This is a genomic window from Pseudomonas silesiensis, assembly GCF_001661075.1.
In the GTDB taxonomy this organism is placed as follows: Bacteria; Pseudomonadota; Gammaproteobacteria; order Pseudomonadales; family Pseudomonadaceae; genus Aquipseudomonas; species Aquipseudomonas silesiensis.
Genome location: NZ_CP014870.1, coordinates 3,693,058 through 3,923,743 on the forward strand (window position 1 = coordinate 3,693,058; position 230,686 = coordinate 3,923,743).

At 60.8% G+C, this 230,686-nt stretch carries 199 protein-coding genes and 7 pseudogenes (2 of these 206 running past the window's edge); 107 read left to right on the forward strand and 99 right to left on the reverse strand.

Annotated features, from left to right (window positions below):
- The 10 genes from PMA3_RS16390 to PMA3_RS16435 all read right to left on the reverse strand — a co-directional run.
- Positions 1–604: the 5' end (the start) of a nitrous oxide reductase family maturation protein NosD gene (locus PMA3_RS16390; RefSeq protein WP_064678145.1), read on the reverse strand. The gene continues 689 nt to the left of window position 1, outside the view; 604 of the gene's 1,293 nt are visible here — the first part of the coding sequence; its start codon is at positions 602–604; its stop codon lies off the left edge, out of view.
- 27 nt (positions 605–631) lie between these two features.
- Positions 632–2,542 carry a TAT-dependent nitrous-oxide reductase gene (nosZ, locus tag PMA3_RS16395; protein WP_064678146.1) on the reverse strand — a complete coding sequence of 637 codons (1,911 nt, stop codon included), beginning with the start codon at positions 2,540–2,542 and terminating at the stop codon, positions 632–634.
- Complete coding sequence (gene nosR, locus PMA3_RS16400) at positions 2,539–4,809, reverse strand: transcriptional regulator NosR (protein ID WP_064678147.1); 2,271 nt, start codon at positions 4,807–4,809, stop codon at positions 2,539–2,541. The genes nosZ and nosR overlap by 4 nt, the downstream gene beginning before the upstream one ends.
- A gap of 78 nt (positions 4,810–4,887) precedes the next feature.
- Positions 4,888–6,276, reverse strand: a complete 1,389-nt coding sequence (gene hemN / locus PMA3_RS16405) for an oxygen-independent coproporphyrinogen III oxidase (protein ID WP_064678148.1) — start codon at positions 6,274–6,276, stop codon at positions 4,888–4,890.
- A 22-nt stretch (positions 6,277–6,298) separates the two neighbouring features.
- Positions 6,299–7,642: an oxygen-independent coproporphyrinogen III oxidase gene (locus tag PMA3_RS16410; protein WP_064678149.1), complete on the reverse strand. Its 1,344-nt coding sequence runs from the start codon at positions 7,640–7,642 to the stop codon at positions 6,299–6,301.
- 137 nt (positions 7,643–7,779) lie between these two features.
- Positions 7,780–8,223: a CopD family copper resistance protein gene (locus PMA3_RS16415; RefSeq protein ID WP_064678150.1), complete on the reverse strand. Its 444-nt coding sequence runs from the start codon at positions 8,221–8,223 to the stop codon at positions 7,780–7,782.
- A gap of 100 nt (positions 8,224–8,323) precedes the next feature.
- Positions 8,324–8,764 carry a CBS domain-containing protein gene (locus PMA3_RS16420; protein ID WP_064678151.1) on the reverse strand — a complete coding sequence of 147 codons (441 nt, stop codon included), beginning with the start codon at positions 8,762–8,764 and terminating at the stop codon, positions 8,324–8,326.
- Between the two features lie 45 nt (positions 8,765–8,809).
- Positions 8,810–9,187, reverse strand: coding sequence for a nitrite reductase small subunit NirD (gene nirD / locus PMA3_RS16425; protein WP_064678152.1), 378 nt, complete (start codon positions 9,185–9,187; stop codon positions 8,810–8,812).
- Complete coding sequence (gene nirB / locus PMA3_RS16430) at positions 9,187–11,748, reverse strand: nitrite reductase large subunit NirB (protein ID WP_064678153.1); 2,562 nt, start codon at positions 11,746–11,748, stop codon at positions 9,187–9,189. Before nirB ends, nirD begins: the two co-directional genes overlap by 1 nt.
- A 369-nt stretch (positions 11,749–12,117) precedes the next feature.
- A complete protein-coding gene (locus tag PMA3_RS16435) occupies positions 12,118–13,044 on the reverse strand; it encodes a LysR family transcriptional regulator (protein ID WP_064678154.1) in 927 nt (308 codons plus the stop codon).
- A gap of 176 nt (positions 13,045–13,220) precedes the next feature.
- On the opposite strand from PMA3_RS16435, the gene PMA3_RS16440 reads away from it, so the two are divergent.
- The 11 genes from PMA3_RS16440 (at position 13,221) to PMA3_RS16490 (ending at position 25,801) form a co-directional block, all read left to right on the forward strand.
- Positions 13,221–14,360, forward strand: coding sequence for an iron-containing alcohol dehydrogenase (locus PMA3_RS16440; protein WP_064678155.1), 1,140 nt, complete (start codon positions 13,221–13,223; stop codon positions 14,358–14,360).
- 76 nt (positions 14,361–14,436) lie between these two features.
- Positions 14,437–15,216 (forward strand): enoyl-CoA hydratase-related protein, encoded by a 780-nt coding sequence (locus PMA3_RS16445; protein WP_064678156.1) that lies wholly within the window; start codon positions 14,437–14,439, stop codon positions 15,214–15,216.
- A 1-nt stretch (position 15,217) separates the two neighbouring features.
- The gene (locus tag PMA3_RS16450) at positions 15,218–16,426 is read left to right on the forward strand and encodes a CaiB/BaiF CoA transferase family protein (protein WP_064678157.1); all 1,209 of its coding nucleotides are present in this window, start codon (positions 15,218–15,220) and stop codon (positions 16,424–16,426) included.
- A 173-nt stretch (positions 16,427–16,599) separates the two neighbouring features.
- On the forward strand, positions 16,600–17,643 hold the full coding sequence (locus tag PMA3_RS16455; RefSeq protein WP_064678158.1) for a TRAP transporter substrate-binding protein: 1,044 nt from the start codon (positions 16,600–16,602) through the stop codon (positions 17,641–17,643).
- A gap of 15 nt (positions 17,644–17,658) precedes the next feature.
- The gene (locus PMA3_RS16460; RefSeq protein ID WP_064678159.1) at positions 17,659–19,557 is read left to right on the forward strand and encodes a TRAP transporter large permease; all 1,899 of its coding nucleotides are present in this window, start codon (positions 17,659–17,661) and stop codon (positions 19,555–19,557) included.
- Positions 19,558–19,626: 69 nt separating this feature from the next.
- Entirely contained in the window at positions 19,627–20,088 is a 462-nt protein-coding gene (locus tag PMA3_RS16465; protein ID WP_064678160.1) for a thioesterase family protein, read from the forward strand.
- A gap of 15 nt (positions 20,089–20,103) precedes the next feature.
- Positions 20,104–21,063 carry an amidohydrolase family protein gene (locus PMA3_RS16470; RefSeq protein ID WP_064678161.1) on the forward strand — a complete coding sequence of 320 codons (960 nt, stop codon included), beginning with the start codon at positions 20,104–20,106 and terminating at the stop codon, positions 21,061–21,063.
- On the forward strand, positions 21,056–22,015 hold the full coding sequence (locus tag PMA3_RS16475) for an amidohydrolase family protein (RefSeq protein ID WP_064678162.1): 960 nt from the start codon (positions 21,056–21,058) through the stop codon (positions 22,013–22,015). The genes PMA3_RS16470 and PMA3_RS16475 overlap by 8 nt, the downstream gene beginning before the upstream one ends.
- Before the next feature lie 31 nt (positions 22,016–22,046).
- Positions 22,047–23,624 carry an aldehyde dehydrogenase (NADP(+)) gene (locus tag PMA3_RS16480; RefSeq protein WP_064678163.1) on the forward strand — a complete coding sequence of 526 codons (1,578 nt, stop codon included), beginning with the start codon at positions 22,047–22,049 and terminating at the stop codon, positions 23,622–23,624.
- A gap of 130 nt (positions 23,625–23,754) precedes the next feature.
- Positions 23,755–24,327, forward strand: coding sequence for a PPC domain-containing DNA-binding protein (locus PMA3_RS16485; RefSeq protein WP_064678164.1), 573 nt, complete (start codon positions 23,755–23,757; stop codon positions 24,325–24,327).
- A gap of 166 nt (positions 24,328–24,493) precedes the next feature.
- Complete coding sequence (locus PMA3_RS16490) at positions 24,494–25,801, forward strand: OprD family porin (protein ID WP_064678165.1); 1,308 nt, start codon at positions 24,494–24,496, stop codon at positions 25,799–25,801.
- Between the two features lie 212 nt (positions 25,802–26,013).
- Here PMA3_RS16490 and treS read toward each other — a convergent pair whose 3' ends face one another.
- The 5 genes from treS to PMA3_RS16515 form a co-directional block, all read right to left on the reverse strand.
- Positions 26,014–28,080 (reverse strand): maltose alpha-D-glucosyltransferase, encoded by a 2,067-nt coding sequence (gene treS, locus PMA3_RS16495; protein ID WP_064678166.1) that lies wholly within the window; start codon positions 28,078–28,080, stop codon positions 26,014–26,016.
- 169 nt (positions 28,081–28,249) lie between these two features.
- Complete coding sequence (gene mdeB / locus PMA3_RS16500; protein ID WP_064678167.1) at positions 28,250–30,949, reverse strand: alpha-ketoglutarate dehydrogenase; 2,700 nt, start codon at positions 30,947–30,949, stop codon at positions 28,250–28,252.
- Positions 30,950–31,369: 420 nt separating this feature from the next.
- Positions 31,370–32,656: an NAD(P)/FAD-dependent oxidoreductase gene (locus tag PMA3_RS16505; RefSeq protein WP_064678168.1), complete on the reverse strand. Its 1,287-nt coding sequence runs from the start codon at positions 32,654–32,656 to the stop codon at positions 31,370–31,372.
- Between the two features lie 50 nt (positions 32,657–32,706).
- Positions 32,707–34,197: an aldehyde dehydrogenase gene (locus tag PMA3_RS16510; protein WP_064678169.1), complete on the reverse strand. Its 1,491-nt coding sequence runs from the start codon at positions 34,195–34,197 to the stop codon at positions 32,707–32,709.
- 209 nt (positions 34,198–34,406) lie between these two features.
- On the reverse strand, positions 34,407–35,783 hold the full coding sequence (locus tag PMA3_RS16515; protein WP_064678170.1) for a glutamine synthetase family protein: 1,377 nt from the start codon (positions 35,781–35,783) through the stop codon (positions 34,407–34,409).
- A 280-nt stretch (positions 35,784–36,063) separates the two neighbouring features.
- On the opposite strand from PMA3_RS16515, the gene PMA3_RS16520 reads away from it, so the two are divergent.
- The 5 genes from PMA3_RS16520 to PMA3_RS16540 all read left to right on the forward strand — a co-directional run bounded on the left by PMA3_RS16520 (position 36,064) and on the right by PMA3_RS16540 (position 41,386).
- Positions 36,064–36,825 carry a gamma-glutamyl-gamma-aminobutyrate hydrolase family protein gene (locus PMA3_RS16520; RefSeq protein WP_064678171.1) on the forward strand — a complete coding sequence of 254 codons (762 nt, stop codon included), beginning with the start codon at positions 36,064–36,066 and terminating at the stop codon, positions 36,823–36,825.
- 350 nt (positions 36,826–37,175) lie between these two features.
- Positions 37,176–38,318 (forward strand): polyamine ABC transporter ATP-binding protein, encoded by a 1,143-nt coding sequence (potA, locus tag PMA3_RS16525; RefSeq protein ID WP_064678172.1) that lies wholly within the window; start codon positions 37,176–37,178, stop codon positions 38,316–38,318.
- Positions 38,319–38,347: 29 nt separating this feature from the next.
- Positions 38,348–39,229, forward strand: coding sequence for an ABC transporter permease subunit (locus PMA3_RS16530; RefSeq protein WP_162493654.1), 882 nt, complete (start codon positions 38,348–38,350; stop codon positions 39,227–39,229).
- Positions 39,226–40,110: an ABC transporter permease subunit gene (locus PMA3_RS16535; RefSeq protein ID WP_064678174.1), complete on the forward strand. Its 885-nt coding sequence runs from the start codon at positions 39,226–39,228 to the stop codon at positions 40,108–40,110. The genes PMA3_RS16530 and PMA3_RS16535 overlap by 4 nt, the downstream gene beginning before the upstream one ends.
- Positions 40,111–40,288: 178 nt before the next feature.
- The gene (locus tag PMA3_RS16540; protein ID WP_064678175.1) at positions 40,289–41,386 is read left to right on the forward strand and encodes a polyamine ABC transporter substrate-binding protein; all 1,098 of its coding nucleotides are present in this window, start codon (positions 40,289–40,291) and stop codon (positions 41,384–41,386) included.
- 227 nt (positions 41,387–41,613) lie between these two features.
- On the opposite strand, the gene thpR is transcribed toward PMA3_RS16540, so the two are convergent.
- On the reverse strand, positions 41,614–42,153 hold the full coding sequence (gene thpR / locus PMA3_RS16545) for an RNA 2',3'-cyclic phosphodiesterase (RefSeq protein ID WP_064678176.1): 540 nt from the start codon (positions 42,151–42,153) through the stop codon (positions 41,614–41,616).
- 60 nt (positions 42,154–42,213) lie between these two features.
- On the opposite strand from thpR, the gene PMA3_RS16550 reads away from it, so the two are divergent.
- Positions 42,214–42,408: a hypothetical protein gene (locus PMA3_RS16550; protein ID WP_064678177.1), complete on the forward strand. Its 195-nt coding sequence runs from the start codon at positions 42,214–42,216 to the stop codon at positions 42,406–42,408.
- A 13-nt stretch (positions 42,409–42,421) separates the two neighbouring features.
- Here the strand turns inward: PMA3_RS16550 and PMA3_RS16555 are convergent, their stop codons facing one another.
- On the reverse strand, positions 42,422–42,775 hold the full coding sequence (locus PMA3_RS16555; protein WP_064678178.1) for a DUF1428 domain-containing protein: 354 nt from the start codon (positions 42,773–42,775) through the stop codon (positions 42,422–42,424).
- 16 nt (positions 42,776–42,791) lie between these two features.
- The gene (locus tag PMA3_RS16560) at positions 42,792–43,859 is read right to left on the reverse strand and encodes a hypothetical protein (RefSeq protein ID WP_064678179.1); all 1,068 of its coding nucleotides are present in this window, start codon (positions 43,857–43,859) and stop codon (positions 42,792–42,794) included.
- A gap of 437 nt (positions 43,860–44,296) precedes the next feature.
- Between PMA3_RS16560 and PMA3_RS16570 the strand changes: the two genes are divergently transcribed.
- Positions 44,297–44,557 (forward strand): hypothetical protein, encoded by a 261-nt coding sequence (locus PMA3_RS16570; protein WP_064678181.1) that lies wholly within the window; start codon positions 44,297–44,299, stop codon positions 44,555–44,557.
- Here PMA3_RS16570 and PMA3_RS16575 read toward each other — a convergent pair.
- The 5 genes from PMA3_RS16575 to PMA3_RS16595 form a co-directional block, all read right to left on the reverse strand.
- On the reverse strand, positions 44,547–45,710 hold the full coding sequence (locus PMA3_RS16575; protein WP_064678182.1) for an HlyD family secretion protein: 1,164 nt from the start codon (positions 45,708–45,710) through the stop codon (positions 44,547–44,549). The genes PMA3_RS16570 and PMA3_RS16575 overlap by 11 nt on opposite strands.
- Positions 45,711–45,716: 6 nt before the next feature.
- On the reverse strand, positions 45,717–46,556 hold the full coding sequence (locus PMA3_RS16580) for a hypothetical protein (RefSeq protein ID WP_064678183.1): 840 nt from the start codon (positions 46,554–46,556) through the stop codon (positions 45,717–45,719).
- 1 nt (position 46,557) lies between these two features.
- Entirely contained in the window at positions 46,558–47,886 is a 1,329-nt protein-coding gene (locus tag PMA3_RS16585) for a glycosyltransferase family 2 protein (protein ID WP_064678184.1), read from the reverse strand.
- A 5-nt stretch (positions 47,887–47,891) separates the two neighbouring features.
- Positions 47,892–49,220 carry a TackOD1 domain-containing metal-binding protein gene (locus tag PMA3_RS16590; RefSeq protein ID WP_476748391.1) on the reverse strand — a complete coding sequence of 443 codons (1,329 nt, stop codon included), beginning with the start codon at positions 49,218–49,220 and terminating at the stop codon, positions 47,892–47,894.
- Positions 49,221–49,756: 536 nt separating this feature from the next.
- Positions 49,757–50,647: a LysR family transcriptional regulator gene (locus tag PMA3_RS16595; RefSeq protein ID WP_064678186.1), complete on the reverse strand. Its 891-nt coding sequence runs from the start codon at positions 50,645–50,647 to the stop codon at positions 49,757–49,759.
- A gap of 137 nt (positions 50,648–50,784) precedes the next feature.
- On the opposite strand from PMA3_RS16595, the gene PMA3_RS16600 reads away from it, so the two are divergent.
- The 3 genes and pseudogenes from PMA3_RS16600 to PMA3_RS16605 all read left to right on the forward strand — a co-directional run bounded on the left by PMA3_RS16600 (position 50,785) and on the right by PMA3_RS16605 (position 53,306).
- On the forward strand, positions 50,785–52,209 hold the full coding sequence (locus tag PMA3_RS16600) for an MFS transporter (RefSeq protein ID WP_064678187.1): 1,425 nt from the start codon (positions 50,785–50,787) through the stop codon (positions 52,207–52,209).
- 17 nt (positions 52,210–52,226) lie between these two features.
- A pseudogene (locus tag PMA3_RS30865) lies at positions 52,227–52,403 on the forward strand (glutathione binding-like protein); the annotation flags it as partial.
- Between the two features lie 570 nt (positions 52,404–52,973).
- Complete coding sequence (locus tag PMA3_RS16605) at positions 52,974–53,306, forward strand: DUF6124 family protein (RefSeq protein ID WP_064678188.1); 333 nt, start codon at positions 52,974–52,976, stop codon at positions 53,304–53,306.
- A 208-nt stretch (positions 53,307–53,514) separates the two neighbouring features.
- Here the strand turns inward: PMA3_RS16605 and PMA3_RS16610 are convergent, their stop codons facing one another.
- Both PMA3_RS16610 and PMA3_RS16615 read right to left on the reverse strand, forming a co-directional pair.
- Positions 53,515–53,778, reverse strand: a complete 264-nt coding sequence (locus PMA3_RS16610) for a hypothetical protein (RefSeq protein ID WP_064678189.1) — start codon at positions 53,776–53,778, stop codon at positions 53,515–53,517.
- Positions 53,779–54,051: 273 nt separating this feature from the next.
- Positions 54,052–54,369, reverse strand: coding sequence for a carboxymuconolactone decarboxylase family protein (locus PMA3_RS16615; RefSeq protein ID WP_064678190.1), 318 nt, complete (start codon positions 54,367–54,369; stop codon positions 54,052–54,054).
- A 195-nt stretch (positions 54,370–54,564) separates the two neighbouring features.
- Here PMA3_RS16615 and PMA3_RS16620 point away from each other — a divergent pair, with 195 nt between their 5' ends.
- The 4 genes from PMA3_RS16620 to PMA3_RS16635 are packed head-to-tail and all read left to right on the forward strand — an operon-like array spanning position 54,565 to position 60,120.
- Positions 54,565–55,938 carry a glutamine synthetase family protein gene (locus PMA3_RS16620; protein WP_064678191.1) on the forward strand — a complete coding sequence of 458 codons (1,374 nt, stop codon included), beginning with the start codon at positions 54,565–54,567 and terminating at the stop codon, positions 55,936–55,938.
- A gap of 21 nt (positions 55,939–55,959) precedes the next feature.
- Positions 55,960–57,351, forward strand: coding sequence for an aldehyde dehydrogenase family protein (locus tag PMA3_RS16625; protein ID WP_064678192.1), 1,392 nt, complete (start codon positions 55,960–55,962; stop codon positions 57,349–57,351).
- A gap of 31 nt (positions 57,352–57,382) precedes the next feature.
- Positions 57,383–58,543 carry an iron-containing alcohol dehydrogenase gene (locus PMA3_RS16630; RefSeq protein ID WP_064678193.1) on the forward strand — a complete coding sequence of 387 codons (1,161 nt, stop codon included), beginning with the start codon at positions 57,383–57,385 and terminating at the stop codon, positions 58,541–58,543.
- Positions 58,544–58,554: 11 nt separating this feature from the next.
- Complete coding sequence (locus PMA3_RS16635) at positions 58,555–60,120, forward strand: amino acid permease (protein WP_064678194.1); 1,566 nt, start codon at positions 58,555–58,557, stop codon at positions 60,118–60,120.
- Between the two features lie 162 nt (positions 60,121–60,282).
- Here PMA3_RS16635 and PMA3_RS16640 read toward each other — a convergent pair whose 3' ends face one another.
- Complete coding sequence (locus tag PMA3_RS16640) at positions 60,283–60,519, reverse strand: hypothetical protein (protein WP_064678195.1); 237 nt, start codon at positions 60,517–60,519, stop codon at positions 60,283–60,285.
- Positions 60,520–60,688: 169 nt separating this feature from the next.
- Between PMA3_RS16640 and PMA3_RS16645 the strand changes: the two genes are divergently transcribed.
- On the forward strand, positions 60,689–62,452 hold the full coding sequence (locus PMA3_RS16645) for an L-lactate permease (RefSeq protein WP_064678196.1): 1,764 nt from the start codon (positions 60,689–60,691) through the stop codon (positions 62,450–62,452).
- A gap of 283 nt (positions 62,453–62,735) precedes the next feature.
- Here the strand turns inward: PMA3_RS16645 and glcC are convergent, their stop codons facing one another.
- Entirely contained in the window at positions 62,736–63,503 is a 768-nt protein-coding gene (gene glcC / locus PMA3_RS16650; RefSeq protein WP_064678197.1) for a transcriptional regulator GlcC, read from the reverse strand.
- Between the two features lie 234 nt (positions 63,504–63,737).
- On the opposite strand from glcC, the gene glcD reads away from it, so the two are divergent.
- From glcD to PMA3_RS16675, 5 genes are read left to right on the forward strand one after another with little or no spacing between them, the layout of a single operon-like run.
- The gene (gene glcD, locus PMA3_RS16655) at positions 63,738–65,237 is read left to right on the forward strand and encodes a glycolate oxidase subunit GlcD (protein WP_064678198.1); all 1,500 of its coding nucleotides are present in this window, start codon (positions 63,738–63,740) and stop codon (positions 65,235–65,237) included.
- Positions 65,237–66,301 (forward strand): glycolate oxidase subunit GlcE, encoded by a 1,065-nt coding sequence (gene glcE, locus PMA3_RS16660; RefSeq protein ID WP_064678199.1) that lies wholly within the window; start codon positions 65,237–65,239, stop codon positions 66,299–66,301. The genes glcD and glcE overlap by 1 nt, the downstream gene beginning before the upstream one ends.
- A gap of 3 nt (positions 66,302–66,304) precedes the next feature.
- Positions 66,305–67,522 (forward strand): glycolate oxidase subunit GlcF, encoded by a 1,218-nt coding sequence (glcF, locus tag PMA3_RS16665; RefSeq protein ID WP_064678200.1) that lies wholly within the window; start codon positions 66,305–66,307, stop codon positions 67,520–67,522.
- A 19-nt stretch (positions 67,523–67,541) separates the two neighbouring features.
- On the forward strand, positions 67,542–67,943 hold the full coding sequence (locus tag PMA3_RS16670) for a heme-binding protein (RefSeq protein ID WP_064678201.1): 402 nt from the start codon (positions 67,542–67,544) through the stop codon (positions 67,941–67,943).
- Positions 67,944–67,993: 50 nt separating this feature from the next.
- Positions 67,994–70,177, forward strand: a complete 2,184-nt coding sequence (locus PMA3_RS16675; RefSeq protein ID WP_064678202.1) for a malate synthase G — start codon at positions 67,994–67,996, stop codon at positions 70,175–70,177.
- 110 nt (positions 70,178–70,287) lie between these two features.
- Here PMA3_RS16675 and PMA3_RS16680 read toward each other — a convergent pair whose 3' ends face one another.
- Complete coding sequence (locus PMA3_RS16680; protein WP_102136424.1) at positions 70,288–71,814, reverse strand: MFS transporter; 1,527 nt, start codon at positions 71,812–71,814, stop codon at positions 70,288–70,290.
- A 537-nt stretch (positions 71,815–72,351) separates the two neighbouring features.
- On the opposite strand from PMA3_RS16680, the gene yghX reads away from it, so the two are divergent.
- Positions 72,352–73,239 carry a YghX family hydrolase gene (yghX, locus tag PMA3_RS16685; RefSeq protein WP_064678204.1) on the forward strand — a complete coding sequence of 296 codons (888 nt, stop codon included), beginning with the start codon at positions 72,352–72,354 and terminating at the stop codon, positions 73,237–73,239.
- A gap of 13 nt (positions 73,240–73,252) precedes the next feature.
- Here the strand turns inward: yghX and PMA3_RS16690 are convergent, their stop codons facing one another.
- Entirely contained in the window at positions 73,253–74,419 is a 1,167-nt protein-coding gene (locus tag PMA3_RS16690) for a carboxylate-amine ligase (protein WP_064678205.1), read from the reverse strand.
- A gap of 11 nt (positions 74,420–74,430) precedes the next feature.
- Positions 74,431–74,679 (reverse strand): hypothetical protein, encoded by a 249-nt coding sequence (locus tag PMA3_RS16695; protein WP_064678206.1) that lies wholly within the window; start codon positions 74,677–74,679, stop codon positions 74,431–74,433.
- Between the two features lie 166 nt (positions 74,680–74,845).
- Between PMA3_RS16695 and PMA3_RS16700 the strand changes: the two genes are divergently transcribed.
- From PMA3_RS16700 to PMA3_RS16725, 6 genes and pseudogenes are all read left to right on the forward strand, one after another.
- Positions 74,846–75,085 (forward strand): hypothetical protein, encoded by a 240-nt coding sequence (locus tag PMA3_RS16700; protein ID WP_064678207.1) that lies wholly within the window; start codon positions 74,846–74,848, stop codon positions 75,083–75,085.
- A gap of 244 nt (positions 75,086–75,329) precedes the next feature.
- On the forward strand, positions 75,330–75,836 hold the full coding sequence (locus PMA3_RS16705; protein WP_064678208.1) for a sigma-70 family RNA polymerase sigma factor: 507 nt from the start codon (positions 75,330–75,332) through the stop codon (positions 75,834–75,836).
- Positions 75,833–76,801 (forward strand): FecR domain-containing protein, encoded by a 969-nt coding sequence (locus PMA3_RS16710; protein ID WP_064678209.1) that lies wholly within the window; start codon positions 75,833–75,835, stop codon positions 76,799–76,801. The genes PMA3_RS16705 and PMA3_RS16710 overlap by 4 nt, the downstream gene beginning before the upstream one ends.
- Positions 76,802–76,903: 102 nt before the next feature.
- A complete protein-coding gene (locus PMA3_RS16715; RefSeq protein WP_064678210.1) occupies positions 76,904–79,345 on the forward strand; it encodes a TonB-dependent siderophore receptor in 2,442 nt (813 codons plus the stop codon).
- Between the two features lie 262 nt (positions 79,346–79,607).
- Positions 79,608–79,832 (forward strand): annotated as a pseudogene (locus PMA3_RS16720) (alcohol dehydrogenase catalytic domain-containing protein); the annotation flags it as partial.
- 1 nt (position 79,833) lies between these two features.
- Positions 79,834–80,133 (forward strand): annotated as a pseudogene (locus PMA3_RS16725) (LysR substrate-binding domain-containing protein); the annotation flags it as partial.
- A gap of 48 nt (positions 80,134–80,181) precedes the next feature.
- On the opposite strand, the gene PMA3_RS16730 reads toward PMA3_RS16725, so the two are convergent.
- Positions 80,182–81,282: a polyamine ABC transporter substrate-binding protein gene (locus tag PMA3_RS16730; RefSeq protein ID WP_064678213.1), complete on the reverse strand. Its 1,101-nt coding sequence runs from the start codon at positions 81,280–81,282 to the stop codon at positions 80,182–80,184.
- Between the two features lie 414 nt (positions 81,283–81,696).
- Between PMA3_RS16730 and PMA3_RS16735 the strand changes: the two genes are divergently transcribed.
- The 7 genes from PMA3_RS16735 (at position 81,697) to PMA3_RS16765 (ending at position 91,091) form a co-directional block, all read left to right on the forward strand.
- Positions 81,697–83,073: a pyridoxal-phosphate dependent enzyme gene (locus PMA3_RS16735; RefSeq protein ID WP_064678214.1), complete on the forward strand. Its 1,377-nt coding sequence runs from the start codon at positions 81,697–81,699 to the stop codon at positions 83,071–83,073.
- The gene (locus PMA3_RS16740) at positions 83,070–84,248 is read left to right on the forward strand and encodes a cystathionine gamma-synthase (RefSeq protein ID WP_064678215.1); all 1,179 of its coding nucleotides are present in this window, start codon (positions 83,070–83,072) and stop codon (positions 84,246–84,248) included. Before PMA3_RS16735 ends, PMA3_RS16740 begins: the two co-directional genes overlap by 4 nt.
- Positions 84,249–84,427: 179 nt before the next feature.
- Positions 84,428–85,429, forward strand: coding sequence for a TerC family protein (locus tag PMA3_RS16745; protein ID WP_064680725.1), 1,002 nt, complete (start codon positions 84,428–84,430; stop codon positions 85,427–85,429).
- A gap of 253 nt (positions 85,430–85,682) precedes the next feature.
- The gene (locus tag PMA3_RS16750; protein WP_064678216.1) at positions 85,683–86,981 is read left to right on the forward strand and encodes a sialidase family protein; all 1,299 of its coding nucleotides are present in this window, start codon (positions 85,683–85,685) and stop codon (positions 86,979–86,981) included.
- On the forward strand, positions 86,978–87,577 hold the full coding sequence (locus tag PMA3_RS16755; protein ID WP_064678217.1) for a hypothetical protein: 600 nt from the start codon (positions 86,978–86,980) through the stop codon (positions 87,575–87,577). Before PMA3_RS16750 ends, PMA3_RS16755 begins: the two co-directional genes overlap by 4 nt.
- A 48-nt stretch (positions 87,578–87,625) precedes the next feature.
- Positions 87,626–89,662, forward strand: a complete 2,037-nt coding sequence (locus tag PMA3_RS16760; RefSeq protein WP_064678218.1) for an LTA synthase family protein — start codon at positions 87,626–87,628, stop codon at positions 89,660–89,662.
- Between the two features lie 157 nt (positions 89,663–89,819).
- Positions 89,820–91,091: an epoxide hydrolase family protein gene (locus PMA3_RS16765; RefSeq protein ID WP_064678219.1), complete on the forward strand. Its 1,272-nt coding sequence runs from the start codon at positions 89,820–89,822 to the stop codon at positions 91,089–91,091.
- Between the two features lie 38 nt (positions 91,092–91,129).
- On the opposite strand, the gene PMA3_RS16770 is transcribed toward PMA3_RS16765, so the two are convergent.
- The 3 genes from PMA3_RS16770 to PMA3_RS16780 form a co-directional block, all read right to left on the reverse strand.
- Positions 91,130–91,333, reverse strand: coding sequence for a hypothetical protein (locus tag PMA3_RS16770; RefSeq protein WP_064678220.1), 204 nt, complete (start codon positions 91,331–91,333; stop codon positions 91,130–91,132).
- Between the two features lie 65 nt (positions 91,334–91,398).
- Positions 91,399–91,602 carry a hypothetical protein gene (locus PMA3_RS16775; protein WP_064678221.1) on the reverse strand — a complete coding sequence of 68 codons (204 nt, stop codon included), beginning with the start codon at positions 91,600–91,602 and terminating at the stop codon, positions 91,399–91,401.
- A 137-nt stretch (positions 91,603–91,739) separates the two neighbouring features.
- On the reverse strand, positions 91,740–92,786 hold the full coding sequence (locus PMA3_RS16780) for an NAD(P)H-dependent flavin oxidoreductase (RefSeq protein ID WP_064678222.1): 1,047 nt from the start codon (positions 92,784–92,786) through the stop codon (positions 91,740–91,742).
- Between the two features lie 717 nt (positions 92,787–93,503).
- Here PMA3_RS16780 and PMA3_RS16785 point away from each other — a divergent pair.
- Genes PMA3_RS16785 through PMA3_RS16800 form a run of 4 tightly spaced genes read left to right on the forward strand, consistent with a single transcriptional unit; the run spans position 93,504 to position 96,497 of the window.
- Positions 93,504–94,526, forward strand: coding sequence for an alcohol dehydrogenase catalytic domain-containing protein (locus PMA3_RS16785; protein ID WP_064678223.1), 1,023 nt, complete (start codon positions 93,504–93,506; stop codon positions 94,524–94,526).
- A 35-nt stretch (positions 94,527–94,561) separates the two neighbouring features.
- Entirely contained in the window at positions 94,562–95,236 is a 675-nt protein-coding gene (locus tag PMA3_RS16790) for a dihydrofolate reductase family protein (RefSeq protein WP_064678224.1), read from the forward strand.
- Positions 95,236–95,898, forward strand: coding sequence for an HAD family hydrolase (locus PMA3_RS16795; protein ID WP_064678225.1), 663 nt, complete (start codon positions 95,236–95,238; stop codon positions 95,896–95,898). The genes PMA3_RS16790 and PMA3_RS16795 overlap by 1 nt, the downstream gene beginning before the upstream one ends.
- Complete coding sequence (locus PMA3_RS16800) at positions 95,895–96,497, forward strand: DUF1349 domain-containing protein (protein ID WP_064678226.1); 603 nt, start codon at positions 95,895–95,897, stop codon at positions 96,495–96,497. Before PMA3_RS16795 ends, PMA3_RS16800 begins: the two co-directional genes overlap by 4 nt.
- A 145-nt stretch (positions 96,498–96,642) precedes the next feature.
- Here PMA3_RS16800 and PMA3_RS16805 read toward each other — a convergent pair whose 3' ends face one another.
- The gene (locus PMA3_RS16805; protein WP_064678227.1) at positions 96,643–97,341 is read right to left on the reverse strand and encodes an MOSC domain-containing protein; all 699 of its coding nucleotides are present in this window, start codon (positions 97,339–97,341) and stop codon (positions 96,643–96,645) included.
- Between the two features lie 115 nt (positions 97,342–97,456).
- On the opposite strand from PMA3_RS16805, the gene PMA3_RS16810 reads away from it, so the two are divergent.
- Complete coding sequence (locus PMA3_RS16810; RefSeq protein WP_064680726.1) at positions 97,457–98,344, forward strand: LysR family transcriptional regulator; 888 nt, start codon at positions 97,457–97,459, stop codon at positions 98,342–98,344.
- Between the two features lie 148 nt (positions 98,345–98,492).
- Here the strand turns inward: PMA3_RS16810 and PMA3_RS16815 are convergent, their stop codons facing one another.
- The 4 genes from PMA3_RS16815 to PMA3_RS16830 are packed head-to-tail and all read right to left on the reverse strand — an operon-like array spanning position 98,493 to position 102,091.
- Positions 98,493–99,497, reverse strand: coding sequence for an NAD(P)H-dependent flavin oxidoreductase (locus PMA3_RS16815; RefSeq protein ID WP_064678228.1), 1,005 nt, complete (start codon positions 99,495–99,497; stop codon positions 98,493–98,495).
- A gap of 3 nt (positions 99,498–99,500) precedes the next feature.
- Positions 99,501–100,055: a cytochrome b gene (locus tag PMA3_RS16820; RefSeq protein WP_064678229.1), complete on the reverse strand. Its 555-nt coding sequence runs from the start codon at positions 100,053–100,055 to the stop codon at positions 99,501–99,503.
- Positions 100,056–100,106: 51 nt separating this feature from the next.
- A complete protein-coding gene (locus tag PMA3_RS16825; RefSeq protein ID WP_064678230.1) occupies positions 100,107–101,780 on the reverse strand; it encodes a cation acetate symporter in 1,674 nt (557 codons plus the stop codon).
- The gene (locus PMA3_RS16830; RefSeq protein WP_064678231.1) at positions 101,777–102,091 is read right to left on the reverse strand and encodes a DUF485 domain-containing protein; all 315 of its coding nucleotides are present in this window, start codon (positions 102,089–102,091) and stop codon (positions 101,777–101,779) included. Before PMA3_RS16830 ends, PMA3_RS16825 begins: the two co-directional genes overlap by 4 nt.
- 272 nt (positions 102,092–102,363) lie before the next feature.
- Between PMA3_RS16830 and PMA3_RS16835 the strand changes: the two genes are divergently transcribed.
- The gene (locus tag PMA3_RS16835; RefSeq protein WP_064678232.1) at positions 102,364–103,260 is read left to right on the forward strand and encodes a LysR substrate-binding domain-containing protein; all 897 of its coding nucleotides are present in this window, start codon (positions 102,364–102,366) and stop codon (positions 103,258–103,260) included.
- Between the two features lie 122 nt (positions 103,261–103,382).
- Here PMA3_RS16835 and PMA3_RS16840 read toward each other — a convergent pair whose 3' ends face one another.
- Both PMA3_RS16840 and PMA3_RS16845 read right to left on the reverse strand, forming a co-directional pair.
- Positions 103,383–104,591: a YbfB/YjiJ family MFS transporter gene (locus tag PMA3_RS16840; RefSeq protein WP_064678233.1), complete on the reverse strand. Its 1,209-nt coding sequence runs from the start codon at positions 104,589–104,591 to the stop codon at positions 103,383–103,385.
- Positions 104,592–104,723: 132 nt separating this feature from the next.
- A complete protein-coding gene (locus tag PMA3_RS16845) occupies positions 104,724–105,239 on the reverse strand; it encodes a winged helix-turn-helix transcriptional regulator (protein WP_064678234.1) in 516 nt (171 codons plus the stop codon).
- 100 nt (positions 105,240–105,339) lie between these two features.
- On the opposite strand from PMA3_RS16845, the gene PMA3_RS16850 reads away from it, so the two are divergent.
- The 6 genes from PMA3_RS16850 (at position 105,340) to PMA3_RS16875 (ending at position 111,082) form a co-directional block, all read left to right on the forward strand.
- Positions 105,340–105,969 (forward strand): cysteine hydrolase family protein, encoded by a 630-nt coding sequence (locus PMA3_RS16850; RefSeq protein ID WP_064678235.1) that lies wholly within the window; start codon positions 105,340–105,342, stop codon positions 105,967–105,969.
- A 4-nt stretch (positions 105,970–105,973) separates the two neighbouring features.
- Positions 105,974–107,542, forward strand: a complete 1,569-nt coding sequence (locus tag PMA3_RS16855) for an aldehyde dehydrogenase (NADP(+)) (RefSeq protein WP_064678236.1) — start codon at positions 105,974–105,976, stop codon at positions 107,540–107,542.
- 147 nt (positions 107,543–107,689) lie between these two features.
- A complete protein-coding gene (locus tag PMA3_RS16860) occupies positions 107,690–109,183 on the forward strand; it encodes a M15 family metallopeptidase (protein WP_082930350.1) in 1,494 nt (497 codons plus the stop codon).
- Between the two features lie 305 nt (positions 109,184–109,488).
- Entirely contained in the window at positions 109,489–109,941 is a 453-nt protein-coding gene (locus PMA3_RS16865; RefSeq protein WP_064678237.1) for an Ohr family peroxiredoxin, read from the forward strand.
- Between the two features lie 109 nt (positions 109,942–110,050).
- Complete coding sequence (locus tag PMA3_RS16870) at positions 110,051–110,491, forward strand: Ohr family peroxiredoxin (RefSeq protein ID WP_064678238.1); 441 nt, start codon at positions 110,051–110,053, stop codon at positions 110,489–110,491.
- A 132-nt stretch (positions 110,492–110,623) separates the two neighbouring features.
- Positions 110,624–111,082, forward strand: a complete 459-nt coding sequence (locus tag PMA3_RS16875) for a MarR family winged helix-turn-helix transcriptional regulator (RefSeq protein WP_064678239.1) — start codon at positions 110,624–110,626, stop codon at positions 111,080–111,082.
- Positions 111,083–111,090: 8 nt separating this feature from the next.
- On the opposite strand, the gene PMA3_RS16880 is transcribed toward PMA3_RS16875, so the two are convergent.
- Positions 111,091–112,035, reverse strand: a complete 945-nt coding sequence (locus PMA3_RS16880; RefSeq protein ID WP_064678240.1) for an aldo/keto reductase — start codon at positions 112,033–112,035, stop codon at positions 111,091–111,093.
- Positions 112,022–113,308 (reverse strand): NTP/NDP exchange transporter, encoded by a 1,287-nt coding sequence (locus tag PMA3_RS16885; protein WP_064678241.1) that lies wholly within the window; start codon positions 113,306–113,308, stop codon positions 112,022–112,024. The genes PMA3_RS16880 and PMA3_RS16885 overlap by 14 nt, the downstream gene beginning before the upstream one ends.
- An 84-nt stretch (positions 113,309–113,392) precedes the next feature.
- Between PMA3_RS16885 and PMA3_RS16890 the strand changes: the two genes are divergently transcribed.
- The 8 genes from PMA3_RS16890 to PMA3_RS16925 all read left to right on the forward strand — a co-directional run bounded on the left by PMA3_RS16890 (position 113,393) and on the right by PMA3_RS16925 (position 125,350).
- A complete protein-coding gene (locus tag PMA3_RS16890; protein WP_064678242.1) occupies positions 113,393–114,181 on the forward strand; it encodes an alpha/beta hydrolase in 789 nt (262 codons plus the stop codon).
- A 534-nt stretch (positions 114,182–114,715) separates the two neighbouring features.
- Positions 114,716–115,891 (forward strand): non-hydrolyzing UDP-N-acetylglucosamine 2-epimerase, encoded by a 1,176-nt coding sequence (wecB, locus tag PMA3_RS16895; RefSeq protein WP_082930351.1) that lies wholly within the window; start codon positions 114,716–114,718, stop codon positions 115,889–115,891.
- A 70-nt stretch (positions 115,892–115,961) separates the two neighbouring features.
- Positions 115,962–118,175, forward strand: a complete 2,214-nt coding sequence (locus tag PMA3_RS16900) for a hypothetical protein (RefSeq protein ID WP_064678244.1) — start codon at positions 115,962–115,964, stop codon at positions 118,173–118,175.
- Positions 118,176–118,187: 12 nt separating this feature from the next.
- Positions 118,188–120,302, forward strand: a complete 2,115-nt coding sequence (locus tag PMA3_RS16905; RefSeq protein WP_064678245.1) for a glycosyl transferase family protein — start codon at positions 118,188–118,190, stop codon at positions 120,300–120,302.
- Positions 120,299–122,842, forward strand: coding sequence for a bacteriophage N4 adsorption protein A (locus PMA3_RS16910; RefSeq protein ID WP_064678246.1), 2,544 nt, complete (start codon positions 120,299–120,301; stop codon positions 122,840–122,842). The genes PMA3_RS16905 and PMA3_RS16910 overlap by 4 nt, the downstream gene beginning before the upstream one ends.
- A gap of 8 nt (positions 122,843–122,850) precedes the next feature.
- Positions 122,851–123,504 (forward strand): alginate O-acetyltransferase AlgF, encoded by a 654-nt coding sequence (locus tag PMA3_RS16915; protein WP_064678247.1) that lies wholly within the window; start codon positions 122,851–122,853, stop codon positions 123,502–123,504.
- Positions 123,501–124,490 (forward strand): alginate O-acetyltransferase AlgX-related protein, encoded by a 990-nt coding sequence (locus PMA3_RS16920; protein WP_064678248.1) that lies wholly within the window; start codon positions 123,501–123,503, stop codon positions 124,488–124,490. The genes PMA3_RS16915 and PMA3_RS16920 overlap by 4 nt, the downstream gene beginning before the upstream one ends.
- Positions 124,457–125,350, forward strand: a complete 894-nt coding sequence (locus PMA3_RS16925) for an alpha-amylase family protein (protein ID WP_082930352.1) — start codon at positions 124,457–124,459, stop codon at positions 125,348–125,350. Before PMA3_RS16920 ends, PMA3_RS16925 begins: the two co-directional genes overlap by 34 nt.
- Positions 125,351–125,537: 187 nt before the next feature.
- Here PMA3_RS16925 and PMA3_RS16930 read toward each other — a convergent pair whose 3' ends face one another.
- The 6 genes from PMA3_RS16930 to PMA3_RS16955 all read right to left on the reverse strand — a co-directional run bounded on the left by PMA3_RS16930 (position 125,538) and on the right by PMA3_RS16955 (position 130,879).
- Positions 125,538–126,746: a patatin-like phospholipase family protein gene (locus PMA3_RS16930; RefSeq protein ID WP_064678250.1), complete on the reverse strand. Its 1,209-nt coding sequence runs from the start codon at positions 126,744–126,746 to the stop codon at positions 125,538–125,540.
- A gap of 493 nt (positions 126,747–127,239) precedes the next feature.
- Positions 127,240–127,710, reverse strand: a complete 471-nt coding sequence (locus tag PMA3_RS16935; protein ID WP_064678251.1) for a cupin domain-containing protein — start codon at positions 127,708–127,710, stop codon at positions 127,240–127,242.
- Positions 127,711–127,951: 241 nt separating this feature from the next.
- On the reverse strand, positions 127,952–128,368 hold the full coding sequence (locus PMA3_RS16940; RefSeq protein WP_064678252.1) for an organic hydroperoxide resistance protein: 417 nt from the start codon (positions 128,366–128,368) through the stop codon (positions 127,952–127,954).
- A 512-nt stretch (positions 128,369–128,880) separates the two neighbouring features.
- Complete coding sequence (locus PMA3_RS16945) at positions 128,881–129,252, reverse strand: hypothetical protein (protein ID WP_064678253.1); 372 nt, start codon at positions 129,250–129,252, stop codon at positions 128,881–128,883.
- Positions 129,243–129,749 carry a DUF2269 family protein gene (locus PMA3_RS16950; RefSeq protein ID WP_064678254.1) on the reverse strand — a complete coding sequence of 169 codons (507 nt, stop codon included), beginning with the start codon at positions 129,747–129,749 and terminating at the stop codon, positions 129,243–129,245. The genes PMA3_RS16945 and PMA3_RS16950 overlap by 10 nt, the downstream gene beginning before the upstream one ends.
- A gap of 2 nt (positions 129,750–129,751) precedes the next feature.
- Positions 129,752–130,879 carry a saccharopine dehydrogenase family protein gene (locus PMA3_RS16955; protein ID WP_064678255.1) on the reverse strand — a complete coding sequence of 376 codons (1,128 nt, stop codon included), beginning with the start codon at positions 130,877–130,879 and terminating at the stop codon, positions 129,752–129,754.
- Between the two features lie 224 nt (positions 130,880–131,103).
- On the opposite strand from PMA3_RS16955, the gene PMA3_RS16960 reads away from it, so the two are divergent.
- Together PMA3_RS16960 and PMA3_RS16965 are read left to right on the forward strand one after the other, a co-directional pair.
- Positions 131,104–131,622 carry a hypothetical protein gene (locus tag PMA3_RS16960; protein WP_064678256.1) on the forward strand — a complete coding sequence of 173 codons (519 nt, stop codon included), beginning with the start codon at positions 131,104–131,106 and terminating at the stop codon, positions 131,620–131,622.
- Positions 131,623–131,934: 312 nt separating this feature from the next.
- Positions 131,935–132,237: a DUF7693 family protein gene (locus PMA3_RS16965; protein WP_064680728.1), complete on the forward strand. Its 303-nt coding sequence runs from the start codon at positions 131,935–131,937 to the stop codon at positions 132,235–132,237.
- On the opposite strand, the gene PMA3_RS16970 is transcribed toward PMA3_RS16965, so the two are convergent.
- Together PMA3_RS16970 and PMA3_RS16975 are read right to left on the reverse strand one after the other, a co-directional pair.
- Positions 132,221–133,495, reverse strand: a complete 1,275-nt coding sequence (locus PMA3_RS16970) for a glucarate dehydratase family protein (protein WP_064678257.1) — start codon at positions 133,493–133,495, stop codon at positions 132,221–132,223. The genes PMA3_RS16965 and PMA3_RS16970 overlap by 17 nt on opposite strands.
- The gene (locus PMA3_RS16975; RefSeq protein WP_064678258.1) at positions 133,492–134,886 is read right to left on the reverse strand and encodes an MFS transporter; all 1,395 of its coding nucleotides are present in this window, start codon (positions 134,884–134,886) and stop codon (positions 133,492–133,494) included. The genes PMA3_RS16970 and PMA3_RS16975 overlap by 4 nt, the downstream gene beginning before the upstream one ends.
- Positions 134,887–134,992: 106 nt before the next feature.
- Between PMA3_RS16975 and PMA3_RS16980 the strand changes: the two genes are divergently transcribed.
- Positions 134,993–135,895, forward strand: a complete 903-nt coding sequence (locus PMA3_RS16980; protein WP_064678259.1) for a LysR family transcriptional regulator — start codon at positions 134,993–134,995, stop codon at positions 135,893–135,895.
- A gap of 112 nt (positions 135,896–136,007) precedes the next feature.
- On the opposite strand, the gene PMA3_RS16985 is transcribed toward PMA3_RS16980, so the two are convergent.
- A complete protein-coding gene (locus tag PMA3_RS16985; protein WP_064678260.1) occupies positions 136,008–136,901 on the reverse strand; it encodes a LysR family transcriptional regulator in 894 nt (297 codons plus the stop codon).
- Between the two features lie 92 nt (positions 136,902–136,993).
- Here PMA3_RS16985 and PMA3_RS16990 point away from each other — a divergent pair, with 92 nt between their 5' ends.
- From PMA3_RS16990 to PMA3_RS17015, 6 genes and pseudogenes are all read left to right on the forward strand, one after another.
- A complete protein-coding gene (locus PMA3_RS16990; RefSeq protein WP_064678261.1) occupies positions 136,994–138,436 on the forward strand; it encodes an aldehyde dehydrogenase family protein in 1,443 nt (480 codons plus the stop codon).
- A gap of 13 nt (positions 138,437–138,449) precedes the next feature.
- Entirely contained in the window at positions 138,450–139,436 is a 987-nt protein-coding gene (locus PMA3_RS16995) for a dipeptidase (RefSeq protein WP_064680729.1), read from the forward strand.
- A gap of 106 nt (positions 139,437–139,542) precedes the next feature.
- Positions 139,543–141,095: pseudogene (locus PMA3_RS17000) on the forward strand (BCCT family transporter).
- A gap of 26 nt (positions 141,096–141,121) precedes the next feature.
- Positions 141,122–142,840: a hypothetical protein gene (locus PMA3_RS17005; RefSeq protein ID WP_102136477.1), complete on the forward strand. Its 1,719-nt coding sequence runs from the start codon at positions 141,122–141,124 to the stop codon at positions 142,838–142,840.
- 1 nt (position 142,841) lies between these two features.
- Positions 142,842–143,567, forward strand: coding sequence for a DUF3726 domain-containing protein (locus tag PMA3_RS17010; protein ID WP_064678263.1), 726 nt, complete (start codon positions 142,842–142,844; stop codon positions 143,565–143,567).
- Positions 143,568–143,599: 32 nt separating this feature from the next.
- Positions 143,600–143,974, forward strand: a complete 375-nt coding sequence (locus tag PMA3_RS17015) for a RidA family protein (RefSeq protein WP_064678264.1) — start codon at positions 143,600–143,602, stop codon at positions 143,972–143,974.
- Positions 143,975–143,992: 18 nt separating this feature from the next.
- On the opposite strand, the gene PMA3_RS17020 is transcribed toward PMA3_RS17015, so the two are convergent.
- Both PMA3_RS17020 and PMA3_RS17025 read right to left on the reverse strand, forming a co-directional pair.
- Entirely contained in the window at positions 143,993–144,625 is a 633-nt protein-coding gene (locus tag PMA3_RS17020; protein ID WP_064678265.1) for a Vgb family protein, read from the reverse strand.
- Between the two features lie 36 nt (positions 144,626–144,661).
- Complete coding sequence (locus PMA3_RS17025) at positions 144,662–145,882, reverse strand: hypothetical protein (protein WP_064678266.1); 1,221 nt, start codon at positions 145,880–145,882, stop codon at positions 144,662–144,664.
- A gap of 678 nt (positions 145,883–146,560) precedes the next feature.
- Between PMA3_RS17025 and PMA3_RS17030 the strand changes: the two genes are divergently transcribed.
- Complete coding sequence (locus PMA3_RS17030) at positions 146,561–147,520, forward strand: EamA family transporter (protein WP_064678267.1); 960 nt, start codon at positions 146,561–146,563, stop codon at positions 147,518–147,520.
- Positions 147,521–147,524: 4 nt separating this feature from the next.
- Here the strand turns inward: PMA3_RS17030 and PMA3_RS30875 are convergent.
- From PMA3_RS30875 to PMA3_RS17060, 9 genes and pseudogenes are all read right to left on the reverse strand, one after another.
- Positions 147,525–147,903 (reverse strand): annotated as a pseudogene (locus PMA3_RS30875) (type VI secretion IcmF C-terminal domain-containing protein); the annotation flags it as partial.
- 12 nt (positions 147,904–147,915) lie between these two features.
- Positions 147,916–148,545: a hypothetical protein gene (locus PMA3_RS33170; protein ID WP_237140643.1), complete on the reverse strand. Its 630-nt coding sequence runs from the start codon at positions 148,543–148,545 to the stop codon at positions 147,916–147,918.
- 45 nt (positions 148,546–148,590) lie between these two features.
- Entirely contained in the window at positions 148,591–149,142 is a 552-nt protein-coding gene (locus tag PMA3_RS33175; protein WP_237140644.1) for a hypothetical protein, read from the reverse strand.
- Between the two features lie 213 nt (positions 149,143–149,355).
- Positions 149,356–150,072 carry a hypothetical protein gene (locus tag PMA3_RS17040; protein ID WP_152032266.1) on the reverse strand — a complete coding sequence of 239 codons (717 nt, stop codon included), beginning with the start codon at positions 150,070–150,072 and terminating at the stop codon, positions 149,356–149,358.
- Positions 150,073–150,186: 114 nt separating this feature from the next.
- Entirely contained in the window at positions 150,187–150,630 is a 444-nt protein-coding gene (locus PMA3_RS32525) for a hypothetical protein (protein WP_152032267.1), read from the reverse strand.
- Between the two features lie 340 nt (positions 150,631–150,970).
- Entirely contained in the window at positions 150,971–151,786 is an 816-nt protein-coding gene (locus PMA3_RS17045; protein WP_152032268.1) for an SH3 domain-containing protein, read from the reverse strand.
- Positions 151,767–154,070, reverse strand: a complete 2,304-nt coding sequence (locus PMA3_RS17050) for a hypothetical protein (protein ID WP_152032269.1) — start codon at positions 154,068–154,070, stop codon at positions 151,767–151,769. The genes PMA3_RS17045 and PMA3_RS17050 overlap by 20 nt, the downstream gene beginning before the upstream one ends.
- Before the next feature lie 23 nt (positions 154,071–154,093).
- Positions 154,094–154,375, reverse strand: coding sequence for a hypothetical protein (locus PMA3_RS17055; protein ID WP_064678271.1), 282 nt, complete (start codon positions 154,373–154,375; stop codon positions 154,094–154,096).
- A 178-nt stretch (positions 154,376–154,553) separates the two neighbouring features.
- On the reverse strand, positions 154,554–156,932 hold the full coding sequence (locus PMA3_RS17060; protein WP_064678272.1) for a type VI secretion system Vgr family protein: 2,379 nt from the start codon (positions 156,930–156,932) through the stop codon (positions 154,554–154,556).
- 590 nt (positions 156,933–157,522) lie between these two features.
- Between PMA3_RS17060 and katG the strand changes: the two genes are divergently transcribed.
- A complete protein-coding gene (gene katG, locus PMA3_RS17065) occupies positions 157,523–159,778 on the forward strand; it encodes a catalase/peroxidase HPI (protein WP_064678273.1) in 2,256 nt (751 codons plus the stop codon).
- A gap of 357 nt (positions 159,779–160,135) precedes the next feature.
- Positions 160,136–161,152: an AbrB family transcriptional regulator gene (locus PMA3_RS17070; protein ID WP_064678274.1), complete on the forward strand. Its 1,017-nt coding sequence runs from the start codon at positions 160,136–160,138 to the stop codon at positions 161,150–161,152.
- Positions 161,153–161,597: 445 nt separating this feature from the next.
- Here the strand turns inward: PMA3_RS17070 and PMA3_RS17075 are convergent, their stop codons facing one another.
- From PMA3_RS17075 to mqo, 5 genes are all read right to left on the reverse strand, one after another.
- Positions 161,598–161,909 carry a DUF6124 family protein gene (locus PMA3_RS17075; RefSeq protein WP_064678275.1) on the reverse strand — a complete coding sequence of 104 codons (312 nt, stop codon included), beginning with the start codon at positions 161,907–161,909 and terminating at the stop codon, positions 161,598–161,600.
- A 171-nt stretch (positions 161,910–162,080) separates the two neighbouring features.
- Positions 162,081–162,698 carry a GAD-like domain-containing protein gene (locus PMA3_RS17080; protein WP_064680730.1) on the reverse strand — a complete coding sequence of 206 codons (618 nt, stop codon included), beginning with the start codon at positions 162,696–162,698 and terminating at the stop codon, positions 162,081–162,083.
- Between the two features lie 237 nt (positions 162,699–162,935).
- Positions 162,936–163,553: a GAD-like domain-containing protein gene (locus PMA3_RS30880; RefSeq protein ID WP_082930480.1), complete on the reverse strand. Its 618-nt coding sequence runs from the start codon at positions 163,551–163,553 to the stop codon at positions 162,936–162,938.
- Positions 163,554–163,563: 10 nt separating this feature from the next.
- Complete coding sequence (locus tag PMA3_RS17090) at positions 163,564–164,919, reverse strand: DUF6861 domain-containing protein (RefSeq protein WP_064678277.1); 1,356 nt, start codon at positions 164,917–164,919, stop codon at positions 163,564–163,566.
- Between the two features lie 389 nt (positions 164,920–165,308).
- Positions 165,309–166,967 (reverse strand): malate dehydrogenase (quinone), encoded by a 1,659-nt coding sequence (mqo, locus tag PMA3_RS17095; protein WP_064678278.1) that lies wholly within the window; start codon positions 166,965–166,967, stop codon positions 165,309–165,311.
- A 384-nt stretch (positions 166,968–167,351) separates the two neighbouring features.
- Between mqo and ilvD the strand changes: the two genes are divergently transcribed.
- Positions 167,352–169,034 (forward strand): dihydroxy-acid dehydratase, encoded by a 1,683-nt coding sequence (ilvD, locus tag PMA3_RS17100; protein ID WP_064678279.1) that lies wholly within the window; start codon positions 167,352–167,354, stop codon positions 169,032–169,034.
- A gap of 382 nt (positions 169,035–169,416) precedes the next feature.
- The gene (gene sodC, locus PMA3_RS17105) at positions 169,417–169,938 is read left to right on the forward strand and encodes a superoxide dismutase family protein (RefSeq protein WP_064678280.1); all 522 of its coding nucleotides are present in this window, start codon (positions 169,417–169,419) and stop codon (positions 169,936–169,938) included.
- 47 nt (positions 169,939–169,985) lie between these two features.
- Here the strand turns inward: sodC and PMA3_RS33645 are convergent, their stop codons facing one another.
- From PMA3_RS33645 to PMA3_RS17120, 4 genes and pseudogenes are all read right to left on the reverse strand, one after another.
- On the reverse strand, positions 169,986–170,849 hold the full coding sequence (locus PMA3_RS33645) for a methyl-accepting chemotaxis protein (RefSeq protein WP_420848698.1): 864 nt from the start codon (positions 170,847–170,849) through the stop codon (positions 169,986–169,988).
- Positions 170,844–171,599 (reverse strand): annotated as a pseudogene (locus PMA3_RS33650) (MCP four helix bundle domain-containing protein); the annotation flags it as partial. The pseudogene PMA3_RS33650 and the gene PMA3_RS33645, both read right to left, overlap by 6 nt.
- A 228-nt stretch (positions 171,600–171,827) precedes the next feature.
- Positions 171,828–172,595, reverse strand: coding sequence for a DUF72 domain-containing protein (locus PMA3_RS17115; protein ID WP_420848513.1), 768 nt, complete (start codon positions 172,593–172,595; stop codon positions 171,828–171,830).
- A complete protein-coding gene (locus PMA3_RS17120; RefSeq protein ID WP_064678282.1) occupies positions 172,592–173,023 on the reverse strand; it encodes an HhH-GDP family DNA glycosylase in 432 nt (143 codons plus the stop codon). Before PMA3_RS17120 ends, PMA3_RS17115 begins: the two co-directional genes overlap by 4 nt.
- Positions 173,024–173,192: 169 nt before the next feature.
- On the opposite strand from PMA3_RS17120, the gene PMA3_RS17125 reads away from it, so the two are divergent.
- Positions 173,193–173,624 (forward strand): nuclear transport factor 2 family protein, encoded by a 432-nt coding sequence (locus PMA3_RS17125; RefSeq protein WP_064680732.1) that lies wholly within the window; start codon positions 173,193–173,195, stop codon positions 173,622–173,624.
- Between the two features lie 568 nt (positions 173,625–174,192).
- The gene (msrA, locus tag PMA3_RS17130) at positions 174,193–174,699 is read left to right on the forward strand and encodes a peptide-methionine (S)-S-oxide reductase MsrA (RefSeq protein ID WP_064680733.1); all 507 of its coding nucleotides are present in this window, start codon (positions 174,193–174,195) and stop codon (positions 174,697–174,699) included.
- Between the two features lie 27 nt (positions 174,700–174,726).
- Here the strand turns inward: msrA and PMA3_RS17135 are convergent, their stop codons facing one another.
- Positions 174,727–175,725 (reverse strand): bile acid:sodium symporter family protein, encoded by a 999-nt coding sequence (locus tag PMA3_RS17135; protein ID WP_064678283.1) that lies wholly within the window; start codon positions 175,723–175,725, stop codon positions 174,727–174,729.
- 356 nt (positions 175,726–176,081) lie between these two features.
- Between PMA3_RS17135 and PMA3_RS17140 the strand changes: the two genes are divergently transcribed.
- From PMA3_RS17140 to phnE, 5 genes are all read left to right on the forward strand, one after another.
- Positions 176,082–176,612 carry a glyoxalase superfamily protein gene (locus tag PMA3_RS17140; RefSeq protein ID WP_064678284.1) on the forward strand — a complete coding sequence of 177 codons (531 nt, stop codon included), beginning with the start codon at positions 176,082–176,084 and terminating at the stop codon, positions 176,610–176,612.
- Positions 176,613–176,796: 184 nt separating this feature from the next.
- Positions 176,797–177,648, forward strand: a complete 852-nt coding sequence (locus PMA3_RS17145) for a putative selenate ABC transporter substrate-binding protein (protein WP_064678285.1) — start codon at positions 176,797–176,799, stop codon at positions 177,646–177,648.
- Positions 177,645–178,442: a phosphonate ABC transporter ATP-binding protein gene (locus PMA3_RS17150; RefSeq protein WP_064678286.1), complete on the forward strand. Its 798-nt coding sequence runs from the start codon at positions 177,645–177,647 to the stop codon at positions 178,440–178,442. Before PMA3_RS17145 ends, PMA3_RS17150 begins: the two co-directional genes overlap by 4 nt.
- The gene (locus tag PMA3_RS17155; RefSeq protein WP_064678287.1) at positions 178,436–179,263 is read left to right on the forward strand and encodes a PhnE/PtxC family ABC transporter permease; all 828 of its coding nucleotides are present in this window, start codon (positions 178,436–178,438) and stop codon (positions 179,261–179,263) included. Before PMA3_RS17150 ends, PMA3_RS17155 begins: the two co-directional genes overlap by 7 nt.
- Complete coding sequence (phnE, locus tag PMA3_RS17160; protein WP_064678288.1) at positions 179,260–180,027, forward strand: phosphonate ABC transporter, permease protein PhnE; 768 nt, start codon at positions 179,260–179,262, stop codon at positions 180,025–180,027. The genes PMA3_RS17155 and phnE overlap by 4 nt, the downstream gene beginning before the upstream one ends.
- 21 nt (positions 180,028–180,048) lie before the next feature.
- Here phnE and PMA3_RS17165 read toward each other — a convergent pair whose 3' ends face one another.
- Genes PMA3_RS17165 through PMA3_RS17175 form a run of 3 tightly spaced genes read right to left on the reverse strand, consistent with a single transcriptional unit; the run spans position 180,049 to position 183,044 of the window.
- Positions 180,049–181,557, reverse strand: a complete 1,509-nt coding sequence (locus PMA3_RS17165) for a tripartite tricarboxylate transporter permease (protein WP_064678289.1) — start codon at positions 181,555–181,557, stop codon at positions 180,049–180,051.
- Positions 181,558–181,581: 24 nt separating this feature from the next.
- Positions 181,582–182,076: a tripartite tricarboxylate transporter TctB family protein gene (locus PMA3_RS17170; protein ID WP_064678290.1), complete on the reverse strand. Its 495-nt coding sequence runs from the start codon at positions 182,074–182,076 to the stop codon at positions 181,582–181,584.
- On the reverse strand, positions 182,073–183,044 hold the full coding sequence (locus tag PMA3_RS17175) for a tripartite tricarboxylate transporter substrate binding protein (protein ID WP_064678291.1): 972 nt from the start codon (positions 183,042–183,044) through the stop codon (positions 182,073–182,075). Before PMA3_RS17175 ends, PMA3_RS17170 begins: the two co-directional genes overlap by 4 nt.
- A gap of 223 nt (positions 183,045–183,267) precedes the next feature.
- Here PMA3_RS17175 and chrA point away from each other — a divergent pair, with 223 nt between their 5' ends.
- From chrA to PMA3_RS17190, 3 genes are all read left to right on the forward strand, one after another.
- On the forward strand, positions 183,268–184,464 hold the full coding sequence (gene chrA, locus PMA3_RS17180) for a chromate efflux transporter (protein ID WP_064678292.1): 1,197 nt from the start codon (positions 183,268–183,270) through the stop codon (positions 184,462–184,464).
- A 219-nt stretch (positions 184,465–184,683) separates the two neighbouring features.
- A complete protein-coding gene (locus PMA3_RS17185) occupies positions 184,684–185,034 on the forward strand; it encodes a DUF6152 family protein (RefSeq protein ID WP_064678293.1) in 351 nt (116 codons plus the stop codon).
- A complete protein-coding gene (locus PMA3_RS17190; protein WP_064678294.1) occupies positions 185,034–185,546 on the forward strand; it encodes a DUF6644 family protein in 513 nt (170 codons plus the stop codon). The genes PMA3_RS17185 and PMA3_RS17190 overlap by 1 nt, the downstream gene beginning before the upstream one ends.
- 74 nt (positions 185,547–185,620) lie before the next feature.
- On the opposite strand, the gene PMA3_RS17195 is transcribed toward PMA3_RS17190, so the two are convergent.
- Positions 185,621–186,709, reverse strand: coding sequence for a polyamine ABC transporter substrate-binding protein (locus PMA3_RS17195; RefSeq protein WP_064678295.1), 1,089 nt, complete (start codon positions 186,707–186,709; stop codon positions 185,621–185,623).
- A gap of 53 nt (positions 186,710–186,762) precedes the next feature.
- Positions 186,763–188,064, reverse strand: a complete 1,302-nt coding sequence (locus PMA3_RS17200) for an NAD(P)/FAD-dependent oxidoreductase (protein WP_064678296.1) — start codon at positions 188,062–188,064, stop codon at positions 186,763–186,765.
- A gap of 166 nt (positions 188,065–188,230) precedes the next feature.
- Between PMA3_RS17200 and PMA3_RS17205 the strand changes: the two genes are divergently transcribed.
- A complete protein-coding gene (locus PMA3_RS17205; protein ID WP_064678297.1) occupies positions 188,231–189,133 on the forward strand; it encodes a LysR substrate-binding domain-containing protein in 903 nt (300 codons plus the stop codon).
- A 141-nt stretch (positions 189,134–189,274) separates the two neighbouring features.
- Here PMA3_RS17205 and PMA3_RS17210 read toward each other — a convergent pair whose 3' ends face one another.
- A complete protein-coding gene (locus PMA3_RS17210; RefSeq protein WP_064678298.1) occupies positions 189,275–189,496 on the reverse strand; it encodes a hypothetical protein in 222 nt (73 codons plus the stop codon).
- A 230-nt stretch (positions 189,497–189,726) separates the two neighbouring features.
- Between PMA3_RS17210 and PMA3_RS17215 the strand changes: the two genes are divergently transcribed.
- From PMA3_RS17215 to PMA3_RS17225, 3 genes are all read left to right on the forward strand, one after another.
- A complete protein-coding gene (locus PMA3_RS17215; protein ID WP_064678299.1) occupies positions 189,727–189,984 on the forward strand; it encodes a DUF2790 domain-containing protein in 258 nt (85 codons plus the stop codon).
- 299 nt (positions 189,985–190,283) lie between these two features.
- The gene (locus tag PMA3_RS17220) at positions 190,284–191,468 is read left to right on the forward strand and encodes an acetyl-CoA C-acyltransferase family protein (RefSeq protein ID WP_064678300.1); all 1,185 of its coding nucleotides are present in this window, start codon (positions 190,284–190,286) and stop codon (positions 191,466–191,468) included.
- 137 nt (positions 191,469–191,605) lie between these two features.
- Complete coding sequence (locus tag PMA3_RS17225; protein ID WP_064678301.1) at positions 191,606–193,993, forward strand: DUF3772 domain-containing protein; 2,388 nt, start codon at positions 191,606–191,608, stop codon at positions 193,991–193,993.
- A gap of 24 nt (positions 193,994–194,017) precedes the next feature.
- Here the strand turns inward: PMA3_RS17225 and PMA3_RS17230 are convergent, their stop codons facing one another.
- The 6 genes from PMA3_RS17230 to speB form a co-directional block, all read right to left on the reverse strand.
- Entirely contained in the window at positions 194,018–194,671 is a 654-nt protein-coding gene (locus tag PMA3_RS17230) for a peroxiredoxin (protein ID WP_064678302.1), read from the reverse strand.
- Positions 194,672–194,823: 152 nt separating this feature from the next.
- Complete coding sequence (locus PMA3_RS17235; RefSeq protein ID WP_420848514.1) at positions 194,824–195,159, reverse strand: hypothetical protein; 336 nt, start codon at positions 195,157–195,159, stop codon at positions 194,824–194,826.
- Positions 195,160–195,528: 369 nt separating this feature from the next.
- Complete coding sequence (gene betA, locus PMA3_RS17240) at positions 195,529–197,217, reverse strand: choline dehydrogenase (RefSeq protein ID WP_064678304.1); 1,689 nt, start codon at positions 197,215–197,217, stop codon at positions 195,529–195,531.
- 2 nt (positions 197,218–197,219) lie between these two features.
- Entirely contained in the window at positions 197,220–198,788 is a 1,569-nt protein-coding gene (locus tag PMA3_RS17245; RefSeq protein ID WP_064678305.1) for a purine-cytosine permease family protein, read from the reverse strand.
- Between the two features lie 174 nt (positions 198,789–198,962).
- Positions 198,963–200,471 carry an aldehyde dehydrogenase family protein gene (locus tag PMA3_RS17250; protein ID WP_064678306.1) on the reverse strand — a complete coding sequence of 503 codons (1,509 nt, stop codon included), beginning with the start codon at positions 200,469–200,471 and terminating at the stop codon, positions 198,963–198,965.
- A 27-nt stretch (positions 200,472–200,498) separates the two neighbouring features.
- A complete protein-coding gene (speB, locus tag PMA3_RS17255) occupies positions 200,499–201,503 on the reverse strand; it encodes an agmatinase (RefSeq protein ID WP_064678307.1) in 1,005 nt (334 codons plus the stop codon).
- A gap of 151 nt (positions 201,504–201,654) precedes the next feature.
- Here speB and PMA3_RS17260 point away from each other — a divergent pair, with 151 nt between their 5' ends.
- The 7 genes from PMA3_RS17260 to PMA3_RS17290 all read left to right on the forward strand — a co-directional run bounded on the left by PMA3_RS17260 (position 201,655) and on the right by PMA3_RS17290 (position 210,416).
- Positions 201,655–202,569 (forward strand): LysR family transcriptional regulator, encoded by a 915-nt coding sequence (locus tag PMA3_RS17260; protein ID WP_064678308.1) that lies wholly within the window; start codon positions 201,655–201,657, stop codon positions 202,567–202,569.
- A gap of 81 nt (positions 202,570–202,650) precedes the next feature.
- A complete protein-coding gene (locus PMA3_RS17265; protein ID WP_064678309.1) occupies positions 202,651–204,159 on the forward strand; it encodes a sigma-54-dependent transcriptional regulator in 1,509 nt (502 codons plus the stop codon).
- A 588-nt stretch (positions 204,160–204,747) separates the two neighbouring features.
- Positions 204,748–205,953 (forward strand): YcaO-like family protein, encoded by a 1,206-nt coding sequence (locus PMA3_RS30885; RefSeq protein ID WP_082930353.1) that lies wholly within the window; start codon positions 204,748–204,750, stop codon positions 205,951–205,953.
- A gap of 25 nt (positions 205,954–205,978) precedes the next feature.
- Positions 205,979–207,685 (forward strand): ATP-binding cassette domain-containing protein, encoded by a 1,707-nt coding sequence (locus PMA3_RS17275; RefSeq protein ID WP_064678310.1) that lies wholly within the window; start codon positions 205,979–205,981, stop codon positions 207,683–207,685.
- A gap of 451 nt (positions 207,686–208,136) precedes the next feature.
- Entirely contained in the window at positions 208,137–209,393 is a 1,257-nt protein-coding gene (glyA, locus tag PMA3_RS17280; protein WP_064678311.1) for a serine hydroxymethyltransferase, read from the forward strand.
- Between the two features lie 127 nt (positions 209,394–209,520).
- Positions 209,521–209,922 (forward strand): hypothetical protein, encoded by a 402-nt coding sequence (locus tag PMA3_RS17285; RefSeq protein WP_064678312.1) that lies wholly within the window; start codon positions 209,521–209,523, stop codon positions 209,920–209,922.
- A gap of 212 nt (positions 209,923–210,134) precedes the next feature.
- The gene (locus tag PMA3_RS17290) at positions 210,135–210,416 is read left to right on the forward strand and encodes a DUF3303 domain-containing protein (protein WP_064678313.1); all 282 of its coding nucleotides are present in this window, start codon (positions 210,135–210,137) and stop codon (positions 210,414–210,416) included.
- A 227-nt stretch (positions 210,417–210,643) separates the two neighbouring features.
- Here the strand turns inward: PMA3_RS17290 and ligD are convergent, their stop codons facing one another.
- From ligD to PMA3_RS17305, 3 genes are read right to left on the reverse strand one after another with little or no spacing between them, the layout of a single operon-like run.
- Positions 210,644–213,379: a DNA ligase D gene (gene ligD, locus PMA3_RS17295; protein WP_064678314.1), complete on the reverse strand. Its 2,736-nt coding sequence runs from the start codon at positions 213,377–213,379 to the stop codon at positions 210,644–210,646.
- A complete protein-coding gene (locus PMA3_RS17300; RefSeq protein WP_064678315.1) occupies positions 213,376–214,371 on the reverse strand; it encodes a methyltransferase in 996 nt (331 codons plus the stop codon). The genes ligD and PMA3_RS17300 overlap by 4 nt, the downstream gene beginning before the upstream one ends.
- Before the next feature lie 10 nt (positions 214,372–214,381).
- The gene (locus tag PMA3_RS17305) at positions 214,382–215,767 is read right to left on the reverse strand and encodes an iron-containing redox enzyme family protein (protein ID WP_064678316.1); all 1,386 of its coding nucleotides are present in this window, start codon (positions 215,765–215,767) and stop codon (positions 214,382–214,384) included.
- A gap of 195 nt (positions 215,768–215,962) precedes the next feature.
- Here PMA3_RS17305 and PMA3_RS17310 point away from each other — a divergent pair, with 195 nt between their 5' ends.
- Positions 215,963–216,415: a cupin domain-containing protein gene (locus PMA3_RS17310; RefSeq protein ID WP_064678317.1), complete on the forward strand. Its 453-nt coding sequence runs from the start codon at positions 215,963–215,965 to the stop codon at positions 216,413–216,415.
- 143 nt (positions 216,416–216,558) lie between these two features.
- Here the strand turns inward: PMA3_RS17310 and PMA3_RS17315 are convergent, their stop codons facing one another.
- The gene (locus PMA3_RS17315) at positions 216,559–217,287 is read right to left on the reverse strand and encodes a tellurite resistance TerB family protein (protein ID WP_064678318.1); all 729 of its coding nucleotides are present in this window, start codon (positions 217,285–217,287) and stop codon (positions 216,559–216,561) included.
- Positions 217,288–217,597: 310 nt separating this feature from the next.
- Here PMA3_RS17315 and pcsA point away from each other — a divergent pair, with 310 nt between their 5' ends.
- Together pcsA and PMA3_RS17325 are read left to right on the forward strand one after the other, a co-directional pair.
- The gene (pcsA, locus tag PMA3_RS17320; RefSeq protein WP_064680735.1) at positions 217,598–218,320 is read left to right on the forward strand and encodes a phosphatidylcholine synthase; all 723 of its coding nucleotides are present in this window, start codon (positions 217,598–217,600) and stop codon (positions 218,318–218,320) included.
- 6 nt (positions 218,321–218,326) lie between these two features.
- Positions 218,327–218,713, forward strand: a complete 387-nt coding sequence (locus tag PMA3_RS17325; protein WP_064678319.1) for a DUF488 domain-containing protein — start codon at positions 218,327–218,329, stop codon at positions 218,711–218,713.
- Positions 218,714–218,892: 179 nt separating this feature from the next.
- Here PMA3_RS17325 and PMA3_RS17330 read toward each other — a convergent pair whose 3' ends face one another.
- The gene (locus PMA3_RS17330) at positions 218,893–219,966 is read right to left on the reverse strand and encodes an NAD(P)-dependent alcohol dehydrogenase (protein ID WP_064678320.1); all 1,074 of its coding nucleotides are present in this window, start codon (positions 219,964–219,966) and stop codon (positions 218,893–218,895) included.
- A 201-nt stretch (positions 219,967–220,167) separates the two neighbouring features.
- Here PMA3_RS17330 and PMA3_RS17335 point away from each other — a divergent pair, with 201 nt between their 5' ends.
- Complete coding sequence (locus PMA3_RS17335; RefSeq protein ID WP_064678321.1) at positions 220,168–221,094, forward strand: universal stress protein; 927 nt, start codon at positions 220,168–220,170, stop codon at positions 221,092–221,094.
- A gap of 135 nt (positions 221,095–221,229) precedes the next feature.
- On the opposite strand, the gene PMA3_RS17340 is transcribed toward PMA3_RS17335, so the two are convergent.
- A complete protein-coding gene (locus PMA3_RS17340) occupies positions 221,230–222,042 on the reverse strand; it encodes a class I SAM-dependent methyltransferase (protein ID WP_064678322.1) in 813 nt (270 codons plus the stop codon).
- A gap of 50 nt (positions 222,043–222,092) precedes the next feature.
- Complete coding sequence (locus PMA3_RS17345; protein WP_064678323.1) at positions 222,093–222,362, reverse strand: DUF4242 domain-containing protein; 270 nt, start codon at positions 222,360–222,362, stop codon at positions 222,093–222,095.
- Between the two features lie 198 nt (positions 222,363–222,560).
- Between PMA3_RS17345 and PMA3_RS17350 the strand changes: the two genes are divergently transcribed.
- Entirely contained in the window at positions 222,561–223,553 is a 993-nt protein-coding gene (locus PMA3_RS17350; RefSeq protein WP_064678324.1) for an AraC family transcriptional regulator, read from the forward strand.
- A gap of 8 nt (positions 223,554–223,561) precedes the next feature.
- Here PMA3_RS17350 and PMA3_RS17355 read toward each other — a convergent pair whose 3' ends face one another.
- The 4 genes and pseudogenes from PMA3_RS17355 to PMA3_RS17365 form a co-directional block, all read right to left on the reverse strand.
- Positions 223,562–224,791, reverse strand: coding sequence for a cytochrome c biogenesis protein DipZ (locus PMA3_RS17355; RefSeq protein WP_064678325.1), 1,230 nt, complete (start codon positions 224,789–224,791; stop codon positions 223,562–223,564).
- Positions 224,792–224,835: 44 nt separating this feature from the next.
- A pseudogene (locus PMA3_RS33655) lies at positions 224,836–224,913 on the reverse strand (outer membrane lipoprotein carrier protein LolA); the annotation flags it as partial.
- Positions 224,914–224,967: 54 nt separating this feature from the next.
- Positions 224,968–225,264 carry a hypothetical protein gene (locus PMA3_RS17360; RefSeq protein WP_064678326.1) on the reverse strand — a complete coding sequence of 99 codons (297 nt, stop codon included), beginning with the start codon at positions 225,262–225,264 and terminating at the stop codon, positions 224,968–224,970.
- A gap of 48 nt (positions 225,265–225,312) precedes the next feature.
- Positions 225,313–225,576, reverse strand: a complete 264-nt coding sequence (locus PMA3_RS17365) for a DUF2790 domain-containing protein (protein WP_064678327.1) — start codon at positions 225,574–225,576, stop codon at positions 225,313–225,315.
- Between the two features lie 305 nt (positions 225,577–225,881).
- Between PMA3_RS17365 and PMA3_RS17370 the strand changes: the two genes are divergently transcribed.
- Both PMA3_RS17370 and PMA3_RS17375 read left to right on the forward strand, forming a co-directional pair.
- On the forward strand, positions 225,882–226,622 hold the full coding sequence (locus PMA3_RS17370) for a response regulator (RefSeq protein WP_064678328.1): 741 nt from the start codon (positions 225,882–225,884) through the stop codon (positions 226,620–226,622).
- Positions 226,619–227,932, forward strand: a complete 1,314-nt coding sequence (locus tag PMA3_RS17375; protein ID WP_064678329.1) for an ATP-binding protein — start codon at positions 226,619–226,621, stop codon at positions 227,930–227,932. Before PMA3_RS17370 ends, PMA3_RS17375 begins: the two co-directional genes overlap by 4 nt.
- Positions 227,933–228,072: 140 nt before the next feature.
- On the opposite strand, the gene PMA3_RS17380 is transcribed toward PMA3_RS17375, so the two are convergent.
- The 3 genes from PMA3_RS17380 to PMA3_RS17390 all read right to left on the reverse strand — a co-directional run.
- A complete protein-coding gene (locus tag PMA3_RS17380) occupies positions 228,073–228,831 on the reverse strand; it encodes an HvfC family RiPP maturation protein (protein WP_064678330.1) in 759 nt (252 codons plus the stop codon).
- Positions 228,824–229,663 (reverse strand): HvfB family MNIO-type RiPP peptide maturase, encoded by an 840-nt coding sequence (locus tag PMA3_RS17385; RefSeq protein WP_064678331.1) that lies wholly within the window; start codon positions 229,661–229,663, stop codon positions 228,824–228,826. The genes PMA3_RS17380 and PMA3_RS17385 overlap by 8 nt, the downstream gene beginning before the upstream one ends.
- A gap of 144 nt (positions 229,664–229,807) precedes the next feature.
- Positions 229,808–230,686, reverse strand: partial view of an acetamidase/formamidase family protein gene (locus PMA3_RS17390; RefSeq protein WP_064678332.1) — the 3' portion only. The gene runs 456 nt beyond the window's last position; 879 of the gene's 1,335 nt are visible here — the last part of the coding sequence; the start codon falls outside the window, past its right edge; it ends in the stop codon at positions 229,808–229,810.

A 230,686-nucleotide genomic window follows, 5' to 3' on the forward strand; every position in this document is an offset into this window, starting at 1 on the left:
AGCGCAGGTCTTCCAAAGTGTTGCCCTGCAGCAGGTTGCCGTTGGAGGTATCGATGTAGATGCCGTCGCGGGTGTCGCGCACCTGGTTACCGATGACCCTGGCCCCGTGCACCGCATACAGATGGATACCGTTGCCGCGATCCTGGGAGCGCATCGTCGGATCACCCTGGATGCGGTTGTCGACCAGGCTCACATCCGCCGTGCCATCGACCCAGATCCCGAAACCACGGCCTTGCAGGCGATTGCCCTTGATCACGGCGCCACGGGCCTTGGGCTGGATGAACAGCCCGGCGTTCATGGCCGTGAGGTCGTGTCCCCAGTCGAGAAAGGTGCAGCCCTCGATCCCGACATCCGGGGCGTTGATGATCAAGCCGTTGCCCTGCCCCTCGCCCTGGAACACCGCGCCCGGCTCACAGACAATCTGCATCGATTGATCGACGCTGAACGAGCCGCGATACTCCCCCGCCGGCAGGTGCCAGCGTTGCCCGGCGTCCTGCGTCAACGGCAAGCGGGTGACGGGCTGCACCGCCGCCAGGGCGCTGGCGCCCAGCGACAGGAGCGCCAGCGCAATGACCTTCATCGAAGCTTGCTTGAAACCGGTCATTGGCCCGCTCCTGTCGATGGGCAACCCTCAGGCCTTTTCGACCAGCATGCGGCCGACCATTTCCATGTGCAGCGCATGGCAGAACCAGCTGCAGTAGTACCAGTGCAGGCCGGCCTTGTCGGCGGTGAAGGTGATGGACGACGTCTGCTGCGGGCTGATCTCCATGCTCACGCCGTGGTTGGTCATGACGAAACCGTGGGTCACGTCTTCGATCTGGTCGATGTTGGTGATGGTCACGGTGACCTCGTCACCCTGCTTGACGGTGAACTCCGGCAAACCGTAGGCCGGGGCCATGGAGGTCATGTAGACCCGGACTTTCTTGCCGTCGCGGATGACCTTGTTGTCGGTCTCCAGCTTGATTCCGTCCTTGGCGGCGATGGCCACGGTTTCGGCGAAAAACGGGTCGTTGCGGTCCCAGATCTTCTTGGTCTTGATCTGGTCGCGCCGGGCCATGATGCAATCGTGGGGTTCGGCAAAGGCCGGGCCGTCGTGCACCAGTTTCATCTCGTCGCCGGAGATATCGATCAACTGATCGTTTTCCGGGTGCAGCGGGCCGGTCGGCAGGAAGCGGTCCTTGGAGAATTTGCTCAGGACCATCAGCCATTTGCCGTCGGCCTCGCTTGTTTCGGTCAGCGAGGCATGGTTGTGCCCCGGCTGGTACTGCACATCGAGCTTCTGCTTGATGTAGTTGACCTTCTCGCCGGTGTAGGCGCGAACGGCTTCTTCCACGTTCCACTTCACCACCTGGCTGTCGATGAACAGCGTGGTGTAGGCATTGCCGCGTCCGTCGTAGGTGGTGTGCAGCGGGCCAAGACCCAGTTCAGGCTCGCCGACCACCACATCCCGTGGGTCCTTGAACTTGTCATTGAACAGATCGTCGAGCTTGGCGGTGGCGATGATGGTGCAGGTCGGCGAGAGCTTGCCGGCCGCGATGAAATACTTGCCGTCGGGCGTCATGTTGATGCCATGCGGGTTCTTCGGCACCGGGATGTAGCGGGTGAATTCGCTGTCCTTGCCCTCGGCTTTACGACCGTCGACCACCGGCACTTTCGCATCGCCCAGGGTGATGAACTTGCCGGCCTTGATCGCCGCTTCGATGCGCTGGATGTTGAACACCACCACCCAGTCGCGCTCGTTGCGCATCATGCCGCCCAGGTCGTAGGCCTTCTCCGAGTTGTAGCAGGTCGAGGCCGCGTACTTGCCGGTGTAGTCGGCGTCGGTGTTATCCAGGTTGCCGTCGACGATCACCTGGAACGCCATCTCCATCTTCTCGGCATCGATGGCGTTGAACAGGGTGTAGCTGTTCTTGTCCTGCAGGTCGAAGGTGCTGCCGTCGTTGGGGTGCGGAATCACGAACTCGGCATTGGCGAACACGTACTTGGTGTGGGGCATTTTCTGCAGACGCAGACCGTGCACGGCCTGCACATTCGGTACGGTGAGCATCTTGTCGCACTTCATGACATCCAGGCGGATGCGCGCTACCCGGCTGTTGGCCTTGTCATTGATGAACAGGTACTTGCCATCGTACTTGCCATCGGTCATCGACAAATGCGGGTGGTGGCAGTCGCCGTTCTGGAAATGGGCGCTGTCGCCCATGATCCGCTTGCTTTCGTTGGTCAGGCCCCAACCGGTGGCAGAATCGACGTTGAACACCGGGATGCGCAACAGCTCGCGCATCGACGGGATACCCATGACCCGCACCTCACCCTGGTGACCGCCACTCCAGAAACCGTAGTAATCGTCCAGATCCCCTGGCCCTACGTGGATCTTCGATTTCGACTCCTTGGCCGCCGCGGCAAAGGATTCACGGGTGAAGACTGCGCCGCCGATGGCCGTGGCACCGGCCAGCACCGCACCGGTCACCGCGCTGGTGCCGAGGAAACCACGCCGGCTCAGGCCGGTCGGTTGCGCTGGTTCTTTGGTTTCTGTGTCGTTCATGAGGTGCTCCTTGAAGGAATAAAAACAGTCACTGGGGACGTGTGCTCGCCGGGTTCAGCCGTCACTTCCACGACAGGTATGAGTTGCGCGCTCACCGGTGCGGCCTTGCCGCGTTGTTTCTTGCGTTTGTTGATCAGCGGTGGGCATTTGTGATCGTTGTTCCAGGTCATCTGGCAATCGAGGCAGTAGTGGCACTCGTTGGCATTGATCCGGCCATCGGGATGGATTGCCTGGATCTCGCATTCCTTGGCGCAGAGTTGGCAAGGGTCGCCGCACTCCTTGCGACGCTTGAGCCAGTCGAACAGCCGCAGTTTGGTGGGGATCGCCAGCGCCGCGCCCAAGGGGCAGATGTAGCGGCAATAGACTTTGCGGGTGAAGATATTGATGACCAGCAGCGCCACCGCGTAGAGCACGAACCACCACTGGCGGTCGAACCTTAAGGTGATGGCGGTCTTGAAGGGTTCCACTTCAGCGAACAGTTCAGCCGTGGTCATCGACTCCAGGGAGACGCCGAACAGTGCCAGCAGGATGATGTACTTGATCGCCCACAGCCGCTCATGGACCGCGAACGGCAGTTCATATTGGGGAATCTTCAGCTTGCGCGCGGCTTCGTTGATCAATTCCTGCAAGGCGCCGAACGGGCACAGCCAGCCGCAGAACACGCCACGGCCCCACAACAGGATGCTCGCGGCGGTGAACACCCAGAGCATGAAGATCAGCGGATCGGTGAGGAACAGTTCCCAGCGGAAGTTCTCGAACAGGGCATGGACGAAGGTCAGCACGTTGACCACCGACAGCTGCCCCAGGGCGTACCAACCGATGAACACCACGGTGAACACCAGGTAGCCGCGGCGCAGCCAATGCAGAAAGTGCGGCCGGCGGGTGAAGGTGTCCTGCAGGAACAGAATCGTCGTCAGCAACAACAGCGCCGCCCCGAGGACCATGATCTGAAACTGTTTCTGGTACCAGATGGTCACCCACATCGGCCGGCCGGCTTCCTCGATGGCTGCCAATTCTTCGGCGCTGGGCAATGGCCGTTCCAGGTAAGGCTCGGGCATCTGGTAAGGCAGTTCGAAGCTGCTGAAGGTGCCACTGACCGGACCGGTCTGACGGCGCACCAGCAGTTCCAGGGTCCAGGCGGCTCCCGGGTCGAACCTGGCCGGTTCACGCACAATGAAAATCGACATCTCATCGAACTCGGGGATGCCCTTGGCGAAGACGTCGGAGAGCCGCTGATGGTCCATGTCGCGAAAGCTGATGACGTTGCCGAACTGGCGCAGTTGCACCCGGTCGAAGATCCCGCCGCGCACATAACCCGAACCCTTGTAGGAGAACAGCCCACGGCCCAGCACGGCGATGGCCTGCTCGCCCGGCTTGAGTTCCTGCATGAGGAAACGGTACTGGTTGTCGCCCAACAGGTTGCGGCCGATGGTCGGCGGATTCAGGTCGGCGACGTAGAGTTCGATGAAGGTGTCATCGACCTGTTCGGCACTGGCGATGTCGATCCCTTCGGCTTCGGTGCCCTTGAAGGCAGCGTCGACCTGGCCGCGGGTCAGGTTCAGGCGGCGGATCGCGCCGTTGCCGGTCAGTTGTTCCCAGGTGGCGGGCTCGTAGAAGTCCTGGCGTACGGTGGCGGGTTTCTGCGCCTGGCCGCTCTTGTCCTCGACCAGTTTGAGCGATACGGCCACCTCGTGGGCCGCGCGCATGATCACCTCGTTGACCACCATCGCCGTGACGGTCGCGCCGGCTATGGCATCCACGGTGACCGCGTTCGGGTCGCTGGAGTGGCCGACGACCACCCGCTGGCTGACGTTGATGTCCTTGTACTTGGCGCTGAAGGCGTGGAGTTTTGCTTCGGGAATCCCGATCAGCAGGATCGGTTCGTGGTGCTCGAGGACATAGGCATCCTTGATCGCCCCCGCCGGGTCGAGGATCACCTGGGTGTTGATCGGCTTGCCCGAGTAGGCCGGAATATCCACCACGTCCAGGCTTTGGAACACGTAACCGGTGATGGCGCCGGCCGTTGACAGTGTGCGCACCTTGAACTTGCCTTCAGGGGCGGATACCGAGTCGGTCAGGGGGAAGGTTTTTTCGATGCGTTGTTGCTCGATGCCCCCGTATTCCTTGGCCTGTACCGCGCCGAGGGTGGCGGCTATCAATACGAGCATCAGCCCGACGCACCACTCGCGCAGGCTGCGCAAGTGGCGATGGATCGATGGCTGGTGGAGGGTCATGGGCTGGCCGAAATCAAGAGGGCTTTCGGTCATGTTAGGGAGCGTTGCGCCCCCTGCCCTTGATTGAGATCAACTTGCGTGAAGTCCGTGCCGGGGCCTGCTCCAGACACCTCAGACCGTGCGTGAAAACTGGCCTTTCTGCTCGCCCCCCAGATAGGCGTCAAACGCCATCGCGGCACTGCGCATCATCAAGTGCCCTTGGGGCAACAACACCAGGGCATCGTGATGGATCTCCAGCAATCCATCGCGCACATGCTCGTCCAGCTGCGCCAGCGCTTCGGCAAAATACTCGGTAAAACAGATGCCATGCTGGGTCTCGAACTTGCCGAAATCGATCCGGCCGTGGCACATCAGGTCGCTGATCACCTCGCGGCGCAGCAAGTCGTCGGCGTTCAAGCGGTATCCCCGATGCACCGGCAACAGGCCCTGATCGATTCGGGCGTAGTACTGCGAAAGCTCCTTGACGCTCTGGCTGTAGCTGTCGCCGACCTTGCCGATCGACGACACGCCGAGGCCGATCAGATCGCAGTCGGCATGGGTCGAATAGCCCTGGAAGTTGCGTTGCAGGGTGCCGTTGACGCGGGCCAGGGCCAGTTCGTCGTCCGGCAAGGCGAAGTGATCCATGCCGATATAGACATAACCGGCCGCGGTCAGCCGGCGGATGGTCAGCTCCAGCAACTCCAGCTTGCGCTCCGGCGGTGGCATGTCTTCCCGGCGGATCAAGCGTTGCGCACGCACCATTTGCGGCAGGTGGGCGTAGCTGTAGGCGGCGATCCGGTCCGGGCGCAGGGCAATGATCTTGCCCAGGGTCACATCGAAACTGGCCACGGTCTGCAAGGGCAGGCCGTAGATCAGATCGACGCTAACCGACTTGAATCGCGCCTCGCGAGCGGCGGCGACCAGCGCATAGATCTGTTCTTCGCTCTGGGTACGATTGACCGCAGCCTGCACGTCCGGGTCGAAGTCCTGCACCCCGAAGCTCAGGCGATTGAAGCCCAGTTGGCGCAGCGACTGGATCTGTTCGGTGCTGATGGTGCGCGGATCGACCTCGATGGAAAACTCATGGTAGTCGCTGTCGTCCAGGTTGAACGCCTGGTGCAGGCAGTCCATCAGGTCCGCCAGCTGTTCGCTGGTCAGGTAGGTCGGTGTGCCGCCGCCCAGGTGCAGTTGCGTGAGTTTGCGGCTGCCGTCGAACAAGGCGGCCTGCATCGCGATTTCCCGCTTGAGGTACTTCAGGTACTCGACGGCACGATGGGTCTTCTGGGTGATGATTTTGTTGCAGGCGCAGTAATAACACAGGCTTTTGCAGAACGGGATGTGGATGTACACCGACAACGGCTTGGGCACAGCCACCTGGTTGCTGGCCCGCGCGGCCATTTGATAGTCGTCCACGGCAAACGCCTGGTGAAACTGTGGCGCGGTGGGGTACGAGGTATAGCGCGGCCCGGGGCGGTCATACTTCTCGACCAGGGCTCGATTGAAATCGAATGCAGGCTTCATGATCAATCTACTCGCAGGTGGGTCAATGCCATGCTGCGCTTGACCCCTTTTCAAACAGGTTGCAGATGGCATCCACGTCCGGCCGACCGGCGGGAAGAATGCTGATGAAACGGTCCGACAGCTCGATCAACCCATCATGACCCAATTGTTCGAGCAATGGCCAAATCGAGGAAAAATACCTGGAAAAGACCAGGCCGTAACGGCGCTCGATGGCACGGATATCCAGCTCCAGGTCACAGGCCAGCCGCTCCATGACCCGATGCCTGATCTGATCCCCCGCCTCAACGCGCCAGCCCCGGGCCGTCGGCAACTGCCCGCTGTCCAGATGCTGCTGGTAAGGTTCGACCTCGTCGGCGTTTTGCGTATACAGGTCGTCGAGCTGACTGATGGCGCCCGAACCGAACCCGAGATGATCGCAATAGCCGTGACGGCTGAAACCGTCGCAGGTGCGCCGTAGCCGGCCTCGCTCCTGGGCGATCGCCAGGTCATCGTCGGGCCGCACGAACTGCCCGAGGCCGATGTAGTGATAGCCCGCGCCAATCAATTGGTCGAAGCAGATCTGGCGCATCGCGCCTTTATCCTCCTGGCTGCACAGCGCCCTGCCCCTGGCGCCGGGCATCGGCCGGTAACGTCGAGGTGGCCGGGCATAGTCGAACACCATCAGCCTGTCCGGCTCCAGCTCGATAATGGTCGCCAGCTTCTGGGCGAAACTGTCCGGGGTCTGCCAGGCATGACCGAACCCCAGGTCGACGTTGATCGAGCGAAAGCCGAAGGTGCGCGCAGCATCGATCAGTGAATGAATCGGCGCCGGGTTCTGGTAGCAGGCCACCGACATGTCGCTGTCGCTGTCGATATCCGGAACGCCGATGCTGACGTGGTTGAAGCCCTGGTCGCGCAACGCGCCCATGGTCGACCAATCGGTATGGTGAAGATCCACCTCGACGCTGTAGTCGCCGCACTCATGTTCGAGAAAGTTGAACCGGCCGCGCAGATGCCCCATCAGTCGCTGCAGATGAACGATGGTGGGGGTGGCGCCGCCCAGATGAAACTGCTCGACCCGCTGCTCTGCTCCCAGGTGGCAGCCCACGAGGTCGATTTCCTTCTCCAGGCGCTGAAGATATTGCTCGATACCGCCGTGCTCGCAAGCGATTTCCCGCGGGGAACAGAACGCAGGCTTGAGCCTGGACGGCAGCTGCACGTTCAGGGCCAGCGGACGGCGCTTCTGGCGACTGACGCGCAAGGCCCGCAACAGGTCCAGCGAGCCGATGCCTGCGTGGAATTTTTGCGTGTCGGCATGGCAGTTGGGGTCGAGTACGCCCTGATCGCACCGGGCGATCTCGCCTGGATCGTGAAAGAAATCGAGCATGACGGGGCTCCGTGACGGGCTGCGAATCACAGTGTCCGGGCTTGAGGGTCAATGCTCCTTGATTTGCATCAAGCGCAAGCGAAGTGGCGGCTCCTACAGGGGATCGGTGGAGCCCACCGAGTTTGTGCCCTTGGCGATCACCATGTCAGGTAGAACATACCTTTGGCGAGCAGCACGATAACGACCATGTGGCAGAACAGGCTGGCGTGGATGAAGCGCAAGTAGCGCGCATTCATCCGGCCGCTCCTGAACAGGAACATGGCTGTCAGGAAATGCAGGAGCACGCTGGCGGCGACCGCGATTTTCAACGCCAGCAAGGTGCCGAACGATGACGCCAGGGGTGCCGCGAGGGCTGGCAGGTAGCGCAGCCAGACCATGCCCAGCCCCGCGCCGAACAACACCAGCAGCACCCACGGCATCAAGCTGCGGGCCCTGCGGCCGATCCCCTGCTCGACCAGCAGCATCACTCTGGCCGGCAGCTGTTTGCGGATGCTTTCCAGAAACAGCACTTCGAAGAATACCGTGCCGATGAAGATCAGGGCGGCAAACAGATGCAGGGTCAGAATCAGCGGATAGATCATGATGAGCGCCACTGGCGGTGTGTCTCTGCAGACTACACAGCCGGACGCCCCACCCGGTTGACACCGATCAAGAAAGCCCCACACCCTGGCGCCGGGCCGATCAGTGCCCGCGAATATAGTGCTCCAGTTGCCGGATCAAATCGGCCTGCTCAACGATGGCTTCCTTGACCAGGTCACCGATCGACAACAGCCCGATCAGTTCACCGCCCTCCACCACCGGCAGATGGCGCAGGTGACTGTCGGTCATGACCGCCATGCAACGCTCGATGCTTTGCTGGCTGTCCGCCGTGACCACCGGCGCACTCATGATGGCCCTGACCGGGGTGCCGACCGACGAGCGTCCCTGCAGCACCACCTTGCGTGCGTAGTCGCGCTCGCTGATCACGCCCACCACCTGCCCGTCTTCAATGACCGGCAGCGCACCGACGTTCTTTTCGGCCATGATCTTCAGCGCTTCAAGGACCATCACGTCGGGCGCGATGCTATGCACCTGGCGATTTTGCACGACCTTCAGCTTGAGTAACTGTGCGGCTGTTTTCATAAGTGCCTCCGATACTGTTGCGCCCTGACCCCAAGGAGCGTGGCATCAAACCACCCCCACCTCCACCACGCCGTCATTCAAGCGCACCGGCCACACCCGCAGCCGCTGCTGCGGGTATTCCAGGCAACTGCCGTCTTCCAGGCGAAAGTGCTGCTTGTAGATCGGCGAGGCGACGACCAAGTCACCCTTGATACTGCCGACCAGGCCGCGACCGATGACGTTCGCCCCGGATTGCGGGTCGTGGTTGTCGATGGCGTACAGGGTCTTGCCGTGAACGCTTGGCAGGTAGAACAGCGCCACTTGTGCGCCGTCGAGCCAGACCACCACGCCGGAGTTGCTGACCAGGTCCCGTTGCTCGCACACCGTTTGCCAGGCCTCGGGGTTTTCCAGGGAATCGATGCGTTGGGTATTGGACTGGCTCATCAGGCAATCTCCTCGATAACAGGGATAAGGTTGAGTTCGGCGGCCATGATCGGGCGCCGCTGGCCGCGTTCCTGGACAAAGTGGATGTCCGGGTCCGGGCGTTTATCGTTGACGAAGGTGCGAAAGCGCTTGAGTTTTTCCGGGTCCTTGAGGGCGTTGGCCCATTCGCATTCGTAGCGATTGACCACCAGTTGCATCTGCGACTCGAGTTCGGCGCCCAGGCCCAGGCTGTCGTTGATGATCACGTCCTTGAGGTAATCCAGGCCGCCTTCCAGGCTTTCACGCCAGACCGAGGTGCGCTGCAGTTTGTCGGCGGTGCGGATGTAGAACATCAGGAAGCGGTCGATGTAGCGGATCAGGGTCGCATCGTCGAGGTCGGTGGCGAACAGCTCGGCGTGGCGCGGACGCATGCCGCCGTTACCGGCGATGTAGAGGTTCCAGCCTTTCTCGGTGGCGATCACACCGACGTCTTTGCTTTGTGCCTCGGCGCATTCACGGGTGCAGCCGGAGACGGCGAACTTGAGCTTGTGCGGCGAGCGCAGGCCCTTGTAGCGGTCCTCGATGGTCAGGGCCATCTGCACGCTGTCCTGTACGCCATAACGGCACCAGGTGCTGCCGACGCAGGACTTCACCGTGCGGGTGGATTTGCCGTAGGCGTGCCCGGTTTCGAAACCGGCTTCGATCAGCTCGGCCCAGATGTCCGGCAACTCGTGCAACTGCGCACCAAACAGGTCGATGCGCTGGCCGCCGGTGATTTTGGTGTAGAGGTCGTATTTCTTCGCCACCACGCCGATCGCGATCAGTTTGTCGGCGCTGATTTCGCCACCGGGAATGCGTGGCACCACCGAGTAGGTGCCGTTCTTCTGCATGTTGGCCATGAAGGTGTCGTTGGTGTCCTGCAACGGCACCAGCGAGGCGTCCATGATCGGCTGGTTCCAGCACGAAGCGAGGATCGAACCCACCGCCGGCTTGCACACATCGCACCCGGTGTGGCCACGGCCGTGTTTGGCCAGCAGTTCTTCGAAGGTGATGACCCCTTCTACCCGCACCAGGGCGTACAGCTCCTGACGGGTGTAGGCGAAGTGTTCGCACAGGCTCTTGTCGACGCTGACGCCACGGGCGATCAGTTCATGCTCGAACACCTGCTTGAGCAGCCCGGCGCAACCGCCGCAACCGGTGCAGGCCTTGGTCTGCGCCTTGAGCAGGCCGAGGTCGGAGCAGCCACCGTCGATGGCCGAGCAAATGGAACCCTTGGTCACGTTGTGGCACGAGCACACCGTGGCCGACTCGGGCAACGCGCCCGGACCCAGGGTCGGCGCGCCTTCGGACGACGGCAGAATCAGGCTGGCCGGCTCAGAAGGCAGCGCAATGGCGTTCTGCATGTATTGCAGCAGGGTGTCGTAGTAGCTGTTGTCGCCGACCAGCACCGCGCCGAGCACGTGTTTGCCGCTGGCATCCACCACCAGGCGGCGATAGCTGGCGCTGGTTTCGTCGATGAACTGATAGCTGCGCGCGCCCGGCGTGTTGCCGTGGGCGTCGCCGATGGAGCCGACATCGACCCCCAGCAGTTTGAGCTTGGTCGACATGTCGGCGCCGGTGAACGGCTCCGCCACCTCATGGCACAACCGCGCCGCGACGCTGCGCGCCATCTGGTAGCCGGGGGCGACCAGGCCGAACAGGCTGCCGTTCCAGGAGGCGCACTCGCCGATCGCGTAGATGTTCGGGTCGATGCTCAGGCAATGGTCGTCAATCACCACGCCACCGCGCGGACCGATCTCCAGCGCGCATTGACGGGCCAGCGCATCTTGCGCACGGATACCGGCGGAGAACACCACCAGGTCGGTTTCGAGGAATTCGTCGTTGGCAAAATTCATGCGGTAGCGGTAGTCCTGGCCCGCACTGATCGATTGGGTGGCGCGGGACAGGTGCACACCGACGCCCAGCCGTTCGATCTGCGACTTGAGCGCCAGGCCACCCATCTCGTCCAGCTGCACCGGCATCAAGCGCGGGGCGAACTCCACCACATGGGCTTCCAGGCCCAGGCTTTTCAGGGCGTTGGCAGCTTCAAGTCCGAGCAGGCCACCGCCGACCACCACGCCGCGGCGGGCATTGGCGGCCGCTGCACGGATCGCGTCGAGGTCTTCAAGGGTGCGGTAAACCAGGCGCGAGTCGCCCTCGGCGCCTTCGATGGGTGGCACGAAGGGATAGGAGCCCGTCGCCAGCACCAGCTTGTCGTAGGCGACGCAACCTTGCGCGGTGATCACCTGGCGACGGGCGCGGTCGATTTCCAGCACCGGCACGCCCAGGTGCAGGGTGACGCCCGGGGTCTGGTACAGCGCTGCGTCGGACAACGCCAGCGACTCGGCATCACGGCCGGTGAAATACTCGGAAAGGTGCACACGGTCGTAGGCGCGCATCGGCTCCTCGCTGAACACGTGCAGCCGATAGTGATCGAGGGCACCGCGCTCGATCAGCTGTTCGACACAATGATGTCCGACCATGCCATTGCCGATCACGATCAGCGTTTGCAGTTTGTTCAACGCGGCAACATTGGAATTCATAAGTAGTACCCGGCTCACGCCCGTCACGGTTCAAAAATGCAAAAAAAAACGCCTGAAACCTTGCGGTTCCAGGCGTCTTTGCCTGTTCTTTTGCGGTGTTGAAACCAGACGTCTATGCCTGATTCACCGATGTTGCCCACGAATCGATCGTCGTTGACCGAGGGGGCTGCCCACTCGACTGTATTCGCGGCGGGCCTGTCAACGGCTATGCAGCGATTGTGCCAGAACCTGTGGACAGCGCTTCAGGCCCGCGTATCCGGCGCTTGGCGATACAAGGGCACACAGATGAACCTTCGCGGTTTTGCCTTCCCATAGTGCAGCGGGATGGGTCGGGGCTTTATAAAAGTGCACGCCGGCGCACCGGACCGTTCAACGGGGAGGATTGAGCAAGGCCTCGCGCAGCAGTCTGGCGGCCGGCGAGTCGGGCACGCCTTTGCGCGACACCAGCTCATAGGGTTCGCTGCGCGAGGTAATGGGCAACGGTAGCGTGGTAGTAAAGCCATAGCCGGTGCAGAATTTCGCCACGTCAGTCGACACCAGTGCGACCAGGGTCGGGTTTTCCTGGAGCAGCGACAACGTCGCGAAGGCCGAGGTCGTCTCCAGCAGGTGCACCGGGAAGCGCAAGTCGGCCTCGTGGAATTCCCGTTCCAGCAGCAGGCGCATGGGCATGTTGGCGCGATAGACCACCCAGCGGTAATCAACCAGATCCTTCAGGGACAGCTGCCTGGCATAGGCGAACGGATGCTGGGTGCTGGCGATCACCGCCAGGGTTTCCTCGACGAAGGTCGCGCTCTCATACAAGTAGGGCGTGGTGCTGACGGTGGTGCGGCAGATCGCCAGGTCCAGCCGCCCGGAATCCAGCTGGCCGAGCAGCGCGGCGCTGGTGTCTTCGACGATTTCGATGGACAGCTTCGGGTGATCGGCAATCACCCGGCTGATCGCCGTGGTCAATAAAGGCACGGCGCCCATGATGGTGCCGACCGCCACCCGTCCGCCCTCGCCGCTCATGATCCCGATGATCTCTTCACGCAGGTGCGCAAGGTCGGTCTGGATCAGCCGCGCATAACGAATCACCGAGCGTCCGGCATCGTTTGGCTCTAGCCCGCGGTTAGTTCGGGTGAACAGCGAGGTGCCAAAGGTGGTTTCGATTTCCTGCAGCGCCTTGCTGGCACCGGGCTGGGTCAGTGCGACCTGTTTGGCCGCGCCCAGCAAGGAGCCGTGCTCATCCAGGGCTATCAATAAACGCAGCTGCTTGACGTGCAGCCGGGACATGATCGAGTTCAGTGAGGGCGTCATCAGGCTTAACTAAAAGTTATAGAGGTATCGAAAGTTGTCAGTATCGGGGCTCGCCACGACGGCCCTATAGTCCACTCCACAACCAGGCAATGCAATGGGTTTGACCAGAGCGCGACAGCCCTCCTGCCACCCAGCCGATTGCGACAACAACAATCCTGTATAACTTGTGGTGAATCATGTCCCTCATCAATTACGTCACCAAGATCCAGTTCGGCTACGACAGCCTGCAGCAACTGGCCTCGGAAGCCGAACGCGCCGGCATCACTCGTCCGCTGATCGTCACCGACGTTGGTGTACGCAATGCCGGTATCGTCGACAAAGTCATCGCCGCCCTGGGCGCCGCACATACCCCCTCGATTTTCGATGCCACCCCGCCCAACCCGAACGAACACGTCGTGCGCCAAGCCGTGGCGCAATACCACCTCGGCGAGTGCAATGGCATCATCGCCGTCGGCGGCGGTTCTTCCATCGACCTGGCCAAGGGCGTCGCTGTCTGCGCCACCCATGACGGCCCGCTGCAAAGCTTCGCGGTGATCGAAGGCGGGCTGGATCGCATCACCTCGGCCACCGCCCCTCTGATCGCGATTCCGACCACCGCCGGCACCGGCAGCGAAGTCGGGCGTGGCGCCATCCTGATCCTCGACGATGGCCGTAAAGTGGGCGTAATCTCACCTTATGTCGTGCCACGCGTGGCCATCTGCGACCCCGAGCTGACCCTGGGCCTGCCGCCCATGCTCACCGCCGCCACCGGTATGGACGCCATCGCCCATTGCATCGAGACCTTCATGGCGCCGGCCTTCAACCCCGCGGCGGACGGCATCGCCCTCGATGGCCTGTGGCGCGCCTGGGAACACATCGAGCGCGCCACTACCGAACCGGGTGACCGCGAAGCGCGGATGAACATGATGAGTGCCTCGATGCAGGGCGCCCTCGCGTTCCAAAAGGGCCTGGGCTGTGTGCACAGCCTGTCCCACGCCTTGGGCGGGATCAACCCGAAGCTGCATCACGGCACCTTGAACGCGATCTTCCTGCCAGCGGTGGTGGACTTCAACGCCAACGCACCCACGGTTCGCGATGAACGCAAGCTCGAACGCCTGCGCCACGCCATGGGCCTGGAGGCTGGTGCGAATATCGGAACGGCCATCGAGGACATGACCCGCCGCCTGGGCCTGCCGACCCGCCTGCGTGACATCGGCGTCGACGAAAGCCTGTTTGCCGGGATCGTCGAAGACGCGTTGCACGATCACAGCCACAAGACCAACCCCCGGGAAGCCTCGTCCGCGGACTACCTGTCGATGCTCCAGCAGTCACTGTAAACAGCCGCTATCCCACAACAATAAAACAGGAGGCAGCCGCATCGTCGAACCGAGATTCGACGCCAGCGGCACCATCATGACCCCCACTGTCCTTATCGAACGGCAAGACGCCATTGCCATCGTCACCCTCAGCCACCCGGGAAAAATGAACGCCCTGACCTTGTCCATGTGGCAGGACCTGGGTGATGTCATGACCGAGCTTGCCGCTGACGCCAGCGTGCGCTGCGTGGTGTTGCGCGGCGCCGGCGAACAGGCCTTTGCCGCTGGCGCCGATGTTGGCGAGTTCCCGACCGTGCGCGCCAACCAGGCTCAAGCCCGGGTGTATGCCGAGGTCACCTCTGCCGCCATGCGCGCCGTTGTCGAGTGCCCGCACCCGGTGGTCGCCATGATCCACGGCGTATGCGTCGGCGGCGGCCTGGAAATCGCCGCGCTGTGTGACCTGCGCATCTGCGGCACTTCCAGTCGCTTCGGTGCGCCGGTCGGCAAGCTCGGCCTGGTCATGTCTTACGACGAAATGGCCGGGCTGGTCGCGCTGGCCGGACGCTCGACCACCCTGGAAATCCTGCTCGAAGGCCGCATTCTCGACGCTAACGACGCCTACGTGAAGAACCTGGTGACCCGCGTCGTGGCAGACGCCGAGGTCGAAGCCGAGACCCTCGCCACCGCCAGACGCATTGTCACCGGCGCGCCCCTCGTCGCCCGCTGGCATCGCCAGGCCGCACGCCAGCTAGAAGCCGGTGTTGCACCCACCGCCGAGCAAGTCGACCGCAGTTACGCCTGCTACGACACCGAAGATTTTCAGATCGGCCTGAATGCTTTCATCGCGAAAGCCAAACCACAGTTCAAGGGGAAATGACATGGGACCGCTGACAGGCATGCGCGTTGTAGAACTGGCTCACATCATGTCCGGCCCGGTGTGCGGGATGATGCTGGCCGACATGGGCGCCGACGTGGTGAAAGTCGAGAAAGTCCCGGACGGCGATGATTCGCGCCGCTTCTCGCCGATCATGGCCAGCGGCGAATCCGCCTCGTTCATGGTGGTCAACCGCAACAAGCGTGGCATCGGCCTGAACCTGAAGACCGACGGTGGCCGCGACGTGTTGCGCCGCCTGTTGCTGGAGGCCGACGTGGTCACGGAAAACTACCGGGCCGGCACCATGGAGAAATTCGGCCTGGGCTATGAAGCGCTCAAAGTGATCAACCCCGGGCTGATCTACTGCGCGATCTCCGGTTACGGGCGCAGCGGGCCGTTCGGCGAGAAAGGCGGCTTCGACCTGATCGCCCAGGGCATGAGCGGCATGATGAGCATGACCGGTGAAGCCGGGCGCGAACCGGTCAAGGCCGGCTCGCCCGTGGCCGACATCAACTCCGGCATCCTCGCCGCCCTCGGCATCTGCGCCGCCTACGCCGCCAAGCAGAAAACCGGCCTGGGGCAGATGGTCGACACCTCGTTGTTCGAAGCCGGTCTGCAACAGATGTACTGGCCGGCGGCCGCGTACTTCGCCGATGGCACCATCCTGCCGAAGATGGGTTCGGCCAACTCCACCAGCGCGCCGTACCAGGTATTTCGCACCGCCGACGGCTGGATCAACATCGGCGCCGCCAACCAGGCCAACTACGAGCGACTGGTCGAGGCCCTGGCCGTTCCCCAACTCAAAGCCGATCCACGCTTCGCCAGCAATGCGTTGCGCATGGAGCACCGCCTGGCCCTGGTGGAAATCCTCAACGAAGTGCTAGTGGCGCGCACCACGGATGAATGGATGGTGTTGTTCGACGACCTCGGCCTGCCTGCCGGGCCGGTCCTGGACATCGCCGCAGCGCTGGCCCACCCGCAAACCATCGCCCGGGGCATGGTCGTCGAGACCGAACACCCCACCGAAGGCCGGGTACGCGGCATGGGCCTGCCGATTCACTTCTCCGACATGGACGGCGCCGCACCGCCGGCCAGTCGCCACGCACCGCTGCTCGGCGAACACACCCGCGAAGTGTTGAAGGAAAGTGGTTATGCGGAAGATGAGATTGATGAGCTGATTCGAACCCGGGCGGTGGTGGCGCTGGCGTCCTGAGCCGCCACAACACCTGAACCCGATCCCGATCCTGATCCCCTGTAGGAGCGAGCTTGCTCGCGATGGACCTGAGAGCGCCGCGTTCAACCAGAAAGCCCGCGTCATCGTTAACGACCATCGCGAGCAAGCTCGCTCCCACAGGTCAGAACAACAACAATAACAAGGTGAACATCATGAGCCGTATCTTGACCGAGGCCGTCAGCCGCCGATCATTTCTAATGTCAGCGGGCATCACCGTGGGCGGTGCATTCGCCGCCAACCTGCTGCCCTCCAGCGTCTTCGCCGCGACCAAACCCATCGTGCTGCGCTACACCAGCAGCCTGCCCGACACCCACCCGCTGAACATCCAGATGAAGGCCGCATCGCTCGCCATCAAGACCGAAACCAACGGCGCGGTGGACCTGCAGGTATACGCCAACGGCGCCATGGGCGGCGACACCGACATGTTGTCCCAGGTGCGTGCCGGGGCGATCGACTTCATCCCATTGCCCGGCGCGATTCTCTCCACCCTGGTGCCCGCCATGTCCATTGAAAGCATGCCGTTTGCCTTCAAGGACTACGACAGCGTCTGGGCCGCCCTGGACGGCAAGCTCGGCGAGTACGTGCGCGCCAAGACCGCCAAGGTCGGTCTGATCCCGATGGAAAAAGTGTGGAACAACGGCTTCCGCCAGATCACCAGCTCGACACGGCCGATCTTCACCCCGCAAGACCTGGCCGGCTTCAAACTGCGAGTGCTGGTCAGCCCGCTGTGGACCTCCATGTTCAGCGCGCTGGGCGCCTCCCCGACCGGCATCAGCATCAACGAAACCTACTCGGCGTTGCAGACCAAAGTGGTCGACGGCCAGGAAAACCCGCTGGTGGTGGTCGAGTCCGCGCGTTTCTACGAAGTGCAGAAGTACTGCTCGATGACCGACCACATCTGGGGCGGCTTCTGGATCGTCGCCTCGGGCAAGACTTTTCCGAAACTGCCGGCGGATGTGCAGGAAATCGTTTCCCGCCAGATCAACGCCGCGGCACTGGTCCAGCGCCAACAGGTGATCGACCTCAACGCCAGCCTCGAACCGTCGCTGACTGCCCATGGCATCAGCTTCAACAAGGTCGACCGCGCACTATTCAGGGCCGACCTGCAATCGAAAGGTTTCTACACCCAATGGAAGGAAAAGTACGGCGACGAAGCCTGGAGCTTGCTCGAGCAGTACGCGGGTCAACTGTCCTAAGCCGGAGACAAGGTCATGAAAAACGAACTGCCAATGACGGATATTTCTCCCGCTGAAGGACTCAGCCCGCGCGCCGCCACCTTTCGTCTCGGTCGCGCACTCGACACCGGCCTGCGCTGGCTGACCGAAGGCAGCGCAGCGTTGCTGGTGGTGGTCGAAGTCGTGTTGTTGTTCTGCAACGTGTTCTCGCGCTACGTGCTCAACCAGCCCATTGTCTGGGGCGACGAACTGGCCTCGCTGCTGTTCCTCTGGCTGGCCATGCTCGGCTCGGTGGTGGCAATGCGCCGGGGCGAGCATATGCGCCTCACCTCGTTCATTGCGCGGCTGCCCGTGGAGAAACGCGCCTTCGTCGACACCCTCGGCGCGGTGATCGTGATCACCTTCATCGGGCTGCTATTCACCCCGGCCTGGGAGTACGTCAGCGACGAATGGATCATCACCACCGCCGCCCTGGAAATTCCCAACGCCTTTCGCGTGTCGGCCATCGCGGTGGGCCTGAGCCTGATGCTGATGACCTGTGTCGCCCGCCTGCTGACCAGTGCGCGGTTGATCGACTTCTCGGTGTCGGTGGCGATGCTCGCCTCCCTCGGCGGATTGCTGTGGGTGGCGGAAGGCCCCCTGCTGCTGATGGGCAACTGGAACCTGGTCATCTTCTTCATGATCGGCGTGATGGCGATGATCATCATCGGCGTGCCGATCATGGTCGCGTTCGGCCTGGCCACCGTGGCATACCTGTCGACCATGACCGGCACGCCCCTTAGCCTGGTGGTGGGCCGGATGGACGAAGGCATGGCCAGCCTGATCCTGCTGGCGATCCCGCTGTTTGTATTCTTGGGCGCATTGATCGAAGCCATGGGCATGGCCCGGGCGATGATCAATTTCCTGTGTTCGTTGATCGGCCATGTGCGTGGCGGCCTGTCCTACGTGCTGATCGGTGCCATTTACCTGATCTCCGGTATTTCCGGGTCGAAAGCTGCCGACATGGCCGCCATCGCCCCGGCGCTGTTTCCGGAAATGAAGAAGCGTGGCGAAGATGAAAACGAACTGGTGGCGATGCTCAACGCCTCCGGGGCGATGTCGGAAACCATCCCGCCAAGCCTGGTGTTGATCACCATCGGCTCGGTGACCGGCGTGTCGATCTCTGCCCTGTTCACCGGTGGCTTCATGCCCGCAGTGGTGGGCGCAATCGCCATGGCGGCGGTGATCTGGTGGAAAAACCGCAAAGGCGAGGCCTCCACCGGCAAGCGCGCTTCGGGCAAGGAAATCGTGCGCTCGCTGCTGGTCGCGGTGCCGGCCCTGGCGTTGCCCTTTGTGATCCGCACCGCGGTGGTCGAAGGCGTCGCCACCGCTACCGAAGTCGCTGCCATCGGCGTCGCCTATACCTTTATCGTTGGCCTGCTGTGCTACCGCTGCTTCGACTGGCGCCGCCTGTATCCGATCCTGGTCAGCACCGCATCGTTGTCCGGCGCGATCCTGATCATCATCGGCAGTGCGACCGCCATGGCCTGGGCCCTGACCCAGTCGGGCTTCTCCCATCAGTTGGCGCAAGTGATGTCGACGGTGCCGGGGGGTGCGCTGGGTTTCCTGATCATTTCCGCCGTGGCGTTCATCCTGCTGGGCAGTTTTCTGGAGGGCATCCCGGCCATCGTGCTGTTCGGGCCGCTGCTGTTCCCTATTGCCAAGGCCATGGGCATCCACGACGTGCATTACGCCATGGTCGCCATCTTCGCCATGGGCCTGGGTCTGTTCGCCCCGCCCTTTGGCGTGGGCTTCTACGCCGCCTGCGCCATTGCCAAGGTCGACCCCAGCGGTGCGATGCGCCGGGTCTGGCCGTACCTCGGGGCGCTGGTCGTCGCCTTGGGCGTGCTGATCGCCGTGCCATGGATCTCCATCGGTTTCCTGCCCACTAAATAAATCATCCTATGCCATCCCGGCCGACGGTCGTCGTTTCGACTGTCGGCACTTTCAAACACGAGGTTGCACATGAATTTTTCCACGCTGGAAGCCGGTATCGCCGCCACCGAACGCCACCTGATCGTCGACCAGGAACGCACCATCTCCTTCCTGGGCGAGGACTTGCGCATCTATGCCACGCCACGCCTGGTGAACGACATCGAACAAACCTGCCTGGACTATCTGCTGACCTTCCTCGACGAGGGTGAGAACACCGTCGGTGCGGCAGTCGATATCCGGCATGTCGGCGCAACGCTGCTGGGCATGTCGGTGAGCATCGTGGCGACGGTCACCCGGGTCGAGGGTCGCAGCGTCACGTTCAATGTCGAGGTGCGCGATGACGTCGAGCTGGTGGCGACCGCCGCCCACACCCGGGTGGTGGTGAACGTGGCCAAACTGCGCAGCCGCGTGCAGGCCAAGGCCGTAGCGGCCGCCGCCGGCGAAGTCGAAGACGGCGTGCTCAGCCCTTCCCAATTCGCCGCGTCGCGCTGAGCAAGGGACGACCCCATGATCACCCTGCATGAACGCAACGGCCTGCCGAATCTTGCGGCCGTGGATGCGCTGCCGATTGTCGATGCCCACCATCACCTGTGGGACCTGGGCAACGGTCGCTACCCCTGGCTGCAGAACGAGTATCACGAGGAATTCTTTCTCGGCGACTATCACAGCCTGTGCCGTGATTTCCTGCCAGAACACTTCCTCGCCCTGACCGAAAGACAACGGCTGGTGGGCACGGTGCACGTCGAGGCCGAGCGCGCGCGCGACGAGCAGGTCGCCGAGACCCGCTGGCTAGAACAGGTGCACGCACGTTATGGCTTCCCGAATGCCATCGTCGCCCACGCCTGGTTCGACCGCGAAGACAGCGCCGAGATTCTCGCGGCCCAGGCGGCCCGGCCATTGGTCAAAGGCATACGTTCGAAGCCGGTCACCTCGGCGTCGCCGGACGTGTCGATTGCCGGCGCCAGGGGAACCATGCAGGACCCGAAATGGCTGGAGGGCTTTTCGCGGCTGGCTGAACACGGCCTGTCGTGGGACCTGCGCGTACCGCCCTGGCACCTGGTCGAAGCGGCTGAAGTGGCGGCGATATTTCCGCAGATCCAGATCGCCCTGAACCACACCGGGTTCGCCTGGGACCGCAGCCCGCAAGGCATGGCGCGCTGGCGCAAGGGCCTGGAAGCACTGGCCTTGCAACCCAATGTGCAGATCAAGCTGTCGGAGTTCGGCCTGAAAGATTCTCCCTGGAACTACGACGACAACCGGGTTGTGGTCCTGACGGCGCTGGAAATCTTCGGTCCCGAGCGCTGCATGTTCGCCAGCAACTTCCCGGTTGCCGGATTGCGCGCCTCCTACGACACGATTGCCGATGGCATGGCGGCGATGCTCGCGCCCTTGGGTCGTGCGGTACAGGAAGCGGTGTTCGCCGACAACGCCCGGCGCTTTTATCGTCTGGAGCAACCCCATGAATGACGTCTCCACCTTCGACTGGCGCGCGCATTTCCTGGCCAGCGGCGAGGACGCGGACTTGCCGATCGTCGACGCGCACCAACACTATTTCGACATCGAACAGCACTACTACCCGTGGCTGAACGATCGCCCGTTGCGGCCCTTTCGTTATGGCGATTACTCGTCGATCTGCCGCAACTTCCTGCCCGCGGACTATCGGCGGTTGAGCGGCCGTCATCGCATCGTGCAGACGGTGGTCATCGAGGGTGAATGGGACCCGGCGACGCCCGCTGACGAGGTGCGCTTTGTCGAGTCATTGGCGCTACACGAACCCACCCTGGCCGCCATGGTCGGGCAAGTCTGGCTCGATCGGGAAGATGCGGCGGATCTGCTTCGCCTCTACGGCGATCACCCCTTGGTGCGCGGCGTGCGTCACAAACCCGTGGTGACCAGCCTTGAGGCCTGGCGTGAAGATTTCGCGGCACCTGGCTCCATGCGTGATCCCCGCTGGCGCGACGGGTATGCCCGACTGGCGGAAAACGGCCTGCACTTCGAGTTGCAGGCGCCGTGGTGGCATTTGTCGGAAGCGGCCGAGCTGGCCAGGGACTTTCCCGACGTGACCATCGTGGTCAATCACACGGCGCTGCCGGCGGATCGTTCGGAGCAAGGCCTGGCCGGCTGGCGTGACAACCTCGCGCTATTGGCACGGGAGCCAAACGTCGCGCTGAAGATTTCCGGCATCTGCATCCAGGGCAAGGCCTGGCCTGTCGAGTCGAACCGCGTGGTGGTGAACGATGCCATCTCGATTTTCGACGTCAGTCGCTGTGCCTTCGCCAGCAATTACCCGGTCGACGGTGTAGTGAACAGCCTCGGCGAAGTGCTCGACGGCTTCAAGACCATCGTCCGCGACCGCTCCCTCGCCGACCGGCTTGCCCTGTTTCATGACAACGCCCGACGGATTTATCGACTCACTTGATTCCGATTTTTACAGCCCTTCAGGAGGTTCCATGTTTGAAGTTTCAGGCCACAACTACATCGCAGGCACTCGTTCGGCACAAGGCTCGAACACCTTGCAGAGCCACGATGCCAGCACGGGTGAAGCCCTGCCGTATCAATTCCATCAGGCAACAGTCGACGAAGTGAATGCGGCCGCCGAAGCAGCGGCCTCGGCCTTCCCGGTCTTTCGCAATCTTTCGGCCGCCCGCCGCGCCGGGTTCCTCGACGCCATCGCCACCGAGCTCGAGGCGCTGGACGATTCGTTCATTGCCCTGGTTTGCCGGGAAACCGCCCTGCCCGCCGGCCGCATCCAGGGCGAGCGGTCCCGCACCAGCGGGCAGATGCGCCTGTTCGCCACGATGCTGCGCCGCGGCGATTTTTATGGCGCGCGCATCGACCGTGCCTTGCCGGACCGCCAACCACTGCCCCGGCCGGACCTGCGCCAGTACCGTACCGGGCTCGGTCCGGTCGCGGTGTTCGGCGCCAGCAATTTCCCGCTGGCCTTCTCCACCGCCGGCGGCGACACCGCCTCGGCCCTCGCCGCGGGATGCCCGGTGGTGTTCAAGGCCCACAGCGGTCATATGGCCACCGCCGATTATGTCGCCGATGCGATCACTCGCGCCGCGCGCAAAACCGGCATGCCCGAGGGCGTGTTCAACATGCTCTACGGCAGCGTCGGCGAGGCCCTGGTCAAGCACCCGTCGATCCAGGCCGTGGGCTTCACCGGCTCGTTGCGCGGCGGGCGAGCGTTGTGTGACATGGCCGCGGCACGCCCGCAACCGATCCCGGTGTTCGCCGAGATGAGCAGCATCAACCCGGTGGTGCTGATGCCCCAGGCGCTGAAAGTCCGGGGTACGAAAATCGCCACCGACCTGGCCGCTTCCGTGGTGTTGGGCGCGGGGCAGTTCTGCACTAATCCCGGTCTGGTGCTGGGCATCCGCTCACCGGAGTTCTCCGCCTTTCTCGAACGTTTTACCGGCCTGATGGGCGAACAACCCGCGCAAACGATGCTCAACGCCGGCGCGTTGAAAAGCTATTGCCACGGCCTGGACAACCTTCGCGCCCATCCCGGCATCACCCACCTGGCCGGCGCCGGGCAACAGGGCAACCAGGCGCAGCCGCAAGTGTTCAAGGCCGACGCCGGCCTGTTGATCGAGGGTGATGAGCTACTGCAGGAAGAAGTCTTTGGCCCGACCACCATCGTGGTCGAAGTCGCTGACCAGGCCGGGTTGCTCGAGGCGTTGAACGGTTTGCGCGGTCAATTGACCGCCACCCTGATCGTCGAAGCTGCCGAACTCGACACCCTGGGCGACGTTCTGGCCCTGCTGGAACAGAAGGTCGGCCGCGTGCTGTTCAACGGTTATCCCACCGGGGTGGAAGTCTGCGATGCCATGGTCCACGGCGGGCCGTACCCGGCGACTTCGGATGCACGGGGTACCTCGGTCGGGACGCTGGCGATCGATCGCTTTCTGCGTCCGGTGTGTTACCAGAATTGTCCCGACAGCTTACTGCCAGACGCGTTGAAGAACAGCAATCCGCTGGGTATTGCGCGCTTGATTAATGGGGTCGGCAGCCGCGATGCGCTGTAACTCACCCAGCCACGACATCAACTGACACCCCCTGTCGACCACCCCTCTGACACCTGTTGAAAAACAGGTGACGGACGCTCTCGCCCAGAAAAACCGCAGTATCCACAACAACAAAAACAGAGGAAGCCCCATGCAAGTTCAACTTCACCCGAAACAGCGCTTTTGCAAATTGATGTTGGCCGTGACCGCCGCCGTGATGATTAACACGGCGGCCACTCAACTGGCCATTGCCGAAACCGCGACCACCGCGACGACAGCGCCCATGCAATGTGCAACCGAAGCGACACCGCGCTATACCAAGACCCCTACCGGTTATCTCATGGTCCTGCGCATGGGCGACAACGCCTTCAAGGAACTGACCAAACTGGCTATCGCCGAAAAGATCCCGAGCGCCTCCATCAGTGGTATCGGCTTCGGCATCGTCAAGTTCGGGTTCTGGAACAAGGACAAAAAGGAGTTCGACGCCAAGACCTTCAGCAACGTTGAAATGGCCAGCATTACCGGCTCCGTGGCTTGGAAGAACGATCAACCCTCGATTCATATGCACGGTGTTGCCGGGGACGCCAGCTTCCAGGCCTATGGCGGCCACATCCTCGACTTCGAAGTCACCACCGGCTCGATGGAAGTCACCGTGATCGTCCATCAGCGTCGCCTGGAGCGCGGGATCGATCCGTGCATTGGCGCCAATGTGCTGGGTATTTAACCCAAAGTTTTCTAACTCAACGACATCGCTCCCCCAGGCACCGCACTTTGCCGGCAGCCGCCATGGCGGGAGCAACCCTTACTTCCCTCGAATCTTGCATCTGACCGATGGCATGCGCGGACTCGTCCGCTCCCAACTTCAAACTACAAAAAAAGGGGCGATATACATGAGCAACAAGAAAACGGCGCTAACGGTTGCACTGGGCGCTATTGCACTCGGCAGCCAGGCCCACGCGGACTTCCTGAGTGACAGCAAAGCTACTTTGGGGATGCGCAACTTCTACTTCAATAACGACAACCGCGACGGCACAGCCGCGCCTTCGAAAACCGAAGAGTGGGCCCAGGGTTTCATGCTCGACTACAAGTCGGGTTATACCGACGGCACGATCGGTATTGGCGTCGACGCCCTGGGGTTGATGGGCATTACCCTGGACAGCGGCATGGGGCGGCACGTCGGCAGTTCGATGATTCCCTCGGACAGTGACAACAGCGCGGTCGACCAGTGGAGCCGACTGGGGCTGACCGGCAAGGTCAAGGTCTCGAAAAGCGAACTGCGCCTGGGCACACTGATGCCGAAGCTGCCAATCCTGGTCTCCAACGACGGTCGCCTGCTGCCCCAGACCTTCGAAGGCGGCCAGATCACTTCGGGCGAGTTCAAGGACCTGACCCTCACCGGAGGTCGAATCGAACATGCCACGGGACGGGGTTCAAGCGACCGGACCGGGTTGGCCGCCACCGGTGGCACCCGTGAGAGCAATGAATTCGACTTCGCCGGTGGCGACTGGAAAGTCACCAAGGACCTGACGGCGCAGTATTACTACGCCAACCTGGAAAACTACTACACCCAGCAATTTTTCGGCCTGATCCACACCCTGGCCATCGGCGACGGTCAATCCCTGAAAACCGACCTGCGCTACTTCAAGACCGATTCTTCCGGGGCCAACGGTTCGGGGACCTCAGGTTATCGAATCAGTGGTTACACAGAAGACAATGACGGCGAGATCGACAACCGCACCTGGAGCGCCGCGCTGGTGTACACCCTGGGCGGCCATGGCATCACCGCAGGCTATCAAAGCGTTTCCAGCGGCAGCAACTTCACCCAACTTAGCCAGGGCAACCTGCCCGACAAGGGTGCCGGCGGTGCCAGTCTGTACCTGTATACCGATCGCCTGATCCAGACCTTCACCCGCGCGGGCGAGCGCACTGCCTTCGGCCAGTACGCCTACGACTTCGCCGCCCTCGGCGTGCCGGGCTTGAAAGCCTCGGTCATCTACCTGAGCGGCGACCATATCAAGACAGCCTCGGGTGACGAGCAGAAGGAATGGGAACGGGATATCAGCCTGGACTACACGATCCAGTCCAGCGCGCTCAAGGGCGTCGGCTTCGGCTGGCGTAACGGCGAGACCAACAGCGAAGCGTCCCGCGACCAGGACCAGAACCGGTTGTTTGTCAGCTACAGCGTGCCGCTGCTTTAACCACGCGGCCGCATTTTCTGTGTACGACCCGATCGCCTGTAGGAGCTGGCTTGCCAGCGAAGACGGTCTATCGGCCAATACATGTGTCGACTGACACGCCTCCTTCGCTGGCAAGCCAGCTCCTACATTTTGACCTTCGCCAGGCGCAGGAATCGCGCATACAAAAACGCCACCCTGAAACGAGTGGCGTTTTTTATTCAGGGCATACAGCCCTAGATCATCGGCGAACTGCTGACCACCCTCAGCGCCAGTCCTTCATAGGCATCCAGGGTGATGGTGAAATCGCCCTCCGGCGTGAGATCGCCTTCAACCCGTTCATTGATGATGTCGACCACCGGCCCGGGCGCAATGTTGGGCAGGTGCAGGGTTTCGGTGATCGGTGTCGAGCCGAAGTTCAGCGCGGTGATTTGCGTGCCTCTACCGGCCGGCAACTCATGGACCATGACCAGCAGCCCCGGATGCTCGACATCCGGCACCAGGATCTGGCGGCTGGCGGCGATGTCGTAGGCGCGGCGCGCCGCGAGAATCTTCTGCAGCTGCGAGACAAACGAATCCGGGTCGTCCAATTGACTGGTCAGGCTGCCGTACAAGGTTTGCGCCCGTGGCATCTGGCCCGCCGACAGCAGCGCATCGGGATTGAGATCGACCAGGTCATAGGCACCGCGATGAATCCAGCGGGTATCGCCATCGAGCATCAAGTCCGCGACCTGCTCCGCCGGCAACGGCAATGCACCCACCAGGTCCCATCCCGACAGGGCGAACACCCCGGGTTGCATGGCGTTGTACATCACCAGCAGCAAATGGACCTGGCGAATCTGCCGGATATCCGCCGGGGTGATCGCATCGAGGTCGCGAATGCCGAGCGCCGCGGTGATGATGCTGGCGGTGGTGCAGGACACGCCATTGGTGACGAATTTCAGGTTATAGGGCGCGTGCTCTCCGGCCAGGCGTTCGTACATCTGCTCGCGGATGTGCTCGCGCAGGATGTTGCCGGGAAAGGTCTGCCCCTGATAAAGGAAGGTGTCATGGGCGTGCAGGGTCCAGAAATGCACCAGTTCCAGGGTCATTTCGTCATGGTTCTGCAAGGCATGGATCAGCGAGCCCGGGTCGATGCCAAGGTTGTGCATCTGGCGCAGCATCAAGCGCAAAAATTCGGTGTCGCCCATCAGCAACGCATGCTGATAGGCCGGTCGCGTGATGAAGTCATACGAGAGGTCGGCGCCGCCGTGGGACATGGAGGCGATGTCGTCGACCGTCAGGTTCAACTCCTGGAAACTGAAGCCGCCGGCCTTGCGAATCGCCCCACCCAGCAACTGGTTGCCGGTGATCGACAGCGGGTGGCTTTCGGACCAGGCGGTGCCATCCAGCTTGCGTTCGACGCCGAGAAAGCCGTTGGCATCCAGGCGCAGGATCTTCGCGCCCATGACATCGATCGCGTGCAACGCATCGCCGATGATCATCTGCTGCGCGGCGAAGGTCGGGTCCAACCAGTTCAACGACGGTTGCCCCTCCTTGAAGTAATGCAGGTAGACCCAGCGTCGCGGTTTGCCGTCGACCCCGATCACCACCGGCGTCGCGCTCCAGTCAGTTTCCTTGACCCCGGGTTCGAAGAAGATCACCCGCTGCAACTGGCCGACGATGTAATGTTTGTCCCGCAGAATGTCGACCTGTGGCGGGCTGAGATTATGCGCATCGCGCCCCTCGGCGATCTCCGGCAGCAGCGGCCAGTCCTCTTCGCGGATTTCCACCATATGGTAGAGCCCCGGATAGTCCTCATACGCCATTTCGGCCAGGCGAAAATCCGCGCCTTTACCCGTATGCGACGGGATGACGTCATCGATAATGACCGCATTGTGTGCGGCGGCCATGCGGGTCAGCGCGTGAAGCTGAGCCTCGGTGCCCAGTTGCGGGTCGATGTCGAAGCTGATCCGGTCGAAATTGCCGTCGATCGTCGGGGTGAATTCGCCGTTTTTCAGGCCGCCGGAGCGTTTCAGCGGGCCGTTGTGGATGCCCTGGATGCCGATTTTCGACAGCGCGTGCCACAGGGTTTCATCGCCCAGGGCTTCAAGCACGGTGCCCTCTTCCCGGGTGATGATGGATGCCGGGTACGCGGTGAACCACACCGACGCCAGGGCCGAAGCATCACGGGGCCGCGTATGGGCATAGGGCTGTTGCCACAATCGGCCTTGGCCGGAGTAGAGCCGGGCCCGCTGCCTTGCGGCATACAGCATGGATTGCTCGACCAGCCAGGTCACTTGGTTCTTTTCAGCAGCCGTCATATAAACAATTACCTGTTGTCGGGGTGAAACCGCAATCGGCCATTGCATCGGTATCAATGGCTCCGCTCGTCTTTATATGAGGCCCTGGCGTGGCATTCGTTGCATCACGGCGGTGTGATAGGCGCGCGGTCATGCCTGGCGAGGCGGGTCGAGGGCCAGAAGCCCGGCTTCAAGCGTCCCAAGGCGCCGGTGCATCCACGTCAATGGCATAGCGCGCAATGGCCTCGGCACAGACGCCGACGTCGAGGCGGCCCTCGTGTACCAGTGCAGTCAGCGCACTCAAGACGAGCTGATAACGGTCCACTTCAAAAAACCTGCGCAGCTGGCTACGGGTATCGCTGCGACCAAAACCATCGGTGCCGAGCACGGTGTAAGGGGCCTTGAGGTAGCTTGAGATCAACTGTGGCAAGGCGCGCACGTAATCGGTGCAGGCAATGATCGGTGCCGCGTCGTCGAGCGAGGCCTGGAGATGGCTGCGGCGCGCGGGCTGCCCCGGATGGAGGCGATTCCAGCGCTCCACTTCCCGGGCGTCACGTGCCAGCTCGCAATAGCTGGTCACGCTCCAGACCTGGCTGTCGATGTCCCAGTCGCTGGCGAGCAGCTCGGCGGCAGCCACCACTTCACGCAGGAGGGCGCCGGAGCCCAACAGCCGGACGGTGCCGCGCGCGCCCTGCACGTGATGTCCGGCAAACAGGTACATGCCCTTGATGATCGCCTGTTCCACGCCTTCAGGCAGGGTGGGTTGCGGGTAGCTTTCGTTCATCAAGGTGACGTAATAAAACTCGTCGACCTGGCGCTCCAGCATCTGACGCATGCCATGATCCAGGATCACCGCAAACTCGCCGGCAAACGCGGGGTCGTAGGCACGGCAGTTGGGCACCATCGACGCCATCAAATGGCTGTTGCCGTCCTGATGCTGCAGGCCTTCGCCGCCCAGCGTGGTGCGCCCCGCGGTAGCGCCTAGCAGGAACCCGCGAGCCCGCTGATCCGCTGCCGCCCAGATCAGATCGCCAACGCGCTGGAAGCCGAACATCGAGTAATAGATGTAGAACGGCAGCATCGGCAGGCCATGCACCGAATAGCTGGTCGCGGCGGCCACCCACGAACTGATGGCGCCGGCCTCGCTGATGCCCTCTTCGAGAATCTGCCCGTCCAGGGCTTCCCGATAACTGAGGATGGAACCGATGTCCTCGGGTTCATAGCGCTGCCCCACGCTGGAATAGATACCGATCTGCTTGAACAGGCTAGCCATGCCGAAGGTGCGAGCCTCATCCGCCACGATGGGCACGATGCGCGGTCCCAGTTGCTTGTCCCGCAGCAGACCGCCGAGCATGCGCACGAAGGCCATGGTGGTGGACATTTCCTTGCCTTCGGCTTCGAGGGCAAACCCGGCGTAGCTGTGTACATCGGGCACGGCCAATGAAGGCGAAGTTGCCGGCCGCGCCGGCATGTAGCCGCCCAATGCGCGGCGGCGTTCATGCAGGTAGCGCATTTCGGCACTGTCCTGCCCGGGCTTGAAGAAGCTCAGCGAGATCGCCTGCTCATCGGTCAACGGCAGGTTGAAGCGGTTGCGGAAGGCGAGCACGGCCTCGTTATCGAGTTTCTTCTGCTGGTGGACGGTCATCTTGCCCTGCCCGGCGGCGCCCATACCGAAGCCTTTCTTGGTGTGCGCCAGAATGACCGTGGGCCTGTTGCCCTCGCGCAGTGCGTGTTGGTACGCGGCAAAGATCTTGACCAGGTCGTGACCTCCGCGCTTGAGGCGGTCGATCTGCTCGTCGGTCAAGCCCTGGGCCAACGCCGCCAGCGCCTCGTTCTGGCCAAAGAATTGCTCGCGGTTGAAGCGCCCGTCTTTTGTCGCGAATGTCTGGAACTGGCCATCGACGGTGCTACCCAATGCCTGGACCAGCGCGCCGTCCTGATCCCGGGCAAACAGTGCGTCCCAGTCGGACCCCCAGACCAGTTTGATCACATTCCAGCCGGCACCGCCGAACAGCGCCTCCAGTTCATCGATGATGCGCCCGTTGCCCCGGACCGGACCGTCCAGCCGCTGAAGGTTGCAGTTGATCACCCAGACCAGATTATCCAGCCCTTCCCGCGCTGCCAGCGTCAGGGCGGACATGCTTTCCGGCTCATCCATTTCACCGTCGCCAAACACCCCCCAGACGGTGCGCCCGCCGGTGTCCTTCAAGCCGCGGTGCTTCAGGTAACGCATGAAGCGCGCCTGGTAGATCGAGCTGATCGGGCCGATGCCCATGGACCCGGTCGGGAACTGCCAGAAGTCCGGCATCAGCCAGGGGTGCGGATAACTCGACAACCCCCGGGCGCCATTGGCGCGCGCGCCGATCTCCTGCCGATAGTGCTGCAGATCCCTTTCCTCCAGGCGTCCCTCGAGAAAGGCCCGGGCATAGACGCCTGGCGCCGAGTGCGGCTGGTAGAACACCAGGTCACCGCCGGTCGATTCGGTACGCGCCTTGAAGAAGTGATTGAAGCCCACTTCGAACAGATCCGCCGCGCTGGCATAACTGGCGATATGCCCGCCCAGTTCGCCATAGGCGTGATTGGCCCTGGCAACCATTACCAGGGCATTCCAGCGCATGATCGACGCCAGACGCTCTTCAATGGCCAGGTCCCCTGGAAACTCCGGTTGTTGTTCAACGCTGATGGTATTGATGTAGGGCGTGCCGTGACTGGGCCGCCAGCCGATGTCCGAAGCGCTTGCCACGGCCACCAGCATGTCCAGGATCTGCCTGGCCTGCGCCGTGCCGCCGTGGGCGATGACGGACAGCAACGCATCGCGCCACTCAGCGATTTCTTCAGCGTCTTCAGGGGTCTGGCCCGGCAACCGGGCTTGGAGATCGGGCGGGATCATGGGCATCTCCTGTGAAAAGGGGGTAACCATAGATGTAGGAGCGAGCTTGCTCGCGATGGACTCAAGAGCACCGCGTTTAACCAGTAAGCACGCGTTATCGTTGACGACAATCGCGAGCAAGCTCGCTCCTACAGGGCGCCGCGTTTAACCAGCAAACACGCGTTATCGTTGACGACCATCGCGAGCAAGCTCGCTCCTACAGGGCGCCGCGTTTAACCAGCAAACACGCGTTATCGTTAACGACCATCGCGAGCAAGCTCGCTCCTACAGGGGCCGCATCCGGGCCGTAGTCGATTCAGTAACAGGATAGTCGTCACATGGACTGGATGACGTAGCACGCGCGCAACGCCTGCTTCCACAGGGTATGGGGGCTTGGATCCGGCGGCAGCCTTTCGGGGGAGGGCCGCCGGAGGGTCGGGGTCAGATGCCGAAACGGTCACGCAGCGAGTAGTACGCGGCGCCCATGGCGGTGAGCGGGGCCTGGAAGGTGCGGCCGCCGAGCATGGGCATGTGCGGTAGCGAAGCGAACGCGTCGAATCGTTCGGCGTCGCCGCGGATCATTTCGCTGATGAGTTTGCCGGCCAGGTGCGAGCAAGTGACGCCGTGGCCGCTGTAGCCTTGCATGTAGTACGCGTTTTTCTCGATGCGGCCGAATTGCGGCATGCGCGACATGGTCAGCAGGAAGTTGCCGGTCCAGCGGTAGTCGATTTTCACGTCCTTCAGTTGCGGGAAGGTCTTGAGGATTTTCGGCTTGATCAGTTGTTCGATGTCGTCCGGTTCGCGGGCACCGTAGACCACGCCGCCGCCGTACAGCAGGCGGTTGTCGGCAGTGAGGCGGTAGTAGTCGAGCAGGTAGTTGCAGTCTTCGACGCAGTAGTTGTTTTTGATCAGGCTGCGCGCCACCTTCTCCGACAACGGCTCGGTGACGACGATCTGCGAGCCGCAGGGCATGCTTTTGCGCGTGACGCGGTTGTCGAGGTCTTGTGGCAGGTAGGCGTTGCCGGCGATCAGCAGGTATTTGGCGCGGACCACGCCTTTGGCGGTGCGTACGGTGATCGGTTCGCCGTAGGTGATTTCCACTGCAGCCGATTGCTCGTAGATTTTGCCGCCCAGGCCGATGATGGCCGAGGCTTCGCCAAGGGCCAGGTTCAGCGGGTGGATGTGGCCGCCCTGCAGGTCGAGCAGGCCGCCGACGTAGTTGTCGCAACCCACTTCGCGCTTGATCTCGACAGCGTCGAGCATTTTCAGGTTCTTGTTGCCGTAGCGTTCCCAGCTGCTTTTCTGCTCGGCCAGGCCTTTGAGTTGCTTTTTGTTCAGCGCGGCGAAGATGCCGCCCGGGCGGTAGTCGCACTGGATGTCGTAGTGTTGTATGCGCTGACGGATGATGTCGGCGCCTTCGAAGATCATGCTGCCGAGGACTTCGGCGGTTTTGTCGCCGTAGCGTTCTTCAATCACGTCAACGTCGCGGCTGTAGGAGTTGACCAGTTGGCCTCCGTTGCGACCGCTGGCGCCGAAACCGACTTTGGCGGCTTCGAGTACGGTGACGCTGTAGCCCGCTTCGGCGAGGAACAGCGCTGAGGACAAACCGGTGTAGCCGGCGCCGATCACGCAGACGTCGCAATCCACCGCTTGCTCGAGCACAGGGAAGTCGCCGGTGAAGTTGCGGGTGGCGGCGTAGTAGCTGTTTACATGTGTTGTTTGTTTCATAGGTTTCTCCGATGGCCGCCGATACGTGTCGGCGGCCGCCGTTGTAGGTGTCAGAGCTTGATCCAGGTCGCTTTGAGTTCGGTGTATTTGTCGAACGCGTGCAGCGATTTGTCCCTACCGTTACCCGACTGCTTGTAACCGCCGAACGGCGCGGTCATGTCGCCGCCGTCGTACTGGTTGACCCAGACACTGCCGGCGCGCAGGCCGCGGGCGAAGGTGTGGGCCTTGCTCAGGTTGCTGGTCCAGACACCGGCGGCCAGGCCGAAGATGCTGTCGTTGGCAATCGCCAGGGCTTCATCGAAGGTGTCGAAGGTGATCAGCGACAGCACCGGGCCGAAGATTTCTTCCCGGGCGATGGTCATTGCGTTGGTCACGCCGTCGAAGATCGCCGGCTCCACGTACAGGCCGCCGGTGGCTTCGAGGGTGCGGCTGCCGCCGGCGATCAGTTGCGCGCCCTGGTCTTTGCCGACCTGGATGTAGCGCAGCACGTTGTCCAGTTGGCGCTGGTCGACGACGGCGCCGACGGTGGTTTCCGGGTCGAGGGCGTGTCCTGGTTTCCAGGCTTGCAGCGCTTCCATCAGCAGCGGGATGAACTGCTCGCGGATAGAGCGCTCGACCAGCAGGCGCGAACCGGCGGTGCAGACTTCGCCCTGGTTGAAGGCGATGGCACTGGTCGCGGCTTGTGCGGCCGCGCGCAGGTCCGGCGCGTCGGCGAACACCACGTTCGGGCTTTTGCCCCCGGCTTCGAGCCAGACGCGTTTCATGTTGCTTTGCCCGGCGTAGATCAGCAGTTGCTTGGCAATCGCGGTCGAGCCGGTGAAGGCCAGCACGTCGACGTCCATGTGCAACGCCAGCGCCTTGCCGACGGTGTGACCGTAGCCCGGCAGGACGTTGAACACGCCTTTGGGGATGCCAGCATCCAGTGCCAGTTGGGCGATGCGGATCGCGGTCAGCGGCGACTTTTCCGAAGGCTTGAGGATGAACGAGTTACCGGCTGCCAGGGCCGGGGCGAACTTCCAGCTGGCCATGATCAGAGGGAAGTTCCACGGCACGATGGCGGCGACTACACCGGCGGGTTCGCGGGTGATGAGGCCGAGCTGGTCGTGGGGGGTGGCGGCGACTTCGTCGTAGAGCTTGTCGATGGCTTCGGCGCTCCAGCGGATCGCGTTGGCGGTCGCCGGGATGTCGATGTTCATCGAGTCGGTGATGGGTTTGCCCATGTCGAGGGTTTCGAGCAGGGCCAGTTCTTGCTGGTTGGCCAGGATCAGATCGGCGAAGCGGATCAGGATGCGCTTGCGCTCGGCCGGAGCGAGGTTGGCCCAGATGCCGGATTCAAACGCGCGGCGCGCGACGGCGACGGCCGCATTGGCGTCGGCTTCGTCGGTGCTGGCGACGTTGGCCAGGAAACGGCCGTCGACCGGGCTGATGCATTCAAAGGTATCGCCGCTGAGTGCAGGGTGGTATTGGCCGTCGATGAAGGCGCGGCTTTCTATTGTTAGGGACTGGAAGCGTTGCTCCCAGTCGCTGCGAGTGTTTGTCATGGTTGTGACTCGACGCAGAGGAATAAGTAGTGGGACTGAATACCGCTCAACCAAGGAGTTGAAATGCAGTCCCCTGTGGGAGCGGGCTTGCTCGCGAAAGCGGTGTGTCAGGCGACATGAATGTTGAATGTGCCACCGCCTTCGCGAGCAAGCCCGCTCCCACATTTGATTGGTGGTGTCTGCAGAGAATGCGTACACCACTTGGCCCATCAAACCGTATGCAAGTACCAGTTGTACTCAAGGTCCGAGATGGAGTTCTCGAACTCGGCCAGCTCGCTTTCCTTGCACGCCACGAACACGTCGATGTACATCGGGTCGATATAGCGCGACAGGACTTCGCTGTCGGCCAGCTCGCGCAGGGCATCGCGCAGGTTGTTCGGCAGGCTCTGCTCGTTTTGCTCGTAGCTGTTGCCTTCCACCGGGGCGCCCGGTTCGATTTCGTTGGTCAGGCCGTGGTGGATACCGGCCAGGACCGAGGCCATCAACAGGTACGGGTTGGCGTCGGCACCGGCGACCCGGTGCTCGATGCGCACCGCGTCCGCGGAACCGGTCGGCACACGCACCGCCACGGTACGGTTGTCGATGCCCCAGCTCGGCGAGTTCGGCACATAGAACTGCGCGCCGAAGCGTCGGTACGAGTTGACGTTCGGGCACAGGAAGGCCATCTGCGCCGGCAGGGTCTCGAGCACACCGCCGATCGCGTGTCGCAGCGCGGCGTTCTGCTCGGGATCCTCGCTGGCAAAGATGTTGTTGCCTTCCTTGTCGAGAATCGAAATGTGCACGTGCAGGCCATTGCCCGCCTGGCCCGGATACGGCTTGGCCATGAAGGTGGTGTCCATCTCGTGGTCGTAGGCGATGTTCTTCACCAGACGCTTGAGCAACACCGCGTAGTCGCAGGCCTTTATAGGATCGTTGACGTGGTGCAGGTTGACTTCGAACTGCGCCGGGGCGCTTTCCTTGACGATGGCGTCGGCAGGAATGCCCTGCTCTTTCGCACCTTCGAGGATGTCTTGCAGGCAGTCGACGTATTCGTCCAGGTCGTCGATCAAATACACCTGGGTCGAGATCGGACGTTTGCCGGACACCGGCGAGCGCGGCGATTGCGGGCGACCGTTCACGTTGTCCTGGTCGATCAGGTAAAACTCGAGCTCGAACGCGGCGCAGATGGTCAGGCCCATGTCATCGAACTTGCTCACCACCTGACGCAGCACTTCGCGAGGGTCGGCGAAGAACGGCTGGCCTTCGAGTTCGTGCATGGTCATCAGCAGTTGCGCGGTCGGGCGCTTCTGCCAGGGTTCGATGCTGAGGGTGTTGGGGATGGGAAAGCAGATTCGGTCCGAGTCGCCGATGTCCAGACCCAGGCCGGTGCTTTCCACCGTAGAACCGTTGATGTCCAGAGCAAACAGAGAGGCCGGGAGATTGATGCCTTTTTCGTAGACCTTATGAAGACTGGTGCGCTCGATGCGCTTGCCGCGCACCACACCGTTCATATCCGCAATCAGAAGGTCGACGTACAAAACCTCAGGATATTTCTTAAGGAATGCGTTTGCTTCGTTGAGTTGAACGGCACGCAGAGGGACCGACATGATGCACCTATTAGCTGTTAATTATTATGTTCACTACCTTGTCACGAGCCCAGTCAATCCGAAAGGCAAAGTGAAGTCAATAGCGAACACTTGGCCTTTCAACCTTTATTTTCGGGCCTTTTATGGGCACGAGAGCGCCAGATCGACCTGCAGCACCGCGTAATTCCTGAGGATCGGACGTGCGGCGTTTAGAATTTTTTACATGAGAGTTGTTAATTAAAATCAACAAGGCTAAGCTCCGGAAAAGCTCGTTCAAGTGTGAAACTTCGAGGTGATAAAAATGGCACTCAAGCCATTGATCGGCGTTACAGCGTGCGTCAAACAGATTGGCCTGCACCCCTACCACATCAGCGGCGACAAGTACCTGCGTGCTGTCAGCGTCGCGGCGCTGGGGCTGCCCGTGGTCATTCCCTCCTTAGGCGACCTGACCGACATCGAGGACTTGCTCGCGCAGCTCGACGGTCTGTTGCTGACCGGTTCGCCGTCGAATGTGGAACCCTTCCACTATCAAGGCCCGGCCAGCGCCCCCGGCACGGATCACGATCCGGCGCGGGATGCCACCACCCTTCCTTTATTGCGTGCAGCCATCGCCGCCGGTGTTCCGGTGCTCGGCGTCTGCCGCGGTTTCCAGGAGATGAACGTCGCGTTCGGCGGCAGCCTGCATCAGAAGGTGCATGAACTGCCGGGCATGCTCGATCACCGGGAAGCGGACAGTCCGGAACTGGCGGTGCAATACGCACCGGCGCATGGGGTGACGGTGCAACCGGGTGGCGTGTTTGAAGCGCTGGAGCTGCCGCCGGTGTTCCAGGTCAATTCGATTCACAGTCAGGGCATCGATCGATTGGCGCCCGGCCTACGTTCGGAAGCGGTGGCGCCGGACGGTTTGATCGAGGCGATTTCGGTGGAACACAGCCCGGGCTTTGCCGTCGGCGTGCAGTGGCACCCGGAGTGGCAGGTGCTTTCGAATCCGCCTTATTTGAGTATTTTCCAGGCGTTTGGTGATGCGTGCCGGCGACGGGCCGCATTGCGTAGAACCCGCTGACTTCAAAAAGCATTCAATGATTTAACTGCCCCCGTGAGTCTGGCGGGCGTGCCTTTGCGCGCCGGTCGCTCACGTAATAGATGAACCGCAATAACAACAAGTACGACCAGGCAGCCAGGATGGCAGTGCCGAATAAGCCCTCCGGTACGGGTAAACGCAAATCGCTGTAGGAGCGAGGCTTGCCCGCGAAGGCGGTGTGTCAGACAACGATGATGTCGACTGATACACCGTCTTCGCGGGCAAGCCTCGCTCCTACAGGGGTCGCGTTGGCATCGCCCGGCCCGGGCTTGCAATCCACTCTTAAGTCAGGCCGCGTTGGCCCGACGACTGAAACCTGTTGGGAGTTTCACATGGCAAACGCCTCCAGCGTCTACAGGAAGGCTCTTGAAGGTCACCATGCACCGAAAAAGGTGCTGGTGAAAATCGACCGCGTCACCAAGAAATTCGACGAAACCACCGCGGTGGACGATGTCTCGCTTGAGATTCATCAAGGGGAAATCTTCGCCCTGCTCGGCGGTTCCGGCTCGGGTAAATCGACGCTGCTGCGCATGCTCGCCGGCTTCGAGCGCCCGACCGAAGGACGGATTCTGCTCGACGGAGTCGACATCACCGACATGCCGCCGTACGAACGGCCGATCAATATGATGTTCCAGTCCTACGCGCTGTTCCCGCACATGACGGTGGCGCAGAACATTGCCTTCGGCTTGAAGCAGGACCGTTTGCCCACCAGCGAAATCGATGCCCGCGTCGAAGAAATGCTGCGCCTGGTGCACATGACCCAGTACGCCAAGCGCAAACCCCATCAGTTGTCCGGCGGTCAGCGTCAGCGTGTGGCCCTGGCCCGCTCCCTGGCCAAGCGGCCGAAGCTGCTGCTGCTCGACGAACCCATGGGCGCGCTGGATAAAAAGCTGCGCTCGCAGATGCAGCTCGAATTGGTCGAGATCATCGAGCGGGTCGGCGTGACCTGCGTGATGGTGACCCACGATCAGGAAGAGGCCATGACCATGGCCCAGCGCATCGCGATCATGCACCTGGGCTGGATCGCGCAGATCGGCAGCCCGGTCGACATCTATGAAGCGCCGGTCAGCCGCATGGTCTGCGAGTTCATCGGCAACGTGAACGCCTTCGATGGCACGGTCGTGGAAGACCTGGAAGGTCACGCGATCATTCACAGCAAGGATTTGGAGCAGAAGATCTACGTCGGTCACGGCGTCAGCACCTCGGTGCAGGACAAGTCGATTACCTACGCCATTCGCCCGGAAAAACTGCTGGTCAGCACCACCCAACCCGATACCCGCTACAACTGGTCCCAGGGCAAGGTGCATGACATCGCTTACCTCGGGGGCCACTCGGTGTTTTACGTCGAGCTGCCCGGGGGCAAGGTCGTGCAGTCGTTCATGGCCAACGCCGAGCGCCGCGGTGCGCGTCCGACCTGGGACGACAAGGTCTACGTGTGGTGGGAAGACGACAGCGGCGTGGTACTGCGCTCATGAACACACTCAATCAGCAATTTATGCGGCTGATGCCGAGTGGTCGAAAGCTTGTCATCGGGATTCCGTTCCTGTGGCTGTGCCTGTTTTTCCTGCTGCCGTTCTTCCTGGTGATGAAGATCAGCTTCTCGGAAGCGGCATTGGCCATTCCTCCCTACTCCGAGATCTACACCTTCGCCGAGCAGAAATTCGAGCTGCTGCTGAACCTCGGCAACTACTCGCTGTTGACCCAGGATGAGCTGTACATCTCGGCTTACTTCGGCTCGTTGAAGGTGGCGTTTTTCAGCACGCTGATGTGCCTGGTGCTCGGCTTCCCGATGGCCTACGCGATCACCAAGGCCAACAAGGAAACCCAGAACGTTCTGCTGCTGCTGATCATGATGCCGACCTGGACTGCGATCCTGATCCGGGTCTATGCCTGGATGGGCATTCTCAGCAACAACGGTTTGCTCAACGGCTTCCTGATGTGGACCGGGCTGACCGACCACCCGATCGAGATCCTCAACACCAACACCGCGGTCTATATAGGGGTTGTTTACGCGTACTTGCCGTTCATGGTGCTGCCGCTGTACGCCAACCTGGTCAAGCATGATCAAAGCCTGCTGGAAGCCGCGTCGGACCTGGGCTCGAGCAACTTCAACAACTTCTGGAAAATCACCGTGCCGCTGGCCAGGAACGGCATCATTGCCGGTTGCATGCTGGTGTTCATTCCGGTGGTGGGCGAGTTCGTGATTCCGGAACTGTTGGGCGGTCCCGAGACCCTGATGATCGGTCGTGTGCTGTGGCAGGAGTTCTTCAACAACCGCGACTGGCCGGTGGCGTCCGCCCTGGCAGTGGTGATGCTGTTGATCCTGATTGTGCCGATCCTGTTGTTCAACCGTAGCCAGGCCAAAGAGATGGAGGGTCGGGGATGAAACGCTTCGGATTTTCAAAGTTCATGCTGATTTTCGGCCTGTCGTTTATCTACCTGCCGATGTTGATCCTGGTGATCTACTCGTTCAACGCCTCGAAACTGGTAACCGTATGGGGCGGCTGGTCGTTCAAGTGGTACGCCGGCCTGCTCGACAATTCGCAACTGATGGGCTCGGTGCTGCGCTCGCTGGAAATCGCCTGCTACACCGCGATTGCCGCGGTGGCGCTGGGGACCCTGGCGGCGTTTGTGCTGACTCGAGTGACGCGTTTCAAGGGTCGCACCTTGTTCGGTGGCCTGGTGACAGCGCCGCTGGTGATGCCGGAAGTGATCACCGGTCTGTCGCTGTTGCTGCTGTTCGTGGCCATGGCGCAATTGATCGGCTGGCCGATGGAGCGTGGCATCGTCACCATCTGGATCGCCCACACCACGTTTTGTGCCGCTTATGTGGCGGTGGTAGTTTCCGCCCGCCTTCGCGAGCTGGACCTGTCCATCGAAGAAGCGGCCATGGACCTCGGGGCGAAGCCGTTCAAGGTGTTTTTCCTGATCACCATCCCGATGATCGCCCCGTCACTGGCGGCCGGCGGCATGATGTCGTTTGCCCTGTCGCTGGATGACCTGGTGTTGGCGAGTTTCGTCTCGGGTCCGGGCTCTACGACCTTGCCGATGGAAGTGTTCTCTGCGGTGCGCCTGGGGGTTAAACCCGAGATCAACGCCGTGGCCAGCCTGATTTTGCTGGCGGTGTCGATCGTGACCTTCATGGTCTGGTATTTCAGCCGCCGTGCAGAAGCCACTCGCAAACGGGCGATCCAGGAAGCGATGGATCAGACCGCCAGCGAATCCTGGCAGCAACCGATTAAACCAATGCCGCAAGCGACGGCCTGATGCCACCCGCCCTCACCTGTAGGAGCGAGCTTGCTCCGGGCGGCGTTCCGACGATGGACTCCAGGGCGCCGCGTACTTCCAGGCAGCCCGCGTCATCGTTAACGTCCATCGCGAGCAAGCTCGCTCCTACAGGGGGCGTGTGTGATTTTTTGAATAAAAGAGAAATGGAGTTGTACCGATGAAAATGTTTGGCAGGACTCTGCTGACACTGTCCTTATTGGGCGCAATCGCTACCGGCGCCCAGGCCAATGACAAGGTACTGCGCGTCTACAACTGGTCGGATTACATCGCCCCGGACACCGTCAAGAAGTTTGAAGACGAGACCGGGATCAGCGTGACCTACGATGTGTTCGACAGTAACGAAACCCTGGAAGCACGGCTGTTGGCCGGCAAATCCGGCTACGACATCGTCGTGCCGTCCAACAGTTTCCTGGCCAAGCAGATCAAGGCCGGGGTCTACCAGGAACTGGACAAGTCCAAGCTGTCGAACTGGAAAAACCTCAACCCGATCCTGTTGAAGAATGCATCGGCCAGCGACCCGGACAACGCTCACGCCTTCCCGTACATGTGGGGTTCGATCGGCATCGGCTTCAACCCGGACAAGGTCAGGCAAGTGCTCGGCAGTAACGCGCCGACCAACTCCTGGGATTTGCTGTTCAAACCGGAAAACGCGGAAAAATTGAAGGCGTGCGGTATCAGCTTCCTCGATTCGCCGACCGAGATGCTCCCGGCCGCCCTGCACTACCTGGGCTACCCGGTCGATTCCCGGGACAAGGCGCAGATCGCCGAAGCTGAAGCGCTGTTCATGAAGATCCGGCCATCGGTGGCTTACTTCCATTCGTCGAAGTACATCTCGGACCTGGCCAACGGCAACATCTGCGTTGCCGTCGGTTACTCCGGCGACGTGTTGCAAGCCAAAGCTCGCGCGCAGGAAGCCGGCGATACCGTGAAGATCGACTACAGCATTCCCAAGGAAGGCGCCGGCAGTTTCTACGACATGGTCGCCATCCCGCGGGATGCGGCGAACGTGGAAAACGCCTACCTGTTCATGAACTTCCTGATGCGCCCGGACATCATCGCCGAGATCACCAACAACATCGGCTACAGCAATGCCAACGCGGCGGCGACGCCCTTGGTGGATGAGGCGATCCGCGATGATCCGGGGTCGTATCCGTCGCAGGCGGTGATGGCGACCTTGTATGCGATTCCGGACATGCCGATTGGCGTGCAGCGGGTGATGACCCGGGGGTGGACGCGGGTGAAGCTCGGTCAGTAATTCACTTGGCATCGTTGCTGTATCTGACATTGCCATCGCGGGCAAGTCGGATCGCCGCCCGCTCGCGCCTACAAGGGTGGGCCAGACATAAAAAATTTTGCATTGCTCAACGTTTTCCGTTCACGCAGCGCCTTACCACCGCTGCCCTCCTCTCTGACGAACGGCCTCACCTGGCTTCCTCGGTTCAGGTGAAGTTTGGCGCCCTCGGGCGCCTTTTTTTGTTGTGGCTACGATGGACCCAGCAGCCATTGCGCCAATGCCCGATAACGCCCTTTATGGGATTCGAACAAGGTGAAGTATTCCGCCCGCAAAAAGAACTCGGGTGGCGTCCCGGATTCAGGCACCGGCATTCGATAGTCGCGCATCAAGGTCAGGTGCGGGCGAAACTCCTTCGGGGCATCTTCCATCCTGAACGGCAACATCGCCTGTTCCAGCGAGTAAACCAGGCGCAGCAACTCCGGCGGTGCCTGATCGGGTGCCAGCACCAGAACCCCAGCCCTGCGCCAGACCTCCAGACGATCCAGCACAACCCGCACAGGCATGCCCGGTTTTCGGACCTTCGCGGCGGCCGTACAGATTTCGGCAATCCGCGCCACGCCGACCGCACCCAGAAACATCAGCGTCAGGTGAAAGTTTTCCGCCGGCACCGGGCGTCCGCTCCTGAGCTGCAGGTCACCACGCCACTGGGCAATCGCCTTGCGCTGGGCAGGCGCGCAGTCCAGGGCAAAAAACAGTCGTTTCAACGGCTCGTGGGATTCGTCGCTCATGCGTGGCACCTCCTGACATCCAAGTTATAGTTCATGCACACGATTCAACTGGAGGGGGCCATGCGAGAAATTATCAGCAAGGAGCCATGGTGGGCCGTGCCGCCGAAACCCGGTCAGGACGAGTCCGAGCTGGAATGGGGCTGGCTGGTCCATTACAACGAAGGTGAGCCGCGCTTCGAGTTTGTCAGGAAGCGGCCGTCGGACAGCGAGATTCGTCAACGCAAGAGTTGCAGGATCACCCCGACGCCGGAGTGATCCTGCCGTGGTATCAAGCCTTCACGAGCATGTCGAAACCGCCGAAGATCATGCGCTGGCCATCGAACGGCATCGGATTGACGTCGGGCTGCAGCCGCGGATCGGCCATGAGTTTCTCCATGCCCTTGTCCCGGGTGGCCTTGTCGGGCCAGACGATCCAGGAAAACACCACGGTTTCGTCGTCCTTGAGTTTCACCGCCATGGGAAATGACGTCACCTTGCCATCAGGCACATCGTCGCCCCAGCACTCGGCAAGGCTGAGCGCCCCGTTCTCGATGAACACGGCGGCGGCGGATTCGGCGTGTTTCTTGAATTGCTCGCGGTTGGCGGTGGGTACGGCAATCACAAAACCATCTACGTAGGACATGGTGGTTCTCCTTGGGTCATGGGGCGATCTGCCGGTTAGTCGATTGAGTCGCGGTCCAATCGACCGATCCGTTGCCCGGGCTGACCGACGGTACTTCGGCGCTGCTCGCCAGGTTGCCTTCGATCTGCGCCGCCATGTACAGCGTCCCCGCCATCACGCCGGTCGTCGGGTTTTGCACCAGCTTCACCCAGGCCTTGTCGAACGTATTGCCCAGGCTGCTGCGAATCAGCGCCTCGCTGTCAGGCCGATCGTTGGCCTGAATGATCGCCCGGACGCCTGCCACCCCTACGGAAATCAAGGCCCCGGCCAGTTTCCCCGCCGCCGCGGCCACGGCACTGGCGGCCCCGCGCGGGGCCATTTCGGCTTCGATCCGTTTGCTGGCGCGCCTGGCTACCGGCGCCATGGCGGTATCGGTATTTTCCACCCCCTTGTCGCCGCCCGCCTTGTGGATCTTGTCGATCAGCGCTGCATACGCCGGCAAGGTATTCAGCGGCTGGGTATGCACCACCTGGTAAAGCGAAGCGTTCCGTGCCGGGGGCGGTCCCAAGGCGATGGCCGGGATCTTCTGGATACGGCCATTGAGCTGGGCCATCGGCACCCCGTGACGCTGGGAAATGCGCTGTAGCTCTTCCTGGAGTATGTCCACGTAGAACGCCATAGCCAGGCTGAGAATCTGGTCGGGATCGATCTCCACCGCGACCGGCGCCAGCACCCGCTGCTGGTATTCCTCCAGCAGGTAGGCCGCCAGGCGCTTGACCGAGGCATCCTGCTCGCCCTTGGCGCTGAGGCTGTACCAACTGACCTTCACCGATAGCCATTCCTGGGTCCAGTAACTGCTGAACCAGGGGATGAAGTTCTCTTCGGTCAGTTGATAGACCCGGGTCCGCCAGTAATCCATGGCACCGCGCGAGTAGATTTTCGCCTGTTCGGTGGCCGATTGCGACGCCGCGACAATCTCCCGGTCCACCTGTTGCCAGGTGCTCTGGGATACCACTACCGGCGGGGCTGGCACCGGGGCACGCGCAGGCGTGACGCACCCCGCCAACACCACCAGCACGGCGACGATCAGCGAACGCAGGTTCAAGATCTTGGTGTCCTACAGTCTTCCCCGAACAGGATGCTTGGGGGTTGGAAGCCTTCTGATTTGAGTATAGGTGGCGGCGGTTGGCCATTCGTCTGGATGTTGTGGCCGAGGCTCAGGGCTCCATCGCGAGCAAGCTCGCTCCCACAGTGTTCTGCGGTGTGACACTGTTTCGTGAACGACATACCCCCCTGTGGGAGCGAGCTTGCTCGCGATGAGGCACTCACGAACGCCGCAAAAACCCGATCATCACTGCCATCGATATCCACCATCGCCACGAATGCCTTCCGCAAAAAACCCGTCAGCGTAGGATCAACCTCAACACCCAACCCCGAACCGGAGGGGCACACCATGATTATCCATCTCCTGACCTGCCTGGCCCTGACCGCCGTCACCCTGAGCATTTTTTCCTGGTACGTCCTGTCCGAGGAGCGCACGTCATGATCCACTCCGTCGCCCTGGCCGTGAGTTTTCCGGTGTTCGGCAACAACTATTACGCCCAGCAAGTCGTCTCGCGCAAAGAGCTGTCGCTGGTGTTCGACCAGGACTTCGAGGCCTTGCTGATGCCGGCCGCCACGCATCACTTCAACAATGAAGTGGTCGGGCTCAACGATCAGTTCCGCTTCCTGAATGACGTGCTGGTCGAGCATCTGCTGGACGCCGAACTGGCGCAGCATTCGTCCCGCTCATTCACCTTTTGAGACCGGATGGGCGCCCAGGCCCATCCCCAGCCATGACTGCTTCACTTCCCCCGCCGTCGGTGGTTGTTCGATCCATGGCGATGAAGTCGGCCAGATCCTCGAAGAGTTCACGGCTGTCACTGAACATCTGCTGCCAGTCGGTAGGAAAGCGCACATTCAACGGCAGTTGATCGATGCGCCAGCGCAGCGACAGCGGTCGATCGAACCGGGCGGCGACCTGCAAGCCCATTTCGCTGGCCGCGAACGGCCCGCGCAACACCGTCGGCGTACGCCCGGCGCTGTCCACGGACTGGACCACATGGGCCGTCAGCCATTCGCCGTCGGGCATGCGTACGCGCAGCGGCTGGCCAATCGCGGCGTAGCTGATGTTCAGCGGTTCCAGATAGATCCACAACAGCGGCTCCTCCAGCCGCTCGATGCGCATCAGCAAGGTCCCGGCACCGACGTTTTCGCCGGGATTGACCAATACTTCGGCCACCCGACCGCTCTGGGCGGCATTGATCGACAACGCCGCGAGGCGCGTTTTCAACCATTGCTGCTCGGCGTTCTGTTGAATGATTTCGCGCTCGACGCTCAAGGGTGACTGGCGCGCCAGTTGCTCGCGGCGCTCCAACGCCAGCAGGTCGGCGCGGAACGCATCGAGTTCGGACTCGGCCGCCAGCACTTCACCACGGGAGACCGCGCCGCGATACACCAACTCTTGCAGGGTCTGCACCCGTTGTTCCGCCCTGCCCACCCGGGTCCTGAGCAATTGGCGCTCTCTGGCCTCCAGTTGGGTGCTGGCGGCGCGCGTCGTGTCCTTGGGCATCGCCGCCAGTTGCGACAGCCGGGCACGCCATTCCGGATTGTCCAGATGAACCAATGGCTGATCGACCCGCACCTGATCGCCGGCCATGACAAACAGTTGCTCGACCCGGCCGGCTTCCCGCGCGCGCACTTCGAGAATCTGCAGGCGCAGTTGCGCCGGCGCGTCGATCATCAACATGCTGTAAGCCAGTTTGCCGCCCAGCCAGATCAAGGGACTGGCCACCAGAAACAGGATCAGATACCAGCGCACACGAAACGCCGCGCGTTTGCTCGGCGCGTAGAGCACGGTCAATCCCTGTTCCTGGGTCGGGTGCAGTTCTTTGCGACTGTCAAATCGGATTTTCATGACGGCTCACCGTTTTGGAAAGTCTCGCCAGGCTTGCCAGTCGATGCCGGCAATTCCCCGTGGTTGCAGTTGTTCGCGCCAGGCGCTGGTCTGACGTTGCAGCTGTTCGGTCGACGCGCCGGCCCAGGATTCCGTGGCATCCAGTTGTGGCTCCGTGCTTTGTGCCAGGCGAAATTGCAAGCCGGGCCAGCGCCCGGCGATCTGCTCGGCCTTGCGCGCGCTGTTGTGCGGATTGCGGGTGTAGATCATCAGGCTGACGCGATGCACGCCCACCTTGGGAAGCGCGCAGGGCACACAGGTTCCTCCGGGCCGGGTCTCGGTGAACCAGCGATGATGACTGGAAATCTCCACCGGCCATGGGCTCGCCTTGGCAGCCGCACGCAAGGTATCGAGCCAGTTCTTCAAGTGCTGATCCGGCACTGGCACGCCCAACTGCTCGACTTCCAGATCCAGGTGCAGGCTGGCGAAGGAAAGTCCTTTGAGCTTGCTCAATAAATCGGTGAGCTGATGGCGTCCCTGCGGCTCTATCCAGGCCGGATCGCCGAGCAACAGGCTCACTTGCAACTGCTTGCTGGCCGCTTCCTGCAGCAACTGTTCGAGCTGTCGGCGGGTGGCGACCAGGTCATCGATCTGTGCGGCCTTGAGGCCCAGGTAGATCTTGTCCATCCCGGCGTTGCGCAGTGCTTCAAGCTCCGCCTGGCGCTGGCCGGGATCGAGCAGCGCTTCGCTGTCCCAGACATAGCTGGCCTGGGACCACTTGTCCGCGCCTGGCGCCTGATGTGCCAGCGGCAGTGCGAGCATCGCCGGCGACAGGGTCAGCGTCAGCACCAACAGCAGCGAGCGCATATCAAAACCTCGTGGCTCGTTTAAGCACCCACCAGGGCGCCATCGAGCTTTCTTCATGGCCGCGACGAAACATCTCGTTGAGCATGGCCACGGCGCTCCAGCAGCGCATGAAGAGCATGAACAGCGGAAAGACCGGCACCAGCATCCCCAGGGTCAGGTCCTGTCGCGGCCGGTCCGACACCAGCAACATCATGGCGCCGAACATCAGCGCGGTGATCAGCAGGTACAGCAGATAGATCAGTAAGAACAGGAACAGCAGCGTCCTGCCAGGCAGGATGAACAACGCGAGCAAGGTGTAGCTGAAGATGATGAACGGCAGCACCAACTGAAAAAAGAAGCCGCTGACCAGGATCATCAAAAAGCTCGGCCAGCCCAGTAACTTGGGGTCGATGCTGTGGTTATGCTTTCTGACATACAGGAAAAACAGGTCGCCATCCCAGCGCAGCCGCTGCATCAGGAACTGGCGCAGGGTGACCGGTGCGTCGGTATGGCCGATCGCTTCCGGCTCGAAGGGGATCCGCAGGTTGTGGCGCTTGAAGTAACTTTTGATGCGCAAAGTCAGGTCCAGGTCTTCGGCGGTGTGGGTGTTCCAGCCGCCGATGTTGATCAGGAAATTGCGGCGGAAGGCGCCGAAAGCCCCCGAGACGTTGTTGACCAGGTTCCATTCGCCCAGGCCGATTTTCGACAAATGGATCGACAACAGGTATTCCAGCGCCTGCATCGCCGTGACCCAGGAGGCCCAGACGTTGCGTACGCGCAGGCTACCGGCGACCGCCGGCACCGAGGGGTCTTCGAAATGGCGCACGATGGCGCTGACCATGTTGTTGTCGAAGGAGGTATCACCGTCGAGCGCCATGACGATTTCACCGCTGGCCAGCGACAGCCCGGCGTTCAAGGACGACACGCGCCCGCCCCGCTGCCACTTGGCGATCGGGCGTAGATGACGCTTGGGGTACAGCTGTGGATCCACGTGGAAACGGCGCACGGCGTTGAGCGTCGCCTGGTTCATCGTGGCCCCGTCCACCACCGGAATCATTTCGATGTGGCCCGGGTAGGTCTGCTCGCACAGGCTCAACAGGGTGGTCTGCACGTCCATCCCCTCGCTGTAGCAGGTGATGATGCAAGAAACCCTGGGGCGGTACGTACTGATCATCGGCACACTGGTGCGCCGCCGGGCAAACCAGCGCAATACCCCCAGCAGCACCATGATCGTCATGGGCAATTCAAAGATCAGGAACAAGGGAAACAGCATGAAGAACAAACGGCTCAAGCCGTCCGGCCCCGCGAGTTCGCCGAGTGCGTAGTAGAGCTGCTCCAGTAAGGGGCCCATGCCCCTTACTCCAGCTCACTGGCAAGACGGGCCAGCAACAGTTCGCCATTTTCCTGGTCGAGCAGGTCCTGGGGTGCGGTGAGGGTGATGACGCGCAGGGAAATGTCGCTGACTTCCGGCGCGGAAAACAGCTCGGCTACCCGGTTCAGGCGTTGTTTTACGCACTCCAGCCCCTTGGCATCGGTATGCGGGAGCATGATCCAGAAGAATTCCTCGGTGCTGCGCGAACACCGATCGGTTTCCCGTACGGACTCCTTTAACCGGTCCGCCAGGCTATCGATGAAGGCATGTCCGCGGTGCTCCCCAAGCAGGGACAAAGTCCCGGGCAGGTTGACGAAGCGCAGGCCGATCAGGGAAAAAGCCGGCGGTGGGTAGCGCCGCGCGAGCAGGATCTGCCAGCTCAACAGATCATAGAAGTCCTTGCCGCCGAGCAGACTGAGCCGACCAAAGTGCCGGCCCGAATGATCGCTGAATTCCTGGCGACAACGGAAGCGACCCGCCTCGGCCAGGCGAAAATCCCTGACTTCCCGGGCGCGTAACTGGTCAGGAGTGTGGGACAAGCCGCAGTCCAGGCAACGCGCCTGCACCTCGGCATCGACGAAAAATGCATGGCACGAGCGGCAGCGATAGTTCTCCATCGGCCGATCATAATCACTGCCGATATGGCGCAAGCGGTTCAGGCAGTTGGGGCAGAGCAACACCCCGTCCTTGAGAAAAGACTCCTGCGCGCCGACATGCCCGCAGGTGAAACAGTGCAAGGACGGCTGGCGCGCGATGTCCAGGGCCTGGCATTCGGTACACACGTCAATGAAGTTGAGCCGACCCGAACCACAGTCCGGGCACAGGCGGACGCGATCGACCAGAACCCCCTCCTCCAGCCAATCCTGCTGCACCATCAAGGCGAGCCAGGCGAATGAATTGATCTGCTCGCTGTCAGCCAGGGCTTCGAGCAATGGGTAGCGATAGTGTTGGGGCACTTCCGGATCCCGCAGGGCACACACCTGGGCGTGATCGCGCAACCATAGCCAGGCGAGCACCCGACTTTCAAAGCGCTCCGGTGCCGGTCCCTGCCTGAGCAAGCTGAAACGCTCCTGCCAAACCTCCCAGCGGGCTGTTATTTCGCTGGCTTCTACAGGACAGGCGCCGTCACCCAGGGCTTCGCACCAGCTGTCCTGATCGCGGCAACAGTAAATCAGTCGGTAGCGATACGAGGGCAGCGTACGTAACTTGCTCAGCACCCGTCCGGCATAGGCCCCAGGCATGTCCAGCAGTAGTACATCAAACACGGCCACCGCCAGCAGGCCGCCGAGATCGGTGAAGTGTTCAAGCTGCACAAGGTTCAAGTCTGAAACCCTGTTACCGAGTATCGCAATCCGGGGGTGTGGAGTCGGCATGACGCTCGCCTCGACCGATCGATAGGCACATGGTTAAACAGCAAGATAAGCAACACTAGCATTGCGCGGAGAAAATGCATCTGTTATTGCGTTGTTTATTCCCATGATTCGACGAACGCGCAAAGCCAGGCTTCAGCCTGGCACAGAGGCAAGCCCGCAAATTAAATTCGCGCGGGAAAATATTTTATTGGTTTCATACAGTTATCAAACTTGAACGCTATTGATCAACAACCACTAGAGCCTCTAATCATTGACCAGCATCGAGAGCAATACGCCATACGAACCCATAACTGTAAAAGAGAAAGTTTCACATTACGCGATCAACCCAATACCCCCGCCTGATTCATAAATTCAAAATAGTGTTATATCAAAATGACGCGCCGTTATTTCCATACATACTAAACATCGCCACAAGCGTTACACCACTTTAACACAGATGAATATATATACATGATATCAACTTGATCACGTATTTCTTACTTCACGCATATCTCGCGAACACAACTGCGTAACCATCTGTGAGCGTGATCGCTGTCCAGTCGTGGGTGCCACAGCATTGCCACGGTGAATGTCGGCACCGCGAAGGGTAATGCAAAGCTGTGCATCCCTTCGCGCAAGCTGGCGGTATGCCGCTCAGGAACACTGGCGATGAAGTCGGTGGCCCGGGCCAATGCCAGTGCGGTGGAGAAGCCTGCAACGATGGTCACTATCTGTCGCTGCAGTTCCAGTGGCGCCAGGGCCTCATCGATCGGCCCCCTTTCGAGCCCTCGCCGGGAAACGCCGATGTGGCTGCCCGCCGCATACCGGGCGGGCGTCATTTCGCCTTGACTCAAAGGGTGCCCCCGGCGCACGACGCCGATCAAACGGTCGCGAAACAATCCCTGCGTACGCAACTCCGGACCCGCAGCCTTCCCCACCACGCCTGTTTCCAGATCGACGGTCCCATCGCGCAATGACGTGCTGTCTTTATCCGCTTTGTGCATGAAGCGCAACCGTACCCCGGGCGCTTGCCCGGCCATGCGCGCAATGAGTGCCGCGCCGAAATTCTCGACGAAGCCTTCACTGCTGCGCAGGGTGAAGGTGCGGTTGAGTTGCGCGAGGTCCGGCTGCTCGGCCGGCCGCAGCACCGCTTCTGCGTCCTGCACCAGCTGACTGACCCGCTCGCGCAGTTCCAGCGCCCGGGGTGTCGCCACCAGCCCTCGTCCGGCCCTGACCAGCAGCGGATCGCCGGTGGTTTCGCGCAAGCGCGCCAGCGCCCGACTCATCGCTGACGGGCTCAGCCCCAAGCGCCTGGCGGCGCGGGCGACACTGCCTTCGGCGAGCAGCACATCAAGGGTGACCAACAGGTTTAGATCGGGAGTGGACATGGATGGCCCCGCAGAGGTGATGACATGGCGTCGGATGCACTTATCAACTGCAACTGCTGCGCCTTCCGCCATGTTAGGCCCGAGCGTACCTTTCTAACAGCTCCGCTTCGGGAGCGACTTCACAAAGGAGGGGCGAGATGAAGCCAACCAGTGCGATAGCAGACACCCTGCAACCCACTGCTTCAGTGCGCTGGGCATTGACCAGCCTGGCGCTTTCAATGTTGCTGTCCTCGCTGGGCACCAGCATCGCCAATGTCGGCCTGCCGACCCTGGCCGCCGTATTCGACGCCTCTTTCCAGCAGGTGCAATGGGTCGTCCTCGCTTATCTGCTGGCGATCACCACCCTGATCGTCAGCGTCGGCCGGCTCGGCGACCTCATCGGTCGTCGACGCCTGCTGCTGGGCGGCATCGGCCTGTTCACCCTGGCCTCGGCCTTGTGCGCCCTGGCACCGACGCTGTGGCTGCTGATGGGTGCCCGGGCGCTGCAGGGTCTCGGCGCGGCGATCATGATGGCATTGACCATGGCCTTCGTCGGCGAGACGGTGGCCAAGGAAAAAACCGGCAGCGCCATGGGGTTGCTGGGGACAATGTCGGCGATTGGCACCGCGATGGGGCCGTCCCTGGGCGGCATGCTGATCGCCGGTTTCGGCTGGCGGGCGATCTTCCTGATCACCGTGCCGCTGGGTCTGCTGACGGGGTGGCTCGCGCTGCGCTACTTGCCGGCCGATCGTCAAAAAGACAGATCCGGGCGCGCCCGCTTCGACTCGCTGGGCACACTCCTGCTGGCGCTAACGCTTGGGGCTTACACCCTGGCCATGACACTCGGACGTGGCAGCTTCGGTTACCTGAACCTGGCTTTGCTGTTGGCGGCGGGTGCTGGCGGCGCCCTCTTCGTCTTCACCCAGTCCCGAGTCGGCTCACCCTTGATCAGGTTGTCGCTGTTGCGCGACCCGCTGCTCAGCGCCAGCCTCGCCATGAGCACATGTGTGGCGACGGTGATGATGGCGACGCTGGTGGTCGGCCCCTTCTACCTCTCGCAGGCACTCGGACTGGATGCCGTCAGGGTCGGGCTGGTGCTGTCGATCGGTCCGATTGTGGTGGCGCTGACGGGGGTGCCCGCGGGCCGCATCGCCGACCGTTTTGGCGCGCAACGCATGACCCTCGCCGGGCTCATCGCGATGGCGGCCGGTTGCCTCGCACTGGCGGTGTTGCCCCGGACGCTCGGCATCGGCGGCTACGTCGCGCCCATGGTGATCGTCACCCTCGGCTACGCGCTGTTCCAGACCGCCAACAACACCGCGATCATGGCCGATGTATCACCGGAGCAACGGGGCGTCATCTCGGGCCTGCTCAACCTCTCGCGCAATCTGGGGCTCATCACCGGGGCCAGCGCCTTGGGCGCGGTGTTTGCGCTGGCGTCGGCGGCGGCCGCGATCACCGAAGCGCCTCCCGAGGCGGTTGCCAGCGGCATGCGGATCACCTTCGCCGTTGCGCTGGGGCTGATGGTCACGGCACTGGCCGTCGCCTTGGGTAGCCGCGCCAGGAGCCATGACCGCTCGTAACCCTGCAAGAGGGTTGCCTGGCCGATTGCGCCGCGGCCCCGGCACTGTTCTATGCCAGCACCCTGCAGCCGTTTCCCGAGGACTGCAGCCATTTGAGCGCCTATTTCGACAGGCTGACTCAACGGCCATCATTCAAGCGGGTCATTGATGAAGCTCGCCCGTATTTTTCGCTTTATCCGTTTAGCGGCATGTGACCGCCCCCCTTAACAAAAAGAGAAAGTTCCTACATTCCTACCCATCGACAGCCCTGTGCGACAAATTCCACTTGCTTTGTAGTTCAGGGCCAAACAGCGCAGTGCCAAGTTTATGTGGCATCTGTAATTATCCGGATCCAGCCGACTCCTACAGCATGTGATCGCATCGTCCAACTTTTTGGGGCGCAGGCCAGACCGTGGGGACTATCAGGCTAAAGGCGACTGTAGGAATTGTCTGAGTTGTAGGCAGGAGGCTACATCGTCTTGCGTCGATGCCTACGCCTAAGACAGAATCCGCCGGCTTGTGCGCCTTGGGGCTGGCTTATATCGTCTGCGGGTCGTTGAAAATCAGCGATCGGGTTTCGCAGCTCGGGTCAATCAAGGCGCTCAGCGCCACCGTTTCCATTCAGTGGCGCTTTGTTCGTCTACTGCAGTGCGTTATGGCGGCTGTGCGCGGGAGACCTTCGGGTCTGCCGGGTTCCTTGATTCCCGGTCTGCGAACCTGCGTACAGCTGCCACCTTTCGTTTCGCAGCGAACCGTGGTCGCTCCATCAATCAAGGAGCTTCATCGTGATCAGATCAACTCCCAGCCCTCCCGAATCAACAGACACAAGCGAATCGGCCAACCGTGCCAGCGACCCTCAGCACACTCACCGAACTCTTAAAAACGCCATCCCACCCCACAAACCCAGCACGATGTTCGTCATCGCCCCCGGCATCGGCACCGAAACCCTGTTGGCCCACGCCTGTGAATCCCTGGCCTCGGCGAGTGTAATGGCGAGTGATTTCGCGGGATTTCTGGAAGGGTCGCAGCGCAACACGATGCTGGGCATTCAGCAGGTCATCATGCTGGCCGAACTGGCGGTGAATCGGGCACTGGATAACGTCGATCCGCAGGATTGACCCACCTGATCATTCCCATGCTCGGCGTGGGAATCCTGCTGTTTTCTGATGCTTTCAGCATGATGGGAAGATGACGGCTAACATAGAGGCTGTGGGCAATGAAGACCCATCCCATCATGATGGGGCCGCCAATAAGAATAATTGCGCACCATGACTTCCAGAAATCATCTCCAGTCATGGACGTGTTTTTCATAGATGTTTTCTCCCGTCAGCTCACCCGCAGGTCGCTGAGAATGATCAGGGTGCCGGCCTTGATGAAGCCATCCAGGTCCGGATTGAGGTCGCTAAATTTCAGCAAGGCACTGTTTGGAATATCCTCAAACAGGGTGTCGAACATCTCCTTGGCATTCATGCTGTAAGGCACGACGTAGAAACCTGGGCCCGCGAGGGGCACGGGCTCCGGGCTGTACTGATGGCGAGGAGGCGGATTTTCGAAGGTGTACTGCGGCGGGGGCTTTGGCTTGGTGCACATGCTTCGATCATTCGATCTGGCCGGCGGGCACACGCCTGCGCGGGAAAATGCACGAGGATCGTAAGAGTTGTTGTCTTTGAACCCGTTGTTCTTTCGTTCGTCGGACACAGGATTGATTCCTTTGAGTAAGAATCAAAGCCTAACAAGCAGCCTGCGGCCGCACACCACACCTGAGCAAAAAGAGAAAGCTCCTACATTATCTGACCGGTGGGGGGCGTCAATTCGATGCCCCCGCAGGTCAGTCGCCAGCGTGCAGCCTCCCGTGTCACCCGTTCATTGCTCCAGCACATCCTCCGCCCAGCTGATGGCCGCCACGACGGTAGGAAAGCCGATGGTGCTCGTCAGCGCGATCAATGCGTGCCGGATCTGCTCTGGCGTCGCGCCCGCTTCCAGTGCCCGCCTGGCATGACTGTGCACGGCGCCTTCGGAGCGGATGGCTGCCGCGGCGCCGAGCTGGATCAGCTGGACCACCGCATCGTCCAGTGGGCCGGCATGCCGCACCGCCGTGCCCAGGGCCTGCACGGCGGCCAGGTAATCCGGGTACTGCTTTTTCAGTTGTCGGTAGGTGTTGTGCTCTCTTTTCTTGCCCATCTCTGTATCCTCGCGAGGCTGTGCCCGGCCCGATTTGACCGGCGTCGATTGACGAAACTTGCGCATTCCAACAGTAAGCTAAGCTAAGAACAGCTCATTGCCCACGATGCTCGCGTCTGCAGGTTTTGGTTTTTCTGGAGAGCGTCTGCAACAGCTATTCAGAAAGGTCCAACCCCTTCACGCAGGACTGACGTGATGACCGAGCCCCTCCTCAGTTTCGACCAACTCAAGCGTGCCGCGGCTGCCGGCGAAATCGATACCGTGCTGGTGTGCATGGTCGATATGCAGGGCCGCCTGGTCGGCAAGCGCTTCCAGGTCGAGTTTTTCATCGACAGCGGCCACGAAGAAACCCACTGCTGCAATTACCTGCTGGCCGACGACATCGACATGGAGCCAGTGCCGGGTTACGCCGCCGCCAGCTGGAGCAAAGGCTATGGCGACTTTGTGCTCAAGCCGGACATGGCCACGTTGCGCCGGGTGCCGTGGCTGGAGTGCACGGCACTGGTGCTCTGCGATGTGCTCGATCATCACCATCGGCAGGACTTGCCCCACAGCCCCCGGGCCATCCTGAAAAAGCAGATCGAGCGCCTGCGCCAGCGGGGTTATACCGGTATGTTCGCCTCGGAGCTGGAGTTCTATCTGTTCGATGAGAGCTACGAGGCCATCCACAACCGCAACTACCATAAGCCCAAGACCGCCGGCCATTACATCGAGGATTACAACATCCTGCAGACCACCCGCGAGGAACCGGTGCTGCGGGCGATTCGCAAACATCTGCAGGCCTCGGGCATTCCCGTGGAAAACTCCAAGGGTGAATGGGGCCCAGGCCAGGAAGAGATCAACATCCGTTATGCCGATGCGCTGACCATGGCCGACCACCACGTCATCATCAAGCACGCCTGCAAGGAGATCGCGCAGCTGCAGGGCAAGGCGATTACCTTCATGGCCAAGTGGCGCTATGACGCCGCCGGTTCCAGCAGCCACATCCACAATTCGCTGTGGGACAAAAATGGCAAGAAGTCGCTGTTCTTCGACGCCAAGGCCGAGTTCGGCATGTCCAAGCTGATGCGTGCCTGGGTCGCCGGGCAGCTCAAGTACGCCAACGACATCACCTGCTTCCTCGCGCCCTACATCAACTCCTACAAGCGGTTCCAGGCCGGCACGTTTGCCCCGACCCGGGCGGTCTGGAGCCGGGACAATCGCACCGCGGGCTTTCGCTTGTGCGCCGAGGACAGCAAGGCGATTCGCATCGAATGTCGCATCGGCGGCGCCGACCTCAACCCGTACCTGGCGTTCGCTGCGTTGATTGCCGCCGGCCTGGCCGGAATCGACGAGAAGCTTGAACTCGCGCCACCGTTTGAAGGCGATGCCTATGTCGACGAGCACCTGCCGGAAGTGTCCAAGACCCTGCGCGAGGCCTGTGCCGCGCTCCAGACGTCGAGCATGTTGCGCGAGGCGTTCGGTGATGACGTGATCGACCACTACGTGCATACCGCCGAATGGGAGCAGAAGGAGTACGACCGGCGGATTACCGACTGGGAATTGCAGCGCGGTTTCGAGCGCTACTGAGCAGCCTTTTTAGAGAAGATCATGACCTCAACGATTCAGCTCATCTCGCCGGTCGATGGCCGGGTCTATGCCGAACGCCGCTGCGCCGATGCCGGGCAGATCGACCAGGCTCTGGCCGCTGCGCAAGCGGCCCAGGCGTCATGGAAACGCCGGCCCCTGAGCGAACGCGCCGCCTTCTGCAGCGCCGCAGTGGACGCCATGTTGGCCATGCAGGCTGACATCGTGCCGGAACTGGCCTGGCAGATGGGCCGCCCGGTGCGCTTCGGTGCAGGCGAATTGCGCGGGTTCGAAGAGCGTGCACGGCACATGATCGCCATTGCACCCGAGGCGCTGGCAGCGCTCGAGCCCACGCCCATCGCGGGCTTTCGGCGTTTTATCAAGCGCGAGCCGCTGGGTACGGTATTGGTCGTCGCCCCTTGGAATTACCCCTATCTGACGGCAGTGAATACCATCATTCCAGCGCTGATGGCCGGCAACAGCGTCATCCTCAAACACGCGTCACAAACGCTGCTGGTCGGCGAACGGTTTGCCGAGGCGTTCCGCCGCGCCAATCTGCCCGATGGGCTGTTCCAGAACCTGCTGCTCAGTCATGTCTATACCGGGGCGATCATTGCCTCTGGACGTGTGCGGCAGGTGAACTTCACAGGTTCAGTGGAAGGTGGCAAGAGCATGGAACACGCGGCCATCGGAGAGTTCGTCGGGGTGGGCCTGGAGCTTGGCGGCAAAGACCCGGCCTATGTCCGGGCCGACGCCAACCTTGAGCATGCGGTGGAAAACCTGGTGGACGGCAGCTTCTTCAATTCCGGGCAGAGCTGCTGCGCGGTGGAACGCATCTATGTCGATGAACAACTCTACCCGGCCTTTGTCGAGCGATTCGTTACCTTGACTCGCCAGTACGTGCTGGGCAATCCGCTGGACGAAGCCACCACGCTCGGGCCGATGGTGTCCCGTGGCGCCGCTGATTTCGTCCGCGATCAGATCGCCGAAGCCCTGACACAGGGCGCCCGGGCGCTGATCGACCCAAGTGCCTTTCCCGCCGACGCCCCGGGCAGCGCTTACCTCGCACCTCAGGTATTGGTCGATGTCAGCCATCAGATGTCGGTGATGCGCGAGGAAAGCTTCGGGCCGGTGGTCGGCATCATGCCGGTGGCCAGCGACGATGAAGCCATCGCTTTGATGAACGACAGTGAGTTCGGGCTCAGCGCGTCCATCTGGACCCAACACCTTGCCGCCGCCGAACACTTGGGCAACCAGATCGACACCGGCACGGTGTTCATGAACCGCTGCGATTACCTCGACCCGGCCCTGGCCTGGACCGGGGTCAAGAACAGCGGACGCGGGGTTACGCTGTCGCGCCTGGGCTATGAACATCTGACCCGGGCGAAGTCCTTTCATTTGCGCCATGAGATTTGAACCATGAGTCTTGAACCTTGAGAGGCGAGCCATGAGCCTGACCGCGAACTGGAACTACCCCACCAGCATCCGCTTCGGTACCGGCCGCATTGCCGAACTGGCCGAGACCTGCCGCAGCCAGGGCATCGAGCGACCGTTGCTGGTCACCGACAGTGGCCTGGCCCGCGCCCCGATCACCACCGCCGCACTGGATGCCCTGCGCGCCGCCGGTCTTGGTGTGGCGCTGTTTTGCGACCTCAAGCCCAACCCGGTCGAAGCCAACCTGGCCGGCGGGCTCGATGCCTGGCACGCCGGCAAGCACGATGGCGTGGTCGCCTTCGGCGGTGGCAGCGGCCTGGACATGGGCAAGCTCATCGCCTTCATGAGCGGCCAGACGCGACCGGTCTGGGATTTCGAAGACATCGGCGACTACTGGACCCGGGCCGACGAAAGCCGCATCGCCCCGGTGATCGCGGTGCCGACGACGGCGGGTACCGGCTCGGAAGTGGGCCGTGCGGCAGTGATCATCGACGAGGGCACTCACACCAAACGCATCATCTTTCACCCGAAAATGATGCCGCGGGTGGTCATCAGCGATCCGGCCCTGAGCGTCGGCATGCCGGCCAAGGTCACCGCCGGTACCGGCATGGATGCGTTTTCGCACTGCCTGGAGGCCTACTGCGCCCCCGGTTTTCATCCCATGGCCGAGGGCATCGCCGTGGAAGGCATGCGCCTGGTGGCCAACGCCCTGGTGCGGGCCGTGCACATGCCCTCCGACCTCGAGGCGCGCGGGCAGATGCTCGCGGCAGCGGCGATGGGCGCCACGGCCTTCCAGAAAGGCCTGGGCGGGATGCACGCCCTCGCCCATCCGATAGGCGCGCTGTACGACACCCATCACGGCATGACCAACGCCACCTTGATGCCCTATGTCCTGAAATTCAATCGCCCGGCCATCGAGGAGCGCATCACGCGCCTGGCGGCCTGGTTGCGCCTGCCCTCCCCGGGTTTCGACAGCTTCCTGGCGTTCGTGCTCAAACTGCGCAAGGACATCGGCGTGCCGCACACGCTGTTCGAACTGGGGGTGGATGATCGACAGGCTGACCTGATCGCGGACATGGCGGTTGTCGACCCCTCGGCCAGCGGCAACCCGCTGCCATTGACCCGGGCTGGCGCGGCCGAGATTTTCGACGCGGCTTTTCACGGCCGTCTGTAGGAGCACACCAAATGAACCCAGCAAGCCAACCCGGCACCGGCGCGCCGCAAGACGATGACGTCAAGGTGCTGCACAGCATGGGCTATGCCCAGCAGCTGTCGCGACGAATGGGGGTTTTCTCCAACTTTGCCATTTCCTTTTCAATCATCTGCATCCTCTCGGGGGGCATCAACTCGCTGGCCCAAGGCACCTCGGGCGCAGGCGGCGCGTCAATCGGCATCGGCTGGCCGATCGGTTGCCTGATTTCCGGGGTCTTTGCCATGGCCATGGCGCAGATTTCCTCGGCCTACCCCACCGCCGGTGGGCTGTATCACTGGGGCTCGATTCTCGGTAACCGCTTCACCGGCTGGCTGACGGCCTGGTTCAACCTGCTGGGGCTGGTGACGGTGCTCGGCGCGATCAACGTCGGCACTTACTACTTCTTTTTCGGGGCTTTCGGACCGGCCCTGGGCATGGAAGATACAACCACGACCCGAGTGATCTTCCTGGCGATCCTCACCGGCATCCAGGCCCTGTGCAACCATTTCGGCATCGGCCTGACCGCAAAGCTCACTGACTTCTCGGGCTATCTGATCTTCGCGACGGCGATCGCACTGACCATCGTGTGCCTGATCGCGGCCCCCAGCTATGAATTCGTCCGGCTGGTGACCTTTGGCAACTATTCCGGCGAGGCTGGCGGCAGCGTCTGGCCACAAGTCTCCAATGGCTGGATTTTCATGCTCGGCCTGCTCTTGCCGATCTATACCATTACCGGCTATGACGCCTCCGCGCATACCTCCGAGGAAACCCGAAACGCGGCGATGTCGGTGCCGGTCGGCATGGTCATGTCGGTGGTCTGGTCGTTGCTGTTTGGCTGGCTCATGCTCAGCTCGTTCGTGCTGATGCTGCCGAGCATGGACGAAGCGGCAACCAAAGGGTGGAACGTGTTTTTCTGGGCGATGGACACTCAGGTCAACCCGACCGTCAAGACGGCGCTGTACCTGGCGATTTTCATCTCGCAGTTCCTTTGCGGGCTGGCGACGGTGACCTCGGTCTCACGGATGATCTTTGCCTTCTCCCGCGACGGCGGCCTGCCCTTCTCTAAAGCCCTGGCCACGGTCTCGCCGACCTACCGCAGCCCGGTGCCGGCGATCTGGACCGGGGCAACCCTGGCGGTGCTGTTTGTCTGGGGCTCGTCGGTGATCTCCATTGGTGCAACGCCGGTCTATACCATCGTGGTCTCCTGTACCGTGATCTTCCTGTTCTTCTCCTTCGTCATCCCCATCATCCTCGGCCTGTTCGCCTACGGCACCGCGAAGTGGCCGACCATGGGCCCGTGGAACATGGGGCGCTTCTGGTACTCGTTCTTTGCCATCCTTTCGATCCTGTCGATGGTGATCATTTTCGTCATCGGCATCCAGCCGCCGAACGATTGGGCGCTGTACATCACCCTCGGGTTCCTGGTGCTGACGGCCATCATCTGGTTCGGCTTTGAAGCGCGACGCTTCCAAGGGCCGCCGGTGGGCGACATGATCGTCAAGCGCCAGGCGCAAATCGCCGCGGCGGAAGCGGCGTTGAATAAACAGGCAGGAAGCTGATGTGCGGCACCCTGTAGGAGCGAGCTTGCTCGCGATGGACGTTAACGATAACGCGTTCTTTCTGAATAAACGCGTCGTTCTTGAGACCTTCGCGAGCAAGCTCGCTCCTACAGGGAGCACAAGAGAGCACGGCGTTAGATGCCAGTGAAGTCAAAGCGCACGTCACAGCGTTCTTTGGCTGTTCCCGATGCCCTTGGCGATATCGATGCCCCAATCCATCGCGGCTTCCATATCCAGCATGTGCGGTTTCGGGTCATCATTTTCATCGATGACCGTGCCGTCAGGTCGGTAAACACCGATAAACATCCCAAGGGATCCGTCCTTCAGAATCTCGGCTTTAACCTCGATCTTGCATCCGTTGGAAAGCGTTTCCTTGTGCTGTATATGGCGTTCAGTCATTGCTGCATTCCTCCCGTTGACGTGCGAGTAGCGCGTTCACCTATTGGCCATCTTAGCTCAGTACAGCCCGCTCGCAGGACGGCCAGGACAGCGGCGCAATGCCACCTATACTACAAGCCACCGCCCCTTCGGGGTCTGCATTCCCAACAATAAAAAGCAGAGGTGGAACATGGTCTGGCAGCAAATCTACGATCCGTTCGGCAACCCGGTGTTTTCAACCATCATGGCGGCAGTGCCGGTGGTGGTGATGCTGGCAGCCCTGGCGTTTTTCCATGTCAAGGCGCACCTGGCGGCACTCATGGCGCTGGGGTCGGCCTTGATCATCGCCATCTTCGCCTTCGACATGCCGGCGAACATGGCCGGTTCCGCCGCGTTGTACGGCGCAGCCAACGGTTTGCTGCCGATCGGCTGGATCGTGCTCAACATCATTTTCCTGCACCGGCTGACGACCGAGAACGGCTCGTTCAAGGTACTGCAGGACTCGCTGGCCCGCATCACCGACGATCGACGGCTGCAGTTGCTGCTGATTGCCTTCTGCTTCGGCGCATTCTTCGAAGGGGCCGCCGGGTTCGGCACGCCGGTGGCGGTGACCGGGGCCATCCTCATCGGCCTGGGGTTCTCGCCCCTGGCGGCCTCGGGCCTGGCGTTGATCGCCAACACCGCGCCGGTGGCGTTCGGTGCCCTGGGTACGCCGATCATCACCCTGGCCAAGGTGACCGGGCTGGATGAGATGGAGCTGTCGATGATGGTCGGTCGGCAACTGCCGTTTTTCTCGGTGATCGTGCCGTTCTGGCTGATCTGGGCATTCGCCGGCTGGCGCAAGATGTTGGAAATCTGGCCGGCGATCCTGGTGGCCGGGGTCAGTTTTGCGGTGCCGCAGTTCCTGGTGTCCAACTACCACGGGCCGATGCTGGTGGACGTGATCGCCGCGCTGATCTCCATGGCATGCCTGACCGGCTTCATCAAGGTCTGGAAACCGGCCACCATTCATACCTCCGCAGCGCTGTCAGGCCGGGTGGACAACTCGAAGATTGACGATGAGCACGACGTCGAACCCACAGCCACCGCTACCTTCAACAGCGAAAACCGCTCGGCCGTGATGCGTGCCTGGATGCCGTGGATCGTCCTCACGGTGTTCGTCTTCGCCTGGGGCACCCAGAGTTTCAAAAACATGTTCGATACCCGTGCGGCAATCGATCCGGTCACTAATTCGGCCAAACTCGACCCGCAAGGCAAGCCGATGCGCGAGGCCAACCCGATCTTCGCCCCGACCTTGACCTTCACCACCATTCACCAGCAGATCGAGAAGGTGCCGCCGGTGGTGCCTGTGCCTAAAACCGAAGAAGCGATCTACAAATTCAACTGGTTTACCGCCACCGGCAGCGGCATCCTGCTGTCGGCGATCCTCGGCGGGTTGTTGATGGGGTACTCCATTCCTCAACTGATTCACCATTACCTGCGAACGATCTGGCTGGTGCGTTATTCGCTGATCACGATCGTGGCGATGCTTGCCCTCGGTTTCCTTACCCGTTACTCGGGGCTGGATGCCACCATGGGCCTGGCCTTCGCCGCGACAGGTATTTTCTATCCCATGTTCGGCACCTTGCTCGGCTGGCTCGGGGTGGCCTTGACCGGTTCGGATACGGCTTCCAACGTGCTGTTTGGCGGCTTGCAACGGGTGACCGCCGAGCAACTGGGGCTCAGCCCGGTGCTGATGGCCGCGGCCAACAGTTCCGGCGGGGTCATGGGCAAGATGGTCGATGCGCAGTCGATCGTGGTGGCCTCGACCGCTACGCGCTGGTACGGCCATGAAGGCGAGATCCTGCGTTATGTGTTCTTCCATTCGATCATCCTGGCCATCCTGGTCGGTGGCCTGGTGACGTTGCAGGCGTATGTGGAGCCGTTCAGCAGTATGGTGGTGGGTGGGAAGTGATTGACGCATAACCCCGTAGGAGCTGGCTTTCCAGCGAAGGCGGCGTATCAGTTAACATCCATATTGACTGTGCTGCCCTCATCGCGGACAAGCCCGCTCCCACAGGTATCGCTGCCGTGCACGAATAATATGCCCAACACAAAACTCTATGGGAGCGGGCTTGGTCCTATACGTCGAACTCCTGCATTCGTGGCAAGGAACGCCCGCTCACTGGCCCGGGCAATGGTGCCTTCGTCGCAGACCAGGATGAACAGGTGCAAGGATAAGTGATCCAGGTGCTGCATCAGGTCCACCCTTCAAGTCGCAGCGTGGCCCGGACCAGCCGTTGCTCTTCGCCTTCGATTTCCTTGAGGTTGTCGCACAAGCTCTGGATATGCGCGATGGCCGCCTTGCGCGCCTGCTCCGGCATGCGCCCGGTCACGGCGTTGTAGAGTCGCGCGTGGTGGCGGTCGATCTGGCGTTTTTGCGGTTCGCGGTGGTAGAGGTTGTTGACCGAGGCAAAGACGGTGTTGAGTAGCAAGTCGGTCAGCGAGCGCAAGGTCTGCACCAGCACGGGATTGTGCGAGGCCTCGCAGATGGCCAGATGAAACGCATGATCGAGCCGGGCGTGGTCGCTCGCTTGCAGCGGATGGTTGTGGGCATCGATCAATGCCTCGTAAGCGCGGGTGATCAGGACAAAGTCGGCGTCGGTTCCACGCAGTGCCGCCAGGCGTGCGGATTCGCCCTCGAGCAGGCTGCGCACTTCGAACAGATCATAAAGGGTGCGTGGCTGCGAGCCGAACAGATGCATCAGTGGTGATACGCCACCGTGACCGGAAAGGTCGGCGACGAATGAGCCCTTGCCCTGCTCGGTCCTGATGATGCCGCGGGCGCGCAACAGCTTCAGCCCTTCGCGCAGCGCCGTGCGCGAGACACCGAGTTTTTCCGTCAGGCGTCGTTCCGAAGGCAACAGCTGCCCGGTCTTGAGCACCCCATCGACGATCAGCCGTTCTATGCGTTCACAGACCACGTCTGCGACTTGTGGGTTACGACTCGTTTCAGCGCTTTCCATTAACCCTCCAACTGGTATGACCAGCTGCATCAGCTTAATCACACCCCTGCAGACACGCTTATAAGCTGATGTTTTATAGGGTGTTTTTTAGACATAGTGGAAAATACAGAATAAAAAACTGGTTCGACCAGTCAAACGACGCATAGACAGTAGACCGTCTCCGGCCAATGATGCAAGTGAGCGTTATCCGCAAACAGAGCTCTAATAAAAACAACCGAGTGCCGTGAACCGCCTATGAACATCCTCTACGATGAACGCGTCGACGGTGTCTTGCCTGATGTCGACAGAACCGCCCTGATCCAGGCGCTGCAAACGCGAGTGCCGGCGCTGGAAATCCTGCATCAGCGCGAAGAACTCAAACCGTACGAATGCGACGGACTCTCCGCCTACCGCACCACACCGATGCTGGTGGTGCTGCCCCGTCACCTCGACGAGGTGCAAGGCGTGCTGCGTGTCTGCCATGAACTGCAGGTCCCGGTGGTCGCCCGCGGCGCCGGCACCGGTTTGTCCGGGGGGGCGTTGCCCCTGGAAAAAGGCGTGCTGCTGGTGATGGCGCGCTTCAACAACATCCTGCACATCGACCCCGCCGCCCGCACCGCGCGGGTCCAGCCGGGGGTGCGCAACCTGGCAATTTCCCAGGCGGCGGCACCGTTCGGCCTGTACTACGCGCCGGACCCGTCCTCGCAGATCGCCTGTTCCATCGGCGGCAACGTGGCGGAAAACGCCGGTGGCGTGCATTGCCTGAAGTACGGACTGACGGTGCACAACCTGCTCAAGGTCGACATCCTCACCGTCGATGGCGAGCACCTGAGCCTGGGCTCGAATGCCCTCGACTCGCCGGGGTTCGATCTGCTGGCGCTGTTCACCGGCTCCGAAGGCATGCTCGGGGTCATCACCGAGGTTACGGTCAAGCTGCTGCCCAAACCGCAGACCGCCAAGGTGCTGCTGGCGGCGTTCGACTCCGTTGAAAAAGCCGGGCGCGCCGTGGGTGCCATCATTGCCGCCGGCATCATCCCCGGCGGCCTGGAAATGATGGATAACCTGGCCATTCGTGCCGCCGAAGACTTCATCCACGCCGGCTATCCGGTGGATGCCGAAGCGATCCTGCTGTGCGAACTCGATGGCGTCGAAGCCGACGTCCATGACGACTGCGACCGCGTGCGCCAGGTACTGGAACAGGCCGGCGCCACCGAAGTGCGCCTGGCTAAGGACGAGGCCGAGCGCGTGCGCTTCTGGGCCGGACGCAAGAATGCCTTCCCGGCGGTGGGTCGTCTGTCCCCGGATTATTACTGCATGGACGGCACCATCCCGCGTCGCGAACTGCCCGGCGTGCTGCAGGCCATTGCCGCGTTGTCGGCCGAGTACGACCTGCGGGTGGCCAACGTGTTCCACGCCGGTGACGGCAACATGCACCCGCTGATTCTGTTCGATGCCAACCAACCCGGCGAACTCGATCGCGCCGAAGCCCTGGGCGGCAAGATCCTCGAATTGTGCGTCAAGGTCGGTGGCAGCATTACCGGCGAACACGGGGTCGGTCGCGAGAAAATCAATCAGATGTGCGCGCAGTTCAACAGCGATGAGCTGACCCTGTTTCACGCGGTCAAGGCGGCCTTCGATCCCAGTGGCTTGCTCAACCCCGGCAAGAACATACCGACGCTGCACCGTTGCGCCGAGTTTGGCGCCATGCACGTTCACATGGGGCAGATGCCCTTCCCTGAACTGGAGCGTTTCTGATGCTTGGCGAACACGATATGGATGACAGCGGCACCCTGTTGGAACAGGTCAACCAGGCGTTGCAAAACGCCACGCCGTTGCGCATTCAGGGTTCCAACAGCAAGGCGTTCCTGGGGCGCATCGTCGCCGGCGAAGTGCTCGACACGCGCTCGCACCGGGGCATCGTCAGCTACGACCCGACCGAACTGGTGATCACCGTCCGCTGCGGCACACCATTGGCCGAACTCGCGCAAGTGCTGGACGCGGCGCAGCAGATGCTGCCCTGCGAACCGCCGTCCTTCGGCGACGACGCCACCGTGGGGGGCATGATCGCCTGCGGGCTGTCGGGACCGCGCCGTCCCTGGTCCGGATCGGTGCGGGACTTCGTGCTCGGCACCCGGGTCATCACTGGCCATGGCAAGCAGTTGCGTTTCGGTGGCGAAGTCATGAAGAACGTCGCCGGCTACGACCTGTCGCGCCTGATGGCCGGCAGCTACGGATCCCTGGGGGTGATCACCGAAGTCTCGCTCAAGGTCCTGCCCAAACCGCGGCAGTGCTTGAGCATCAGTCTGGACATGGACAGCGATCGCGCCCTGTTGCGCCTGGCGGAATGGGGCCAGCAACCGCTGCCGATCAGCGCTGCCTGTCACGACGGCCAGCGCCTGCACCTGCGGCTCGAGGGTGGCGAAGGTTCGGTGACGGCGGCCCATGACCGCTTGGGTGGCGAGGTGCTGGATGCTTCTTATTGGGCGGATCTCAACGAACATCGCTTGAGTTTCTTCGACGAGGACCAGCCACTCTGGCGCCTGTCGGTGCCGCACAACACCCCTCGGCTGTCCCTGCCCGGCCGGCAGCTGATCGACTGGGGCGGCGCACAGCGCTGGCTCAAATCCGACGCCGAGGCCTCGTTCATCCGCTCGATCGTCGAAGAGGTCGGCGGGCATGTGACCTGCTACAGCCACGGCTTGATCGACAGCCCGTTCCAGCCGCTGCCGGAGGCACTGATGCGCTACCACCGAAGCCTGAAGCGACAACTCGATCCCCAGGGCATCTTCAACCCCGGTCGCCTGTACGCGGAGCTTTGACCCATGCAAACCACCTTGAGCGAACAGGCTCGCCAACTGCCCCGCGCCGAAGAAGCCGAAAGCATCCTGCGCACCTGTGTGCACTGCGGTTTCTGCAACGCCACCTGCCCGACCTATCAGTTGCTCGGCGATGAACTGGATGGCCCCCGCGGTCGTATCTATTTGATCAAACAGGTGCTGGAAGGCAACGAAGTCACGCAGAAAACCCAACAGCACCTGGATCGCTGCCTGTCCTGCCGCAACTGTGAAACCACCTGCCCTTCCGGTGTCGACTACCACAACTTGCTGGACATCGGTCGCGCGGTGGTCGATGCCGCTGTGCCGCGTTCCATCGACCAGCGCCTGTTGCGCGAAGGACTGCGGGGTGTCGTGCCCAATCCGCGACTGTTCAAGGCGCTGGTGAGCAGCGGCCAGGTGTTCCGCGCGTTGTTACCCACTGCCTTGCAGGCCAAACTGCCGCGTCGCGTTTACCCGGCGAAACCGCGCCCGGTCACCCGCCACGCCCGGCAGGTGCTGATGCTCGAAGGCTGCGTGCAGCCGAGCCTGTCGCCCAATACCAATGCCGCCACGGCACGCGTGCTGGATCGGCTGGGGATCAGCGTCACGGCCACCCGCGAGGCAGGCTGCTGCGGCGCCGTGGACTATCACCTCGACGCCCAGGCCGCCGGCCTCGATCGCGCCCGGCGCAACATCGACGCCTGGTGGCCAAGCATCGAAAACGGCGCCGAAGCCATCGTCCAGACCGCCAGCGGTTGCGGTGCCTTCATCAAAGACTACGGGCACCTGCTCAGCGCCGATCCGGCCTATGCCGAGAAGGCGAAAAAAGTCAGCGCCCTGGCCAAGGACCTGGTCGAAGTGTTGCGTGACGAGCCACTGGAAAAGCTCGGGGTGCACAGCGACCAGCGCCTGGCGTTTCATTGTCCCTGCACCTTGCAGCACGCACAGAAACTCGGCGGCGCGGTCGAGGCGATTCTGATGCGCCTGGGCTTCAACCTCACGCCCGTGCCCGACAGTCACCTGTGCTGCGGTTCGGCCGGCACCTATTCCGTGACCCAGCCCGTACTGTCCCGGCAACTGCGCGACAACAAGCTCAATGCGCTTGAGAGTGGACACCCCGACGTCATCGTCACCGCCAATATCGGCTGTCAGTCGCACCTCGACGGTGCGGGCCGGACCCCGGTCAGGCACTGGATCGAACTGGTCGAAGCCGCATTGCCTTAACCCAACCCTGGAGAATCTTATGAAAAGCAAAGCCGTACTGAGTCAGACCGAAGTCAGCCAGATCCTCGCTGCCGCCCGCACCGAAGCCCAGAACAACCAGTGGGCCGTGACCATCGCGATCGTCGACGACGGCGGTCACCCGCTGGCCCTCGAACGCCTCGACGGTTGCGCCCCGATCGGCGCCTACATCGCCACCGAAAAGGCCCGCACTTCGGCCCTGGGTCGGCGCGAGTCCAAAGGCTACGAAGAGATGGTCAACGGTGGACGCCACGCCTTCTTGTCAGCGCCCCTGCTGACCTCCCTGGAAGGTGGCGTGCCGATCATCGTCGACGGCCAGGTCATCGGTGCCGTCGGGGTGTCCGGGGTCAAGGCCGAGCAGGATGCACAGGTGGCCAAGGCCGGCGCGCAAAGCCTGAAATGAACCGGGCGCGGCTCGCGCTCGATAAATACTGTGTGATGGAGATGTAACAAGTGACCGATTTCGTGAACTGCCAAGGCCTTAAGGTCGCGCCCATCCTGCAACGTTTCGTTGAAGTGGAAGTGCTGCCCGGCACCGGTCTGGACCCGCAGACGTTCTGGGGCGGGTTCGCCGCGCTGGTGCATGAACTGGCGCCGCAAAACCGCGCGCTGCTGGCCGAACGGGATCGCCTGCAAGCCGAGCTGGACAGCTGGCACCGCGCCCACCCGGGACCGGTGAGCGACATGCCGGCTTATCGCGCCTTTCTCAGTGACATTGGTTACCTGCAAGCTACACCGGCCGAGGTCAAGGTCAGTACCGCCAACGTCGATACAGAGATCAGCTTGCAGGCCGGACCGCAACTGGTGGTCCCGGCCGTCAACGCGCGGTATGCACTCAATGCCGCCAATGCGCGCTGGGGATCGTTGTACGACGCACTCTATGGCACCGACGTGATTGCCCATGACGACGGCGCTGAACCCGGCCGCACCTACAATCCCGTGCGCGGCTCGAAAGTCATCGCGTTTGCCCGGGCGTTCCTCGACCAGGCTTTCCCCTTGAGCAGCGGCGCCCATGCAGCGGTGACCCGTTACCAGATCGAAGACGGCACCCTGCAGGCCACCTTGAACGATGGCAGCCAGACCGGTCTGGCCAATGTCGCGCAGTACATCGGTTTCCAGGGCTCGCCGGCCGACCCGGTGGCCATCCTGCTGAAAAACAATGACCTGCACGTGGAGATCCAGATCGACCGGCAGAGCGTCATCGGTCAAGCCGATGCTGCCGGGGTCAAGGACCTGCTGCTGGAGGCGGCACTCTCGACCATCATCGATTGTGAAGACTCGGTGGCGGCGGTCGATGCCGACGACAAAGTGCAGGTCTACCGCAACTGGCTGGGCCTGATGAAGGGCGACCTGAAAGAGGACCTGGAGAAAAACGGCAAGACCCTCACCCGCCGGCTGAATCCGGACCGCGAGTACACCGCCGCCGACGGCACTGCATTGACGCTGCACGGGCGCTCGTTGCTGTTCATCCGCAACGTCGGGCACCTGATGACCAACCCGGCCGTTCTTGACCAGGGCGGCCTGGAAATTCCCGAAGGCATTCTCGACGGCGTCATCACCAGCCTGATCGCCCTGCATGACCTGCAACGTCGCGGCAACTCCCGCACCGGCAGCGTCTACATCGTCAAACCGAAAATGCACGGCCCCGCCGAAGTGGCCTTCGCCGAGCACCTGTTCAGTCGCATCGAAGACCTGCTGCAGCTCGAACGCCACACCCTGAAAATGGGCATCATGGACGAAGAGCGCCGCACCAGCGTCAACCTCAAGGCCTGCATTGCCGCCGCCTCTTCGCGGGTTGCCTTCATCAACACCGGCTTCCTCGATCGCACCGGTGACGAGATGCACACGGCCATGCAAGCCGGCGCGATGCTGCGCAAGGGCGACATGAAAAGCACGCCGTGGATCGAGTCCTATGAGCGTAATAACGTGCTGGTTGGCCTGGACTGCAACCTGCGCGGCCGGGCCCAGATCGGCAAAGGCATGTGGGCCATGCCGGACCGGATGGCCGACATGCTGAAACAGAAAGTCGCCCACCCGCAAGCCGGCGCCAACACCGCCTGGGTGCCCTCGCCGACCGCCGCGACCTTGCATGCGCTGCATTACCACCAGGTCAAGGTGCGTAGCGTGCAGGAGGCGCTGGAACGCACGGATTTCAATGGCGTCAGCCAGTCGTTGCTGGAAGGCTTGCTCAGCGTACCGGTGGTGACCGATCCATCCTGGTCGGCAGACGAGATTCGTCAGGAAGTCGAAAACAACGCGCAAGGCTTACTGGGGTATGTGGTGCGTTGGGTCGAACAAGGCATCGGCTGCTCCAAGGTGCCCGACATCCACAACGTGGGCCTGATGGAAGACCGCGCGACCCTGCGCATTTCCAGCCAGCACATGGCCAACTGGCTGCTGCACGGCGTGATCACCCGGGAGCAGACGGTCGAGATACTGCAGCGCATGGCACGGGTGGTCGACGAACAGAACGCCGGCGATCCCCTGTACACACCGATGGCGCCTGGCTTCGAGCAGTCGGTGGCGTTCCAGGCGGCGTGTGCATTGGTGTTCGAAGGTGGCGCACAACCCAATGGCTACACCGAACCGTTGCTGCACAAATTCCGGCAGCGGTTCAAGGAACAAGCCCAGGCCTGATGCCTGGTGCCTGTGAACCTGTGAACCTGTGAACCTGTGAACCTGTAGGAGCGAGCTTGCTCGCGATGGACTCAAGGGCAACGCGTTAATTCAGAAATAACGCGTTATCGTTAAAATCCATCGCGAGCAAGCTCGCTCCTACATCTGCGTAAAGTACGCCGAGCAATCAGAATGCCCATGAGCGCCAAGCCGAACGTCACCCACGAAACCAGCCCGATTCCACCCTCGAACGCCCTTGCGGCCTGCGCCATCAACTCTCTCCCTTGATCACCCGCCAAGTCCGCCGCCACATGATGGGCGCCAGATAGCGTCTCACTTGCCAGCATCATCTGCGCATCGCTTAGAAACCCCGGAAGTTGCAACGCACCGCGATAGTAGGCAGTGACGAGACCACCGAGCACTGTCGTACCCAACACCACGCCCACTTCATAGGCCGTTTCGCTAATGGCCGACGCCGCACCCGCCTTTGCCGGCGGCGCAGCTGACAAGATCACATCATTGGATACCGTCGCGATCGCACCCACACCGATATTCAGCAAGGCAAACGCCACGATCAGAACGGTCAGGCTGCTGCCCATGCTGGCGACAAGTAAAAACGCCGCTCCCGCAAACGCCATGAGAATTGGTACCAGCACATGCACTTGAACTCGCTGCGCGACAGGCACGACCGCCATCCCCACCACAATCGCCATGACCTGACCCGGTATCAACGCAAGGCTGGCACTCAAAGGCGACATCTGGAGAACAATCTGCAGGAACTGAGTAGTGAAGAATACGAAGCCTACGAGGAATGCCAGGCTCATCAGATTGATCAGCACGGAACCGCTGAAGGTGCCGTTTCGGAACAAACTCAGGTCCATCAGCGGCACAGGCAATCGTAACTGCCGACGCACAAACATCCAGCCCGCCACTGTGCCTGCTGCAAATGCTGACAACGCCATCCAGTCGATACCAGTGCTGGCGCTGTGTTTAATGCCGTAAACGATGGCGCCCAGTGCTGCCATCGACTGCAGAATACTTATCGGATCCAGCGGCCCTGAAGAGTCTCGTTCGGATTCAGGTAACAACAGAGGCCCCAGCACCAACAGCGGCACCAACACGGGTACTGCCAACAGGAAAATCGACCCCCAACTGAAGAATTCCAACAACACCCCACCCACCAAAGGACCGAGTGCCGATCCCACGGTCAAGGTCGTAGCCCAGATCGCGACCGCCAGTCGCCGTTCCTCTCGATCTTCGAACACCGAACGTATCAACGCCAGTGTTGACGGCATTAACATCGCGCCGAAAACACCCATGCACGCTCGCCCGGCAATCAGTTGCAGGGCGGTTTCTGAATACGCCGTCAGCACCGACACTATGGCAAAACCCAAAGAACCGGCCAGCAGCAACTTACGATGACCGATTCGGTCCCCCAGACTACCCATCGACACCAGCAATCCGGCCAATACCAGCGAGTAAGCATCGATCATCCACAATTGCTGGCTAGCGCTCGGGTGCAAGGCTTCAGCGATTTTGGGTAACGCAAATCCAAGTACCGTATTGTCAACTGTCACCAGCAATACAGGCAGCATCAGCACGCTTAGGCCTAACCACTGTTTTGATCTGCTTTGTGCTGCATCTCCTGCCAAGGTCATTAGCGACACTCCTTATCATGTAAGAAAATCTACTTCCCTCCTTGGAAGAAAAGGACCTTTCTATAATTTCGATACATTAAGATTCAATCAACTATTTGTTTCTTATTGTATCTTTCTGACAACCCTCACACTTTCAAGTCAAACCAAAACTCAACATCCAGTCAACTAATAACCTTTGCTGAGTCGAGGAAAGTAAAAAGCAAGTGTCAAACCTAATACCTGCCATAAAGGCGCTGAACATGTAGGAGCGAGCTGGCGACGGCGTTTTCAAGGGCACTACAAGACTCAAGAACGCCTTCGCTGGCAAGCCAGCTCCTACACCATCACCTGCTTGCAGATGGGTTGTGGTAAACGCCAAACCCTGTAGGAGCCGGCTTGCTGGCGAAGGCTCTTCATGGGCACTGCAGGAGCTAAGACTGCCTTCACTGCGGTGCGGCGATCCAACAAGCCAGCTCCCACTCCATCAACTACGCTCGATAACATCGCTCACACCGTCGACCCGCCAGACACTCGACCCGCCCCAGAGGAAGCGCACAGATGACCCGTCTCACTGCGAAAGACTTCGCCCCGGAACTGCTCGAACTGTACGACTACTATGCCCACGGCAAGATCAACCGGCGCGAGTTTCTCGATCGTGCTGCGTTGTTCACCCTGGGCGGTTTGACGGCGAACGCGCTCCTCGCCGCGCTGAGCCCGAACTATGCGCTTGCCGAGCAGGTCGAGTTTACCGACCCGGACATCATCGCCGAGTACGTCACCTACCCCTCGCCAAAGGGCAACGGGCAGGTCCGTGGTTATCTGGTGCGCCCGGCGAAGGCCGGCGGCAAGGTGCCAGGGGTGGTGGTCGTGCATGAAAACCGCGGGCTCAACCCGTACATCGAGGATGTCGCGCGGCGCGTGGCCAAGGCCGGTTTCATCGCCCTGGCCCCCGATGGCCTGACCTCGGTCGGCGGCTATCCGGGCAACGATGACAAAGGCCGGGAGCTGCAGGCGACCGTCGACCCTGAAAAGCTCATGAACGATTTTTTCGCCGCCATCGAATGGCTGATGAAGCACGACGCAACCACTGGCAAAGTCGGCATCACCGGATTCTGTTACGGCGGTGGCGTGGTCAATGCCGCGGCGGTGGCTTATCCGGAACTGGGGGCTGGCGTGTCCTTTTATGGCCGCCAGGCAGAGGCCAGGGACGTCCCCCGGATCAAGGCGCCCTTGATGCTGCACTATGGCGAACTGGATACCCGTATCAACGAAGGCTGGCCGGCCTATGAGAAGGCGTTGAAAGCCGCGGGCAAGACCTATGAAGCCCACATTTATCCGGGCGCCAACCACGGTTTCCATAACGACTCCACGCCCCGGTACGATGACGCGGCGGCGCGGTTGGCCTGGGACCGGACGCTGGAGTGGTTTCGACGGTATCTGGTTTAGCGCCGGGTTCGGGTCATGACTCGCACACTGCGCGCGTCGGGTCGTTGCTGAGACAGGGTTGCTCTGCCGTCTCCCTCAGCAATTGATCCACCACACCCGCCAGCGCGGCCTGCACATCCCCGGTGTTGTGCAGGACTTGGCGGTAGAGATTGCGCTGACGTTCTGCACTGGTCCCCTGCAGCAGAATCCGGCGCGCCTGGGAAAAGACTTCCTCCACGCCCATGACCTGCGCGGCGTCGCCAAAGATCTGCTCTGCCATGAACAACCATTGCTCGGCAGAAAAAGGCCGGTCGTAACCCTCGACAATGAAGGACGCGTGGATGCCGAATCGCTTCGCCCGCCAACGATTTTCCTGGAGGATCCATCGCGATTCCTGTGCCCAGTTCGATCCCGGGCGGGGTTGATCGATGGCACAGGCGACCAGCAATCGAAACAGGGAAGCAATGCACAGAGCATCGTCCAGGCGCGGGCACGCATCCGTCATCCGCAGCTCCAGGGTCGGAAACCGGGTCGCGGGTCGCACACCCCACCAGCATTCGCTGGCCTGGTGGATGGTGCCGGTACGGATCAGCAAGTCGACGTAGGCATCATAGGCAACCTGATCTTCGAAGTACTCCGGAACACCCATCCTCGGCCATTCATCGCAAGCCGTCTGGCGATAGCTCATAAAGCCGCTGTCGGCACCGTTCCAGAAAGGCGAGGAGCAGCTGAGCGCGAGCAACAACGGCATCCACGGCAAGACCTCGTTCATCACGCGAATGCGATCCAGATGGCCGGGCACCTCGACATGCACGTGCAGACCGGATAGCAGGCTACGCCAGGCGACGTGCTGGTAGTCATCGAACAGTTTCAGAAAGTGGGTTTGTTCCGTGGCCTGTTGCGTACGCCAGTCGGCCAGAGGATGACTGCCGGCCGTGAGCAATCCCAGACCATAGGGTTGGAGCGCGAGCCGCAACGCTTGGCGAGCAGCCCCCAAGTACTGCGCGGCTTGCGCAAGGCTGGTGAAGATCGGGGACGCGACTTCGATCTGCCCCTGGAACATCTCGTGGGCAAAACACTCGCCCAGCACTGCCTTGCACGCATCGATCGCAGCGCCGGGAGGGTGGCCGGACATGCACCGGGAGTCCAGGTCGGTGATGAAGTATTCCTCTTCCATGCCAAACTTCAGGTGTCTGGTCATCCGTGCGCCCCTCAGTGATAGTCCTCGCCCGCAACCGCGCGCAGATACGCCTGGTCCGCCTCGATTCGCAGGTCGCGCCACTCTTCCCAACTGACGATGCCCTGACGATCCATCTCGTCCGACTGGCGTAGCAGCTCTTCATGGTAGGCATCGGGCGATTCCATGCGCAGCGCAATGTCTTCCAGCGCCCGATGCCAGCCATCCAATGCACAGAGTCGTCGCACCTCGGCCTGCGTCAGCAGGTTTCTGATTGAGTTCATGGCCGCGGATTTCCAGAGTTGTTTTGCGATAGTTATTTTGTGAATGGAGCTATCGCGTGCGACATAGGTTCATGAGGGCCGACAAGAGGTGTCACGCGGCGGAAAAATATCTCGAACTCGGCCTTGGGTGCCGCATCCAATGTGTAGGCCAACCGAGGTAAGTGCGATGAACAACGATGACCGCGACAACGATGGCGAATCCCCAGCAACGTCGAACGCCCCGCCCACCGATACGTCCGTCAAGCCGGTCAATGTGGTGGAACGGGATATTGAGGACAGGGACGGTGACACCAGGGGAGCGGACGAAAGCATTACGCCCTCTTCCACCCGGACCAAGGAGCAGGACGCCGAGGAGCTCAGCAAAAAAATTGCCGAGATAGAACGCAAGGTGGCGGATGGGAACTAGAGAAGGTGGTGTCCACCTCGCCAGCTACGTCAGGGACGAGCTGATTGGGCCGCGACTGACGAGGGGAACAACTAGACATTAGCCCAAAATTTCAAGATGTCTCATGCGCCGTGATCGCGGCCGCGACTTTTTTTTCTTTTCAGACGAACCACACGTCACGGGGTGGCCAAACCTGCGATTGCAGTGGCGATCCTCTCACAGGTAAGATTGAGAACGATTCACACTCACATCTGGAAATCCACCGGTGCACTCTCTATCGACCAGCAAGCTGGGCTTCTTTTTCAGCGACCATCATCGTTGGCTGCTGCAGCATATTCAGCGACGCCTGCGTAACCATGCGGACGCCGAGGACACTGCCGCCGATACGTTTTGCCAGATGCTGACAGCCCGCGTCGACCCCGACAGCATCGAACAGCCTCGCGCCTACCTGTCGACCATCGCCCGCCGGTTGATTTTCGATCGGCATCGGCGACGCAAGCTGGAGTTGGCTTACCTGGAACGCCTGTCGACCGTGCCCGAAGCACTGGCGCCCTCCCCCGAAGAACAGTTGCAGCTGATTGAAGCGCTGGTCGCCATCGACCGGGCAATCGACGGCTTGCCGCTGGTGGTCAAGGCGACCTTCCTCTACAGCCAGCTGGACGGGCTGAGTTATGTGGCCATTGCGCAAAAACTCGGGTTGTCGGAACGCACGGTCAGCCGCTACATGAAACAGGCACTGCGTCAGTGCTACCTCAGCGAACTGGCGCCATGAACAAGACGCGCCTGGACCCCGTCAGCGAGCAGGCCATTGACTGGATGGTGCGCCTGCGCGCCGGCAAGCCAGACGCCGCATTGCAGGAGCGGTTCAATGCCTGGCTGGCGATGGATCCTGAGCATGCCCAGGCCTGGGCAACATTGCAGGAGCGACTCGGCGGTTCCTTCAACACGGTGCGCGCGCTGGATCGACGCGTGCCCGGACAGGCCGGCGAAGCGCGCCAACTGCTGCTGCAGCCCCATGGCTCGCGGCGCGACGCATTACGTGTGATTGCCGGCCTGGGCCTGCTCGGTGGCGGTTTGTGGCTGGGGGCGCGCAGTCCGCTGGGTGATTCGCTGCTGGCTGACCTGCACACCGGCCGCAGCCAGCGCCAGGACTTCGATCTGGCCGACGGCAGCCGCCTGAGCCTGAACGCCGACAGCGCGGTGGACTTGCAATTCGACGAGCAGCAACGGCTGGTGATTCTGCGCCACGGCGAACTGGTGATCGAGGTGGCGGCCGATCCCCTGCGTCCACTGCGGGTACGCACGGCCCAAGGCGAAATACGTGCGCTCGGCACGCGTTTCCTGGTCGCTCAGGAGCAGGACGCCAGTCGCGTGGTCGTGCTGCAGCATTCGGTTCAGGCCCGGTTGTTCGACGGCACCACGCTGGATCTGCAAGCAGGTCAGTCAGCCTTGTTGTCTGCCCGGCAGATTGAGGCCGTTGCCGGCGACCAGCGCCATCGCGCCGACTGGCTCAGTGGACGGCTGAATGTGCTGGATGAACCACTGGAGCAGGTGGTCGAGGCGCTGCGCCCGTACAGCCGAGGTTTTGTTCGGGTTGCACCCGAGGTTCGCCACCTGCGGGTACAGGGGGTATTCCCGCTCGACGACCCCGATCGGACTTTCACCGCGCTCGCCGAAACCCTGCCGATACGGGTGAATCGCTACAGCCCCTGGTTGACGCTGATTCGGGCGAAATAGTCGTGCAGATAAAATCTTTTTGAAAATCACTCTCATTCGTGTCCGGTTTTCATTTCTCGTCCCACCTATCTCCTGACACTTCCACACGATCAGGAGAATGCTGTGTTCAACCCGTGGCCTCACACCCTTTCCGCTGCCGTTGCCTTGGCAATCCTGGCCAGCCCTGCCCTGGCACAGGCCCAAGACCTGTCCTTCAACCTGCCGGCCGGCCCCCTGGCCAGCACGCTCAATGCCATCGCCAGCCAGAGCGGTCATATCGTTTCCCTCGAACCCTCGCTGGTGCAAGGCAAACAGGCACCGGCGGTGATCGGCCGGATGCCCGCCGCCGAGGCGATGCAAAGGGCACTGACCGGCAGCGGCCTGCAACTGCGCGTCACCGAGCAAGGCAACTTCAGCGTCGAACCGGTCACGGACGGCAACACCACGTTGCAACTGGGTGCCACCAACATCGTCGAACGCAGTATCGATGCCACCACCGAAGGCTCGGGCTCCTACGCGGCACGGGCGGTGACTATCGGCAAGGGCACCCATACCCTGAAGGAAATTCCGCAGTCGGTCACCGTGATGACCCGCAAGCAGATGGACGACCAGGGGCTGACCGATCTTAAAGATGCCGCCAACCAGACCACCGGACTGGTCGGCGTCCAGGGCGTGGGCAAAGGCATGATCCTGACGTCGCGCGGCTTCCAGATCGATGACTGGCAGTACGACGGCGTGCCGATCCCGCGCAACACCTACGCGCTGGGCAACTGGGCCACCCAGGACCTGATTTTCTTCGATCGCATGGAAGTGTTGCGCGGCGCCTCTGGCTTGCTGCAGGGCACCGGCAGCCCCGGCGGTGCGATCAACCTGGTGCGCAAACGCGGCCAGTACGCACCGACCGTGACCCTCACCGGCAAGGCCGGTTCCTGGGATCATTACGGCCTGCAACTGGACGCCGGCGGACCGCTGAACCAGACCGGCACCGTGCGTGGCCGCTTCGTCGCCGACGAAGACCAGAGCCAATCCTTCACCGACTACGAATGGAGCAAGACCCACTCGCTGTACGGCGCGCTGGACTTCGATCTGCGCGAAGACACCACCCTGGGCCTGGCCGTCAGCCACTCCGACGGCGAGTCGCGACCGATGATCCGCGGCCTGCCCCGCTACGCTGACGGCAGCCCGGTCAATGTGTCGCGTTCGACCTACACCGGTGCGCGCTGGAACCATTCGGATATCGACGTCACCACGGTCTATGCCGATCTGGAGCACCGTTTCAACGAGGACTGGGCCTTCAAGGTCGGTGCGGTGCGCATGACCGAAGACAACCAGGCGAAAAACCAACGGCTGCAAACCTCCGGCGACGGCCTCAACGCCGATGGCAGTGGCGTGCAATACGCCGATTTCGTGTCGGACTTCGACGCCACCAAGATCGGTCTGGACATGAACCTCGTCGGGCGCTTCGAGGCCTTGTCGATGCAGCAAGAGGTCATGCTGGGCGGCAACTACTCCAAGTTCACCTCGGACGACCGTTTTGCGCGGACCTTCAACAACAGCAGCGACACCCTCTTCGGCATCGATCATGACCGCCCTGAAATCAGCTACGACGGTTTGCTCAATACCCCCGGTGGCCGCGCGACCCCGAGCAAATACGACATCCGGCAAAAAGGCCTGTACGGCAGCTGGCGGGTCAAGCCGATCGAGCCGCTGACCCTGGTGCTCGGCTCCCGGGTCAGCTGGTACGACTACAGCTACACGTCGGCGACCCAGGCCGCGTTCAGCAACGTCGCCATCGAGGAGGCCCCCAGTACCACCAACGAAACCGGCGAGTTCACACCCTACGCCGGCATCGTCTACGACCTGAACCGCGAATGGGCGGTCTACGCCAGCTACACCGACGTCTTCGAACCACAAACCGCACGCACCACGAGCGGCTCGGTGCTCAAGCCGGTGATCGGCAGCAACTACGAAATCGGTCTCAAGGGCGAGCTGATGGATGGCCGGGTCAATACATCCCTGGCGGTGTTCCGTTACGACCAGGAGAATCGTGCGGTCAACGATGTCGCCTCGGGTTTCGCCTGTGACGGCTGGTACTGCTCGACCGCCTCGGGGAAAGTTCGCAGCCAGGGGATCGAGGCGGAAATCAGTGGCGAAGTGCTCAGCGGCCTGCAACTGTTTGCCGGCTACACCTACAACACCACCAAATACCTCGAAGATCCGGTCGACGAAGGCAGGGTCTTCAGCCAGTGGACGCCCAAACACATGCTGCGGGTCTGGAGCGACTATCAGTTCAGCGGCGACTGGAGCCGGGTCAGCACCGGGCTGGGCTTTACCACCCAAAGCCACACCCTGGGTTACGAACGCACATACGAGATACCCGGCTACACCGTATGGAATGCTCGCCTGGGCTATCAACTCACCCCGGAAATCGACCTGGCATTGAATGCCAACAACCTGTTCGACAAGAACTATTACACGGCGGGGTACAACCAGCTCAATGGCAACAACTACTTCGGTGACCCGCGAAACGTCATGTTCAGCGTGAAATACACCCCTACGTTCTAACGCCTGTAAACCGCTCTCTGGTTCTAACGCCTGTAAACCGCTTTCCGGTCCTAACGCCTGTAAACCGCTTTCTGTAGGAGCCAGGCTTGCCGGCGAAGGCGTACTCACGATCGCCTTCGCCGGCAAGCCTGGCTCCTACGGGTCCGGTTTAGCGCTGACGATTGCTGCATCGGGTGCAATTATGAACTGCAATTGCTCCGACTACTGCTCCACGGCCGTACAACCCACACTTCTGACACACCCAATGTGTACGGAGTCGAAGATGGTAAGCACCGTTGTGATTCATGAAACAGGCGGCCCTGAGGTTTTGCGGTTTGAGCACTCCACGGCGCAAGCACCGGGCGTCGGCGAAGTCTGGCTGGAGCAAAAAGCGATCGGGCTCAATCCTTTGGACTTGAGCCAACGCAGCGGCGCTGTCCTTGTGCCCCTGCCCTGCGGACTTGGCCTTGAAGGCGCCGGACAGGTGACGGCGATCGGGCCGGGCGTGGGACCACCAATCGATCAAGGTACGCAGCACCATGGTCAGCAACGACAATGAGGCGCTGCTGTGCGCTGCGCGCATGGGGCTGGGCATTCTTGCCGTCGGTGAATGGCTGATGACCCGAGACCTCGCTGGCGGTCAACTGCTCAAAGTGCTGCCCGACTGGCAGCTGGATGCCGATGCCGGCGTTTATCTGGTGCGTGCGTCAGCCCGCTACAACACGGCGGCGATGACGGCGTTCAAGCAGTGGATAGAGGCACGGTTTGCCCGTGGCGCGCCATGGCAGTTGCCCAAAACGGGTGAGTGACCTGTGGCGAGGGCGCTTGCTCCCTCGCCACAGGAGTCAGGGTGGCGTTTAATTGCCGGACTTGATACTGGTCCAGACCCGGGTCCGAACCCGCTCAAGCTTCTGCGGCAACGGTTGCACCACGTATAGCGTTTTCAACGCCTCACTCGTCGGCGTCAAGTTCGGGTTGCCGGTGATCTCCTTGTTGATCAGCGCAATCGAGTCCTTGTTGGCATTGGGATACCCGAGGAAGTCACTGATCGGGGCGATGACTTTGGGGTCGAGCAAGGTGTTGAGGAACTCGTGGGCCTCGTCGACGTTCTTCGCGCTCTTGGGAATGGCAAAGGTGTCAAACCAGATCGGCGCGCCTTCCTTCGGCAGGCGCCAGTCGACGACCACGCCGTTGCCGGCCTCTTTGGCGCGATTGCCGAACTGGTAGAAGCTGCCGGAGTAGCCGATGGCGACGCAAATATCGCCATTGGCGATGTCGGTCATGTACTTGGCCGAGTTGAAGTAGGTGACGTAGGGACGAATCTTCAGCATCAGCGCCTTGGCTTTTTCATAATCGTCCGGGTTCTGACTGTTGGGGTCGAGCCCCAGGTAATGCAGGGCCAGCGGCAGGATTTCCGAAGGCGAGTCGAGCATCGCCACGCCACAGGCCTTGAGCTTCTCCATGTTCTCGGGCTTGAACACCAGGTCCCAGCTGTCCACCGGTGCGTTCTCACCCAGTGCGGCCTTGACCTTGTCCGGATTGAAGCCGATCAGCACGGTGCCGTACATGTAGGGCACGCCGTATTGATTGCCGGGGTCGTTCTTGTCCAGCAGCTTGAGCAGTGCCGGGTCCTGGTGCTGCCAGTTCGGCAGTTTCGACTTGTCGAGTTTCTGGAAAACGCCGGCCTTGATCTGGGTTTCGATGAACTGGTTCGACGGCACCACCAGGTCGTATCCCGAGTTGCCGGTCAGCAGCTTGGCTTCCAGGGACTCGTTGGTGTCGAAGGTGTCCCAGGTGACTTTGATGCCGGTGTTCTGGGCGAAGTCCTTGGGCACCGAGGGCAGGATGTAGTCCGCCCAGTTGTACACCCTCAGTTCGCGCTGTTCGGCCTGTGCTGCGCCGGCCAGCAGCGTCAGCCCGCAAACAGTGACGCCCAGCATGCGTTTCATCGTGTCCATGGATTTTCCCCAAGTGTGGCGTTAGCTCGATGGTTTTTATGTTCTGTACACGGCAGCGGCCTGCAAAATTTGAAGGAGCAAGAAGAGTATGGTTGTGGTTTCGCTGGCGCGTGTGAATCGGCGCTCGGCCCTGATTCTTGCCGACCGTCTGGGCGGATCACAGTGCGGAGTTGGCCAAAAGGGGATCGCAATGGCCAATATCTGTGTCCGGAGAGAGACGCCGGCACCTTCGTTCGCCGGCTAACGGCAGGAACCGCGATTTCGGAACCGACGCTAACAAATGGCCGTGCGCGGTTGCGAGCGGGGCAATCCCGGCCTATGTTCCAAACGACGCATTTGCCTGCGACCGGCGCGCGAGAACTCGCCGCGGGTTGCTGTCCCATCCAGTGCAGATTTTTGCAGCGAGGTGACAACATGCCGAACGACTCCCGCCCCGCCGTGCTCGAACTGATTGGCAATACGCCGCTGGTGCGTATCAGCCGCTTCGATACCGGCCCGTGCACCCTCTTCCTCAAACTTGAATCGCAAAACCCCGGCGGCTCGATCAAGGACCGCATCGGCCTGGCGATGATCGACGCCGCCGAGCGCGATGGCCGCCTGCGACCGGGCGGCACCATAGTCGAGGCCACAGCCGGCAACACCGGCCTGGGTCTGGCCCTGGTCGGCCGCGCCAAGGGCTACCGGGTGGTGCTGGTGGTGCCGGACAAGATGTCCACCGAGAAGGTCCTGCACCTCAAGGCCATGGGGGCCGAGGTGCACATCACCCGCTCCGACGTGGGCAAGGGCCATCCCGAGTACTACCAGGATGTGGCGGCGAAACTGGCGCGTGAAATTCCCGACGCCTTCTTCGCCGATCAGTTCAACAACCCGGCCAACCCCCTGGCCCATGAGTGCAGCACCGCTCCGGAGATCTGGGCGCAGACTCAACATGATGTGGACGCCATCGTGGTCGGCGTCGGGTCGGCCGGCACCCTGACCGGGCTGACCCGCTTTTTCAGCCGGGTGCAGCCGGACCTGGTCATGGTGCTCGCCGACCCGGTGGGTTCGGTGATGGCCGAGTACAGCCGCAGCGGCACCCTAGTCACGCCCGGCTCCTGGGCCGTGGAAGGCATTGGCGAGGACTTCATTCCGTCGATTGCCGATCTGTCGAGCGTGCGCCACGCCTATTCGATCAGCGATGAAGAAAGCTTCGACCATGCCCGTCAACTGCTGCGCGCCGAAGGCATCCTCGGTGGCTCTTCGACCGGCACCCTGCTGGCCGCGGCACTGCGTTACTGCCGCGAGCAAACCGAGCCGAAACGGGTCGTCAGTTTCGTCTGCGACACCGGCACCCGTTACTTGTCGAAGGTCTACAACGACCAGTGGATGAACGATCAGGGGTTGCTGAAGTACAAGCACTATGACGATCTGCGCGACCTGATCGCCCGGCGCTTCGAGGATGGCCGGGTGATCAGCGTCGGCCCGGACGACACCCTGCTTACCGCGTTCCAGCGCATGCGCCTGGCGGATGTGTCGCAACTGCCGGTGCTGGTGGACGGCCAGCGGCTGGTCGGGGTGATCGACGAGTCCGATATTCTGCTGGGCATGCAGGAGGATCCCTCGCACTTTCGCATGAGCGTGGCCAGCGCGATGACGGACAAGCTGCAAACCCTGCCGCCTGGCGCCAGCCTGGCTGAACTGCAGGCAGAGCTCGACCGCGGGTTGGTGGCGATCATCGCCGATGCGTCGGGCTTCCACGGCCTGATTACCCGAGTCGACCTGCTCAACCACTTACGGAGAGCCCTGACATGAGTCAACACGATGAAAACGCAGCCTCCCGCGCCTTCGCTACCCGCGTGATCCACGCCGGCCAAGTGCCGGACCCCACCACCGGGGCGCTGATGCCACCGATCTACGCCAACTCCACCTACTTGCAACAGAGCCCCGGCGTGCACAAGGGTTTCGACTACGGGCGCTCGCACAACCCGACGCGCTTTGCCCTGGAGCGTTGCGTCGCGGATCTCGAAGGCGGTACCCAGGCCTTTGCCTTCGCCTCCGGGCTGGCGACGATTTCCACAGTGCTGGAACTGCTCGACACCGGTGCGCACATCGTCTCCGGCAACGATCTGTACGGCGGGACTTTCCGTCTGTTCGACAAGGTGCGTCGGCGCAGCGCCGGGCTTCGCTTCAGCTTCGTCGACCTTTCGGACCTGACGGCCTTCGAAGCCGCGCTGCAGGATGACACGCGCATGGTCATGGTCGAGACCCCGAGCAATCCTCTGCTGAGCCTCACTGACCTGGCGGCCATCGCGCGCATCTGCCGTGACCGGGACATCATTTGTGTCGCCGACAATACCTTCGCCAGCCCGTGGATACAGCGCCCGCTGGAACTGGGCTTCGACATCGTGCTGCATTCGACGACCAAGTACCTGAACGGCCACTCCGACGTGATCGGCGGCATCGCCGTGGTCGGCCAAAATGCCGAACTGGCCGAGCGCCTGGGTTTCCTGCAGAACGCGGTGGGCGCTATCGCCGGGCCGTTCGACGCCTTTCTGACCCTGCGCGGGGTGAAAACCCTGGCACTGCGCATGGAGCGCCACTGCAGCAACGCGCTGGAGCTGGCGCAATGGCTGGAGCGTCAGCCGCAAGTGGCACACGTCTATTATCCGGGGCTGCCCTCGCACCCGCAGCACGAACTGGCGCGGCAGCAGATGCGCGGTTTCGGCGGGATGATTTCCCTCGACCTCAACAGCGACCTGGCCGGTGCCAGACGCTTCCTCGAAAGTGTGCAGATCTTTGCCCTGGCTGAAAGCCTGGGCGGCGTGGAAAGCCTGATCGAGCACCCGGCGATCATGACCCACGCGACCATTCCTGCCGAGACCCGTGCGCAGCTGGGCATCGGCGATGCGCTGGTGCGGTTGTCGGTGGGGGTGGAGGATGTGGAGGACCTGCGGGCGGACTTGAGCCAGGCGCTGGCGCGGATTTAAGGGCATAGCCCTGCTCGGCCATGGACTATATAGGACATCCGTGCCGCGATGAACCAACCTGTGGAGGCAACGACACTTCGTAAAAAACGAAGAATCAATAAAAAATAAACGATTTTTCCTGATACATCCTGATCGATAGCATGACCTGCACCTGCCTCGATCAGTTCGGGAAGAATCCCATGTTCCCCATGACCATCGGCGAACCCTGGATGTGGGCCAGCTTCATCGCCTTCATCGTCTGCATGCTGGCGCTGGACCTTTTCGTGTTCGGCGGACGCAAGGCCCACCGCGTATCCCCCCGGGAAGCGCTGTCCTGGGTCATCGCCTGGAGCGGCCTGGCGCTGGCTTTCGCCGCCCTGCTCTGGTGGTACCTGAACGACACCTTCGGCGCGCAGGTCGCCCAGCGCAAAACCCTTGAATTCCTCACGGGCTACCTGATCGAGCAGTCCCTGTCGATCGACAACATGTTCGTCTTCGTCATGATCTTCGGCTACTTCGCCGTGCCGCCGGAGTTGCAGCGCCGGGTTCTGCTATATGGCGTGCTGGGCGCCATCGTGATGCGCACCCTGATGATTTTTGCCGGGGTCTGGCTGGTGTCGCAATTCGCCTGGCTGCTCTATGTCTTCGGCGCGTTCCTGATGATCACCGGGATCAAGATGCTGATCTTCGCCGACCAGCAGCCCGATCTCGCCAAAAATCCCATATTGCGCTGGCTGCGAAGTCATTTGCGCGTGACCGACGGTTTTCACGGCGAGCGGTTCTTCGTGGTGCTGAACGGCGTGCGCTGGGCGACGCCGATGTTTCTGGTAATGGTCCTGATCGAGGCCAGCGACCTGGTATTCGCGGTCGACAGCATCCCGGCGATCTTCGCCGTCACCACCGACCCCTTCATCGTGTTCACTTCCAACATCTTTGCGATCATGGGCTTGCGCGCCCTGTACTTCCTGCTCGCGGACATGGCCGAGCGGTTCCATCTGCTCAAATACGGGCTGGCGATCGTGCTGGTATTCATCGGCGGCAAGATGTTGGTCATGCCGTGGTTTCATGTGCCGATCCAATGGTCGCTGGCACTGGTCGCCGGCATCATCCTGGCCTCGGTGCTGTTGAGCCTGTTCCTGGGCAGGGAAAAACGCCAAGGGCTGGCGAAGGACAAACAACGGGACCCGGGAGCGGCTAAATGATGCGGCAGCGACAAGAAACAGGCGAACCTCAAGGATGTTTGCCTGTGCCAAGCATGTTTCAGACCGACGGTAACAAACCGGTTAAACGCCGCAAACACTAGTGCTAGAGGGCGCAACTTGTGGCGTTTTTGGACGAGAAAGACCATGAAAATATTTGCTTACAATTTAGTAGCTCGTTAAACATAGAGCTGTCGGCTACTAGTGGTAGGTTACGGCGCTTGCCCGGGCCACGAGATGCTCTTCTGCCTTAATTATGCGCATCAAACTTCCCAGTCTTCCCGCCGTCGGTGCCTACCTTGCCCTTACCTGCCTGTTTGCGGGCGCATGGTTCAGCCACCCCGCCCCTGTGCATTCTTCCTTTGCCCTGATGAAACCGGTCATGGCGGTGGCCGATCAAGTGGCCAAGCCCATCTATACCAGCCGGTTCGCCTCCTCCGGGCTGGTGGACTTCGTGCATTCCTCGGCGGTCACCGCCTTGCCTGATGGCAGCCTGATGGCGGTCTGGTTCGCCGGCACACGCGAAGGCGCCGCCGACGTGCAGGTACGCTCTGCCCGCTTCGACGAGAAATCCGGCGAGTGGGGTGCGGAGCAGGTACTGGCGACGCGGGATTCGACGCAACAAGGCACCCGCAAATACATTCGCAAGCTGGGCAACCCGGTGGTCGCACTCGCGCCGGACAATCGCCTCTGGCTGTTCTACGTCTCCGTGTCGATGGGCGGCTGGGCCGGCAGTGCGGTCAATGTGATGGTTTCGGACGACTATGGTCGCCAATGGTCGGAGCCGCGCCAATTGATCACCTCTCCCTTCCTGAACATCAGCACCCTGGTCCGCTCGGCGCCGGTGTTTCATGCCGATGGCTCGATCGGCCTGCCGGTCTACCACGAGTTTCTAGGCAAGTTCGCCGAGTACCTGTACCTGAGCGCGGACGGCAATGTGATCGATAAATACCGTATCAGCCACGGCAATAACTCCCTGCAACCCACGGTCGTTCCGCTGGATGGGCAGCGCGGTGTGGCTTTGCTGCGCTACGCCGGCAACACCCACCACCGGGTGCTGGCGTCCCGCACTGAAGATGCCGGGCAAACCTGGAGTGAACCCTACCCGCTGGACCCATCGAACCCGAACTCCTCGCTGGCGGCGGTCGCGACACCCGAACACGGGTTGCTGGTAGCGCTTAATGACCTGCAGGAGGGGCGCTTCAAACTGAGCCTCTACGGCACCGACGCAGAGATGGACGATTGGCGTTCGCTACGGGACCTGGACAAATCGCCCGATCCCTTGGGCGCGCCGTTTTCACCCGAGGCGTACAAGGAAATCATCGGCCAGGAATTTCGCGGTTCCAGTGGCGCTCTTCGCCAACCGCTGGAAGCACAGTTCCTGAGCAACCTCGATACCCGCGTGTGTAAAAACCAGGGTTGCGAATTCGAGTATGAATACCCCTACTTCATTCGCAGTCCCGACGGTATGTATCACCTGGTGTATTCCTGGAACAACACCTTCATCAAGCATGTGACCTTCAACGATGCCTGGCTGGCGGAGCGCATTCATTGATCAACCTCTGGCAAGCCCATATCAGCTTCGCAATGATCCTCTTCCTGCTGCTGCCGTCTTTTGGCTTGAGCAAGGCCTGGCGTGTCGCGCTGCTGCTCGCCCTGTTGGCCGTCAGCTTCATTCCGCTGGACGGATTGACCCTGGCCGCGTACTTGCGCAGCCACATCGACGACCTTGCCGTCACGACCCTGGTGTTCATGGCCTGGGGTTGCTTGCGTCGGATGGACGTCCTGCCGCCTGCGCAGCAGGGTCAAAAAACCAGCGTACTGATCCTCTTTGCCGTGATGGCCCTGGCGCTGTATCCGGCCACTCTGGGCTTGAGCGACCTGGACCCCTATCGGTTCGGCTTCAGCCCGCGCCCGATGCTGGTGTTCGTCGCACTGCTGACACTCGGCCTTTTTCACCTGCGCAACTACCTGGCTGTGGTGATGCTGGCCGGCGCGACCCTGGCGTTCGTCGTCGGCATCAAGCCATCGCACAATTATTGGGATTACCTGGTTGATCCGCTGCTGGGCCTGTATTGCTGCCTGGCACTGCTGGTGTTGGCCATTGGCTGGATCTTCGGCCGACTCGGCACCTTGCGCCGTTCGGCGTGACCAGGCTCCATTCGAGATTCAACGACATTTTTTAACAGGGGAACATGGATGGGCTGGCTGCAATCGAGACGTTTACATTACTGGCTGGGCGCAACAGCGATTGCATTCGTGCTGTTTGCACTGCTGCGGGTGGTGTTCTTCTTCGGCTTTTCCGGCTTTGACGTCAACGCGTTGAGCGCTGAACCGGCCGTGCCGGAAACCCTGGGCATCGGCTTTCGTTTCGACCTGCGCCTGGCCATCCTGGTGATGTTGCCGATGGCGTTGCTGGCCTGGATCCCGCGCTGGAACCTCACGACCAGCCGCCTGTTGCGGCGGATCGCACGGGTGTACCTGGCCGCGATCCTCAGCGTCATGCTGCTGATCTACATCATCGATTTCGGCCATTATGCGTACCTGGGCGTGCGAATCAACGCCACCGTGCTGCGCTTTATCGAAGATGCGCAGATCTCCCGGGACATGGTCTGGCAGACCTACCCGGTCATCTGGATTTCGCTGGGTTGGCTGGCGACGGTCGCCCTGGTGACCCTGGTCCTGGTGCGCCTGGAACGCGTGACCCTGGACCGCCCGCGCAAAGTCATCCACCCGCTCGCCGTCACCTGGGGCAGCGCGTTGATGGTGGTGCTGGTGTTGCTGGGTATCCTGGGCCGGGTCGAGAACATGAACCTGGAAAACCCGGTCCCGCTGCGCTGGAGCGATGCGTTCTTCTCGGGTAACAACCAGGTCGCCGCACTGGGCCTGAATCCGGTGATCTTCCTGTACGACACGGTCAAGGTCGGCCAGTCGCGCTACGACGAAGCGCAGGTGCGTGAACACTATCCCGTCATGGCCAAGTACCTGGGGGTCGCGCAACCTGACCCGCAACGCCTCGATTTCGTCCGTCACCAGGGGCCGCAACCTTACAAAGTACCGGGTAACCGGCCGCCGAACGTGATGTTCGTCATGCTCGAATCCCTGGGCACCAGCGCCGTCGGCGCCTATGGCAACCCGCTCAATCCGACCCCGAACATCGATCGCCTGGCCACGCAGAGCTGGTTCTTCGAACACTTCTATGTGCCGGTGACCGGGACCGCGAAAACCGTCTGGGCCAGCATCAGCGGGGTGCCTGACGTCACTCGCCAGGAAACCGCGACCCGTAATCCGCTGATCACCAAACAGCACACCCTGATCAACGCGTTCACCGGCTACGAGAAGCTCTACACCATTGGCGGCAACTCCGGCTGGGCCAATATGAATGCCTTGATCCGGCAGAGCATCGAGGGCGTTCGCCTGTTCGAAGAGCGTGACTGGAAGTCGCCGGTGGTGGACGTGTGGGGCATTTCCGACCTGGACCTGTTCAAGGAAACCGACCAGATCCTGCAGGCACTGCCCAAGGACAAACCGTTCTTCGCCTACGTGCAGACCGCCGGCAACCATCGCCCCTTCACGATTCCGAAGACCAACGACGGATTCGAGGTCAAGCACCCTACCCTGGAGGAAGTCCAGGCCGCCGGATCGCGCAGCGTCGAACAGTACAACGCCGTGCGCCTGCTGGACTTCAACATCGGTCGCCTGATGGAAATCGCCAAGGCCGGCGGCTGGTACGACAACACCATTTTCGTGCTGTTCGGCGACCACAACACCCGCATCGCCCAGATCCCGTTCCTGGCCCCGGCCTATGAGCAACTGGGCCTGGAAAGCAACGCAGTGCCGATGATCATCCACGCCCCGGGCCTGCTCGGAACGCGTACCGTCAAGGAAGCCGTGGGCCTGGTGGACTTGCTGCCGACAGTGGCAGGCATGGCCGGCCTCGAATTCCGCAACAGCGGCATGGGCCGTGACATCCAGCAACCCGCACCCGAAGGCGAACGTGTCGTGCCGCTGGTATTGCGCGAAGGCACCTTCCCGCTGATTGCCGGCGTCACCCAGCACTATATGGTGCAGATGGAACACGACGGCAGTTCGCCGACGCTTCATGACCTGGCGTCGAAGACGCCGCTGGACAACGTGGCTGAGAAAAACCCGGAGGAGTTCAAGCGTCTGGTGGAGTTGACTCGGGGGATGCATGAGACTTCGCGGTTGATGCTGTATCAGAATGTGCGTGAGTGAGTGAGGCTGCCGGCAGAACCCTGATTTGCGGTTCTGCCCATCCCCTCCTCAAGCTGGGAAACGATGCGCATGTGCACGGGCTGAATGGCCCGTTCTTCGCCTGATGCTATGCTGATCACGAGCGAACTCATCCTGCCCCTCAACCGAGGAAGTGAAGATGAAGCACCTTTTCGCGGTCGTCCTGGCGGCCCTTTCGCTTTTCATTTCGCCCCTCGCCAGCACAGCACCCACCGCCGACGCCGACGCGATCCGCCCCTTCCGGGTCGCCGTTTCGGATAAAGACCTCACCGACCTGCGCACCCGCCTCCTGGCGACCCGCTGGCCAGACAAGGAAACGGTTACCGATCGCTCCCAGGGCGCGCAGCTGGCGCAGTTGCAGGAGTTGGTTCGCTACTGGAGCACGGACTACGACTGGCGCAAGGCCGAGGCGCAGCTCAATAAGTTGCCGCAGTACATGACCACCATCGACGGGGTCGACATTCACTTCCTCTGGGTGCGCTCCCCCAGCCCGAACGCATTGCCCATGATCATGACCCACGGTTGGCCGGGCTCGGTGTTCGAGTTCATCGAGGTGATCGACCCACTCGCCGACCCGGCCGCGCATGGGGGCAACGCCGCCGATGCTTTTGATCTGGTGGTACCGTCCATTCCGGGCTACGGCTTCTCCGGCAAGCCGGGTGCCCCCGGCTGGGACCCGGACCGGATCGCGCGGGTCTGGGCGCAGTTGATGGAGCGCCTGGGATACACCCACTACGTGGCCCAGGGTGGCGACTGGGGTGGTCCCATCACCAGCGCGATGGCAAGGCAAGCACCGGCCGGCTTACGCGGCATTCACCTCAATCTGCCGGCGACGATTCCGCCGGAGGCCGGCGCGGCACTCGCTGCCGGTGGGCCGGCGCCGGCGGGGTTCTCCGAGGAGGAGCGTGCGACTTTCGACGCCGTCGCCACCCTGATCAAACAGGGCAACCTGGCCTACAGCACGATGATGGCGGCGCGGCCGCAGATGATCGGCTATGGCGCGACGGACTCGCCGGTCTTCCTCGCGGCGCTCATGCTGGTGCATCCAGGTTTCGCCAAATGGACATACGGCGCCGACCCTCGGCAGTCGCCGACCAGGGATCAGGTGCTGGATGACATTACGTTGTACTGGCTGACCAACAGCGGCGCTTCGGCAGCACGGCTCTACTGGGAGAACATGGGCCGCAGCCCGCTTTCTTCGGCCGCGCAGAAAACCACCGAGATCAAGTTGCCGGTGGCCGTCACGGTGTTTCCGGATGATGTCTACTACCCGCCGGAAAGCTGGGCAAGGCGCGCCTATGGCAACCTGATCTACTTCAACCAGGCGAAACAGGGTGGCCACTTCGCGGCCTGGGAACAGCCGCAGTTGTTTATCGAGGAACTGCGCACAGCGTTCCGATCGTTGCGCTGAACGCGAAAATCCTTCGGTGCCGTGAACGTAGGGACGCCTCAGGCAGACAGATGAAAGTCCGCGTATTGGCGTGGTAGCGCCGACCACAGGGTCAACGCATCCCGCTGACGCACGACCGCTGCATCCCAGGCCGGCCCCAGTGCGATGCTCATGCTGATCATGTAGCCAATGACCTTGGAGGCCTGTTCATATTCATGAAGGGTATCGAACGCCTTCTCCAGAAACTCGGCTCGTCGGTGCATAGCGCTCCCCATTACTGGCGTGGCGTGTCGCCTCAAATTCGTCCTTATTCAGAGGGAGATGAGTTTCAGTGAGTCGCCGGGCCGGAATCGGGCACATTGAGAAAGGCATTCCAGATCTCATAGGCATCGTGATGTCTTTTCGTCGCATCGTCCCACGCCGGCCCTGAAACGCATCTGGATGAAACCAGCACCATCATGCCCATCGTGGCGGCATCCAGTTCGATCAGTAGTGCGTGGGATTGGGTCCTGAAGTCTTCGACCGATATCATTGCGTGTGCCCCGGGCGGAAATCACCGCCATTGAAAAGCAACGTGCTGATCGAACGGTCGAGTGCGGGTGTCAGGGAAAATTCATACCACCTGACCGCCGGTACCTTCTGACAGAACGAGGAGGCTCTTGTATCGAGTCAGAATGTCATCTCCGCCGCCAGCAACTTGACCAGCGCCGCGGCCGGCATTTCACGGGCCAGGGGAGCGCCCTGCCCGGTCCACTGCACGGCAAAATCGGTGTTGGCGTGGGCACTGGCCGCCGCGTTGAGTGCCTTGTTGGCGTCATAGGTCAGCGGATAATCCGGCAGCCTGCCAGTCGCCTCAAGACAGGTGAAGTTGCGATTGACCATGCCTCGGGCGGGACGGCCCGAAATGACACTGGTGACCCGGGTCTGGTGTGCCCGCGGACCTTTGAGTGCCTCTCGGTAAGCGCCATTGGCGGCAGATTCCGGGCAGAGGATAAACGCCGTTCCCAACTGTGCGGCACTGGCCCCCAGTTGCATCACCGCCTTGATCCCTGCGCCGTCCATGATGCCGCCTGCCGCAATCACCGGCAGGCGGCACTCGGCGTTCAACACTCGCACCAGCGCGAAGGTGCCCATTTCAGTGTCCTGCTGTGGCTCGAACACCCCGCGATGTCCACCGGCTTCGTAACCTTGAGCCACCAAGGCATGCACGCCGGCGCTTTCCGCCAACCGCGCTTCGGCCAGGCTGGTCACCGAACACAACAACATGATGCCAGCAGCCTTGAGCGCGTCGATCGCCGGTAGCGGAGGCAAGCCAAAATGGAAGCTGGCCACCGCCGGTTTTTCCTGCAGCAGCATCTGCAGCATGTCCGGGTCTTCGACGAATGAGGTATAGATTTCACGCAGCGAGGCAGGCGGCTGCGCTCCGAACTCGGCAAAGAACGGAGTCAGGTCATTCAGCCATTGCGAGGCCCGGGCAGGGTCACGCTCCGCAGGCTGGTGGCAAAACAGATTGACGTTGAACGGCTTGTCCGTCAGCGCCGCCGTCTCTCGCAACATGGCCCGCGCCTGTTCGACGTTGCTCGCACCGATGCCGATGGAACCCAGCCCACCGGCATTGGACACCGCCGCCGCAAGTCTTGGGGTGGATACGCCGACCATGGGCGATTGGATGATCGGAATGTCGATGTTCAACAGGGACAGCAGAGGATTGGACATGGCATCACCTGTAAGAGTTGTATGAGGATGAGTGGACTCGGACGGCCAGAATCCAGAGCTCCCCGGTCAGGAATCTCGCCTTGCCACGGCCGAAGGACCAGTCCGTATCGGTGTTCTCCACCAGTGAAACGATCGGCTCGTCGGGCGACAGATCACCGTCGGCTTGCAGCCCTGTGTCGCTAGCCTGCCTGGGCCAAAGTAGGTCAGTTGGTGGATCAAGTAAAATGATGATTAATGATCGCAAGGATCACAATTGATGAAGACTGGTTACCCAGTTCCCTCTTCGAACGGCCCAAAGAAGGTTCATTCTTCGCGCGAAAAAAATACGGATTCAAAAGGTCTCCAACAGGACGATATTAATTTACCGATTCTGCGATCAGGCTTTGGGCGGTGACTCACAATGACTTGATATTTAAACCCGCTTGAACTCTTAATTGATGATCAAGCAGAAGCATATAATATGTCGAGCTGGCCTGTTAGGCACATTAGCGCAGATCTATCATTTCCGGATTTGTCGACACAAAGCGTATCAGGATTAATCGGGCTCACTATGTTTTTCAGCTGAAATTGGCGCAACGGTAATTGTACTATGGTCATCATCGGCCTTGCGCAGTGATGGGCTGATCAGCCTGCCGCTGGTCACTGCAAATGCAGCAAAAGAGGACGGTCCGTACAGATAATGTCGTACTGAAAACAAAATGGAGCTATTGATATCATATGAATGCGATCAGCTTAATTGATAAACAGAAACTGGAACTCATAGACTACAACTGCCTTGATATATTTCCTGCTGATGGTGTTGAAATCGACGTTGTATTATCAGGCATTTGTGGAACCGACCTGGCCGTGCTGGCAGGACGGGAAGAGGGACAAACAGGTATTATTCGTGGTCACGAAGCAGTCGGCGTGATTGTCAACGTGGGGAAGGATGTCACACACCTGCGAGCAGGAATGCGGGTGGTGGTGGATCCCAACGAATATTGCGGATCTTGTGAGCCCTGCCGCTCAGCTAAAACGCATCTCTGTAAGGGTGGCGCAAATTCTGGCCTCGATATCGCCGGCATCAACAAGCACGGCGCTTTTGCTAAACGTTTTATTACTCGCGAACGTTTTGTTTACTGCTTGCCAGACGATATGAACTGGGAAACGGGCGTACTGATTGAACCGGTTGCCTGCATCCTGAACAATATTGACCAAGCGTCCATTCAGGCAGGAGAGCGGGTATTGCTTCTAGGTTCAGGCCCAATGAGCCTGGTCGCACAGTTAGTCCTGCGCGCAATGGGAGTGACTACACTTGCCACGGATCTGAACACCTACCGTATCGAATTCGGTCGCTCACTGGATTTGGATGTCATTCATCCCGACGAGCTTGAATTACGGATGCATCATCAAAACAACGTAGATGCCGCAATAGACACCGTTGGTAATCAGATGGGCACTGCCATTCAATTTGTCCGCCGAGGCGGTAGAATCCTCCTCTTCGGATTTGATGGGAACTACCATTACCCGCTACCTGTAAAACATTTTCTCGTCAATGCCATCAGCATCATTGCTGCAGGGGAATACAATCAGCACTTTCCTCGCGCGCTACGCATGGCAGGCATGCTCCCTGAGCTTGGAAAACTGGTGACGCAGCGTTACGAATTAGAAGACTATTCGGCGGCATTCGACAGCCTGCTGAATGATCCGTCCGTCGCCACCATCAAAAGTGTTTTCACGCCAAACCCGAAGTACATATAAACCCTAATCACCTATAGACAATGAATGGACTCATTATGAAAGTTACTGTATTCAGCCAGATTTCGATTGATGGAAAATTAACACTGGGCAATGGAGCCTCCAGCAAACCTCTATTTCAGCGTTTCAACGATGAAGATATGCGCTTCATCCATAAATTTCGCGGTGAGGTAGATGCCATCATGGTCGGCCGCAACACGATTGTCACCGATGACCCACAATTGACGAATCGTTATGAGACCGGGCGCAATCCTGTACGCATCATTCCTACAACATCGCTGGACTTCCCCGTCTCTGCCAAAATCTTGAGTTCTCCAGGGGAAACCATTATCGCGACCACAGAACAGGCTCGTGATCACCAAATGGTGGAACTGATCCGCTCGCAGGGGAAGGAAGTGCTTTTTGCCGGCGCAACGCACGTTGACTTCAACATGCTTTTTCCACTACTGGAAGCGCGCGGAATAAAACACATAATGGTAGAAGGCGGCGGCCAGTTAAACTGGCAGGTATTCAATCTCGATCTGGTTGATGAAATTATCCTCATGCAATTGCCCATCATCATTGGCGGCTCAGAGACGACCACGCTCATTGATGGAGAGGGATATCGAGATATTTCAATGACCAAATCATTCAAGCTACATGCCTTTGAGGCACGCACCAATTACAATTTATTGCACTTCAAGCGCGAACATGACCGTCAGAGCACGTATTAATGCTAGCAATTAAAGCAGTCATCTTCGATATGGATGGAGTTCTGATTGACAGTGAACCTCTCTATATGGAGCAGGAAAGGCATTCTTGCGCACGTCACGGCGTACTGCTTGACAAGACAAAACTGTCACGTTTTGTGGGAACCACGCAACGTTATATGTGGAGCGCCATTAAAAATGAATATGGACTCACCGAGCCCCTGAATTGTCTTATGGCACAGCATCAACGGCAGGTGATTCATGCGATGTCTTCCGAATCACTTTCACCTATGCCTGGCACACAAACACTCATCACCACATTAAAACAGGCCGGAATATCCTGTGCAGTCGCATCGTCGTCGCCCAGCGAGCTCGTTGAGGTGATTTTGCATGGAACGAAGCTGCGTCGATTTTTTAATGACGTCATCTGTGGTGATGATGTTACACAGAGCAAGCCTGACCCTGAAATTTTTCTCTTGGCAGCTAAGCGACTAGGTATCGCTCCCGGCTCGTGTCTGGTGATTGAGGATTCAACACATGGTATTTCCGCTGCAAAGGCGGCCAATATGTTTTGTATCGGTCTGCTTAACCCCAACTCAGGACAGCAGGATCTGAGCGCGGCGGATCTTTGCGTTCACAATCATGATGAAATCAGGCAGTGGCTAATGAAAAATAAACAACTATGAAAAAATTCGACACATCGGAATTAATCTGGATTAATCCCCCTGAACACTCATCCATTACCGATCAAGAAATCGTGATTAATACCTCGCCGGATACTGACTTCTGGCGAGGAACCTATTATGGCCTTGAGTACGACAATGCGCCCGGCATTGTTCTTGCCAGCGACGAACGATTCTGGACGATCAAAGCCAAGGTAGCTTTTAATTCAAAGGTTCACTTTGATCAGTGCGGCCTGTTTATTTATCAGGATGAAAACCATTGGATGAAAAGCGGCATTGAATATCAGAGCAATTGCTATCAGCAGCTTTTTTCTGTTGTGACAAATAACGGTTTTTCTGATTGGTCCATGACAAATCTTGATCGGGTGACACAAACAATGTATTACCGATTGAGCCGTAGGGGCAGCGACTTTTTGCTTGAGAATTCCGCTGATGGATTACATTTTAGCATGATGCGTATGTTCCATATGTTTCATGCACAAGACTGTGTTCGGTTCGGATTCTTCGCCAGCAGCCCAGGCGACTCCTCGTTTGCCGCGCGCTTTTCGGAGATTGAATGGACGGAATGCCTCTGGAAAGAGCACGGCGCATCTCGTTTCTGAGAGTCTCATGAATAACGATGATTTCGCTCAATCGGAAACGCCACGAGCGTTGTGCTCGATATGCCGCCTGGGTGTGCCTGGTCATAGTAAAATCAAGCTGATGCCGCCGGGATCTCAGGCAATCAACAGGTAAAAAGGCCCGTGTTTATCTCGCTTGGGGCTGAGCAGTATTCTCAGTCCTGAGCGCTTTTCGCAGCCACTTTGCCCGTTCCGACAGCCGCCGCTGCCAGTCGTCAGCCAAGCCATGAGTCGCCGCCAGCGCCAGCAGATCATCGATTATCGGCCGATGCGACAACTGCACCTTCCAGAACTCGTCGATGGAAAAGCGCTCGGAGTGCCGATCCAGCAGCTCAATCCTGTCCCCCGCTTCAATGAATCCCGGCTGGATGACCCGATAATACCAACCGGTGATCCGCTCTTTGGCGACGTACATCGACATCCGCTCGGCATCAAAGCGGTGATTGATTTTCCAGCACGGACTGCGCGGCTGAGAGACCTGTAACACCGCACTGCCCATCTGGAACACATCGCCGATATGCACGTTGTGTTCAGAGAGCAGGCGTGCTGACACATTCTCCCCCAGACTGCCGGGAATCAGCTCCGGGGCACTGTGCGCGAACACTTGCGCCAATTGTTCATAGTGCTGCGCCGCATACTGATGCACCGCCTTTTCCGGCCCACCATGCACCCGGGTATCGCCGTGTTGGTCACCGACAATCCCGTTCAGCTCCACGCGAGCCGGGCCTGAAACTCTCCGTTTGAAAATGCCCGTGCATTGCCCCTCGGGTTTCAACACCCCAAGGCCGCCAGCAAAGACATGGTCAATGTTTGAAGTCAGTGTCATCGTTCACAACCGCGCTTTCAGTCCTGTTTTGTTCACTTTACTAATCGCCGACAAAGCCAGTAAAATGATGGCTCGTGATGCAATCCATCACTTTTTATGATAGGTGACCATGATCATGGAAATGCGCCAGCTGAAGATTTTCTGCGCGGTGGCCGAGTTGGGCAGTTTCACCGCTGCAGCGGTCCACGTGAACACCGTGCAGTCCAATGTCACCATGCGGGTGAAGGAGCTGGAAGCCGAGCTCAACCGCGATCTGTTCATCCGCAAGAAGTCCGGGGTCGTGTTGACCTCGGCGGGCGAAACCTTCCTCGGTTACGCACGGCGTATCCTGCAACTCACGGAAGAGAGCCGCAGCGCCTTGATGGACACCGGCAGCCCGACAGGTTTGCTGCGGTTGGGCTCGATGGAAACCACGGCCGCGATTCGCTTGCCCCAGGTGCTGACCAAGTACCGCGAAAAATTTCCCGACGTGCAGCTGTCGCTCCTCACCGGTACCACGGTCGAGCTGATCAAGGCGATTGAAGCGCATCGACTCGACGGCGCCTTCGTTGGCGGGTTTCACCAGAATTCGGCGCTGGCGCAGGAAGAGGTTTTCCAGGAAGAACTGGTGCTGGTCAGCAGCAATCATTTCGAATCGCTGGCCGCGCTCATCGATAAAATGCCCCAGCAAACCGTGCTCGTATTCCGCACGGGCTGCTTCTATCGCTCGACCCTGGAAAACTGGTTCTACCAGGTCGGGCTGGTGCCTAACCAGATCATGGAACTGGGCACGCTCGACGGTATCCTGTCCTGCGTCGCCGCGGGCATGGGCGTGACCTTGCTGCCCAAGGCCATCGCCGAGAACTGCAGTGTGCGCCACGGCATTCGCTGCCATGCATTACCGCCGGAGTTTGCCAAGGTTTCAACGGTGTTCATCCGCAGGAACGATTCGATGATCACCTCGGCCATGAGTGCGTTCGTTGGGATGGCACAGGAACAGATTGCCCGGCCGGCTAGCTTGTAGATCCGCCCCCAAAGCGGTTCGGTGAACGCACGCGGTCCCTGTAGGAGCGAGCTTGCTCCGGGCGGCGTTCCGACGAAGAACCTGAGTGCGACGCGTTTATTCAGGAAGAACGCGTTATCGTTCACGTCCATCGCGAGCAAGCTCGCTCCTACATAACGATCCTGCCTTGAGCGGCATAGTCGATGGCACCGCCCTCTCCGGCTTGCGGCCGGATTGTGGTCAGTGGCAACCCCAACGCAAGTTCAGCCATGCGCTGCGCAGCCGGCACGACACTGTGGATTTTCCCCACCCCCTGACCCGCGTACAGCGACAGCTTCCTGGCCATGCGCGGCTTGTCGATCGCCCGGGCGCCGCCGCCGATGAAACGCAGCAGGTTCCACTTGTCCCGATTGGGAATCACCCGATGCGGCGTGCCATAGGTCCAGCCGAAGGAATAGCCCGTGCGGTACTCGGTGTCGTCCGTGGTCGCCTCAACGATTTTCTGCTTGTACAGCGGGTGCGCATTCGATTCGTCCGTGGCGATGAATGCCGTGCCCACCAACACCCCTGACGCACCCAGGGACATTACTGCGCGGACATCGTCGCGGGTGGTGATGCCGCCAGCCGCCAGGACCGGACGCCCCTGGGCGACGGCAATGATCGAAGGCAACAACGGCATGATACCGATCGTGCCGCGATTCAGGTGACCGCCACTTTCACTGCCTTGCGCGACGATAATGTCGGCCCCCTGGGCGATGGCCTGTTTTGCGAGCGCCACCGAGCCCACTTGCACCATGACCACCAGCCCGGCGTCTTTCGCCCGGGGAATCATGTCGGCGCAATACGCTTCGGCATAAAACAGTGACAGCAGCCGCGGTTTTTCCTTGAGCACCACCTGAAATTGCGCTTCGAATACATCCGGCCCGCCGAACTGCGGCACCAGATTCACACCAAAGGGCTGATCGGTCAGCGCACGGGTTTCCTGCAGCCATCGACGCAAGGCCAACGGCGGCAAACGCAAGCCACCCATGACCCCCATCCCCCCGGCGTTGGCGACTGCCGCCACCAGTGCCGGGCCGGAAATAGCCGCCATGCCGCCGAGAAAGATCGGGTACTTGACGCCGCACAGGCGGGTGATGGCATTACCCGCAAAATCGAATTTGCCTTCATTCATTGCTCACAACTCCACATGTTTTCCAAGCATCCGCTTGAGCGAGTCGTTCTTCAGGAGAAAGTGGTTCTTGACCGCGCCGAAGCTGTGCAGAGCCAGGCCGACGAGGAACAACGAGGCACCGATATCAAACAGCACATCGACGATCTGTTTCAGCGTCTGGCTGGCAGGCAACAGCGCTGGAATCGAAAAACCCCAGGGCAGATCCGTGGCTTCTCCGGCGGTAGATCTTGAAGCCCAGACCGCGATCGGCAGCAGCACCATCGCCAGGGCGAGCGCCACCGCCACGGAACGGCTGATGATCACCTCAATCGGATTAGGTGTGCCCACAGGCAGAGGATGGTAAGCCGTGATCCTGGCCCAAAACCTGTAGATTGATACCAGGAACAGGACCAGGCCAATCAGGTTTTGCAACCTGGCGAACTCCATCTGCGCAGCCTGATCGGTGGCGTGGGCGATAAAACCCTGCAGGCAGAGGATCGACAGCAGCGAAAACGCCACGACCCAATGCAGCGCAACAGTGATGGGTGAGAATCTCAGGCCATTGTCTCGTAATTGCATGGCTGACTCCTTTTTTCAGGACATGGAAAGGACCGGGCTACCCGATGCGCTCTAATGGCTGACAGCCTGGGATGCGCCAAGCCCGGTCTGGGCACGGATCAACTGATCATCGAAACGCGCGCGTTCAAGCGTGGCCGCGCTGCTGCGATCGGTGACCGAGCCCAGCCAGGTGAACAGGAAAGCCACGTTCATCGAGATGATGGCCGGGTAGTCATAAGGGAAGATCGCGTCGGCGTTGCCCAGCACCTTGACCCACACCGCGGGCGAGAGAATGACCAGGCTGACGGCGCTGATCAGGCCGGCAATGCCACCGATCAACGCACCTCGGGTGGTCAGCCCTTTCCAGTACATCGAAAGCACCAGGATCGGAAAATTGACCGAGGCCGCCACGCCGAACGTGAGCGCCACCAGGAAGGCGATGTTCTGGTCCTTGAACAAGATGCCCAGCACCACCGCGACGATGCCGATGCCCACCGAAGCGATGCGCGACACCCGCCGCTCGTCCTTGGCATCGGCCCGATCTTTCTTGAAGACCATCACATAAAGATCATGGGAAATCGCCGAGGTGCCCGCCATGGTCAGTCCGGACACCACGGCCAGGATCGTGGCAAACGCGACGGCGGAAATGAAGCCGAGCAGGAAGTCTCCTCCCACGGCCTTGGCCAGGTGCATCACCGGCATGTTGCCGCCGCCGATGAGCTTGCCACCCACAATGCCGGACTCGTAAAAAGCCGGGTCCTGCCCGACGATCACGATCGCGGCCAGCCCCAGCACGCCAACGATCAGGTAGAAAAAGCCGATGAAACCGGTGGCGACAAATACCGATTTACGCGCCTGTTTGGCGTCCGCCACGGTAAAGAAGCGCATCAGGATATGCGGCAATCCCGCGGTGCCAAACACCAGGCCCAGCGCCAGCGAGATCAGCGATAGCGGGTCGGCCACCAGCTTGCTGGGCAGCAGTATCCGTTCGCCGTCGTGGTGCGCGGCCACCGCTTTCTCGAACAACAGTTCGAAGGAAAAGCCGAACTTGCTCAACGCCAGGAACGCCAGCAAGGTGCCGCCCACCAGCAGCAACCCGGCCTTGATGATCTGCACCCAGGTGGTGGCGACCATGCCGCCAAAGGTGACGTAGACCGCCATCAACAGACCGACCGCAATCACCGCATAGTTATAAGGCAGACCGAACAGCAACTGGATCAACTGCCCCGCCCCCACCATCTGCACCACCAGGTAAAAGCACACCACGGTCAATGAGCCGAAGGCGGTCAGGGTTCGAATCCGGTTTTGATCGAGCCGAAACGAGGCAATGTCCGAAATGGTGATGCGCCCCAGGTTCCTGATGCGCTCGGCAAACAGGAACAACAGCAACGGCCAGGCGACAAAGAAGCTGATCGAATACAGCACGCCATCGAAACCGTTGAAGAAAATCATGCTGGTGACACCCAGCAGCGCCGCGGCCGACATGTAGTCGCCGGCCAGTGCCAGGCCGTTCTGGAAGCCGGTGATGCCACCCCCGGCAGTGTAGAAATCCTCCATGGATTTGGTCTTGGACGCGGCCCACCAGGTAATGCCCAACGTCGTCACCACGAAGATCAGAAACATCGAGATCGCGGTAATGTTCAAGGGCTGTTTTTCGACGTGCTGCAACACGTCGGCGGCCACGGCACCTGTGGCGGTCGTGCCCAGGAGTGCAGGAACAATGAGGTATTGAACTAGCGGTTTCATACCACTGCCCCCGCGCGGATTTCCGCGGTCAGTTCATCGAACTCGCCATTGGCACGCAGGATGTACACGCCGGTAAACAGCCAGGCGCCGATAATGAACGCGACACCCAGCGGCCAACCGATAGTGATCGTGCTCGTGGTGGAAAGCTTCGTCGCCAGCAACTGGGGGGCAAACGCGGCGACGAGGATAAACGTGAAGTAAGGCACAAGGGTTGCAGCGGTCAGGCAAGCGACGAATCTTCGCTGCCGTGAAACCAAATCCTTGTACCGGGGATGGTTGCGAATTCTGGCTGATTCAGATGCGTGATTCACGTTGACTCCGTGGTGCAGTGGGAAATTATTGTTGTTCCACAGCCTCGGATCCGAAGACTCGATCCGCCACCGACTGCGGTTTGTTTGCCAGATCAACCTATGCCTGGCACAAGATCATGTAAAACGATGATTAATGATGCTTATGATCTGTTCTGATGAACCTAAAGCCCTTGGATCGCCCCGTTTTGCTTGCCTTTGCCCATCAGGAAATCTAATCTCTGAAACTTGGTTGTTTCATATTTTGTAATCAGTTTTTGAGATAGGTGAGTTCGATGGATGTTACGGATCTCAAGGTGGTGGATGCGGTGGCCCGGCACGGCAGCATGAACAAGGCGGCCGCCGAGCTGAATACCGTGCAGTCCAACGTGTCCGCGAGGATTCGCTCACTGGAAGACGAGCTCGGTGTGGCGCTGTTTCAGCGCAGCGCCAGGGGCGTCCAGGTCACGCCGGCGGGACGCCGCCTGCTGCCCTTCGCCGCACGGCTTTCGAAGCTGTTGCAGGATGCGTCCTGCGCCGCGCGGGACGATGGGCAGCCAAACGGTGTGCTCGAGATCGGTACGCTGGAGACCACCCTGGCGCTGCGTCTGCCGCAGCTGATAGCAAAATTTGCCAAGACCTACCCCGAGGTCCGGCCGGTGGTGCGCACGGGCACCACCTGCAGCCTGATCCAGGCGGTCATCGACTCCAGGCTGGAAGGTGCCTTCGTTGCAGGACCGGTCAACCATCCGCAATTACACAGCGAACTGGCGTTCCGCGAAGAGCTGGTGCTGGTCACCTCCCCGGCGATTCAAAGTCTGGCGGCTGTCGCTGGCATCGACACCCTGAAGACCGTGGTGTTTCGCATCGGCTGCTCTTACCGACAGCGCCTGGATTCCCTGCTGGCCAACCTGGGAATCCAGGCCCCCGAGCCGCTGGAGTTTGGCTCGATCGACGCCATTATCGCCTGTGTGTCCGCCGGCGTCGGCGTCACCTTGTTGCCCCGAGGCGTGGTGGCGAACGCCGTGCGCGAGGGCTTGGTTGCCGCGCATGAGATTGCACCGGAACTCGCCGCCGTGGAGACGGTGTTTGTCAGACGCCTCGATGGCTATTTTTCCAGTGCGTTAAGCACCTTCCTGCAGAGTGTTCGCCTGGACGGTGCCGCAGCTGCGCCAGTGCCCCTGGCTTCATAGCCCGATCAAGTGCTGTCGGCAACGCATCGGGGGGGGTGAACGAGCCGAAGACACACACCGCCAGGTTGCGGCGCCAGGAGGCAAGATTGCGCTCGGCATAATTCACGTGAAGCGTCGCTGCGTTATTGACCATTGGCATTCCTGACCGCGACGACATCGATGACAAAAGCCAGCACCATCGCCGAAGTGCCGATGATAAACAGCACGCTGTAATTACCCCCGCTGTACGAGAACAGAAACGACAAGCCATAGGCTGCTACTGCCTGGAACAAGGCAAAACCGACCGTAGCCGTTTGCCAGGCCGAACGCTGTTGGGCGGGATGCCTGGCGAGTACTTCGTGCAGCCGACCCAGCACCAGGGGCACGGTACCGGTGACAAAGGCGCCGACGACCACGCTGGAGATCATCAGCCAGATGCTCCCGAGGCCCAGGGCCGGTACGACGACGCTGATGGCTTCGATGATGAAAGACACGCGCAAGGCGCGGCCGAAGCCGATCCGGTCGGCCAATACGCCCGCCAGCAGAGGACCGACCGTGGCGCCGATGCCAAACAGCACCCAGTACCGGGCGCCCACCTGCAGGCCCTGGCCCATGCCCCGGGCAACAAAATCCACCAGAAAAATCATGTGCGGCACCCAACCCGCTGCGTTGAGTGCGTACTCGACGTACAGCGCCTTGAGTGTGCCGTTGGCCGCCGGTCGACGGTGCTGCGCGGGGGTGTCCGCCGGCGCGTGCTCCGTTGGCCATCCGCGCCAGGCAATGGCCGTCAACACCAGACAAATCAGCCCAAGGCCGAGCCAGGTTTGCCGCAGGCCCTGTTCAAGCAAGAGCGGGACCAGGGTGCCGGAGGCCGCGATGCCCACACCCACGCCCATGAAAATGACCCCGCCTGCCAGTCCTCGTCGGGAGGCAGGCACATGCGCCAGGACAGTGGGCGCGGCCAGTACCATCAGCGCACCACCGGCCGTTCCGGAAAGAAAGCGCCAGGCGAAAAACCACGCGAAGGACACAGGCCAGGCGCAGGCAAAAAACGCCAGGCTTGCCAGCAACATCATCGCCCTGAGGGTAAACGCCGTTGAAGTTCTGGCCGCCAAGGACCGCCCGGAAATCGCCCCGGCCAGGTAGCCCGCGAGGTTGGCGGCGCCCAGGTAAGCCGCCTTTGAAGGGTCGAACCATTGCGCGCTGATAATGGCCGGTAGCAACGGCGTATAGGCAAATCGCGCCAGGCCGATGCCCACCAGACTGGCGCAAAAACCGGCCAGAGTGCCCCAACCCGCAGAGGCTGGCCGCAGCGTGGTTTCGCTGGCGATCGTTGGCTTCAAACTGTTCATTTCTGCCCTTCTTTTCTTCAGATGGGCAGACAGTACTCGCCGAACAGCAATCTTCAGAAACGAATTAAAATGATCAGAGCAATCTATTTAAAAGATACCTAGACCAGTTCGATCACTCTAACAGCGGGACCTTCAGACCGAGTCCGACCCACGATTGCCCTTGAAGGCTGCGCGCCGTGCTGTTCGTTCGGCGGCATAAGCTTCGCTGTGCTCGCTGATCAGCTCGCCACGCCGCAAAGGCTTGCCGCAGTGTTCGCACAGCGGCCCGAGCCCGGCAGGCTGGCCGCAGGTTTGATGGGTATAACGCACCGCCAGCCCCTCCTCGGGCGACTTGCACCAGGTTTCGCCCCAGGCGCGCAGCGCCAGCACCACTGAGTAGAAAGCCTCGCCTTTTGCGGTGAGATGGTACTCGTAGCGCAGTGGCCGCTCGTTGTAAGGACGCCGCGTGACGAGGCCATCAGCCTCCATGTTTTTCAGGCGCGTGGCGATCATCTGCGGGGTGCCGCCGGTCTGCGCCTGGATCTCGTCGAAGCGATGACTGCCCATGAACAACTCGCGCAGGACCAGCACGGTCCAGCGGTCGCCCACGATGTCCTCGGCCCTTGAGATCGGGCACAAGGATTGGGAAGTGCCTGGGTTTGCCGACATAAGGACTTGCCTCTTTCAATGTCACTATGATTATCATATCCACAACGTGCCATGGCAACTCCACGGCACCGGCCACCGAAAATCCCTGGAGAACGTCGCCATGTCCAAAGCCAACTATCCACTCGACAGGACCGCTTACCTGCTAGTCGATCCCTACAACGATTTCCTGTCGGAAGGTGGCAAGGTCTATCCCCTGATCGAACCGATAGCCGCTACAGTGGGCCTGCTCGACAACCTGCGCGCCCTCGATCGCGCGGTCCGCGCCCTGGACATTCCGGTGGTCATCGTACCGCACCGTCGCTGGGAACAAGGCGACTACGAGAACTGGGATCACCCGAGCCCGACCCAGTGCAAGGTCATGCACATGCACCACTTCGCACGCGGTGAATGGGGTGGCGAATGGCACCCCGATTTCGCGCCAAAGGACGGTGACATCGTGGTTCAGGAACATTGGGGTTCCAGTGGTTTTGCCAACACCGACCTGGATTTTCGCCTCAAGCAAAAAGGCATCACCCACGTGATCATCGTGGGCCTGCTGGCCAATACATGCATCGAGGCAACCGCCCGTTACGCGTCCGAGCTCGGCTACCACGTCACCCTGGTGCGCGATGCCACCGCCGCGTTCAAGCCGGAAATGATGCAGGCCGCCCATGAGCTCAATGGCCCGACGTTCGCCCACGCTATTGTGGCCACCGACGAACTCATCGCCGCCCTGGCACGGCAGGAGTGAACCGATGAAATTGACAGGAGCTCTGATTATCGGCACAAACGATGTCCCGGCCACTGAGGGCACAATGAAGGCACTCAATCCCGCCACCCACCGGTTGATCGAGCCGGCGTTCGCCTTGGGCGGCGCGGACCAGGTTGACCAGGCGGCTACACTCGCCAACGAAGCCTTCGATAGTTACAGCCACACCTCGCTCGCCCGCCGCGGGACCTTCCTCGACAGCATCGCCGACAATCTCGACGCCGTTCGCCAGGCGCTTGCTGCACGGGCCGCGCTGGAAACGGGTCTGCCTGCCGCCCAGCTTGAAGGCGAGGCGGCAAAAGCCGCCACCCAGTTCCGCCAGTTCGCCGAGGTCGTGCGCCAAGGCCATTTCCTGCAGTTGGCCATCGATCCGGCACAACCCGATCGCCAGCCACGCCCGCGCATGGACCATCGACTGCAGAAGATCGCGATCGGCCCGGTGGCTGTTTTCGGTGCCAGCAACTTTCCCATTTCATACTCGGTCGCCGGGGGCGATACCGCCTCGGCCCTGGCGGCGGGCGCGACCGTCATCGTCAAGGCGCATAACGCTCACCCCGGCGCATCGGAAATCCAGGCCCGAGCCATCCGCAAGGCCGTGCAGGACAACGGGTTGCCCGAAGGCGTGTTCTCTATGGTGCGTGGCAACGGCAATGCGATCGGCGAAGCCCTGGTCGATCACCCCCTGATCAAGGCCGTGACCTTCACCGGTTCCGAGCAAGGCGGCATGGCGCTGTATCGTCGGGCGCAGCAACGCCCCGAGCCGATTCCGGTGTTTACCGAGATGACCAGCGTCAACCCCACGTTCATCCTCCCGGATGCATTGGCTGAACGTGGCGGCCAGATCGGTGATGGATTTGTCGAACGCATGCTGGTCAATGTCGGGCAAGCCTGCCTCAAACCTGCCCTGCTGATCGCGATCGAAGGCGCTGGCTTTGACGCGCTGCGAACCGCCATGGTCAAGCGCGTGAGCGAAGCAGCGGCACGGCCCATGCTGACGCCGGGGATACATGCGGCCTATGTCAACGGGCTCATCGCGCTGGAAAACGCCGGAGCCAGTCGCATCGCCGAAGGCTACGCAGTGAATGCGCTGCTTGACGGGCGATCGGCCTTGCTCGAGGTCGACGGCGCGCTGGTCCTGCGCGATAAAGCGCTGGCCGCGGAAGTATTCGGTCCCTGCGCCCTGCTGGTGAAGGTCCGGGACGCGGAAGAAATGCTGGCTGTCGCGCGCTCGCTGCGTGGCCAGCTCAGCGCCGCCCTGCATCTTGAGGACAGTGACCTGCAACTGGCCCGACGTTTGCTGCCAGTGCTGGAACGACGCACTGGACGCATCGTCGTCAACGCCTTCGCCCATCCGCAGGAGGTCACCTTTGCCACGGTTCATGGCGGACCGTTTCCGGCTTCATCGGACAGTCGCTTCACTTCGGTGGGCATGACGTCCCTTGAGCGTTTCTTGCGCCCGGTGTGCTACCAGGGGTTTCCAGATGCTTTACTGCCTGAGGCGCTGCGTGAAAGTAGCCTGTTGCAACTACCCCGCAGCATGGACGGCGGGTTGTAGGAGCGAGCTTGCTCGCGATGGCCTCAAGGGCGACGCGTTAATTCAGGGAAAACGCGTTATCGTTTACGTCCATCGTCGGAACGCCGCCCGGAGCAAGCTTGCTCCTACAGCAGCAGCAACAGCAGCCCGCATCATCGGAGGCATTGAATGCGCCTTGTGTGCCGAGTCATATCCCCGTCTTTCTCGAAGCCATTTCAGCATCGTTTGCGGAACCTGCGCACAGGCCCATGGCCGCGCTGGATCCTGTGCCTGAGCGTTTTCGTATCCAGCATGGCCGCTGCGCAATCACGACCCGAGGACATGGTGCATCTGCGTTCGATCGATCCGTCCATCGAGCAGGACATCCGCTATGCCAGTGCCCACAACTTCACCGGGCACCCCCTCGACGGTTACGCCGCCGCGCAGTGCCTGTTGACGCAGGAGGCGGCCCAGGCCCTCGCCCGGGTACAAAAAGCACTGCGTGCCCAAGGCTATGGCTTGAAGGTATTCGACTGTTATCGACCCAGCCGTGCGGTTGCCGACATGGGGCGCTTCGCCACAGAGCCGGGTGACCCGCGCAAAGCCGAATTCTATCCGCGCGTAGACAAACAGGACTTCTGGCGCCTGGGTTATGTGGCCCGCGTATCCAATCACTCCCGAGGCTCGACCGTGGACCTGACCCTGACCGGTCCCCAGGCGCTGCCCGCCGAAACCTGGACGCCCGCGGCCGCGCAAGTCGATTGCACGGCGCCCTACGGTCAACGTTGGCGCGACGGCGCACTCGACATGGGCACCGGTTACGACTGCTTCGATGAGCGCGCACACAGCGACACGCCGTTGATCAACGCCGACGCCCGGAAAAATCGCCAGCTACTCAGCCGGGCCATGGAGCAGGAAGGGTTTACCGGGTACGACAAGGAATGGTGGCACTTCACCTACAGTGGCACGGGTCCGCGCAAGGACGTCATGGATTTCCCCATCACGCCGCTGCAGGCAAGCAACCTTCTCGACGCGAGCCACCAGCTGATAGTGGTCACCAGCAAAAACTGGACTGACATCCAGGGCACCGCCCAGCGCTATGTTCGACGCGGGTCCACCTTTGAGAAATACGCCGATCCCTTTCCGGTGGTTCTGGGTAAGAACGGGCTGGCCTGGGGCAAGGGTATTGCGGCCAACGTCGAGCAAGGCGAAGGGCCGGTCAAGCGCGAGGGTGATGGAAAAGCTCCCGCCGGGATATTCAAGCTGGGAACGGCGTTCGGCTACGACAGCACGGCCAACACCCAACTGCCTTACCTGGCGTTAACCCCGACCAGCGAATGCGTGGATGACAGCCACTCCAAACATTACAACGAGTTGGTCGACGGGGCGACAACACCCAGGGACTGGAACAGTTCCGAACGCATGCGACGCGACGATGACACGTATCGCCAAGGCATTTTCATCGAGCACAACTCGCCGGCATCCCCCGCCTTGGGCTCGTGCATCTTCTTTCATATCTGGCGAGGCCCCTCCTCGCCGACGCTTGGTTGTACCGCCATGGATCAAGCGGATATTTCCCGTTTGTTCGGTTGGCTGGATCCGCGCCAGTCGCCGCTGCTGATACAAATGCCCGAGACGCAATATCAGCACCTGCGTACACGTTGGAATCTGCCGGAACGCTGATCTCGCGGCTATTGGGGTGTGGATGTAACCGGTCGATGCACAGATTGGCTAAATCCACAGGGTGAAAGCGGTCAGTACCCCGGCTCACTGCGTGCACAGCGGTGCGGTCCAGCGACCGCCCCGCTGCTTTCCCCCCGCACTTGATACACCACCGTTACCCCGCCTGAAGCCCGACCACTCGTCGGGCAGCCCCCCGGCGAGCGCTTGACTTCGATCGCCGGCTGCGCGAGCATTATTTCCATCGCATACGATACAAACGTACGCGATACAAAACTCACTGCTTCATCCCGTAGAGGATTCACCCCATGAGCAAGATCGAAAAAGTCCTGGCCACCGGCAAAACCCACACCACCGTCAGCGAAGCCGGCCTCACCTCGCGCGGCCATAACGGCAGCCTCGACATCACCCTGTCGACCCCCGGCAACGCCAAACCGGCCCACGTGTTCGCCGCCACCCAACCGCACCCGACTGCCGAGCAATTGTTCGCCGGCGCCTGGTCCGCCTGCTACACCGCCGCCGTCGGGCTGGTAGCCGGTGAGATGAACGTGGTGCTGCCATCTGACCTGTCCGTCGACATCGAAGTCGACCTGGGCCAGACCGGTCCGGCCTACTTCCTCCAGGCTCGACTGACCCTGCGCGTGCCGGGTCTGGCGCACGATGTCGCCACCAGGCTGGCACACACCGCCGACCAGATTTGCCCGTACTCCAAAGCGACGCGGGGTAATATTGACGTGGCCCTGAACGTCCTCACGGCATGACGCACCGCGCGACGTTGATATCGATCGGCAGCTCCGATACGCCATATATGTCGCATACGCTTAAAGCGCATGCGACCACCAAAACCATCCAGACAATGAGGACTCATCCATGAACAAGATTGAAAAAGTACTGGCGACAGGCAAAACCCACACGACGTTCAGCAACGCTGGCAACTCTACCCACGGCCTCGACATCCAGCTGTCCTCGCCGGGTAACGCAAAACTGGCACACGAGTTCACCGCCATCGTGCCGCACCCGACCGCCGAGCAATTGTTCGCCGGCGCCTGGTCGGCCTGCTACACCGCCGCCGTCGAGCTGGCGGCGAAAAACATGAAGGTGACGCTCCCGTCCAACCTGGCCGTCATCATCGAGGTCGATCTGGGCCAGAGCGGTGCGGCCTACTTCCTCCAGGCGCGTTTGACGCTGCGGGTGCCGGGCCTGACGCAGGACGTCGCAACGGAACTGGCGCACGCCGCCGACCAGATCTGTCCGTACTCGAAGGCGACCCGAGGCAATATCGATGTGGTCATTAACGCCCTGACGGCGTGATCCATCCTGTGACCGGTTCGCCTTCACCGGCGAACCGGTCGCAACCCGCAAGCGGGTACCATTCCGATAGAATCGCATACGAGGTATATTCAGGTTTTTGCCAGCCACGTGTCGCGGCCGAAGAGGATGCACATGAAAACCACCGACAAGACGGTCCCCGCCAACCCGAAACTCTCCGACTTCCTGTGTTTTGCGGTCTATTCCACCAACCTGGCGTTCGGCAAGGCCTACAAGCCGATTCTCGAGCAGCTGGGGCTGACCTACACGCAATACATCACCATCGTCGCGCTATGGGAACAAGATGACCAGACCGTGGGCAGCCTGGGCGAAAAGCTGTTTCTGGAGTCGAACACCCTGACGCCGATCCTGAAGAAGCTCGAAGCGATGGGGTATCTGCAGCGCCAGCGCGATCCCGAGGACGAGCGCCAGGTACGGATCAGCTTGACGAAACAAGGTCGACAGCTGCGCGAAGGCCGCCCGGAACTGGGCCTGTCCGACGCCACCGGGCTGACGCCGGAGGAGTTCATGGACATGCAGAAGGCAGTCGTGACGCTGCGCAACAATCTCATCAAGTGGACCAAGGCCGGGTAATGCCCTGCCTACCCCACCAGATCGATCAACTGCTCGCGCTGCGCCCCCGTCAGCATCGGGCCAAACCCGGCACCGGCGTTTTCCGCCATGTAGCGCGGGTTGCCCGTCCCTGGAATGACACAGGTCACCGCCGGGTGCGCCAGCAGGAACTTGAGCGCCAGTTGCGGCCAACTGCTGACCCCCACTTGCGCGGCCCATCCCGGTAGCGGCTTGCCTTTCAAACGTGCGATCAGGCCACCACCCCCGAAGGGTCGATTGCAGATCACCGCCACGCCGCGCTCGCGGCACAGCGGCAGCAGGCGTTTCTCCACGCCGCGATCATCCAGGGCATAGTTGATCTGCAGGAAATCCAGCTGTTCGGCCTTGAGCACGGCCTCTACCTCGTCATACGCCGACGCCGTGTAATGGGTGATGCCGATGTAGCGAATGCGCCCTTCTTCCTTCCATTTGCGCAAGGTCGGCAGGTGGGTTTTCCAGTCCAGCAGGTTGTGGATCTGCATCAGATCGATGCGGTCTGTCTGTAACAATTTGAAAGACTCTTCCATCTGCGCGATGCCTTCTTCGCGGCCGCGGGTCCAGACCTTGGTGGCCAGGAAGGCCGGCGAGCGCGGCCGGTGGATCGACAGCAATTCACCGGTGGTCTGTTCGGCGCGGCCATACATCGGCGAACTGTCGACCACCGTGCCGCCCTTATGGAACAACGCACTGAGCACCGCGGGCAGATCCTTGTAGGCAGGGTCCGAGGGCGCGACATCGAAGCCGCGATAAGTGCCCAGGCCGACGACGGGCAACGGCTCGTTGCTGGAGGGGATGGCTCGGGTCAGCATGTTCTTGCCTCCTGTATCCTTCGGCGGCGGTGACGCTGCGAAGGCCGGATCGAAGGTGAAGACCACCGAAGCACCGGCGGCCAGCGTGAGTAGTTGTCGACGGGTATATCCATCAGTTTGGCTCATGGAATGGTCCTTCCACACGTTTGCTGTCAGCCTTTTGCTGTTGCTGCCTGGCCAACCACAGGCATAAACAGCCCCACAGCCCGGCAAACGGCACGATCACCAGCGCCACCAGGCCGAACCCGGCGCCCAGTGCCGTCAGTCCGGCGGACAACCAGCCACTGGCGGCATCGCCACCGCGATACACCAGGGTTTCGATGACATTCTTTGCCTTGTACTTTTCCTCCCGGCTGACCACGGTCCACAGCACTTCGCGGGCCGGCCGGACGATGGCGAACTCGACCGCGCGGCGCAACCCTTGCGCCAGGGCAACGGTGGCCGGCACGGGTGCCAGGGCCATGGCGCTGAACGCCACGATCGTTGCCAACGGCAAGGCTGCCAGTGCCCCGCCGACGCCAATCAGACGGATCAACGGCGCCGTCAGCAACAGCTGAAAAACCAACGTCAACGCCGACACCATCAAATCGACCACGGCGAAAAATTGCGTCCTGCTGGCCACATCAGCATAGCTACCGGCGACGATCCGGCCCTGTTCGAAATACAGCAAGGTCGCGGCGCTGGTGTGCAACAGCATGAACAACACCAGCCCCAGCAGATAGCGCGAGCGCACAATCAGGGTGATGCCGGCGAGCATGCTGCCGCCCAGGCGCCGATCATCCAGCAGGCGGCTGCCGGACTGCGATTGCGTGCGGGACAACAACGCCCGATAGCAGCGCACCGCGGCTTCCAGCAGCAGCGCCGCCGCGAGGGTCAACGCCACCGGGCCCAGGCGCGTGGCCATGGTCGCGGCCAGCAGGGGCCCGATGAAGGTGCCCAGGGTGCCGCCAGCCGCTATGAAGCCGAACAGGCGCCGCCCCTGTTCACTGGAAAAGCGGTCCACCAGCACGCTCCAGAAGATGCTGACAATGAACAGGTTATAAATACTGATCCAGACGAAAAACACCCGCCCTACGTCGACCGGCGCGACGTGATTGGCGATCAAGCCGCCAAACACCAGCATCGACAAGGCGATCAGGCGATAGATCAACGGCACGAAGCGAATGGCCGGCAGCCGCGACACCAGCGCACCGAACAGCGGCACCATCAACAGCATCACCACGAACGTGGCGGTGAACAGCCACTGCAGTTTGTCGGCGCCCCCCTCCAGACCCAGGGCATCGCGCAACGGGCGCACCAGGTAGTAGCTGGCGAGCACGCAAAAATGAAAGGCAAAACCCAACATCAGCGCCGTTCGTTCGGCTGGCCGTACGTCGAGCCACTTCAGAACGATGGGCATGCGGGCCCTCCGGTGCGTCCACTGTCGATCGACTACACTCTGAGCGCTATCAGGCGATAGCAGCCTTCAGGCCCAGAGCAGTCAATGCCGCCCACTAACGTTAGCCGAATGTCGCGCACCCTGGTGTCTCTCGTCGTCATCGTCGCAGCGCTGTACCTGGTGCTCTGTGTGGCGCTGTTCGTGTTCCAGCGCGCGCTTATCTATTTCCCGCAACCACGGGCCCTCGACGCTTCGGCAGCGCTGCTCACCTTGTCGGTTGACGACGCGCAGGTGCTGGTCACCGTGCGCCCCCGGGACGGCGCCGAGGCGTTGATCTATTTCGGCGGCAATGCCGAGGATGTGTCCCGTAACCTGCCCGGATTCGCCCGGGCCTTCCCTGACCATGCGCTCTACCTGATGCACTACCGGGGCTACGGCGGCAGTTCCGGCTCGCCCTCCGAAGAGGCGATCCAGCGCGATGCCCTGGCCCTGTTCGACCAGGTCTACGCCACGCACCGGCATATCGCCGTGGTCGGTCGCAGCCTGGGCTCCGGGGTCGCCGTGCGCCTCGCCAGCCAGCGACCGGCGGCGCGCCTGGTGCTGATCACGCCGTACAACAGTCTCGCAGAACTCGGGGCCAGGCTGTACCCGATGTTCCCGGTGAAGTGGCTGCTCAAGGACAACTTCGACTCCTGGAAATACGCCGCTCGTATCACAGTGCCGACGCTATTGATCGCGGCCGAGCACGACGAAGTGATACCGCGTTCCAGTACCGAGCAACTCTACCGACACTTCGCCGACGGCGTGGCAACGATACGGGTCATACCAGGTGTCGGGCATAATTCAATTTCCGAAAGTCCCGACTATCTCAAACTGCTAAACAGCGGATTGTGAACACACCCATCTTTAGATGGAACTTTTTATCACTACCCAAACAACTACTAAAATCTCCATCACATAACATGACAATATACAGGCGCCATTATTATGACCTATTGGCACTGCCTGATAAATTCCGAACGACAAGATAAAACTTGACAAATTCATATAAATCGATGAATGGCATTAAAATAAAATATCGTTACAAATCATAGACTAATACTACTAACCTGCAGTAATATCTAGAAATAAAAAACAATTATTCGCGACTCACATTATCTCGAAAAGTTTCAGTTATTAAATTAATAAAAAAACTTCACATAACCTTTGCCCTTATCGCCATTGATGTTAATAATCGCGCCGCTTTCGGACAGTCACGCAACTTGCCCTCTAACTTTTAGTGATCGGCAAGTCTCTCTCGTATCACTCCGACCCTTACCACTCTCAACTATCGCAAGTTGATCCAGGCCCCAATCATGCCTGGCTCGACTGATATGCGGCGCACTAGAACTGCGCAAGGAAGGCATCATCGTTCGCCATCATTCACCGATCAGGATCCTCTCGATTTTCGGCACTCGTCCGGAAGCCATCAAGATGGCCCCCCTGGTCAAGGCTCTCGCTGCCGAGCCCGGCATTCATTCGCAGATCTGCGTCACTGGCCAACACCAAAGCATGCTTAAACAGGTGCTGGATCTGTTCGACTTGAAGGCCGATTACACCCTTGATGTCATGACCCCCAAGCAGACCCTGAACTCGCTGACCGCGGCGTTATACGCAGCGATCGACCCGGTGCTGGACATGACCCGGCCGGATCGGGTGCTGGTGCATGGCGATACGACCTCGGCCATGGTCGCGGCGATGGCGTCCTTTCACCGACGCATTCCCGTGGGCCACGTCGAAGCCGGCTTGCGTACCGGTGATATCTACAGCCCGTGGCCGGAGGAAATGAACCGGCGCTGCATTGACCTGGGGGCGGATCTGCTGTTTGCGCCGACCTGTGAATCCCGCGACAACCTGCTGGGTGAACGCCTGCAAGGGAAGACGCTGGTGACCGGCAATACCGTGATCGACGCCTTGCAACTGACGGCCAGACGCATCGAACAGAACCCGGCGCTGCGAGACAGCCTGGACCGGCAGTTCGCGTTCCTGCAGCCCGGGCGCAAGGTGTTGCTGGTGACCGGCCATCGTCGGGAAAACTTCGGCGACGGCTTCCTGGATATCTGCAAGGCCCTGCGCCACCTGGCGCGGCGCGGGGATATCCAGATCGTCTACCCGGTGCATCTGAACCCCAATGTGCTGGGCCCGGTAACTGAACAACTGGGCGACTTGCCCAACGTGCACTTGATCGAACCCCTCGATTACCTGGCGTTCGTGCGCCTGATGCAGCGTGCCCACGTGATTCTCACCGACTCCGGTGGCGTGCAGGAAGAAGCGCCCTCCCTGGGCAAACCGGTGCTGGTGATGCGTGACGTCACCGAACGCCCGGAAGCCGTGGCCGCGGGCACCGTGCGGCTGGTCGGGACTGCACCGGCTTCGATCATCCAGGGGGTCAACGCCTTGTTCGATGACGATCTGTTATGGCGCCGAACGGCCCAGGCGGCCAACCCTTACGGCGATGGCAAGGCCAGTGCCCGCATCGTCGACGCCCTGCTGGGCCGCCCGGTCGATGAGTTCGCCGTGAATCGCCCGCCCGGACAGCGGCAACACGCCCGTGCCGTACCGTAAAAAAGAATCACTCGGTGTTCACCTCTTTGTAACCCGCTCGCCCCCTCTTACCTGCTCGAGATCTGCCTGAATGAAGTCTTCCGTTGCCCTCCATACGGGTGCGCTCAGCGCCCTTGCCTGTGGCGTGAGCCTGCTAGCGCTCATGCCCGCCTTTGCCCTGGCGGCGGACAGCCCGCTCACCCAGGCGATCAACCGGCTCAACGCCGATACCCGGCAGGAGCGCGAAATCCGCTTGAGCGACCTGGGGATCGACGCACCGATCATCCTCGGCTCCACCGACGCCCGACGCGAACTGTACCTGCCGGTGCCCGCCGGTGTGCCACTGACGGATGCCACGCTGAATTTCGACGCCAGCTACCTCAATGGCGAGGGTGGCCGCAATACGTTGCTGCTGTCGCTGGACGGCTATCCGGTTCGCGCCGAAGGGCTCAGCGAAGCCCAGGGCGATGCCAGCGCCACTTTGGGCGTGGACAAGAAAGCGCGGGACAGCGGCTCACTGCGCCTGGGCATTGCCTGGTCGTCGATCGTGTCCAGGGTGCTGTGCGAAGACGAACGCGCCATCGGCAACGTTCTACGTATCGAGCCCGCCACCCGCCTCAATTACAGCTACGACGCCAGCCAGCTACACGACGTCGGCGCCGCCTGGACAGCGTTGCCGGGCAAACCGGGGATCATGGTCGCACCGGGCACCCTGTCCGCCGACAGCTATGACGCGGCCTGGCGCCTGGGTGTGGCCCTGGAGCGCATTGGCAAGCACAGTCGCATCCTGCCCTTCCCTGCCCTGCAAGACAGCGTTGACCTCAACGGCCTGCGCATCCCCGCTGAACTGCTGGCGATTCCGGCGTTCGCCAGCCTCAACGGCAAAGGCACGCACGTTCTGGCGGAGCCGGCGCAAATCGGCGCGCTATTGATGCTGGGGCAGACACCGAACGTCCAGGCGGACCTGGCCGTCAACGATCCGCAACTGCTCAAGGCCGTCAATGAGTCACTGGACGCGCTGCAGCGCCAGATCCAGGGCCTCGACGCCTCGGCAGCCACCGCCTTCACGCAATGGCGTGAGCGGCATATCAATGCAGGTCTGGCCGCCACCGGAACGGACAATGTGCGCCTGGCATTGCTCGGTACACGACCGGTACTGATGATCGCGCCCCAGGCCACCGGCAAGGCGCTGGCCCTGTTCAGTTCAGCCTGGAACACCTTGGCCCGCAGCCGCCAATTGACGGTCAGCGAAGCACAGCTGCCGTTGAGCGCCGACGGTCGCGTGGCCTTGTCGCGCCTGGGCGGCAATCCCGGCGCCATTGACGTATTGGCCAAGTCCGACTGGAGCACCTCGTTCCCCTTGGGCAGTGTGGCCTATGACGGTCGCCTGCCGGTCAAGGCGGTGATCGATGTGTCTGCCGCACCCGGCGCCTCGGACACCGCGCCGGTGGCCTCGCTGTTCCTCAACGACTACCTGATTGGCGCGCAACAGCTGGTGGCCAATGGGGAAAAGCAGCGCATCGAAGCGTCTGTCCCGCGCTACGCCCTGGGCTCGAAGAACGTGTTGCGGGTGTCGTTCCAGCGCCAGCCGGTCAGCGACCGCTGCCTGGAAACACCCCAGGCGTTCCCGGTCTCGGTGCTGCCAACCAGTCACATCGTGCTGGAAAAAACCGCCCTGGATAACGACTTCTCCGGCATGGCCGCGCGCTTTGCCATGGACGCGCAGATCCTCGTGCCACAAGCCTATCTCGAGCATCCGGCGAGCAGCTTGCCACAAGTGATCTCGGTGGCTGATGCCGCCGGCGTTTCGCCGCTGCGGGCACAGCTGAACGTCAGTGCCGACCCCAAGGCGTCGGTCGCGCCGGACAAGGCCTTCCTTGCCTTCGAGCTGCCGATCAAGGACAGCAAGGAATCGGTGCAGGTCGATGAGCAGGGTCGCCTGCGCATCAATCACAAGGATCAGGTGCTGCTAGACGTGCATCCCCTCAACCACCTGGCCTCGTTGCAAGTGGTGATTGCCGGCGGCCAGCACGGCCTGGTCTACCGCGCCCTGGGCGCCGACGCACCGCGCTTCGCCCGGCAGATTCTGCTGACCCGCGGCGACGTGGCCATCCTCGGTGACAAGGGTGCACTGACCACCTTCAACACTCAGGACCCGAGCGGCAGCCAACTGATCGACAACGAAGAACCCAAGGGGCTGGACGCCTGGCGCAAACCGTCGTGGCTGTGGCTGATTCCCGGCGGCATCCTGTTGGTCCTCATCCTGTTGCTGGCCGGCCGTAACGCCCGTCGCAATCGCCAGTAACGGAAACCTTCGATGACCTCGCTTTATTGGCCCTATTGGCTGGCCCACTACTACAGCTTCCTGGAGATCTCGACCATTGTGGTCGCGGTGCTGATCCTGATCTCCGGCCTGGACGATCTGTTCATCGACCTGTGGTACTGGTCGCGCCGCCTGTTCCGCAAACTCACCGCGGAGCGCAAATACCGGCCGCTGACGGCCGAGCAGTTGCTGGCGCGGGATGAACAGCCCCTGGCGATCATGGTCCCGGCCTGGCTGGAATATGACGTGATCGCACCGATGATCGAGAACATGGTGTCGACCCTGGATTACCAGAACTATGTGGTCTTCGTCGGCACCTACATCAACGACCAGCGCACCATCGATGAAGTGGAACGCATGCGCCGGCGCTACAAGCAGCTGCACCGGGTGGAAGTGCCGCACGCCGGCCCGACCTGCAAGGCCGACTGCCTGAATTGGGTGATCCAGGCCATCTTCCTCCATGAGCAAACCCATGGCATGACCTTCGCCGGCGTGGTGATGCACGACAGCGAAGACGTGCTGCACCCGATGGAACTGCGCCTGTTCAACTATTTGCTGCCACGCAAGGACATGATCCAGCTGCCGGTGGTGTCACTGGAACGCAACTGGTACGAGTGGGTGGCCGGCACCTACATGGACGAATTCGCCGAATGGCACGGCAAGGATCTGGTGGTGCGTGAAAGCATGACCGATACCGTGCCATCGGCCGGTGTCGGCACCTGTTTCTCCCATCGAGCCCTGCGCGTGCTGGCCGGGAAAAACCGGAACCAGCCATTCAACACCGACAGTCTGACCGAGGACTACGACGTCGGCGCGCGCCTGGCCAAGGTCGGCATGAACGCGATCTTCGTGCAGTTCCCGGTGCAGTTTCGGGTGTTGCGCAAATCATGGTTCCGCAAGCCTTACGAATCGACCCTGAAAATGCCGTTGTGCGTGCGCGAATTGTTCCCGGACACCTTCCGCACCGCGTTCCGCCAGAAAGCGCGCTGGACCCTGGGCATCGGGTTGCAAGGCTGGGAGCAAATGGGCTGGAGCGGCTCGCTGGCCAACCGGTATCTGCTGTTTCGTGACCGCAAAGGCCTGGTGACGGCGTTCGTCAGCATCATCGCCTATGTCATCCTGGCGCAGTTGCTGGGCCTGATCATCCTGCGCCAGAGCGGCCTGTGGGACGTGAGTTTCCCGACGCCCTTCGAAAGCAATGGTTTTATCGCGTACTTGCTGCTCGCCAACGGTATCGCCCTGGCCTGGCGGATCGCGCACCGCTGCTATTTCACCACCGTGCTGTACGGCTGGCAGCATGGCTTGCTGTCCATCCCGCGGATGGTCGTGGGCAATTTCGTCAACTTCATGGCAGCGTCCCGTGCCTGGCGCATGTTCCTGGTCGGCAAGGTGCTCAACCGCAAGCTGGTCTGGGACAAGACCATGCACGACTTCCCGTCCACCGATCTGGTCGCAGCCGCACCGCGCAAGCTGGGCAGTGTGTTGCTGTCCTGGCAGGCGATCAACGACACCGACCTGCAAAGCGCCCTGGCGGAACAGAAAACCCGGCACATGCCGTTGGGGCGGATTCTGCTCAGCAACGGTTGGCTGGACGACGAAACCCTGGCCGAAGCCATCGCCTTCCAGAACGACTTGCCGCGGGTGTTCGACGTAGCGGCCAAGGCACGGGACTCGACGCTGAAGCTGGACGATGAATTCGCCCTGCGCTGGCGCGTGGTGCCGCTGGGCTTGAATGCCCAGGGCCGTGCGCAAGTGGCCGTGGCCAACCCGTTGCCGGCCGAAGGTCTGCGACAGGTCAGCGATGAGTTGGGCAGCGTGCCGGTGCAGCTGATTGCCCGGGAAAGCGAAATCGTCGCGCGATTGCGTCATCTGAAAGTGCGCGAAGGCCAGTCGGTTCCCGACGCCGGGGCACCACTGCTGGGCGACCTGCTGATCGAAATGGGCCTGATGGATCGCGACGTGTTCAGCCGCGCCATGCTGCAGTACCGCCCGCAATATCACGGCCGCATCGGCGACTACCTGGTCGACAGCGGCGTGCTGCCTCGCGCCACCATCGAAAAGGCCGTCGCGCGTCAGCACAGCCACTATCCCGAGGAGCTTCCGGCATGAACCGCCCTTTCCTGACCCTCATGGCCACGGGGCTGAGCCTGATGCCCGGGTTGGTTCATGGCGAAACGCTGCCGTTGCCGTTGACCGGGCCGGCCTATGTGGCCGCCAACGAAGCGTACAGCGCCTACGAGCGCAAAGATTACGACCTGGCCATCGCCAAGGCCCGCGAAGCATTGCGCCAGCGGGCAGATATCACCCGTTTGAACACGCTGATCGGGCTGGCACAGCGTGACAAGGACTTGCGTGATCATCCCAAACGCTATCCGCAGTCCCGCCAGGCCCCGGGCTTCAGTGCAGCGGCCCGGGCCTTCAAGGCCTATGATCGCGATAACTTCGGCCTCGCTGCCCAGGCAGCCCGCCAAGCCATTGCACAGGCACCCGGGCGCATGGATTACCGGTTGCTGTTGATCGAATCCTTGCAGCGCCAACCCGATCTGCTGGCAGCGGATCAAGCCACCACCCAGGCCTTGGCCGTGTTCCCGGACGACGATATGTTGTTGATGCGCCGCGAGGCGATCCGTCGTCAATTGGCGGCACCGCTGGCCGTTCAGGGCTATCGCGCCCTGGAACTGGGCCAGGTGTCACTGGCCGTGGACCAGGCCAGGAAAGCCGTGGCCTGGGCACCGGAAATCGGCGCCAATCAGCAACTGCTGATCAGTGCCCTGCTCGCCGCCAGGGACTATCCCGGCGCCGAACAGGCCGCGTCGGGGGCATTGGCCCGGGACGATGGCGAAATCGCGCCATGGATTCTGCGCAGCTATGCCCTTGATCGTCAGGGCAAAATCCAGGCGGCCGAGGCAGACCTGAATCAGGCACTGGCCATCGATGGCCTGCTGGAGGCGGAAGTCCGCGACCTGCGTTTCTTCGCCGCCGACGCCGCACTGGCCCATGGCGAGCCACAACAGGCGCTCAAGCATCTGCAGCCACTGGCCGACGATGACAGCGGCGAAGTGGCCCGTCGGCGAACCGCCGCGCGAATGGCGCTGCGACAGAAAAACCATGGTCTGGACACTGTCGCCGATTTTCCGGCACCCGCCTTGAATTGTCAGGAAACCGCCTTCGGCCTGGTGTGCGATATCTGGCCGGGCAACCAGCGCGACGGCGGCACCGACATGGCCGGCCAGGCGTACGCGTCCCTGGCCCGCAAGGACGCTGCGACCGCGGTGGCCCTGGCGAATCAAGCCATCGCCCGCGCGCCGCGTAATCCGGCGTACCGGCGCCTGCTGGTCAGCGCCCTGAGCGAGCAGAAACGCGTGCCTGAAGCCATCGCAGCGGCCAGCGAAGGCCTCAGGATCACCGGCGATGACGCCCGGCTGCTGGCCCAGCGCGGCCGCCTGCGTCAACGATCCGGTGACGATGCCGGGGCACGCCAGGACTTCACCCGGGCCTTGGCCTTGGGCAGCCTGCCCGCTTACGAAGAAGCCAGTCTGTACGCCGCCATCGGCCAACGCCGTACCGCGCGCGAACGGCTGCAACAAGCGCGGGACACCGGCGAACTGGAGTCCATGAGCGCGCTGCAGATCGCTTATCTGTCGGTCCAGGCCGGCGACGATGACGCGGCCCACGGGTCGTTTCGCAAGGCCGACGCCGATACCCGGCTCACGCCGACGGCAACCCAGGACGCCGCCTACACCGCCATGCGGGTCAATGACGATGAGCAAGCCGTCAGCTACTTCAAGCGCGTGATCGACGCACAAGGTACCGGTGACCTCGAGATGCCCGCGCAGCAGCTGTTCGACACCCGTCGCGCAGTGGCCGATGTGTCGCGCACCTGGGGCCTGACCAACACCACCAGTTATCGGGGCAACAGTTCCAGCAGCGGCCTGAGTTCAGCCCCGACCAGCGGCAGCAACAGCAATGACAACCTGCAGAACAGCACCGAATTGTCCTGGCGTCCCCTGGGCTATCGCAACGCACGTTTTGTCGAACTCTACGGACGTATCACCGACACCCTGTGGAGCAAGAACAGCGATTCGGACACCGGTCTGGACGCCCTGCAAGGCGCCGTGGGTGTCAGGGTCAAACCCTTCACGGCGCTGAACGTAATGGCCGCCGTCGAGCGCACATTCCCCCTGGGATCGTCGGACGTCGATGGCGACTGGCTGGTGCGCCTGGGCTATGGCTCCAGCGTCGGCACCGACCTGCGGGTGGATACCTCCAGCTGGTGGACTTCGCAGTTGTTTGCCGAGGCCGGTCATTACATCAATGACTCGCGCGATTACTTCAACAGCGAATGGCAGGTGGGCCGCAGTTATGCCATCGGCGGCACGGGTTCGCGCTGGGTGAGCTTCCCCCATGTCGTGGCCGCGTTTGACTACGACTCCAAAATGCACAGCGAGACCACAGCGGACGGCAGTACCGACACATCATCCGGCAAGGCTGGAGGCCTCGGGATCGGCAACAACGTGCGTTACTGGTTCCGCGAAGACACCTACAACGCCCCCCGCTCCTATGTGGACTTTTCCCTGCAGTACCGTGTGAAAGTGCTGGGCGATGAGCGCGCCAAAGGCGTGTTCGCGCGCCTGACTTACTCCTATTGAGGACTGACATGAACGTTAGCGTTTTTTTGTGGCTGGGTCTTGGCCTGGTCTCGACAGGGGCACAAGCCGCCCCTGAAATTGCCCGGCTGTACGCGCCCACACTGCCCGAAGGTTCCGCCTGGGTACGGGTGGTCAATCCCGCCGATACTTCCATGCAGGTCCGGGTAGGCCAAGGCGCGACCCTGGCCCTTTCCGCCCAGGCCGACGTGGCCAGCCCGTTCCAGGTCGTGGACTCGCAACAGCCGATTGACGTCACCGTCAATGGTCGCGAGATCAAAGGCCTGACCGCACCGAAAGGCGCCTGGGTTACGCTGATTCTCGACAGCAACCCGGCACGGGCCCCACGGCTGGTCATCGATCCGCCACTACGCGGTAAAGACCTGCGCGCCGAACTCAACTTTTATAACTTGAGCAGCGGCTGTGAACAGGCCGAGATCCAGCTGGCCAATGGCGCCCCGGTATTCAAGCAGGTGCCGTTCAACGGACAAGCCCAGCGCACGATCAACCCGGTGCAGGCGACCTTGGTTGCCAGCTGCAACCAGCACCGCAGCCTGCCGATGAAACTGGCGCCCTTCAAGGCCGGTGATCGCTATAGCCTGTTCCTGATCGGTTCCCCTCAGGCGCCACGTTTGATTGGCCTTGTCGACCAGGCTGCGCCATGATCCGCTCATTCGAACCGCTGCGCTTTATCCATCGCTCGTCGTTTCCCGGCATCGTCGCCGGCCTGCTGCTAGGCTTGTCGGGCACCGGCGTGCAAGCGGCATCGGCGGTGATCACCGGTGATGGCGGCTGGCTGTTCCCGGCCTGGGAAAGCCTGAGCAAGGTCGATAACCCCGGCACCACCCGCAACGTTGCGCTGGTGAAACAACTTCAGCAGCAACTTGCGCGCCAACACATCGGGTTAATCGTGTTGGTGGTGCCGATGAAGGCACCGTTTTATGCCCGGCGCCTGCCCGCCGGTCAGCCTTTGAGCGCCGCCGTCATGCAGCGCTATGACCACTTGCAGGTTGACCTGACCCAAGCGGGCCTGACCACGCTGAACATCAAGCCGATTCTGCAACGGACCGAGCAAGGCCAGCAGACGGCGTTTTACCGCGCCGATTATCACTGGACCGCCTGGAGTGCCGAAAACACCGCCGACGCCACGGCGCAACTGATCTCGCAGCGATATGGCCTGTCGGGTGAAACCGGCGGCGGCGCGGCGCTGGGCGAGTGGTTCGACCGACGCGCGTTCGGTGACCTGGCGAGCAACTTCCTGCCGGCGATCAAGCGCAAAGCCATTGGTCGCGATATCTACACCGTTCGCCATCAGGCAGAGAAAGACCTGCTGATCGACGACGTGCCAGCCCCGGTCCAAGTGATCGGCAACAGTTTTGTCCAGCCGTACCTGGGTTTTACCCAGAAGCTGTCCAACGCTCTGGACCGACCCGTCGCACTGACCTGGAACCCCGGCGATGTCGGCCCGTGGGCTACGCTGCTGCAATACCTGGAGTCGCCGGATTTTGCGCAACACAAGCCGCAAGTCATCGTCTGGCAATTCAATGAAGGCCAGTTCCACCTAGGTCCTGATGCAGCCGCCAACTGGAATGCAAAAGGCGTCATCCCGCCGGGCCAATGGCATCAGCGCATCGAGAAGGCACTGCAGTGAGGATTTTCGGCTACACCGCCAGTCGCGCAGCCCTTGCGGCCCTGTCGCTCGCCGTCCTCCTCGGCGCGGGTGTCGGCTTGCTCTACGTGACGAGTACCAAGGCCCTGGCACCGGGGATCGTCGGCATCGTCTGGCAGCCGGACAACAAGACCGTCGGCATCAATGGCAACTGGGAAAAACTGGGCGCTCGGGAACTGTTGGTGCAATGGACGGTGGTCGACGACCAGGCCTTCATTCCCGACAGCGGCTTGCCCAGCGTCCCTGTCCTGCCCGATTGGGCGCGCATCGCCAAGGCGCCCTGGGCCCAGGATGTCATCCTCGGGCTGGCCGGTTATTTCAGCGAGAACCGCTCACGGGACAACATCGAACAACTGGCGGCGGTCTCGGAACGCATCGCCAGGTTGCCGACGCCACTGCACGTCACCGGCTGGTATTTCCCGGCCGAAGTCGACCCCAGCTGGACCCGCGCCAAGGAACTGCCGGCGCTGCTGGCCAAGCTGCCGCGCCCGCTGTGGATCAGTGTCTACGACGGCGCCAACATCGGCCCTGCGGCCACGGCCGACTGGCTCAAGCAATGGCTGCCGGATGACATCGGCGTGTTCTTTCAGGATGGCGTCGGCGTTTATGCGCGCACGGCACCGGTGGCCCGAACCTATGCCGACGCCCTGGCCGACCGTCTGGGCAAGGAGCGTGTGCGCATTATCGTCGAAGCCTTCCGCCCCAACTTCGGCGGCGGCTTCCGCTCCGCGACTGCGGCCGAACTCAAGACGCAGTTAGCCGCGTATGACGACTATCCGCTGTACCTGTTCGACGGTCCGCACTACGTGACACCCGAACTGGTGGAGCAATTGCAGCCCTGACGGCCCAATGCCCCTGTAGGAGCGAGCTCGCTCGCGATGGACTCAAGAGCGCCGCGTTTAACCAGCAAACACGCATTATCGTTAACGACCATCGCGAGCGAGTTCGCTCCTACAAAAAGCCGCATTAGCCCTGACGGAACGCTTCAATTTGCCGAAACCAGCCTGAGCCAAACCGGCGGCACCGGTATTACTCGTAAGGGAGCCAGAGCACCGGGCCCGGCGGCAACTTGTGCCACGGATAGCCCTTCGCGCCGAGTTCAAAGGCGTACTCGAACAAGCGCTTCATGTACTCGCCATCGAATCGATGATTGCGCGAAAAGCCGAAGTCGGTGCCGATATAGGCAAGATTGAAGTCGGCCCCATCCTGCTTCGCCATCCGGTAGATTCGATCGAGGTCGCTGATGCCCTGGGTTTGAATCAAGGCACTGATGGCTCGACCGCCAATGCTCAAGGTACGGCGCTTCGTACCGGACCACTGCGGTTCCAGCTTGCCGTTACGAATGACATAAAAGTGACGTTCATGGCGCATGGGGGCGCCCGGCACTTTGTTCATCGCCATCACGGTGCCAGGCGGGTAGAGGAACATCTGGGTGATGACGCCGCCATCCACGTGCATTTCCTGGAACAGTTTGCCGTCGACTTCTACATCGATCATGACCGGGGAAACGGCGCCGGGAATGCTCATCGAGGCGACCATGATGTTGCGAAACAGCTCGAGCGCCCCCGGCGCCTGGCTGGCGGCGATAGTGCCCATGTTCCAGGTGACAGGCCGCGCGCAATCAAGGTCGGTGGTACCGATCATCAGGATTCGGCCCTTGGCATATTCCGCCGCGATCTGCGCCAGCACCTCGGGCGTGATGTACTTCGCGATGAGCCGCGCCAGTGGCTTGCTGTCGGCCACTCCGTCGCTGGCAAGCCGCGTCAGGACATTACGCGAACGGAAAATGTCCTTCGGCCCGACGGCGTTGCAGATATGCTGGATGACTGCATCGTACTGCGGCCCCAGGAACGCAAACGGGGCGACCAGGGCGCCGGCGCTGATGCCCGTGACAATCTTGAACACCGGACGGGTGCCATGCAGGGTCCACCCCGCAATGAGCCCCGCGGCAAAGGTGCCGGCGTCGCCGCCACCGGAAATGGCCAGCATGCTTGCCAGCGGCAGGATGGTGTCCGGCCTGCCGGTTGCCATGAGCGCCTCATGCTCTCTCTTGTTGGATGCAATGGCATCCTGAATGAACGGGCTCAGGTCCTGGTCCATCCAGTAGCGCGCATTGGGAATACCCGGTATCACCGCTTTTTCCGTTAAAGTCGGTGGCACGGCATCACGGCGTTGCAGGCATGCCTGAAGCAACATGTTCAGGGTTGAGGCACCGGGTCTGAGCTGGAACGGGTTCACAACGCCTCCTCCGGCCCCTGCATTCGACAGAGAACGCGCTCATCCTGTTATTCGTTGAGATGTCCTTGCCGGTGGTGCCCGAGATGGCTATTTGCAAGCTCAGCGCGACACCTGGTTCAAACGTCCAGTCACTTATCTTGCGCCCCTTTACGAGAGAAACAAATACGTTGGCCGCGTCCCGGGATGTCTGGGCAAAACCTTTGCAATGCAGGTCACCGTGTCTGCCGGCTTCGCAGCGATGCTGATCTTCGACACCCGTCTACCCTGATCGATGCGCTGGAACAGTGACAGGCGCCGACGATCGGCAAATGGATTTCAGCGGTCACAAGACGTCACTTGAAATGCTGCTCCTGTGGGAGCGAGCTTGCTCGCGAAGAGGACCTGACATTCAACATTGATGATGCTGAAAGACTGCTATCGTCGGAACGCCGCCCGGAGCAAGCCCCCCATCGACTGCGTTTACCGACTGACATTGGTGGCCAATCATCGCCGCTTACTTGGACAACTCCACAGCCGGCACGCCTTTCTTCACGATATAGGTCGCCAGCTCCGACGCCTTGCCTGTACCGACGTTCTTCGCGACATGCGCAGTGCCAGCGGGGATATACAGGGATTCACCGGCCTTGAGCGTTACCGGCGGCTGTCCCTCGAGCTGATACTCGAACGTGCCCTCCAGGACGTAGGCAACCTCCACACCGGGGTGGGAATGCTTGGGCGATGACACACCCGGATCGATATCAACCAGTACCTGAACCACCTCACGCCCGGAAACATCCAGGTCGCGCTTCAACAGGTCCGTGCGGTGGATCCCGGTTTGCCAGCTTTTTGCCGGCTGCGACGCTTGGCCGGCTTCAGCGGGAGCCTTCGATTCTTGAGCTTGGGAAACGCCGGCGAAGGCAGTGAACGCCAGGCTGGCGGCAATGGCCAGCAGGCCAGTGGTGTTGCGAAAGTTGATACGGGACATCGCATTTCTCCAGGGATTACACGGCAAGGCCGCGCCAGGTTTGCCGCGGTTGCGGTGGCTCTATTGGGAGGCCGCCGTGTATCGCGCAAGTGTCGCCAAACCCATGGTTTTGTATGCGAAGGTAGCTGTCGGGGCGGTGGATACGTACCGATACAAATCGCAGCAGCGTATCGACTTGCCTGCCCATCAATTCATCGCGAGGGTGAAGCGCCGGCTTCACCCTTGCGACGACAGTTCAGGTTCAGGCCAGGTTGATCTCGACCTCGATATTGCCCCGCGTGGCCTTGGAGTACGGACACAATTGATGGCCTTTATCCACCAGCTTGCGGGCCGTGTCTTGGTCCATGCCCGGCAGTTTGATGTTGAGGCGGGCCTGGAGCAGATAGCCGCCCGCATTGGTGCCCAGGTCAACTTCGGCATCGATGCTCAGGTCAGGCGGAAGCTTGACCTGCATTTCGCGCGCCGCCACCTGCATTGCACCAATGAAGCAGGCAGACCAACCGGCGGCGAACAACTGCTCCGGATTGGTGCCGTCGCCCGGGCCGCCAGGCGACGAATGCTTGACGTCGAGACGGCCATCATCGCTGCGTGACGCGCCGTCCCGTCCACCGGTGGTGTGGACTTTGGCGGTGTAGAGTACTTTTTCGAGCTGGGACATGATGATCTCCTGATTGAAAAGGTAAAAAAACTGCCTTCGACGCACATCCCGATCGAGTCGCCTCTAAGGGGGGTGGGTGAAGACGTCGTTTACGCGCGCTCAGGTGAATCGCAAAGCTCGCCTGCTCATCGGATCAGGCCTGGCTTGGCTCCTTCGTAAGAGGACAGCCGGCACGCCTCGCATCATGGATTTGCCGCCCGATCGGGCTTGTCCATAAACCGTAACGCGCCGGATCTCTCACTATAGTTCGTGTCAGTGCGTCTATCGGGTTGCCGGTCGCCTGCCGGTCTCGCTCCCACAGGGGGGGTGCGGGTGTCCGGGAGATTTGCGCCTGGCACCGTCCCAATGTGGGAGCGAGCTTGCTCGCGATCGCGGTCCGTCAGTCGCCGCGATGTTGAATGTGCCGCCGTCTTCGCGAGCAAGCTCGCTCCCACAGGTGACTGATGGTGTCGGCGAGATTGCGCCGGACACCGTCCCAATGTGGGAGCGAGTTTGCTCCGGGCGGCACTCGATCACCTGCGCGGCGACTGCATGCGCGCTAGACGCTGCGGCCAGTTCCCACCATTGGCACGCTGACATTCTTCTTCGGAATCGAACTGCACATGGGCCGAGACCGGACTGAGCAGAACCTGCGCTTCGCTCAACGCTTGAGCGGTCAGTTCAATCATGCGTCCACCCTGCCCGCTCGCCAGTGCCTGATTCTTTTGCGTCTGCGTCTCGAACACCCAGACCACCCTCAGACTGGAAGGAAATTCGGCATAGTCGATCTCGTGGGTCAGCCAGGCGAAACCGACCAGCTCCGCCTTGGCCGTCTCGCACGCCTCGGTGAGAGTGGCGACCAGTCGCCGTTCTATGTGCGCCTGCTCGCGTTTGCTTAAACCCATGATTGAATTCCCAGCATCCCAACCATTTGCGCCGGCGTCATTTTTGTCACCATCATCATCACAATCACGAACATCCCCGTAAAACCGACAATCCCCAGCCAGAACCATTTGTTGTAAACCGACCGATATTCATCGTTCAGATCCTGCCCTGTGTCGACCGCATTCAACGCCATGGCATGAAGTCGCTTCTGTAACACTAACACCGGAAGCCAAAGCGAACCGACGCACAGGAAGATGATCAACGAGGTCAGGATCCATTCCGTGGTCAATGGCAGTCCAGACAGCTGCATCAGCAGGTAGCCAGTCGCGATCTGAATCAAGCCAGCCGGCGTGGTAATCCAGGTGTCGAACCGCACGACCATTCTGGCCACGTGGGCGATCACTTGAGGATTGGCTGTGCGGCTGGCCGCAATCAAATACAGGTAAGAGCCCATGCCGAATCCGAACAGGAAGATCGCGGCGATGACATGAACGTATTTCAGGCACAGGTACAGCATGTTCAAGACTGCTCGTCGGAGAAGCGTACGCACAGGTGCAGGTTTGCCGGATCGTTTATGGCGGCCATGTACTCGTCGACACCGATTTCGCCCACGCAGGCCCGGGCACCGGGTTCGGGACAGTAGCCCTGGACGACTTTCGCCACCAGGGCCACGGCCGCACAGCTCGGAATCTGCGGCCCCTTGTCATTATTGGCCGTCAGTTGCGCCGTCATCGACAGCGGTTTCCCATCACTGCCCAACCCTTTGACGTCGATGTACATCGCACTTTTACCATCGCCGAAGCGCTCGAACCGGGTACCCCAGCGATGCAAGCGTGCCGCCCAGACCGCAGGGTCGCGAACCAGACCGATTCTCAGCGCTTCGGCAAGCAACCAGTTAACCACACCACCAAGCTTGAGACCCGAACCCGCCTTGAAGCTCAAGGTCCTGGCCCCATAGCGACTCGGGAAGATATCCATATCCGGCACGTCTACATTGGCCAGTACCCGTGTCCCCAGCGGCGGCATTTTACGCAGGGTAAGGTTCTGCCAACCCGACACGTCATGCACCTGGCCGTTCCTGAGTTGTTTGATGGGCTTGCCGGCGTAGGCCAGTACACCCTCGACAGTGGACAGACCCGGCATCTTGGCCGATGAAGAAATGCCATGCTCGATCGAGTCGATGTGCTGAAAACGGTGGCGATACTCGTCGATGATGGCGGATGACAGCGTCGGCACCGAGCTGCAACCACTGAGGATGACAACGCCTGCCTGCTTTGCTCGTTCGTCGAGTGCATCGATACCATTGACGAAGGTGCGACAGTCAGACAGGTCGCAGTAATTCACTCCGGCGGCGATGCAGCCTTGTGCCACTGCATAGGACTGCCCCTGAAACGGGCCGCCGGTGTGGATCACCCAGTCGATGCCCATTGCCTGCAATGTAGAGGAGAACGTTGAGTCCATGGCGTCGCCGCACCAACTTTCACAGGCTCGACCTGAGCTGGCGTGCAGCTCATTGACCTTGCGCAGCGTCTTGTGCGAATCACGCCCCGAGATCACCAGCGCGACGCCTGCCATAGCGATCAAATGCCTGCAGACGATGCTGCCGAAGTTTCCGTAGCCGCCGACCACCATTACCCTGAGTGTCATTCAACGCATCCCTGAACCATTTGATCATGCAGCCAACCCGCCCGAGAAGGGCCCGGGGAGCTTCTCTGATATCGGTCGGGCAGGCAAACAAAAACAGGGCGCGCTGCGCTAAACCATCCATTACCGACGTCGATAGTCTCCATCAACCCAATGAAGTTCTCTTAAAAACTCCGGGGCGTAACATCGCCTCCATACCAAACAACTACACCCCGGAGCACACCATCATGAAACGCCAAGTCCTTCTCAGCATCGCTTTCTCGGTTTTTGCAGTGAACGCTTTCGCCGCTACTTCTGCTCACCCGGTTGTCGCTGAAGGCGGCTCGGATCGTCTGATTGAAAGCCGTGTGGCTGAGGGTGGTTCGGATCGTTTGATCGAAAACCGCGTTGCGGCAGATGGCTCGGATCGTTTGATCGAAAATCGCGTCGCTGCCGATGGTTCGGATCGTCTGATCGAAAATCGCGTCGCTGCCGATGGTTCGGATCGTTTGATCGAAAACCGCGTTGCGGCTGATGGCTCGGATCGTCTGATCGAGAATCGCGTGGCTGCCGATGGCTCGGATCGTCTGATCGAGAATCGCGTGGCTGCCGATGGTTCGGATCGTCTGATCGAGAATCGCGTCGCTGCCGATGGTTCGGATCGTCTGATCGAGAATCGCGTCGCTGCCGATGGCTCGGATCGTTTGATCGAGAATCGTGTTGCCGAAGGTGGTTCGGATCGTTTGATCGAAAGCCGTGCGGCATAAGTGAATGATTTTACCGCGACACTCAACGAAAAACCCGGCATCGCCTGCCGGGTTTTTTTATACCTGCAATAACCTGCAGTTCATGGGATGCACGGGCAATCGCCAGATCGCCGCCTACCGTATTTAAACTATCCCTGCATACAGCCAATTGTGGAAAACGCCGAACCTGTAGGAGCCGGCCTGGCGAAGGCGTCTGCTTGGGCGCTGCAAGGCTTGAGGCCGCCTTCTATGCTCATTCAGGAAAAACGCGTTATCGTTTACGACCATCGCGAGCAAGCTTGCTCCTACAGCCCCCACCCGACGGAGATACCCGTGACAACGCTTACCGCCCGCGAGGTTTACCAATCACTGCGCGACGCCGCCCTGGGCATTCGCCCTTTGCAGCGCCTCGGTGAACAATCCGGGCCTGGCTTGGTGCAGGTCGATATCGAGGGCTGGCGCCTGACCCTCGACGTCGACAGCAACCATTTGCGTCATTGCCAGCGCTGCCAGAGCCCGGACGGCCGCGAGGGCGTGTTCGACGGCTGGCAACGCACCGACCCTGTCAGTCTGCTCAGCACCTGGGAGCTGGCGCAGATCGAACGTCTGCTGGCTGAGCTCAAAACCGCGGTTTGATCGCCTTCCACTCCGGCTTGTAACGCTGCATCTGCTTCACGTCGTCGCGCTGGCGAATGCCGCAGGTCAGGTATTGGTCGTGCAGCTTGCCCAATTGGTCGTGATCCAGTTCCAGCCCCAACCCCGGTGCGCGGGTGATCTTCACGCAACCGTCGACGATCGGCAGCTTGCCGCCCTTGATCACCTCTTCATCGGGCTCCTGCCAGGGGTAATGGGTGTCGCAGGCATAATCGAGGTTGGGCACTGAAGCGGCGAGATGCGCCATGGCCATCAGGCTGATGCCCAGGTGCGAGTTGGAATGCATCGACACGCCCAGGCCAAAGGTCTGACACATTTTCGCCAGCGCCTGGGTGTCGCGCAGGCCACCCCAGTAATGGTGGTCGGCAAGCACGATCTGCACGCTGTTCAAGGCGACGCTGCGGCGAAATTCATCAAAGTCGGTGACCACCATGTTCGTCGCCAGCGGCAGCCCGGTGCGCTTGTGCAGTTCTGACATGCCGTCCAGGCCCGGCGTCGGGTCTTCGTAATATTGCAGGTCGTCGCCGAGCAATTCGGCCATGCGAATCGAGGTTTCCAGCGACCAGTTGCCGTTCGGGTCGATGCGCAGCGGGTAACCGGGAAACGCTTTTTTCAGCGCCTTGATGCACGACACTTCGTGTTCGGGCGGCAGCGTGCCGGCCTTGAGCTTGATGCTCTTGAAGCCATAGGTCTCGATCATGCGGCGGGCCTGGGCGACGATCTGCGCTTCGTTCAGGGCTTCGCCCCAATTGTCCGGCTTGTAGGGCGAGTCGACGTGTTGGGCGTACTTGAAGAACAGATAGGCGCTGAACGGAATCTGGTCGCGGATCGCACCGCCCAGCAAATCCACCAAGGGCACATTCAACGAATGCGCCTGCAAATCCAGAAACGCCACTTCAAACGCCGAGTAGGCGTTGCTCACCGCTTTGCTCGCATGGGAGCCCGGGGCCAATTCCGCACCGGCGATGCTCGCGGGCTTGTTCGCCGCCACGGTGGCCTGGACGATGCTGCGCAGTTGATTGAGATTGAACGGATCGAGGCCGATCAGTTGCGATTGCAGTTGCTGCTGGATCGCCAGCGCCGGGGCGTCGCCGTAGCTCTCCCCCAGCCCGATGTAGCCATTGTCGCTTTCGATCTCGATGATCGAGCGCAGCGCAAAGGGTTCGTGAATACCGCTGGCGTTGAGCAGCGGCGGGTCACGGAAGGCGATGGGGGTGACGGTTACTCGTTTGATTTTCAAGAGGCTGCTCCCTTTGCATCAGGTTTCATAGCGTGATTTAGAACATGTTGTGGGGTCGCGTTGTCGGCGGCTTTACCGTTCGGCGCGCGAGGGGCGTCACCACGGGGCGCGGTGCGGGCGAAGAAGATCACCACCGCCGCCACCAGCGAGGTGCCCGCCAGGCCGTACAACCCGCCTTCGATGGAACCGGTGGTCTGCTCCAGGAAACCGAACGCGGTCGGGGCCACGAAGCCGCCTAGGTTGCCGATGGAGTTGATCAGGGCGATCACCGCCGCGGCAATGCGCGCATCCAGATAGCCTTGGGGAATCGGCCAGAACAGTGCCGAGGCGGCCTTGAACCCAATGGCGGCGAAGCAGATGGCGACGAAGGCGAAGACCGGCCCGCCGGTGGTCGACATGAACATGCCGAACGCGGCAATCACCAGGGTCACCGCGACCCAGGCCTGCTGGTGTTTCCACTTGCTGGCCATGGCGGCGAAGCCGTACATCGCAATGATGGAAATGATCCACGGGATCGAGTTGAACAGGCCGACCTGGAAGTCGCCAAGGTTGCCCATTTTCTTGATCATGCTCGGCAGCCAGAACGTGGCACCGTAAATGGTCAGGGCGATGGAAAAGTAGATGAAGCAAAACAACGCGATCTGCCTGTCCGCCAGCAGCTTGAACATCGAGGGCTTGACGGTCTGCACCGCTTCGCGAGCCTGTTGTTCCAGGGCGATGGCGCCGACCAGGGCATCCTTCTCTTCGACGCTGAGCCATTTCGCTTCCCGCGGATGGGATTGCAGCCAGAACCAGACAAACCCGCACAGCACGATGGAGGCAAAGCCTTCGATCAGGAACATCCACTGCCAGCCGTGCAGGCTCATCCCGCTGACGTTGAGCAGCGCGCCGGACACCGGACCGGAGATCACCGAGGCAATGGCCGAGCCGCTGAGAAAGATCGCCATCGCCTTGCCGCGTTCAGTCGACGGCAGCCATTGAGTGAAGTAGTAAATGATGCCGGGAAAAAAACCGGCTTCGGCTGCACCGAGGATGAAGCGCAGCACATAGAAACTGGTTTCGCCGCGGACAAAGGCCATGGCCATGGCGGCCGCGCCCCAGGTGAACATGATGCGCGTCAGCCAGGCGCGGGCACCGTAGCGTTGCAGCAGCATGTTGGAGGGCACTTCGAAGATCGCGTAACCGATGAAGAACAGCCCGGCACCCAGGCCATAGGCCGCCGCGCCGATGCCGAGGTCGGTTTCCAGGTGGCTGCGCACGAAGCCGATGTTGACCCGGTCGATGTAGTTGACGATGAACATCACCACGAACAGCGGCATTACGTGGCGCTTGACCTTGGCCGCTGCGCGGGCGAGCACATGCGGATCCGGCGGACTCTGGAGGGTATTCAAGGGGCGACTCCCGATCGTTGTTTTTTTAGGGGCAGGCCGATGATGGACGCCGACATTGATCCCGTCTAATCTAACTTGGCATTCGATTGATACCTGGATTAGATCAATGTTCGAGCTAACTCAACTGCGCTGCTTCACCACGGTGGCGACCGAACTCAACTTCCGTCGCGCCGCCGAACGCCTGAACATGACCCAGCCGCCTCTCAGTCGACAGATTCAACTGTTGGAGCATCACCTCGGCGTCGAGCTGTTCACCCGCACCACCCGCAGCGTCGCCCTGACCGCTGCCGGGCGGGCGTTTTTCATCGAAGCGCAAAACCTGCTGGAGCGGGCGCAGCAAGCCGCCGTCACCGCCCGGCGTTTTGCCGAGGGCGATATCGGCTCGGTCAATATCAGCTTCGTCGGCAGCGCGGTGTATGAGTTCCTGCCGAAGGTCATCACCGAAGCCCGCCTCAAGCAGCCCCATGTCAAAATCGACCTGTCGGAGATGAACACCTACCAACAACACGAAGCCTTGCGCGCTCGCCGGATCGACCTGGGTATCGTCCGCGCGCCCTTGCTGGAGCCTGGCTACGCCACCGAGTGCCTGGTGCGCGAGCCATTCGTCCTGGCCGTTCCCGACAGCCATCCCCTGGCCACTGCCGACTGCGTGTCGGTCCAGGACCTCGATGCCCAGCCTTTTCTAATGTATTCCCACGCTGCCTATCCCCCGTTCAACGAACTGCTGACCGGCATGCTGCGCTCGGCCCGCGTGGCACCGGAATACGTGCAATGGCTGGGTTCATCGCTGACCATCCTGGCCCTTGTCAACGCCGGCATGGGCCTGGCCCTGGTGCCGCGCTGCGCCACCAGTGTGGTGTTCAAGAACGTAGTTTTTCGCGACATCGACCTCGGGGAAGGCGTGCAAAGCGAGCTGCATCTGATCTGGCGCGAGAACAACGACAACCCGGCCTTTGCGATGCTGCTGGAGGGGATTCGCCGGGCGGTAAGAGAAGGTTGGGGGACATGACCCTGCAGGAGCCGGCCCGGCGAAGGCGGTCTCGAGCCTTGTAGCGGCCAGGAAGACTCCTTCGCCGGCAAGCCGGCTCCTACAGGGGTTTGGCGTTTTCCACAATTGCGCGTCAGTTTTGCATGGCCGTTATGCGCATATTCGCCTTCAAAAAACTCATCAACTCGGCCGCTGCGGGCGACAAGCTGTGACCTTTGCGGCACAGGATGCCGATCTGACGTTCCACTTTCGGCTCTGAAAGCGGCAGAAACACCAGCTGTTCATTGCCCTGGGGAAACGCCAGGGACGGCAGTGTCGTGATGCCAATGCCTTGTTCGAGCATCGCGATCAGGGAAATCATATTGGAGACGAACAGCAGGCTGCTCTCCAGCAGCCCCGCCGCCGCGGTGCCTTCGAGCAACCGCGAAGTGCCATTGCGCACCAGCGGATACGCCTGCAGGCTGGACCAGTGCAAGGCCCCGCCCGCCTCTACCAACGGGTGATCATGGCGGCAGACCACGCCGACCTGATCACTCAGGATCGGCACAAAATCAATCCGCTCATCGGGCATCCAGACACTGCTGATCGCGAAGTCCACCTGCCCCTGGAGCAACAGTTGCTGGACGCTGTCGGCATTACCGTCCTGAATGCTGATCTGCAGCTTCGGATGCTCGGCGACAAATCCCGCCAACAAATGCGGCAGCAATCGACTGGCCACCGACGGCACCGTGGCGATGCTGACCTGACCGATTTCATGCCGCGCCAGCAAACTCACCTCTCGCGCAATCCGGTCGTGATGCGCCAGCAGGTCCTGGAACAACGGCAAACAATGCTCGCCAAAGGGCGTCAGCTCGGTTTTGCCGCCTTTTTCAAAGAGGGCCTGGCCAAGCTTCTGTTCCAGCTCCCGTACCGCCAACGACAGCGCCGGCTGCGTGCGATAGGCCTGTTTGGCCGCGCCGTGAAAGCTTTTCAGCTGCGCGACCAGCACGAAATAGCGTAATTGAGTGATCTTCAGCTCGGGCAACACGGTAAGTTTTCCTTATCATTTCATTTTTATTATTAATTTTTGTTTGCAGATTAATACTCTCATGATGGGAACCACGCAATCGGAGGTTCCCCATGGCACTGCAACCCTGCAAGAACTACATCGCTGGACACTGGTGTGAAGGCCAAGCCGTTATCGCCAACCACAGCCCTTCGGATGTCGAAGACATCGTCGGCCACTATCACCAGGCCAGCGCCGAACAGACCTTTGAGGCCATCGCTGCCGCCCGTGAGGCCCAGCCACTGTGGGCAGCCACCGGCCTGGAGCAGCGGCAACAGGTGCTGATGGCCATTGGCAACGAGTTAATGGCGCGCAAGGACGAGCTGGGTGAGCTGCTCTCCCGCGAAGAAGGCAAACCGCTGGCCGAGGGCATCGGCGAAGTCAATCGCTCTGCCCAGTTCTTCCATTACTACGCCGCCGAAGTGCTGCGGCAGATGGGCGAGACGGCCGCGTCGGTGCGCCCGGGCATCGAGATTGAAGTGCAGCGCGAACCGGTCGGTGTGGTCGGCATCATCACCCCGTGGAATTTCCCGATGGCCACCGCGGCCTGGAAAATTGCCCCGGCACTGGCCTTCGGCAACGCGGTGGTGTTCAAGCCGGCCAACCTGGTGCCCGCCAGCGCCTGGGCCTTGAGCGAAATCATCAGCCGCCAGGCTTTGCCGCCCGGAACCTTCAACCTGGTGATGGGCACCGGCGGTGTCGTGGGCGAAAGCCTGATCCAGTCGCCGGATATCGACGCGCTGACCTTCACCGGCTCACTGGCCACCGGACGCCGAGTGGCGGTTGCCACGGCCGGCAACCTGGTGCGCTGCCAGCTGGAAATGGGCAGCAAGAATGCGCTGGTGGTGCTCGATGACGCTGACCTGGAAATCGCCGTGGAATGCGCGTTGAACGGTGCCTTCTTCGGTACCGGGCAAAAATGCACCGCCTCGTCGCGACTTATCGTCTGTGACGGTATCCATGACCGTTTTGTCGACGCACTGATTGCACGCATGCGTCAGCTGAAGGTCGGCCACGCCCTCGAACAAGGCGTACAGATCGGCCCGGTGGCCGAAGCCCGGCAACTGGAACAGAACCTTCAATACCTGCAACTGGCCGCGGAAGAAGGCGCCACCCTGGTCGAAGGCGGCGAGCTGCTGGCGCTGGAGCCGGCCGGGCATTACATGCGGCCGGCGCTGTTCATCAACAGCCATAACGGCATGCGCATCAACCGCGAAGAAGTCTTCGGCCCGATTGCCTGCGTGATCCGGGTCAGCGACTACGAACAGGCCCTGGCGGTCTTGAACGACACCGAGTACGGCCTCACCGCCGGGATCATCACCCAGTCGCTGCGCCATGCCAGCGATTTCAAGCGCCGCGCCCGCACCGGCTGCGTGATGGTCAACCTGCCCACCGCTGGCACCGATTACCACGTGCCGTTTGGCGGGCGCAAAAACTCGAGTTTCGGCCCGCGCGAACAAGGGCAATACGCCCGCGACTTCTACACCGTGGTCAAGACCACTTATGTGCGTCCCTGAATCGGAGATCACCATGCACGACTTATTGATGATCGATGGCCTGCAATACTCCAACTGGAACGAAGAGATCTTTCGCCAGATGCAGTCCGGCGGCCTGAGCGCGGTACACGCCACCATCGCCTACCACGAAAACGCCCGGGAGACCCTGTCGCGAATCGGCGAATGGAACCGGCGTTTCGAGACCTGGCCCGAGCTGATTCGCCCGGTGCGCGAGGCGGCGGATATTCGTCTGGCGCATCAGGAAGGCCGCGTCGGGATCTTCTTCGGCTTCCAGAATTGCTCGCCCATCGAAGACGACATCAGCCTGGTGGAAATCTTCCGCCAGCTGGGCGTGCTGATCATGCAGCTCACCTATAACAACCAGAGCCTGCTGGCCAGCGGCTGTTACGAGACCGAAGACAACGGCATCAGCCGCTTCGGCCGCCAGGTAATCAGCGAGATGAACCGCGTCGGCATGCTGATCGACATGTCCCACAGCGCCGAGCGCAGCACCCTGCAAGCCATCGAGCTGTCGAGCCGGCCGGTGATCGTGTCCCATGCCAACCCGTCGAGCTTCCACGCCGCCAAACGCAACAAATCCAACGCGGTATTGCGCGGCATCGCCGAGTCCGGCGGCCTGCTCGGTTTCAGCACTTACCCCTTCCACCTCAAGGGTGCGTCGGGCTGCACCCTCGAAGCGTTCTGCGACATGGTCGCCAATACCGCGGACTTGATGGGTGTCGAGCACATCGGCATCGGCACCGACCTGTGCCAGCAGCAACCGCTGGGGGTACTGGAGTGGATGCGCAACGGGCGCTGGAGCAAGGACAAGGATTACGGCGAAGGCTCGAAGGATAACGCCAGCTGGCCGTCACCCCTGCAATGGTTCCGCGACAGCCGCGACTTCCCGGTCATCGCCCGGGGTCTGCAAGCCCGCGGCTTCGCCGAGGACGAGGTGCGCAACATCATGGGACTCAACTGGCTACGCCTGCTGGAAAGCGCCACCACCGCACAACACTGACGCCTGATCACAACCGTGAGGACAGCATGAAAAACAACAACAATAGCGTCCCGTTCATCTCCCCACTCGGCGATGGACAGCCTCAAGCGCGTATTTTGGAGGCATCATGAAAACCACCAGCACCTTGCAAGTCGACAGCCCGCCGCTGAACCTTGCGCCGCCGAAGAAAGACATCGACTGGCCGCTGTTTCTCATCAGTGGCGGCTTCCTCGGCGCGTTCCTGATCGCGGCGCTGATCGACATCGATGGCGTGTCGCTGCTGGTGAACACGCTGTTCGCCTGGTCGACCCGGTTCTTCGGGCTCTACTGGCAGATTCTGATGCTGTTGACCTTCGCCGTGAGCCTGTTCATCTGCTTCAGCAAATGCGGGCGAGTCCGGCTCGGCGGTGTCGACCAGCGCCCCGACACCAGCACCTTCAACTGGATCGCGGTGATCATGTGCGCCCTGCTCGCCGGCGGTGGCGCCTTCTGGGCCGCGGCCGAACCGATGATGCACTTCGCAAGCCCGCCCCCACTGTTCGCCGGGGTGCAAGCGCACACCGAAGCGGCAGCGCATGCGGCGCTCGCGCAGTCCTTCGTGCACTGGGGTTTCCTCGCCTGGGCCGTGCTGGGCAGCCTGCTGTCCATCGTGTTGATGCACCTGCATTACGACAAGGGCCTGCCACTGGCACCGCGTACGCTGCTGTATCCGCTGCTCGGCGAGCGCGCGCTCAAAGGCCCGATCGGCACCCTGGCGACGCCACTTCCATCATCGCCGTGGTCGCCGGCACCATCGGCCCGATCGGCTTCCTCGGCCTGCAAATCAGCAGTGCGTTGCATTCGGTCTGGGGCATCCCCAATGACCTGACGGTGCAGTCGATCACCATTGTCCTGGTCACGGTGATGTACACCACCTCCTGCCTGGTCGGGCTCAAGGGCATCCGCTTCGTCAGCGAGATCAATGTCTGGCTGATGATCGGCCTGGCGATCTTCATGGTGGCGTTCGGGCCGACCATGTTCATCCTCGGCGGCTTCCCGTCGGCGTTCGCCCTGCACCTGGAACAGTTCATCCCGATGACGCTGTTTCGCGCCGATCCGAAATGGCTCGACTGGTGGACGGTATTCTACTGGGGCTGGTTCATCGGCTATGCACCGATGGTCGCGCTCTATGTGGCGAAGATCTCCCGTGGCCGGACCATCCGCGAAGTGATCATGACCCTGTCGATTATCGCTCCCATCGTGACCATGTTCTGGTTCACCGTGGTCGGCGGCACCGGCATCGGCCTGGAACTGCAAACCCCCGGCATCGTCACGGCCAATGGCGCACAACCCGAAGCGCTGCTGTTGGGGGTGACGCAAAACCTTCCCCTGGGTGGCCTGGTCTCCGCACTGTTCCTGTTCCTGAGCTTCATCTCGGTCGCCACCAACGGCGATGCCATGGCGTTCACCGTGGCGATGGCCATGTCGAGCAATGACAAGCCGAAAAAATGGCTGAGGGCCTTCTGGGCCATCGGCATGGGCCTGGCCGCCGTGGTGCTGATCACCATCGGTTCCGGCGGGGTCACGGCCCTGCAATCCTTTATCGTGATTACCGCGGTGCCGGTGTCGCTGTTGATTCTGCCGTCGCTCTGGGATGCGCTGCGAATCGCCCGGCACATGGCTCGCGAACAGGCTGTCTGATGATGAATAGTTCAGGAATCGCAATGATGTCTCCGTCCCGCACCGACGCCGAACCACAACCGACCCTGCGCCCCGCGGCGCAGGTCATGGACCTGGATCGGCTGGGCAGTCACTTTCAAAGCCGGCTGAGTTTCGTGCGCAGCAGCATGCGGCGCATGATGAACGAGCAGTGGCGCATCCAGCGCACCTGCTTCGACCTGGATGCCGAAGGTTTTGGCACTGCCATCTACCGCATCGACACCGCCAGTGCGCATTACCACTGCGTGATTTTCTCGAATGACCTGCCGCCGGAAAAACGCAGCGACCGGGTGATCGCCGATCAGTGGGATGTCAGCTTCGTCCTGCTCGCCGGGGATGTCGATGAGCAGCAGCTGGCCGATCTGCGGCGCAACGTGCCCTTGCAGGAAGCCGGGCGCTTCGATGCCCGGGTGCTGGTGCTGTCACGGGCCAACCGCAGCCTGCGCAACTTCGAGCGTTTCCTCGGGGCGCTGGCCGAAGGTTGCCAGCCAGACCCGCGGCAACTTGCCGAGGTGGGCTACCTGTATCGCACCACTGCCGTCTACGGCAACGGCAAGTTCGGCATCGCCGACTTCAGTTGCCTGCAAGGTAATGCCGACTTCACCCAACCCTTCAGCGCGCAGATGTTTACCGTGTACCTGCTGCGGCACTTCAGCATCGAGCAAATCGAACACATGGCCCGGGCGCGCAATCCGCAACGGGCGGTCGGGCTGGACATCGCCCTGCAACGCTACCTCGGGGTCGGCAATTCCACGGGGCTGGGCATGGCGCCGTTCCTGATCAATCACCCGCAGCTGGTCAATCAATGGCTGTGGGCCAGGGAAACCGCCTTGGCCCGGGTCTTGGCGCACCCTGCCGATCTGCCCCGGGTGCAACGTTTCCAGGCGCTGCTGCAACGTGCTTGCCAGCACCTGGCGCAAACCCGCACCGACGACCCGCGGCAAAGCACAATCGACCGGCAGACCCTGGCCGAGCTTGGGCAACTGGCCGAGTGGTTCGACGGGCAGCCGGTCAGTACCGACCTGTGGCCACGGGTGCAGGCCTGGGCCGAGCGGCACGGCGGTAACGGTTGCCAGGAATTGCTGGTGAGCCTGCTGCTGGAGCTGTACCCCGAACAGGTCGATCCGCTGGCCGAACAGATGTCGGTCAAGGAAGGCTTTCGACTCAATGCCGAGATGCCGCTGGATGAGTTGTGCGATCTGATAGAGAGCCGCTACCGCTGGGCACTCGACTATGACTTGAGCGCCGCCGAGGCCAACCATTTCTTCTGGTATCGCTCGGCGGAAAAGGAAGAACCCCGCCTGGGCGAGCGCGCCATGGTACCGGGTGCCGAGAAGGAAATGCAGTTGGGCATCGCACACAACATTCAACGCTGCCACCGCGCCTTGTTGGTCTATCGGGAACAGCATCCGCAGCAACTGACTGCGCACTTCCTGCTGGCCCAGCCGCAGTTCAAGGGCACCGTCTGCCGCTTGCAGGGCATGGACCGCTGCGCCTATGGGGAAATCCGCGCCAACCTGATGGACCGCGGCATGCTGCCGATCCACCTGCTGCGTTGCAAGTTGGCGTTCTTCGGGGCCGGCAAGTTCGATCCCAAGTCCAGTCGGTGGGTGCGCATCACCTTGTTCCAGGGCGCGCCGCTGGTCAGCGAGATTGGCCAACCCTTCGACGATGACTGGAATTTCGCCGTCATGCCCCCACTGGCAACCGCTGCCGGAGAACTCTGATATGCGTGTCTCGCTCAATGAAATCCAGGTGATCTGCCGCAAGGCCTTCGAAGGCATCGGCTTTGCCCCGGGTGATTGCGACGACGCCGCCGAGATGATCGCCTGGCTGCAATTGCAGGGGCTGGACGGTATCGGCGCGCTGAAAAAAGCCCTGGCCTTTCTCCACGATGAAGTCGATCGGCCGTTCGACACCTGTTACGAAGATGCCGCACAACTGACCCTCGATGCCCACGGCCAAAGCGTCTTGCGCTGCGCCGCCCAGGCCATCGAGCTGGGCGTGAGCAAGGCCCTGCGCGGCGGCAGTGCCCAGGTCCGGATCCGCCACTGCCACAACCGCATCCTGCTGCTTGGCTACCTGGCGCGCTGCACCGAACAGGGGCTGAACTTTTGCGTCTACTGGCGCGACGCCCGCCAGGAACTGGTCGCCACCCTGGCCGCCGGGCAAAGCACGCCGTCCTTGCGGGTCTATGAGTTGCCATCCTCCGCCCGCAGCGACGAGCAAAGCATCAACGTGTTGATCTCGCGGCACTTCACCCTGCTGCCACGGCTCAGCGCCGAGGACGCGGCCCCTGTCGACCCACCGCTCCCCGCCCGCCAACTCGCCGCCGGCCTTGAGGTCGACGACGAAGTCTGGGTCATGTTGAAAAAACTGGGCGAACAGGTGCTGGTGGAAAGCACCGAAGAGTCCCGACGCCGCGGTGCCGGCGAAAGCAGCGACGCCCGCTGAACATCATTAAGCCTGCTTTTAGGAAACCATCGATGAAATACGCCATCAAGACCGACCTCTTCGCCTCGCGCGCCCCCATGGAATGGGCGGTGGTCGGCAACGGCACGCTGTACACCGCGCAGATCCCCATCGACCGCCAGGGCCAGGTGGTCAGCGGCGGCATCGAAGCGCAGGCCCGCCAGACCCTGGACAACTTGCGCCATACCCTGGAGGCCGCCGGCAGCTCGCTGGATGCCGTGACCCAGGTGCTGATCTACGTCACCGACCGTCGTTACCTGGCCACGGTCAACGAGCTCTACACCGAGTACTTCCAGGCGCCCTACCCCAACCGCGCGGCCGTGGTGGTCGCCGGGCTGGCCAGAGAGGAGATGCTGGTGGAACTGGTGGTGTACGCGTGCATGGACTGAGCCCGTGCGGGCGGCGCCTCATTGGGGGCGCCGAACCACCCTCACCTTGCCACTGTTGCCACCGCCGCAGAAGAACCGCTCGCCGCCATCGGCCTCAAGTCCCGACACCCCGACGCCCTCCGGCAGTTTGAGGCTTTCCAGCACCTCGCCGTTTTGCGGATCGACTCGGCGCAATTCACTCTCGTCCTCTTCCCAGGTGCCATGCCACAGCTGCCCTTCGACCCAGGTCACCCCGGTGACAAAGCGGTTGGACTCGATCGTGCGCAAAATCTTCCCGGTTTCGGCATCGATCTGGTGAATTTTGCGATCGCGATAGCGACCGACCCACAGCGTGCCCTCGGCCCAGGTGAGCCCCGAATCATTACCGCCCCCCGGTGCCGGGATACTGTTGAGCACCCGCCCGGTCTGCGGGTCGATTTTCTGGATGCGATCGGCGGCGATCTGAAACAGGTACTGGCCGTCGAAAGCCGTGCCCGCATCGGCGGTGACATCGATCGAGCGCAGGGTCTTGCCGCTTTCCGGGTCCAAAGCGTTGAGCTTTTCGCCGCTGGCGAACCAGACCTGGCGGCCGTCCCAGGTCAGGCCATGGACGGTGTCGATACCGGGAAACGGGCCATATTCACGCAGTATTTCAGCGGTTGAGCTTTTCATGCTGGCTTCCTCGTTTGCGGGTTGATGGCGTCCATCCTAGTCACTCGGCAGTGGCGCCGGGAGTAACAAGGTCGTCGCGAAACCCGGTATCGGTGGAGTCATCCAGCGCCGCGCCCGCCCACGCCCGAATGCCTGCACCCTGCCGGCCGCCGCCAGCGCTTCGAGGGTGCGCTGCACGGTGCGCTGACTGGCGCCGAGGGCCAGCGCCAGGGCGGAACTCGACCATGATTCGCCGTCGGCGAGGAAGGCGAACACCGCAGCAAACTTTTCATCGACCGGTGGCGCCAGCACCACCACGTCGGCTGAGACCAAAGGCACCAAGGCAAATCCGCGCGGGGTCGCCATCACACCGGCCAAGGGTTTGAGCGCCGCACGCAACCGGCCTATTTCGACACGCAAGCGGGCGCGATGGGATTCATCCGTCAGTTTCAAGCGAAAAGCCCCGGCGATCAGCGCTTCGCGCGACACGCCGCCGGGCCAGGTCTCGGCCATCATTCGGGCCAGGGTGAACAGCACGGGACGGGTGACCAGGGACACCGACATGCCGGCGCCCCGCACGCTGTAACGACACGCATCCACCACCAGTGAGGTTGAGCTCAGCAGCGCTTCAACCTCATCCAGCAACAGGGGCCGCTCTTCACCGTGGGCGATCAGCCGTGCGGCGGGCGTGTCGAGGATGAGCGCGGCGTTTTCGACCTCGGCGGTCAGTGCCGGGATAGCGGCCAATTCGGCAGCATGCCGGGCTCGTGCCAGGGCATTGTGCGCCGACTGCGATTGCAGGCGGCGAATGGCAATCCCCGCCACCACCAGTTCATGGGCGGCGCGCAACACCGGCGGTAGCGGTGCAGGATCGAGCGCGGCGAGCAAGGCTTCAGCCTCGTCGAGCCGGCCGATCAGCAGCAAGCGTCGGATCTGCAGGTAGCGCGCATGGGCCGCGTTCACCCGATCGCCATGAGCCTCAAGCGTCACCCGCGCCGTATCAAGCGCCTTCACCGGCCAGCCCAGGTCCCGCGACGCGAGGGCGATCTCGGCCTCGGCGACCACACACCGCGCCCGGGCCACCGCCTCTTTCGGCCCAAAGGCCCGCGCCGCACTTTTCACCAGCGCCCTGGCCCGCACCAGGTCGCCAAGCTGCGCCATGGCGATGCCCCGCAGGGCGAGCGCCGACGCGTCGTCACGCAACGCCACCCGGTCCAGCGCCCCGAGCGGATCACCCGCGGCCAGTGCGCGTGCCGCCGCGGTGATCAATGAGTCCATGTGTTGTGCGCCATAGCTGTCACTCCCGTCGAGCGATACCGGGTTTGAGTCTGATTCACGGAGTAAAGCATTCGCCGGTCCGGGCTATGGGGTTTTTTGATTGTCACGCTATCAAACTGTTCACAAAATCCGTGCACGACAGTGACCAAGCTGTAGGAGCTGGCTTGCCAGCGAAAGCGCTGGGTCAGCTTGCATCGATGTTGAATGTGCCGCCGCCTTCGCGAGCAAGCTCGCTCCCACAGGGGGTCTGCGGCGAACTCAAAATCCGTGCACGACCGCGATCAAAACTGTGGGAGCGAGCTTGCTCGCGAAAGCGGTTGGTCACCTGTATTGATGTCGCCTGACACTCCGCCTTCGCTGGCAAGCCAGCTCCTACAGTGGATCGGTGGTGAACACTGGATCCGTGCACGACAGCGATCAACTGTAGGAGCTGGCTTGCCAGCGAAGAGGCCCATACAGTCGCCACATAGCCATGAGTCATACGACCTCTTGTGCAATACCCCATTCCCCCCGCAAGCAATCATCCCCCCACACAACCCCCAGCCCACAACAATCCAACAAGCTCCCCACCCTTGCCCCTCCAAACCAAATACGGTACAAACCCTTGATGTTGTACGACAACCTGATAAAAACACCCGACCATCCCCAACGATGACAAATACCCTTCGAGCCCCTGCCATGACCCGCCCCACCAACACACAAACCGTCCCGCCCCCCTTCCCCCGCCACCTCGCCGTACTCATCCTGCTATGCATGGGCTGCGCCTTCGCCGGCAACCATGTGGCCGCCCGGGTGGCGTTCGATGACGGCGCCGGCGTGTTGCTGGCGATCCTGATGCGTTCGGGCGCAACCGTGTTGGTGCTGGCCGCGCTGGTACTCTGGCAACACCAAAGTCTGCGCCTGCCCGCAGGCGCCTGGCGCTGGCAACTGCTGCTGGGCTTGCTGATCACCGCACAAAGTCTGTGCCTCTACTCCGCCGTCGCCCGGGTGCCGGTGGCGCTGGCACTGCTGGTGGCCAACGTCTTCCCCATCCTGCTGGCACTACTCACCTGGGCGCTGGGCGGACCACGACCGACCGCCCGCACCGCCTCATTAATGGGATTGATTCTGCTCGGGCTGGTGTTCGTGCTGGACGTGCCGGGACGCCTCTCGGCCAACAGCAGCGCCGGCCCGCAATGGCTGCTCGGCGTCGCCCTCGCCTTCTGCGCCGCCAGCGTGTTCGCCTGCGCGCTGTGGATCACCGATCACAAACTGTCCCAGGTGCGCGGTTCGGTGCGCAGCCTGCTGACCATCTTCATCGTCTTCAGCAGCGTCAACCTCGCCGGCCTGGCCGACGCCCTTCCCGGCGGCCTGAACCTGCCGGCCACCACCACCGGCTGGCTGGCGCTCGCTACGCTGGTGGTGCTCTACGGCACGGGGTTCATCGTGCTGTTCATCTCGGTGCCGCGCCTGGACATGCCGCGCAATGCACCGGTGATGAACATCGAACCGCTGGCGACCTTGTTGATGGGCTGGATCGTGCTGGACCAGATGCTGAGTGCGGGTCAGGTGATGGGTGGGGTGATCGTTGTCACGGGTATTGTGTTGTTGACGTATCGCAAGGCGGTCAGCAAGGTCGAAGCAAAAGAACCGGCCTGACAGCTTATGGCAAGGTGAATCCTCGCAACTTCAGCAACGCCAACGGCCCCGCGCCCAGTTCCGTGCGCAGGTTCCGGGTCAGCTCCAGGCCGTCCGGGGCCTTGAGTTGCAGCCGGTGCAGGATGTCGCTGTCGTTCAGCGGGGAGCCCCGGGCTTTTTCCAGCAGGCGGATCAACCCCCCAGGTTACTTCGTAGTCACCGAACAGCCGTTCACTGGCCTGCACGCTGTTCCAGATCAAATTAGTGCCCGGGTGGCTGCTGAAGCCAGGCCAACTGAAGCGCTGCCAGCTTTCCTTCTGGTTGAAGTATTCGTGTTTCTCGCCATTGAGGACGAAGGTGGTTTGCACCACGTCACGCACCGCTTTGCCGCGCAGTTCGAAACTGCATGCGAATTCCTATTTAGAAGGTGCCGACACAGGCATCAAGACCGTGCCCCAGAGTCCGGCCGTGGCAGGGCCACCACCACTGAAAATCAACTGCGCTCCAGCGCCGCGCTCAATCGTCTGCGTCGCGGCCGCGATAGCCAGCCAAGGTGATGCTTTTCCGGGATGCCCCAGCAACGCATCGAGGTTGCAAAGCGCCTGCTTGCCCAGCATGGGTTCTTTAGCCAACACGGTCGCGATGGACGCATGACGTTGTGGGTCGATACCCACCCGCCAGGTCTTCTCGATTGACTTCGCTTCAAGCGGCACCCAATCGAGGGCTTGACGCGTGGCATAGAGCAGATCGGCGTCGGTAGGCTGGCGCTCCTGCTCAGGCCGGTGCAGGTAGGCGATTGGCGCCAAGGTGGTTTGCGTCAGGCGATTGCCGAACAACACACCGACGGCGACTTCTGCCGTGCCCTCGGGCTGTTCCGGTGCAAGCTGCACGGCCAGCACCAGCAGCAAGGCCTGGTCACCGATGCGCTGGTCGAGCCATTGATCCAGCGCGGCCAGCCCGTTGCCCTCGACGGGTACTGTCGATTGGCGGATGCCGGACTCGCGCCATGCCTTTCGCCATGCAGCGCGCCACTGGTCCTCAGACAAACCGCTATCGACTTCCAGTAGCAGGGCGAGCGGCGCGTTATCAGGCTATCGCGCCAGGGTTGGCGCCAAGTCGGAGAGCACCTGTGCAAGTATTCGCAGTAGTGTCCGTTTGAGGTCTGCGTCCGTACCCGCTGACAGGCGACTATGACTAAAAGTAGTCAGGTCCGACCTCGACGGCTGAGATTTCAGGGCTATGGTTGCGCTCAGCAAGGCATCCAGTTGTGCGGCTGGCGGCTCCCCTGGCGCTGAAAGCGCGGTATACCAGCACACACCCAACACTTGCTGCGAGCGTCGACCCTGTCGAATTTTGCGGATCAGGACTTCTTCCCGCGCTTCATCCCAACCATCGGCAGCAGCGTGTTCGCCCATATGAAACAGCATTCGCCCAAAACCCAGCACGCACCAACTCAGGATCGGTATGCCTAAGGCCAGGCCCCAGAATTCACCAGGTTTCTGGTGCAACGTTTCGTCGCCGAACAGCAAGGTCCCTCCGAGTCCCAACAACGAACCCGACAGCAGCAAGCCGAGCCACAACCAGATACGAGGCCGTGCAGGACGTGGCGCAAGAGGTGGAACTTTATCCAGTCTGACGGGCATGACTAACGCGCTCTCGTTTCAGATAGGGGGGAAATTAATGCACGTCCGCTGCGAGCATTGATTATGCCTTGCATACTTTACCTCTCATCTAGGAGCCCGGCGCCTAACCATACTGGCTCTTTTTAATATTCCAGAACTGAAGCCACTGCTGATCGTCTTTCTAGAGCCCACTGCACACCAACAAATGATATGCAGTCGAATCGAAAACTTTCACTACAAACATTTATCAGTGGCTAGTTTTTTTAAATCATCTTCCGTCTTTCTGGCAAATCCAATGGGCTCTTCAGATCGGAGAATATCGAGATATTTAAGCTGAGGACTGCCGCCATTCAAAAACACTAAAAAAACATCAGCCTCTTTAAAACCAAAGCAGCCAGAGGGACCTTTGATATATTTCTGAGGCAATGCATTCTCAAGCGCCTCCTCCGAAGCATATCTATCATAAATTTCAACATCGCCAATCGTTCCCAACAAGAAGTTAGTCGCCAGTTTCTGCTTGAAAACGGGGCTTGTATCGAAAGAAAAAATCGAAGACGACCACCTGTTTGAATTGTTCTGTGCAACTTCAACATAGTCCTCGCTCAGCGGAATGTTAAGCCCACACGTCCCAGCCGACATCCTGGCGCCATTATAATTATTTCGACTATCAGCGTAAGCACAATCAATTAATATCTCCTTCCCCCTTGACAGCAGGGTAAAATAAAAACTATCTCTGGAAAGAACGAGCAACGCAGGAATGCCGTTTATATCAACCAAACTACGAGCGACATTGTATTCATTGCCCGTAATATTTTCATACACTACTTCGCCACTCCCATCACGCAACACCACACTTCCAGCTTTCGCCCCATTTACTATTTCAACTGCAGCTGATTTTGAAAAGGGCGAAATCAAAAACAACACCATGATAAAGAACGTTTTTTTTGACATATCACAACCCCGAAGACAGCACAGAAGTTTGTTTAAGAACATCTTCAAATTTTTCAGCGCATGAAGTAATCAGCGCCTGCTTGCGGTGACTACGATATTGAAAAACTATAAATACTAATTTTCCGTGTTGCATTTGCAGGTCACTTCGTTGATTTCTTCCTTTTCCTGGCAGGAAAGGTGATCTGCCAGGCCATTATAAAATATTGCTTCGCAGGACATAACTGTCTCACCGATGGGCTGTAGGGGGGTCACTCCAATTTTGAATAGAAGTTTTCCATCTTTGAAGGCGCCCTCTTTGACATCCACAGCTGTGTATCCGTCATTAAAGCCTTTACCAGCTAATGAGCAGATTTTTTTCTCTGCTGATACCGTCCCTCTACTGCCAGGAAGCAAATTTTGGATAACAATACATGATTCATCCGATGAAATAAGATATCGAACCAAAAGATCTCCTACGTCGCCTGTCCCTGCCATAATTACTCTCTTATAGTTAAATTCCGAAGCCTCACCCAAACCAGCGGCGAAAGCAGCCAGTACAAACAAACAAATTGTTTTCATTGCTCTATATACTCCGATCTTCGCTTAAACCTATCGTCTGGGACGTTCGACCAACGATCTCTATTGGACATTATATTTCTTACCAGCCCAATATCACTTTCAACAAAGGGCTTTGAATGAAAGTTCTCGCATGCGTGGTGTAAACGCCCACTTTTAAAGGTGCTTGTCAACCGCCAACTTCTTCAAGTCGTCTCCTTGCAGTCTTTGAAATTGATACTTCCCGGCTTTTTACCGACGACTATTTCTATTGCTGACGCCTCAAAGCAGACGAAAAACAGAAGCAACGACATAGGCACTAACATTTCTTTCAGCAATTTCGCACACAATATCGAAACACCCACTATCTTTCACCACAGTGATCTACCGCACTAAAACTCAGCATTTCTTGCGACACCCACGCTTCGGTAACTATTTTTCCGAGATAACGAACTTTAAGCCAATTACCATCACCAGTAGAGTCGAGTACTACGACCCTATCACCCTTGACAAGGTATGTTTTTGTAATCCCTAAAGAAGAAGGGATCCGAGACAAATATGCTCGCTCCGAAATTATGCAGGCATCAGCAATTATATTTGTCCCGAGAAAACTTATCGCAAAATTTGTCTCCCCGTGCTGATCGTAGGTTGTCACTCTCTCGAGATCGGAATTAATAGCCTCACGAAATTCCGATCGATAAAACTCCCCCCGATCACCTTTATATATTTCAATCCTTGAAAAAGGGCCATCATGTTTGACGCTTGTCAACTCCCCCTGACCATTCAAGTAAGGTGAACCAAATACCTCACCGTGTTCAGAAAACAGGACAACTCCATCTCTAATTGTAGTGACAAACAGAGCGTATAGGCTATTCGCGCCAGCCTCGAACAACTTAACAAATACATCATTAATATTGTTATCATTGACATCCATGAACAATACTTCTACGGCCCCTCCCCCTTCCAGAACGTCACCCTTCAACAATACCCATTCATTATCACCCAATCGAAACCAATACTTATTTTTTTCAAGTTTTACCTGGACTTCATAACCCATTGCCAGCATCGAGTTAAAAACTTTAGCGTTTTTCTCGGCGCTTGCGAAGCCAGGAACACTTACCTGAACAAGCAACAGTATTAAAAACACAAATGCGACAGCTTTATTTTTTGAATATTTCATCGCTTTCACCAAAATAACGCTTCCAGATATCAAACCCTACCGCACTTCCCACTAACGAACTTTCTGAAATTTTATACTTCGTAAACTCTTTCCCCCCATGCACAGAACAAGTAGAAACCTTAAGTTTCTCAATGAGCGCCAGGGCATACTGCTCCCTTTCATGCGCATGGTTAAACCCTCCATTGACGCCAATTATGATTTTAATGAAATCGTTATTTTTTGAAAGCTTGCTCATATCGCCCCACGCAGAACCCTTCCTCCAAAACCATCCTGCAGAACCAGTAACCAATCGCATATTGGTCGCGACTTGCTCTACTGGCGTGAACATGGACATATGCTCGCTTTTAAAATAAGATTGATAGTTTTCGATATGGGTTAATTGAATCAACCCCCTTCCATGATAATTACTCCCACCCCGATAATTATTCCAATGATCAGGAATTGAGCCATCTTTATTTCTATACTCTTCGGTTGTTTTAAATCTATCGCACTCTACTGCTATATTAGACAGAAAGAACGCCTTATCCAGACAATCTTTTATTCCATATCTATTCATAGCATCATTCAACATCACTAAAAAGTTTTTGGCGCCAACGCCTTTGATTGCTGAATGATTAGATTTTAGAAACAGGCCACTCATTATTTGATGTTCCGATATCACGGCTTGCATCTCATCCAGAGTGACATCCCTTCCACAAGCACAAGATCGCTGTGTAAACCTTCCAGCGATTCCCACCGGATGAAAGTGATAGACCTCCCCATGCGCCGGAATCCCGACTCCCGCAGCCACCTCCCCCCACCAACACATCTGCCTGATCCGCTGCTTCTCCGCCAACCAATTCAAATGTGGCGTCGAACCGCTATGCCCAAGTACCTCATCCAGCCGGTCCCATTTGCCCGGTTTGTGGTACCACTCGCTTTCACAATTGACGATCAACTGCGAAATCGACTGTGCGTGGGCGGGCAGGCTGATTGCCGTTCGCAGCTCTTCAGCCGTCATCCTGCCATTGCGGTCGGTGTCGATGATGTCGTACAGCCGGGTCTTCAACGGCCCCGTGTCCCCTTCATCCGCCATGGGACCGAAACGCTCGAGTTGCGCTTCGCTCAGGCGTTTAACGGCGCGCAGGAATGAGGCCATGAATTCCTGAGGGACGTCGTATTCGTCGATGATGTCGTAGCCTTCCCACGACCAGGGACTGACCCATGGGGTGACGCCGACTTCTTCCCGCACCCAGCCATTGAGCAGGTGGTTGTCCGCGCCGTGCAGCAACCCGTCCAGGCGATACCAGTGACTGGCTTTGCGACTCTCGCTCGCGGTCACCTGGATTTTTCGGTCGGCCGGTAGGTCATCCAGTACGCTTTTGGGGATTAACAGGTCGGCAGCACTGAGTGGGCTGGCGACACTCCATACCTTCAGTAGGGCCGCCGTGGCATTTTCTTGATGAGGCACCACGGCGGTGCCCATGGCGAGCTTCAGCCAGGTCCTGTCTTTTTCCGGCAGGCGTTTGGCCCAGGCGCGACTGGCCTTGATGAATGAATCGACGTCATCGCCACTGAACACTTCCAGATGCAGCTTCTGTTCCGGCTGCTGCGCACCGCTCTCCTGGTACCGGCCGAGGTGGCCGATCAGTTCCCCGGCCTTGATCGCGACGGGCGTGTCGAGCACCACCACCCGGTCCGGCCCCAGCGGTTTCTGCTCGCCTTGCAACGCGGCGAAATGCACGTACTGGTCGATGCGTTCCAGTTTGCGGTAATTGCTGTCGCCACTGAGTGTGAAGCGCGTGCCATTCGGCAGTTCCATGAGGACTTCGCTGTGAAAGTCCGGTTCGGCGTAGACATTGAGCGAGCCTCCGAGCGCCTTGACGTAATAGTCGTCCCCGGCGATGAGCATGATCTCGGAGAGGGACACATAGCCGCGCAGCGATCCATCGGCGCTGATCAGATTGGCGGGGCCGAGACGATTCTCCAGCTTACGCATGTGTCCCTTGCCACTGACGGTGACTTCGGCGCCCCGTGGCAAGAGGTCGATCACCTTGCCGTTCCGGTCCTGGGTGCGCACGTTCAGGCCACACAGCTCAAGATTTCCGGGGCGGACGTCGTTCACCGTCTGTTTGACGCGACGGATCGGACTCTCGGGCCAGAACGCCGGGCGAGTGAGGGTGGGGTCCTCGTGGTACACCGACCAGTCTTGCAGGTGCATGTACAGGCTGTAGACGGTCAGGCTGGGCGGCGCGTCCGGGCTGCCATTGATTTTTGGTGGTTGCAGCCGGTGGCGGACCAGCACGAAATTGCGCGAGAACGGTTTTTCTACGGTTTGTTATCGATGAAATATGCCGTGGTCGGCGCCTGCGTGTCGATGCGGTAGGCCACTACTTCACCGTCAGCCAGGCAGTGCACGCTGGATTGATCCAGGGTTTCGGCGGTGCCGCTGTCGAAATGGATGCCGCCGTGGAAGAGGCCGCTGCGGCCGAGGGGGAAATAGCCTGCTTTCGCGTTGGCCAGGTGGGTCAGTTGCAACAGCGGGTTGCGTGTCTCCTTGGAGGTATCTTTGTCCTTGAACGGGTGGCTCCAGTTTTTCAGTGTCTGCAATCCATCGGCGCCTGGCTCTGGCGAAGTGTCAGCCACAACCGTCGATAAGGCGGGAGCGGGTCGGATGGGAGTCACGGGCGCGGCAGATCGTGAGTGCCGGCCGAACGACGACTCGGTGCCAAACAGCCAAATGAGAAAATCGCGCATAGTGTGCTTCACTCCTTGGGTCTTTTAGGGATCAGGCTGAGAAATCCGAGAGCCCCACGGACTCGGCTTGGTGCTCGGACAGTTGAGCCAGCTGCGGTATTTCCAGCGATTGCCTGGCTGCACCGCTGTAGTCGAAATGCGCCGCCTTGACCTTGTAATCACCTGCCGTTCCCGACTCGATACTGGAGGGGTCGAGGGTGATGTAGCTGCCACCGGCGTTGAGGGTGATTTTCTTCTTGGCGGTGATATGGATTTCGTCTTCGGTACTGGTGATTGCCAGGCCGTGGCGCGCCATCAGTTCGAGTGTGTCGTTTTGCGCTTGCACGCTTACTGGCCCGTGGTTGGCGATCAGTTTGATCCCCAGCTTGCGCACGAACACACTCAACCCCTGCCCCACCCCGATGAACAGGCGCTTGACCACGCTGAGGTCGGCTTCGCCGCCGGCGTTGAGCATCAGGTTGTTTTGCGCGGCCAATTGCAGATGCTTGCCGCTGGTGAGGGCGATGCCCTGGGGCGCGCTGAGGAGTACTACGGCGGCTTTGAGCTCTTCGAGTTGTTGGCGCACGAATGCCAGTTGTGCCTGCACATCCGCGGGATCTGCGTTGGCGGCCTGGGCATTTTCAGAAAGTTGCTGCAGCTGCTCCCCCGCCTGTTGCAGGCGGCCGATGGCCGCGCTCATTTCCAGGACCGGCCCCTGCGCCTTGGCCTGTTCATCGGCACTGATAAACACCCCCTTCCCCGCCCGAATCGACCCCCAGCCATCGGTGCGCAACTCAAACCCTTCACCCCGCCGCTGCTGCTCGGCATCGACCAAATGCCCAAGATTCAGCTGGCTCTTGCCACTGTGCTCGGTACTCAGCTTGACGTGCTCTTTGCCCCTTGTGTCCTCCATCCGCAGCTTGTTGTTGGCCGGCGTGCGCAGCACGTTGCGTTTGTAATTGCGCGCGCGCAGGGTCACGTGGTCGCGGTGCTCGCTGTCGTGCAGGGCGTGGGCGATGTAGGGGCGGTCGGGGTCGCCCTGTTCGAAGGCCACCGCCACTTCGGTGCCGGCGATCAGCGGCAGGTGCAGGCCGTGGGTGTCGCCGGCGTAGGGCCGGGCCAGGCGCAGCCACATGCTTTCCTCGCCGGGTTTCCAGGTGTCGCGGTCGAACAGGAACTGCACGCAGTAGCGCCCTTCAACGTCGATTTCGGCGTAGGGGTCGTGTTTTTGCGGGTTGCTGACCCGGGCCGGGAGGGTGCCGGCGATTTGCGGTTTGGGCTGCAGCGGTGGGCGGAAGCACACGCTTTCCGAATAGGGGATGGCCTGGAACCGGGCTTCGAAGCTGGCGTCGCGGGCGGCGCGGGTGCTGAGGTGGGTGATGACCGTGCCGCGGGCGAAGGCCTGGGGCGCGCCGCCGGTGATTTTCAGCACCTGGCCCGGGGCCAGGGTGGCGCTGCTGCTGGTGCCGCTGAGGCGGGTCTGGTCGTTGAGGTAACGTTCGTGTTGCAGGCGGGCGTAGAAGTAGCCGGTTTCCGGTGGCAGGTCTTCGTAGAATTGATAGCGGTCGCCGAGGGCGGTGTAGGGTTCGGCGTAGTGGTAGGCCTCGCCGTAGGTGGTGGTCGCGCCGCGGGTGTGGTCGATCTCGCCGTCGAGGTGGGCGTAGGCGTCACGGTGCTGGTAGGTGCGGATGTTGACCTGGCGTTCCACCACCTGGTGTTGGGTTTGCAGGGCCCAGACGCCGTCCTGCTCGGTGCTGCTCAGGCCGGCGGGCGAGTGGTACGGCAGCTCGATGCCGGACTGGTAATGCAGCTGATCGTCGTGGAATTCGACGACGTCGAGGTGCAGGCGTTCGTCGCCGGTGAAGCGGTACCAGATGCCGACCTCGGCCAGCAGGCGGGCGATGAAGGCCAGGTCGCTTTCGCCGTATTGCATGACTTGCAGGCGCCTGGGGTAGGTGCGGGTGAGCTTGAAGAAAAAATCCTCGCCGCGGAAATCGTGGCGGCTGCGCAGGATGTGTTCGACGATTTCCGGCACGGACTGGTGTTGGTAGAGGCGGAACTGCTGGCCGCGGGCGAGCAAGGCCAGGCGTGGTTGCAGGGTGATTTCGTAGCGGGCTTCGTCGATGGAGCCGGACAGGCGTTTGAAACCGGTGACCACGCCGTGCAGGGTGCGCAGCGGTTTGATCGGCAGGTCCCGGGTCAGGAAGCTGGGCTTGCGCGGTGGGGCGTGCAGGCTGAAACGGGCGTCGCGATTGAGCAGCTGGTCGGCGGCGATGTCCTGTTCGGTGCAGGTGAATTCGATGACGTAGTGGAAGGGCTGGCTGAGTTGTTCTTCGCCGTGGAAGGCCAGGACGTCGAGGGTGGCGTCGAAGTTGTGGACGCTGAGTTTATGCCGGCTGTGGTCGAAGAAGGTGCGTATGGGGTTGGGCATGGTCAGGCCTTCCTGGTCTGTGGGGGACGGACAGGGAGGCGTTGTGTCCACCCTCGTTCAAGCGCTCGAGAGCTTTTACGATGGCGGCCACGAAGGAAATAGGACGTTTCTGGTGGGTGCGTAGGGCGTTTCTGAGTAATGCCTGGGAGCACGGAGGGAAAAGCGTAAACCGAACGTCTCGAGTGCATTTCCCCCATGCAAGCGAGAGAACGATCATCAGAAAGCCGGGGATAATCAATTGGCAGTCGGGCGGCAGGCCAAGCTAAAAGATTCTGCCTATCACCCCCGAATACTCCACCTATTAGCTGACTCCCGCACTCGGGTCTAACCTTATTCCAGCGCTGGCACTACAAGCTGGCCGGATTAGCGCTGATCAGGAAACACCGAATGAGTCCGAAGCTTGACTAGGGCACCCGTGGGCCACCGCGCAGGCAACTCGATTGCCGCTGTTCAGAATTCCCGTGTGGTCAAGACAATCAGTTGATCAAACTGCTGGCCCTGCCGCCTAAGTCATTGATTTTGCTCGTCGCTATTGCGCGCCCATTCCGGGCCGGATAGCCGGATGAACACGACCTAAAGGTAGCTCACACATGGCAAACGAATCGAAATGCCCGTTCAACCACGCCGCTGGCGGTGGCACGACGAACCGCGACTGGTGGCCGAACCAACTGAATCTGAAGATCCTGCACCAGCACTCGTCCTTGACCGACCCGATGGACGAGGATTTCAACTACGCCGAAGCCTTCAAAAGCCTGGACTTTGCGGCGCTCAAGCAAGACCTGAACGCTCTGATGACCGATTCACAAGAATGGTGGCCGGCGGATTTCGGTCACTACGGGCCCCTCTTCATTCGCATGTCATGGCACGCCGCCGGCACCTATCGCACCGGTGATGGCCGCGGCGGTGCGGGCTCCGGTCAACAGCGCTTCGCGCCACTCAACAGCTGGCCGGACAACGTCAGCCTGGACAAGGCGCGCCGGCTGCTGTGGCCGATCAAGCAAAAATATGGCCGCAATATTTCCTGGGCTGACCTGATCGTCCTGACCGGCAACGTCGCGCTGGAGTCCATGGGCTTCAAGACCTTCGGTTTTTCCGGCGGTCGCAAGGACGTGTGGGAACCGGACGAAGACGTCTACTGGGGTTCGGAAAACAAATGGCTGGGCGGCGACACCCGCTACGGCAAGGAAAACGAGCCCATGCAAGAGCCCGGCGAAGGCCCGCTGGTGGCCGAACCTGGGGAAAACGAGGAGAGCCGCACCGAGCAGGGGCGCAACCTGGAAAACCCTCTCGCGGCGGTGCAGATGGGTTTGATCTACGTCAACCCGGAAGGCCCCGAGGGCAACCCGGATCCGCTCGCCGCGGCGAAGGACATCCGCGAAACCTTCGCCCGCATGGCCATGAATGATGAAGAAACCGTGGCACTGATCGCCGGTGGCCATGCCTTCGGCAAAACCCACGGTGCCGGGCCTGCCGACAATGTCGGCGCCGAACCCGAAGCCGCCGGCCTCGAACAACAGGGCCTGGGCTGGAAGAGCACCTTCGGCACCGGCAAAGGCGGCGACACCATCACCAGCGGCCTGGAAGTGACCTGGACCACCACGCCCACCCGCTGGAGCAACAACTACCTGGAGAACCTGTTCGGTTTCGAGTGGGAACTGAGCAAAAGCCCGGCCGGGGCGAACCAGTGGGTCGCGAAAGACGGCGCCGGCGCCGGCATCATTCCCGATGCCCACGACCCGTCGAAACGGCGCAATCCAACGATGCTGACCACCGACCTGTCGCTGCGCTTCGACCCCATCTATGAACCGATCTCCCGGCGCTACCTGGAGAATCCGGATCAACTGGCCGACGCGTTCGCCCGCGCCTGGTTCAAACTGATCCACCGTGACATGGGTCCACTGTCGCGCTACCTCGGCCCGGAACTGCCCAACGAAGAGCTGCTGTGGCAAGACCCGATTCCAGCGGTCGACCATCCGTTGGTCGACGACAGCGACGTGGCCGCACTCAAGAGCAAACTGCTGGCGTCGGGCCTGACGGTCTCGCAGCTGGTATCAACCGCCTGGGCGGCGGCGTCCACCTTCCGCGGCTCCGACAAACGCGGCGGCGCCAACGGTGGCCGCCTGCGCCTGGCCCCGCAGAAATTCTGGCAGGCCAACCAGCCTGAGCAACTGGCAAACGTGCTGACGAAACTCGAGAGCATCCAAAGCGAGTTCAACAGCGGCGGCAAGAAGATCTCGCTGGCGGACCTGATTGTCCTGGGCGGCAGCGCCGGTATCGAACAGGCGGCGAAAAATGCCGGCCACGACGTCACGGTGCCGTTCACACCAGGACGGATGGACGCCTCGCAAGAGCAGACGGATGTGGAATCCTTCGGTTTCCTCGAACCCATTGCCGATGGTTTCCGCAACTACCTCAAGTCCCGCTACCGCGTGCCCGCCGAGGCCTTACTGATCGACAAGGCACAACAGCTGACACTCAGCGCACCGGAAATGACCGCGCTCCTCGGCGGCCTGCGGGTGTTGAACATCAACGCCGGACAAACCAAGCACGGGGTGTTCACCCAGCAGCCGGAAGCGTTGACCAACGACTTCTTCAAGAACCTGCTGGATATGGGCGTGGAATGGAAGCCGGTCTCGGAGGCTAATGAGGAGTTTGAAGCAAGGGATCGTAAAACCGGTGAAGTGAAGTGGACCGGGACCCGTGTCGATCTGGTCTTCGGTTCGAATTCGCAGCTGCGAGCATTGGCCGAATTCTATGCGAGCAGCGATTCGAAGGAGAAGTTCGTCAAAGACTTCGTTGCAGCCTGGACCAAGGTGATGAACCTGGATCGCTTCGATCTCAAATAATTGAAAGGTACTGCTGAAAACCCGCAACGCCTCCCACTGTGGAGGCGTTGCGCTTTTTGGCTGGCGAGGTCTTGCCCTGCATTGAGCCCGGCGCACTTGACGCTTCAAGCCGTTAAGTGGGACAACGTGCGTGCCCTGAAAAGAACACTCGATGCAAGCGTTCAATGCTTGTAGGAGCGAGCTTGCTCGCGATGGTCGCTAACGATAACGCGTGTTTGCTGGATAACACGCGGTGCTCTGGCGTCCATCGTCAGAATGCCGCCCGGAGCGAGCTTGCTCCTACAATGTCCAGAACTGAACAGCATTACGATGCAAGCGTTGGGTTATTTCAAGAATTAAGGAAGATTCGTCAGCCCCATGAAAACCCTACTCTGCTTGCTGATCGCCATCAGCGTCGGTGTCGCGCTGCAGTACGCCGGCATCCCCCATGGCCTGTTGCTGGGCTCGATACTCGCCACCGCATTGTTCGCCAGCAACCTGCGCTTTTCACCCACCCTGCCCCTCAGTCTTGGCTATGTGCAAATCGTCCTGGGGATCGCAACCGGCCTGATGTTCAAGTCATGGGACAGCCAAACGGCGGCGGCCATGTTGCCCAGCCTGGGGTTCATGCTGCTGGCCCTGGCAGTCCAGAGCGCCGTGGCCGGTTGCTGGCTGCTCAGGGTCTCGGGATGGAACCGCAAGGACAGCCTGCTGGCGGTCTACCCCGGCGCCCTCGCCGCGGTGTTCGACTTGCTCGAGTCCGAACGCGCGTCCGGCAAAGTGATCGTCGTGCACCTGGTCCGCCTGCTGTCGATCACCGTGCTGGTCAGTTTTTGCATTCCCGCGCAGACCAGCGCGGTTATTGCCCAGAGCAGTCCGTTGGTCACGGGTACGGCATTGAGCCTGCTGTCGCTGATCGCCTTGAGCATGGTGCTCGGCCGATTGCTGCTGCGCGTCGGCGTCCCCGCCCCCTTCATGCTCACCGCGATTGTCGTCACCGGCGTCTACATCAAGATGGGTTATCTGCAGGCCTTCCACATGCCGCAATGGAGTGTCGACAGTGCCGTTGTCCTGCTGGGTGTGTTGATTGGCTCGAAGTTCAAGGACATCCCGCTGACGGAACTCATGCGCCACGGCCGTGCCGGGCTGATGTCCGTATCACTCATGCTGCTGATCGCAGCGGCCTTTGCCGTGATGGCCGGGCGGGTGCTGGACAGCGATCCCTTCACGTTGTGGTTGGCGTACATGCCTGGCGCCATCGAGACCATCACACTCGTCGCCTTCAGTGGCGGGTTGAACGTGGTGTTCATCCTGACTCATCATCTGGTGCGGATGGTGGTGCTGCACTTTGCGCCAGCCTTGCTTATTCAGGCGCGGCGCTGGCGGGAGGTTTGAACGGTGGCGGCACTGCGGGAAGGACTAAACGGGAGAGATAGTGGCAAGGGCGCCGATCAAAATGGTCAACACCAGAAATCCACCGAGGAAAAATGCCATCTTGCCCATGGGGCCTCCTACGTTATGAGTTTGCGGTGCAGTAGCTGACGACACTGCGAACCGTGCTGTCATTGTGAGCCGTGGACGCTGTGCATTACAGCAGCAGATGGCGCAGGAAAATACGGATCAGATTCCTCCAAGCTCGATGACACCCTAAACATCGCTGCCGCACCCGGCCCCTGTGGGAGCGTGGCTTGCCCGCGATGGCGTCCTGATGGCTGGCCTGGCTCTCCAGTCCGCACGCAATCCAACTGTAGGAGCTGGCTTGCCAGCGAAGGCGTCCTGGCAGCCAACCTATCCATATCGACCTTACTCTTCTCCCTGTATATACAGTCTTGAACCTCACCTACTCCTGCGGATCAACCTGATCCAACACCCGATTCACCGACAACTCCGCCAATGAAATCATCTGCTGAATCGCCAATGCCAGATTACATTTCGGACCTTCAAGGATAAACGCCAACTCACTGGCCATGACACTGGCTGAAGCAAGGGTTTCACAGGCGTGAACCAGGAGCGTCTCGCTATTTACGGTGGGGACAATGGTGAAGATGGGGTTGGGACGACGCTCGGCCATGGCTGGCTTGCGAGATGGAGACTCTGGATCGAATTTTGGCGACTCGGTTGTATGGGATGGCTTAGCGTTGTCGTTGAGCATCTGGAACTCCGATGGATGGGGTTCCTATGAGAAATACGGGCTACCACACCCGGTCGCTGCCTTGGCAGCGACGGCGGAAGATTAGCGAGGGGGCTTCCGAGAGGCAAGCCTATTGGCTTGTAGGAAATCTCCGAGACATTCGTGCCATCACTTTGCGGCAGCTATGATGTTTCAAATTTTCGGAAAATCCCAGTCGGTAAGTGGCGACAGTTGAGACAAAAACTCCAAGTATTCTATCGTTTTGACCTTTTCAACATGCTCTAAATCTATCGATCCACCGAGAGCCAAAGCAGGCACCAGCCCATACATTTCGTCAGCTTTAAGTTCGCCTAACTTCTCCACAGCCGGTTTAAACAAAAGATCCAAGTCGTTATAATCGGGATCCATGGATGAAAAAAACACACGCACCCCAAAATCAAGTTTCTCACCTGTAAAAATGGAGACACGGGTGGAGAAACGTGCCATATAAGCAGCGATCGTCACGCAATACCCGCTTTTTTCTCCCCACACATAAAGATCACCAAATGCACCACGTGCAATAACATAGTAGTTATCTTGGTGATAAAGTTCTGTATCAACCAACCACTGCGCCAGTACGGCTTCGTACTCCTGAGGGTTGACCGTCCAAAACAACCCGTCCCCGTATCCGCACCACCCAAACTCTTTCCAATACTCGATCAATTGTCCGGGAAGTTTGTTTTCATACCGAGCCACGCTCGATTCCGAAACTTCCTGGCGTGTGGTTGGAGCGCCGAACTGTTTGATAAAAAAAGCATAATCTTCGTCCAAAGCCAACCCCCTATTTTCATCTTTTAAGGTTTGCACACATTTTTGTTGCGCTGCGAATAGCCTCAAAAAAAACGGGTCAGAAAAAACGGGGTCGTAGAAAAAACTTGGCAGATTTATTTTAGACGTCGTCTAACGCCTTAATAAATCCGCCGCCTCTTAGGTCAATGCTAGTACTAGCGCCGGCCATGAACATCTTTGAGTTGGCTAAGTGAAAAGGCGATCAAGTCAGTATCACAATCAAATATCAGGAAAACCCCAATCTCGAAGTGGGGACAACTGAGATAAAAATTCGAGGTGCTCGACTGTATTAACTTTCCGTAGATTATCCAGTTCTATCGATCCACCAAGCGCTAAAGCAGGTACGAGTCCATACATCTCATCAGGCTTGAGTCTCCCGAGCTTTCTGACTGCTGGTACGAACATCTCTCCAAAATCGTTGGATCCAGCATTCATGGCCGAGAAGAAAACCTTCACTCCAAAATCGAGTTGCGAACCGGTGAATCTGGAGTCGCGAAAGGTATAGCGTGCCATCGGGCATGAGATAGTCAGGCAATACCCGCTTGTTTCTCCCCATACGTAAAGCACACCAAAAGCGCTGCGGGCGATTACGTGATAACAGTCTCGATCGTAAAACTCAGTGTCGGCTAACCAGTAGCTCAGCAGCGGCTCATAATCCTGAGGATTGACAATCCAGAAAATACCATCTGTATATCCGCCCCAACCATACTCCATCCAGTATTCAAGTAATTGATCTGGAAGTTTATGCCGATATCGAGCAATGGTCGACTCTGGAACTTCTCGACGTTCAATTTGAGTTCCAAATTCTTCAACAAAAAGTGCAAAATATTCGTCCACTGCCAACCCCCTATTTGCATCTTTCAAGTTTAGCATTAACCTTTATCGTGCTGCGCAATGTTTCTGGCACGTCATTGGCAGCAGCATCCAGGCTACTTATTCTACTGGGCCATTGGGACCCGAGGCTCGAGTTGATTCGTCGGTCTCCAAAGTCACTGATAATATCCTTTCCTCCTGCAAACAGATCGGGATTATGCAAAGCGGCCAGCGTTTCCATTTTTTTAGAGGTCAGTTCTCTGGCTGAAATCCTTGCATTTTTTGGGGCTACTCCCTCAGCCACCAGATCGCCAAATAATTTGGTTTCAATATCAAGACTAAGCATTTTGCGAGCATCCGCAGCAATCTTCGGATCCCTCAAAACGTTCTTCGTCGTAAACGCCTCCCGTCCCCTCAAGAACTCGTCCACGCTCAAATCATTCAACCCTCTTTCCTGCCCCGCCAACTGCCGATCAAACTCCGGAATCTTCTCAGTATGCTTCTTGCTTACGTTGAAGCATGGCACCTTGTGCTCCGCCATGCCCAACGGTTTTTTTGGTGAAGGATTTTCTGGTTGGCGACGTGTGGGCAGTGGCGCTTCCAGTGGGGCGAGCGCGCCCTTTTGATGTTTCGGTTGTTGCAGGTCCGGATGTTTTTTTAGTGCTTCTTCATGCTTGAGCATCCACTGCCCCAGTCGCGCACCTTTGGAGCTTGCTCGCATCTGACTGGCAAGAACGTGGGCATTACCTCGCCCTCGCATGAGGTACTCAACGATTGCTCCCAGCAAGAGGATGACGACTTCCTCATGTCCCCGTGCGATGTGCTGGGAGGCCCGGTCTATGGCAAAAGGATCATCATGGCTGTAGGGATTTAATCCCTCATCGCCCTGTGTCCCTCTCCACGCGATGTTGATGCCATCCAGGTAGTACTCGCCAATGCGCGGCACGCCCTCGACGAAAAACTCGGCAACGGAAACCAGGCCGAGTGCTCCCAGTATCCAGGTGCTGACTTGCAAGCCCATTGCAGCGCCAGCCATCCCCAACGGGATGGCGCCCGCGCCTCCTGCAAACGCGCCTACGCCGGCACCCATTGCGCCGCCTGCCAGGACACTGCCGGCAACGATCATTGCCATTTGATTAACGACGCTGATCAGTTCGTTCAGGACGCTGGCGATGTCGAGGTCTTGGAAGCGTTGCCTCAAGGAATTGGCGGCCTCCCACTCTGCTCGAGTGAACGCCGTCCTGATGCCGTGGATTCGCCGAATACTCAGGCTTATGGAGGACTTGTATTCATTGAGGTGAATACGGGAGTGTCCTCCCTGATAGCCCATGTTGTGAGTTATCCGATCTTCTATTTCAAACCATGTGGGCACGATGTTCCAAAGCGCCATTCTGTGTCTTCCTGACAAGGACGAAGTACTGGCGAAGCTGATGGCCACAGACATGAACCTGGTATCAAACAGCGCGGAAACTTCTAATCATTCACCTTATATCAAACGGTTTTCTTAAAACAATAAAACCTGGAAAAATCTCAAGGGCCATTTTTGAACAAAGGAAGTTTCACACGCTAAACTTCACGACATCTGTAGGAAGTATCTTACTTGCACAGCCTGACACCTGAATTCAGTATTTTATTGTTATTACATCGCATCCAGATGTGAAAATTTATGCATGGGCCGGCAACTGCTATTCAGATGCTTCAAATATCAAAAAAACTAACACCCACAAAAAAGCCCGCTGACCATCACCGGTTCAGCGGGCTTTCAAACAGCTTTTCTACTTACAAAGCCATATCACTAGCAGCATTCTCTTTCACAGCCTTCGGCTGTTCAGCGGCAGCAGGAACAGCAGGCACAGCAGGAACTGCAGCCTGACCAATCACCGGCGGCGGAGTCAGCTCCAACACCTTGGCGGTATAAGCCCACTCCTCAGCCACCTTCTCAGGGCTACCATTCAACTGCGTGCCATAACTCGGCACGATCTGATGCAACTTCTCCTGCCAAGCCGGGGAAGCGACCTTATCCTTGAACACCTTCTGCAGCACAGTCAGCATGATCGGCGCAGCCGTCGAAGCGCCCGGCGACGCACCCAGCAGACCGGCAATGCTGCCGTCCTGCGAAGCGACGATCTCGGTGCCCAGCTTCAGCACGCCACCGGCGGCTTCGTCACGCTTGATGATCTGCACGCGCTGGCCGGCTTGCCACAGGCGCCAGTCTTCGGCCTTGGCGTTCGGGAAGTATTCCTTCAGGGCGTCGAGGCGGTCTTCGTCCGACAGCATCAGTTGGCCGGCGAGGTACTCGACCAGCGGGTATTCCTTGATGCCGACCTTGGTCATTGGCCACACGTTGTGGGTGGTGGTGGTGCTCAGCAGGTCCAGGTACGAGCCTTCCTTGAGGAACTTGGTGCTGAAGGTCGCGAATGGGCCAAACAGGATGACGCGCTTGCCGTCCAGGACACGGGTGTCCAGGTGCGGGACCGACATCGGCGGTGCGCCAACCGAGGCTTTGCCGTAGGCCTTGGCCAGGTGTTGCTCGGCGAGGGTCGGGTTTTCGGTGACGAGGAACGAGCCGCCTACCGGGAAGCCTGCGTATTCCTTGGCTTCAGGAATGCCGGACTTCTGCAGCAGATGCAGGGCACCGCCGCCGGCGCCGATGAACACGAACTTGGCGTCGGTTTCGGATTTTTTGCCGTCCTTGAGGTTTTTGTAGCTGACGCGCCAGCTGCCGTCTTCGTTCCGGGTGATGTCCTGCACTTCGCTGGACAGTTTCAGGTCGAATTTCGGCGTGGTTTGCAGGTGCGCAACGAACTGGCGGGTGATTTCGCCGAAGTTGACGTCGGTACCGATCGGGGACCAGGTGGCGGCGATTTTCTGGTTCGGGTCACGCCCTTCCATCATCAGCGGCACCCACTTCTTGATCACCGCCGGGTCTTCGGAGTACTGCATGCCGGCGAACAGCGGGCTCGCTTGCAGGGCTTCGTAGCGCTTTTTCAGGAACTTGATGTTGTCGTCGCCCCACACAAAGCTCATGTGCGGCGTGGAGTTGATGAACGAACGCGGGTTTTTCAGCACGCCTTGCTGGACCTGCCAGGCCCAGAACTGACGGGAGATCTGGAAAGCTTCGTTGATTTCAACGGCTTTCGGGATCTGCACGTTGCCCTTGTCGTCTTCCGGGGTGTAGTTCAGCTCGGCCAGGGCTGAGTGACCGGTGCCGGCGTTGTTCCAGCCGTTGGAGCTTTCCTGGGCGACGCCGTCGAGACGCTCGATCATTTCCATCGAGGTGCCGGGTTCCAGCTCGTTGAGCCACACACCCAGGGTCGCGCTCATGATCCCGCCGCCAATCAGCAGCACGTCGACCTTCTTTGCCTCTTCCGCCTGAACGGACGTGATCCCCATCGACAAAGCGAGCCCCAGCAGGGCTGTGTTCATTTTTTTAAACATCTGTTGCACCTATGATAAAACGCCATCCGCCCTTCCATCCCCATGCATCAGGCCCCTGGTTCACGGCAGGCAGGCAGCCTGGCGTGGGTTCCCGCACAAGGATTGGAGGGTGGGCACACAAGGCCGACGTGATCCATCGACCCCAGTTTATATGTCCCTGCTGAACTGACTTCTTATCATTATTGGCCTCAGCTTCTTGAGCGACAGTGATTCTGTTGGCGCGTCTGGAGGACACGCAAACTGAATAGGTCAAAGCAAGTTAGTGCGAAGAATATCACGACATGGCAAACCCGCGCGTCTGTTCCCTGTTCGATGGTCCGGGCACGGGCGCCGCACGCCACTATACTGATGCTGATTTTTCTGTTGAGCCGGTGAGGAACTGTCATGAGCGATAAGGTCGATTTGCGCAAATACTCCTCTCAAGTGGTGGACGGTGTGGAACGTGCACCCGGGCGCTCCATGCTGCGCGCCGTGGGCTTCACCGACGAGGACTTCAAGAAGCCGCAGATCGGCATCGCCTCGACCTGGGCGATGGTCACGCCGTGCAACATGCACATCGACAAGCTGGCGATCGAAGCGGAAAAAGGCGCGAATGCCGCCGGCGCCAAGGGCGTGATCTTCAACACCATCACCATTTCCGACGGCATCGCCAACGGCACCGAGGGCATGAAATATTCCCTGGTGTCGCGGGAGGTGATTGCCGATTCCATCGAAGTCGTCGCCGGTTGCGAGGGCTTTGACGGACTGGTGACCGTAGGTGGCTGCGACAAGAACATGCCAGGCTGCCTGATCGGCATGGCGCGGCTCAATCGCCCTTCCATCTTCGTCTATGGCGGCACCATCCGCCCCGGTGCCGGCCACACCGACATCATTTCGGTGTTCGAAGCGGTCGGCCAGAATGCCCGGGGCGATATCAACGAGATCCAGGTCAAGCAGATCGAGGAAGTGGCGATTCCCGGACCCGGTTCCTGCGGCGGTATGTACACGGCCAACACCATGGCCTCGGCCATCGAGGCGCTGGGCATGAGCCTGCCCGGTTCCAGCTCCCAGGACGCGGTGGGCAGCGACAAGGCCTCGGACAGTTTCCGCGCCGGCCAGCAGGTGATGGAGCTGCTCAAGCTGGACCTCAAGCCCCGGGACATCATGACCCGCAAGGCCTTTGAAAACGCGATTCGGGTGGTAATCGCCCTCGCCGGCTCGACCAATGCGGTGCTGCACCTGTTGGCCATGGCCCATGCGGTGGATGTGGAGCTGACCCTGGATGATTTCGTCGAGCTGGGCAAGGTGTCACCGGTAGTGGCCGACCTGCGCCCCAGCGGCAAGTACATGATGAGCGAACTGGTGGCCATCGGCGGCATCCAGCCGTTGATGAAGCGCATGCTGGCTGCCGGCATGCTGCATGGCGATGTGCTGACGGTCACTGGCAAGACCCTGGCGGAGAACCTGGAAAACGTGCCTGACTATCCCGAAGGCCAGGACGTGATCCTGCCCTTCGACCAGCCGGTGAAGAAGGACTCGCACCTGGTAGTGCTGCGCGGCAACCTGTCGCCCACTGGCGCGGTCGCCAAGATCACCGGCAAGGAGGGCCTGCGTTTTGAAGGCACCGCTCGGGTGTATCACGGTGAGGAAGGCGCGCTGGCGGGCATTCTCAACGGCGAAGTCAAGGCCGGCGACGTGATCGTGATCCGCTACGAAGGCCCCAAGGGCGGACCCGGCATGCGCGAAATGCTCTCGCCGACATCGGCGGTGATGGGCAAGGGCCTGGGCAAGGATGTGGCGCTGATTACCGACGGCCGTTTCTCCGGTGGTTCGCACGGCTTCGTGGTGGGGCATATCACCCCCGAAGCGTTCGAAGGCGGGCCGATTGCGCTGATCGAAGACGGCGACAGGATCACGATCGATGCTGAAACCCGGCAGATCATGGTCGATGTGTCCGACGCCGAGCTGGCCGAGCGCAAGACCCGCTGGGTGCGGCCGGAATCGAAGTACAAGCGCGGGGTGTTGGCCAAGTATGCGAAGACCGTGTCCAGTGCTTCGGAAGGCGCTGTGACGGATAAGTATCTATAGGAAGGTACTTCGTCAGGACTGACGCCTTCGTCGGAACGCCGCCCGGAACAGGCTCGCTCCCACATTGGGGTCTCGGGGCGCTCACAATTCCGTGTCCACCCAAGCCCCCCCTGTGGGAGCGAGCTTGCTCGCGAAGAGGCCCTCATAAACAATACAAAAACCACTAGGCGTCGCAGCCCTTCCCCCTCCCCCGGTCGCCCTTCAAAGCTTCTCGTAACAAATACACCCGCAATCCCGTAAAACTTCTGAATTCCCCCCCGACTCTCACTCTTACGCTGGCAAACCTCCCTGCATCGTCAAACTGCATTTCATCGGCAGTTAATGCCCTCAGGTTATGAGTTCGCCTCGCAAAAACCCTCACCCCCCCTTTCAGGAATCGCCTATGAAACGCTCCATGTGGTTTGGATTGATCGCTACGCTGGCAACCGGCACGGCACACGCAGCTTCCCAGGAAGTGCCCATGAATCTGGTGAGCGCCGAGGGGGTGCCAAAGGCCATCGGCACGATAACGGTCAACGAGACGCCCTATGGCCTGTTGTTCACGCCGAATCTCAAATCCCTGCCAGCGGGCATGCACGGTTTTCATGTGCACGAAAACGGCAGCTGCGAAGCCGGCATGAAGGATGGGGTCAAAGGTGCCGCGCTGGCGGCCGGGGGACATCTGGACCCGCAGAAAACCGGCAAGCACCTGGGCCCATATGCCGACGGGCACCTGGGGGATCTGCCGGCGGTCTACGTGACAGCCGATGGCATCGCCAACTATCCGGTACTGGCGCCGCGCCTCAAGACGCTCTCGCAAATCAAAGGGCACGCGCTGATGATCCACGCCGGCGCCGATAATCATTCGGACATGCCAAAACCCTTGGGCGGTGGCGGCGATCGTGTGGCGTGCGGTGTGATCTGACCCCACGCCATCGCTGTTGGTGCCTGCGATCTTCCAGCGACGCTACCTCAAAGCCGAAACCGATCCACCGATTGCGACAGCCTGCCCGCCAAGGTGGACAGTTCATCGGTGGTCGACGCCGTGCGGCCGATGACCTGGCTGTTGCCCTCGGACATACCGGCGATCATTTCCACTTGATGGGCGATTTCGTTGCTGGCCAGGCTCTGTTCACCAATGGTGCGGGTGATGTCGTTGACCAGTTGCGTGGTACTCAGCGTAGCGTCGAGGATTTCGCGGATGGCGCGTTCGACCTCGGCGGTGACTGCCATGCCTTTATCGACCTGGGCCACGCCCTCTTCCATGCTGGTCACCGCCTCACGGGTGCTGAGCTGGATTCGCGCGACCATGGCGGCAATTTCCTGGGTGGAGGCGCTGGTACGTCCCGCCAGGCTGCGCACTTCGTCGGCCACCACGGCAAAACCCCGGCCCTGTTCGCCGGCGCGAGCGGCCTCGATGGCGGCGTTCAGCGCCAGCAGGTTGGTTTGATCGGCAATGCCCTTGATCACCTGGATGATGCTGAAGATCGCTTCGGACTCCTTGTCCAGCGTGCGGATCACCTGGGCCGATTGCTGCGCCGAACGGGCGATGCCGTCCATGTCGTTGACCACCTGATGGATCACCCGCCCACCGTCCTTGGCCAGGGACTCCGCCTGGTTGGCCATGTTCAGCGCCCGCTCGGCATGGCGGGTGATTTCCTCGATGCTGGCGGTCATCTCGCTGGCGGCCGCCGCCATGGTGCTGGCCGCGGCGCTTTGCTGCTGGCTGCTGCCGGCGACCTCGTGACAGCCGTTGCTCAATTGTTGGCTCATACCGCTCACACCATGGGCGTTGCTGCGAACCGCCTCGATCATGCCGCGCAGGTCGCGTTGCATGGTCGCCAGGCTACGAATCAGCGCACTGGCTTCGTCGTTGCGGGTGGGCTCGACAATAGGTTCGCTCAAGTTGCCATGGGCGATGCTGTCGGCAATGCGGCTGGCGGTGTGCAACGGCCCCATGATACTCAGGATCACCCAGCGGCCTTGGAGGAGCAGCAATAGCAGGCTGGCGATAAGCATGCCGCCAATGGCGAACCTGGCGTTGCTGATGGCTTGCGCGGTACCGGCGCTGGTCTGTTGGGTGTCGGTTTCGATCAGCTCGCTGAGCGCGGCCATCTGGTCTTCGAGCTGGCTGAACGCAGCATTGAAGCTGCCCAGTTCTTTTTGTGCGGCATCGGGATTGGCCAGCGCCAGGCCGACGATGCGTTCGGCGGCGTTGATGTAGGTATCCAGGCTCGGCTTGACCTTGTCCAGGCCGGCCTTGAGGGTGGCGTGTACCGGCAGCTTGAGGTTTTCACCGAGCACTTCACGAAAGTGTGCCGCATGTTCCTCGATGGAACTGCGCACCTCGGTGGCGCTGCTGGTGCTTTTGCCCAACCCGACCAGCATCGCGGCGAGCACGTCGGCGCGTAACGCGTCGTGCATCATGTCGGCTTCCAGGTGATTGCGCAGCGCGGTCATGCTGACCTCATTGTCGTTCACCGCCTGCGCCATCTGGGTGTTCCCCAGGTAGCTGACCAGGCTCATGATCAAGGCGGTGAGCAGGCCCGTGCCAATCAACAACAGCAATCTTATTTTTATCGACACGTTGTGGGTCCCCAGTCAGATGGATAAAGCCCTGCGCGCAGGACTTCTCTGAACGGGTTATCGACTGTGCCGGGCGCTAATTGAGGGCTATTTCCATACGCTCGTTTGTTTTAATACATGCGGTTGTCATCGACTGTTTTTTCGCGTCTCGCGCACAGGAAAACCAACAACAGGCACACAACACCTTCAGGAGCCTGGCTCGCCAGCGATGGGTCCACACGCCCCGGCCTAATGCCCTGCTTGCCACAGCCCGGCCTCGCGACCTAGAAGTGCTTGCAGGGTCAGCGCGTTGGCCAGCGCAAACCCGCTGGCGGTGTTATCAAAGATGCACCAGCGGGTCGCGCCCGCCTGCATCGGGTTTTGCACCTGCCGCGCCAACGCCTCCAATCGACTCAGGTCGTAGTCGCTGTGATAAATGCGCGGCGAGCCGTGCCAGCGCCAGTATTGAATCCCCGACCACCCGCCCGGGGTATCGCCCCCACTGATGCGCGATGGGTCGGCAGCGACCTGCCCTATTCGCAACTCGACCAACAGGGCTTGCGCGTTCAGCCAGCTCTCATGCCGCGGTTCAAGCACCACCGGCCCGGCATAACGTTGCCGCAGCGCCAAGAAAAACCCTGCGGCAACGCTTTCGTCGTAATCCAGCGATGGTGGCAACTGCACCAGCAGGCAACCCAAGGCATCACCCAGCGCCGTGCACTCGGACAAAAACGCGTCCAGCAACAGTTCGCAGCCCTGCAAGCGCTGAACGTGGGTGATGAGTTTGGGCACTTTGACCGAAAACCGGAACGTCGCCGGTACCGACTGCGCCCAGCGCCAATAGGTCTGCGACCGATGCGGGCGATAAAAAGAGCTGTTGATTTCAACGGCCGAGAGTTGCGAGGCGTAACGCTGCAGATGTGTGCCGTCCTCTGGAAACTTCGGCCAGTGTTCTCGCGGCAGGCTCCAACCGGCGCATCCGACGTACACCGACGGGATTTGATTCACCTGGTTCAATAGAGCACCGCCGCGGCATCGCGCATGAAAATCTCCAGGGTCTTGGGCCCTACCCCGTCGAACTCGAGCAAGCGCTTTTCGAAGGCTTGGCGATCGGCGCTGGCGGCCTGAATCTGGCCAATCTTGCCGGCGTATTCCTCGCTGAGTTTTTTACACAGGTTCAACAGGCGCGTCGCGGTGGTCTCGTCGTAGCGCACGTAATGAGCTTCGCCCAGCATCGAAACCAATTGCTGATGGGTACAGCCACCCAGCTTGCGCGCGGTATCACGCCCGTGTTTTTCAACGATCACGCGGTAGGCCTGGGCGGCGATTTCAGCCTGGATACGCTTGCCCATCAGGAAGCTGGCGATAAACCATTTGAACAAGGCGCTTTCGTCTGCATGTTGCAGATGGATACCGAGATCGCTGGCACTGATCGATTTGTTCATTTCAGGCGTTCCTCTCTCAAGGCCGGCACCATCACGGGCTTCCTAACCTTCGAGAAAAGCGCGCCCTGCAAGTTCGTTTTTTCCGCGACTCGTGCTAGGTTGTACGATGACTGATGAGTCACATTTAATGACCGTCGCTCCCGACAACCACAACAACAAGGAACCACCCATGAAACGAACCAGATTGCTGATTGTTTTTCTGTGCCTCTTCACTGGCTACGTAACGGCAGCCCCGTCCCCGGGCGAGAACGAGGTCGCGCGAGCCGTCGACCACCTGACGCAAGCCATGCTGAAAAAGAACATTCCCGAACTGCAAGCACTGACCGCCGAGAACCTCACCTACGGGCACTCCAGCGGAAAAATCCAGGACAAGAAAGCATTCATCGCCGATATCGAAACCGGCAAAAGCGCGTTCAAGACCCTGGAAATGCAAAATCAGACCATCACCCTGTCCGGCGATGTAGCGCTGGTTCGTCACCACTTCTCGGCCCAGGCCCTCAAGGGCAGCGAAGTGATTCCAACGGAAATCGAGAACTTCCAGATCTGGCAGAAACAGAAAGGCCAATGGTTGCTGGTTGGTCGACAGGCTTTCCGTTTCTGATTGGCGATCGATGAAGGGGGACGCGTTATTTGAGACGCGTTCCCTTCTTCATTTCAAAATATGAAGCTTCTTCATGACGACACCTGAAAACCGTTGAACATTGCCCCTGGGGCGCAACCACGAAAAAGCCCGCACAAGGCGGGCTTAGTGAGTGAAAGTTGAGTAGGCGGCCAGCGCTGGTCTCTGGCTTACAAGGTTTATCAGGACTCTGACAGAAGCGTTTTGTGCGCTTCTGCTTCACACGGCATAAGGGCTGGATCTCAGCGCGGAGATCTTTCTAACCGTGTACCCTTCGGAACGCGCCCCACGTTTCCTCGCTATCCGCTTTGCGCATCAGTCTGCGTTTTCACCTACAACTTCAGAGTAGCAAAGAAGCCCGGGGGGTTAAACCCGATTTTTAGACCGATTTCCTTCATGAAAAACGGCGGCTGGAAGCAAAAATACTATGGCCGGCCCCAAGGATGAAATTGACGCTCCCACAGGCCTGGGTAAATACTCGACGGCCTGGCAAGAGCATGCCGCCGAGCATGTTCAATGGCCAACACTGACTGATGGGAAGGACCGAAAAATGACGACGCGAACCGAAAAGGCCGTTCTGGCTGGCGGTTGTTTCTGGGGCATGCAGGATCTGATCAGGCGCCAACCCGGCGTGGTGTCCACGCGGGTGGGTTACACCGGCGGTGATGTCGACAATGCCACCTATCGCAACCATGGCACCCATGCCGAAGCGATCGAGATCGAGTTCGATCCGCAGCAGATCAGCTATCGCCAGATCCTCGAGTTTTTCTTCCAGATCCATGACCCGACGACGAAGAACCGCCAGGGCAACGATATAGGAACCAGCTACCGCTCTGCCCTGTTCTATCTCGACGATGAACAGCAGCGCGTGGCCGAAGACACCGTGGCCGACGCCGATGCCTCCGGTCTGTGGCCCGACAAGGTGGTCACCGAGATCGTGCCCGCCGGCCCGTTCTGGCAAGCGGAGCCGGAGCATCAGGACTATCTGGAACACTATCCCAACGGCTACACCTGCCATTTCATCCGGCCAAACTGGAAGTTGCCCAAACGCGGGTGATGGTTTGGGTGGCTCTAGTCCTGACGATCAGGGATCAACCTGGCCCATCAGTTCGGCGACCGTTTCCGAGCGATTGGCAAAACGCTGCGCCAACACCGCACACACCATCAGCTGGATCTGATGGAACAGCATCAGCGGCAGGATCAACACACCCAGGGTGCTGCCGGCGAACAGCACCTGGGCCATCGGCACACCGGTCGCCAGGCTTTTCTTCGAACCACAGAACAGGATGGTGATGCGGTCTTGCTGATTGAAGCCCAGGGCTTTGGCCGACACGGTAGCGATCAGCAGCACCAGCGCCAACAGGATGCAGCACACCACCACCAGACCGGCCAGCGCCCAGAGCGGAATCTGATACCAGATGCCTTCGACCACCGCCGCGCTGAACGCACCGTAGACCACCAGCAGGATCGAGCCCTGATCAACGAACTTTAGCCAGTTCTTGTTGCGCGCTACCCATGCACCGATCCAGCGCCGGGCGATCTGTCCGGCAATGAACGGTAGCAACAGTTGCACGCTGATTTTCAGAATCGCATCGAGGGTCGAACCGCCCTCGCCGTGCACATCCAACAGCAAGGTCACCAGCAACGGCGTGAGAAAGATCCCGAACAGGCTGGACGCCGCCGCACTGCAAATCGCCGCCGGAATGTTGCCACGGGCCAGGGAGGTGAACGCAATCGCCGACTGTACGGTGGCCGGAAGTGCGCAAAGGTAAAGCATGCCCATGTATAGATCGTTGCCGACCAGGGGTGACATCAAGGGTTTGAGCGCCAGGCCGAGCAGCGGGAACAGGACAAAAGTCAGGCCGAACACCAGCAGATGCAGGCGCCAGTGGCCTGCACCGGCAATGATCGACTCGCGCGACAGCTTGGCGCCATGCAGGAAAAACAGCAGGCCGATGGCGATGTTGGTCAGCCAGCCAAAGCCGACGCCTATTTGACCGCTGGCGGGCAGGATGCTGGCGAGCACCACCACGCCGATCAAGGTCAGGGTGAAGTTGTCAGGCAAGAAGCGAGGGCGGGTCATTAGTATCATCCGGGCGCCAGGAAGGTAACGATGACTGTAACCTGCCTGCAGTTGACCGGCTAACGCCAACAAGCCAGTAGATATCGCCAAAAGGACAACAGACGCTTTGTTCTCGATTCGCCAGTACCCTGGCCATTGAATGTCTTCACCAAGGCCCTCCGTGACGGTGACGAACTGCCAGGAAAACCTTCCGCACCCGCCAGCGCCTATGTATCATCAGCCCGGGCCGCTGCTGCCCGCCGCTCGCTCCCGCCGGGAAAGGTGAAAGCATCTGTTTTTTCCCAATCATGTCGTATCTCTTGACGGTCGGGGTTTGGCAACGCGAGCACCAGAATGCCTCGACTACAGGAGTAACGATGTTTTCGATCGAACAAGCCAAGCAGATGGCCAAGCGGCTGCGTGCCTCGCTGGAGACGCGCGATCAAGCGGTGCCTCACGCCACCGCGCTTGAACTGGTTGCACAGCAACTGGGTTACAAGGACTGGAACACCGCATCGGCAATGCTGCCCCAGGAAAGCCCCCCTCCCGCGATCACGTTCGACAAACCCATCCCGATATTGCGGATGTTCGACGAAATCAAGGCACGGGAGTTTTATCTGGATTTCCTGGGTTTCAGCGTCGAATTCGAGCACCGCTTCGAAGCCGATCTACCGCTGTACCTGGGGATCAGCCGCGACGGCCTGCAACTGCATCTGTCTGAACATCATGGCGATGCGAGCCCCGGGTCCACGGTGTTTGTGCCCATGCACAATATCGAACGGCTGCGGGATGAATTGCTAGCCAAACGCTATGGCTATGGACGTCCGGATATTGTCCAGCAGGGCTGGGGCCAAGTCCTGGAAGTCCATGACCCTTTCGGTAACCGGATCCGGTTCTGTCAAAGCTGACCTGCCTTGCGGACCGGGCAGGACCGGTCCGCCCCGGTTTGATTGCCACCCCTGACGATGGATGGCAAATGGACCCGAGGCGGTCATTATCGCTCCAATTCGTCTACCCTCACCAAGCGCCGAGCAGCAAGCAGCTTGTGCCCGGCGCCTCGACATTCTTGCGTTAATGCACCGGAGAATCTTCATGTTCAAACGCCCCCTGGCATTGGCCGTCGGCTTGACCCTGTCTTTTTGCACCCTGCTGGCCCAGGCCGCCGACACCCTGAAAGTCAGCGCCATTCCCGATGAAGCGCCCACCGAACTGTTGCGCAAGTTCAAGCCGCTTGGCGCCTATCTGGAACAGCAATTAGGCATGAAGGTCGAGTTCGTACCGGTGAGCGACTATCCCGCCGTGGTCGAGGCGCTCGCTACCGACCGGATCGACATGGCCTGGCTGGGCGGCTTCACGTTCGTGCAGGCCCGCCTGAAAACCGGCAATGCCATACCGCTGGTACAGCGCGAACAGGATGCTCAATTCACCAGCAAGTTCATCACGGCCGACCCGGCCGTCAAGTCGCTGGCCGACCTCAAGGGCAAGACCTTTGCGTTCGGCTCGGTGTCCTCCACGTCAGGCAGCCTCATGCCGCGCTTTTTCATGCTCAAGGACGGCATCAAGCCGGAAACTTATTTCAGTCGCGTGGGCTACTCCGGCGCGCATGACGCCACCGTCGCCTGGGTCCAGGCAGGCAAGGTGGACGCCGGGGTCCTGAACGCCAGCGTCTGGGAAAAGCTGGTCGCCGCCGGCAAGGTCGACACCTCCAAGGTCAAAGTGTTTGCCACCACCCCGGCCTACTTCGATTACAACTGGACGGTGCGCGGGACCCTCGACCCGGCGCTGGCGGCGAAGATCAAGGCCGCCTTCCTGGCGCTCGACCCGGCGAAACCGAAAGACAAGGAAATCCTCGATCTGCAGGCCGCCAGCCGATTCATCGAAACCAACCCTGACAACTACAAGGGCATCGAAGAAGCCGCACGCGCCGCCGACCTGCTCAAATGACGTTGCACCTGACCCAGGTCAGCCTCACCCACGCCAACGGCGTCCGGGCGCTGCATGGCGTGGACCTGCACATCTCGGCACGGGAACAGGTCGCCATCATCGGCCCGTCCGGGGCGGGCAAGTCGAGCTTGCTCAACCTGCTGGCCACCGCCCTGCGCCCTGGCAGCGGCGAGTTGCAGATACTCGGCGAGCGGGCCTGGCAGCTGTCTGCCCGGCAGCGCCAGCGTCTGCGCGCACGCATCGGGCTGATCCATCAAGCGCCCCCGCTGCCACCGCGCCAGCGCGTGGTCACCGCGGTCCTGGCCGGCAAGCTGGGCCAGTGGGGCCTTGGCAAGAGCCTGCTGAACCTGCTGCATCCGCTGGATATACCGGGCGCACGTGCGGCATTGGCCAGGCTGGACCTGGGCGACAAGTTGTTTGCGCATTGCCAGCAACTGTCCGGTGGCCAGCTGCAGCGCGTGGGCATCGCCCGAGTGTTGTATCAAGCGCCCGAGGTGTTGCTGGCCGATGAGCCGGTATCGGCCATGGACCCGGTGCTCGCCGAGCACACGCTGTCGGTGCTGTGCCGCCACGCCCGGGAACACAACGTCACCCTGGTCGCCAGCCTGCATGCGGTGGAGCTGGCCCTGGCGCATTTTTCGCGGATCATCGGCTTGCGTGATGGGCAGATCCTGTTCGACCTGCCCGCCGATGCCGTTGACCGCGAACTGCTCGACAAGCTCTACGCCAATGAGCAGCTGCAGTCGTCGCCAGTTCCACCGGCGCCCTTGGTTGTGCAGATTCCCCGATGCTGAGCCGCGATACCCGAGATCCCGCCACCCGCCCCCGCCTGCTTCTCACGCTGCTGGCGCTGGTCCTGCTGTGGCCGGGCATCCACTTCAGCGAGTTGGACCTGGGCGTACTGGTAGCCAGTGACAGCCAGAGCGAGATCGGCAAGTTTGTTTCAGCCTTCTGGCCGCCCGCCCATGACGAGGCGTTTATCGAGCTGTTGTTGCAAGCCACCCTGCAAACCCTGGCCATCGCCACGGCCGGCATGGCGCTGGCGTTGGTGTTGGCAATCCCCGCCAGCCTGCTGGCCAGTCGTGCCCTGTCGCTGTCCGCTGCCGCCCGTGCCGGCCACCCGGGTTTCTGGGGCCAACTGCTGCGCTGGCCGGTGCGCGGCTTGCTGATCTTCCTGCGCAGCGTGCCGGAAATCGTCTGGGCCCTGCTGTTCGTGCGCGCCGTCGGCCTGGGCCCGACGGCCGGGGTGCTGGCCATTGCCATTACCTACAGCGGCATGTTGGGCAAGGTCTATGCGGAGATTTTCGAATCGGTCGACCAACGCCCGGCCCACGCGCTGCTGCAGTCCGGCAGCGGTCGGCTGGCGGCCTTTAGCTACGGGATCCTGCCCAATGTCGCTGCGGAGTTGCTGTCGTACACCGTGTACCGCTGGGAATGCGCCATCCGCGCCTCGGTGGTGATGGGTTTCGTCGGGGCCGGCGGCCTGGGCCAGCAAATGGACCTGTCGTTGCGCATGTTCGCCGGCGGTGAGGTGGCCAGCCTGTTGCTGACGTTCCTCGTCCTGGTGCTGCTCGCCGATCAACTCAGCCGCCTGCTGCGCTGGAGGCTGACATGAATCGCCTGTTGAACCTCGTCCTGCTGCTGTGCATCGGCGCAGCGGTCGTTGCTTCGTTCATCTACCTGAGCATCGACCTCGGCGAGCTCGGCGGCAGCGGCAACCTGAACCGGATGGGTGCTTATGCCCAGCGTTTTCTCAGCCCGGACCTGAGCGCGGGCCATCTGCAAGCCATCGGTCACGGCGCCCTGGAAACCATTGCGATGTCTGCCTTGGGCACGCTGCTCGCGGCGGTCTTCGGTCTGCTATTGGCATTGCCCGCGGCCGGGCGCTTTGGCTGGCCCTTGCAGAGTGCGTCGCGCCTGGTGCTCAACGCCCTGCGCGCGGTGCCGGAACTGGTGTGGGCCGCGTTGATGGTGCTTGCCGCCGGCCTCGGGCCCAATGCTGGCACCCTGGCACTGGCCCTGCACACCACCGGCGTGCTCGGCCGGTTGTTCGCCGAAGCGCTGGAAAATACCCCGCCGGAACCCGCCGACGCCATCCGCCTGCAGGGCGGCAATGCCGTGTGGGCGTTCTGTTACGGCACCCTGCCCAACCTGTTGCCACAGCTGCTGGCCTACATCCTGTACCGCTGGGAAAACAATATCCGCATGGCCAGCGTGCTCGGTTTCGTCGGCGCCGGTGGTTTGGGACAAATGCTCTATGTCAGCCTCAGCCTGTTCCAGGAAGCTCAAGCCAGCACGGTGATACTGGCCATGCTGATACTGGTGCTCGCCGTCGATTCATTGAGCAGCTGGAGCCGACAACGCTGGGTCAAGGCCTGACGGGAAGACTTCAGCGCAACGTCAATCATCCTCATGCAGCTTGATACCCCGCGCATGCAGCAGATGAGGGACCAGCAGCACCAGCAACGTCAGCGCCAGGAACGCCGCCGATATCGGTTGCGTCAGAAACACCGTCCAGTCCCCCTCGCTGATGGATAAGGCGTTACGCAGTTGTTTCTCGGCCATCGGCCCCAGCAGCATGCCGACGATCACCGGGGCGACGGGGAAGTCGAAGCGACGCATCAGCACCCCGCCCCAGCCGATCGCCAGCATCAGCAACAGATCGAAGGAAGAGTGGCGCATGCCGTACACGCCGATGGTGGCGAACACCAGAATGCCGGCGTTCAGGTATGGCCTGGGGATCTGCAGGAGTTTGACCCAGAGGCCCACCAGCGGCAGGTTCAACACCAGCAGGATGACGTTGCCGATGTAGAGCGAGGCCACTAGGGTCCAGACCAGGTCCCCGGAGGTTTCGAAGAGCATCGGCCCTGGTTGCAGGTTGTAGTTCTGGAACGCGGCCAACAGGATCGCCGCGGTGGCGGAGGTGGGAATGCCGAGCGTCAGCAGCGGCACCAGAGAACCGGTCGCACTCGCGTTGTTGGCGGCTTCGGGGCCAGCGACGCCTTCGATCGCGCCTTCGCCCTTGCTGGCGGCGAATTCCTTCGGGTATTTGCTGAGTTTGCGCTCGGTCGAATAGGACAGAAAGGTCGGAATCTCGGCACCACCGGCCGGGATCGAACCGAAGGGAAAACCGATCAGCGTGCCCCGCAGCCAGGCGGGCACCGAGCGCTTCCAGTCGGAGCGCGTCATCCACAAAGAGGTCAACCGGTGCCGGCCGGTAGCTTCCTCTTTTTGATAGAGCAGGCTGTACAGCGCCTCGCCCACGGCAAACAACCCGACCGCCACGAGCACCACCTCGATGCCATCCACCAGCTCGGGCACCCCCAAGGTGTAGCGGGCTATACCCGACGTCGAGTCCAGGCCGATCAAGCCCACGGTCAGACCGATCCCCAATGACGCGAAACCTCGCAGCATCGACGCCCCCAATACCGCAGACACGGTCGTGAAGGACAGCACCAGAATCGCGAAATACTCTGCGGGACCAAAGTTGAGCGCGAGTTTGGCCACGATGGGCGCAAACAGGGTCAGCAGAACCGTCGCGATGGTACCCGCCACGAATGAGCCGATCGCCGCCGTGGCCAGGGCCGGTCCCGCCCGACCGTTGCGCGCCATGAGATTGCCCTCCAGCGCCGTGACCATGGACGACGACTCACCCGGGGTATTGAGCAAAATGGAGGTGGTCGAGCCGCCGAATTGAGCGCCGTAATAGATACCGGCAAACATGATCAAGGCCCCGGTAGGATCGACCTTGGCGGTGATCGGCAGCAGCAAGGCCACCGTCAGCGCCGGCCCGATCCCCGGCAGGACACCAATCGCAGTGCCCAACAGACAGCCGATAAACCCATACATCAAATTGATCGGCGTCAGTGCCGAGGAAAACCCCATCGCCAGGCTTGCGAGAATGTCCACCGTTTCGATCTCCTTCGGCCCGGTTCAAATCCAGGCGTTGACCAGGGGCGGCAGGGAAACCCCCAGGCCGGCGTTGAACAACCAGTAAATCGGCAGCGTCAGGGCCATGCCGATGGCGAGATCGCGCACTGGACGGCGGCTGCCGAAACCCCGTGCCGAACAGGCAAACAACAACGCGGCCGCCAACACGAACCCGATGAAGTTGATGAGCAAGGCCACCCCCAGAAGCCCCGCCGTGACCCAGGCCGCACCGGCTTTTCCGTCGGGTACGACGCCTGCCGTCCCGTCGGTGTCGTCGGCCAGTTCGCGAAAGCCGCCCGAGACCGCTTGATAGCTCAGCAACAAGCCCACGGCGCCAAGGAACGCCGCCACAGCGAAGGGGTAGACGTGCGCACCGAGGATGACGAACCCCATCTCGGGGGGAAACCGATACGCGCCGAACGCGAGCGCTGCGCTGATGGCAATCACCCCGAGACCAATCGCCAGTTGCGTCGGTACAATCCCGCGAGGCTGAGTCATTTCGCCACCAGCCCGACCTCGACCAGCATCGCCCGCAGCCGCACGTGTTCGTCGTCGACGAATTTGCCGAACTCATCGCCGGTCAGGACGTTGGCTGACCACTTGTTGGTTTCGATATTTTCTTTCCAGACGTTGCTGTTGCTGGCGGCCACGACGGCCTCGGTCACTTCTTTGCGCTGCTCGGGCGTGAGGCCTGCGGCGCCGTAAACCCCACGCCAGTTGCCGATTGTCACGTCGTAACCACTCTCCTTGAGCGTCGGTGCATCGATGCCGGCCACACGCTCGGGCGCGCCGATGGCCAGCACACGGAACTGGCCGTTCCTGATGTATTGGCCAAGTTCGGCATAACCACCGGTGATCACCTTGATCTGACCGCCCAAGGCCTGGGCAACGACTTCACCGCCACCGGCGAAGGCGACGTAATTCACCTTGTTGACCGGCACCCCCATTTTGCCCGCCAGCTCGGCAATCCCGATGTGATCGATGGACCCCTTGGAACCACCGCCCCAGGAGATACTGGTCGGCTTCTCTTTGAAGGCCTTGAGCAAGTCTTCCAGGGTCTTGAATTCGGATTCCTTGCGTACCGCAAGCACATTGTATTCGGTGAACAGCCGGGCAATCGGCGTCACATCCTTCAAGGTGATTTGCGGCTTGTTCTGTTCAATGGCCGTCACCATGATCGCGCCCACGACCAGCAGCGCATTCGGGTCGCCTTTGGTACTGTTGGCAAATTGCGCCAATCCCAGGGTCCCTCCTGCTCCGCCCTTGTTTTCGAAGGTAGTGGATTTCGCCGCTTTGGCCTCGACCAGGGCTTTGCCGAGCACCCGTGCGGTCTGGTCATAACCGCCACCCACCGAACCCGGGGCCATGAACTTGACGGTGTCCAGCGCGAAAGCCGGTGCTGCAAGGGCCGCGGCAGTGATGCCGGCTGCAAGGTAACGATTGAATCGATGGAACAAAGCGGACATGAGTTGTCTCCCGATTGCATTGTTTTTATAGTCGCCGGTTGAACGTCGATCAGGGCACGGTCTCTGTTCAATGAAGCCTGGCCTGCGAATAAGCGTAGGCCATGCTCGGGACGACGGCATATAAGGATGAGTCGCTTCGAAACGGAGCGCCTTTTACAATCATCCAATCTTGCTATCGACGTTCGACGATTGAACCGGACCCGTTCACCAGGAAGGCGAATACATGGCCAACACTCGTGCCGATGACCGCAGCAGTGCGTGGTCGGTGTTTCTGATCTTCCTGCGCCTCGGGCTGACCTCGTTCGGCGGCCCGATTGCGCACCTGGGCTACTTCCGCGATGAGTTCGTCACACGTCGGCGCTGGCTGAGCGAAGGCAGTTACGCGGACCTGGTCGCCCTCTGCCAGTTCCTGCCGGGCCCGGCGAGCAGTCAGGTCGGCATCGCGCTGGGGTTGTCCCGGGCGGGATACGGCGGCGCGCTGGCGGCCTGGGCCGGTTTTACGTTGCCTTCGGCGATTGCCCTGATCCTGTTTGCACTGGGCATGTCCCGATATGGCACGGCCATTTCCCCCGGGGCACTGCATGGCCTCAAGGTGGTCGCCGTCGCGGTGGTCGCGCAAGCGGTGTGGGGCATGGCGCGGAACCTGTGCACGGACGTGCCGCGAGTCACCCTCATGGCGGTCGCGGCGTGCGTCGCCTTGCTTGAACCGTCCGCCTGGGGCCAGGTCAGCGTGATCGCCGCCGCGGCAGTGGCTGGCCTCCTGCTGTTCAAGCCCGGGCAGAGTGCCGGCCACGATCCGCTGCCGATCACGATCAGGCGCCGGACCGGGGCCATCTGGCTGGCGCTGTTCCTGGCATTGCTGGTGGGCCTGCCACTCCTGGCCCAGGTGCTGCCCCATCAAACCGTGGCGATGGTGGACGCCTTCTACCGGGCCGGATCGCTGGTATTCGGCGGAGGGCACGTCGTTCTGCCCCTGCTGCAAGCCGAGGTAGTGCCCAGCGGCTGGGTCGGCAACGATGCCTTCCTCGCCGGGTATGGTGCCGCCCAGGCGGTGCCCGGACCGTTGTTTACGTTCGCTGCGTTCCTTGGCGCGTCGATGAACCTTGCGCCTTCGGGCTGGACAGGCGGCGTGATCTGCCTGCTGGCGATTTTCGCGCCGGCCTTTCTGTTGATCATGGGCGTCTTGCCCTTTTGGGAGAGCTTGCGTCGCAGTTTACGCACCCAGGCTGCACTGGCCGGGGTGAATGCGGCGGTGGTCGGCCTGTTGTTGGCCGCGCTGTATCAGCCGGTCTGGACCAGCGCCATTGTCCAGGCCCAGGACTTTGGCCTGGCGCTGGTTGCCCTGGTGGCGCTGATGTTCTGGAAACTCCCGCCCTGGCTGGTGGTTATCGGAAGCGGCGTCGCGGGCTGGCTGTTGTAGGAGCCGGCAAGCCAGCGCCTGCTTGTTGTAACGGCGCGAGATAGTTACCGCCCGGCAACTTATTGATATTCAAACTTCTAATTTTCCAGAAACACTTATCCCTGCTGGCGCGGTACAGCGCTGAACAATGCCGAGTTATTCTAAAACCGTCTGCGCTGAACCCCTGGCCTGGAGCGTCAGGCGTCAAGTTGATCAATAACCTGCAACAGGAAACGTATTATGAAAGGCATGCTCGGCAGCATTGGATTGTCGCTCTTACTGACGGCAACGGCGGCGTTCGCCCATCACGGCTGGAGTGAATACGACTCCAGCATATCCTTGACACTGAACGGCACGATAGAAGAGTCCGGCTACTCCCATCCCCACGGTTTCGTGCGCCTCAAGACAGCGGACAAGACCTGGACCGTCGTCCTTGCACCGCCCTCGCGCATGGAGAATCGCGGCCTTTCCCGGGAGATGCTGAGTGTGGGCAACACGGCCACCGTGGTCGGCTTTCAGAATCGCACCAACCCTGAAGAATTGCGCGCAGAACGCATCACGATCGGCACCAAGACCACGGAGCTGCGCTGATGCAGGCTGTCGATAGCAGCGTCGGAACGGCGCCGGACAGCTGGCTGGACTGGTTGAATGACTCGGCGCTTGGGGCGGCCATGCGCGGCGACCTGTGGCTGTATCCGATGGTCGAGGTGGTTCACATCCTCGGTTTCTCGGTGCTGTTCGGCGCTGTCCTGATGTTCGATCTGCGGGTGCTCGGGCTGTCGAAAAACATTGAGGTGACAGCCCTGGCGCGCCACCTCCTGACCTGGTCGATTGCGGCCCTGCTGTTGGTCGTGCCTGCCGGGCTGATGATGTTTTCAGCTCACCCCCATGATTTCGCCTCCAACGGCGTCTTCATCCTGAAGCTGTGCCTGATCGCTGCGGCAGGCATTAATGCTGCCCTGTTCCACGTCGGCGTCTACCGCTCTGTCGACCGATGGAACACCGCCGTTGCGGCACCTGGAATCGCAAAGATCCAGGCACTGTTTTCAATTGCGCTATGGGTCACCGTGATCCTCTGTGGTCGACTGTTGGCGTATACCTGAGCCAACTCACCACCGGCGGCTCTGACCGAGTGATCGAGAACCGGGTCGCCGAATTCACTCAGTACCTTGTATCGTCAGGTATTGGTCTTCAGCCTGGTCCACAACCGGGTACTCAACCGTGCGATGGCCGCAGGCAGTTCCTCCACGGTAAACAACTTGTCCAGCACGCTGCCCGGCGGGTAGATCGCCAGGTCCTGCTTCACGGCTGGAACCACATACTGATCCGCCGCCAGGTTGGGGTTGGCGTAGTGCACGCTGTTGCTGATGTTGGCAATGACCTGCGGCGTCAGCAGGTAGTTCATGTAGGCGTAGCCATTCTTCTCGTGCGGTGCGCTCTTGGGCATCACCACCATGTCGAACCACAGGGTCGATCCTTCGTCAGGGATCGAATAGGCGATGTCGATGCCGTTGTTGGCTTCCCTCGCGCTGGCCGCCGCCTGCACCACGTCCCCATTGAAGCCGATCACCGCGCAGACGTTGCCGTTCGCCAGGTCGCTGATGTATTTGGAGGCGTGGAAATACTGCACGTAGGGTCTGATTTTCAGCAACGCCTGCTCGGCTTTTTTATAGTCCGCGGGTTCGTGACTGTGGGGTGGCAGGCCCAGGTAATTGAGGGTGATCGGCAGGACCTGCGTGGGATTGTCGATAATCGCCACGCCACACTGGCTCAACTTCTTGATGTTGTTTTCATCGAAAAACAGATTCCAGGAGCGGGTGACATCGGTGTTGCCGAAGATCGCCTTGATCTTCTCGACGTTGTAGCCGATTCCCGCGGTCCCCCACATGTAGGGATAGCCATACTGGTTGCCCGGATCATTGACCTCGAGTTTTTTCATCAGTGCCGGGTCGAGGTTCTTCCAGTTGGGCAGCTGGTTTTTATCAAGCTTTTGCACGGCCCCGGCCTTGATCAACCGGGACAGGAAATGGTTCGAAGGGCTCACCACATCGTAGCCGGTGTTGCCGGTCATCAGCTTCGACTCCAGCACTTCATTGCTGTCGTGAATGTCGTAAGTGGCCTTGATCCCGGTTTCCCTGGTGAACGTGGTCAGGCTGTCGTCGGCGATGTAGCCGTTCCAGTTCGAGATGTTGACGACTTCATCGGCGTAGCTGGCTGCCGACAACGTCGTCAGCACGACCATCAGCGGAATATTGTTGACGCGCATGTTCAATCACCTGGTTATTGATGAGCTTTTATTGTTTTGCGATTGCCGGGTTTCTAGACTTCTGTCCGGGCCCTGACCGCCTCCACGCGCATTCGCAGCATGGCACCGATATCGAGCAAGGGCCGCGGCGGCAACCAGCCCGGTTGAGCCCTGTGCATGACCGATGTCAGGATCGGCGAGCTGGCGCCCGTGGCCAGTTCGGCGAGCAGGCGTCCCCACAGGGTGCCGCGCGCGACGCCCGACCCGTTGCAGCCGGCCACGGCGAAAACGCCCGCTTCGACCTTGGCAAAGTAAGGCTGGCCGGAGCGTGAGGCGCTCAGGTGGCCGGTCCAGGTGTATTGGATGTCCTGCTCGTTCAGCCATGGAAAACGTCGCTGCAAGCCGAGCACATGGTGTTTTCGACGCTGCTCGAGCTCACTGCCGGACAAGTCCCGGGAACGGTATTCCGCCGTGTTGCGGATCATCACCCGACGGTCCGGCGTCAAGCGCACCGTGGCCCCGAGTGGCCGGGTAGAGAGCACGCCCCAAGGCTCGACAGCGCCCATGGCGCTGAACTCCTGGTCACTGAGCGGCCGCGTGAGGCTGGCACTGAGTTCCATCGCGAAGGTGCCGCTGTCCGCGATCCCGGCCCGCGGGATGAACGCGTTCAGGCAGACGAGCACCTGCTTCGCTTCGATGCTCGCATTGACAGCATTGGCGCGAAGGCTTCCGTTACCCAGACGCTCCAGCCCGCTGATGTCGGTGTTTTCGTAGAGGGTGACGGTGTCCGGCAGCGTATCGAGCAACCCCTTCACATACTTCGCCGGTTGCAGCAATGCGTTGCCATTGCCACACCAGATCGCGGCCTGGTAGTGCTTGGTTCCGAGCTTCTTGCTCAGTGCTTCACCTTGCAGGAACTGCGCAGAGGCGCCGACCGCCCGGAGTGTTTGCAGTTTGGCCTCGACCTGGGTCAGTTTGCCCGGATCGCTGACAGCAAAGTAATAACCCGAATCGCGAAAATCGCACTCGATGCCATGCCGGACAATGCGCTGTCGTACTTCCTCGTTGGCGACCCGGGAAATCTCGGTATCCACTGCATAATCAGCAAAACTCCGGCGGCCGATCAACTCGTCATCGGTGGGGTGTTCATGGCCGACCACAAAGCCCGAATTACGCGCCGAAGCCCCCTGCGCCGCACGTTGACGGTCAACGACCACGATACGTGCCTGAGGGTGCATCTCTGCCAGCGAATGAGCGGCACACAGGCCGGTGATGCCGGCACCGATAATCAGCCAGTCAGCCTTTTGCGTGCCGCTCAGGCGAGTGCGTGCTGGAGAATCTCCAGCCTGCGCGATCCAGCCACATCTATTTTCCATGCGTCACCTCATTCGACTGTCATTGCACGAGCCGTCTCTGCTCAAAGCACAATCTCATGCAGTATTTGCATGAGTGGTTTGAGTTGGCTGTCGCTAGAGCTAGAATCTAAAGGGCCTTTGGCAATACAACCAACGTTATAAAATCATCGAGCCATTCAGAAAACGCATGGATAAAATTCGCCACATTGCTTCGCTCCAGGCCTTGCAGGCCTTGGTCGAAGTCGCCGACACCGGTAGCTTCACCCAGGCTGCGCAGACGCTGTGCCTGACCCAAAGCGCCGTGAGCCGAAAAATCCAGCAGCTGGAGAGTCATTTCGGCTTACCGATGTTCGTGAGGAATAGCCGCCATGTCCGACTGACGCCGGAAGGCGAACAGGTGCTGGCGACCGCGCGTAATATCCTGGCGCAGCTGAAAACTCTGGAGGATCGGCTGGCACCGCAGAAACGCCCTTTCCGCATCCGCATGCATGTGTCGCTGGCGGTGCGATGGTTACTGCCTAAGTTGAGCGAGTTCTATCGAAGTCACCCGGACGTTTCGCTGGCGATCGAAACCGTGGCGACTGAAGTGGTAGAGCCGGCGATCGATAGCGATGCCTTCATTCTCTATCTGCCGCAGCCCTCCACTGATGCGGATTGCCTGACCCTGTTCGAGGAAGCCCTGGTGCCGGTGTGCGCCCCGGGCCTGGACAGTCCGGCCCGACCGTTGCAGTCGGTGGAAGATCTGGCGGGTTTCGCACTGCTGCATCGTTCGGCGGACAAGCATGACTGGGGCCAATGGTTGTCAGCCAATGGCGGCAAGGCGCTGGAGGATTACCGACACATCCCCTTCAACCTCGATGAGCTGGCACTCGATGCCGCAGCGCGAGGATTAGGGGTGGCCATGACCGACTTGACCCTGGCGGCCGAATCCATCGAACGGGGCGTCCTGGTCATACCCTTCGGTCCACCCTTGAAAACCCGCGGAATCTACGCGTTGAACCTGCAACCTGCAGCAGCTTCGCACCCGGCGTGCGGGCTGATCATGCAATGGTTTGCCCAGCAGGCCGAACGACCTTCGCGAGCGGTCTAGCTCTCTCAATGAACCTGGCCACTCCGGTGATGCCTCTCTCACTGGACCGGGCCACAGCGATAACTCCTGTGGGAGCGAGACCGGCTCGCTCGCGAAGGCGCCAGCTCGACCACCAACAAACGTCGCACCAAACCTTAATTCCTAGGTGCCACGCCCCAGCCCGTCTATCGCATTGGCAAACGCACTGCCGGCCTGCCGAACCAGCTTGCGCCATTCAACGCTGTTAATGAGACCTTTGCGCTCCATCTCATCGGCGGACTTGAGCAACTCATCGTATTGCTCTTCAGCATCCATACGGATCTGGGGCTCTTTCAGGAGCTGATACCAGGCTTCCAGGGCCTGCGCTTTCGGATCATCGTTCATGGTCAAACTCCCGGCTGTGACTGTTGTTGGAAGTTTTTTCATGAGTGGCCGTTCCTCGATTCCGACGTACGGCGTTCAAGTCAGAGCCGCCGGTCGCCAGCCTTAATCCCGCCCCCGATTCATTGGAGAATAGTCATTCAACTGTTGATCGACTGTGCGGATCACCCGGTAAATCCGAGCTCCCTGCCAGGCCCCTGGCAGCCCTTCAGCCCTGAACAGAGGGAATCATCATGAAAATGTTCACCTTCGGTTTGGCCGCCCTCCTCGCCTCCGGCCCGGCGCTGGCCGATACCCAAACCGCCGCCCCTGTCATCCACGACAAGCCCGGTTTCTTCGTCCACCTGGACGTCGCCAAAGAGCTGACCAGCACCGATATCACGCAAGCATGCGGCATCGTCCCCGCACGATTCACCTACCTTGACGCCCAAGGGCGCGAGCATGTGCTGGATTACCAGGCCCAGGGTGTGTGGTGCATCAGTGATCATTGACAAAGACGCAAAATGGTAACGTTCCAGTTGTCACCACCGACCCCATGTAGGAGCCGGCTTGCCGGCGAAGACGGCGGCACATCCAGTAGAGATGTTGGCTGATAGCCCGCATTCACTAGGTCCGGTGATCTGACCAGTCAGCTCATGCAGTGGACTGTGAAACCTCAACTAAAATGGCAAAAAACACCAGCGCCTTTGAGCAGTTTCGGCATAGGCGCAACACTTTGCCGAATCTAGACTCGCCCTCCTATAGAGGCATCCAAGCCAATAAAATCCGGTGCTGATCCAGGAGAACCACCATGAACCCATCCGACATTTTCGTTATAAGCGCCGTGCGCTCGGCCATTGGCAGCTTTGGCGGCTCGCTCAAGGATGTGCCACCCATCCAGCTGGCGACCGACGTTTGCCGCGCCGCCATCGAGCGTTCGGGCCTGGCGCCGGAGCACATCGGTCACGCCGTAATGGGGCATGTGATCCCGACCGAAGCACGGGATGCCTACATCTCCCGGGCCGTGGCAATGAATGCCGGCCTGCCCAAGGAAACGCCGGCCTTCAACGTCAACCGACTCTGCGGTTCCGGTTTGCAGGCGATTGTCAGTGCCGCACAAAGCCTGATGCTGGGGGATGCCGGAGCGGCGCTGGCCGGTGGCGTCGAGTCCATGAGCCGCGGCGCCTATCTGTTGCCGCAGGCACGTTGGGGCGCACGCATGGGTGACGTGCAGGCCATCGACTTCATGCTCGGCGTGCTGCAGGACCCCTTTGCCGGTTTCCACATGGGCATCACCGCGGAAAACATCGCCGAGCGTTATGGTATCACCCGTCAGGCCCAGGATGAGCTGGCGCTGCTGAGCCAGCAACGCGCGGCCCGGGCGATTGCCGAAGGGCGGTTTGTCGGGCAGATCGTGCCGATCGAAGTGGCGAGCCGCAAAGGTACGGTGATCTTCGCCACCGACGAACACGTGCGCGCCGAGGTCAACGCCGAGCAATTGGCCAAGATGAAACCGGCCTTCAAAAAAGACGGTAGCGTTACCGCCGGCAACGCCTCCGGCCTCAATGACGGCGCCGGCGCGCTGATCATGGCCACCGGTGAAATGGTCCGTGCGCAAGGCCTCAAGCCCATGGCCCGACTGGTCGGGTATGCCCATGCCGGTGTCGAGCCGGAACTGATGGGACTGGGCCCGATCCCCGCCACCCGGTTGCTGCTCAAGCGCGCCGGCCTGACCGTTGCTGACCTGGATGTCATCGAGTCGAACGAGGCCTTCGCCGCCCAGGCCTGTGCCGTGGCGCAAGAACTGGGCTTCGATCCGGAGAAGGTCAACCCCAACGGTTCGGGGATCTCCCTGGGTCATCCGGTAGGCGCCACTGGTGCGATTATCGCCACCAAGGCCATTCACGAACTGCACCGTGTCCAGGGGCGTTATGCCCTGGCGACCATGTGCATCGGCGGCGGCCAGGGCATTGCCGTGTTGTTCGAACGCGTCTGACAGGCCGACGTTGCTCGACGCTCCTGCCCCCGTCCGACGGGGGCAGGGTCAATGCAGTTGACAAACTATCCTTCGAACCTGGGCGCGATGACCTAACCTCATAGGCTGAATGACTAATAACAGAGTCGATCACGCTTATGCGCGCAGCATTGAAAGCCATGCTCTTCGTCGCTTTCACGCTTTTCGGGGCGAGTCCCGGAACGCTGTCGGCGGCCGACCTGCCGGACGCTCCAGCGCCCAGGCCGGGGATCGCAGCCCTTGCAGTTTCCCAGAGCGATCTTCAGGCGTTGCAATTGCGGCTGGACAGCCTCAAACAGCAGATCTCCCTGGTTCACAACTACAACCAGCTGGAGGGCCCTCAGGATCTGGTTCGTACATTCATGCTTGATGTCGATCGCCTGTCGGCTTCGCTGCTGCCTCTGCAGACTCAACTCAATGCCCAACTGAGCGTGCTGGGGTCCGCACCGCTCGACGCCGTTGCCACCGAGCAATCCGACATTGCGGCGCAAAGGACGTCGCTCGCCGAGCAGAAAACCAAAATCGACTCAACCCTCAAAACCCTGGCAACACTGAAACAAAGTGCCGCCGACCTCCTCACCCAGATCGCCGGCATTCGGCGCAACTTGCTGGAAAGCGAGTTGACCCTGCGCACCAAAAGCATCCTCAGCCCCGGGTATTGGTCACCGCTATTGAACCCAACGGCGGACGACCGGCAGCGCTTGAGCCTTTTCATCGAACAGGCGGGAGATGTCCTCAAGGCCGTCTGGCAACCCGGTGAGCGCCTGTTCACGACCGTGCTGTTGCTGCTGGCCCTGGTCATCTGGACGCTGGGCCGCAGGCTCGCGGAACGGGGGCTGACCTGGCTGTGCATTCACCGCATGCCGGAAGGCCGCCTGCGCCGAAGTTCCCTCGCACTGGCCTCGGTGCTGGCTACGGTGTTGACCGCCGGTTTTTCCCTGCAATTGCTGTTTTTTGTCTGTACGCGGCAAAGTCCACTGACACCGATGCTGACCACCTTCTCCCAGGAATTCGAAAAAGTCGTTTATGCCTGTGTCCTGATTACCGCCTTGAGCCGCGCCTTGTTGGCCACGCAACACCCCTCCTGGCGGCTGCCGGCAATTTCCGATCCGGTGGCGCTGGCGCTCGAACCCTTTCCCCGGCTGTTCGCCGCAACCCTGTTGGTGCTGATGACGATTATCCAGGTGGCCAATGCCACCGGCATGGGCAGCGATCTGGTGATCGCGGGCCGAGGCGTCATCGCGCTGACGGTCATCTTGATTATCATTTTTCTAATGGTGCGGACCGGGAAAGTCCGAAGACAAGTGGTGGCGAGCGGCGAGGCGACCGAAGGCGGCACGACCTTCGCCAGCTTGCTCTATGCCCTCACCGGCCTGGCGTTGTTGATTGCCCTGTTATCGCTGCTCAGTGGCTACATTTCTCTGGCGAGGTTCATCACTTACGAACTGGTCTGGTCATTTCTCATCATCTGCGGCTTTTATATGCTGATGCAGCTGGCGAAGGATGCCTGCGAGTACCTGTTTTCACCCAGAAGTCCCAGCGGCAAGGCGCTTAAACAATTGCTGGGCATCGATGATCGCCGACTGGACCAGATCGAGGTCATTCTATCGGGGGTCAGTCGGGCCGGGCTATTGCTGCTAGCGGCGGTCACACTGGTCGTCGGGGGTATCGGAACGACGCTGGGACAACTGGTCACCAATGTCTTTTCCATGCTCGGCGGCGGTGGGCTGCGCAAACTCAACATTATCCCGAGCCACCTGCTCAATGCAGTGCTGGCGCTGTTGATTGGCGTTTACCTGATTCGATCGTTGCGCCGCTGGCTGGATAACGAATTTCTGCCCAAAACCGACATGGACCCGGGCATGCGGGCCTCGCTCAGCACGCTGTTCGCCAACATCGGCTATGCCCTGGTCATATTGCTGACGCTGTCATCCCTGGGCGTGCAGTGGACCAATCTGGCCTGGATCGTCAGCGCCTTGTCAGTGGGGATCGGCTTCGGCTTGCAGGAGATCGTCAAGAACTTCGTTTCCGGCCTGATCCTGCTGACCGAGCGGCCGGTGAAGGTGGGCGACCTGATCAGTATCAGCGGGGTCGAAGGTGACATCCGCCGGATCAATGTGAGGGCCACCGAAATCCAGCTCAGCGACCGCTCGATCGTTATCGTTCCGAACTCGCAGCTGATCTCGCAGAACCTGCGCAACGTGACCCTGGGCGGCAGCGCCCAGGGGGTGGCGACACTCGAACTCACCTTCCCTTTGGACATCGACCCCGAGCAGGTGAAAGACCTGCTGTACGACACCTATTGCGAGCACGAGACCATACTCGACAAACCGGCGCCGGTGGTCCGGTTCAGCAAACTGACCCCCGAAGGCATCACGCTGACCGTCACCGGTTATGTCGGCAGCCCGAGAATTGTCAGCACCACCAAAAGCGACCTGCTGTTCGAGATCCTCAAGCGCCTGGGTGCCGCCGGGATTGAACTGGCCAAGCCGGCACCCGCGGTGTGAGCGGGTGCCCGGCATCAGGGACGCTTACTTCGGTTGCGCCACCGTGCGCAAGTAGGGTTTCACAGTCTTGAAGCCTTCCGGGTACTTCTTGCGCGCATCCTCGTCGGACACCGACGTAGGAATGATCACGTCATCCCCCGGACGCCAGTTCACCGGCGTGGCGACGGTGTGTTTGGCGTTCAGCTGCAGGGAATCGAGCAGTCGCAGCACTTCATCGAAGTTGCGCCCGGCGCTCATCGGGTAGATCAGCATTGCCTTGACCTTCTTGTCCGGGCCGATGATGAACACCGAACGCACCGTGGCGTTGTCCACGGCGGTCCGTGCGCCGCCACTGGCGTTGGGATGAATCATGTCGTAGAGCTTGGCCACCACCAGGTTCTCGTCACCGATCATCGGGTAGTTGACTGCGTGGCCCTGGGTTTCTTCGATGTCTTTGGCCCAGCTCTGATGGTTACTGACCGGGTCGACGCTGAGTCCGACGATCTTGGTGTTGCGCTTGTCGAATTCGGGCTTGAGCCCGGCCATATAGCCGAGTTCAGTGGTGCAGACCGGGGTGAAGTCCTTCGGGTGTGAAAACAGGATGGCCCATTTGTCGCCAATCCACTCGTGGAAGTTGAGCGTGCCTTCGGTGCTCTCAACGGTAAAGTCCGGTGCCTCATCGCCAATGCGGATTGCCATGTTCGTTCTCCTCGTGGTGTGGGTAGGGAAACTCTCAGGCGTTCCAGTATAGGAGACGTTGAACACTTCGCCCTGCGCTGTGGCGAGGGGCGCTTGCTGCCGCGAAAGGCCCGGCACAGGGGCAACGGGCTTTCGTGGCCGACGACATCGCGCTATTTACGCGCCACTTTGTAGCGGACGCAGTCATCGTAAAAACCCTGCCGGATTGCCGCCGGCTTGAGCCGCGATTGACTGTCGTAGGTTTGCTCGGTGATGCCCATCGCCATCATGCGCATCCATGGCTTGCTGAATTTGTAGGTCTGCAACTTCTGGCGCGCGGCATACAGCGAGACGCCCGACAATTTGAGTTCCTGGGCTTTGGCTGCCGTTCCCGCGCCCCAGCTGCACATATAACGATCCTTCTCCACCAGCTCCCTGGCCTGGACGAACGCGGCACCACCCGCCAGCCCGCACGACATGAGTACGACCAACACATTCCGCATTTGCATTCGATCCTAACTATCTGAAAATAAATTGATTTTGGTTAAAAGATCGAGTCTTCGGGGCCAGCAAAATGCCTTGATTGCGCGATTAGCCTGATTTCATGTCTTGATGCATGGCAGCCCGGACGATCACGATGAGGCGCGCCCGACCGGCATCCTTTCCCGGGTTCACCCATGACACCCACGGGATCGAAAGCGAGGGCGGGGTTTACCGGTTGCTGGTGTTGAAGTGAGGTAAGCAGGACCTTCGGCTGACACAAACCCTGTAGGAGCGAGCTTGCTCCTACAGTGGTCTGCGGCGTGCATAAAGTCCGTGCACGACAGGTCCCACAGCAATCTGGCTCAGGTGTGGAAATTGCGTCCAGAAGTCTTGAATCACACCCTCACATTGCGCCCCGGCAAGGTCGATCGCTGACTGTTTTCCCAATCCTCCACCAGGCCCACCGGTGCATCGGACGCCGGCAGCATGCTGCGCCCGCGAACCAGATCCGAAGCACGCTCGGCGAGCATGATGGTCGGTGCATTGAGGTTGCCGTTCGGTTCGGTCGGGAACACCGACGAGTCGATCACTCGCAGACCCGCGATACCCCGCACCCGCAGCTCGGAATCCACCACCGCCATGTCATCCTCGCCCATCCGGCACGAGCCGCACGGATGGTAGGTGCTCTCCAGGTTCTCACGGACGAAGGCATCGATCTCTTCATCGGTGTTCACCAGCGGTCCGGGGGCGATCTCGCCGTCGCGGAAGCGGTCCATCGCCGGCTGGCCGATGATCTCCCGGGTCAGGCGAATGCAGCGGCGGAAACCTTCGCGATCCTCTTCGCGCTGCAGGTAATTGAACTGAATCTCGGGATGCTCATAAGGATCCGCCGACCGCACCCGCACATAACCGCGACTCTTGGGTTTGTTCGGCCCGGTGAGCACCATGAAACCGTGGCCCTTGATCGGTTTATTGCCGTCGTAACGCATGGCCGCCGGCAGGAAATGGAACTGAATGTCCGGCCAGCGCAGGCCCTTGTCGGAGCGGATGAAACCACCGGCCTCGAAATGGTTGGTGGCGCCGAGCCCGTCCTTGAACAACAGCCAGCGCAGGCCGATCATCAGCTTGCTCAGCGGGTCCATTTTGCTGTTGAGCGTCACCGGTTCCTTGCAGCCGAACTGGATGTAGACCTCGGCGTGGTCCTGCAGATTCTCCCCTACCCCCGGCAAGTCATGACGGATGCTAATCCCGGCTTTGCGCAGGACCTCGGCCGGGCCGATGCCGGAGCGTTGCAGCAGGTGCGGTGAGCCGATGGGCCCAGAGGAAATCAGCACCTCACGGTTGCAATAAACCTGGTGAGTCTGGCCTTCGTGGTCGTACACGACGCCGACGGCACGTTTGCCTTCGAGGATGATCTGGCGGGTCATCGCGTGGGTGATCACGGTCAGGTTCGGACGGCCCATGGCCGGGCGCAGATAGGCGTTGGCGGTGGAGCAGCGCACGCCATTCTTCACCGTCATGTGCATGGCGCCGAAACCTTCCTGCATGAAGCCGTTGCAGTCGTCGGTCTTGATGTAGCCCGCTTCGGCACCGGCCTCGACCCAGGCGCCATACAGCGGGTTTTTCATGTGATTGCCATTGGTGGTGTGCAACGGCCCGGTACTGCCGCGGTAGCCGTCACCGCCCTCCTCGTAATGCTCGGCCCGCTTGAAGTACGGCAGGCAATTGCGGTAGCCCCAGCCCTGTGCACCGAGAGATTCCCATTCGTCGAAGTCATACGCATGGCCGCGGATGTACACCAGGCCATTGATCGACGACGAGCCGCCCAGCACCTTGCCGCGCGGGCAGTGGATACGCCGGCCGTTGAGGTAAGGTTCCGGCTCGGTTTCGTAGCGCCAGTTGTACTTCTTGGTGTTCATCGGGATCGAAAATGCACTCGGCATCTGGATCACCACGCTGCGGTCGCTGCCACCGAACTCCAGTACCAGCACCGAGGTGGCCGGGTCTTCGCTCAGGCGGTTGGCCAACACACAACCGGCCGAGCCTGCACCGATGATGATGTAGTCGTATTTTTGCGTAGCCATGATTATCTCCCGGCCGTCGATTCGTTGAACACTGGCAACGAGGGCTTGGTCAGCCGGTCGCCGGTGGTGTATTGCGGGGATGTTCTTTCGATGTGCTGGATGACGCTTTCTTCGCGCTTGAGGTCGATCGAGCGGCTCAGCCAGTAGTACGCCAGCCCCGAGACGATCAGCCCGACCAGCCAGGCGATGTCGATGCTGCCGAGCGCCTTGGCCAGCGGGCCGACATAGACCTCGCGCTGCTCGACGCCGTCGTAGATGTAGAAGAACGGGATCATCGAGATAAAGCCGATCGCATAGGCGGCGATGCCGCGCAGACCCCAGCTGCCGTAGATGTTGCCGTGGGGCATGAAGAAGTGCGGGATGGCGTATCGACCCTTGCGCACGAAGAAATAGTCGGTGAGGTTGACCGAGGTCCAAGGCACCAGGAAGTACAGCATCACCACCAGGTAAATCCCCAGCACCGACAGGCCTTTGCCCGAACTCTGGATGCTCAGGGCCACGCCCAGTTGCAGCAGGATCACGAAAGCGATGGCCAGGATCCGTGCCTTGCGGGTCGGCTCGATGTGCTTGATCGAATCGACACAGGTCAAGGTGGTCAGCTTGGCGCTGTAGATGTTCATCGCGATCACCGGCAGGAACGCCAGGATCGTGACCACCACCACGGCGGTGCCCATGAACGGCGACACGGTATTGCCCACCTGGCCAAGGGCGACCAGCACGTCGGTGGAATGCAGGTGATCGGCCAGCCAGCCACCCACGGAAATCATCCAGGCACCGGACAACGAGGCACCAAGAAACACCACTGCGATCAATTTGCCGCTGGAGGTGTTCTTCGGCAGGTAGCGCGAATAGTCGGACACATAGGGTGCGTAGGCGATGTTGTAGCTCGCCGCCGCCGCGAACTGGGCGATGAAACCGGTCCAGTTGAAACCCAAGGGCGCCGGGGCCACTTCACCGGCGGCCAGTACCGGCATCGGTGCGTCGGGCACCCACCCCATCAGCACCGCCAGGGTCACCAGGCCGTACAACGGCAGCGACAGGAACAACGCCCACTTGAAGCTGCGATGCATCCAGTCGTGACCGAGGATCGCCAGGACCGCCGCCGGCAGCGTCACGGCCACCGCCACCACAATGGGGTTGAAGCCGAACAGCGTGTGCAGGCCCTGCATCATCAACACCAGGTTGACGATGTTGAACCCGGCGAACACGAACAGCGTCGCCAGCAGCACCAGAATCACCCCGCGATAGCCGAATTGCGCGCGGGACTGGATCATCTGCGGCAGCCCCAGGTGCGGACCCTGCGAACCGTGAAAGGCCATGAACAGCGTGCCGAACATGATGCCCAGCGTCCCGGCGAGGGTGGTCCACAACGCAGTCAGACCGACGCTCGGGCCCACGAAACCGATGGTCATGGTGAAGAAGGTGAAATTGCCGAGAAACCAGAACGGGCCCTGGCTCGACAATTTGTCGGTGCGTTCGGCCTCCGGGATGAAATCGATCGAATGGCCTTCGACTATGGGTTTGTCGTCGAGGAGGGAGAGGCTTGGGGCGGCTTTGGCGTTAATGTTCATGATGGGCTCTTATTTTTGGAAGATCATGACGGATAACTGCATTGTTTCAGGTGAACGACGCCCCTGTAGGAGCGAGCTTGCTCGCGAAAGCGGCGTGTCAGTCAACATTGATGTTGAATCAGATGGCCCCTTCGCGAGCAAGCTCGCTCCCACAGGGTTTGAGTCAGCCATGACTCAAGGTAACGTGATCCAGACCGCCTTCGTTTCGAGCAGATAATCGAGCTGCTCCGCGCCCAGGTCCTTGCCGAAACCGGACTGCTTGTAGCCACCGAACGGCATCGACGGGTCGAGGGTGCCGTGGGCGTTGACGTAGACCGACCCCGCTTTCAACCGTGGGATCAGGCTGTGCACCTTTCCAAGGTCATTGGAATACAGTGCGGCCGCCAGGCCGTAAGGCGAGTCATTGGCCAGGGCCAGCGCCTCTTCCTCATCGTCGAACGGTGCGGTCACCAGCACCGGGCCAAAGATCTCTTCCTGGACGATGCGCATGTCGTTGCGGCAATGGGCAAAAATGGTCGGCTCGACGAAGAAACCGGGGCCCTCCACAGGCTGGCCGCCGTAGATCAGTTCGGCGCCTTCCTGTTTGCCGGTTTCGATGTAGTCGGTCACTCGCTGCTGCTGCAACGCCGAGACCAGCGGGCTGATGAAGCAATCCGGATCCAGGCCCGGCGCCATCTTCAAGGTCCGTGTATAGGCGATCAGTTCCCGCAGGAATTCGTCATGGACGCTGCGATGAATATAAGCCCGCGTGCCGGCATCGCACACCTGGCCCGAGTTGAAAAACACACCGTTGGCGATGGCTTGGGCGGCGGCTTTCAGATCGGCGTCGGCCAGCACGATTACCGGTGATTTTCCTCCGAGTTCCAGGGTTAGTCGCTTCATTTCGTCCAGCGCCGCACGGCCGACGGTGCGACCGACCGGGGTCGAACCGGTGAAGGTCAGCTTGTCGATGCCCGGGTGAGTGGCCATGGCTGCGCCGACCACACTGCCGCGGCCGGTGACGATGTTGATCACCCCGTCCGGGATGCCGGCTTCCTGCACCAGTTCAGCGAATCGCAAGGCCGACAGCGAGGTCAGTTCGGCGGGTTTGACCACCACGGTGCAGCCGGTTGCCAACGCAGCGCCAAGCTTCCAGGCCATGGTCTGCAACGGGAAATTCCACGGCACGATGGCACCCACCACACCCACCGCTTCCTTGCGGGTATAGGCCAGGTAGTTGCCCGGCAGCGATGGCTCGACGGTGCGGCCGTGAAGCTTGGTGGCCCAGCCGGCGAAATAGCGCAGGGTATCGACCGTGCCCTGGATATCGACATCCCGGGCGAAGGCCGCTGACTTGCCCATGTCGATCGATTCGATTTCCGCCAGTTCCGCGGCGTTGTTTTCAATCAGGTCGGCCAGGCGCTGCATCATGCGTTCGCGTTCTGCCGGTTTGGCCTGACGCCAGGCCCCACCGTCGAATTGCGCGCGGGCGGCTTGCACGGCGCGATCCAGGTCGTGGGTGGTGCCCATGGGAATCCGGGTGATCAGGCCTGCGGTCGAAGGTTCGATGACATCGCTGGTCTGCCCGTCGCTGGCGTCGACAAAGGCGCCGCCGATGAACATCTTCTGCGCCTTGCCGAGGAAGGTCTGGGTGGCTTCGGAGACGCCGAACTTCTGCAGGTAATTTTTGACGATCGTGTCCATTTTCACTCTCTCTGTGCGGCGGTCAGATCACGCCGAGGCCGTGGTGGTTGCGCTCATGACGTGCCGCGCCTGAGCCCGCTCGTGGAAGATGAAGCCGATGCTGTTGAGCAGCAGCTGCGCCGCCAGGATCGAGGTCATGCCGGTCGGGTCATAGACGGGCGCCACCTCCACCAGGTCCATGCCGACGATGTTGCCCTGGCTGCGTTTGGCCAGGGCCTGGATGATTTCCAGCACTTCGTAATAGAGGAAACCGCCATGGCTGGGGGTGCCCGTGCCGGGTGCGATGGAAGGGTCGAAACCGTCGATGTCGATGGTGATGTAGTAATTGATGTTCTGCGGGATCAGCGCCAGCACACCGTCGACGCCCAGGCGCCGCACATCGCGCACCGAGAGGATCTTCGAGCCGGCCGCATGGGCTGCTTCGTAGTCGTCGCGATTGGAGGAAGACACATTGCGGATGCCCATCTGGGTCATGCCGACGATGTGGTTCATTTCCGAAGCACGGCGCAGCGGGTTGCCATGGCCATAACGCACGCCATGGCGTTCGTCGACAAAGTCCAGGTGCGCATCGAAATGGATGATGTGAATCGGGCCGCGCCCCTCGAAGGCCTTGATCACCGGGGCGTGCACCGAGTGATCGCCACCGAGCACCACCGGCATGACGCCGGCATCGAGGATCTTGCGCACCGCGTATTCGGTGTTCTGGTTGCTGGTGACCATGTCGGTGTGCACGATATCGGCGTCACCGACATCGACCATGCGCACGTCGGCGGCGGTCAGGTACATGACGTCATCTTCGTGGTCGTAGGCGCCGGCATGGCCGAAGGAGAACAGCGTCGATGCCTCGCGAATCCCCCGTGGCCCGAAGCGGGCGCCGGAGCGCCACTGGGTGCCCATGTCGTTGGGCACGCCGAGTACTGCGACGTCGGCATCCAGGGCATCCCAATCGGTGCACACCGGGGATTTGCCAAAGGTGCAGTGCCCCACGAATGGCAGGTTCAGACGACCGGATTCATAACCGTTGTTCGACATTTCAAGCCTCTCCACTTCTTGTTATCGGCTTGGCGGACTGCAAGGCGACCGCCGTTGAAGTGACTATGGGCGCAGGTTTTCGTGGAAAAAATGCTAAACATCAGATACTCATATCGGCATTACCGATGCATCCATTCCCGGGAGGTCCAAGGTGATCCAGCTGCACGATGTCGATCTGAAACTGCTCAGGGTGTTTGCCACGATTGTCAGGTGCGGCGGGTTCTCTGCCGCGCAGGCGGCGTTGAACGCCGGCCAGTCGACCATCAGCGAACAGATGACTCACCTGGAAACCCGGCTCGGGGTCAAACTCTGCCAACGGGGGCGCAGCGGCTTTCGCCTGACCGAGCAAGGCGTGGCGATCCATGAAGCGACCCAGCGCCTGCTCTCGGCGGTGGAAAATTTCTGCATGGACGCCGACGTGCTCAAGCAGCACATCAGCGGCAAGCTCAACCTGGGTATCATCGACACCACCATTACCGATCCGGCCTCGCCGCTGCCGCGCACCACCCAACGCTTCGTGTCCCGAGGGCATGACGTGCACCTCAACGTGTACGTCGGCACCCCGGCGGAACTGGAAGAACGCGTCCTCGACGGCCGCCTGCACCTGGCGATCGGGCACTTCCCGATCCACGTTCCCGGCCTGTTGCAGTCACCGCTGTATCAGGAAGCCCTGGGGCTGTATTGCGGGCGGCGGCATCCGCTGTACGGCAGCAAGGCCGAGGGAGAGGAACTGCTCGAAGAAATTGCCGCGAGCCGGATCGTGGTCAGGGGCTACATGCAGCAATACGACCTGGAGCACCTGGGCGTGAGCAAGGCCGCGGCCACCGTGGACAACATCGAAGCGCTGGCCATCCTGCTGATTTCCGGTGCCTATCTGGGCTTCTTGCCGGTGCACTTCGCTACCCAGTGGGTCAAGACCGGCGAAATGCATCAGCTGGCGCCCAGCAGCCTGCAGTTGATGTCGCCGTTCGATGTGATCACCCGACGCGGCACTGCCCCGCCGCCGATCCTGCAGGCCTTTCTCGAGGACCTGGACGCCTGTTCACGCAAGACCGCCAGTCACTGACAGACACCGCTCGCCACAATCGAACAGTGCCCGGCATACTGATCGGCGCAGTCATCCCGTCAGCCACCTTGCAGGCCCGTCATGCGCATCCACGTCACCTTCATCGACCGCGTCGGCATCACCCAGGAAGTACTGGCCCTGCTCGGCGGGCGCAGTTTCAATCTGGACGCCGTCGAGATGGTGCCACCGAACGTGTACATCGATGCCCCGACCCTCGGTGCCGATGTGCTGGAGGAACTGCGCGAGGCCTTGCTCGGCGTGAAGGGCGTACAGGCGGTGACCCTGGTCGACATCCTCCCGGGACAACGTCGCCGCCTGCAACTGGATGCCTTGCTCGCGGCCAGCATCGACCCGGTGCTGGCGGTGGATGACCGCGGCCATGTGCTGCTGGCCAATCCGGCGCTGATCGCCCTGTGTGGTCGTGAACCGGCGGGAGAGCCGCTGACGGCGCTGTTCGATGATCCCGACTTGCAGCGCACGCTGATCGAACACGGCTACCGTCTGCCCATGCACGAGGTCAGCCTCGCCGGCCAGACCTTGCTGCTCGACGCGATGCCGATCACCGATGCCGGCGCCCTGCTGACCCTGTATCAACCGAATCGCATCGGCGAACGCCTTTCGGCGCTGCACCATGACCATGCCGAAGGGTTCGATGCGCTGCTGGGCGAATCCCCGGCAATTCGCACCCTCAAGGCCCGCGCCCAGCGGGTGGCCACCCTCGACGCACCGCTGCTGATCCAGGGCGAAACCGGCACCGGCAAAGAGCTGGTGGCCCGTGCTTGCCACGCCATCAGTACCCGGCGTGACGCGCCCTTCCTGGCCCTGAACTGCGCGGCACTGCCGGAAAGCCTCGCCGAAAGCGAGCTGTTCGGCTACGCCGCCGGCGCCTTCACCGGCGCGCAACGGGGAGGCAAACTCGGCCTGCTGGAACTGGCCGACCAAGGCACGGTATTCCTCGACGAAGTCGGCGAAATGTCGCCCTACCTGCAAGCCAAGCTGCTGCGCTTCCTGAGCGATGGCTGCTTCCGTCGGGTGGGTGGCGATCGCGAGGTCAAGGTCAACGTGCGGATCCTCAGCGCAACCCACCGTGACCTGGAAAAAATGGTCAGCGAAGGCAGCTTTCGCGAAGACCTGTTCTACCGCCTGAATGTGCTCAACCTGCAAGTGCCACCGCTGCGCGAACGCGGCCACGACATCCTGCTGATGGCCAATCACTTCATGCAACAGGCCTGCGCACAGATCCAGCGCCCGGTCTGCCGCCTCGCACCAGGCACGTATCCGGCGCTGCTCGGCAACCGCTGGCCGGGCAACGTCCGGCAACTGCAGAACGTGATCTTCCGCGCCGCCGCCATTTGCGAAAACCCGCTGGTAGACATCGACGACCTCGATATCGCCCGCACGACCATGGAGCGGCAGAACGCCGGTGAGGTCGGCAGTCTGGAGGCGGCCGTTGGTGACTTTGAAAAAAACCTGTTGGAACAGCTTTACCGCAGCTATCCGTCGAGCCGTTTATTGGCTGCGCGGTTACAGACTTCGCACAGTGCGATTGCTATTCGGCTGCGTAAATATGGGATTCCGGGGAAGCTTTGACGGGTTTGGGGATCTCAATCCAGCTTGAGTTACTGAGTTCCTAAGGGCGTGTGTTTGATCTGGATCGCGATCCGGCGATGGGTCCTCGGCGTCACGCGCTGGTGCACTAAGACGGTCAAATTCTTGCGCCGCCCCAAAACAACTAAATCACTAAACATCACAAATCATTGAATTGATTAATCAAACACATAAGCAGTAACAACTGTGTAAAACTATATAGATTAGTCCTACACACCAAAAAGCATCTTCCTACACAATCATAGGAAGTTCTACCCTCGCCAGCAATTGAATAACTGAAAGCTCACTGCTACTAATTAATGACTTGCGAAAAAACACGCAAGCGCGGTGCGCATTCACGTGTACCGGATCCTCAATAAAAAAGGAGTAACATGAAATGGGTAGCAAACGTTCTGAAATTAACACCTTCGACTATCTGCCTCAAATGATGGGCGTATCAAAAGGCTTCCTGGTTACAGAAGCTAATTTTTTCGCCTCGCTTACCAACTAATCTCAATCGCTGATTGAGCACCAGTAAAAAAGTGCCGAAAGGGTTTCCTTTCGGCACTCAAAACAATCATGAGGCTTTTTATGTCCGAACGTGAACTTACCCCCGCGGAAGCGCTTTCTCAGCTCAACAAAGTCATCAACGAATTAGGTTTGAACGCTGTGACGCGTTATACAAGTCGCAATCGGCTTGTGGCAACCGCTGAACTATTTGACAAAAACAACAACCTCATTGAGTCAGGTGCAGGCAAAGGACCCGACTCCCTCATCGGTGCGTTGGCCGAAAGCATTGAACACTACAGCACCTTTCAGCCCCACATTGGTGATCTACATCATCACCGCTGTGATTTTATCGCCACTCAGAAGCATAGCGAATGCGAAGGTCTGCTAAGCAGCTTGCCTCGCACTGGAGAAAAAATTGAGTGCTTTAAACTGACAACCCTAGACAAACGTGAAGAGTTATATATTCCAAGTATTCTACTCTGCCCGAAAAATGCGGAAAGATTTTCTACCAACAGAAGTCCCGACGTGCAGTATTTGGCCCGCTACTCATCAAACTCAGGGATTGCCTTTGGCTGTACCGAAGCCGAAGCACTGTTGCATGGAACCAATGAAGTCATCGAAAGGCATATCTTGTCCTGCTTTTTCATGGCAGTTTGTTCCATTGGCCCTGCCATGGATTTATACACCCCCTCCGAGGAACTACTTACAAGCGCATTACAAGACAACCCCTCGGCTATAGAGTCCGCTAACAAGTTACAGATCATCATCATAAAGGATATGCTGGGTGTTTATTTTACTGTGGCATTTCCTAAAGCAGGACCTGGCGATCTTCATATTTCACCAATTGGCTCAGGATGTTCGCTGGACATCCGTACTGCAATTCAGAGAGCGACTACAGAACAATTTCAATCCCATTCATTGTATGGCATAGTTGAAGAGGCAATTGACAAGACCACCCTTGATTTACTATCAAGCTCAGACAAACTGAAAGGTCTCATCGGTTTCGCCCATATTAGAAGCCTAAGTCTGCCTTCACTCGATCAGCCGCTGACAGATTTTACTGCCAGCGTGCCGCAGCAATTAAAAACCCTACAAAATAATTTATTACGTGAAGGAAAAACAATTTTTCACAGAACCGTAGCCCGCTACTCCGGAAACAACGTGGTTTCACAGTGTTATGTCCCTGGACTGGAGCGTTTCAACATCATTAGAAATGGCTGCTTGGTAGCACCCCAGCATATTTTACGTAAAACCTCTAAAAGCCTGCACCTTGAACAGCAAAAATAAAACACGGACAGCCGACAGGTGCCCCATGCAGACACTAATCAGAACGGCCTGTAAAAAACACGCAGTACTGCTGACTTCAACAATAACCACCATCATAGTACTCAAGCTTATAGCGCTAGCTCCGCCCCTGCTATTAGGCAAAGTCGTCGACGCGCTGAACAGTGATATCGATACAACCCTCAACACGCTACTCACTCTGACAGCAGGGTTCGCCTTGGCTGGATGCATTCAAGCGATCATTAATCCACTGCAAATTTTTCTTTTATCCCGATTAGTGCAGCAGATCGTGATGAATGCATCCATAGACTGGATGGCAGAGTTGATGCGCAAGGAATTTTGTCATTTCAATTCGTGGCGCATCGGACATTTCATCAAATCCGTGGAGCGCGGCATCACCGCCCATGAACAGTTATTGACATTCTTGGTCACCGTCGCAATCCCCATGTGTCTGGAGTTTTTGATCGTGGGCGGCGTATTTCTTTATATGGGTGGTGCCGGGATCTTTCTCGCGCTGACCGGTCTTGGCATCATTTATCTGTTTGTCACTCATAAAATCATCAGGTGGCGCAGAAAGCATATTGATGCAGTCAACGAGCAAGAAGATGAGTTGAGCGCGATTTTGTTCAATACCCTGACCGCGGGAAAATCGATCAAACTGGAAAGGGCCGAACACACAGCAACACAACCGTTGAACCGTGCCTTTGCGCAATATGCCAACGCCGCGGTAACCGTGACAAGCTCCGGCGGCTTCCTGAGCGCGGCAAAGATCTTATTTGTCAGCCTTTCCACGGCAGGATTACTGGGCTGGGGTGTCTTCGATCAATTGTCGGGCGAGCCCAGCATCAGTGTCGGGCAACTGGTCGCCATATTTTCCATTGCGGGTAGTTTTCTACTGAACATCACCACGCTGACCGAAGGCTATCGAGTACTTGACCAATTTCTCGCTGACCAGCGCCGACTGCAGCAATTGTTGGCACTGCCAGACTTTGACCAGGACAACCGTCAAGCCGAAATCACCTCCCGGCGCGCCTCGACTATGGTGCTCGCCCCCTGCGTTGTGACCGATAACCAAGCGGTCCGGCTATCCATCGCGAATGCCATCACCTTTAAACAAGGCCAATCGGTTGCCATTACCGGTCCCAGTGGCGCGGGAAAAACCACCTTGCTGGAAACGCTTGCCGGATTGAATGCTTCGGTCAGAACTCAGTTGAGCATCGACGGCCTGCCGGTTTCCAGGTTGGGCGCCCTGACTCACTTGAGTTTCCTGAGATACTGTCCTCAATCACCGCAGTTTCTGGAAGGCACCTTCGAACGGTCAGTTCTGTTCGGAATCGATCCTTCGCCACATCTGCACCAGGCGATACAACGATTGAACCTTGAAGACATTGTTTCCCGGCGAAACCTCAGCGAAAACGCGGCCAATATTTCCGGTGGCGAAGCCAAACGCCTATCACTGCTGCGCCTGATCAACAGGCCAGGAAACTTCAACCTGTTTGACGAGCCAAGTGCGTCGATTGAACCAAAGCTCGCCACTCCAGTGTGGGATTTGCTTTTCGACACCTTCGCCGAGCGCGGGTTGATTTGTGTCACTCACGATATTCGCCATCTGTATCGCTTTGATCGAGTCATCGTCATGCAGGACGGTGCGATTATCGATGACGGTCCGTGGTGTGAGTTGGTCCACAGGTCGGCAATCAAGGTGCTGTTGAGCGACCTTCAATCGCAAGCGTGATGCTTGGCGAAAAGCTGCGTCCGATAGCGTTGCAACTGACCTATCGGCAGCGACTTGAATCGTGGTGTCTGCAAACCGCTACAGCGTATCGAATTCGATCCACATCTGCGCAAGCCCGCATTCTTCCAGCTCGCCACCCCTTATGCACTTCTGATTCCGCGTCCGATCTGTATTGATATCAATACGATAAGCTCAGTAATTTGTCACGAAAGTACATCATCTTATTGATTTATAAAGAAAACCATTTTTTGGCATTGCACTTGCTGGAGCAACCTCGACTCCTCACCCGTCGCGGGATGGCTAGAACACCGTATCCCCTGTAGGAGCGAGCTTGCTCGCGAAGGTCTTGAGAACGACGCGTGTATTCAAAAAAACGCGTTTTCGTTAACGTCCATCGCGAGCAAGCTCGCTCCTACAGGGGTCTACATCACCCTGAAAACAGGACTCCACCATGTTCAGCAAGCACGATCAGATCAAAGGCTACGACGACGAACTGCTGGCGGCGATCAACGCCGAGGACGCTCGGCAAGAGCACCACATCGAATTGATCGCCTCGGAAAACTACACCAGCCAACGGGTGATGGAGGCGCAAGGCAGCGGCCTGACCAACAAGTACGCCGAAGGCTATCCGGGCAAGCGTTATTACGGTGGCTGCGAGCATGTCGACGTGGTCGAGCAGTTGGCCATCGATCGCGCCAAACAGCTGTTCGGCGCCGATTACGCCAACGTCCAGCCGCACTCCGGCAGCCAGGCCAATGCCGCGGTGTATCTGGCATTGCTGCAGGCCGGTGACACCGTGCTGGGCATGAGCCTGGCCCACGGCGGCCACCTGACCCACGGCGCCAAGGTCAGTTTTTCCGGCAAGCTCTACAACGCGGTGCAGTACGGTATCGACACCAAGACCGGGCTGATCGATTACGACGAAGTCGAGCGCCTGGCGGTGGAGCACCAGCCGAAAATGCTCATCGCCGGGTTCTCTGCCTACTCCAAGACCCTGGACTTCCCGCGCTTCCGGCAGATCGCCGACAAGGTTGGTGCCTATCTGTTCGTCGACATGGCCCACGTCGCCGGGCTGGTGGCGACCGGTCTGTACCCGAACCCGCTGCCGTACGCGGACGTGGTCACCACCACGACCCACAAGACCCTGCGCGGCCCTCGTGGTGGCTTGATCCTGGCCAGATCGAACCCGGAACTGGAGAAAAAACTCAACGCCGCGGTATTCCCCGGTGGCCAGGGCGGACCGCTGATGCACGTGATCGCCGCCAAGGCCGTGTGCTTCAAGGAAGCATTGGAGCCCGCTTTCAAGACCTATCAGGCGCAGGTGATCCGCAATGCCCAGGCGATGGCGAAAGTGTTTATCGAACGTGGCTACGACGTGGTGTCCGGTGGCACCGACAACCACCTGTTCCTGGTCAGCCTGATCCGCCAGGGCCTGACCGGCAAAGACGCCGACGCCGCCCTCGGCCGCGCCGGGATCACCGTGAACAAGAACGCGGTGCCGAACGATCCGCAATCGCCGTTCGTGACCTCCGGCCTACGCATCGGCACCCCGGCCATCACCAGCCGTGGTTTCAAGGAAGCCCAAAGCAACGAGCTGGCGGGCTGGATCTGCGACATCCTCGACCACCTCGGCGATGCCGATGTCGAGGCCAATGTCGCCCGACAGGCCGCAGCGTTGTGCAGTGATTTCCCTGTGTATCGCAACTGATTGTCAGCGGGAGGGCTCGCCCCTCCCGTTCGCGCAGAGGGATTAACAGCGCCTTGAGTTCTGCGCGTAGACGCAGACTCGCAACCCTATGGGCAAACCCGCCCGGAGCGCTCTATGATTGATCCCCATGACGACCACGCCTCCTATCCGCCAACCCTGCCCGCCCGGCGCCTGCGACTGCGGGCGTGACCCGCTGCTGGATACTCCGGGCGCGGACGTGCGCATTCTGTTCCTGACCCGCGCGGAGGAAAAGCGCCTGGTCGAACGCCTGGAAAACCTGCAGAGCCTGAGCGACCTCGAACGATTGCAGCAGCGGATGTACGAGCAGCTGGGCATCCGGGTGGCGATCGCCCCCGGTTTCAACGAAGTGCGGACCATGCGCGGCATCGCCATTTCCATCGGCGAACTGCCGGGACTGTGCCGCAAGACCCGGCAATCGATTCCGGCCGCCATTCGCCGCGGGCTGGAGAAACGTCCCGAGGTTGCCTACGAGCTGCTCAATGCCAACGACCTGTTGCGGGATGCCTGATTGCCGCACCTCGCCTGCTCCACCCTTCGTTCCAGACATGAAAACAGGATCAGCGGTCATACACGGATTCTGGCCTGCTGCTATGCCTTCACATGGGAGCAATCGTTTCAGGCCGGCCAGGACGATGCCGGCAAGACAGGCGTGACCGTGGTCCCGGCGCCAGCCAGGTGCGCGACGATCAACAGGTGCCAGTCCGTAACAGGAGGTGGCGTATGTTATTCATGGTCAGTTGGACAATCAGCCCGCAAAACCGCAACAGCGTGATCCAGCGCTTTCTCGAGACCAAAGGGGCCCCACCCGAAGGCGTGAAGATGCTGGGACGCTGGCATGCCGTCGGCGGCTCGAGCGGGTTTGGCATCGCGGAATCCGATGATGTGGTGCAGATTCAAAAGTGGGTGCTGCAATGGAATGACCTCATGCACATGGAAGTCCATGCGGCGTTGACCGATGAGCAGGCGGCGCCGTTGTTGGCGGCGGCGGTAGCCAAGCAATGATCGGCGGGGCGGCGGGTGCTGCTCGTCGCCCCCTTTGACCACCTGACCCCGTGGCGATTGGTACGTCTACAGACTCCAATCTCGCAGACACCTGCAATACCTGTGGGAGCGGGCTTGCCCGCGATGACGGTGGCACCTGCGACATCACGGTGACTCACAGATCGCTATCGCGAGCAAGCTCGCTCCCACAGTGGCCGGTGTCAGGCTTCAATCCTGAGCGCGGCTCGCTACTTCTTCATCCCCACCCGCCGCCGCATTTCTGCGGTGATGGTCTGCCGGGTTTTCTTCAGCTCCGCCCATGGCTCGTCACCCACTTCCGCGAGCCGCTCCTGCACGTTGTGCACATTCCACTGATTGCCACCCTTGAGCTCACCCACCTCCTCGCGAAAGATCGGCATCGACACCGGCAAGCCGTCGCGAGTCCGCACGGCGTAGGCGCAGATGGTAGTGGCGCCCAGCCCGTTGCGCAGGTAATCGATGAAGATCCGCCCGACCCGGTTTTTCGGGCCGGAGACCGCGGAAAAACGATCCGGCAGCAGTTTGGCCATGTGGCTGACGATGGCATGGCTGAAGTCCTTTACCTCGTCCCAGCCGAGCTTGCGGGTCAGCGGCACCACCAGGTGAATGCCCTTGCCGCCGCTGGTCTTGAGAAATGCCTTGAGCCCGAGTTCATCGAGCACCGAAAGGGTCAGCTGAGTCGCCTCGACCATGCTTTTCCAGGGCAGCGCCGGGTCCGGGTCGAGGTCAAGGACGAAGCGGTCGGGTTTGTCGAGGTTGTCGGAGGTGGCGTTCCAGGTGTGCAGCTCCACCGTGCTCATCTGCACGGCGCCGATCAGGGCTTCGGCGTTGTTGATGATCATCACCGGTTGACCGGTCAGGGCCTTGTCCAGGGTGGTGATCCCCGGAATGGCCAGGCGCTCGGCGTTCTTCTGGAAAAACAGTTCGCCGGCGATGCCGTCGGGGGCGCGCACCAGTGCCACCGGGCGGTCCTTGAGTTCGGGCAATATCCATTCGGCGACGCTGGCGTAGTACTCGGCCAGTTGCACTTTGGTGGTGCCGCTGCTGGCGTCGATCACCCGATCAGGATGGGTGATGCGCACCTTGCCCTTGCCCAGGCCGATTTGTGAAGGTGCGGGTTCGGCGGTTTTCTTTTGGGTGGCTGGCTTTTCAGCGGTGCTTTTTTTTCCAGAGGCGGTTTTCCCAGGGGCGTTTTTTTCAGCGGCAGTTCTTTCAGAAGCAGTTTTTTCCGCAGCAGTTTTTGCAGCGCCAGTTTTTGCAGCCGCAGCTTTTGCAGTGGCGGCTTTTGCAGTGGCAGTTTTCGCAGCAGCGGGTTTCGAGGTTGAAGTCTTCACGGCTTTCGCACGCTCCTCGGTAATGTCTTCGGCAGGTTTGTCATCGCGCAGGCCATGGAACACCGCATGGCGTACCGAGCCTTCCTTGGTCATTTCGGCAAAGGCCACTTCCGCCAGCAGTGTCGGCTTAAGCCAATGCACGCCTTTGGCATCGAAGCCGCTCGGCGGATTGACCACCGACGGTTTCTTCGTCTGCAGGGGTTTGAGTTGCTCGTGGATATGTTTGAGCGTGGTCTCGTTGAACCCGGTGCCGACCTTGCCTGCGTAGCGCAATTCGCCGCTGTCCCGGTCATGCAGCCCCAGCAGCAAGGCACCGAACCCATTGCGCGAGCCTTTGGGATCGGTGAAGCCAACCACCACGAATTCCTGGCGATGCTTGCACTTGAGCTTGATCCAGTCGCTGCTGCGCCGGGACACGTAGGGCGACCCCAGACGCTTGCCGATCAGCCCTTCCATGCGCATTTGGCAGGCGCTGTTGAGCAAGGCTTCCGGCTCTTCGCCAAACGCGTCGGAGAACCGCAGCAGCGGGTCTTCATTGGCGTTGAGTACCGTCGCCAGCGCCGCCCGGCGTTCCTCGACGGGCACTTCGCGCAGGTCCACGCCGTTGAGGTAGGGGATGTCGAACAGGTAGTAAAGAATGGCGCCGCTGCGGCCCGAATCGAACGCATTCTGCAAGGCCTGGAAGTCTGGTACGCCCTGTTCGTCGGCCACCACCATTTCGCCATCAAGCCAGGCTGACTCGAGACCCAGCGCTGCCAGGGCCTCGGCTTGTTTTGGCAGCTTGTGGGTCCAGTCATGACCATTGCGCGTAAACAGTTGGACCTCGCCGTGGTCGATGCGGGCCATGATTCGATAGCCGTCGAACTTGATCTCGTAGCTCCACTCGCCGCCCGGGGCCTTCTCGACCAGGGTGGCCAGTTCCGGCTTGAGCTGCTCCGGCAGCCTGGCTTTGCGGGCACCGGTCAAAGGCGTCGCCTGTGCCTTGGGCGCCGCCGCGGCCGGTTTTTTCACCGGCTTGGGCTTGGCCGCGGCCTTTGACTTTTTAGGCAGGATAGTCCGATCACTGAGCACGCTATCGGGCTCGGCGACGACCACGTCGTATTCACTCTCGGGTTTCGCCGCGCCGTCCTGGTGCTTGATCAAAAACCATTGTTCCTGCTTGCCCGGCATGTGCGTGCGCACCAGGTTCCACAGACCGCCGAGCTTCTCGCCCTGCAGCTCGAACTTGAGCTTGCCCTTGGCGTAGGCCTTGGCCGGATCCTCCTGGGGAATCCATACGCCGCGGTCCCAGACGATCACGTCACCGGCGCCGTAATGCCCTTCGGGGATGCTGCCCTCGAACGTGGCGTAGTCCAGCGGGTGGTCTTCGACATGGACGGCCAGGCGCTTGACCTTGGGATCCAGTGACGGCCCCTTGGGCACCGCCCAGCTTTTCAGGGCGCCGTCGAGTTCCAGGCGAAAGTCGTAGTGCAGGCGCGAAGCGTCATGTTTCTGGATGCAGAATTGCAGCGCATGGTCTTGCGCTTTTTTTTTGCTCGACGGTTTGGCGGCCGGTTCAGAAGTGGCCGAGAAGTCGCGCATGCGGTTGTAATCGTCCAGGTTCTTGTTCATGGCGCACCTGCAGGCGAGCTGACGATTCCCCCGATGCCGGGGCCGATGCGCGTAACGATCAACGCCACCACGCCAATCCGCTCCACGCGCTGGTAGCCTTGGGTCAACAACTCTTCACCGAACACATCGGGATCGAGTTCGCGATAAGTCCAGGCGAACAACGGCGACTCCAGGCGCGGGGCCAGTGCGGCCAGGAACGGGTCGCAACCATCGATCATCGCCACCCCGGTGTACAGCACCAACGAGCCGCCGGGGGCCAGTCGATACAGGGCCTGCTCGACGATTCGCAGTGACAACTGTTCGCCAAACGCCCCGCCGCCGTGGCGGTAGGCACGCTCGGCGGGGTCGGCCATGTAGGGCGGATTGGCGACGATCAAGTCGAAGTTGCCGTCGACATCCTGCAGCACGTCGCTGGCTTCGATGCAGACGTTGGCCACTTCGGCGAGCGCCGCGTTGACCGCCGTCAGACGCAGCGCCGCCGGGTTGATGTCGACGGCCAGCACTTGGGCTTCGCGCCGCGCGCGGGCAATCACGATCGCCCCGACACCCGCGCCGCACCCGATGTCCACGGCGCGCCTGATCGGGGCGAAGTTCTGTTGCAGATGGGCATGTATCAACTGGGCGAAACGGTAGGTGTCGGGGCCGAAGAACACCGCGTCGGCGGCATCGGTGGGGAACCCCGAATGCACGAACAACAGATCATCCAGGCTCGACCAGCGCACATGACTTTTCAGCCGGCCGTTGCTCTCCCCGAGCACGCCCGCCTGTTGCAACTGCCGCTGCTCGTCCGCCGACAACAGGCCGGGGTCGAACGACCGCGACCAGCCGAACACCTCGCGCAGAGTCCTGGCGCTTTGTCCGAATGCGCGATCGTTGACCCGCTGATGGGTCAGTGGCGTCGGTGTGATGAAGCGATAGCCGTCCGCCTGCAAGCGGCGACCCAGCTGCAGCAATGCCAGATCGGCAGCGCCCAATCGTTCTTCCTGATTCATCACAGGCTCCCTATCGAAGGCGGGATTTGAGTTCGATGAAACGTCGGGTGGCGAACAGACCGGCCGGATGAGAATGCCGGTGGGCCGACAGCCACGGGATCAGCACTTGCATCTGCTCGTGAGCGCCAACGCCAGCCAGCGCGCTGTTCAGGCTCTGGATGTCCGGGTCGTTGACCGGCACCGACGTTTCGACCGCGCCATTGGCGCTACCCCGGGGCGTTGCGGTTGAACGCTCAGGCACCCAGTCGCCGGCGATCCAGTCGTGCAGCAACTGCTTTTCATAAGGGCTGAACACCCCGAACATGGCCGCGCCGTCGCCATCGATCAATTGCCAGAACCGGCTGGCTTGCGGATCCTGGTGGCGCTTGATCCAGCCCTTGTTTTCCAGGGCCGCGAGGAAGCCTGGCAACTGCTCGGGTGTCGACAACCATTGATTGACTGTCTTGCCTTCGAAGCGGCAGTAGTCGGAATGCATGTGCTGGCCGAACGGACGTTTGCGCTCGAGCATGTCCAGCACTTCAGCGTACAGGTCGAACGACTCGATGATCGCGCGACTGCCCTGCCCCAGATCGTTGAGCCTATACCCCAAGGCGACCCTGCGCAGGAACGCCTCGCGATCGCCCTCCAGCGGCAATAGCTGCAACACCGACTGCACGGCCTTTTGCGCGTGGCCGGTGCTGGCGTTGTCGATGGTCACGTGCAGGGTGAAATAATACGGATCGATGCCCAGCTCGCTGAGTTCATAGGCACTGATCAGTAAATGCAGGGGCAGTTGTTCGTACCCCAGGTTATAGCCGATGACTTCGGGCAGGCACTCATCGCCGCTCTCACCCAGCGCCAGTTGCACGGCGCCTTGCAGATAACGCTCATCGGGGATCGCGGCGCAGTCCTGTAGGCCATGCTCGGCCAACAGCTTGCGGTAGATCACCACATGATTCTGTGCCGGATTGCCCTCCCCCAGCTCCTCCAGATACGTGCAGATCAGGCCCTCGAAACGCGGGTCGCGCCAGTGCCGCAGCAGGCCGTACAGCCAGGCGCCGTCCACCAGTTTGGTCGGGGCAACGGCCTGCAGGAAAAACAGCGCGTGCGCCTTGTTGCTGAAGAACTGCCGGGGCCCGCCTTCCTTGCGCTGTTGCAGGTAGTCGGCGTACTGCCGGGCGACTGCGAGGCTGTGTTGTTCGACAAAATCTTGCAGCGCCGACAGGTCCTGCGGCAGCTCGTCCGGCAAGTCCGCCGCTCGCTGCAACTGGGTCTGCAGGAAGCGTTGAGCGAGTACATGCCTCTGCTGCGCATCGTCGCTCAGCAGCAGCTGCTGGTAGATTTGCTTAATGCAGCCGGCACCGCCAATCGGGTGTTCGTGGGCAGGCCTGGATTCAAGTCGTGTCAGGGCAGTCATGGATGCAATCTCTCGGTCTGAGGCCAGTGGCAGGACGCTGGATCAGTACGTCTCTACATCAGCAGAGCGACCCCGGCGCAGAAAAATTCCATCGGGGTTAAAAGAGCCCGGACAGACGGCTGCTGGTGCGGCACTTGGCTTGCACTGGAGTGAATATAATTAACCGGTGTGGGGACACTCCCCCGGAGAGCAATCATGCGCACGGTTCATGTCATCGAGTCGGATAAAACCCCCAGGCCGGTGAACGTCGTGGGTGAGGCAATCACCATCCTCGCTGGCGGGGATCTTTCCAAACCTTTCGAAGTGCATATCCAGCAAGGCGTGCAAGGCGGAGGACCGCCGCCGCACTTTCATCCCTGGGATGAGGCTTTTTATGTCATCGACGGGCAAGTGGAAGTGACCGTCGATGGCCAATCCAACACGGTGTCGAGCGGTGGCTATGTGCATATCCCTGCCGGAACCGTCCACGCCTACAAGAACCTCAGCAGCACGGCAAAAATCATCGGCGTGGTGTCCGACCCCCGGGGCGGGCAGTTTTTTGCGGCGATGGATCAGCTCAAGGTGCCGGAGGATCTGGCGCGGATTTTTGAAGTGGCCGAGCGTTATGGGGTTACGTTTCTGGTGCCTAAACCCTCCGCAGCTCTGTAGGGGGGCAGCAGTGAGACCGCGTCATCGTTCTTCGCGAGCGGGCTCGCTCCCACGGTTGACCGAGTCGTATCGGCTAACGCAGTCAACTGTGTGCGAGCCTGCTCGCGAAGAACGATAACGCGGTCTGGTTTTCAAGAGTGCACTCAGGCACCGCCACCCTTCGCCTGCTGCTCCAGATGCACCTGCAAATCCGGATCAATACCCAGCGCCGCCGCCAGTTCATCCAGATAACTGCGCTCGGCGTCCTGCTGATCATCCACCAGCATCACACTGGCTAGGTACATTTCCGCCGCCATGCCGGGATCGGTGGCCGACTGCGCCACATCGGCGGCGTCCAGCGGCCGGGCGACTTCATCATCCAGCCATTGCTGTAACTGCGGATCATCGGTGTGACGACCGATCTCGGTGCTGATCATCTGTTTCTCGGCATCATCGATCCGGCCATCGGCCTTGGCCGCCGCAATCAATGCCCGAAGGATCGCGTGACTGTGGTCTTCGACTTCCGGGCCAGACAGCAGGTCTACAGTGCGCGGTGCCTGTTGCGGTGCCGCGGCCTGGCTGCGTTGCCAGGCTTGATACGCTTGAAATGCCATCATTCCCAGCGACGCCAGCGCGGCGTAGTTGGTGCCACCGCCTGACCGGCTCCGGGTCGAACCGCCCAAGGCTGAGCCGCCGCCCAGCAAGCCACCGAGCAAGCCCCCCAACCCACCGCCGCCAGCGCTGGAACCGGCGCCACCGCCCAACAGGCCGCCGAGCAACCCGCCGAGGACGCCAAGCCCGCCTTGGGCCGAAGCACCACGGCCGCCCTGTTGCGGCATGGCGCCCTGGCCGGCGCCGCGCAGAAGTTGTTCGAGCAGATCGCTGGTGTTCATGACGGCACCCTCTTGGGTTGGAGTGATCCAGTCAGGCAACGATAGTCCTCGCAGACAAATGCGCCACCACCGTTTGGCTGACGTGGAACCCCTGCCGTGCACGCGGCCTACCCTGGCAGAGCGACCAGACGCGCGGGTCCATAGGCCGGCCGATTTATCCGGGGTATTTTAGTGTGGCGCAGCTAAGATTCATGAGTGGTGAACCTTATTCCCGGATTTCCGGTCGATACCTGCAACCCGACCAGGTTTGCCGCCGCCCCCGATAGTGTGGGTGATGACCGGCTTGCTTCACTTTCTGGAGAACGCCCCCGTGATTTCGACTCTACACATCGCCAGGCTCAAAGCATGGGGCGCCCATGGTTTTACCGCCACTGGCGTAGTCACTGCCTTCCTCGCGACCCTCGCCTTGCTGGAAAACCAACCGACCAACTGCCTGCTGTGGCTGGGCGTCGCGCTGATCGTCGACGGGCTGGACGGCGCGCTGGCGCGCAAGGTCAATGTCCAGTCGGTACTGCCGAGCTTCGACGGTTCGGTCCTCGACCTGGTGATCGACTACCTGACGTATGTGTTTATCCCGGCGCTGTTCATCTATCGCTATATCCCGTTGCCGGACTACACGCTGCTGTTGACCGTGTCGCTGATTCTGGTCTCGTCGCTGTTCTGCTTCTGCAACGTCAACATGAAAAGCAAGGACAACTACTTCCAGGGCTTCCCCGCCGCCTGGAACGTGGTCGCCCTCTGCCTGTACATCATCGCCCCATCGCCGTGGATCACCCTGCTCACCGTCATCGGCCTGGCGCTGCTGACGGTGTCCCGGATGAAATTCCTGCACCCGTTCCGCGTGCGCAAGTTCATGCCGATCAACATCGCGGTGACGGCCATCTGGCTGTTGTGCAGCTTGTCGCTGGTGGTCAATCACCCGGTGATCAACCCGCTGGTGATGGGGCTCTGGCTGCTGATGTCAGCTTATTTCCTGGGGATCTGCATCTGGCGCACGGCGATGGAGTGGTTTGAAACGTCGCGGCACAAGTAGGTCGCCATGCCCATTCATATCGTCCGGCTCGGCTCCCCGCGCCTGCCTGATGAAGGCCTGCGGATAGGCACGGTACGCCGCCCGCCCCGGGGCGTGCCGAAGGCCGAGTTCGCCAGCCGCGATTTTTATGATGTGTGGCAGCCGCTGCTGTCGCCCAGTGCGGAACTGGTTGCGCAAGCCAAAACCGCCGAGGACGAAAAGGCGTGGGAGGCGTTTCGGCGCAAGTTCAAGGCTGAAATGAACCATCCAGCGCCGAGCCAATTGCTGGATCTGTTGGCTGCGCTCTCCCATCAGACTTCGCTGGCGGTGGGATGTTATTGCGAGGAGGAAGCGCATTGCCATCGCTCCGTGTTGCGCGAGCTGCTGAAGGCACGCGGCGCCAAGATCGTTTAGCCCCCTACCCCCTGTAGGAGCTGGCTTGTCGGATTGCCGCACCGCAGCGAAGGCGGTGTAACTGACACACCGCGTCGCAAGCTTCGCCAGCAAGCCGGCTCCTACAGGCCTCCCTCGCTGCGGTGCGGCAATCCGACAAGCCGGCTCCTAACAAGGGGTTTGCGTTGGATTGGACGGCTTCAGGGAATAATCGCCACCTTCATCACCCCATCCCGCTGATGCGCAAACAACTCATAGGCCTCTTCAATATCGTCGAGCTTGAACCTGTGCGTCACCAGCGGCGACAGGTCGACCCCGCCACTTTCCACCACCGCCATCAACCGTCGCATCCGCTCCTTGCCTCCAGGGCACAGGGTGCTGACGATGCTCAGATCCCCCAGGCCCGCGGCAAAGGCATCCAGCGGGATACGCAGGTCGCTGGAGTAAACCCCCAGGCTGGATAACCGGCCACCCGGGCGCAGCACCCGCAGCGCGGACTCGAAAGTGCCCTGGGTGCCCAGCGCCTCGATGGACACGTCAACGCCACGACCATCGGTCAGGGCCATGATCTGCGCGACCACGTCGCCGTCCTTGAAGTTGATCACATGGGTCGCGCCCAACTGTCGCGCTACGCTCATCCGCTCGGGCACGGCGTCGACGCCAATGATGGTGGTCGCCCCTTTGAGACGCGCACCGGCCACGGCACAGAGACCGATTGGCCCGAGAGCGAAGACCGCGACGGTATCGCCGATGCTAACCTCTCCCCGCTCCGCGCCGGAAAAACCGGTGGACATGATGTCCGGGCACATCAGCACCTGTTCGTCGCTCAGGCCGTCGGGAATCGGGCACAGGTTGGCCAGCGCATCAGGCACCAGCACGTATTCGGCCTGACAGCCATCGATGGTATTGCCGAACTTCCAGCCGCCAGCTGCCTTGAAGCCGTGGCGGGTGTCCGCGCCATCCTGTGAACCGCAGCCACAGAGGCAGGCATAACTTTGTCCGCTGGGAGTGATGGCGCCGGCAATCACCCTTTGCCCCTCGACAAAGCCGCGCACCTGAGAACCGAGCCGCTCGATGATGCCCACCGGTTCATGACCGATGGTCAGCCCTTTGGCCACGGGGTACTCACCGCGCAGGATGTGCACGTCGGTGCCGCAGATAGTGGTGGTGGTGATGCGGATCAGCGCATCCAGCGGCCCGACTTCGGGGATCGGCTTGTCGTCGAGCACGATGCGATTTTTCTCAACGAATATCGCGGCTTTCATGGTTGCCATGGCAATTCTCCCAAGTGTGCGCGTGCACATGAGTTCAGCACGAACCGCAGCCTGCGCCGGGTTGACAGACGGAAGGTTGATCATGGTCAATACTTAGGGATTGAATGGCTATGAAATGACTGCACATCGGGCGGCAAGGTCGCAACCCCTGGTCGTTACAGCGGTGCCGCCACCTGCTCGTCAACCCACGGGAGGTTTGTCATGTCTGAGCAATCACGATTCATGCTGGTCGCCTCGCCCCTGATGGAACACAGCCCCGCCTTCGACCGCGCCGCGGCGCTGGCCAAGGCCGAAGATGCGGCGTTGCACATCGTCGCTTTCGATTATCTGGAGGGGCTGGCGACTGCCAGTCTGGTCAACGAAAAGGCTTTGGAGCAGATGCGCCTGGGCTACGTCGACCGCCATCGGCAGTGGCTGGAGGAACAGGCCCGCCCTCTGCGCAAGATCGGGGTGCACGTCACCACCGAGGTCGCCTGGGTCGAACGCCCGCTGGAGGAAATCCTGCTGCACCTCAAGGAGCAGCCGATGGACGTGCTGATCAAGGCGCTGGAGCATGAATCACTGTGGTCGCGGCTGATGTTCACCCCGCTCGATGTGCATTTGCTGCGTGAGTGTCCGGTGCCTTTACACTTCGTCAGCCACGCGGTGCACGCCTTGCCGCGAAAGATCGTCGCCGCGGTCGATCCCTTCCATCGCGACGATCACTACAAGACTTTCAACGACCGGATCCTGCATGAAGCGGCGAAACTGGCCAGCGCCTGCAATGCCGAGCTCGACGTAGTGTATGCCTATGATCTGTCCTCGATCAGTGCGGACGAGTTCGGCTTCGACAACGGGTCGGCGTTTTTCTCGTCGGGCAAGGCCAAGACCCTGTACGACTATCAGGAAGACGCCTTCCACGAACTGGCCGAGCGCAACGGCATCTCGCCGGAGCAGCGGCACATGATCATGGGCAGTCCGGGCAAGGTTCTGATCCGCTTTGCCGAGGCCTATGACACCGATGTGATTGTCATGGGGCGGGTCGGCCATCGCGGGCTGGGCCGGCTGATCGGCAGCACGGTGGAGCATCTGCTGTACAAAATGCCGTGCAGTGTGTGGGTGGTGTATACCGAGCGGCTGGATGAGTGAAAAAACGACCAGACACCGCATACCCCTGTGGGAGCGAGCTTGCTCGCGATGGCGGTGTGTCAGTCGCCATTGATGTTGGCTGACACGCCCCCTTCGCGAGCAAGCCCGCTCCCACATGGGATCTCTGTCAGATCCTCAACGCCTTGTGATCACCACCTCAAGGTACTCACTCGGCACCACCATCGACTTGTCTCCCGCCCGGTTCAAGCGGTTCAGCAACTCGGTCAGGTCATTTTCAAAGGCCTGGGCGCCTTCGGGAGGCAGTGCCGCGAACGCCTTGTGGACCGGGCCGTACCAGGTGCGGAACGTGTCGATGAAATGCGCGGCCGAGCGGTAGCGGAAGTTGAAGTGCTTGCGCGTCACCTGCAGCAGAAAGTCGCGCTCATCGAATTGCGCATGCAGCCACGCCTCGGTGCCCCAGTTCGAAGGCGGTTGCGCCCCCGGCGGTGGCGGCATATGGCGGCCCAGGGTCTTGAACATCTGGCCGACGAAGCCTTCGGGTGTCCAGTTGGCCAGGCCGATCCGGCCGCCAGGACGACAGACCCGTGCCAGTTCCGCGGCGGCCTTAGGCTGGTCCGGCGTAAACATCACACCGAAGGTCGACAGTACGGCGTCGAAGCTGGCGTCCTCGAAAGGCAATGCCTCGGCATCGGCCACCTGGAACGTCACTTCCAGGCGTTCTGCCCTGGACCGGTCTTCGCCGCGCTCGAGCAGCGCCGCCACATAGTCGGTGGAGGTGACATGGCAACCACGGCGGGCGGCGGCCAGCGTCGCATTGCCATTGCCGGCGGCCACGTCGAGCACGCGTTCGTCGCAGAGCAGGTCGCAGGCTTCGGCCAGTTCCTCGCCGACGATCTGCAACGTGGTGCCGATCACGGCATAGTCGCCGCTGGCCCAGGAGGCCATCTGGCGGTTTTTCAGGGCAGTAAGATCAATGGGTGTACTCATGGAGACTGTCTCTGGCGGGTTGGAACAACGGGTCAGCAACGGGCGCTCGATTACTCAGCCGTCGTGGGATCGATGATGTTCATGACCTGGGATACGCTGTTGGCCGGGAAACCACCCTGCCTGGCATGCTCCCGGATGAGCTCCTCATTCGGCGCGATGTACACGCAGTAGATCTTGTCGCCGGTGACGTAACTCTGCAGCCATTGCACTTCCGGCAGATCGCGCAAGACTTTGCGCGACTTTTGCGAGATGGCTTTCAGATCCCGTTCTGACAGTGTTCCAGCGCCTGGGATTTCGCGTTCGATGACGAACTTCGGCATGGCAACCTCTCATTCTTGTTATTGATGACAGGGTCGGCTAACCCTGTGGGCCAACTATCGCGCCGGGGAACGCCGGCGTCCTGCCCGATCGTCGGCCAACCCTGTCCGATCGTCCGGAGAATTCACGTCCTGCCGCGACAGGCTCACAATCAGACTCACCCTTGAAAAGCGTCATCCGAGTACAGGGGAAAAACCATCATGGACGCCCTGTCCCAGACCCTGCGCGTCGTCCGCCTGGTCGGCGCGATCTTCATCAACGCCAGGTTCACCGCCCCCTGGTGCTACCAGTCGCCCAGTGCCGACACCGCGGCGCCCTTCCTGGAGCCCGGCGCCGAACGGGTGGTGATCTTCCACTTGATTACCGAAGGCGAGTGCTACGTCGAGCTGGGTGCTGACCCGCCCCTTCTGCTGACGGCTGGCGACGTGGTGGTGTTCCCCCAGGGGGACGCCCATCGCATGAGTTCCAGGCCAGGACTCCCGCCCGCCACCGGCTCCCGGCTGGATGTGGTGCTGGCGCGCCGTCCCCGGCAGTTGAGTTATGGCGGAGGTGGCGCGGTCACACGCCTGGTGTGCGGCTATCTGGCGTGCGACACACGGCTGGCGGGCATGCTGCTGACCGGGTTGCCGCCCATAGTGAGGGTCAACGTACGTGGTTCGAATGCCGGGATCTGGCTGGAATCCTCGGTGCGTTACGCGCTGGCCGAAGCTCGCTCGCCCCGCGCTGGCGGCGAAGGTGTCCTGGCCAAGCTGGCCGAGGTGCTGTTCATCGAGGTGTTGCGCCTGTACATGCACGAACAGGGCGAAGGCCGGACCGGTTGGCTGGCGGGCGTGAACGACCGGATCGTCGGCGCCGCCCTGAATGCGCTGCACAATAAACCCTGTCATGCCTGGACGCTGGAAGAGCTGGCGCGCACCGCCGGCACCTCAAGATCGGTGTTGGCGGAGCGCTTTCAGCTACTGGTAGGGATTTCGCCGATGCAGTACCTGACGCAGTGGCGGATGTTGCTGGCGGCGAACCTGTTACGCAGCAGTAACAGTTCATTGATGCGGATTGCCGAGGAAGTGGGTTACCAGACCGATACGGCATTCAGTCGGGCGTTTCGTCGTGAGTTCGGCGCCCCCCCGGCAGCGTGGCGACGCAGTCAGGAGAAAAAACCAATGGCCCACGGCGCGCAGCCTGTGAGCCATTGATCCAAGGTTCATGCCGCTGGAGGGAGGGCTTTGGCGTCGGCCTTGGCCTCTTCCAGCAACTGCTGGATCATCTTCTCCTGGGTCTCGTAGCGGCCTTCACCGAAGTGGGTGAAACGCACCTGGCCCTTGGCATCGATCAGGTAGTGAGCGGGCCAGTACTGGTTGTCGAAATTGCGCCAGATCGCATAGTTGTTGTCGATCGCCACCGGGTAGGTGATGCCGAGCTTCTTCACCTGATCCTTGACGTTGGCGATGATGCGTTCGAAGCCATATTCGGGGGTGTGGACGCCGATCACCACCAGGCCATCCTTCTCGTATTTCCTGGCCCAGTCCTTCACGTACGGCAGGGTGTGCTGACAGTTGATGCAGTCGTAGGTCCAGAAATCCACCAGTACCACTTTACCTTTAAGGGATTCGTTGCTCAGTGCTGGCGAGTTGAGCCATTCGACCGCGCCGGAGAGGGATGGCATGGCACCTTGGGCGTTATCCATCAACGAGTCGGCCTTGACCTTGCTGACGAAGTAATCGACCACTTTCGGTACGGTCTCCAGCACCCCTTTCTCGAGGCTGCCGAGGCCTTCGGACGAGGTGCCGGCCAGCAATGTCTTGTCGGCACCGGTGGAGATCACCGCCGCGGCGGCCAGCACGGCCACACCGGCACCACGACGCAACCAGCCGGTGACCGGGATCGACCCTTTCAAGCGATTGACCAGGCCGCGACCGGCGAAGATCAGGGTGCCCAGGGACAACGCACTGCCCAGGCCGTAAGCCACCAGCAACAGACTGGTCTGGGCGTTGGCGCCTTGCAGCATGGCACTGGTGAGGATGACACCGAGGATCGGCCCGGCGCACGGCGCCCACAGCAGGCCGGTGGCGACGCCGATCATGACCGAGCCCAGCGGGCCGGACATCTTGCGGGTGTTGGGGTCGAGGCGATTGCCGAGCAGGACGAACGGACGCGCCAGCCAGCCGCCGACACGGGCGGAAATCAGCGACAGGGCGAACAACGCCATCACGATCAGGGCAACGTGGCGACCGGTGCTGCTGGCTTGCACCACCCACTCGCTGCTGACCACCGCCAGGCTGGAGATCAGGGCGAAAGTCAGGACCATGCCCCCGAGGGTGAGCAGAATCGAAGACCGCGTGCGGTCGACCCCGGCAAACAAGAACGGCACGACCGGCAGGATGCAGGGACTGAGGACGGTCAATATGCCGCCCAGGAACGCGATGAGTAACATGGGAATCACCTTGAAAATAGAGTGGCCGATATATCGCCATTCTCTGTAGGAGCGAGCTTGCTCGCGAAAAACCTGAGAACGCCGCGGGGTGTCAGACTTCCAGCGTTATCGTTGACGACCATCGCGAGCAAGCTCGCTCCTACAGGGACATGTTCACACAGCAACAGTGTCTGGCTTCAGGCAGTCTGGTTATCCAGCAATTGCCCCTGCGGCGTCCGGCTGCCACCATTCTCTGCAACCAGTTGCCCTTGCGGCGTGCGGCTGGAACCATCAACCGCTACCCATTGCCCCTGCGGCGTACGGCCGGAACCATCCTGTGCCAGCAAGGCATCGGCGCCCTGCTTCGCCACCGGGGTCAGCTGGAAGCAGGTGCTGCTGCCACAACCACCTTGTTCCACGGCGGCATTGGCATGGGCGGCAGCGCCAGCCAGGGTGAAGGCGACGGCGGTCAAAAAGCGCGAAAGGTTGTTCATGATGTTCTTCCTGTTGCAAAGGGATTGGGCAATCGGCCAGCGAAAGACTCAGTTGTCGTCGTTGCAGCCATCAGCAAACTTGCGGTAATCCAGGACCTGGGTTTTATTCCCGGAGTCCAGATAGGTCAGCTGCGCATTTACAATCCCGCAGGAAGGCGCGGCGTCCTGTTTCATCGAGATCACCTTCTTGATGTCCAGGTGCGTGCCGTAGGTGTAGGTATCAGGGGTGACCTGCGCTTCGGCACGGGCCGACAGGGTGCAGATGTTCAGTGCGGCAAACAGGCAGGCGGCGACGACGGCTTTGGTGTTCATGGTGATTTCCTCAAGGCTTCAATGGGTCAATCGTTGATTGGGCCGGGGCGTCCTGGTTTGCCCCGATGGAACCCATTAGAAGCCCGCGAGGTATCTCGTCTGTGTCGAAAACAGCCGCGTGTAAATCGATACGTATCAGAGGCGCCCCCTGATACACAGCGATACAAAACCACAGAAAAACAGTGTTTTTGCGTCTGCATGTATCCGCCGCCACACCAGATACACTGCAATACAAAGGGCTGCGGGCAAGCGTGCCAAGGCTCGATAGACTGCGCGACATCCCCCGTTTACAGAGGCCTGGCCCCATGGAACACGTCGATCACATTCTCATCGTGGACGATGACCGCGAGATTCGAGAGCTGGTAGGCAACTACCTCAAGAAGAACGGCCTGCGCACCACGGTCGTGGCGGATGGGCGGCAAATGCGCGCGTTCCTCGAATCCACGCCGGTGGACCTGATCGTGCTCGACATCATGATGCCCGGCGACGATGGCCTGATGCTCTGCCGGGAATTGCGCGCCGGCAAACACAGGGCCACCCCGGTACTGATGCTCACCGCGCGCAATGATGAAACCGACCGCATCATCGGCCTGGAAATGGGCGCCGACGATTACCTGGTCAAGCCGTTCGCCGCCCGTGAACTGCTCGCCCGCATCAATGCCGTACTGCGTCGTACGCGGATGCTGCCGCCGAACCTGGTGGTCACCGAAAGCGGGCGTTTGCTGGCCTTTGGCCGCTGGCGCCTTGATACATCCGCCCGGCACCTGCTCGATGACGACGGCACCATGGTTGCGCTCAGTGGCGCCGAATACCGGCTGCTGCGGGTGTTCCTCGATCATCCGCAGCGGGTGCTCAATCGCGACCAGTTGCTGAACCTGACCCAAGGCCGCGACGCCGACCTGTTCGACCGTTCCATCGACTTGCTGGTCAGTCGCCTGCGTCAGCGCTTGCTGGACGATGCCCGCGAACCGGCCTACATCAAGACCGTGCGCAGCGAAGGCTATGTCTTTTCCCTGCCGGTGGAAGTGCTGGGTGCGCCGTCATGAACCTGGCGATACGTTGGCCCCGGACCCTCGCCTCTCGGTTGTCGCTGATTTTTCTGATCGGCCTGATCCTGGCGCAGGCCTTGTCCTTCGGCGCGCAGTATTACGAGCGTTACGAAAGCGCGAAAAACACCATGCTGGGCAACCTGGAAACCGACGTATCGACCTCCATCGCCATCCTCGACCGCTTGCCGGCCGAAGAACGTGCCAGCTGGCTGAAGCAACTGGAACGGCGCAATTACCGCTATTTGCTGGACGAGGGCTCACCGGGCATGCCCATGAGCGATACCCCGATCGCGGTGACCTCGATCAAGGACGCCATCGGCAAGGATTACCCGATGACCGTTACCGACATTCCCGGGCCGATAAAACACTTCCAGGTCCACCTGAAGCTGGCTGACGGCAGCCCGGTAACCATCGATGTGCGACCGGCGATGCTGCCGTTGTCGCCGTGGTTGCCCATGGTGTTACTCGGCCAACTGGCGCTGATGATCGCCTGCACCTGGCTTGCCGTGAAAATCGCCATCCGCCCCCTTACCCGCCTCGCCCAGGCGGTGGAGACCCTGGACCCCAATACCCACGCAGTACACCTGGACGAGAAGGGTCCGACTGAAGTCGCCCATGCCGCCAAGGCGTTCAATGCCATGCAGGCGCGCATCGCCGCCTACCTCAAGGAGCGGATGCAACTGCTGGCGGCGATCTCCCACGACCTGCAAACCCCGATCACCCGCATGAAATTGCGCGCCGAGTTCATGGACGATTCCAGCGAAAAAGACAAACTGTGGAACGACCTCGGCGAGATGGAACACCTGGTGCGCGAAGGCGTGGCCTATGCCCGCAGCGTGCACGGTTCCACCGAGGAGAGTCGCCGCACCGATCTGGATTCGTTCCTCGACAGCCTGGTGTTCGACTACCAGGACATGGGCAAGGACGTGCAGCTGAGCGGCAAGAGCGACGCGGTGATCAACACCCGGCCCCATGCCTTGCGCCGGGTGCTGGTGAACCTGACGGACAACGCACTGAAGTTCGCCGGTGCCGCCGAATTGTGGGTGGAGTCCAAGGCAGACGGCAGTTTGTCGGTGAAGGTGATGGACCGTGGCCCCGGGATTGCCGAAGCGGAACTGGCCCATGTGATGGAGCCGTTCTACCGCGTGGAAAATTCACGCAACCGCAGCACCGGCGGCACCGGGTTGGGCCTGGCGATTGCGCAGCAATTGGCGTTGGCGCTCGGGGGGTCGTTGACCTTGAGTCATCGTGAAGGCGGGGGGTTGTGCGCGGAGCTCAGGTTGCCGGGTAGTAAAGCGGGGCGTTGAAAAATCCTAATGTAGGAGCGAGCTTGCTCGCGATAAACTCAAGCACATCACGGGGTGCCAGGCTTACAGCGTTATCGTTGACGACCATCGCTAGCAAGCTAGCTCCTACAATTGATTTGTGGTGGTTGGGCGATTGCGCCCTAGGCGATGACGCCCACCACCCCTTCCCCATGCATCTGCCGCAACAATGCCAGCCCGCTGTCGATGAACGCAGGCGACCCGGTAGCCCCCGCCTCCACCGCCAGCCCTTCCAGCTGCGCGCGGCCGTCGAGTTCGGGGAACTCGCCGATCCGCTGCAACAACCGCCATGCCAGCGGGCTCAGTTCGGAAAACTTCACGTTCCAGTCCTCGGTCCGACGCACCAACAGCAGCGTCGGCTGCACCGGCGGCGCTTCAGGTCGAAAATCGGGCCCGACCAGTTGGACTGGCCAGGCATAGGCCAAGGGCCAGGCCAGCGGCGAAACCTGCAGCGGCCGATCCAGCAGCAACCCGGCATCGCTGGCCGGCAACGGCTCGGCTTCGACCTGTTGCAGCGCCATCTCGATCCACTCGTAGTGTGCCAGTTCAACCATGAACGGCGGCCACGGCCCTTCGCCCAAGGCTTGCGGGGCAGGCGCGAGGAACTCGACAAACTCCTCGGCGATTTCGCCGAATTTCGGCGTGCGCGCGCGGTAGTCCCGCATGAAGGTCCGCACCAGCGAACGCCAGTGCTCATCCCCAAGCACCTTGATCAGCACCGGAAAGGTCCCGCCGAGCAACGATGACAGGTTCGAGAACACCAGGTCCCGGTAAACCCCGGCCCGCGCCACGTCCATCCCGGCCGGTGGCGGGCAATGCTCGGGATCGCGCAAGTAAAGGCCCATCGTCGTTTGCTGCTGATGCAACGAGTGCTTATCCACGGTTCACCTCCACGGCTTGCAGGCGGCGGATAGTCTGCAATTCGGCCACCAGTTCCGAGAATGCCGGGAAATTGAAATCCCGTTCCAGCAAGGTCGGCTGCGCGCCGAACAGGTCGTAAGCCTGGGCCAGCAACGACCAGACCACCGGTTTGACCGAAGCGCCGTGGGTGTCGATTTTCAAGGTATCGGACTCATCGAAGTGCCCGGCCACGTGCATCGCCACCACCCGGTCCGAGTCGATACAGGCGAGAAAGGCCTGGGGATCGAAATCGTGATTGATCGAATTGACGTACACATTGTTGACGTCCAGCAACAGGTCACAGTCGGCTTCGCGCAGCACCGCATTGGTGAAGGTCACCTCATCCATGTCCTGCTGTGGCGCGGCGTAATAAGAGACGTTTTCCACCGCCAGACGCCGACCGAGAATGTCCTGGGACTGACGGATCCGCGCGGCCACGTGATGCACGGCTTCCTCGGTAAACGGCAACGGCAGCAGGTCGTACAGGTGACCATCGTCGCTGCAGTAGCTCAGGTGTTCGCTGTACAGAGGCACCTTGTAGTGATCGAGAAAAACCCGGACTTCTTGCAGAAAACCGACGTCCAGTGGCGCCGGACCGCCCAGAGACAGGGACAAGCCGTGACAGGACAGCGGATAGCGCTCGGCCAGGGCCCGCAACGCATGACCATGGGCACCGCCAATGCCGATCCAGTTCTCCGGCGCGACTTCCAGAAAGTCGAAATCGCCCATCGGCGCCGCTTGCAGGTCTTTCATTAAACCGCGCCGCAGGCCAAGCCCGACGCTGGCTTTCGCTGATGTGAGGGGGGTGTGCATGATGTCGATCTCAAGGGTTGCCGGAACGGAATCCCAGTTAAGCGCAGGGGTGTATCGAGTCTGTGTTGCGCTGCGGCAGAAAATCGCAGCGCTTGTATCGTCGGCGGGTCTGTACACACTGTGGTACGAACCCGCCGTTTGGCGTTATGCCAGGTCGTATTTTTCGCGCACCAGATGGCCGATGCCGATGCGGTCGAGCACCTTCATCGGGCACAGGAACGTCACGCGGACGGTGCCCGGCAAGCGGCTGATGTCGATCGAGCCCGTGATGGTCGTGCGGTTGAGTACTTCGTCATACGGCAGGCCGGTGACTGCGGCCGCGCGTTTCAAGCCGTTTTCCACGGCCACATTGAGGTTTTCGCCGCTGCCGATGAAGGTGATCGGGCCACTCTGCTCGATCTCGATCTGGCCCCAGCGCTCGCCCAGTTCACGGACTTTTTGCTGTTGCCCGGCATTCATGGGACGGGCCATCGGCGGCAAATCGTCGAGGTTTTGCAGCAGGATCGGCCCTTCCAGCGTCAGGTTTTTGATCACCTCCACCACCACTTCGGTTTCCCCCGAGCAATCGGTGGCATGGCCGGCAATCTCGCCGTTGCCCTGCTGGGCGTGCATGTCGCCCATGTACACGCCGGCACCCGGCACCTTGACCGGGCAGATCAGGACACAGCCTTCGCGGATCGAGTTGGTGTCCATGTGGCCATCGGTCTTGGCCGCGTGCAGCTCTTCGCGGGTCATGCCGAAACGGTGGGGTGCATCGATCAGGTACTGGCCGAAATCGGCGCAGTTGTGGGAGTCGGGCAAGTCACGGGATGGCGTGGTGCCGATGTTGCCGAGGAACGGCCGCATGTGCGCCGCAACGCCGGGCATGTCGGCGCGGGCCAGGGACAGGATCGAGTGCTGGGCGGCGAATTCCGGCAGTGCCGACATTTCGCTGGCCTTGCCCGCCAAACGGTTGGCGATGTCCTGATTGACCGTCAGGCTGACCTGATTCTGCGCATCGAACACGATCACGTAACCATGGCT

What these genes read in the sequence shown, in the direction of transcription:
- PMA3_RS16535 (WP_064678174.1), top strand. Translation starts at nt 39,226, where the DNA reads ATGAAACGCTTCGGATTTTCAAAGTTCATGCTGATTTTCGGCCTGTCG.
- PMA3_RS17120 (WP_064678282.1), bottom strand. Translation starts at nt 173,023, where the DNA reads ATGAACAAATCGATCAGTGCCAGCGATCTCGGTATCCATCTGCAACAT.
- PMA3_RS17030 (WP_064678267.1), top strand. Translation starts at nt 146,561, where the DNA reads ATGACCCGCCCCACCAACACACAAACCGTCCCGCCCCCCTTCCCCCGC.
- PMA3_RS16860 (WP_082930350.1), top strand. Translation starts at nt 107,690, where the DNA reads ATGCGCCTTGTGTGCCGAGTCATATCCCCGTCTTTCTCGAAGCCATTT.
- PMA3_RS17015 (WP_064678264.1), top strand. Translation starts at nt 143,600, where the DNA reads ATGAAATACGCCATCAAGACCGACCTCTTCGCCTCGCGCGCCCCCATG.
- PMA3_RS17175 (WP_064678291.1), bottom strand. Translation starts at nt 183,044, where the DNA reads ATGTCCGCTTTGTTCCATCGATTCAATCGTTACCTTGCAGCCGGCATC.
- PMA3_RS16600 (WP_064678187.1), top strand. Translation starts at nt 50,785, where the DNA reads ATGAAGCCAACCAGTGCGATAGCAGACACCCTGCAACCCACTGCTTCA.
- PMA3_RS16980 (WP_064678259.1), top strand. Translation starts at nt 134,993, where the DNA reads ATGTTCGAGCTAACTCAACTGCGCTGCTTCACCACGGTGGCGACCGAA.
- PMA3_RS17275 (WP_064678310.1), top strand. Translation starts at nt 205,979, where the DNA reads ATGCAGACACTAATCAGAACGGCCTGTAAAAAACACGCAGTACTGCTG.
- PMA3_RS33175 (WP_237140644.1), bottom strand. Translation starts at nt 149,142, where the DNA reads ATGCCCGTCAGACTGGATAAAGTTCCACCTCTTGCGCCACGTCCTGCA.
- PMA3_RS17375 (WP_064678329.1), top strand. Translation starts at nt 226,619, where the DNA reads ATGAACCTGGCGATACGTTGGCCCCGGACCCTCGCCTCTCGGTTGTCG.
- PMA3_RS17245 (WP_064678305.1), bottom strand. Translation starts at nt 198,788, where the DNA reads ATGAACATTAACGCCAAAGCCGCCCCAAGCCTCTCCCTCCTCGACGAC.
- PMA3_RS16950 (WP_064678254.1), bottom strand. Translation starts at nt 129,749, where the DNA reads ATGCTGTACCTGTGCCTGAAATACGTTCATGTCATCGCCGCGATCTTC.
- yghX (WP_064678204.1), top strand. Translation starts at nt 72,352, where the DNA reads ATGACCCGTCTCACTGCGAAAGACTTCGCCCCGGAACTGCTCGAACTG.
- PMA3_RS16515 (WP_064678170.1), bottom strand. Translation starts at nt 35,783, where the DNA reads ATGTCGGTCCCTCTGCGTGCCGTTCAACTCAACGAAGCAAACGCATTC.
- PMA3_RS17310 (WP_064678317.1), top strand. Translation starts at nt 215,963, where the DNA reads ATGCGCACGGTTCATGTCATCGAGTCGGATAAAACCCCCAGGCCGGTG.
- PMA3_RS17145 (WP_064678285.1), top strand. Translation starts at nt 176,797, where the DNA reads ATGTTCAAACGCCCCCTGGCATTGGCCGTCGGCTTGACCCTGTCTTTT.
- PMA3_RS16580 (WP_064678183.1), bottom strand. Translation starts at nt 46,556, where the DNA reads ATGCGCTCGCTGCTGTTGGTGCTGACGCTGACCCTGTCGCCGGCGATG.
- hemN (WP_064678148.1), bottom strand. Translation starts at nt 6,276, where the DNA reads ATGAAGCCTGCATTCGATTTCAATCGAGCCCTGGTCGAGAAGTATGAC.
- PMA3_RS16825 (WP_064678230.1), bottom strand. Translation starts at nt 101,780, where the DNA reads ATGAAACCGCTAGTTCAATACCTCATTGTTCCTGCACTCCTGGGCACG.
- PMA3_RS16510 (WP_064678169.1), bottom strand. Translation starts at nt 34,197, where the DNA reads ATGACAAACACTCGCAGCGACTGGGAGCAACGCTTCCAGTCCCTAACA.
- thpR (WP_064678176.1), bottom strand. Translation starts at nt 42,153, where the DNA reads ATGAGCGACGAATCCCACGAGCCGTTGAAACGACTGTTTTTTGCCCTG.
- PMA3_RS16745 (WP_064680725.1), top strand. Translation starts at nt 84,428, where the DNA reads ATGTTCCCCATGACCATCGGCGAACCCTGGATGTGGGCCAGCTTCATC.
- ligD (WP_064678314.1), bottom strand. Translation starts at nt 213,379, where the DNA reads ATGAACAAGAACCTGGACGATTACAACCGCATGCGCGACTTCTCGGCC.
- PMA3_RS16770 (WP_064678220.1), bottom strand. Translation starts at nt 91,333, where the DNA reads ATGCACCGACGAGCCGAGTTTCTGGAGAAGGCGTTCGATACCCTTCAT.
- katG (WP_064678273.1), top strand. Translation starts at nt 157,523, where the DNA reads ATGGCAAACGAATCGAAATGCCCGTTCAACCACGCCGCTGGCGGTGGC.
- PMA3_RS16780 (WP_064678222.1), bottom strand. Translation starts at nt 92,786, where the DNA reads ATGTCCAATCCTCTGCTGTCCCTGTTGAACATCGACATTCCGATCATC.
- PMA3_RS16915 (WP_064678247.1), top strand. Translation starts at nt 122,851, where the DNA reads ATGAACGTTAGCGTTTTTTTGTGGCTGGGTCTTGGCCTGGTCTCGACA.
- PMA3_RS17070 (WP_064678274.1), top strand. Translation starts at nt 160,136, where the DNA reads ATGAAAACCCTACTCTGCTTGCTGATCGCCATCAGCGTCGGTGTCGCG.
- PMA3_RS17345 (WP_064678323.1), bottom strand. Translation starts at nt 222,362, where the DNA reads ATGCCGAAGTTCGTCATCGAACGCGAAATCCCAGGCGCTGGAACACTG.
- PMA3_RS16990 (WP_064678261.1), top strand. Translation starts at nt 136,994, where the DNA reads ATGGCACTGCAACCCTGCAAGAACTACATCGCTGGACACTGGTGTGAA.
- PMA3_RS17230 (WP_064678302.1), bottom strand. Translation starts at nt 194,671, where the DNA reads ATGGCAATCCGCATTGGCGATGAGGCACCGGACTTTACCGTTGAGAGC.
- glcF (WP_064678200.1), top strand. Translation starts at nt 66,305, where the DNA reads ATGCAAACCACCTTGAGCGAACAGGCTCGCCAACTGCCCCGCGCCGAA.
- phnE (WP_064678288.1), top strand. Translation starts at nt 179,260, where the DNA reads ATGAATCGCCTGTTGAACCTCGTCCTGCTGCTGTGCATCGGCGCAGCG.
- PMA3_RS17190 (WP_064678294.1), top strand. Translation starts at nt 185,034, where the DNA reads ATGCAGGCTGTCGATAGCAGCGTCGGAACGGCGCCGGACAGCTGGCTG.
- PMA3_RS16540 (WP_064678175.1), top strand. Translation starts at nt 40,289, where the DNA reads ATGAAAATGTTTGGCAGGACTCTGCTGACACTGTCCTTATTGGGCGCA.
- PMA3_RS17075 (WP_064678275.1), bottom strand. Translation starts at nt 161,909, where the DNA reads ATGCTCAACGACAACGCTAAGCCATCCCATACAACCGAGTCGCCAAAA.
- PMA3_RS32525 (WP_152032267.1), bottom strand. Translation starts at nt 150,630, where the DNA reads ATGAAAACAATTTGTTTGTTTGTACTGGCTGCTTTCGCCGCTGGTTTG.
- PMA3_RS16760 (WP_064678218.1), top strand. Translation starts at nt 87,626, where the DNA reads ATGGGCTGGCTGCAATCGAGACGTTTACATTACTGGCTGGGCGCAACA.
- PMA3_RS17315 (WP_064678318.1), bottom strand. Translation starts at nt 217,287, where the DNA reads ATGAACACCAGCGATCTGCTCGAACAACTTCTGCGCGGCGCCGGCCAG.
- PMA3_RS16635 (WP_064678194.1), top strand. Translation starts at nt 58,555, where the DNA reads ATGAACCCAGCAAGCCAACCCGGCACCGGCGCGCCGCAAGACGATGAC.
- PMA3_RS16625 (WP_064678192.1), top strand. Translation starts at nt 55,960, where the DNA reads ATGACCTCAACGATTCAGCTCATCTCGCCGGTCGATGGCCGGGTCTAT.
- PMA3_RS16740 (WP_064678215.1), top strand. Translation starts at nt 83,070, where the DNA reads ATGAGTCAACACGATGAAAACGCAGCCTCCCGCGCCTTCGCTACCCGC.
- PMA3_RS16820 (WP_064678229.1), bottom strand. Translation starts at nt 100,055, where the DNA reads ATGCAATTACGAGACAATGGCCTGAGATTCTCACCCATCACTGTTGCG.
- PMA3_RS17385 (WP_064678331.1), bottom strand. Translation starts at nt 229,663, where the DNA reads ATGCACACCCCCCTCACATCAGCGAAAGCCAGCGTCGGGCTTGGCCTG.
- PMA3_RS17185 (WP_064678293.1), top strand. Translation starts at nt 184,684, where the DNA reads ATGAAAGGCATGCTCGGCAGCATTGGATTGTCGCTCTTACTGACGGCA.
- PMA3_RS16865 (WP_064678237.1), top strand. Translation starts at nt 109,489, where the DNA reads ATGAGCAAGATCGAAAAAGTCCTGGCCACCGGCAAAACCCACACCACC.
- PMA3_RS16840 (WP_064678233.1), bottom strand. Translation starts at nt 104,591, where the DNA reads ATGAACAGTTTGAAGCCAACGATCGCCAGCGAAACCACGCTGCGGCCA.
- PMA3_RS16485 (WP_064678164.1), top strand. Translation starts at nt 23,755, where the DNA reads ATGCAAGTTCAACTTCACCCGAAACAGCGCTTTTGCAAATTGATGTTG.
- PMA3_RS16870 (WP_064678238.1), top strand. Translation starts at nt 110,051, where the DNA reads ATGAACAAGATTGAAAAAGTACTGGCGACAGGCAAAACCCACACGACG.
- chrA (WP_064678292.1), top strand. Translation starts at nt 183,268, where the DNA reads ATGGCCAACACTCGTGCCGATGACCGCAGCAGTGCGTGGTCGGTGTTT.
- PMA3_RS17140 (WP_064678284.1), top strand. Translation starts at nt 176,082, where the DNA reads ATGTTTTCGATCGAACAAGCCAAGCAGATGGCCAAGCGGCTGCGTGCC.
- PMA3_RS17205 (WP_064678297.1), top strand. Translation starts at nt 188,231, where the DNA reads ATGGATAAAATTCGCCACATTGCTTCGCTCCAGGCCTTGCAGGCCTTG.
- PMA3_RS16940 (WP_064678252.1), bottom strand. Translation starts at nt 128,368, where the DNA reads ATGTCCCAGCTCGAAAAAGTACTCTACACCGCCAAAGTCCACACCACC.
- PMA3_RS17020 (WP_064678265.1), bottom strand. Translation starts at nt 144,625, where the DNA reads ATGAAAAGCTCAACCGCTGAAATACTGCGTGAATATGGCCCGTTTCCC.
- PMA3_RS16845 (WP_064678234.1), bottom strand. Translation starts at nt 105,239, where the DNA reads ATGTCGGCAAACCCAGGCACTTCCCAATCCTTGTGCCCGATCTCAAGG.
- PMA3_RS17365 (WP_064678327.1), bottom strand. Translation starts at nt 225,576, where the DNA reads ATGAACACCAAAGCCGTCGTCGCCGCCTGCCTGTTTGCCGCACTGAAC.
- sodC (WP_064678280.1), top strand. Translation starts at nt 169,417, where the DNA reads ATGAAACGCTCCATGTGGTTTGGATTGATCGCTACGCTGGCAACCGGC.
- PMA3_RS16730 (WP_064678213.1), bottom strand. Translation starts at nt 81,282, where the DNA reads ATGGACACGATGAAACGCATGCTGGGCGTCACTGTTTGCGGGCTGACG.
- PMA3_RS16490 (WP_064678165.1), top strand. Translation starts at nt 24,494, where the DNA reads ATGAGCAACAAGAAAACGGCGCTAACGGTTGCACTGGGCGCTATTGCA.
- PMA3_RS17225 (WP_064678301.1), top strand. Translation starts at nt 191,606, where the DNA reads ATGCGCGCAGCATTGAAAGCCATGCTCTTCGTCGCTTTCACGCTTTTC.
- PMA3_RS16415 (WP_064678150.1), bottom strand. Translation starts at nt 8,223, where the DNA reads ATGATCTATCCGCTGATTCTGACCCTGCATCTGTTTGCCGCCCTGATC.
- glcD (WP_064678198.1), top strand. Translation starts at nt 63,738, where the DNA reads ATGAACATCCTCTACGATGAACGCGTCGACGGTGTCTTGCCTGATGTC.
- PMA3_RS17335 (WP_064678321.1), top strand. Translation starts at nt 220,168, where the DNA reads ATGTCTGAGCAATCACGATTCATGCTGGTCGCCTCGCCCCTGATGGAA.
- PMA3_RS16810 (WP_064680726.1), top strand. Translation starts at nt 97,457, where the DNA reads ATGGAAATGCGCCAGCTGAAGATTTTCTGCGCGGTGGCCGAGTTGGGC.
- PMA3_RS16690 (WP_064678205.1), bottom strand. Translation starts at nt 74,419, where the DNA reads ATGACCAGACACCTGAAGTTTGGCATGGAAGAGGAATACTTCATCACC.
- PMA3_RS33645 (WP_420848698.1), bottom strand. Translation starts at nt 170,849, where the DNA reads ATGCAACGCGACCTGCGCGGCATGATCGAGGCGGTTCGCAGCAACGCC.
- PMA3_RS17220 (WP_064678300.1), top strand. Translation starts at nt 190,284, where the DNA reads ATGAACCCATCCGACATTTTCGTTATAAGCGCCGTGCGCTCGGCCATT.
- mdeB (WP_064678167.1), bottom strand. Translation starts at nt 30,949, where the DNA reads ATGATCCCGCCCGATCTCCAAGCCCGGTTGCCGGGCCAGACCCCTGAA.
- PMA3_RS16610 (WP_064678189.1), bottom strand. Translation starts at nt 53,778, where the DNA reads ATGTGCACCAAGCCAAAGCCCCCGCCGCAGTACACCTTCGAAAATCCG.
- PMA3_RS17250 (WP_064678306.1), bottom strand. Translation starts at nt 200,471, where the DNA reads ATGGACACGATCGTCAAAAATTACCTGCAGAAGTTCGGCGTCTCCGAA.
- PMA3_RS16885 (WP_064678241.1), bottom strand. Translation starts at nt 113,308, where the DNA reads ATGCCCATCGTTCTGAAGTGGCTCGACGTACGGCCAGCCGAACGAACG.
- PMA3_RS16955 (WP_064678255.1), bottom strand. Translation starts at nt 130,879, where the DNA reads ATGACACTCAGGGTAATGGTGGTCGGCGGCTACGGAAACTTCGGCAGC.
- PMA3_RS16960 (WP_064678256.1), top strand. Translation starts at nt 131,104, where the DNA reads ATGAAACGCCAAGTCCTTCTCAGCATCGCTTTCTCGGTTTTTGCAGTG.
- PMA3_RS16585 (WP_064678184.1), bottom strand. Translation starts at nt 47,886, where the DNA reads ATGGGCCCCTTACTGGAGCAGCTCTACTACGCACTCGGCGAACTCGCG.
- PMA3_RS16470 (WP_064678161.1), top strand. Translation starts at nt 20,104, where the DNA reads ATGATCACCCTGCATGAACGCAACGGCCTGCCGAATCTTGCGGCCGTG.
- PMA3_RS16800 (WP_064678226.1), top strand. Translation starts at nt 95,895, where the DNA reads ATGAAAAAATTCGACACATCGGAATTAATCTGGATTAATCCCCCTGAA.
- PMA3_RS30885 (WP_082930353.1), top strand. Translation starts at nt 204,748, where the DNA reads ATGTCCGAACGTGAACTTACCCCCGCGGAAGCGCTTTCTCAGCTCAAC.
- PMA3_RS17300 (WP_064678315.1), bottom strand. Translation starts at nt 214,371, where the DNA reads ATGAATCAGGAAGAACGATTGGGCGCTGCCGATCTGGCATTGCTGCAG.
- PMA3_RS16815 (WP_064678228.1), bottom strand. Translation starts at nt 99,497, where the DNA reads ATGAATGAAGGCAAATTCGATTTTGCGGGTAATGCCATCACCCGCCTG.
- PMA3_RS16450 (WP_064678157.1), top strand. Translation starts at nt 15,218, where the DNA reads ATGGGACCGCTGACAGGCATGCGCGTTGTAGAACTGGCTCACATCATG.
- PMA3_RS16945 (WP_064678253.1), bottom strand. Translation starts at nt 129,252, where the DNA reads ATGGGTTTAAGCAAACGCGAGCAGGCGCACATAGAACGGCGACTGGTC.
- PMA3_RS17045 (WP_152032268.1), bottom strand. Translation starts at nt 151,786, where the DNA reads ATGAAATATTCAAAAAATAAAGCTGTCGCATTTGTGTTTTTAATACTG.
- glcE (WP_064678199.1), top strand. Translation starts at nt 65,237, where the DNA reads ATGCTTGGCGAACACGATATGGATGACAGCGGCACCCTGTTGGAACAG.
- PMA3_RS17325 (WP_064678319.1), top strand. Translation starts at nt 218,327, where the DNA reads ATGCCCATTCATATCGTCCGGCTCGGCTCCCCGCGCCTGCCTGATGAA.
- PMA3_RS17155 (WP_064678287.1), top strand. Translation starts at nt 178,436, where the DNA reads ATGCTGAGCCGCGATACCCGAGATCCCGCCACCCGCCCCCGCCTGCTT.
- PMA3_RS16420 (WP_064678151.1), bottom strand. Translation starts at nt 8,764, where the DNA reads ATGAAAACAGCCGCACAGTTACTCAAGCTGAAGGTCGTGCAAAATCGC.
- PMA3_RS16795 (WP_064678225.1), top strand. Translation starts at nt 95,236, where the DNA reads ATGCTAGCAATTAAAGCAGTCATCTTCGATATGGATGGAGTTCTGATT.
- PMA3_RS17305 (WP_064678316.1), bottom strand. Translation starts at nt 215,767, where the DNA reads ATGACTGCCCTGACACGACTTGAATCCAGGCCTGCCCACGAACACCCG.
- PMA3_RS16850 (WP_064678235.1), top strand. Translation starts at nt 105,340, where the DNA reads ATGTCCAAAGCCAACTATCCACTCGACAGGACCGCTTACCTGCTAGTC.
- PMA3_RS17360 (WP_064678326.1), bottom strand. Translation starts at nt 225,264, where the DNA reads ATGAACAACCTTTCGCGCTTTTTGACCGCCGTCGCCTTCACCCTGGCT.
- PMA3_RS17090 (WP_064678277.1), bottom strand. Translation starts at nt 164,919, where the DNA reads ATGGCGCTTTGGAACATCGTGCCCACATGGTTTGAAATAGAAGATCGG.
- PMA3_RS17350 (WP_064678324.1), top strand. Translation starts at nt 222,561, where the DNA reads ATGGACGCCCTGTCCCAGACCCTGCGCGTCGTCCGCCTGGTCGGCGCG.
- PMA3_RS16455 (WP_064678158.1), top strand. Translation starts at nt 16,600, where the DNA reads ATGAGCCGTATCTTGACCGAGGCCGTCAGCCGCCGATCATTTCTAATG.
- PMA3_RS16520 (WP_064678171.1), top strand. Translation starts at nt 36,064, where the DNA reads ATGGCACTCAAGCCATTGATCGGCGTTACAGCGTGCGTCAAACAGATT.
- PMA3_RS17200 (WP_064678296.1), bottom strand. Translation starts at nt 188,064, where the DNA reads ATGGAAAATAGATGTGGCTGGATCGCGCAGGCTGGAGATTCTCCAGCA.
- PMA3_RS16410 (WP_064678149.1), bottom strand. Translation starts at nt 7,642, where the DNA reads ATGCTCGATTTCTTTCACGATCCAGGCGAGATCGCCCGGTGCGATCAG.
- PMA3_RS16440 (WP_064678155.1), top strand. Translation starts at nt 13,221, where the DNA reads ATGTCCCTCATCAATTACGTCACCAAGATCCAGTTCGGCTACGACAGC.
- PMA3_RS16880 (WP_064678240.1), bottom strand. Translation starts at nt 112,035, where the DNA reads ATGAGCCAAACTGATGGATATACCCGTCGACAACTACTCACGCTGGCC.
- PMA3_RS16505 (WP_064678168.1), bottom strand. Translation starts at nt 32,656, where the DNA reads ATGAAACAAACAACACATGTAAACAGCTACTACGCCGCCACCCGCAAC.
- nosR (WP_064678147.1), bottom strand. Translation starts at nt 4,809, where the DNA reads ATGACCGAAAGCCCTCTTGATTTCGGCCAGCCCATGACCCTCCACCAG.
- PMA3_RS17215 (WP_064678299.1), top strand. Translation starts at nt 189,727, where the DNA reads ATGAAAATGTTCACCTTCGGTTTGGCCGCCCTCCTCGCCTCCGGCCCG.
- PMA3_RS16790 (WP_064678224.1), top strand. Translation starts at nt 94,562, where the DNA reads ATGAAAGTTACTGTATTCAGCCAGATTTCGATTGATGGAAAATTAACA.
- PMA3_RS16775 (WP_064678221.1), bottom strand. Translation starts at nt 91,602, where the DNA reads ATGATATCGGTCGAAGACTTCAGGACCCAATCCCACGCACTACTGATC.
- PMA3_RS17150 (WP_064678286.1), top strand. Translation starts at nt 177,645, where the DNA reads ATGACGTTGCACCTGACCCAGGTCAGCCTCACCCACGCCAACGGCGTC.
- PMA3_RS16595 (WP_064678186.1), bottom strand. Translation starts at nt 50,647, where the DNA reads ATGTCCACTCCCGATCTAAACCTGTTGGTCACCCTTGATGTGCTGCTC.
- PMA3_RS16460 (WP_064678159.1), top strand. Translation starts at nt 17,659, where the DNA reads ATGAAAAACGAACTGCCAATGACGGATATTTCTCCCGCTGAAGGACTC.
- PMA3_RS16935 (WP_064678251.1), bottom strand. Translation starts at nt 127,710, where the DNA reads ATGTCCCGTATCAACTTTCGCAACACCACTGGCCTGCTGGCCATTGCC.
- PMA3_RS17040 (WP_152032266.1), bottom strand. Translation starts at nt 150,072, where the DNA reads ATGTCAAAAAAAACGTTCTTTATCATGGTGTTGTTTTTGATTTCGCCC.
- PMA3_RS17195 (WP_064678295.1), bottom strand. Translation starts at nt 186,709, where the DNA reads ATGCGCGTCAACAATATTCCGCTGATGGTCGTGCTGACGACGTTGTCG.
- PMA3_RS16910 (WP_064678246.1), top strand. Translation starts at nt 120,299, where the DNA reads ATGAACCGCCCTTTCCTGACCCTCATGGCCACGGGGCTGAGCCTGATG.
- PMA3_RS17025 (WP_064678266.1), bottom strand. Translation starts at nt 145,882, where the DNA reads ATGGACTCATTGATCACCGCGGCGGCACGCGCACTGGCCGCGGGTGAT.
- PMA3_RS16475 (WP_064678162.1), top strand. Translation starts at nt 21,056, where the DNA reads ATGAATGACGTCTCCACCTTCGACTGGCGCGCGCATTTCCTGGCCAGC.
- PMA3_RS16735 (WP_064678214.1), top strand. Translation starts at nt 81,697, where the DNA reads ATGCCGAACGACTCCCGCCCCGCCGTGCTCGAACTGATTGGCAATACG.
- nirD (WP_064678152.1), bottom strand. Translation starts at nt 9,187, where the DNA reads ATGAGCCAGTCCAATACCCAACGCATCGATTCCCTGGAAAACCCCGAG.
- PMA3_RS17135 (WP_064678283.1), bottom strand. Translation starts at nt 175,725, where the DNA reads ATGACCCGCCCTCGCTTCTTGCCTGACAACTTCACCCTGACCTTGATC.
- PMA3_RS16855 (WP_064678236.1), top strand. Translation starts at nt 105,974, where the DNA reads ATGAAATTGACAGGAGCTCTGATTATCGGCACAAACGATGTCCCGGCC.
- PMA3_RS16630 (WP_064678193.1), top strand. Translation starts at nt 57,383, where the DNA reads ATGAGCCTGACCGCGAACTGGAACTACCCCACCAGCATCCGCTTCGGT.
- PMA3_RS16920 (WP_064678248.1), top strand. Translation starts at nt 123,501, where the DNA reads ATGATCCGCTCATTCGAACCGCTGCGCTTTATCCATCGCTCGTCGTTT.
- msrA (WP_064680733.1), top strand. Translation starts at nt 174,193, where the DNA reads ATGACGACGCGAACCGAAAAGGCCGTTCTGGCTGGCGGTTGTTTCTGG.
- betA (WP_064678304.1), bottom strand. Translation starts at nt 197,217, where the DNA reads ATGGCTACGCAAAAATACGACTACATCATCATCGGTGCAGGCTCGGCC.
- PMA3_RS16615 (WP_064678190.1), bottom strand. Translation starts at nt 54,369, where the DNA reads ATGGGCAAGAAAAGAGAGCACAACACCTACCGACAACTGAAAAAGCAG.
- PMA3_RS17170 (WP_064678290.1), bottom strand. Translation starts at nt 182,076, where the DNA reads ATGACTCAGCCTCGCGGGATTGTACCGACGCAACTGGCGATTGGTCTC.
- PMA3_RS17005 (WP_102136477.1), top strand. Translation starts at nt 141,122, where the DNA reads ATGTCTCCGTCCCGCACCGACGCCGAACCACAACCGACCCTGCGCCCC.
- PMA3_RS16645 (WP_064678196.1), top strand. Translation starts at nt 60,689, where the DNA reads ATGGTCTGGCAGCAAATCTACGATCCGTTCGGCAACCCGGTGTTTTCA.
- PMA3_RS16875 (WP_064678239.1), top strand. Translation starts at nt 110,624, where the DNA reads ATGAAAACCACCGACAAGACGGTCCCCGCCAACCCGAAACTCTCCGAC.
- PMA3_RS16530 (WP_162493654.1), top strand. Translation starts at nt 38,348, where the DNA reads ATGCCGAGTGGTCGAAAGCTTGTCATCGGGATTCCGTTCCTGTGGCTG.
- PMA3_RS16570 (WP_064678181.1), top strand. Translation starts at nt 44,297, where the DNA reads ATGATCCACTCCGTCGCCCTGGCCGTGAGTTTTCCGGTGTTCGGCAAC.
- PMA3_RS16995 (WP_064680729.1), top strand. Translation starts at nt 138,450, where the DNA reads ATGCACGACTTATTGATGATCGATGGCCTGCAATACTCCAACTGGAAC.
- PMA3_RS17010 (WP_064678263.1), top strand. Translation starts at nt 142,842, where the DNA reads ATGCGTGTCTCGCTCAATGAAATCCAGGTGATCTGCCGCAAGGCCTTC.
- PMA3_RS16925 (WP_082930352.1), top strand. Translation starts at nt 124,457, where the DNA reads ATGGCATCAGCGCATCGAGAAGGCACTGCAGTGAGGATTTTCGGCTAC.
- nirB (WP_064678153.1), bottom strand. Translation starts at nt 11,748, where the DNA reads ATGAATTCCAATGTTGCCGCGTTGAACAAACTGCAAACGCTGATCGTG.
- PMA3_RS17330 (WP_064678320.1), bottom strand. Translation starts at nt 219,966, where the DNA reads ATGGCAACCATGAAAGCCGCGATATTCGTTGAGAAAAATCGCATCGTG.
- PMA3_RS16680 (WP_102136424.1), bottom strand. Translation starts at nt 71,814, where the DNA reads ATGACCTTGGCAGGAGATGCAGCACAAAGCAGATCAAAACAGTGGTTA.
- PMA3_RS16435 (WP_064678154.1), bottom strand. Translation starts at nt 13,044, where the DNA reads ATGACGCCCTCACTGAACTCGATCATGTCCCGGCTGCACGTCAAGCAG.
- PMA3_RS16695 (WP_064678206.1), bottom strand. Translation starts at nt 74,679, where the DNA reads ATGAACTCAATCAGAAACCTGCTGACGCAGGCCGAGGTGCGACGACTC.
- PMA3_RS16480 (WP_064678163.1), top strand. Translation starts at nt 22,047, where the DNA reads ATGTTTGAAGTTTCAGGCCACAACTACATCGCAGGCACTCGTTCGGCA.
- speB (WP_064678307.1), bottom strand. Translation starts at nt 201,503, where the DNA reads ATGTCGAACAACGGTTATGAATCCGGTCGTCTGAACCTGCCATTCGTG.
- PMA3_RS16890 (WP_064678242.1), top strand. Translation starts at nt 113,393, where the DNA reads ATGCCGCCCACTAACGTTAGCCGAATGTCGCGCACCCTGGTGTCTCTC.
- PMA3_RS16710 (WP_064678209.1), top strand. Translation starts at nt 75,833, where the DNA reads ATGAACAAGACGCGCCTGGACCCCGTCAGCGAGCAGGCCATTGACTGG.
- PMA3_RS17355 (WP_064678325.1), bottom strand. Translation starts at nt 224,791, where the DNA reads ATGTTACTCATCGCGTTCCTGGGCGGCATATTGACCGTCCTCAGTCCC.
- PMA3_RS16835 (WP_064678232.1), top strand. Translation starts at nt 102,364, where the DNA reads ATGGATGTTACGGATCTCAAGGTGGTGGATGCGGTGGCCCGGCACGGC.
- potA (WP_064678172.1), top strand. Translation starts at nt 37,176, where the DNA reads ATGGCAAACGCCTCCAGCGTCTACAGGAAGGCTCTTGAAGGTCACCAT.
- PMA3_RS16575 (WP_064678182.1), bottom strand. Translation starts at nt 45,710, where the DNA reads ATGAAAATCCGATTTGACAGTCGCAAAGAACTGCACCCGACCCAGGAA.
- PMA3_RS17210 (WP_064678298.1), bottom strand. Translation starts at nt 189,496, where the DNA reads ATGAACGATGATCCGAAAGCGCAGGCCCTGGAAGCCTGGTATCAGCTC.
- glcC (WP_064678197.1), bottom strand. Translation starts at nt 63,503, where the DNA reads ATGGAAAGCGCTGAAACGAGTCGTAACCCACAAGTCGCAGACGTGGTC.
- PMA3_RS16785 (WP_064678223.1), top strand. Translation starts at nt 93,504, where the DNA reads ATGAATGCGATCAGCTTAATTGATAAACAGAAACTGGAACTCATAGAC.
- PMA3_RS16750 (WP_064678216.1), top strand. Translation starts at nt 85,683, where the DNA reads ATGCGCATCAAACTTCCCAGTCTTCCCGCCGTCGGTGCCTACCTTGCC.
- PMA3_RS16900 (WP_064678244.1), top strand. Translation starts at nt 115,962, where the DNA reads ATGAAGTCTTCCGTTGCCCTCCATACGGGTGCGCTCAGCGCCCTTGCC.
- PMA3_RS17370 (WP_064678328.1), top strand. Translation starts at nt 225,882, where the DNA reads ATGGAACACGTCGATCACATTCTCATCGTGGACGATGACCGCGAGATT.
- mqo (WP_064678278.1), bottom strand. Translation starts at nt 166,967, where the DNA reads ATGTTTAAAAAAATGAACACAGCCCTGCTGGGGCTCGCTTTGTCGATG.
- PMA3_RS17265 (WP_064678309.1), top strand. Translation starts at nt 202,651, where the DNA reads ATGCGCATCCACGTCACCTTCATCGACCGCGTCGGCATCACCCAGGAA.
- glyA (WP_064678311.1), top strand. Translation starts at nt 208,137, where the DNA reads ATGTTCAGCAAGCACGATCAGATCAAAGGCTACGACGACGAACTGCTG.
- PMA3_RS16805 (WP_064678227.1), bottom strand. Translation starts at nt 97,341, where the DNA reads ATGACACTGACTTCAAACATTGACCATGTCTTTGCTGGCGGCCTTGGG.
- PMA3_RS17290 (WP_064678313.1), top strand. Translation starts at nt 210,135, where the DNA reads ATGTTATTCATGGTCAGTTGGACAATCAGCCCGCAAAACCGCAACAGC.
- PMA3_RS16905 (WP_064678245.1), top strand. Translation starts at nt 118,188, where the DNA reads ATGACCTCGCTTTATTGGCCCTATTGGCTGGCCCACTACTACAGCTTC.
- PMA3_RS16550 (WP_064678177.1), top strand. Translation starts at nt 42,214, where the DNA reads ATGCGAGAAATTATCAGCAAGGAGCCATGGTGGGCCGTGCCGCCGAAA.
- PMA3_RS16445 (WP_064678156.1), top strand. Translation starts at nt 14,437, where the DNA reads ATGACCCCCACTGTCCTTATCGAACGGCAAGACGCCATTGCCATCGTC.
- PMA3_RS16640 (WP_064678195.1), bottom strand. Translation starts at nt 60,519, where the DNA reads ATGACTGAACGCCATATACAGCACAAGGAAACGCTTTCCAACGGATGC.
- nosZ (WP_064678146.1), bottom strand. Translation starts at nt 2,542, where the DNA reads ATGAACGACACAGAAACCAAAGAACCAGCGCAACCGACCGGCCTGAGC.
- ilvD (WP_064678279.1), top strand. Translation starts at nt 167,352, where the DNA reads ATGAGCGATAAGGTCGATTTGCGCAAATACTCCTCTCAAGTGGTGGAC.
- PMA3_RS16670 (WP_064678201.1), top strand. Translation starts at nt 67,542, where the DNA reads ATGAAAAGCAAAGCCGTACTGAGTCAGACCGAAGTCAGCCAGATCCTC.
- PMA3_RS16700 (WP_064678207.1), top strand. Translation starts at nt 74,846, where the DNA reads ATGAACAACGATGACCGCGACAACGATGGCGAATCCCCAGCAACGTCG.
- PMA3_RS17125 (WP_064680732.1), top strand. Translation starts at nt 173,193, where the DNA reads ATGAAACGAACCAGATTGCTGATTGTTTTTCTGTGCCTCTTCACTGGC.
- PMA3_RS17340 (WP_064678322.1), bottom strand. Translation starts at nt 222,042, where the DNA reads ATGAGTACACCCATTGATCTTACTGCCCTGAAAAACCGCCAGATGGCC.
- treS (WP_064678166.1), bottom strand. Translation starts at nt 28,080, where the DNA reads ATGACGGCTGCTGAAAAGAACCAAGTGACCTGGCTGGTCGAGCAATCC.
- PMA3_RS17285 (WP_064678312.1), top strand. Translation starts at nt 209,521, where the DNA reads ATGACGACCACGCCTCCTATCCGCCAACCCTGCCCGCCCGGCGCCTGC.
- PMA3_RS16765 (WP_064678219.1), top strand. Translation starts at nt 89,820, where the DNA reads ATGAAGCACCTTTTCGCGGTCGTCCTGGCGGCCCTTTCGCTTTTCATT.
- PMA3_RS17060 (WP_064678272.1), bottom strand. Translation starts at nt 156,932, where the DNA reads ATGCCCAACCCCATACGCACCTTCTTCGACCACAGCCGGCATAAACTC.
- PMA3_RS17235 (WP_420848514.1), bottom strand. Translation starts at nt 195,159, where the DNA reads ATGCAAATGCGGAATGTGTTGGTCGTACTCATGTCGTGCGGGCTGGCG.
- PMA3_RS16465 (WP_064678160.1), top strand. Translation starts at nt 19,627, where the DNA reads ATGAATTTTTCCACGCTGGAAGCCGGTATCGCCGCCACCGAACGCCAC.
- PMA3_RS16620 (WP_064678191.1), top strand. Translation starts at nt 54,565, where the DNA reads ATGACCGAGCCCCTCCTCAGTTTCGACCAACTCAAGCGTGCCGCGGCT.
- PMA3_RS16555 (WP_064678178.1), bottom strand. Translation starts at nt 42,775, where the DNA reads ATGTCCTACGTAGATGGTTTTGTGATTGCCGTACCCACCGCCAACCGC.